Origin of the sequence: Robinsoniella sp. KNHs210 (assembly GCF_000686105.1) — a bacterium.
Taxonomy (GTDB): Bacteria; Bacillota; Clostridia; order Lachnospirales; family Lachnospiraceae; genus Robinsoniella; species Robinsoniella peoriensis.
Map to the genome: position 1 here is coordinate 1 of NZ_JMLZ01000001.1, position 230,686 is coordinate 230,686.

General features: G+C 40.6%; 191 protein-coding genes, 4 pseudogenes and 4 riboswitches (1 of these 199 cut by a window edge). Of the genes and pseudogenes, 37 read left to right on the plus strand and 158 right to left on the minus strand.

Going from position 1 to position 230,686, the window contains the following annotated elements; translation table 11 throughout:
* The 13 genes and pseudogenes from CD03_RS31740 to CD03_RS0100070 all read right to left on the minus strand — a co-directional run.
* Positions 1-321: pseudogene (locus CD03_RS31740) on the minus strand (hypothetical protein); the annotation flags it as partial.
* A 56-nt stretch (positions 322-377) separates the two neighbouring features.
* Complete coding sequence (locus CD03_RS0100010; RefSeq protein ID WP_052377587.1) at positions 378-1,262, minus strand: carbohydrate ABC transporter permease; 885 nt, start codon at positions 1,260-1,262, stop codon at positions 378-380.
* Between the two features lie 15 nt (positions 1,263-1,277).
* Positions 1,278-2,216 (minus strand): ABC transporter permease, encoded by a 939-nt coding sequence (locus CD03_RS0100015; protein ID WP_052377588.1) that lies wholly within the window; start codon positions 2,214-2,216, stop codon positions 1,278-1,280.
* Between the two features lie 262 nt (positions 2,217-2,478).
* Positions 2,479-3,579 (minus strand): uroporphyrinogen decarboxylase family protein, encoded by a 1,101-nt coding sequence (locus tag CD03_RS0100025; protein WP_027291884.1) that lies wholly within the window; start codon positions 3,577-3,579, stop codon positions 2,479-2,481.
* The gene (locus tag CD03_RS0100030; RefSeq protein ID WP_027291885.1) at positions 3,576-4,601 is read right to left on the minus strand and encodes a uroporphyrinogen decarboxylase family protein; all 1,026 of its coding nucleotides are present in this window, start codon (positions 4,599-4,601) and stop codon (positions 3,576-3,578) included. The genes CD03_RS0100025 and CD03_RS0100030 overlap by 4 nt, the downstream gene beginning before the upstream one ends.
* 87 nt (positions 4,602-4,688) lie before the next feature.
* Positions 4,689-6,905 (minus strand): hypothetical protein, encoded by a 2,217-nt coding sequence (locus CD03_RS0100035; protein ID WP_027291886.1) that lies wholly within the window; start codon positions 6,903-6,905, stop codon positions 4,689-4,691.
* 22 nt (positions 6,906-6,927) lie between these two features.
* Positions 6,928-9,417 (minus strand): glycoside hydrolase family 38 C-terminal domain-containing protein, encoded by a 2,490-nt coding sequence (locus CD03_RS0100040; RefSeq protein ID WP_027291887.1) that lies wholly within the window; start codon positions 9,415-9,417, stop codon positions 6,928-6,930.
* 388 nt (positions 9,418-9,805) lie between these two features.
* On the minus strand, positions 9,806-10,708 hold the full coding sequence (locus CD03_RS0100045) for an Rpn family recombination-promoting nuclease/putative transposase (RefSeq protein WP_044288787.1): 903 nt from the start codon (positions 10,706-10,708) through the stop codon (positions 9,806-9,808).
* Between the two features lie 392 nt (positions 10,709-11,100).
* On the minus strand, positions 11,101-13,701 hold the full coding sequence (locus CD03_RS0100050; protein ID WP_027291889.1) for an ABC transporter permease: 2,601 nt from the start codon (positions 13,699-13,701) through the stop codon (positions 11,101-11,103).
* A gap of 12 nt (positions 13,702-13,713) precedes the next feature.
* Positions 13,714-14,382, minus strand: a complete 669-nt coding sequence (locus CD03_RS0100055; protein ID WP_027291890.1) for an ABC transporter ATP-binding protein — start codon at positions 14,380-14,382, stop codon at positions 13,714-13,716.
* 170 nt (positions 14,383-14,552) lie between these two features.
* Complete coding sequence (locus CD03_RS0100060; RefSeq protein WP_044288788.1) at positions 14,553-15,581, minus strand: sensor histidine kinase; 1,029 nt, start codon at positions 15,579-15,581, stop codon at positions 14,553-14,555.
* The gene (locus tag CD03_RS0100065; RefSeq protein WP_330377081.1) at positions 15,574-16,305 is read right to left on the minus strand and encodes a response regulator transcription factor; all 732 of its coding nucleotides are present in this window, start codon (positions 16,303-16,305) and stop codon (positions 15,574-15,576) included. Before CD03_RS0100065 ends, CD03_RS0100060 begins: the two co-directional genes overlap by 8 nt.
* Positions 16,305-17,177: a glycoside hydrolase family 43 protein gene (locus CD03_RS0100070; RefSeq protein WP_027291893.1), complete on the minus strand. Its 873-nt coding sequence runs from the start codon at positions 17,175-17,177 to the stop codon at positions 16,305-16,307. Before CD03_RS0100070 ends, CD03_RS0100065 begins: the two co-directional genes overlap by 1 nt.
* 175 nt (positions 17,178-17,352) lie before the next feature.
* Here CD03_RS0100070 and CD03_RS0100075 point away from each other — a divergent pair, with 175 nt between their 5' ends.
* On the plus strand, positions 17,353-18,213 hold the full coding sequence (locus CD03_RS0100075) for a helix-turn-helix domain-containing protein (protein ID WP_027291894.1): 861 nt from the start codon (positions 17,353-17,355) through the stop codon (positions 18,211-18,213).
* Positions 18,214-18,248: 35 nt separating this feature from the next.
* The gene (locus tag CD03_RS0100080; RefSeq protein ID WP_027291895.1) at positions 18,249-18,704 is read left to right on the plus strand and encodes a VOC family protein; all 456 of its coding nucleotides are present in this window, start codon (positions 18,249-18,251) and stop codon (positions 18,702-18,704) included.
* A gap of 177 nt (positions 18,705-18,881) precedes the next feature.
* Here the strand turns inward: CD03_RS0100080 and CD03_RS0100085 are convergent, their stop codons facing one another.
* The gene (locus tag CD03_RS0100085) at positions 18,882-21,164 is read right to left on the minus strand and encodes an extracellular solute-binding protein (RefSeq protein ID WP_027291896.1); all 2,283 of its coding nucleotides are present in this window, start codon (positions 21,162-21,164) and stop codon (positions 18,882-18,884) included.
* 184 nt (positions 21,165-21,348) lie between these two features.
* Here CD03_RS0100085 and CD03_RS0100090 point away from each other — a divergent pair, with 184 nt between their 5' ends.
* The 5 genes from CD03_RS0100090 to CD03_RS0100110 are packed head-to-tail and all read left to right on the plus strand — an operon-like array spanning position 21,349 to position 26,737.
* Entirely contained in the window at positions 21,349-22,230 is an 882-nt protein-coding gene (locus CD03_RS0100090; RefSeq protein WP_160295843.1) for an alpha/beta hydrolase, read from the plus strand.
* Positions 22,231-22,264: 34 nt separating this feature from the next.
* Positions 22,265-23,302 (plus strand): sugar ABC transporter substrate-binding protein, encoded by a 1,038-nt coding sequence (locus CD03_RS0100095; RefSeq protein ID WP_027291898.1) that lies wholly within the window; start codon positions 22,265-22,267, stop codon positions 23,300-23,302.
* Positions 23,303-23,329: 27 nt separating this feature from the next.
* A complete protein-coding gene (locus CD03_RS0100100) occupies positions 23,330-24,841 on the plus strand; it encodes a sugar ABC transporter ATP-binding protein (RefSeq protein ID WP_027291899.1) in 1,512 nt (503 codons plus the stop codon).
* Positions 24,838-25,821 carry an ABC transporter permease gene (locus CD03_RS31745; protein WP_044288789.1) on the plus strand — a complete coding sequence of 328 codons (984 nt, stop codon included), beginning with the start codon at positions 24,838-24,840 and terminating at the stop codon, positions 25,819-25,821. Before CD03_RS0100100 ends, CD03_RS31745 begins: the two co-directional genes overlap by 4 nt.
* Entirely contained in the window at positions 25,796-26,737 is a 942-nt protein-coding gene (locus CD03_RS0100110) for an ABC transporter permease (protein WP_044288791.1), read from the plus strand. Before CD03_RS31745 ends, CD03_RS0100110 begins: the two co-directional genes overlap by 26 nt.
* Positions 26,738-26,782: 45 nt before the next feature.
* Here CD03_RS0100110 and CD03_RS0100115 read toward each other — a convergent pair whose 3' ends face one another.
* The 6 genes and pseudogenes from CD03_RS0100115 to dsdA all read right to left on the minus strand — a co-directional run bounded on the left by CD03_RS0100115 (position 26,783) and on the right by dsdA (position 32,205).
* Positions 26,783-27,124 carry an arsenate reductase family protein gene (locus CD03_RS0100115; protein ID WP_027291901.1) on the minus strand — a complete coding sequence of 114 codons (342 nt, stop codon included), beginning with the start codon at positions 27,122-27,124 and terminating at the stop codon, positions 26,783-26,785.
* 192 nt (positions 27,125-27,316) lie between these two features.
* A complete protein-coding gene (locus CD03_RS0100120) occupies positions 27,317-28,045 on the minus strand; it encodes an ABC transporter permease (protein WP_027291902.1) in 729 nt (242 codons plus the stop codon).
* Positions 28,038-28,964 (minus strand): annotated as a pseudogene (locus CD03_RS31750) (ABC transporter ATP-binding protein). Before CD03_RS31750 ends, CD03_RS0100120 begins: the two are co-directional and overlap by 8 nt.
* 171 nt (positions 28,965-29,135) lie before the next feature.
* A complete protein-coding gene (locus CD03_RS31755) occupies positions 29,136-30,110 on the minus strand; it encodes a sensor histidine kinase (RefSeq protein WP_052377589.1) in 975 nt (324 codons plus the stop codon).
* Between the two features lie 2 nt (positions 30,111-30,112).
* Positions 30,113-30,820: a response regulator transcription factor gene (locus CD03_RS0100135; protein ID WP_027291903.1), complete on the minus strand. Its 708-nt coding sequence runs from the start codon at positions 30,818-30,820 to the stop codon at positions 30,113-30,115.
* Between the two features lie 32 nt (positions 30,821-30,852).
* On the minus strand, positions 30,853-32,205 hold the full coding sequence (gene dsdA, locus CD03_RS0100140) for a D-serine ammonia-lyase (protein ID WP_044288793.1): 1,353 nt from the start codon (positions 32,203-32,205) through the stop codon (positions 30,853-30,855).
* A gap of 385 nt (positions 32,206-32,590) precedes the next feature.
* Between dsdA and CD03_RS0100150 the strand changes: the two genes are divergently transcribed.
* Both CD03_RS0100150 and CD03_RS0100155 read left to right on the plus strand, forming a co-directional pair.
* Entirely contained in the window at positions 32,591-33,532 is a 942-nt protein-coding gene (locus CD03_RS0100150; protein WP_027291905.1) for a class II fructose-bisphosphate aldolase, read from the plus strand.
* A gap of 93 nt (positions 33,533-33,625) precedes the next feature.
* The gene (locus tag CD03_RS0100155; RefSeq protein WP_027291906.1) at positions 33,626-34,753 is read left to right on the plus strand and encodes a carbohydrate kinase family protein; all 1,128 of its coding nucleotides are present in this window, start codon (positions 33,626-33,628) and stop codon (positions 34,751-34,753) included.
* 114 nt (positions 34,754-34,867) lie between these two features.
* On the opposite strand, the gene CD03_RS35570 is transcribed toward CD03_RS0100155, so the two are convergent.
* Positions 34,868-35,800: an AraC family transcriptional regulator gene (locus CD03_RS35570; RefSeq protein WP_027291907.1), complete on the minus strand. Its 933-nt coding sequence runs from the start codon at positions 35,798-35,800 to the stop codon at positions 34,868-34,870.
* A gap of 322 nt (positions 35,801-36,122) precedes the next feature.
* On the opposite strand from CD03_RS35570, the gene CD03_RS0100165 reads away from it, so the two are divergent.
* Positions 36,123-37,157, plus strand: coding sequence for a TIM barrel protein (locus CD03_RS0100165; protein ID WP_027291908.1), 1,035 nt, complete (start codon positions 36,123-36,125; stop codon positions 37,155-37,157).
* Positions 37,158-37,245: 88 nt separating this feature from the next.
* Here CD03_RS0100165 and pfkB read toward each other — a convergent pair whose 3' ends face one another.
* The 12 genes from pfkB to CD03_RS0100245 form a co-directional block, all read right to left on the minus strand.
* Positions 37,246-38,157 carry a 1-phosphofructokinase gene (gene pfkB, locus CD03_RS0100170; RefSeq protein WP_027291909.1) on the minus strand — a complete coding sequence of 304 codons (912 nt, stop codon included), beginning with the start codon at positions 38,155-38,157 and terminating at the stop codon, positions 37,246-37,248.
* A gap of 419 nt (positions 38,158-38,576) precedes the next feature.
* A complete protein-coding gene (locus CD03_RS0100190; RefSeq protein ID WP_027291910.1) occupies positions 38,577-40,652 on the minus strand; it encodes a heavy metal translocating P-type ATPase in 2,076 nt (691 codons plus the stop codon).
* Between the two features lie 167 nt (positions 40,653-40,819).
* Complete coding sequence (locus CD03_RS0100200; RefSeq protein ID WP_027291912.1) at positions 40,820-41,116, minus strand: DUF6110 family protein; 297 nt, start codon at positions 41,114-41,116, stop codon at positions 40,820-40,822.
* 438 nt (positions 41,117-41,554) lie between these two features.
* Entirely contained in the window at positions 41,555-42,139 is a 585-nt protein-coding gene (locus CD03_RS0100205) for a sugar O-acetyltransferase (protein ID WP_027291913.1), read from the minus strand.
* 178 nt (positions 42,140-42,317) lie between these two features.
* A complete protein-coding gene (locus CD03_RS0100210) occupies positions 42,318-43,055 on the minus strand; it encodes a creatininase family protein (protein ID WP_027291914.1) in 738 nt (245 codons plus the stop codon).
* A gap of 98 nt (positions 43,056-43,153) precedes the next feature.
* Positions 43,154-44,332: a M24 family metallopeptidase gene (locus CD03_RS0100215; protein ID WP_027291915.1), complete on the minus strand. Its 1,179-nt coding sequence runs from the start codon at positions 44,330-44,332 to the stop codon at positions 43,154-43,156.
* A 74-nt stretch (positions 44,333-44,406) separates the two neighbouring features.
* Positions 44,407-44,769, minus strand: coding sequence for a sensory rhodopsin transducer (locus CD03_RS31765; RefSeq protein WP_052377590.1), 363 nt, complete (start codon positions 44,767-44,769; stop codon positions 44,407-44,409).
* 93 nt (positions 44,770-44,862) lie between these two features.
* Positions 44,863-45,186 (minus strand): L-rhamnose mutarotase, encoded by a 324-nt coding sequence (locus CD03_RS0100225; RefSeq protein ID WP_027291916.1) that lies wholly within the window; start codon positions 45,184-45,186, stop codon positions 44,863-44,865.
* A gap of 1 nt (position 45,187) precedes the next feature.
* Positions 45,188-46,153 (minus strand): ABC transporter permease, encoded by a 966-nt coding sequence (locus CD03_RS31770; protein WP_052377591.1) that lies wholly within the window; start codon positions 46,151-46,153, stop codon positions 45,188-45,190.
* Positions 46,146-47,669, minus strand: coding sequence for a sugar ABC transporter ATP-binding protein (locus tag CD03_RS0100235; RefSeq protein WP_052377592.1), 1,524 nt, complete (start codon positions 47,667-47,669; stop codon positions 46,146-46,148). The genes CD03_RS31770 and CD03_RS0100235 overlap by 8 nt, the downstream gene beginning before the upstream one ends.
* Positions 47,670-47,685: 16 nt before the next feature.
* Positions 47,686-49,800 carry a glycoside hydrolase family 20 zincin-like fold domain-containing protein gene (locus CD03_RS0100240; protein ID WP_027291918.1) on the minus strand — a complete coding sequence of 705 codons (2,115 nt, stop codon included), beginning with the start codon at positions 49,798-49,800 and terminating at the stop codon, positions 47,686-47,688.
* An 83-nt stretch (positions 49,801-49,883) separates the two neighbouring features.
* Positions 49,884-51,005: a sugar ABC transporter substrate-binding protein gene (locus CD03_RS0100245; RefSeq protein WP_027291919.1), complete on the minus strand. Its 1,122-nt coding sequence runs from the start codon at positions 51,003-51,005 to the stop codon at positions 49,884-49,886.
* Positions 51,006-51,327: 322 nt separating this feature from the next.
* Here CD03_RS0100245 and CD03_RS0100250 point away from each other — a divergent pair, with 322 nt between their 5' ends.
* Positions 51,328-53,589: an extracellular solute-binding protein gene (locus tag CD03_RS0100250; RefSeq protein WP_027291920.1), complete on the plus strand. Its 2,262-nt coding sequence runs from the start codon at positions 51,328-51,330 to the stop codon at positions 53,587-53,589.
* A 109-nt stretch (positions 53,590-53,698) separates the two neighbouring features.
* Here CD03_RS0100250 and CD03_RS0100255 read toward each other — a convergent pair whose 3' ends face one another.
* From CD03_RS0100255 to CD03_RS0100270, 4 genes are all read right to left on the minus strand, one after another.
* Entirely contained in the window at positions 53,699-54,550 is an 852-nt protein-coding gene (locus tag CD03_RS0100255; protein ID WP_027291921.1) for a PocR ligand-binding domain-containing protein, read from the minus strand.
* A 163-nt stretch (positions 54,551-54,713) separates the two neighbouring features.
* Positions 54,714-55,643: a class II fructose-bisphosphate aldolase gene (locus CD03_RS0100260; protein ID WP_027291922.1), complete on the minus strand. Its 930-nt coding sequence runs from the start codon at positions 55,641-55,643 to the stop codon at positions 54,714-54,716.
* Positions 55,644-55,754: 111 nt separating this feature from the next.
* Positions 55,755-57,248, minus strand: coding sequence for an FGGY-family carbohydrate kinase (locus CD03_RS0100265; protein WP_027291923.1), 1,494 nt, complete (start codon positions 57,246-57,248; stop codon positions 55,755-55,757).
* A 16-nt stretch (positions 57,249-57,264) separates the two neighbouring features.
* The gene (locus CD03_RS0100270) at positions 57,265-58,662 is read right to left on the minus strand and encodes an L-fucose/L-arabinose isomerase family protein (RefSeq protein WP_027291924.1); all 1,398 of its coding nucleotides are present in this window, start codon (positions 58,660-58,662) and stop codon (positions 57,265-57,267) included.
* Between the two features lie 220 nt (positions 58,663-58,882).
* Here CD03_RS0100270 and CD03_RS0100275 point away from each other — a divergent pair, with 220 nt between their 5' ends.
* Positions 58,883-61,681, plus strand: a complete 2,799-nt coding sequence (locus CD03_RS0100275) for an ATP-binding protein (RefSeq protein WP_027291925.1) — start codon at positions 58,883-58,885, stop codon at positions 61,679-61,681.
* Between the two features lie 47 nt (positions 61,682-61,728).
* Here the strand turns inward: CD03_RS0100275 and CD03_RS35575 are convergent, their stop codons facing one another.
* The 6 genes and pseudogenes from CD03_RS35575 to CD03_RS39730 form a co-directional block, all read right to left on the minus strand.
* Complete coding sequence (locus CD03_RS35575; RefSeq protein ID WP_052377593.1) at positions 61,729-62,385, minus strand: pentapeptide repeat-containing protein; 657 nt, start codon at positions 62,383-62,385, stop codon at positions 61,729-61,731.
* Positions 62,386-62,407: 22 nt separating this feature from the next.
* A complete protein-coding gene (locus tag CD03_RS36855; RefSeq protein WP_081820054.1) occupies positions 62,408-62,596 on the minus strand; it encodes an Ig-like domain-containing protein in 189 nt (62 codons plus the stop codon).
* Positions 62,580-63,338, minus strand: a complete 759-nt coding sequence (locus tag CD03_RS0100285) for a 4Fe-4S binding protein (RefSeq protein WP_027291926.1) — start codon at positions 63,336-63,338, stop codon at positions 62,580-62,582. The genes CD03_RS36855 and CD03_RS0100285 overlap by 17 nt, the downstream gene beginning before the upstream one ends.
* 459 nt (positions 63,339-63,797) lie before the next feature.
* The gene (locus CD03_RS0100290; RefSeq protein ID WP_027291927.1) at positions 63,798-64,289 is read right to left on the minus strand and encodes a DUF6773 family protein; all 492 of its coding nucleotides are present in this window, start codon (positions 64,287-64,289) and stop codon (positions 63,798-63,800) included.
* Positions 64,286-64,486 (minus strand): helix-turn-helix transcriptional regulator, encoded by a 201-nt coding sequence (locus CD03_RS0100295; RefSeq protein ID WP_027291928.1) that lies wholly within the window; start codon positions 64,484-64,486, stop codon positions 64,286-64,288. The genes CD03_RS0100290 and CD03_RS0100295 overlap by 4 nt, the downstream gene beginning before the upstream one ends.
* 132 nt (positions 64,487-64,618) lie before the next feature.
* Positions 64,619-64,774: pseudogene (locus CD03_RS39730) on the minus strand (IS30 family transposase); the annotation flags it as partial.
* 124 nt (positions 64,775-64,898) lie between these two features.
* Here CD03_RS39730 and CD03_RS0100300 point away from each other — a divergent pair.
* On the plus strand, positions 64,899-65,837 hold the full coding sequence (locus CD03_RS0100300) for a metallophosphoesterase (RefSeq protein WP_052377594.1): 939 nt from the start codon (positions 64,899-64,901) through the stop codon (positions 65,835-65,837).
* Positions 65,838-65,936: 99 nt separating this feature from the next.
* On the opposite strand, the gene CD03_RS0100305 is transcribed toward CD03_RS0100300, so the two are convergent.
* The 6 genes from CD03_RS0100305 to CD03_RS0100330 all read right to left on the minus strand — a co-directional run bounded on the left by CD03_RS0100305 (position 65,937) and on the right by CD03_RS0100330 (position 73,180).
* Entirely contained in the window at positions 65,937-67,193 is a 1,257-nt protein-coding gene (locus tag CD03_RS0100305; RefSeq protein WP_027291930.1) for a hypothetical protein, read from the minus strand.
* 95 nt (positions 67,194-67,288) lie between these two features.
* The gene (locus tag CD03_RS0100310) at positions 67,289-68,404 is read right to left on the minus strand and encodes a glycoside hydrolase family 172 protein (RefSeq protein ID WP_044288795.1); all 1,116 of its coding nucleotides are present in this window, start codon (positions 68,402-68,404) and stop codon (positions 67,289-67,291) included.
* Positions 68,405-68,531: 127 nt separating this feature from the next.
* Positions 68,532-69,359, minus strand: coding sequence for a carbohydrate ABC transporter permease (locus tag CD03_RS0100315; protein ID WP_027291932.1), 828 nt, complete (start codon positions 69,357-69,359; stop codon positions 68,532-68,534).
* A complete protein-coding gene (locus tag CD03_RS0100320) occupies positions 69,356-70,285 on the minus strand; it encodes a carbohydrate ABC transporter permease (protein WP_027291933.1) in 930 nt (309 codons plus the stop codon). The genes CD03_RS0100315 and CD03_RS0100320 overlap by 4 nt, the downstream gene beginning before the upstream one ends.
* Before the next feature lie 65 nt (positions 70,286-70,350).
* Positions 70,351-71,712 (minus strand): ABC transporter substrate-binding protein, encoded by a 1,362-nt coding sequence (locus CD03_RS0100325; protein ID WP_027291934.1) that lies wholly within the window; start codon positions 71,710-71,712, stop codon positions 70,351-70,353.
* A 22-nt stretch (positions 71,713-71,734) separates the two neighbouring features.
* Entirely contained in the window at positions 71,735-73,180 is a 1,446-nt protein-coding gene (locus CD03_RS0100330; protein WP_027291935.1) for a glycoside hydrolase family 32 protein, read from the minus strand.
* A gap of 258 nt (positions 73,181-73,438) precedes the next feature.
* On the opposite strand from CD03_RS0100330, the gene CD03_RS0100335 reads away from it, so the two are divergent.
* Positions 73,439-74,470: a LacI family DNA-binding transcriptional regulator gene (locus tag CD03_RS0100335; protein ID WP_027291936.1), complete on the plus strand. Its 1,032-nt coding sequence runs from the start codon at positions 73,439-73,441 to the stop codon at positions 74,468-74,470.
* Positions 74,471-74,703: 233 nt separating this feature from the next.
* Here the strand turns inward: CD03_RS0100335 and CD03_RS0100345 are convergent, their stop codons facing one another.
* The 9 genes from CD03_RS0100345 to CD03_RS0100385 all read right to left on the minus strand — a co-directional run bounded on the left by CD03_RS0100345 (position 74,704) and on the right by CD03_RS0100385 (position 84,813).
* Complete coding sequence (locus tag CD03_RS0100345) at positions 74,704-75,462, minus strand: response regulator transcription factor (RefSeq protein WP_027291938.1); 759 nt, start codon at positions 75,460-75,462, stop codon at positions 74,704-74,706.
* A 115-nt stretch (positions 75,463-75,577) separates the two neighbouring features.
* Positions 75,578-77,143, minus strand: coding sequence for an ADP-ribosylglycohydrolase family protein (locus tag CD03_RS0100350; protein ID WP_027291939.1), 1,566 nt, complete (start codon positions 77,141-77,143; stop codon positions 75,578-75,580).
* Positions 77,140-79,002 (minus strand): sensor histidine kinase, encoded by a 1,863-nt coding sequence (locus tag CD03_RS0100355; protein ID WP_156042698.1) that lies wholly within the window; start codon positions 79,000-79,002, stop codon positions 77,140-77,142. The genes CD03_RS0100350 and CD03_RS0100355 overlap by 4 nt, the downstream gene beginning before the upstream one ends.
* A gap of 41 nt (positions 79,003-79,043) precedes the next feature.
* Positions 79,044-79,838, minus strand: a complete 795-nt coding sequence (locus CD03_RS0100360) for a carbohydrate ABC transporter permease (RefSeq protein ID WP_027291941.1) — start codon at positions 79,836-79,838, stop codon at positions 79,044-79,046.
* Positions 79,838-80,749: a carbohydrate ABC transporter permease gene (locus tag CD03_RS0100365; protein ID WP_242849005.1), complete on the minus strand. Its 912-nt coding sequence runs from the start codon at positions 80,747-80,749 to the stop codon at positions 79,838-79,840. Before CD03_RS0100365 ends, CD03_RS0100360 begins: the two co-directional genes overlap by 1 nt.
* Positions 80,750-80,765: 16 nt before the next feature.
* Positions 80,766-82,115 carry an ABC transporter substrate-binding protein gene (locus tag CD03_RS0100370; RefSeq protein ID WP_027291943.1) on the minus strand — a complete coding sequence of 450 codons (1,350 nt, stop codon included), beginning with the start codon at positions 82,113-82,115 and terminating at the stop codon, positions 80,766-80,768.
* Positions 82,116-82,440: 325 nt separating this feature from the next.
* On the minus strand, positions 82,441-82,950 hold the full coding sequence (locus CD03_RS0100375; RefSeq protein ID WP_027291944.1) for a GNAT family N-acetyltransferase: 510 nt from the start codon (positions 82,948-82,950) through the stop codon (positions 82,441-82,443).
* A gap of 910 nt (positions 82,951-83,860) precedes the next feature.
* The gene (locus tag CD03_RS38710) at positions 83,861-83,983 is read right to left on the minus strand and encodes a hypothetical protein (RefSeq protein ID WP_255348041.1); all 123 of its coding nucleotides are present in this window, start codon (positions 83,981-83,983) and stop codon (positions 83,861-83,863) included.
* 62 nt (positions 83,984-84,045) lie between these two features.
* Positions 84,046-84,813, minus strand: coding sequence for an SDR family NAD(P)-dependent oxidoreductase (locus tag CD03_RS0100385; protein WP_027291945.1), 768 nt, complete (start codon positions 84,811-84,813; stop codon positions 84,046-84,048).
* Between the two features lie 105 nt (positions 84,814-84,918).
* On the opposite strand from CD03_RS0100385, the gene CD03_RS0100390 reads away from it, so the two are divergent.
* Positions 84,919-85,752: a LysR family transcriptional regulator gene (locus tag CD03_RS0100390; RefSeq protein ID WP_027291946.1), complete on the plus strand. Its 834-nt coding sequence runs from the start codon at positions 84,919-84,921 to the stop codon at positions 85,750-85,752.
* A gap of 71 nt (positions 85,753-85,823) precedes the next feature.
* On the opposite strand, the gene CD03_RS0100395 is transcribed toward CD03_RS0100390, so the two are convergent.
* From CD03_RS0100395 to CD03_RS31780, 3 genes are all read right to left on the minus strand, one after another.
* Positions 85,824-86,906 carry a GGDEF domain-containing protein gene (locus CD03_RS0100395; protein WP_027291947.1) on the minus strand — a complete coding sequence of 361 codons (1,083 nt, stop codon included), beginning with the start codon at positions 86,904-86,906 and terminating at the stop codon, positions 85,824-85,826.
* Between the two features lie 331 nt (positions 86,907-87,237).
* On the minus strand, positions 87,238-87,849 hold the full coding sequence (locus CD03_RS0100400; protein WP_027291948.1) for a hypothetical protein: 612 nt from the start codon (positions 87,847-87,849) through the stop codon (positions 87,238-87,240).
* 298 nt (positions 87,850-88,147) lie between these two features.
* The gene (locus tag CD03_RS31780) at positions 88,148-88,516 is read right to left on the minus strand and encodes an SDR family oxidoreductase (RefSeq protein WP_081820057.1); all 369 of its coding nucleotides are present in this window, start codon (positions 88,514-88,516) and stop codon (positions 88,148-88,150) included.
* A 152-nt stretch (positions 88,517-88,668) separates the two neighbouring features.
* Here CD03_RS31780 and CD03_RS0100415 point away from each other — a divergent pair, with 152 nt between their 5' ends.
* On the plus strand, positions 88,669-90,213 hold the full coding sequence (locus CD03_RS0100415; protein ID WP_027291949.1) for a hypothetical protein: 1,545 nt from the start codon (positions 88,669-88,671) through the stop codon (positions 90,211-90,213).
* A 227-nt stretch (positions 90,214-90,440) separates the two neighbouring features.
* Here CD03_RS0100415 and CD03_RS0100420 read toward each other — a convergent pair whose 3' ends face one another.
* A complete protein-coding gene (locus CD03_RS0100420; RefSeq protein WP_081820058.1) occupies positions 90,441-93,608 on the minus strand; it encodes an ATP-binding response regulator in 3,168 nt (1,055 codons plus the stop codon).
* Positions 93,609-94,016: 408 nt separating this feature from the next.
* On the opposite strand from CD03_RS0100420, the gene CD03_RS35580 reads away from it, so the two are divergent.
* Positions 94,017-95,006, plus strand: a complete 990-nt coding sequence (locus CD03_RS35580) for a MarR family transcriptional regulator (RefSeq protein WP_052377595.1) — start codon at positions 94,017-94,019, stop codon at positions 95,004-95,006.
* A 300-nt stretch (positions 95,007-95,306) separates the two neighbouring features.
* Here the strand turns inward: CD03_RS35580 and cydC are convergent, their stop codons facing one another.
* The 18 genes from cydC to CD03_RS0100520 all read right to left on the minus strand — a co-directional run bounded on the left by cydC (position 95,307) and on the right by CD03_RS0100520 (position 119,673).
* A complete protein-coding gene (cydC, locus tag CD03_RS0100435; protein WP_027291951.1) occupies positions 95,307-96,965 on the minus strand; it encodes a thiol reductant ABC exporter subunit CydC in 1,659 nt (552 codons plus the stop codon).
* Positions 96,955-98,703 (minus strand): ABC transporter ATP-binding protein/permease, encoded by a 1,749-nt coding sequence (locus CD03_RS0100440; RefSeq protein WP_027291952.1) that lies wholly within the window; start codon positions 98,701-98,703, stop codon positions 96,955-96,957. Before CD03_RS0100440 ends, cydC begins: the two co-directional genes overlap by 11 nt.
* Complete coding sequence (locus CD03_RS0100445) at positions 98,696-99,079, minus strand: nitrous oxide-stimulated promoter family protein (RefSeq protein ID WP_044288797.1); 384 nt, start codon at positions 99,077-99,079, stop codon at positions 98,696-98,698. The genes CD03_RS0100440 and CD03_RS0100445 overlap by 8 nt, the downstream gene beginning before the upstream one ends.
* Before the next feature lies 1 nt (position 99,080).
* Positions 99,081-99,506 carry a YbaN family protein gene (locus tag CD03_RS31790; RefSeq protein WP_044288798.1) on the minus strand — a complete coding sequence of 142 codons (426 nt, stop codon included), beginning with the start codon at positions 99,504-99,506 and terminating at the stop codon, positions 99,081-99,083.
* Between the two features lie 238 nt (positions 99,507-99,744).
* Complete coding sequence (locus tag CD03_RS0100455) at positions 99,745-100,602, minus strand: hypothetical protein (RefSeq protein ID WP_027291954.1); 858 nt, start codon at positions 100,600-100,602, stop codon at positions 99,745-99,747.
* A gap of 222 nt (positions 100,603-100,824) precedes the next feature.
* Positions 100,825-102,855 carry an FtsX-like permease family protein gene (locus CD03_RS0100460; protein ID WP_027291955.1) on the minus strand — a complete coding sequence of 677 codons (2,031 nt, stop codon included), beginning with the start codon at positions 102,853-102,855 and terminating at the stop codon, positions 100,825-100,827.
* Positions 102,849-103,604, minus strand: a complete 756-nt coding sequence (locus CD03_RS0100465) for an ABC transporter ATP-binding protein (RefSeq protein ID WP_027291956.1) — start codon at positions 103,602-103,604, stop codon at positions 102,849-102,851. The genes CD03_RS0100460 and CD03_RS0100465 overlap by 7 nt, the downstream gene beginning before the upstream one ends.
* A 137-nt stretch (positions 103,605-103,741) precedes the next feature.
* Positions 103,742-104,755 (minus strand): sensor histidine kinase, encoded by a 1,014-nt coding sequence (locus CD03_RS0100470; RefSeq protein WP_027291957.1) that lies wholly within the window; start codon positions 104,753-104,755, stop codon positions 103,742-103,744.
* A 33-nt stretch (positions 104,756-104,788) separates the two neighbouring features.
* On the minus strand, positions 104,789-105,457 hold the full coding sequence (locus tag CD03_RS0100475) for a response regulator transcription factor (protein WP_044288799.1): 669 nt from the start codon (positions 105,455-105,457) through the stop codon (positions 104,789-104,791).
* A gap of 147 nt (positions 105,458-105,604) precedes the next feature.
* Entirely contained in the window at positions 105,605-107,179 is a 1,575-nt protein-coding gene (locus tag CD03_RS0100480; RefSeq protein WP_197041607.1) for an alpha-N-arabinofuranosidase, read from the minus strand.
* 92 nt (positions 107,180-107,271) lie between these two features.
* Positions 107,272-108,498: an AraC family transcriptional regulator gene (locus CD03_RS0100485; protein WP_027291960.1), complete on the minus strand. Its 1,227-nt coding sequence runs from the start codon at positions 108,496-108,498 to the stop codon at positions 107,272-107,274.
* A 129-nt stretch (positions 108,499-108,627) separates the two neighbouring features.
* On the minus strand, positions 108,628-109,650 hold the full coding sequence (recA, locus tag CD03_RS0100490) for a recombinase RecA (RefSeq protein WP_027291961.1): 1,023 nt from the start codon (positions 109,648-109,650) through the stop codon (positions 108,628-108,630).
* The gene (locus CD03_RS31795; protein WP_044288800.1) at positions 109,647-110,000 is read right to left on the minus strand and encodes a hypothetical protein; all 354 of its coding nucleotides are present in this window, start codon (positions 109,998-110,000) and stop codon (positions 109,647-109,649) included. The genes recA and CD03_RS31795 overlap by 4 nt, the downstream gene beginning before the upstream one ends.
* 204 nt (positions 110,001-110,204) lie before the next feature.
* A complete protein-coding gene (locus tag CD03_RS0100500) occupies positions 110,205-111,749 on the minus strand; it encodes a glycoside hydrolase family 43 protein (protein ID WP_027291962.1) in 1,545 nt (514 codons plus the stop codon).
* Positions 111,750-111,900: 151 nt separating this feature from the next.
* A complete protein-coding gene (locus CD03_RS0100505; protein WP_027291963.1) occupies positions 111,901-116,331 on the minus strand; it encodes a hypothetical protein in 4,431 nt (1,476 codons plus the stop codon).
* On the minus strand, positions 116,318-117,022 hold the full coding sequence (locus tag CD03_RS0100510; RefSeq protein ID WP_027291964.1) for a DUF6063 family protein: 705 nt from the start codon (positions 117,020-117,022) through the stop codon (positions 116,318-116,320). The genes CD03_RS0100505 and CD03_RS0100510 overlap by 14 nt, the downstream gene beginning before the upstream one ends.
* Positions 116,994-118,625, minus strand: coding sequence for a hypothetical protein (locus tag CD03_RS0100515; RefSeq protein WP_027291965.1), 1,632 nt, complete (start codon positions 118,623-118,625; stop codon positions 116,994-116,996). Before CD03_RS0100515 ends, CD03_RS0100510 begins: the two co-directional genes overlap by 29 nt.
* 40 nt (positions 118,626-118,665) lie before the next feature.
* Positions 118,666-119,673: a Wadjet anti-phage system protein JetD domain-containing protein gene (locus CD03_RS0100520; protein WP_027291966.1), complete on the minus strand. Its 1,008-nt coding sequence runs from the start codon at positions 119,671-119,673 to the stop codon at positions 118,666-118,668.
* A gap of 237 nt (positions 119,674-119,910) precedes the next feature.
* On the opposite strand from CD03_RS0100520, the gene CD03_RS0100525 reads away from it, so the two are divergent.
* A complete protein-coding gene (locus tag CD03_RS0100525; protein WP_027291967.1) occupies positions 119,911-120,126 on the plus strand; it encodes a DUF4177 domain-containing protein in 216 nt (71 codons plus the stop codon).
* Between the two features lie 96 nt (positions 120,127-120,222).
* Here the strand turns inward: CD03_RS0100525 and CD03_RS0100530 are convergent, their stop codons facing one another.
* From CD03_RS0100530 to CD03_RS0100665, 27 genes are all read right to left on the minus strand, one after another.
* Positions 120,223-123,015, minus strand: a complete 2,793-nt coding sequence (locus tag CD03_RS0100530; RefSeq protein WP_197041608.1) for an ATP-binding protein — start codon at positions 123,013-123,015, stop codon at positions 120,223-120,225.
* Positions 123,016-123,028: 13 nt separating this feature from the next.
* Entirely contained in the window at positions 123,029-123,376 is a 348-nt protein-coding gene (locus CD03_RS0100535) for an Hpt domain-containing protein (RefSeq protein WP_027291969.1), read from the minus strand.
* Positions 123,377-123,446: 70 nt separating this feature from the next.
* Positions 123,447-126,524, minus strand: a complete 3,078-nt coding sequence (locus CD03_RS31800) for an EAL domain-containing protein (protein WP_052377596.1) — start codon at positions 126,522-126,524, stop codon at positions 123,447-123,449.
* A gap of 150 nt (positions 126,525-126,674) precedes the next feature.
* Positions 126,675-127,319: a TetR/AcrR family transcriptional regulator gene (locus CD03_RS0100545; protein WP_027291970.1), complete on the minus strand. Its 645-nt coding sequence runs from the start codon at positions 127,317-127,319 to the stop codon at positions 126,675-126,677.
* Positions 127,320-127,726: 407 nt separating this feature from the next.
* A complete protein-coding gene (locus CD03_RS37600; RefSeq protein WP_027291971.1) occupies positions 127,727-128,035 on the minus strand; it encodes a hypothetical protein in 309 nt (102 codons plus the stop codon).
* A gap of 363 nt (positions 128,036-128,398) precedes the next feature.
* Complete coding sequence (locus CD03_RS0100565; protein WP_027291972.1) at positions 128,399-129,325, minus strand: ribokinase; 927 nt, start codon at positions 129,323-129,325, stop codon at positions 128,399-128,401.
* Between the two features lie 109 nt (positions 129,326-129,434).
* Positions 129,435-130,211, minus strand: a complete 777-nt coding sequence (gene deoC, locus CD03_RS31805; RefSeq protein WP_330377089.1) for a deoxyribose-phosphate aldolase — start codon at positions 130,209-130,211, stop codon at positions 129,435-129,437.
* Between the two features lie 77 nt (positions 130,212-130,288).
* Positions 130,289-131,422 (minus strand): hypothetical protein, encoded by a 1,134-nt coding sequence (locus tag CD03_RS0100575; protein WP_027291973.1) that lies wholly within the window; start codon positions 131,420-131,422, stop codon positions 130,289-130,291.
* Between the two features lie 47 nt (positions 131,423-131,469).
* Entirely contained in the window at positions 131,470-132,426 is a 957-nt protein-coding gene (locus CD03_RS31810) for an ROK family protein (RefSeq protein ID WP_044288802.1), read from the minus strand.
* 51 nt (positions 132,427-132,477) lie between these two features.
* On the minus strand, positions 132,478-133,356 hold the full coding sequence (locus CD03_RS0100585) for a carbohydrate ABC transporter permease (protein WP_027291974.1): 879 nt from the start codon (positions 133,354-133,356) through the stop codon (positions 132,478-132,480).
* A 14-nt stretch (positions 133,357-133,370) separates the two neighbouring features.
* Positions 133,371-134,249, minus strand: a complete 879-nt coding sequence (locus tag CD03_RS0100590) for a carbohydrate ABC transporter permease (protein WP_027291975.1) — start codon at positions 134,247-134,249, stop codon at positions 133,371-133,373.
* Positions 134,250-134,349: 100 nt separating this feature from the next.
* On the minus strand, positions 134,350-135,792 hold the full coding sequence (locus CD03_RS0100595; RefSeq protein WP_156042699.1) for an ABC transporter substrate-binding protein: 1,443 nt from the start codon (positions 135,790-135,792) through the stop codon (positions 134,350-134,352).
* 187 nt (positions 135,793-135,979) lie between these two features.
* Positions 135,980-136,927 (minus strand): ribokinase, encoded by a 948-nt coding sequence (rbsK, locus tag CD03_RS0100600; RefSeq protein WP_027291977.1) that lies wholly within the window; start codon positions 136,925-136,927, stop codon positions 135,980-135,982.
* 76 nt (positions 136,928-137,003) lie between these two features.
* Positions 137,004-137,684, minus strand: coding sequence for an aldose epimerase family protein (locus CD03_RS31815; RefSeq protein WP_052377597.1), 681 nt, complete (start codon positions 137,682-137,684; stop codon positions 137,004-137,006).
* Positions 137,645-138,028, minus strand: coding sequence for an aldose epimerase family protein (locus CD03_RS36870; protein ID WP_052377598.1), 384 nt, complete (start codon positions 138,026-138,028; stop codon positions 137,645-137,647). Before CD03_RS36870 ends, CD03_RS31815 begins: the two co-directional genes overlap by 40 nt.
* A 50-nt stretch (positions 138,029-138,078) precedes the next feature.
* On the minus strand, positions 138,079-140,250 hold the full coding sequence (locus tag CD03_RS0100610; RefSeq protein WP_027291978.1) for an alpha-galactosidase: 2,172 nt from the start codon (positions 140,248-140,250) through the stop codon (positions 138,079-138,081).
* Between the two features lie 61 nt (positions 140,251-140,311).
* Positions 140,312-141,073 carry an MBL fold metallo-hydrolase gene (locus CD03_RS0100615; RefSeq protein ID WP_027291979.1) on the minus strand — a complete coding sequence of 254 codons (762 nt, stop codon included), beginning with the start codon at positions 141,071-141,073 and terminating at the stop codon, positions 140,312-140,314.
* A 164-nt stretch (positions 141,074-141,237) separates the two neighbouring features.
* The gene (gene larA / locus CD03_RS0100620) at positions 141,238-142,494 is read right to left on the minus strand and encodes a nickel-dependent lactate racemase (protein ID WP_027291980.1); all 1,257 of its coding nucleotides are present in this window, start codon (positions 142,492-142,494) and stop codon (positions 141,238-141,240) included.
* Between the two features lie 2 nt (positions 142,495-142,496).
* Positions 142,497-143,894, minus strand: a complete 1,398-nt coding sequence (gene lpdA, locus CD03_RS0100625) for a dihydrolipoyl dehydrogenase (RefSeq protein WP_027291981.1) — start codon at positions 143,892-143,894, stop codon at positions 142,497-142,499.
* Between the two features lie 19 nt (positions 143,895-143,913).
* Positions 143,914-145,230, minus strand: a complete 1,317-nt coding sequence (locus CD03_RS0100630) for a dihydrolipoamide acetyltransferase family protein (RefSeq protein ID WP_027291982.1) — start codon at positions 145,228-145,230, stop codon at positions 143,914-143,916.
* 18 nt (positions 145,231-145,248) lie between these two features.
* On the minus strand, positions 145,249-146,229 hold the full coding sequence (locus tag CD03_RS0100635; RefSeq protein ID WP_027291983.1) for an alpha-ketoacid dehydrogenase subunit beta: 981 nt from the start codon (positions 146,227-146,229) through the stop codon (positions 145,249-145,251).
* Entirely contained in the window at positions 146,229-147,164 is a 936-nt protein-coding gene (locus CD03_RS0100640) for a thiamine pyrophosphate-dependent dehydrogenase E1 component subunit alpha (protein WP_242849006.1), read from the minus strand. Before CD03_RS0100640 ends, CD03_RS0100635 begins: the two co-directional genes overlap by 1 nt.
* A gap of 36 nt (positions 147,165-147,200) precedes the next feature.
* Positions 147,201-148,097 carry a succinate--CoA ligase subunit alpha gene (gene sucD / locus CD03_RS0100645; RefSeq protein WP_027291985.1) on the minus strand — a complete coding sequence of 299 codons (897 nt, stop codon included), beginning with the start codon at positions 148,095-148,097 and terminating at the stop codon, positions 147,201-147,203.
* On the minus strand, positions 148,094-149,281 hold the full coding sequence (gene sucC, locus CD03_RS31820; protein WP_081820062.1) for an ADP-forming succinate--CoA ligase subunit beta: 1,188 nt from the start codon (positions 149,279-149,281) through the stop codon (positions 148,094-148,096). The genes sucD and sucC overlap by 4 nt, the downstream gene beginning before the upstream one ends.
* A complete protein-coding gene (locus tag CD03_RS0100655; protein WP_044288807.1) occupies positions 149,262-150,623 on the minus strand; it encodes an aldehyde dehydrogenase family protein in 1,362 nt (453 codons plus the stop codon). The genes sucC and CD03_RS0100655 overlap by 20 nt, the downstream gene beginning before the upstream one ends.
* Before the next feature lie 46 nt (positions 150,624-150,669).
* Positions 150,670-151,458 carry an SDR family NAD(P)-dependent oxidoreductase gene (locus CD03_RS0100660; RefSeq protein ID WP_027291987.1) on the minus strand — a complete coding sequence of 263 codons (789 nt, stop codon included), beginning with the start codon at positions 151,456-151,458 and terminating at the stop codon, positions 150,670-150,672.
* A 438-nt stretch (positions 151,459-151,896) separates the two neighbouring features.
* A complete protein-coding gene (locus tag CD03_RS0100665) occupies positions 151,897-152,919 on the minus strand; it encodes a LacI family DNA-binding transcriptional regulator (protein WP_027291988.1) in 1,023 nt (340 codons plus the stop codon).
* A gap of 98 nt (positions 152,920-153,017) precedes the next feature.
* On the opposite strand from CD03_RS0100665, the gene CD03_RS0100670 reads away from it, so the two are divergent.
* Positions 153,018-154,067: a zinc-dependent alcohol dehydrogenase gene (locus CD03_RS0100670; RefSeq protein WP_027291989.1), complete on the plus strand. Its 1,050-nt coding sequence runs from the start codon at positions 153,018-153,020 to the stop codon at positions 154,065-154,067.
* A 711-nt stretch (positions 154,068-154,778) separates the two neighbouring features.
* On the opposite strand, the gene CD03_RS38390 is transcribed toward CD03_RS0100670, so the two are convergent.
* Positions 154,779-155,099: a hypothetical protein gene (locus CD03_RS38390; protein ID WP_044288809.1), complete on the minus strand. Its 321-nt coding sequence runs from the start codon at positions 155,097-155,099 to the stop codon at positions 154,779-154,781.
* Positions 155,100-155,313: 214 nt separating this feature from the next.
* Here CD03_RS38390 and CD03_RS31830 point away from each other — a divergent pair, with 214 nt between their 5' ends.
* The gene (locus CD03_RS31830; protein ID WP_044288811.1) at positions 155,314-155,769 is read left to right on the plus strand and encodes a cupin domain-containing protein; all 456 of its coding nucleotides are present in this window, start codon (positions 155,314-155,316) and stop codon (positions 155,767-155,769) included.
* Positions 155,770-155,827: 58 nt separating this feature from the next.
* Here CD03_RS31830 and CD03_RS37605 read toward each other — a convergent pair whose 3' ends face one another.
* Positions 155,828-155,986, minus strand: coding sequence for a hypothetical protein (locus CD03_RS37605; protein WP_156042700.1), 159 nt, complete (start codon positions 155,984-155,986; stop codon positions 155,828-155,830).
* 1,246 nt (positions 155,987-157,232) lie between these two features.
* Here CD03_RS37605 and CD03_RS38395 point away from each other — a divergent pair.
* The gene (locus tag CD03_RS38395; protein WP_156042702.1) at positions 157,233-157,376 is read left to right on the plus strand and encodes a hypothetical protein; all 144 of its coding nucleotides are present in this window, start codon (positions 157,233-157,235) and stop codon (positions 157,374-157,376) included.
* A gap of 130 nt (positions 157,377-157,506) precedes the next feature.
* Here CD03_RS38395 and CD03_RS38400 read toward each other — a convergent pair whose 3' ends face one another.
* Complete coding sequence (locus CD03_RS38400; RefSeq protein WP_242849007.1) at positions 157,507-157,995, minus strand: hypothetical protein; 489 nt, start codon at positions 157,993-157,995, stop codon at positions 157,507-157,509.
* Positions 157,996-158,385: 390 nt separating this feature from the next.
* Here CD03_RS38400 and CD03_RS31845 point away from each other — a divergent pair, with 390 nt between their 5' ends.
* A complete protein-coding gene (locus CD03_RS31845) occupies positions 158,386-159,174 on the plus strand; it encodes an ATP-binding protein (RefSeq protein WP_052377599.1) in 789 nt (262 codons plus the stop codon).
* Between the two features lie 352 nt (positions 159,175-159,526).
* Here the strand turns inward: CD03_RS31845 and CD03_RS0100725 are convergent, their stop codons facing one another.
* The 3 genes from CD03_RS0100725 to CD03_RS0100735 all read right to left on the minus strand — a co-directional run bounded on the left by CD03_RS0100725 (position 159,527) and on the right by CD03_RS0100735 (position 163,491).
* On the minus strand, positions 159,527-160,717 hold the full coding sequence (locus CD03_RS0100725) for a cation:proton antiporter (protein ID WP_027291991.1): 1,191 nt from the start codon (positions 160,715-160,717) through the stop codon (positions 159,527-159,529).
* Positions 160,718-160,939: 222 nt separating this feature from the next.
* Positions 160,940-161,015: riboswitch (Fluoride riboswitch) on the minus strand.
* Positions 161,009-161,953 (minus strand): exopolyphosphatase, encoded by a 945-nt coding sequence (locus CD03_RS0100730; RefSeq protein WP_027291992.1) that lies wholly within the window; start codon positions 161,951-161,953, stop codon positions 161,009-161,011. (Overlaps the previous riboswitch by 7 nt.)
* Positions 161,954-162,102: 149 nt before the next feature.
* Positions 162,103-163,491 (minus strand): MATE family efflux transporter, encoded by a 1,389-nt coding sequence (locus CD03_RS0100735; RefSeq protein ID WP_027291993.1) that lies wholly within the window; start codon positions 163,489-163,491, stop codon positions 162,103-162,105.
* 422 nt (positions 163,492-163,913) lie between these two features.
* Between CD03_RS0100735 and CD03_RS31850 the strand changes: the two genes are divergently transcribed.
* From CD03_RS31850 to CD03_RS0100760, 5 genes are all read left to right on the plus strand, one after another.
* Complete coding sequence (locus tag CD03_RS31850) at positions 163,914-164,573, plus strand: response regulator transcription factor (protein ID WP_442969717.1); 660 nt, start codon at positions 163,914-163,916, stop codon at positions 164,571-164,573.
* Positions 164,570-165,484: a sensor histidine kinase gene (locus CD03_RS0100745; protein WP_027291994.1), complete on the plus strand. Its 915-nt coding sequence runs from the start codon at positions 164,570-164,572 to the stop codon at positions 165,482-165,484. The genes CD03_RS31850 and CD03_RS0100745 overlap by 4 nt, the downstream gene beginning before the upstream one ends.
* An 82-nt stretch (positions 165,485-165,566) precedes the next feature.
* A complete protein-coding gene (locus CD03_RS0100750; RefSeq protein WP_027291995.1) occupies positions 165,567-166,487 on the plus strand; it encodes an ABC transporter ATP-binding protein in 921 nt (306 codons plus the stop codon).
* Positions 166,480-167,337, plus strand: coding sequence for an ABC transporter permease (locus CD03_RS31855; RefSeq protein WP_242849008.1), 858 nt, complete (start codon positions 166,480-166,482; stop codon positions 167,335-167,337). The genes CD03_RS0100750 and CD03_RS31855 overlap by 8 nt, the downstream gene beginning before the upstream one ends.
* Positions 167,228-168,055, plus strand: coding sequence for an undecaprenyl-diphosphate phosphatase (locus CD03_RS0100760; RefSeq protein WP_027291996.1), 828 nt, complete (start codon positions 167,228-167,230; stop codon positions 168,053-168,055). The genes CD03_RS31855 and CD03_RS0100760 overlap by 110 nt, the downstream gene beginning before the upstream one ends.
* 63 nt (positions 168,056-168,118) lie before the next feature.
* Here the strand turns inward: CD03_RS0100760 and CD03_RS31860 are convergent, their stop codons facing one another.
* A complete protein-coding gene (locus CD03_RS31860) occupies positions 168,119-169,600 on the minus strand; it encodes a C40 family peptidase (RefSeq protein ID WP_052377600.1) in 1,482 nt (493 codons plus the stop codon).
* Between the two features lie 362 nt (positions 169,601-169,962).
* On the opposite strand from CD03_RS31860, the gene CD03_RS0100770 reads away from it, so the two are divergent.
* Together CD03_RS0100770 and CD03_RS0100775 are read left to right on the plus strand one after the other, a co-directional pair.
* Positions 169,963-170,598, plus strand: a complete 636-nt coding sequence (locus tag CD03_RS0100770; RefSeq protein WP_027291997.1) for a VanZ family protein — start codon at positions 169,963-169,965, stop codon at positions 170,596-170,598.
* 96 nt (positions 170,599-170,694) lie between these two features.
* On the plus strand, positions 170,695-171,105 hold the full coding sequence (locus tag CD03_RS0100775; RefSeq protein ID WP_027291998.1) for a DUF3788 domain-containing protein: 411 nt from the start codon (positions 170,695-170,697) through the stop codon (positions 171,103-171,105).
* Between the two features lie 107 nt (positions 171,106-171,212).
* Here CD03_RS0100775 and CD03_RS0100780 read toward each other — a convergent pair whose 3' ends face one another.
* From CD03_RS0100780 to CD03_RS39265, 6 genes are all read right to left on the minus strand, one after another.
* Complete coding sequence (locus CD03_RS0100780; protein WP_027291999.1) at positions 171,213-171,635, minus strand: GNAT family N-acetyltransferase; 423 nt, start codon at positions 171,633-171,635, stop codon at positions 171,213-171,215.
* Positions 171,635-172,981, minus strand: coding sequence for an MATE family efflux transporter (locus CD03_RS0100785; protein ID WP_027292000.1), 1,347 nt, complete (start codon positions 172,979-172,981; stop codon positions 171,635-171,637). Before CD03_RS0100785 ends, CD03_RS0100780 begins: the two co-directional genes overlap by 1 nt.
* A gap of 236 nt (positions 172,982-173,217) precedes the next feature.
* Positions 173,218-173,427: a hypothetical protein gene (locus CD03_RS0100790; protein ID WP_027292001.1), complete on the minus strand. Its 210-nt coding sequence runs from the start codon at positions 173,425-173,427 to the stop codon at positions 173,218-173,220.
* Between the two features lie 672 nt (positions 173,428-174,099).
* Positions 174,100-174,303 (minus strand): hypothetical protein, encoded by a 204-nt coding sequence (locus tag CD03_RS0100800; protein ID WP_027292002.1) that lies wholly within the window; start codon positions 174,301-174,303, stop codon positions 174,100-174,102.
* Between the two features lie 44 nt (positions 174,304-174,347).
* Positions 174,348-174,566, minus strand: coding sequence for a hypothetical protein (locus CD03_RS0100805; RefSeq protein WP_027292003.1), 219 nt, complete (start codon positions 174,564-174,566; stop codon positions 174,348-174,350).
* A gap of 298 nt (positions 174,567-174,864) precedes the next feature.
* The gene (locus tag CD03_RS39265) at positions 174,865-175,083 is read right to left on the minus strand and encodes a helix-turn-helix domain-containing protein (RefSeq protein WP_047833040.1); all 219 of its coding nucleotides are present in this window, start codon (positions 175,081-175,083) and stop codon (positions 174,865-174,867) included.
* 116 nt (positions 175,084-175,199) lie between these two features.
* On the opposite strand from CD03_RS39265, the gene CD03_RS0100815 reads away from it, so the two are divergent.
* Positions 175,200-175,400, plus strand: coding sequence for a hypothetical protein (locus CD03_RS0100815; protein WP_027292004.1), 201 nt, complete (start codon positions 175,200-175,202; stop codon positions 175,398-175,400).
* 14 nt (positions 175,401-175,414) lie between these two features.
* On the opposite strand, the gene CD03_RS39270 is transcribed toward CD03_RS0100815, so the two are convergent.
* Positions 175,415-175,561, minus strand: coding sequence for a DUF6783 domain-containing protein (locus CD03_RS39270; RefSeq protein WP_334291630.1), 147 nt, complete (start codon positions 175,559-175,561; stop codon positions 175,415-175,417).
* A 111-nt stretch (positions 175,562-175,672) separates the two neighbouring features.
* Positions 175,673-175,978, minus strand: a pseudogene (locus CD03_RS36905) (winged helix-turn-helix transcriptional regulator); the annotation flags it as partial.
* A 164-nt stretch (positions 175,979-176,142) separates the two neighbouring features.
* On the opposite strand from CD03_RS36905, the gene CD03_RS0100825 reads away from it, so the two are divergent.
* On the plus strand, positions 176,143-176,535 hold the full coding sequence (locus tag CD03_RS0100825; RefSeq protein ID WP_027292005.1) for a pyridoxamine 5'-phosphate oxidase family protein: 393 nt from the start codon (positions 176,143-176,145) through the stop codon (positions 176,533-176,535).
* Positions 176,536-176,723: 188 nt separating this feature from the next.
* On the opposite strand, the gene CD03_RS37620 is transcribed toward CD03_RS0100825, so the two are convergent.
* The 4 genes from CD03_RS37620 to CD03_RS31875 form a co-directional block, all read right to left on the minus strand.
* The gene (locus CD03_RS37620) at positions 176,724-176,882 is read right to left on the minus strand and encodes a hypothetical protein (RefSeq protein WP_156042703.1); all 159 of its coding nucleotides are present in this window, start codon (positions 176,880-176,882) and stop codon (positions 176,724-176,726) included.
* Positions 176,851-177,936 (minus strand): GGDEF domain-containing protein, encoded by a 1,086-nt coding sequence (locus tag CD03_RS38405; RefSeq protein ID WP_044288814.1) that lies wholly within the window; start codon positions 177,934-177,936, stop codon positions 176,851-176,853. The genes CD03_RS37620 and CD03_RS38405 overlap by 32 nt, the downstream gene beginning before the upstream one ends.
* Before the next feature lie 406 nt (positions 177,937-178,342).
* On the minus strand, positions 178,343-178,489 hold the full coding sequence (locus tag CD03_RS37625; protein ID WP_156042704.1) for a hypothetical protein: 147 nt from the start codon (positions 178,487-178,489) through the stop codon (positions 178,343-178,345).
* On the minus strand, positions 178,476-180,641 hold the full coding sequence (locus tag CD03_RS31875; protein ID WP_052377601.1) for a glycoside hydrolase family 95 protein: 2,166 nt from the start codon (positions 180,639-180,641) through the stop codon (positions 178,476-178,478). The genes CD03_RS37625 and CD03_RS31875 overlap by 14 nt, the downstream gene beginning before the upstream one ends.
* A gap of 377 nt (positions 180,642-181,018) precedes the next feature.
* Here CD03_RS31875 and CD03_RS31880 point away from each other — a divergent pair, with 377 nt between their 5' ends.
* Together CD03_RS31880 and CD03_RS0100850 are read left to right on the plus strand one after the other, a co-directional pair.
* Positions 181,019-182,098, plus strand: a complete 1,080-nt coding sequence (locus CD03_RS31880) for an ATP-binding cassette domain-containing protein (RefSeq protein ID WP_027292006.1) — start codon at positions 181,019-181,021, stop codon at positions 182,096-182,098.
* Entirely contained in the window at positions 182,088-183,395 is a 1,308-nt protein-coding gene (locus CD03_RS0100850) for an FtsX-like permease family protein (RefSeq protein ID WP_027292007.1), read from the plus strand. The genes CD03_RS31880 and CD03_RS0100850 overlap by 11 nt, the downstream gene beginning before the upstream one ends.
* A gap of 236 nt (positions 183,396-183,631) precedes the next feature.
* Here CD03_RS0100850 and CD03_RS0100855 read toward each other — a convergent pair whose 3' ends face one another.
* From CD03_RS0100855 to CD03_RS31900, 20 genes are all read right to left on the minus strand, one after another.
* A complete protein-coding gene (locus tag CD03_RS0100855) occupies positions 183,632-183,835 on the minus strand; it encodes a helix-turn-helix transcriptional regulator (RefSeq protein WP_027292008.1) in 204 nt (67 codons plus the stop codon).
* Between the two features lies 1 nt (position 183,836).
* Positions 183,837-184,484, minus strand: coding sequence for a DUF3796 domain-containing protein (locus CD03_RS0100860; RefSeq protein WP_027292009.1), 648 nt, complete (start codon positions 184,482-184,484; stop codon positions 183,837-183,839).
* Positions 184,485-184,610: 126 nt separating this feature from the next.
* Positions 184,611-185,693: a leucine-rich repeat domain-containing protein gene (locus CD03_RS0100865; protein WP_027292010.1), complete on the minus strand. Its 1,083-nt coding sequence runs from the start codon at positions 185,691-185,693 to the stop codon at positions 184,611-184,613.
* Between the two features lie 163 nt (positions 185,694-185,856).
* Positions 185,857-188,268, minus strand: coding sequence for a transglutaminase-like domain-containing protein (locus tag CD03_RS0100870; RefSeq protein WP_027292011.1), 2,412 nt, complete (start codon positions 188,266-188,268; stop codon positions 185,857-185,859).
* Positions 188,269-188,281: 13 nt separating this feature from the next.
* Positions 188,282-189,451: a DUF58 domain-containing protein gene (locus CD03_RS0100875; protein ID WP_027292012.1), complete on the minus strand. Its 1,170-nt coding sequence runs from the start codon at positions 189,449-189,451 to the stop codon at positions 188,282-188,284.
* Between the two features lie 13 nt (positions 189,452-189,464).
* A complete protein-coding gene (locus CD03_RS0100880; protein WP_044288816.1) occupies positions 189,465-190,394 on the minus strand; it encodes an AAA family ATPase in 930 nt (309 codons plus the stop codon).
* A gap of 26 nt (positions 190,395-190,420) precedes the next feature.
* On the minus strand, positions 190,421-191,107 hold the full coding sequence (locus tag CD03_RS0100885; RefSeq protein ID WP_027292014.1) for an ECF transporter S component: 687 nt from the start codon (positions 191,105-191,107) through the stop codon (positions 190,421-190,423).
* Positions 191,104-192,813 (minus strand): ABC transporter ATP-binding protein, encoded by a 1,710-nt coding sequence (locus CD03_RS0100890; RefSeq protein ID WP_027292015.1) that lies wholly within the window; start codon positions 192,811-192,813, stop codon positions 191,104-191,106. The genes CD03_RS0100885 and CD03_RS0100890 overlap by 4 nt, the downstream gene beginning before the upstream one ends.
* Positions 192,786-193,667: an energy-coupling factor transporter transmembrane component T gene (locus tag CD03_RS0100895; RefSeq protein ID WP_027292016.1), complete on the minus strand. Its 882-nt coding sequence runs from the start codon at positions 193,665-193,667 to the stop codon at positions 192,786-192,788. The genes CD03_RS0100890 and CD03_RS0100895 overlap by 28 nt, the downstream gene beginning before the upstream one ends.
* Before the next feature lie 19 nt (positions 193,668-193,686).
* Entirely contained in the window at positions 193,687-194,262 is a 576-nt protein-coding gene (locus tag CD03_RS0100900) for a DUF4430 domain-containing protein (RefSeq protein WP_027292017.1), read from the minus strand.
* Positions 194,263-194,418: 156 nt separating this feature from the next.
* On the minus strand, positions 194,419-196,422 hold the full coding sequence (locus CD03_RS35600) for a prenyltransferase/squalene oxidase repeat-containing protein (RefSeq protein ID WP_027292018.1): 2,004 nt from the start codon (positions 196,420-196,422) through the stop codon (positions 194,419-194,421).
* A gap of 5 nt (positions 196,423-196,427) precedes the next feature.
* Positions 196,428-198,599: a DUF4430 domain-containing protein gene (locus CD03_RS38410; protein ID WP_027292019.1), complete on the minus strand. Its 2,172-nt coding sequence runs from the start codon at positions 198,597-198,599 to the stop codon at positions 196,428-196,430.
* A gap of 82 nt (positions 198,600-198,681) precedes the next feature.
* Complete coding sequence (locus CD03_RS0100915) at positions 198,682-202,791, minus strand: InlB B-repeat-containing protein (RefSeq protein WP_027292020.1); 4,110 nt, start codon at positions 202,789-202,791, stop codon at positions 198,682-198,684.
* Between the two features lie 37 nt (positions 202,792-202,828).
* The gene (locus CD03_RS0100920; protein WP_027292021.1) at positions 202,829-205,756 is read right to left on the minus strand and encodes an Ig-like domain-containing protein; all 2,928 of its coding nucleotides are present in this window, start codon (positions 205,754-205,756) and stop codon (positions 202,829-202,831) included.
* A gap of 182 nt (positions 205,757-205,938) precedes the next feature.
* A riboswitch (cobalamin riboswitch) is annotated at positions 205,939-206,152 on the minus strand.
* A 117-nt stretch (positions 206,153-206,269) separates the two neighbouring features.
* Positions 206,270-206,752, minus strand: coding sequence for a flavodoxin domain-containing protein (locus CD03_RS0100925; RefSeq protein WP_027292022.1), 483 nt, complete (start codon positions 206,750-206,752; stop codon positions 206,270-206,272).
* 292 nt (positions 206,753-207,044) lie between these two features.
* Entirely contained in the window at positions 207,045-211,193 is a 4,149-nt protein-coding gene (locus CD03_RS35605) for an Ig-like domain-containing protein (RefSeq protein ID WP_027292023.1), read from the minus strand.
* A 68-nt stretch (positions 211,194-211,261) separates the two neighbouring features.
* Positions 211,262-212,101 (minus strand): DUF4430 domain-containing protein, encoded by an 840-nt coding sequence (locus tag CD03_RS35610; protein ID WP_027292024.1) that lies wholly within the window; start codon positions 212,099-212,101, stop codon positions 211,262-211,264.
* Between the two features lie 282 nt (positions 212,102-212,383).
* Positions 212,384-212,580, minus strand: a riboswitch (cobalamin riboswitch).
* A gap of 296 nt (positions 212,581-212,876) precedes the next feature.
* Positions 212,877-213,719 (minus strand): leucine-rich repeat domain-containing protein, encoded by an 843-nt coding sequence (locus CD03_RS0100945; RefSeq protein WP_027292025.1) that lies wholly within the window; start codon positions 213,717-213,719, stop codon positions 212,877-212,879.
* A 128-nt stretch (positions 213,720-213,847) separates the two neighbouring features.
* Positions 213,848-214,047, minus strand: a riboswitch (cobalamin riboswitch).
* 129 nt (positions 214,048-214,176) lie between these two features.
* Entirely contained in the window at positions 214,177-214,356 is a 180-nt protein-coding gene (locus tag CD03_RS37630; RefSeq protein WP_156042710.1) for a hypothetical protein, read from the minus strand.
* Positions 214,357-214,492: 136 nt separating this feature from the next.
* Positions 214,493-215,116: a hypothetical protein gene (locus CD03_RS31900; RefSeq protein WP_052377602.1), complete on the minus strand. Its 624-nt coding sequence runs from the start codon at positions 215,114-215,116 to the stop codon at positions 214,493-214,495.
* A gap of 252 nt (positions 215,117-215,368) precedes the next feature.
* Here CD03_RS31900 and CD03_RS0100965 point away from each other — a divergent pair, with 252 nt between their 5' ends.
* Genes CD03_RS0100965 through CD03_RS0100975 form a run of 3 tightly spaced genes read left to right on the plus strand, consistent with a single transcriptional unit; the run spans position 215,369 to position 218,857 of the window.
* Positions 215,369-216,382, plus strand: coding sequence for a CobW family GTP-binding protein (locus CD03_RS0100965; RefSeq protein WP_027292026.1), 1,014 nt, complete (start codon positions 215,369-215,371; stop codon positions 216,380-216,382).
* 3 nt (positions 216,383-216,385) lie between these two features.
* Positions 216,386-217,972 (plus strand): permease, encoded by a 1,587-nt coding sequence (locus tag CD03_RS0100970; RefSeq protein ID WP_027292027.1) that lies wholly within the window; start codon positions 216,386-216,388, stop codon positions 217,970-217,972.
* Positions 217,973-218,857, plus strand: coding sequence for a TIGR03943 family putative permease subunit (locus tag CD03_RS0100975; RefSeq protein ID WP_027292028.1), 885 nt, complete (start codon positions 217,973-217,975; stop codon positions 218,855-218,857).
* Positions 218,858-218,981: 124 nt separating this feature from the next.
* On the opposite strand, the gene CD03_RS0100980 is transcribed toward CD03_RS0100975, so the two are convergent.
* The 12 genes from CD03_RS0100980 to CD03_RS0101035 form a co-directional block, all read right to left on the minus strand.
* The gene (locus tag CD03_RS0100980; protein WP_044288819.1) at positions 218,982-219,476 is read right to left on the minus strand and encodes an HD domain-containing protein; all 495 of its coding nucleotides are present in this window, start codon (positions 219,474-219,476) and stop codon (positions 218,982-218,984) included.
* 294 nt (positions 219,477-219,770) lie between these two features.
* Positions 219,771-220,646 (minus strand): nucleoside hydrolase, encoded by an 876-nt coding sequence (locus CD03_RS0100985; protein WP_027292030.1) that lies wholly within the window; start codon positions 220,644-220,646, stop codon positions 219,771-219,773.
* On the minus strand, positions 220,643-221,281 hold the full coding sequence (locus tag CD03_RS31905; protein ID WP_052377603.1) for an ABC transporter ATP-binding protein: 639 nt from the start codon (positions 221,279-221,281) through the stop codon (positions 220,643-220,645). The genes CD03_RS0100985 and CD03_RS31905 overlap by 4 nt, the downstream gene beginning before the upstream one ends.
* A gap of 17 nt (positions 221,282-221,298) precedes the next feature.
* A complete protein-coding gene (locus tag CD03_RS0100995; protein ID WP_027292031.1) occupies positions 221,299-222,090 on the minus strand; it encodes an ABC transporter permease in 792 nt (263 codons plus the stop codon).
* A 128-nt stretch (positions 222,091-222,218) separates the two neighbouring features.
* Positions 222,219-223,097 carry an ABC transporter permease gene (locus tag CD03_RS0101000; RefSeq protein WP_052377604.1) on the minus strand — a complete coding sequence of 293 codons (879 nt, stop codon included), beginning with the start codon at positions 223,095-223,097 and terminating at the stop codon, positions 222,219-222,221.
* Complete coding sequence (locus tag CD03_RS0101005) at positions 223,094-224,314, minus strand: ABC transporter substrate-binding protein (protein ID WP_027292033.1); 1,221 nt, start codon at positions 224,312-224,314, stop codon at positions 223,094-223,096. The genes CD03_RS0101000 and CD03_RS0101005 overlap by 4 nt, the downstream gene beginning before the upstream one ends.
* Before the next feature lie 14 nt (positions 224,315-224,328).
* Complete coding sequence (locus CD03_RS0101010) at positions 224,329-225,381, minus strand: radical SAM protein (RefSeq protein WP_044288821.1); 1,053 nt, start codon at positions 225,379-225,381, stop codon at positions 224,329-224,331.
* Positions 225,382-225,415: 34 nt separating this feature from the next.
* Positions 225,416-225,787, minus strand: coding sequence for a PadR family transcriptional regulator (locus CD03_RS0101015; protein ID WP_027292035.1), 372 nt, complete (start codon positions 225,785-225,787; stop codon positions 225,416-225,418).
* Positions 225,788-225,993: 206 nt separating this feature from the next.
* Positions 225,994-226,533, minus strand: a complete 540-nt coding sequence (locus tag CD03_RS0101020) for a BMC domain-containing protein (protein WP_027292036.1) — start codon at positions 226,531-226,533, stop codon at positions 225,994-225,996.
* A 14-nt stretch (positions 226,534-226,547) separates the two neighbouring features.
* Complete coding sequence (locus CD03_RS0101025) at positions 226,548-227,897, minus strand: 4Fe-4S dicluster domain-containing protein (RefSeq protein ID WP_027292037.1); 1,350 nt, start codon at positions 227,895-227,897, stop codon at positions 226,548-226,550.
* A gap of 140 nt (positions 227,898-228,037) precedes the next feature.
* Positions 228,038-228,724, minus strand: coding sequence for a helicase associated domain-containing protein (locus CD03_RS0101030; RefSeq protein WP_027292038.1), 687 nt, complete (start codon positions 228,722-228,724; stop codon positions 228,038-228,040).
* 183 nt (positions 228,725-228,907) lie between these two features.
* Positions 228,908-229,300: a desulfoferrodoxin family protein gene (locus CD03_RS0101035; protein WP_027292039.1), complete on the minus strand. Its 393-nt coding sequence runs from the start codon at positions 229,298-229,300 to the stop codon at positions 228,908-228,910.
* Positions 229,301-229,530: 230 nt separating this feature from the next.
* Between CD03_RS0101035 and CD03_RS0101040 the strand changes: the two genes are divergently transcribed.
* Positions 229,531-230,686 carry the 5' portion of a hypothetical protein gene (locus CD03_RS0101040; protein WP_044288824.1) on the plus strand. 236 nt of this gene lie beyond the right edge of the window, so only the first 1,156 of its 1,392 coding nucleotides appear in the window; its start codon is at positions 229,531-229,533; its stop codon lies beyond the right edge, outside the window.

A 230,686-nucleotide genomic window follows, 5' to 3' on the forward strand; every position in this document is an offset into this window, starting at 1 on the left:
ATGGAATACATAGTCTACGGTTACCCCTATTTTTTCTTTCGTATACTCATTCAGTGCTTCCATTACTGCCTTTCCGTCTGTCTGCTCCGGAACCGGTGTATGAATTTTTAAATTGACAACTTCCTTGTCTTCTTTTTTCTCCGCTCCACCGCCGTCTCCTTCTTCCGATACGTCATTTTTGCCGCCAGTCTCACTGCCGCTTTCCGCTTTTGCGTCAGTTTGGGCACTTTTCTCTGAATTACTGTTTCCGCTGCATCCAGCCAGTGTCCCCATTACCATTACTGCTGCCATTCCAAGAGCAATCAAATTTTTCCTTCTCATCTTTATTCCTCCTCATAAAATTTATATGTAATTGACATAGCAATTTACATTCTTTATCAGCCTTTTACGCCTCCGACAGTCAATCCTTTTACAAAATATTTCTGGAAAAACGGGAATACAGCCAGCATAGGTCCTGCTGCAATCACGCACATCGCCATACGCATAGATTCCGTGGGCATGTCTGCCATGCTGATTCCCATTCCGGATATTGCTGAATTCTTAATCATTTCCTGTACATCCCGCATCAGAACATAAAGCCGGTACTGGAGATTATAAAGCTCCCGGTTATCAATATACATAAGCGGCTGGAACCAGTCATTCCAGTAATTCAATGTTATAAACATCCCTACCGTTGCCAGGGCGGGTTTTGCAAGGGGCAATACAATTTTCGTAAATATTGTCAGCTCCCCTGCACCATCCACGGTGGCTGCTTCCATCAGCGATGCCGGAAGCTGGGTGAAAAATGTTCGCATTAAGATGATAAACCATGGAACAATCAGCATAGGCAGCAGCATTGCCCAGATCGTATTTTTTAAATGCAGGTATTTTGTCAGCCATATATAGGTAGGAACCATACCGCCATTCAGCACCATGGGAATAATCAGAAATACCGTCAGCGGTTTGCGCCAGGCATAGTCTTTTCTGGACAGGACATATGCGATCATGGAATTCAGTGTGAGCCCGATTCCAAGCCCCAGAACTGTAACTAAAATCGTCACACCATAAGACCGGAGTATTGCAGCCGCATCCTTAAATACAAATTTATACGCATCCAGCGTCACGCCTTTTGGAAAAATTCCATAGCCCTCTTTCATGATTCGGATATCACTGGAAAAGGAAATGGATACCACCGTGATAATGGGAATTACGCATAGTAAACAACACAGACCCAGAAATGCATAAATGATAATTTTAGGGCCTAAGGATAAATCTTTCTTCATCTTTATTCCTCCCATTTAAAATAATGCACTGTCTTTGTCCAGTTTCCGTACAACCAGATTGGAGCCCATAATCAGTACAAATCCTATCACTGCCTGGAAACATCCCACAGCGGAACCAATTCCGATATCACCGGTTACACGCAGTGCCCTGTATATGTAAGTATCCAGTACATCTGTAGTTGCATAAAGTGCACCCTGGTCTCTTGTCAGATTGAAAAACAGTCCGAAATCCGCATACATAATTCTTCCTACCTGAAGAATTACCATTACTATAATAATTCCTTTCAGCATTGGAAGCGTTATCTTCCATACCATCTGCCATCTGCTTGCTCCATCCAGAGCTGCTGCTTCATAATAGGTATCATCAATTCCCATCAGACCTGCATAATAGATTACACTGTAGTAGCCCGCCATCTTCCACGCATACATAAAAGTCAGTATTACCGGCCAGTATTCTGACCGTGCATACCACGAAATACTGTGCAGCCCCAAAAATTGCAGCAGCTGGTTAATGATACCATAGTCATGATGCAAATACGCATACAAAAGATAACCCACTACTACCCACGACATAAAATATGGGAAAAACATAATCGTCTGTGTTACCTTTATCATTTTTCTGCTTCGCACTTCGTTCATCATCAGGGCAATTGCCACTGAAACCACCAGGGTTATACCGATAAAAAGTACATTCAGTCCAATCGTATTTCTAAGTACTACCCACGCATCGTTAGATTTAAAGAAAAATTCAAAATTTTTAAATCCGATCCAGTCACTTCCTAAAAATCCCTTGTCATACCGAAAATCTTTGAAAGCAATAATCAGTCCTGCAATAGGAACATAAGAAAACAGGAAAAGAATTACGGCTGCCGGCAGGGCCATTATGGTTAATGTCGTATTCTTTTTTCTGGAAACGCGTCCTCTTTTACGTTTTTCCTTCATCTTTATACCCATTGCTTATTGCAGTCTTGCCTGCAATACTGCCACAATAAAACAGGTTGGAAGAATCACACCGTGGCTTCCTTTCTTTATTAAAATTTTCTTTCAACCCTCTTCCCCTTTCCATTTTATCAGCGGTTTCATTGTTTTACAAAACTCACTGCCGCTCTGTGCATATTCTCACGCATTTCTTCCTTTTTTACAACTTTTAAATCCTGCAATTACTTTGTTTTATAGAGAAAATGGACTTTCAAATCTGTACTTTCAAAAATTAACCTTATTCACAATGGCTATCAGCTTCCCTGATCATCGCCAAAATATTTTCCGGCGGAATTATATCCACCATCGTATTACAGGTAGAGAGAATAAAACCGCCTCCGGGGCTTGCTGCCTCTATGGTTTTTCGGACATCTGCCTGCACTTCTTCCACGGTGCCAAAGCACATGATATAGTCCAGATCAATATTTCCCCACAGACACAGCCGGTCACCATATTTATCCTTAATCCTGCGGATATCCATACCGGCAGAAGGCTGCAGGGACTGAATGCCGTCAAATCCGCATTCCACCAGATCGTCCATAACGCTGTTCAGGTTCCCGTCGCTGTGAAGAAATACCGGAATATTTTTATATGCCTTGATTTCCCGAATCATCTGCTTATAAAACGGATAAACATTCTCTTCCATCACGTAGGGAGGCAGAAATACTCCGGTATTAAATGCCATATCGTCCGCAATAAGAATGGCATCCGCCCCCTTATCCAGGAATAATTTTGCTTTTTTTATCTCAAAAGCAATTACTTTTTCCGTTAATATATGGGTTTCCTCCGGATATGTAATGCAATTCACCATATAGTCTTCCATGGGATACATTTCATTCAGCATAGAGATTGGTCCACCCACCTGGGCAAACACAAAGAAATCCGTCTCCTTTGCGTACTTTTCAACCAGTTCCCCGGTTACCCTGGCAATATCCGGCTCCTGATATTCCCCGGCATCCTCGATATCAACCGGAGGCTTCAAAAGACACTTACTCTCCTCTCCGGCCAGGAAAGTCTGTCCATACACACTTTGCAGCACTTTTTTGCCGTCATCCGTCTGACCTATCTCCCATTCCGGCCAGTCCCCCACATTGACCAGATCCATATGCAGTAATTCCCGTACCTTTTTGTCTCTTTCAAAATGCTGGTGATCCGTCGGATAATCCTCTCCCAGAAGTTTATTGGCGATCTGTGGCTGAATATATAATTCCCCTTTTGGGACTCTGTCACTTTCCATATGTCGTATTGCCGCCCAGACACGCTCCTTTTTTGACATCCGGACCGTGTTTTGGTTTGTTATCGGATTTGCTGCCTGATCTGTTACCTGATTATTCATCATCCAACTTCTCCTTCCTTTTTCCCTGCCCATGCCTGAAATACTTCATATACATTTTCCGGTTTTGCTCCCGGACCAAATTCACACTGGGCAATGCATCCGCCGCGTTTCCACAGAGTCTCCCGCACTTCTTCCACTGCATCCCGGATATCGGCGGGACTTCCTTCAACCAGAAGATGCTGCCGGTCCATTTCACCCCAGAACGTGATTCTTCCCGCCAAAGGTTCCAGATTCTTAACACCCATACAGAAGATCTGGGAATTGACAGCATCCAGCCCCATTTCTGCTAAATCCGGTAAGATATCCAGAATATATCCGTCAGAGTGCATAAAAATTTTTTTATGATGTCTTTTGGCAATTTCAATATAATCCTGATACATAGGTTTGAAGATTTCACGCCAAATCCGGGGATTAATCAGCAGACTGCTCTGGCTTCCCCAGTCATCCATAAAGTTGATCGCATCCACTTCTGTCTTAGCCCATTCCTCCAGCAATTCGCAATAAAAACTATGCATTTTTCCCATCCAGTTTTTCATCCGTTGCGGAATGTCCATTAAATCCATGTAGAGATTCTCCGTTGTTCTGATAAACTGCAGCTGTTCAAAGGGCCTTGGGCAGCATCCGCAAGTCACAAAACGATCCGTGCTTCTGCAGAATTGATTCACCTGATCCCGGTCAAAACTCAGCCATTCCCTGGGTATGTGAATCTTATCCGCATCCTCCCAGTCATCATCCTGAACCAGTGCATCCCGCACTTCACCGATAACTCCTTCCTGAATATTGGTAACAATACAGCCCCATGCATCCCGGCTGATTCCATATCTGTACGGCTCCCCTTCTTCAATCGTTTTCTCCTTAAAATTGCACACTGCTCCAATTATATCATCGGGAAAATCTCTGTGTATCTTATTAACCATCTCCTGGTGATTCCACTCGCTCCATGGCAGTGTCCACATCTGCCGCGGTACTATTCCGGTCTGATTTCTGAATTCCAGTGTTGCATATACCAGTTCTCTTGGTGTCATTATTCTACCTCTCTTCCTATTATAAAATACTTTTTGATATTCTTTTTTGTATATCGGTTCACTGCTTCCTAAATACATCTTGCAGGTTTATTTCTCTATTATTACATTTCGTTCCATGCCGGCACAAATTTCGATTTTCCTCATGTCTTCATAATACAGATGGCCCATAGAAGCAGGATTCCGGCTATGGTCCACCATTAATGTTACTACTGCATTGTAACGGGTAGGATTTGAGATTTGCAGTAGTATTTCTCTCTCGTCTTCTTTTATAATCTGAGCATTGACATGATCCGAGCACTGCAGTACTTTTCGGTCCAGATCCAGATAAATTCCCGGAATCTCTACATAGGTCAGAAGCATTGACACTTCGGGCCAGTTGGAACCATACAGAAATTCTCCTATTGTTTCCTTTCCTTCCCAGTCGCTGGTCTGCACTCTTTCATTGAAATATCCGGCGGGAAGTGCACGCCCTGCCAATGTATCAACGGGTCTTTCCTGCAGGGAAACAAACTGTGCCAATGCATGGCTGATCCGGCTCATCCAATTCAAATATTTTTGATCCCCCGTATAGCGGTAAAGTTTCAGCATTGAATTTCCGGACAGGGTGCAGATTCCGGGTGCGGAATGTTTATTCTGGGCATTTGCAAATATGGTTCCCCTGGTGTGAGCCCTCATTTTTGCCGCGGTGCTTCTCTCCGGTAAGTGGAAATCATAACTCATTACCCAGGTGACCGCCAATTCAAAAGCTTCTCTGGACGCCTGCAGCCATTTTTCTTTTCCCGTCGTCTCATAAAGCTGTACACAGGATTCCAGAAAACCAAATGAAGATTCACTGTCCGGTGCCTGACAGATTTCTCCGGGTCCTCCGTTCATCATCCCTTTTTTCAAATAGTCCTCCCAATAGAGATCCCCCAGTGCTTCGGCTGTTTCCAGATATTCTGGTTTTTGGAAATATTCATAAGCCAAAGCCAGCGCTGCACAAATAATGGCTGCACTTGCCGTATCTCCCTGTAAAAGCGTTTCCTGCTGCATGTTAATAAATTGTCCCAGCTGTCCGTTTTTTCGAAAAAACCGCACGAATGCATCTGCCTGACATGCTATACTGCATTGCATTTCTTCTGTCATTTCCCCATGACGCTTCAGATAAAAAGCCTGTTTCAGAAGAAAATATAACAGATCTGCATCTTTTCTCACCAAAAGAACCGGACTGTTTTCATTCAGAAAGTCATCTCCATAGCTCTGCCCATTTGCATACATCGGGATATACCACCCATTATCCCGCTGCAGGTGTTTCGTGATGAACTTCAGGCTGGAAACTGACTGACTGCGTGCCAGCCCCTTGTCTTCCAGAAGGAATGAATAAGTATTCATACCTCCCCCCACCCAGCCTGCCTGCCAGAAAGAAGGCGGAACATCATTCTCTGTCCCCACACGGAAATATCCCTCTTCCGTAAAATTCATCTTGTTATATTTATCTTTGACTGCATCATAAGCTTTTGAAAATGGGATGTCACAGAACTCCTGGCCCGTTTCCATTTCTTCCCGCAGTTCATTGAATTTCATAAAATACTGATTTAGATTATCGGCGGGAAACTGATAATACCGAATTTCCATTTCCAATCGTTCCCCTTCCAGCAATATCATTCCCACATCATCCGATGGCGCCTCACAGGTTGGATAAAAACCGGATCCATCGGGGAGCTCTCCAAAAAAGTATTTTTTCTCTTCTCTGACAGCCGGACAGGAAACCCCAAAAACAGCTCTCTCTACATTGTCTGTTACTGTAAATCCGGTATATCTCCCATGCACCATATGATTTGCCAGAATCAGAACACCTTCCTTTCGGTCCTCCTGAAAATATCCCATGGCAGGAGTACTCATATCACCGGACCGCAGCTGGATACTGGAAGTTTCCCCCTTATAATTGAGATGGGGAATGTCTGTAATTACCCGGTCCCATCCCTCCTCAGTCTTTCCTACGTGATAAGGAGGATAGGAAAGCCGCTTGCTTTTCATCCTGTTCCCGTCATAAACAGCTGCCGGCATAAATACATATTCTCGTCCTGTCCAGCCTTCTTTTATAAATTCCAAAGAGATAGAAACCGGCTCTTCCAGACGATGTATCATCTCCGTGCGTATAAGAAAACGCTGCTCATTGCCTTCGTCACTTCGGATACACTGAATCCTGCAGGGAAATTGTTCCAGATCTTTCCACTGTTCATTTTCCCCTCTGTCCGGCTCCCAGCGTTCCTCCTTAACCGGTATACTTCCATGAAACTGTTTAAATACGACCTGATATTGCATTTTATTTCCTCCATTTTAAATTTTATTTTTTTATCTTCGGGATAACGGAAGGAATCATCGGACATTCAGCCATACGGCATGTTTCCGGATCCAGTTCCAGCGTTTTAATTTCATAGGGATTCAACCATACCCTTTTTTTTGCTTCACCCCAGAGACTGACGGTTACCTCTCTTGCCATTCCGGTACTTTCAAATAACCGCATAAGGTATGTATCACTTCCCCGGATTTTTTTCATTGCCCCCAGAATGCAGCCGGGGTCTGAGATTACAATCCATTTCTTTTTTACAGATGCCTTTTCTGTTGGAAAAAATGCTACCGCCAACGGTTTTTCCTGGAATATTGCAGCCTCTGATGCCACATTTTCCATGCGCTGCTTAAAGCTTCCTCCCCCAAGGCGGAAACAGAAGTTTCGTTCGCCCTGATCCATGCATGGAATACTCCTGTCCTGGTCCAGCAAAGTCCTCTCTTCAATGGGATGTGCAGAATAAGCTGCGGAATGGATCAGGGAAATCCTCATGGTTCCATCCCGGAAATCTCCCCCATAGCATCCGTTATTAATACAGGTTAATGCACCATCTTTTTCTTTATCAAAAACACCGCACCATCTTTGAAACACTCTTTCTTTCTCACTTGCTTCATATATCTGAACACCATAAGCCGTTTCACAAAGATTTTCTCCATTCAGGCAGGTGGGTATTTCCAGTTTTAGCATTTTGCCTTTTTCCATCCATTCCACAGAAATCTCCAGATCCACATCCTTTCCTTTTTGAGGCAATATATAATGTATCACTGCTCTGGAATTATGATATCGAAATAAAGCTTCCACTATGGTTCGAACCTGGCCGTTCTCGATAATCCGCACACTTTCCAACTGGGCATCCACACCGGAGAAAACCGCACCTTCCTCTTTTTCCATCAGCAAAAATCTGCCTTCCTCTTTTGGAAAGCTCTGCACATTCATTGCCCAGGGATCAAATCCGCTGTCCCGCACGGAAAGCCCAAATGCCCCTTTCTTCAGATACTCAATTCCGTCTATTCTCAGGGAATCCATCAATCCTGTTTTTTTGCTGATCACAGCCTCTATATGCTCCCCGGTAAAAGAAATCTCTGTATTTTGTTCCTGCCGCTCCATTTCTGGCTGCTTCTCCATAAACCTGATCGTACAGTCATACCGGTTCATCTGCATGGGTTCCAGTTCAGCGTAAAATGCTACTTTTTTTCTCCAGTCCAGATTCATATTGCACGCTTCTTTTTCTACCTGGCATGGAATCACTGTATCCCTATAACAGATCTTTGGCATTCCAAAGCTGGAATCCCAGTTCTGATTCTGCATCTGGAATTCACAGGTTACTACTCCTTTTACCGGATAGGGATGGGGATTGTAAATTAATATGGGATATTCTCCCTCTTTTGCCGGCAGCTCCCCTTGCGCCAGGGCAAAAAATGCTCTGTTTTTCTGTTTTTCCAGCAGTTCCATGCCATAGTTCATGATCCGTATACCGGACTCTTCCACTGACTTCACCGCTGAGCCGGGTAAAATATCATGGAATTCAGCAGTAAGCAATGCTCTTTCTGCTTCTTTTAGCTCTTCTTCGGGATATTTCATCTTTTTCTGGAACACTGCTGCAGATACCATTTTTTCCGTCATATACAGCAGTCCTTCCAGTTTTCTGTGCATCTGTTTGATTCTGATCTGGGCAGTATAACATCCTACTGCCCAGGGATTCAGATCACGATCATATTCAGGCAGAATTTTATGTTCATTTTCAATCTGCTCAAAGTAGGACTCCGGAATAGAATGTCTCAGTTCACACTGGGGATTTTCCTTTCTTTTATTCTGAATCTGCGCCATATCCACATGGGACGGTCCGCCCCCATGGTTACCGATTCCCCACAGAAGCAATCCCGTTTCCTGTTCCCGGTGGCTCTTCAGAAACTCTGTGATTTTCTTTCCCGCTTCTCCCATCAGTGAATTATAATGTTCACTGGAACGATGTCCTTTTATACTGGAACCATCAAACCCAATCCATAAAAAGTCATCATCCGCAAGCTGGCAGTCCTCCTGGGACGGGCGGCAGAAAATATAGGAATCATACCCTGCCTTGTGCATAATCTGTACCATCCCCCTGGAGTGTCCGAAAGGATCGAAATTCACTGCTGTTTTGGGAAGTACTCCGAATTTCTCATAAAAATATTCTCTTCCCGCTTCCATCTGACGTACAAAAGACTCTCCGGAGGGCATATTGCAGTCCGGCTGTAAAAACCATCCACCCATAATATGCCATTTTCCTTCTTTCACCAGATCCTGAATTGTTTGAAATAAATCCGGTTCATATTCTTCTACCCATTGATACAGTAATGCTTCATTATGATTAAAAATAAAGCCATCATATTCTTGGCAGAATCTGGCTGCAATCCGAAAAGTAGATAATGCCGCTGCTATCCCCTCTTCCCAGTCCCACAGCCAGACAGGATCCAGATGTGCGTTACAAATCATATGTAATTCTTTCATTCTTGTATTTCTCCATTTCTGTTCTATTAATTCCCCCAGACAGCGAATCAGGTAAAAATACCTGCATTGCAATTATTCACTGCCAGACTTAAATACCCTGCAGATTAAGACAGAGTATTTGACTCTACTTTATAAAAACTATCTCCGGATCACAACTACAAAATTTAATCTTTCCTTTGATTTTTAACAATTCATCTCTTTGATTTCCATCACTCCTCTTTTTCTCTGCAAAGTCAGATACCCCGCATGAAACTGCGGGGTATCTGACCAACGCACCTGTTGCCAAACGAACCTAGAAGTATTACCGTGTTTAGGTCACTGCCGCAAATAAAAAAGCTGATGCATGAAACGGCATTTAATGCCTTTTTTGCAACAGCTTTCCACCATGTTACTTGTATTTCTCGTAGTATTTTTCAGCGATATCATAATTCAAGTTAAAACGTTTCTGTAGATTTTCAACAATTCGATCATGAAAGATACCCTCTTCCAGATTATATTGTATAAATACTTCGATGCCTGCTTCCCGGCCGGATTCCCATCCTTCCTTCTTCGCCATATAAATCATATGGTTATGATCCCGGATCGCTTTTTCCCTTGATTCGTATTCGTATCTTTTCTGATCGTCGGCGCTTATGTTTTTTAAGATCTGGTACGCTTCGTTTATGTACTCATTTTTCTCTGCCATCTCTTTGAAATCCTCCTCCCGTTTTCCGTTTAGAAATTTCGCCCATTGCAATAGATCATTTTCCGCTTCTTCCCCATTCCCCAGCTTTGGCAGTTCCAGTACATGCATCTCAAGTTTATCGGAATATAAACTACCTCTCTGGTCTTCCCGGAGATGAAAACAGGAATACCATTGATCTGTATCCTTTAAAAATGCAAAGTCAAGTATACTGATCTGGATACATTTCACCAGAACATCATAATTATCGCCACTAACAATCTGGTCTGTGTACATCTTGCAGGCATAAAACAGGGTGCGCTCCTCCCAACAGTGGAAAGGAAGTACCTGCATTTCCAGATCAATCTGGGTATTGTCATGCATTCTTACCCTTACATCAAGAATTCCTAGCTTTTCATTTTCGTTTTCCTTTCGCAGGCTTGTATTCATAAGTACCGTTTCCTGAATATCCTTTGGGTCCAGGTTCAAAAATGCTGCAATTAATCCTTTCCTGGCTTTCTCACTACACATCAGCTCCTTAAAACAAAAATCAACCGTAGGCAGCATGATAAATGGTTCTGTTTTCTCTTTTTCAGTCTGAATATTACTTATTTTGGGCGAATGATTCATAGTAGTCCTCCTCTTACTTTAAGGCAGTATCCTTGCAGCGTAAGAAAAGTCAGATATATTTTAAATAGTAAATATCGGATAACCATTTACGTCAAGCATAGCAACGCCTCATATATTATTATAATGTCAATTGGAATTTGTCTGGCAGAACAGCCAGCGTGTAGAATATTTGAATATCTTTATGATAGCACAATAGTATAAATATTGCAACATATTTTTTTTACAAGTAACATATTAATATAATTTAACAGTTTCAACCAGAGCGCACCGTTTATAAGCAGAATCATGATACCCTTAAGTTAGAGTTTGTTCAGTTAGCGTTCGACAATTCTGACTAATACAAAACTGCAGCACAGATGCTTTCCCATCCATACTGCAGTACCTTCACATATTTATTCTGTTTCTCTCAGCTGCTCAACAATACTTCCTTTATGAAATATTTTCAGCGATATTGTTGGCACAATAATGGCTATCAGCAGAAAGACAACACAGATAATCACTGCCGGAATGATATTCAGATGGAAGGTCATAAACCAAATATTCGAACTGATCATCCGCACAAGCGTCACTCCTAAAATTCCTGAACTGATGATTCCAAGGATACCTGCACCCAAAGCATAGTATATTCCTTCCAGGGTCATCATCCGGTTTAACTGCTTTTTCGTCATACCGATACTCTGCATTGCTGCAAATTCATGACGTCTGGTGATAATGCTGGTGATAACCATATTTATAAAGTTTATTATGCCGGCGATTCCCATTACAATTCCTATAATACCACCTATGACGTACACTACCTGCTGGGTTTTCTTTACATCTGCTTTTAGCAGGCTAACGGAATTATAGCTTCCGTTTGGATTTTCATTCTGAATATAATCATCCAGAAATTCCTCCATCTGCATTTCATATTCCGGATCTATATTAAAGGAATAACTCAAAAGTGTAGGATTTTGATAAATTGTTTCAAAGTCGTTCTGAGACATATAGAAATACGGGCTGTCATTTCCTACCTGGACTACACCTGTATTAATTGAGGGAACCTCATATTCTACATCGTTCAGAAGCGCCTGAGCCAAAACCGTAAATGTTTTTGCCTTCTTTCCGTCTACATAAACATCCACCTTCTGGCCAATTTCACAGTTGTATTCTTTGACAGAAACATTGCCACTGCCCCGGACCTCGCTGACTCCTTCAATTATATAGTTTCCTTCTGCCAGCTTCTCCCGCAATACGTTCAGGTCTTTTTCGCCGTTTACAATAGTCATTCTGGATAAAACAGCATCTGACATTCCAAATGCATTACACATTGGACGTTTATCATCTGCAAGTGTAAAAGACTCACCCTCTGCTGTAATTCCATAACTGTACCCGTCACTCTCTTCTGTATCCACGATCTTGAAACCATAATCAAAGCTGACACTTTTATCATCCAGTGTATTTTTAAATAGACGTCCGCCATCTATCACACCAGGTTGTTCTTCCACTGCCTTTACCATATTTTCATCCAGCGCATCGTCATGGTGAATAAACCCTTTCATATTATTAAACGTGCTGGAACTGGCAATAATAAAGTCGGTTTTACTCAGGGACTTGATCCATTTATCAGTATCAAAGCTTCCGGCTATTACAAACACAGAATTTAATAACACGGTACATAACAGTAAAGAAATCATGATAAATGCAGTTCTGGTCTTATTCCGACCCAAATTTGCCCATGCCATATGTGTAATTCTGGAACCATTTTTTCGTTTGCTGGTTTTTTTCTTGCTTACCGCGCTGTCACCCACATATCTGGACGCTTCCAGGGAAGAGATTCTGGATGCTTTTTTTGCAGGTTTGCGGACACTTAAATAAACTGTTATTACGGCAAAAAGTGCAGCTCCTATAAAAATTATGGGATTTGGTGATACTTCCACGGTAATTCCTTTATTTGTATTCGCAAACATATCCATTACAGAAGGCAGTACACTCTTCCCAAGGAAAAATCCTAATATCAATCCGATCGGTATTCCGATGCAGGAAAGCCACACTGCCTGCCTGTTTACCATCTGCCTGATCTGTTTTTTTGAGGATCCAACCGTACGCAAAAGTCCGTAGTGCCTGATATCCTGAGCTACTGAGATATCAAAAATATTGTAAATCAGTAAATAGCCGCATATGATAAAAAGAACTGCTAAGCCGGCAATACCAATAACCAGTTTCATATTTAACGGAGGATTTGTGACTTGATTCACTGCACTTAGAATATAATCAGGATCTTCTCTGTCCTCAGGTTCTCCTCCTACTGAACGGATAAAGGAAAATAACTGATCCTGAATATTTGCATTACTTTTTAATACAATATCAGAGAAATAAGTGCCTGCCATTTCCAGATCCTGGTGGTAAGTATAAGGAAATAATGCGTCATTTTCCGTCATAAACGCTTCCGAAACAATCATCATGCTGACCGGCATGCCGCCAGCTTCCCACCAGCCGGACAATACCATATCAAAATGGTGTATTTCTCCCCGGAGTTCAAATTCTACCGGGATCTTTGCCCCGACCTCTGGTGTAATTCCAAGATCCTCCAATGCTCTATCAGTAGTTGCAATTTCATTCGCCGCCCGGGGTGCCTTTCCATGGGTAGGCACACTAAAGGTCAGCTCCTGCTCTACTGCATCCATATAGTCCAGCTCAACATTGTGATGGTTTGTATTTGACAGAAAACCGATTGGACGCCTCTCTCCCACCGTTTCCACCATGTCACTTTCTTTCAGCTTCTGAAACTGGTCTGCCGTCATGTAACGCAGGTCTGCATCTGCCTTACTGCCTTTTTGTTTCTGGCTCGTCAAAGTCATTGACTGGGATGCACCGATTCCTATCGTTATGATGGAGGTAAACAACAGTGCGGTGAGCGCAATTGCTGTCACCGCTGCAATATTTCTCATTTTATTTTTGAAAAAACTGCGCTTTGCCAGTTTATCTACGATTTTTTTATTATTATTTTCCAGCATCTGTTTTCCCCCCTAATTGGCAATCCTTCCGTCTTCAATCCTGATAATTCTGTCTGCCAGCTGCGCAATCTCATTATTATGAGTGATCATGACGATTGTCTGATGAAATCTTTCACTTGTCATCTTCAGCAGTCCCAGTACATCTGCACTGGTTTTACTGTCCAGATTCCCAGTGGGTTCATCAGCAAGAATAATAGCCGGCTTTGTAATCAATGCCCTTGCAATTGCCACACGCTGCTGCTGTCCTCCGGATAAATTATTGGGCATATTAGTAAGCTTATCCTCCAGGGTAAGCATCCCCGCCACGTCCTTCAAAAAATGTTTATCAATCGTACCGCCATCCAGTTCCACTGGAAGAACAATATTTTCATAAGCATTTAAAATAGGAACCAGATTATAATTCTGGAACACAAATCCAATATTGCGTCGCCGGAAAATAGTCAGCTGTTCGTCATTCATTTTTGCAATTTCCTTATCCCGGATCTGCACACTTCCCGATGTGGGAATATCCAGGCCTCCCAGCATATTGAGCAATGTGGATTTACCGCTTCCAGAAGTTCCCACAACTGCCACAAATTCTCCCTGCTCTATTGATATATTTACACCATCCAATGCTCTTGTGATATTTGGATCCATCCCATAATATTTTTTCAATTCCCTGGTTTCTAATATAATACTCATATAAATTGTTCCCCTTTCTTTTGATGACTTTATCTTACCATTCAATTATCTCAAACTTATCTCAAAAGCAGATTATCTCGAAACTGTGATAATCTGCATATATAAGTGACGCCTGGCGGCACAAGGAGCATAAGGGCAGACATCTGTCCCTATGCTCCTTGGAAATAATCTCAATTAGGAAGGTAAATCATAAATTCTGCCCCTTCCCCGGGCTTGGATCTAACTTCCACATACCCCCCCTGTAAAGTTATGATCTCCCTTGTAAGATATAAGCCTATCCCCACTCCTTCCTGTTCATGTACTTCTTTTTCCCGATAAAAACGCTTAAAAACACATGCCTGGTTCTTTTCCGGAATCCCTTTGCCGGTATCGCGTATTCTGATTCTGGTATAAAACTCCTGCCGCTCTGCAAAAACAGCAATTTTCCCGCCACACGGTGTATATTTCACCCCGTTATCCAGGATATTCGATATCGCCTCCGCCGTCCATTTTACATCATGACACAGGAAAAGATCTTCGGGACAGTCAACCGATATATCGATCTGCTTCTGTTCTGCTTTTGGAAAAACGCTGTTTAATGACATTCCAAGTGTTTCGTAAACGGAAGCTCTTTTTTTCCGCATCTCAAATATGCCGGTTTCCAGTCTGGACATTTTAATCATTGCTTGTATAAGAAAATCCAGTTTATTTACCTGAACCGTAATGGAATGCAGGAATTCTTTCTGTTTTTCACGTTCTACTTCCCGATCCTGCAAAATTCCGGCATACATTTTTATATTTGCAACGGGTGTCTTTGTCTGGTGGGAAATATCCGATACCAGACTCTGAATTGCCCTCTTTTCTTCCAGACTGTTTTGATTATGCCTCTGTAAAATTTCATATAGCTTCCTCAGTTTAGACTGCAGCTTCGATAAAAGTGTCTCGCTGATCTCATCAAACACAATATTTTCCTTTTCATCCAGCATCTCATCCAGGCAGGTACTCATTGAATCTGTAAAACCTGTTATCTGTCTGCGCATAACTGCAATTACCACTGCGCCAATTCCTAAAAATCCGATTCCAAATCCAAGCAAAAGCACTCGCATGAACGGATTATCCGTCACATTCCAAACCAGAATGCCGAATATTGCAAGCATTAAAATACCTGCTCCATAAAATATTTTGTAAATCCATACTGTCTGCAGCTTAAACTTAGCCATGATTCTCACCCGCCCATTGATACCCCATACCATAAATCGTCTTGATATATTTATGGATATCATCTTCAATCTTGGAACGAAGCCGGTTTACATTTACCGCAAGGGCATGTTTATCTACAAAATTGCCTTCACTGTCATACAGATGTTCTAACATTACCTGATGCGTCAGAAGCTGTCCGGGATGTGCCGTTAAAAGTTTCAGCATTTTATATTCCGTTGGTGTCAGTGTCAGCTCCTGATTCTTGATTCTGGTTTCCGGTTTGTCAAAATCAATCTGTAAATAAGAATCCCTGTACTGATTTTTATTTTCTGTTTTTGAACACCGCTTTAAAACCGCCGCAACCCTTCTGCGAAGCAGCTCCATGCTAAACGGCTTTGTAATATAGTCATCTGCTCCAAGGTCAAACCCTCTGACGGCATCACTTTCCATATCGCAGGCAGTTAGGAAAATAACAGCAGTATCCTTTGTCATTTTCAACTCCTGTATAAATTGAAATCCATTGCCATCCGGAAGGTTTACATCCAGGAAAATCAAGTCAAATGTCTGTTCTGTCAGAATATTCCGCCCTTCCTCCAGGGAAAAGGCGGATACTATTTCATAATTCTCTGCTTCCAGATCAAAGCTCAAGCCTGTATTTAATGCTTCATCATCTTCTATAATCAATATCCTGCTCATATTGCCTCCCTTCGTATTACGTCTTTTCAGATATTTCTCCTGCATCATTATACGTATATTTTCCCATCCTCTTCCTGTATCTTATAAAATACCGGCCGTTCCTTAAGCGTTTCATTCGGGGAATGAAGGGATAACATCAACGCTCCCTCTTTCGTTTTAAAAAGCATCCCGTGCCCGCCGTCTTTCTTAAACAGCAGTTTCGGTTCCTGCTCCCATTTTCCTGAGATATCTCCATTATCGCTTCTGGCTATGGCCTCCGTATACCCTTCTTCTCCAAAGCTCGACCAAAGCATTAATAAGGTGCCGTCCTGACAGCGATGCATAAAGGGTCCATCGGTGCAATAACATTCTACGTCCTTGCCAAGCCTGTCCGTATCCAGCTTCTTTATCCAGGGAGCCTGCGATGCACTAAATAATACCTTCGGTTCGCTGACGGGTTTTTTCAAATCCTCAGATAATGCAATGGCACACACTTCCCCGTCACCTATTTGTACCCATTCATGGCAGAAAACGATGTAAGGAACCTGGCTGGAATCAATATATAACGTTCCGTCCAGACATTCCCACTCTTTGGGTGTAACCGGAGATTCGCTGTGCACTTGAAATGGTCCCAGCGGATGAGCAGATCTCAGGATCTGGGTACCCCTGCAAACCCCATCTGCCTTAAAGGAAGCAAAAATATAGTAATTTCCCCGATATTTATGGCACTCCGGTGCCCAGTAATTCTGATCTGCCCAAAAGCCCTCCGGTTTATGGAAAACTTCAACCGGTCCTGTCCACTCGTTAAGATCCTTGCTGTAATAACAATCCAGTCCGTCATCACTGCCCCAGCATCTGGGGCCTCTGGTGCCATACATGTAATAGGTATCTCCGTCTAATAAGACAAAAGGATCGCGTATATTAATTTCATTTGTTTTCATATCAATTTTCCTCCATATTTTCATTGCTTTTTATTTTAGCACTAGCAAATACATAATTCCAGAACTTTTTATGTGTAATCTTTAAGTGATCATTCCTGATTGCAGTCCTTCAGACATAAGTGCTACTTGACATTTTCTGCCTTATTTTCCTATAATAGCTTAGGCGGTGATAAGAATGATAGATAAGACAGCAATCAGCAATTATTATGACAACAGACGCATTTTACTAAAAACTGATGATTATTTATATGTGCTCCCAGATACAGCATTGAATCCATACATATCAAATTATACCCTTACTTTTCCCAACGAAAATATAATATCTGATCAATATACGGTTATTCCACATGGAAGTTCAACACTTGTCTTTCATTTTGACGGAAATAAGATGGAAGGAGATTTATTTGGTGCTGCAACAATAACTAATACAGTGGGTAAACAGGCAAAAGACGCCATATTGATCCTGATCATTGAATTTCAGCCCTGGGGGCTTTTTCCATTTATAAAAGAAAATCAGGCAGATCTGGCAGACAAAACATTTTCTCTGGCTTTATTTCAAAAAAGTTTGCAGAATTTTATTTTTGAGATTATTGAAAAGTCAGGGAGTGTTGATTTCCTTTTTTCTGAATTAGACAAACTCTTACTGATATATATTGCAAAAAATTATGAAAATGAACAGTATCAAGAAAACCAAGGTTTAAAAATGGCCGCAAATCATATCATTCGGGCAGGCGGGTCGATATCTTCAAAAGACATTGCAAAATCCGTTCATTATAGTGAACGGCATTTAAACAGGATTTTCAAACAATACATCGGAACCAGTACAAAATCCTTTGCTCGTTTAGTCCGAGTCAATAAGGCGATTCAGTTACTGCAAAATACAAATGCACCTACAACGATCGCTCATGTGGCAGACCTGATGGAATATTATGACCATTCTCACTTTACCCGGGATTTTAAATTGATTTGCGGTGTTACACCAGCTCAGTATTTAGAAAACATGTCCGATTTTTACAACGAAATATCTAAATTTTAATTATATAATGTAGGCAGCCAAAGGAGGTGAATGAAATGAAATATGGTGGAACGCTGATCGCAGTCCAGAACATGGAAAAATCAAAATATTTTTATGAAACCGTAATGGAACAAAAGGTAACCATGGATTTAGGTGCCCATGTATCATTTGAAGGTGGATTATCCTTACAAAGCAATTATGCAGAATTAGTGGATGCAGGTCTGAAGCCTTTAAGTAAAGAAAACAATTTTCAATTGTACTTCGAAACAAATGATCTAGAGAAATGGTACGAAAAAATAAAACTTATTCCGGAAATTGAATTTTTACATGGCATAAGGGAGTACCCGTGGGGACAGAGAGTCATGCGGTTTTACGATTTTGAACAGCATATCGTTGAAGCGGCGGAAAGTATGGAGAGCGCAGCAAAGCGCTGTCTGGCGCAGGGATGGTCTGTTGAACAGACTGCAAAGAAGACTATGCTGCCTGCTGATTATATCAGGCAGTTGTTGTAGGTGAACATTTTTTTCACTGACTCCGTCAGCTGGCCGCTAAAAAACACTTTCGGAAGGATAGAAAATGCCAGTTCTGCGGCCAGCCGACAGAGTCCATGTAATTCCTCCACGCCCCTTCTTTTCGTACACTACCTGCTGAAACAAAGCGTCCCCTTACTCAGCGAAACCCTCTGTAAACTATATAAACAGCCTGTTCATCTCCCGCTGCATTCTGCTAATCATATCCTGAATCTCATCTTTATCCGGTATACTACCCGATTCTAATTTTTTAAGCATAGGCAGCAAATATTTATATATTTTATCTTCCTCACCTTTCTCACTGATAATCTTCCCATCTGCCGTTATTGGTGTCAGCCTTTTCTTAGATTTTTCAAATCCCCACAATGCTTTTGGAAGCCATGGATATAAAGAAACCATATCGTAATTACGATATACGGAAATATTGGGTGACTGACCTCCTAATATGGTATGTGCGATAGCAATCTCAGATCCCGAAGCCCATTTTATAAATTTAAATGCATGTTCCGCTTTTTTTGAATTATGACTGATTCCCAAACACCACCCCGCCATAACCGAAGTGCCGGGAAGGGTTGTATATCCAAAATCATTTACAATAGAGGAATTAGAACGTTCGACAATATCTGTTGCATAATTATAAAAGGTACATAGCATTGCAGTTTCTCCAGCCATAAAATGCTGAACGGTATCCGATGGCCTGTCACTTAAAAACTCAGGCGTAGAATATTGTACAGCTTCCAACAGGCTGCGCAGTCCCTTTTTTATGGCATGGTTATTTATAATAATATCATTTTGACTGTTATACAAGTCTCCATGATAATCCCATATTCGCGGCATTAATTCACATACCAGCTGCTCCGGATAAGAAATAGACATAGTATGCCCATATGGCACCGGGGAATCCGGATTGTAAGACCTGGTAAAATATTTTGCCAATGTATTAAACTGAAACCATGTTTGTGGAATTTTTAGCGGTACCATGAATCTTTTGTCCAAATCCCTGGCAATACTTTCACTCTGGAATAAACTCTTCCTATAAAACAAAAGCTGAGTACATGCCATATAAGGTAGTGCATAATGCCTGTTTTTAAACATACTATAATGATCCATTGTACCTGTGAGATAATGTTCTGTATGAAAATCAGAATCCTGCATCATTTCATCCAGACATAAAAGGCAGCCCTTATCTGCAAAATAGGGAAGCCAGGGCAAATCGAATAAAATAACATCTATGTCATCCCTGCCACTCTCAAAATAATCACAAATATATTCAAAAGCATTTTCAGGAAGAACCTTCTTTATGCGTACATTAATTTTCTCTTTTGCATAAAAATCAATCAGCAGCTTGGATAAACCACTGACAGAACTCTCATCGTCTAATAATAGAACACAGATCTCATCTTCAAATATCAGGCTATTTTCTTCAGCAGATTCATGGTAATCCTTAATATCTTTTAAGAGAAAACTATCCTGAAAACACAATTCTTCTTTCTCAAATACGATCGGAGATTTAATATTTTTCAATAGCAGTTTTCCCGCTTCTTCTCCTATATTGTAGGCAGAACGGGATGTCTTAATAATGGTTTCATCGTGATAAAAAACATCATCTACCGCATCACCCGTGGTGACAATTGATATATGTTTCCGTTCATCAATATGATAGATCTTCATAGCATATTTAATACCTTCTGCCAACCGGTAAGAGGTTGTAAAAATAATATCGGGTATATCATCTGCTCCTTCAAATAACTGGATTCCTGCCCGAAATCCACACTCTCTAATCGCTGTTGTGGAAATCACAATATTTTTCTCATAAGAAATGTCCTTATCTACAAATGCTTCCTGATACCCCTTCAAAGCCATTCTGTTTTCAGCAAATTCATAGGGCCCCAGGATCATAGATATTTTACGGAAACCTTTGTTCAGTACTTCTTTCGTAAGCCGGTAAAATAAATCTTCATGATCCACAGATATAAAATTACAATCTAATTCCTGCGGTTTGTGATCGATTAAAACATAAGGTATTCTGGAACGCTCCAGTTTTTCAAATATAGACAAATTATCAGGCTGGCAGGAATATAGTATAATCCCGGAAACATTCCTTCCTATGAGATTTAGAACTGCTTTCGTCTCTTTTTCCGTATTATTATCCGATAACTCAAGAACAAAGTTTTGATCATACTGGGAGAAATAACCCTTGATGCTACTTATTATCTTTTCTAAATATGGATCGGAAATATTGGGAAAGACAATACCTATATCATTATTTTTCTGCATTCTAAGTTCTCTTCCGGAATTATGGACTACATAATTCAGACTCCTGATTGCTTCATCAATACGGGCTGCCGTCTCTTCTCCCACCTTCTTTTTATTGTTGATATAGTTAGAAACTGTAGCGATTGAAACACCTGAGCGCTTAGCTACATCCTTGATATTTGCCATATTGAAGACCTCCTTTCACACATTTAATCTTTCAGATTTTATTGACCTCAGTATACTAAAGCCGATAAACAAAAGCAAGTAAATAAATCAGTTAAACGTTTTACTAACTGGTAGTAAAATAGAATTGAATCAAAAATTTTACTATGCTATACTTAAACTATTAAAAGAAAGGACAGAAATGCTTATGGAATTCAGAAAATATTTTTACAGCTGCGGTGTTAAAAAATCCATGGTTATCAATATTGATGAACAATTCTTAGAACAGAAACTCCCCATCATTTTACTCTGTCACGGACATTCCAGACATAAGAATGACGGGCTTGATGTTTTGTCAGACCACCTGGTTCAAAGTGGATTTTGTACTGCACGATTTGATTTTAGAGGATGCAGTTCACTGGATCCGGACCGATATGAATTGTACTGTGCAACACAATGGCCGGAAGATCTTTTAAGCGCAGTTTCATATATCTCTACACTTCCCTGCGTAGATAAAAATCGAATCGGAGTTGCCGGAATCAGCATGGGAGCCTCGACTGCAGTATATGTCAGCGGCATCGATACACGAATTAAAAGTACTGTCTCCATGTCTGGTATCGGAAATTGTTATGAATGGATGAAAGGAGTCTGGTCCAGAAATGAGGGGGATTTTCAATATTTTCTAAAAATATTAGAAAAAGATGAAGAAATTACAGCTGCAACTGGAAAATCCCAGTTGATTCATACACTGGAAATGTATCATTCCAGTGAAGAAGAAAAAAAGAATCTCCAACTAGACAGCTTCCTGAATAATGACATCAACGCATTCGTTTCCCTATCATCTCTTCGTAATATGATGAGTTACAGACCAATTGAAAAATGCGGTTCCATTCATCATCCCATCTTCTTTGCACATGGTGAAAAGGATGAACTGGTACCCGCAGAGGAATCCATGCAGATGTATCAAGCGGCTGCATCTTCCATAAAAAAAATAAAAATCTATGAAGGTATTGATCATAATATCCCAATGGACCCCAACCGGCAGATTGTTTTTGAAGACATATCCAAATGGTTTCAAGAAACTTTATAAATAAATATCTATTTAATTAAAAGGAGAATGAATTATGAAAAAAAAATTATTATCTGTTCTAATGTGTGCAACAATGGTTACCGGACTTTTGGCTGGATGTGCTTCTGCCCCAAAGGATACTGCTGAAAAATCTACTGCAGCTGCTTCCAATACTGCCGATACAAAGTCAGCAGAAGCTTCAGGCGAAACTAAAAGTACCACGGCCAATTTAAAAATAGGTGTTGCTTATTGTCAGCTCAGTGCGCCGGCTGTAAAAGTTTTTGCACAGGGAATACAAGAAAAAGCAAAAGAACTTGGAATCGAACTGATTGAACTGGACGGTGGGTGGGACCCCAGTAAGCAAACAGATCAGATTAACTCTCTCGTATCACAGAAAGTAGATGGCATTGTTTTAAATCCCGTAGATGGAACTTCCATCATTCCTGCTGTAAAAGCAGCACATGAAGCCGGAGTCCCTGTTGTCATGGGTGCCATGAATATTGATGAAAGCGGAAGTGAATACATTACTTCATTTGTAGGCGCTGATGATGAAGATGTAGGAAAATCTGCAGGCGAAATGCTGAAAAAAGCCTTGGGCGAAAAAGGCGGCAAAGTTGCTATCGTTGAAGGAAGCGCCGGAACCTCCGCGCAAATCCTGAGAACGAAAGGTTTTGAAGAAGCTGTTGCCGGAAGTAATATTGAAATTGTAACAAAACTGGCCGGTGACTATGACAAGGCAAAAGCCATGACTGTTACAGAAGACATTCTTACTAAATTTCCTGATATTGCCGGTATCTGGGTTCACGATGATACAATGTGCGTAGGTGTGGTACAGGCTATGAAGTCTATGGGTGTAACAGGAAAAGATGTGGCCGTAGTCAGCTATAATGGAAGTAAAGCAGGTGCCGACATGGTTAAATCAGGAGAAATTATTGCTACCTCCGTTCAGCCACTCGTTGAAGAAGGACGTACCTCTCTTGATGTTCTTGTAAAAGCAATAAACGGCGAAAAAGTCGAAAGCTGGTATAAAGATAAAATAGATCTCTTAGACTCTACAAATGTAAATGATTATGACCCGTCTCTTCTCTGGTAAACTGAAACACAAGAAAAGAGGGTATTTATGAAGCAAACTACAGATGACTACATCTTAAATTTAAAACATATTACCAAAACGTTTCCAGGCGTGACAGCCTTAAATGATATCTCTCTGAAAGTTAAAAGAGGGGAAGTTCTTGGGCTTGTGGGGGAAAATGGTGCTGGTAAATCCACGCTTATGAAAGTACTTACCGGAGTAATTGCAAAAGATTCCGGCACCATAGAAATTGATCAGAAGGAAGTGCGGATTTCTTCCCCTCTGGAAGCCCAGCAACTTGGACTTAGTATCATATTTCAGGAATTTAACCTGGTTAACTCCCTCAGTATCGCCGAAAACATTTTTGTAGGAAGGCTGAAGAAAAAAGGAATTCGCGGCATCGATTGGAAGAATATCTACGAAGAAGCCGCAATTCTTCTTAAAAAGGTTGGATTGTCCATTGATCCGAAAGAAAAAGTAGAAAACTTAAGTGTTGCACGCAAACAAATGACTGAAATTGCAAAAGCTTTATCCTTTCAATCTAAAATTATTATTATGGATGAACCTTCCGCAACTTTGACTTCTAAGGAATTAGACAATCTATTTGCGATCATCGATCAGCTAAAGGCATCCGGAATTACTGTAATCTACATTTCACACCGTTTAGATGAGATATTCCGCCTCTGTGACCGTGTAACCATTATGCGTGATGGTGCTGTGATTGATACAAAACCAACTCAGGAACTGACAAAAGAAACAATCATATCAAAAATGGTTGGAAGAAGTATGGATCAGGAATATCCACCACGAGAAGGCACATTCCAATCCGAAGTTGTATTAGAGGCAGTAAATCTTACCAGAGTCAAAGCATTTCAAAATATTTCCTTTCAGTTACATAAAGGAGAACGCCTTGGCATCGCAGGGCTGGTCGGTTCAGGGCGTACAGAAATCGTCCGATGCATCTTCGGAGCCGACAAGTTAACTTCCGGTAACATTACCTTAAACGGAAATCCAGTACATATAAATTCTCCCAAAAACGCCATAGATATGGGAATTGCCTTTGTTACCGAGGACAGGAAAAATCAGGGACTGATACTCGAAGAGTCCCTGAGTGTCAATACATGTCTGGCAGCCTTACATAAAGTTACGTCATTAGGATTTGTAGACAAATCTCTTGAAAAGAAAGCTGCACTTTCTTATATTAAAAAACTTCACATCAAGACATCCGGTGCGGAAACTTCCGCACTGAGTTTAAGCGGAGGCAATCAGCAGAAAGTCGTTCTGGCAAAATGGCTCTTTACGGATGCGCAGATTATCATACTGGACGAACCTACGAGAGGAATCGATGTAGGTGCAAAGTACGAACTATACCAGCTAATAAACCAATTGGCCGACGAAGGTAAATCCATTATCATAATCTCTTCCGAATTACCGGAAATCATTAATATGAGCGACAGGCTCCTGGTAATCCATGAAGGAAATCTAAAAGGGGAATTATGCGGAGCGGATAAGACCCCTGAAAATATTATGAAAACTGCAATCTTAAGGGAGGAAAAATGAGAGAGAAACTGTTTAAATTTTCAAATTTGATTTTGCTGCTTATTTTCATCCTGATTGCATCCTTCACAGCAGATAATTTTTTAACTGTTCAGAATTTAATTAACGTAATTCGGCAATGCTGCATTCTTGGACTTTTAACCATCGGCATGTCCTTTGTATTAATCTGCGGTCATATGGATCTGTCTATTGGAAGTATCATGACATTTACCGGGATCATTGCCATCTCTTTCAGTTCGAAAATGCCTGCCGTTCCCGCTATACTTTCAGCACTTTTCGTGGGGATCTTATGTGGACTGGTAAACGGTCTGATCGTTGTCCTAACTCATGCAAACTCCGGAGAATCCCTTATGATCACATTTGGAACCCAATTGCTTTTTTCTGCATTAAGTCTGTTATACACACAGGGGTTTTCTCTGGAAGGAAGCAATTCCAGTTTCTATAATGCAATCGGAACCGGAAGTATCGGAAGATACCTGCCCATTCCTGTCATAATCTATTTCCTGTTAGCTATCATCTTGTCCGTAATAGAAAGCCGCACAACGTTTGGACGTAAAATGCATATCACAGGCTTTAGTACCGTATGCAGTCAATTATCCGGTATACAGACGGGACTTGTAAAGTTAATATGTTATGGAATATCAGGGTTAATGGCTGGAGCTGCAGCCATTGTATTAACCTCCCGTACCCTTGGTGCAACACCGACTGCCGGGACCGGTTATGAAATGGATGCCATTGTGGCTGCCGTTTTAGGAGGAGTCAGCCTGTCAGGCGGTGTTGGAAGTATCGGCAAAGCTTTTGTTGGGGTTCTTACTTTGGGCATTCTTGGAAATGCAATGAATTTGTTGGGATTCCAGACTTTTGATCAAAATATCGTAAAAGGTCTTGTCTTGATTCTGGCAATTGCCTTTGAAGTTTGGAACCGCAAGCAAAATATGCAGATCAGGAGGGCAAAAAATGTTAATCATCAAGAAAATCATTAGAGAGCAGAAACCACTAATTGTACTCCTCGCTATTATTATTGTAATGAGTATTGCTTCTTCATTTTTCCTTACCATTGATAACATAACAAATATTTTAATTCAGGCATCCATCTACGGAATTATGGCATGCGGTATGACTTTTGCAATTATCGGTGGGGATTTTGATTTATCCGTCGGTTCTATTATGGCATTATCCGGTTTGATCAGTGTACTTGCAGAACCATATACTGGGCAAATATTCTCCATTATGATGGGTATTCTCTCAGCCTGCCTCCTTGGACTGGTAAATGGATTTTTAATTGCAAAATGCCATATCAGCTCCTTTATTGCAACCATCGGAACCTCCTATATTATAAAGGGAATTGCCCTTAAAATATCTGGTGGCAATCCCATCATCAGTAAAAATAGCTGGTATGCAGAAATTGGAAATGGAAAACTATTTGGTATTCCTTTCCTGATTTTACTTCTTATCGCTCTGGTTCTGATAACCTGGTATATTTTAACCTCTACCCGCTTTGGAAGAAATATCTATACTATGGGTGGAAATTCAGAGGTTGCACACAATAGCGGAATAAATATTGCATTTTATAAAATTTCGGTATTTATTTTAAGTGGTTTAGCCGCGGGTATAGCCGGAATTTTGAATTCTTCAAAATTAAACACTGCTTCTGCATTGCAGGGAGACAATGCCGCTCTCTCTGTCATCACCGGGGTAGTTATTGGCGGTACCAGCCTGATTGGAGGGGTTGGCAGCATTGGGAAAAGTATCATTGGAATATTGATATTCAGTGTTATTACAAATGCACTTGATTTATTAGGTGTCTTTTCTTACTATCAGACAGCCATCAGAGGTATTCTTCTTATATTGATTATTGGCCTTGGAGCCTGGAGCAGAGCAAAAATTAAGAGTGAATAAGTCTACTCCGACTTACTCACTCTATTTTAATCCATTCCTCTTCCTCTACTTCCACATTTTCCAGACATCCGGCTGAAATCCCACTGTGGCAGATTCCCCATTTCTCACAATAGGTGTCTTTAGAATCTGCTGATTCTCCAGAACCTTCTCGGCTTTATCTTCCTCAGCAATATATCGAACCAGCGCTAAGATATCCTTGTCCCTGCTCTTTTCATCAAGCATATTGTCAAGCCCGCCCACTGCCTGCCTAACTTTATTGAATTCGCCTTTGCTCATCCCTTTTTCTTTCATATCAATAAACTGAAAAGAAATGCCCCGTTCTTTGAAATACCGCTGTGCCTTTTTCGTATCGAAACATTTCGTTGTTCCAAATATCTGTATATTCATTTTAGTTATTCCTTTCAACAATTTCCTGAACTCTGCCAACGATTCCACCCTCCAGCATCAGTTCTGAGATTTTACCCTCTAATTCTTCCCGTGGTACAACAGTTCAACAAGGCATAGCGTTACTCCTTTTGAACAGCATTTAGAACATTGTCCAAATTATTATATCTGGCATCGTCCGCTATGTCAATAGAATCACAGATCCTGCTTTGTAAATGAACGCACTGCCATCACTACGCCCGTAGCCATACAAATTAAAACGGAACAGACTGCAGCATAATAATACGGCGTTGATGGATCCAGCATGGCTCCCACTGATGCTGCTGACCAGGGAATAATGCTGGCCAAAACAAGCATTTGCGGTGAAGTCTGCCAGGCAGCCAGGCCAATGACCGCAAACAGAAGAGTCAAAAGTAACGAGGGATAAAATAATTTTTTCTGTTTAACTGCTGCATAGAGAACCGGTGACAGACTACAAAACTGAAACAGGCAGCTCTTGGTAACAAAAAGCAAAGGTGCCCACATATCTGCCATACGGAACCGGGACGGAAATAAAAGCCTGTATCCCAACAGTGCAATTCCATCAATTCCTATGATTAAAACCAAATTCCACAAAACCCAGATCAAAAACTTTTCCAGTATAAATGCTGTTTTGGAAACCGGAGCCGTAAGCACATTAATAATCGTGTTATCCTGGTACTCCTTTTGAACCAGAAAAGTAAGAAACAACCCATTCATAACTGAGAATGTGATACCGGAAAACATATTCATCGTACGGATCCACTCATCATAATTCAGTGCTGAAACTATGAACAATTCCTTTAAAATCAGTAATCCTGGCACTGCCCAGACTATAACCGTCAATATCCAGACCATCTTACTTTTTCTTAGTTTCAAGATTTCTGCTTCAATCAGATTAAGCAATTCCCTCACCTCCCGTAATCTTCTTAAAATAATCCTCCAGACTATCCTTATAAATCTGCAGGGAAGATACGCTGATTCCGGCATTGTAAAAAGCTTCATTGATTTCGGACGGATTCTGCTGGACATCATATATACGAATAAAATTATCTGATTCTACTGTATATTTTTTTATTTGAAGTTTCTTTTCCAGTTCCAATACTGCTTTGGGGACGGATGAAACCTGAACTAAAATATACTTTTCATTTTTCTATCTCAGCTTTAACATATCGCTTTCTTCCAGAAGATTTCCCTCATGCAGAATCCCAATATCATCTGCAAGCTGCGCTACCTCTGACAGAATATGACTGGAAATTATGATTGTTTTCCCCTGCTCCACGCTTAACCTCTTCATAAATTCCCGCATTTCTGCAATGCCAATGGGATCCAGACCGTTTGTTGGCTCATCTAAAATCAGCAATTCAGGATCATTTAAAATGGCATTGGCTATCCCAAGCCGTTGTTTCATTCCCAGGGAATACGCGGAAAAAGCTTTCTTATCCTTCCAGGGCAGCCCCACTACATCCAGGGCATCATGCACTGCATTTTTCTTTACCGTCCCTCTTATCTTCGCAAATACTTCCAGATTCTGGGTTCCGGTAAGTCCCGGATAAAACCCGGGTATTTCAATTACTGAACCAATACGGGAATAGACCGATTTACCACTCTCTTTTAAATTATTTCCAAAAAGATAAATCTCTCCCGCTGTAACGGATACCAGGTTTAATGCCATCTTCATAATCGTAGTCTTGCCGGCACCGTTTCTGCCAAGCAGCCCATAAATCCTTCCCTTTTTCACATGAATATTTACATCTTTCACTACCGTACGGCTTCCGTAGGTTTTTTTAAGCATGTTTGTCTCCAATATAAATTGATTGCCCATGTATTATCTGCTCCTTTTATTAATATAGGAATATCTTAACATATGAACCTTACCAAAACCTTACCGGCAGCTTGCATTTATCATGTTTCCGAAGTGTTTTTGGCGGATAGTATTCGACTGGCTCCCATCGGATACTATCCGCCAAAAAGCACTCCGGGTAGGTAAGAAAATCTAGATCATTTTCATCCTTATGATAAATTCACATCCCGCCTTTTGGCTGTCCCTGCCGCCTTGTCCCGGAATACAGTGTTCCTGGCTGAAATGTCCCTGGCCGCTTCGAACTTCAATGGTTCCCTGATGCGCCTTTACAAGCTCCTTTACAATGGAAAGTCCCAGACCATTTCCTTTGGTCCCCCGTGCAGCGCTACATTTATAAAGCCGCTCAAAAACATGGGGCAGATCATCTTTCGAAATTCCGCTCCCGTTGTCTGCAGCGTGTATTTCCAAAACATCTTTACTGCATACAGTACTTAAGAAAAAGACGTCGCCGCCACTGTGTTCCAATACATTCTGTATCAGATTATTCATGATTCTCTGAAACGCACTGCGGTCTATTTTACATATTAATTTTTTATCATCCGGTATATTTATTTCAAAATCAAACCCATTATTTTCCAGATGGGGTATCCAATCAGTCATGATGGTACGGAGTAACTCATATACATCCGTTTCCTGGAACAGATAGATGCGCTCGCCCGATTCCAGCTTAAGCCATTCAAAGAGCGTATCTACATAATCCTTCAGGTTATATGATTTCTTAAGAGCTGTGTCAATATACATCTCCCTGTTCTCTTCGTCTACAAGGTGGCTTAACAATGCTTCCAGGTATCCTGCCACCGACGCCAATGGGGTTCTGATGTCATGGGAAAGGCTGGTGATCAGGCTGCGGTATGTTAATTCCGATTGTTTCTGCCTGTTCATTTCCTCTTTCATATTAACCATAATTGCATTTATTTTATAGATCAGCTCTGCTGTTAAACTGTTCTCATGATCGATCATGCGCCTGTCCGGATTCCCGTCTGCGATTTCATCCAAAATCACGGATGCCTCCCTGAGTTTCCTTTTTACATAGTGCTTTTGTAAAAGAAGTATGATCACACTTGCCAGTAACGCTGTGCAGACAAAACTTAGAATCATCGTTACCATGACTATACCTCCCGGTTAAAGCGATATCCCACTCCCCGCACTGTTTGTATATAAACAAACTCCTGACCATCCGGTTCCAGTTTTTTTCGAAGTCTGCTGATATATGACATAATATTGCTGTCATCAAATCCATATTCATTTGCCCATACCTGTTCATAGAGCTGTTCCTTGGTGAAAATTCTCCCTTGATTGGAAGCCAGAAAATATAACAGATCGAATTCTTTTGCCGTAAGATAGACATCAGCTTCATTTAACAGCACTGCGTGGCTGCCAATATCAATTACCAAATCCTGAAAGCGAAGCACCTCCAATTGAGTATTCCCCTTCTCTTTTTCATTCAGCACCGTATAACGCCGGATTAACGAGTTCACCCGGGCAAGAAATTCCTTTATTCCAAACGGCTTGGTCAGATAATCATCGGCCCCCAGCTCCAGACCGGTAACTTTATCACTTTCATCGGCTTTTGCCGTCAGCATCAATACCGGTATGGAACACAGATCCCTTATTTTCGTCAGCACTGAAAAACCGCTGATATCCGGAAGCATAACATCCAGAACAATAAGCTTATAGTCACCAGCCTCACGCAAAAAACGAATTCCTTCCATGCCGGTTGCTGCCACATCAGCCCAATGTCCATTGTGCTCAATGCATTGTTTTAATAGAATTCCTAATTCTTTATCATCATCAATAATCAATACTTTTTCGGTCATACCGCTTTCCTTCCTATCATAAAATAAATGGGCTAAAGCGTATTTAATTCCTTCAAATACGTCCCCATATACTCCTTGCGTATCTCCTCCGGCACGAGGCTGCCACCGGTTGCCCATGCAATATGCACTGCCTGATCCATTTTCCCGTACAGATGATTCTCCATCAGATATTTCTTTGTCTCCGGATATTGATTCAAATGGATCGGTCCGGTAAATGCCGCGCAGGCACTTGGTTCCAAAAAGATACCCTCCATTTCTATTAAATCACGCATATAATCATACAGATGCCCATCCCTGACCGTAAAGATTCCACTTAACAGTGGTTTCATAATGCTGCCTGCTAATCCGGAAGGGCGCCCCACAGCCAGCCCGTCTGCATGGGTTTGCCCGGATAATCCGATATCCTGTACGGAAATGTTCTGATGCAGCCCGGTTGCCATTCCCACAAGCATACACGGTGCTTTAACCGGCTCCGCAAAGAAGCAGTGGACACAATTTTTGAATAGTTGTTTTAAGCCAAAACTGATGCCGCCCGGGGCTCCGCCAACTCCGCAGGGAATGTATACAAAAAGAGGATGCTGGGAATCAATGCTGATTCCCTGGTCCTTCAGCTGCCCAATAAGTCTCTTTGCTGCTACTGCATAGCCCAGGAATAGATTTCGGGAATTTTCATCATCTACAAAATAACTATTGGGGTCCATATCCGAACATCTTCTGCCGTTTAAAACTGCCTCACTATAATCCGATTCATATTCCACAACCTTGACTCCATGGCTTCTCAGCAAGTCCTTTTTCCACTGTTTTGCATCTGCCGACATATGTACAATGACCTTATATCCGATTGCGGCACTCATAATGCCAATGCTCATCCCCAGGTTGCCGGTGGAACCAACCTGTATGGTATGGTCATTGAAAAAGGACCGGCTTTTGTCCGCTGCCAGGATTTCATAAGAATCCTGAAAAGAAAGCAATCCATGTTCTAATGCCAGATCCTCTGTATGCTTCAGTACCTCATAAATGCCGCCCCTTGCCTTGATGGAACCCGCAATTGCAAGATGACTGTCCTGTTTTAATAACAGCCTGCCGGTCAGGGCGCTCTGATATTTCTCATTTATGTATTCCTGCATTTTAGGAATGGGCGACAGTACAGATTCAATAATTCCGCCCTGTTCTCTTGTCTCCGGAAAACAAGTTGCTATAAACGGAGCAAAACGGTTCAGACGCTCCTCTGCCTCGTCGATATCCTTCATGGAAAGTTCCAGATCTTTTGCGGCAAGTTCAAATGAAACCAGATCCGGATTCATCCAGACAGACTCTCTTTCCTCTATTATAGAAGATAAAACCGGAATATTTCTAATCAGGTCTGCTGTTTCATATATTTTCATTATTTATTTACCTCTTTCTTCTTTTTCACTATTATCTTCATTATTATGCAGGAATGATGCCGTAGTTTCCCCTATGAATATTTAGAATTTATATCCTGAAAATATTATCTTTTAATTATACAAATTATTTAGATTCTGATTCCGGCATCATGTTTTTAGAACTGTTTCCATTATACCCGATTATCATCCATTCAGCCAGTAGCACTCCACATATAATTTTCCATTTTTTAACCAATATACCTTTCCTTATCCTCACATAGTTCGTCAAAATACCCATTTATTTTCGTATATAGCAAATTAGTCTACTAAAAATAGCTAATTTAACAACACAAAAGTACCGTTTCCGTTTAACATAAATTTATCAATACTTATGGAGGTAAATGAAATGCTGGTAAATATGAATGATGTACTGATACCCGCCAAAAAAGGAAAGTATGCCATCGGTCTATTTAATGCAGTAAACCTGGAACTTGCCAGAGGAATTATCGCTGCTGCAGAAAGTACCGGTTCTCCCGTGATTATGGGAACTGCAGAAGTACTTTTTCCTTACGGTCCACTGGAAGAATTGTCCTATTATCTGCTGCCTATGGCAAAGAAAGCAAATGTTCCCATTGTCGTCCATCTGGACCACGGCCTGAAAAAAGAAACCTGCATAAAGGCACTGGAACTTGGCTTTAGTTCTATCATGTATGACTGCTCTACCGATTCTTACGACGAAAATGTGAGAAAAGTCAGAGAAATGGCTGAAATCGCACACTCCTATGGTGCGAGCATCGAAGGTGAATTAGGGCATGTGGGTGACAATGAAGGTTCTTTTGAAGGTGATTCACATACAAATGATCCTTCCAGATTTTATACAGATCCTGCACAGGCGAAAGATTTTGTGGAAAAAACAGGTGTGGATGCACTTGCAATTGCGGTTGGTACTGCACACGGAGCTTACAAACTTCCGCCCAAACTGGATTTTGAGCGGATTCGAACAATTGCCAATACTATCTCCGTACCTCTGGTACTCCATGGCGGTTCCGGACTGACAGATCAGGATTTTAAAATGGCTATCCGGGAAGGTATCAGCAAGGTAAATATTTTTACGGATATCAATGTTGCAGCCGTAGAAGCAGCTTTCCGGGATTTCCAGTCTATGAACAAAGGCATCATCGATTTGATTCCGGCAGCGGTAGAAGCAACAAAACAGGAAGTAATGAAAAAAATTGAACTCTTTGGTTCCACCGGAAAAGGGCGGAATACGGATCTGGTAAAAGAGCTGGAGAGAAACCCCGCATTCATAGAGCGGATCGTAAAAGAAGTACTGCTGAAACTGCAGTAGACAATCAGGAGATAACGTTTGAAAGAAAAACGCTTTCAAACTACTTATTATGGCAGTATCGCAGGCAGACCTGCGATATGCAGGAGGTAAACTATGAGTGAAGCAAAAGCAAGTGTCGTGGTGGCAGGACATATTTGTCTTGATATTACACCGGACTTTCCGAACATTAAAATTGATAAAGTAGATGATATGCTGGTTCCTGGACGATTGATTCAAATGGGATCTGTAGATGTTCATATTGGGGGATGCGTATCCAACACCGGTCTTGCACTGAAAATACTGGGAGCTAATGTAAGTCTGATGGGTAAGATTGGGAATGATGATTTTGGCAGTATCGTCTCCGACCAGATCAAATCACACAACGCCATTAACAGTATGAGTATCTCCGGGGAAGAAGATACTTCTTATTCTGTGGTAATTGCTCCAAGAGGCATTGACCGCATTTTCCTGCACCACTCCGGTGCAAATAATTATTTTTACGAGCAGGACCTGGATTTTGACATTATCAAGGACGCACGTCTCTTCCATCTTGGTTATCCGCCGCTGATGAAAAGCCTGTATGCTGACGGCGGCAGTGAACTGCTTAAAATCCTGCAAAGGGTGAAATCCCTGGGTGTTGCCACTTCCCTTGACATGGCAGCCGTTGATGAAAATGACGAAGCCGGAAAGGTGGATTGGGAAGCAATTCTGGAAAAAGTCCTGCCTTACGTAGACTTTTTTGTTCCAAGTATCGAAGAACTGGCTTATATGATTGACCGCCCCAGATACCGGGAATGGATTGCCAGAGCCGACGGCCGGGACGTTACCAGTATCCTGTCCGTGGAAGAAGATATTGTACCTCTCGCCCAAAAGCTCCTTGCCATGGGCTGCAAAATAGTATTATTAAAATGCGGTGTTCCCGGGCTTTTCCTTGCCTCTTCTGATCAGGAAACCCTGGAGAAAATAGGGGAACGCCTGGAATTCAATGCCGGCGCCTGGACAGGCATCCGTCATTTCGAACCCAGCTTTAAACCGGATAAAGTGCTCTCCGGCACCGGAGCAGGCGATACCAGCATCGCAGCCTTTCTGTATGCAATCTTAAATAACTACTGCTGGGAAGACTGTATGAAATATGCCACTGCTACCGGAGCATCCTGTGTCACTGCATACGATTCCTTAAGCGGACTGAAAAGTTTTGAAGAGCTTAAGAAAAAGATGGAACAGGGCTGGGAAAAAGTATAGATGCTTTGCTGAGTCGAGGACGCCTAAAACATACCATGATACGTTTCAAAAAACACAGCATATTACAACTACCGGTTGTGATTTGCTGTGCTTTTTCACTAAAAATACTGCTTCCTACATTCGCTTTTCTAATAACCGCAGACACTCTGCTTCTCCGAGGAACATCTGGGCAGTAGCTGCTTCCTTTTCTTCTGCTTCATTATAAATAATCCGTACTTTCCCTGTTTTTCGAAATTCCTTAGGCGTCATGCCCGTTTTTTTCACAAAAATCTGACTCAGATAGCGATAATCGGAAAATCCACAGGTAACGCAGATATCGGTCAGACTTAAATCCGTCTGGGCAATCAGGTATCTTGCCTTTTCAAAACGAAGGAGGGTTACATATTCCTGAAATGATATATTGAAATTGTCCTTAAAAAAATGAGAAAGGTAGGACAGAGACAGACCTTCCTCTTCTACTAAATCCGAAAGCAGTATCTTAGAAGTATAATTCTCATCTATAAATTTTGTAATACGGGACAGCCTCTCCAAATGCGCATTCCTGGAACGTCTCTCCAGCTCTGTAATCCGGTGGTATGGGCAATAGTACAAAAGTCTGTAGAAAATATCGCAGAGTAATGACATACATTTAAACTCATAATTGGCATTTCTCAAAAAATACAGGTATGCACATTCTTCAATTTCCCTTTGTACCATGTACTTTATTTTCTGGGAAAAATATTTTCCGATATCCACAGAATCAAATTCCAGATTGTAAATATCCGGGTAAAACCGGGCACAAAATCCCGAGGAAATCTGCAATGATAATATAACTGCGCTGCCTTTTGAGGTATGCAGCTCATGTGGACGCCTGGGATTAAAAAGAAATACGGAGCCATCCGAAAATAAATAGGTCTGCTTATTGCAAAAAACCTCCACCATTCCGGATAGAACCATACAAATCTCAAACTCTTTATGAAAATGGGGCTTCCTGTGGGAAAGCTCCACAATAAATATTTTAATATCATTCAGAAAATTATGTTCCACAAATTCGTATTCTTGATCCATATGCCGCCTCCACAGGAACTCGGTTCCGTTTAAATAATATCTGCTTCCATTCGTTAAACTGCTGCTTACGATGATACACAATCTTGGATTACTGATATTTCTGTCTCCAGGTTGTGGGTGATCTGTAATTAACAATGGAACAAACTCTGACTACAGTATACCTGAATAGCCGATGAAAGAAAAGCTAAAAAAGCAAATTAGTCATATAAAATCAACATATATATGAAAGTTAATTTTTTTGATTACAGTATAATCAAGTTATAAAGAATTATGGTAAAGCAAAGATTTGCTGAGCCATACAAACACATAAGGAGGATACAATATGTCAAGATTTAAATTTTCCGTAGGTCCCTGGAACGTACATACCGGAGCAGATTCCTACGGTCCTGCTACCAGAAATGATATTCCTTTTGAAGAAAAGGTAAAGAAATTTTCAGAAATGGGATTTTCCGCAATTCAATTCCACGATGATGATGCAGTGCCAAACCTGAATGATTTAAACGAAGAAGAGATCCGGGCAGAAGCCAGAAAATTAAAAGAGCTGCTGGACAAATACCATATGGCTGCTGAATTTGTAGCGCCCAGACTCTGGATGGATCCCCATACCATTGACGGCGGATTCATGTCCACTTCCAAAGAGGACAGGGACTTCGCCATGTGGAGAGCAAAAAGGTCTATTGATATTGCCAATGAACTGGGCACCGATATGCTGGTTATCTGGCTGGCAAGAGAAGGTACATTATGCGCAGAGTCCAAAAGCCCTGTATGGGCAACCAGGCAGTTAATCGAAGCCATCAACGAAATGCTGCGCTATGATTCTAAGATCCGCGTAGTCATAGAACCCAAACCCAACGAGCCGATTGACCGGAGTATCTGCGGCACCATGGGCCATGTAATGGCAATCTCCGCAGCTACCATCGATCCTTCCAGAGTGGGAGGCAATCTGGAAAGTGCCCATGCAATATTAGCAGGCCTTGACCCTTCCCATGAAATCGGTTTTGCACTTGCAATGAATAAATTATGGACAGTACATTTAAATGACCAGAACGGCATTAAATTTGACCAGGATAAATCCTTTGGCGTGGAAAATCTCCGCCAGGCATTTAACCAGATCAAAGTACTGATGGAAAATAATTATGGTTCCAACGGGGAATATGTAGGACTTGATGTAAAGGCAATGAGAACAACTACCGACGAAGACAGCTATAAACACCTGGAGAACAGTCTGAAAATTGTAAAGGCACTGGAAGACAAAGCAGCACGCTTCGATTACGATTTTCAGAAAAAGTGTGTGGAAAACAGAGACTTTGAAGGTCTGGAAATGTATGTTATGAATCTGCTTATGGGGATTGAATAGCGATTATATAATTTTTATCCAATGGGGGGCTAACATGTCCCCCATTTCCAATCTTTCTTCTGTCTATATCACCGCGATGATTTTCAGATTAAATCTGGCTTACCGACACCTTTGGCAACAGATTTATTATTTCATCCCGCTCTGCCAGATCTTCAGCAAACGCTGTGGCACTTCCTGCCGATGCCGCAAATTTTAGCGCCAGTGGTACAGAACTTTCATATCCTTTTAAGAATCCTGCAACCATAGAGTCTCCGGCGCCTACCGAATTTTTCACAGTCCCAAAAGGTGCCTGTATCCGGTACATGCTGCCATCTTCATCACCGAATATGGCACCATCCCCTGCCCTGGAAACCAGTACGTTTCTGGCCCCCATTTTCTGTATCTCTTTGATGCAGCAGATGATTTCCTGTTCATTTGTGCAGGAAACCCCGAACACACCGCCTAACTCATGATGGTTTGGCTTGATCAGAAATGGGTGGTAGGGAAGCGTTTTAACCAGCAGTTCTCTCTCTGCATCTACCACGACTTTTACATTCCGGTCTGCCAATTGTTCCATAATTTTCTGATAAGCATCGGACGAAAGGCAGGCAGGAATGCTTCCGGCAAGAACAAGGGTATCGTCCCCGGTCAACACTGAAATTTTATCCAGCAGCTGCCTGAATTCATCCTCAGTAATATCTGGTCCATTGCCGTTAAGATCTGTTTCTGTTTCGCCCTTTACCTTTACATTAATTCTAGAATTCCCTCGGGATAAAGCCACGAAATTTGTATGTATTCCCTGCAATTCCAACTGTCTGACGATTTCATTTCCCGTAAAACCCGCCTGGAATCCCATTGCCACACTTTCTGCCCCCAGATGCCTTAGAACAATAGAGACATTGATACCCTTTCCCCCGCAAAAAAGGTGCTCCGAGCTGCTCCTATTTATTTCTCCTGAACTCATATGGGGAATATGCATAATATAATCCAATGCGGGATTAAATGTCACTGTGTAAATCATACCATCTCTCCTTCTACAGGGCCCCTGATGACATCCACCTGGGATTTCAGCCATTCCGTCGTATTTACATCCAGGCCATCATCGATGATCATGTTCGTTTAACTCATCCCTTTGAGCCTGCTTTGGTATTATTATACTGGAAAATACATTTACTTTCAACTTCCAATTCCACGTATAGGAATCAATACATAATGACAATTTTCTTTGTAGAGACCTTGTCTTCCCTTGCTGTTCCAGTCTTTTCATCTATAACTCACCTTCAAATCGGTAAATATTCTGCATCGCCTTAAAAAAAGCTTCCTGGGTAATTTCTTCCGCTAATGCCTTATCATGGCACAGACTCAGCAAATATTGATTTGTTCCCGCTCCGAGTTGTTTCCTTGTTATTTCCGATTATTTCTGTGTTGTTTCGGGGTTGTTTATTCCAATACGTTTGTCATACTTTTCAAACTGATCAACAATGTGGAAGTATTATGCAAAAGTGCAGATGTGGCAGGTGCCAGCACCCCGGTTACTCCCAGCACAATAAGTCCCAGATTAAATCCAATCACACTTCGGTAATTCCAGTTAATTCTTTTCATCAATCCCTTACTGATCATCTTTAACGTCACCAGTTCCCACAGATCATCCGCGGAAATTGTGATGTCGGCAATCTCTCTTGCCAAAGCCGCACCTTCACTGATTGCGATTCCCACGTCTGCTGCGGATAATGCCGGAGAATCATTGATTCCGTCCCCTATCATGATCACTTTATGACCATCTGTTTTGACCTTTTGTACAAAATCTGCTTTATCTTCCGGCAATACTTCGGAATAATATTCATCAACTCCCACCGCCTTTGCAATGGCTTTGGCAGTCCGTTCACTATCCCCTGTCATCATTACAATTCTCTTAAATCCGGAGCTTCTCAAAGCGCCTACAACAGCTTTTGCTTCTTCCCGAAGAGGATCTTCAATACATATAATTGCCGCCAGCTCTCCGGCAATCGCAAGATATAAGTGGGAATATTGATCCGGCCTTGCTTCAAACTTTTCCAGTTCCTCCGGCAAGATGCTGCTTTTTTCATCTTCAAAAACAAAATGGCTGCTTCCGATCAGGACTTTTTCTCCATTAATATAAGAAGCGATTCCATGTGCCACAATATATTCTACTTTTGTATGCATCTCCTCATGGGTCAGATTTCTTTTCTTCGCCTCCTGTATCACAGCATTTGCCATGGAATGGGGAAAGTGCTCTTCCAGACATGCCGCAATTCTCAACATCTCATTCTGGTCTCGCCCACCAAACGTAATGATATCCGCCACCACAGGTTTCGCTTTAGTTAAAGTTCCTGTTTTATCAAACACAATGGTATCTGCCTCAGCCGCAGCTTCCAGATATTTCCCACCTTTCACCGTGATGTGGTGATTCCCTGCTTCCCTCATGGCAGACAGTACTGATATGGGCATAGCCAGCTTTAAAGCACAGGAGAAATCCACCATCAGGATGGACAGTGCCTTTGACACATTCCGGGTGATCAGATAAGTGATCACCGTTCCTCCCAGACTGTATGGAACCAGTACGTTTGCAAGATTAGATGCTTTTCCCTCCACAGAAGATTTCAGCTTCTCTGATTCTTCAATCATAGTAACAATTTTCTCATATCTGGTAGCCCCTGCTGCTTGCTTAACCCGGATTGTGATTTCTCCTTCTTCTACAACAGTACCTGCATAGACGGTTGATCCGCTTTCTTTTTTTACCGGCATGGATTCTCCTGTCAGGGATGCCTGATTTACCATGGACTCCCCATATGCAACCATACCGTCCAGAGGAATCAGACTTCCCATATGGACTGTCACCAGATCACCTTCATGGACCTGGGAAATGGGTACTAATACTTCTGTCTCTCCCTGATTTAACCAGACCTTCTCAATGTTCAAAGACATGCTTCTTGCAAGATCATCCAGGGATTTTTTACGTGTCCATTCTTCCAGGATTTCTCCTACCCCCAGCAGGAACATTACCGATCCGGCAGTTCCAAAGTCTTTTCTTAAAATGGACACCGCAATAGCCGCCGCATCCAGAACTTCCACCTTCAGCTTTCTTTTCCAGAGGCTTTTTACGCCTTTTATAATATATTTAATGGACATCACTGCGGTATAGAGGACTTTTACCGGTGCCGGTAAAAAAATCTGGGTTATTGCCCGAAGTGCCACCTTATTGACCAGTTTCTCCTGGTATTTCTGGTTAAGAGCCCGCCCCGTATGCTCGGGAACCAGGGCTTCTGCCTCTTCCAGATCATACCGGAAATCTTTCACTGCTGTTAACAGCTCCCGGCGTTTTCCCTCATAACAGATAACCGCATCTGATGTTCGGTTATATACCTTTGCTTCTTTTACCCGGGGTAGGGAAGAAAGGTAGTACAGCAGCAGGTCTGCTTCCCCCAGCGTCATAGTATTCTGCTTTATATGAATACGCATCCTGCCGGGAATGTCATGTTTTATCACAAAATTCATCGTCTATTCCTCGTTTCCTGTGTATTAGAGCGTGTTTTAAAAAAATTGCACCCGGTCTGTCGACTTTACAGACTGCAACCAGCCAGGTCCAAGCAGTTTTAAGACATGCTCCAGAATGATTCTTCCAATCATAAAAGCCTGCGAAATATTTCACCGCAGGCTTACCCTTATTCACATTCCTGATTTTCTTTACTTTCTTCTGCTCCGGAATCTTCACATTCACAACAGGCATCTGCCTCTTCTTCACGAACACGGTTGATTTCCTTTGCTTCTGCCAGTATATCTTCTGCGTTTTCCTGAACCTTTGTTGTGGTCTTCATAACGCAGTCTTTGGCACGCAGAACTGCTGCTGTACAATTTGTATAAACTTTCTTGGCATCTTTACTTGCCAATACCTTAACTCCTGCAGTACCGAATAGTACTCCACCTGCAAATGTTGCAATTTTTTTCCAGTTCACATCCATCTCATATCATCTCCTTAGTTATTTGTGCTTATGACCTGTGTAAAAAACCATGATTAAACAGAACACCATGGCGCCTGCCCAAAACTTATGTTGTTTCATTTTTACCACCCTTTTGGAGCGTGTTTCAATTACTTGTATCAAGATGTCGGCCCGGTATAAGGCAGAAATGGCTCTGGGACACGCAATTGATGCAATGAATTTCTAACAGGCTCTAATCCTTTTTATTTGTTATTTTACCAGTCTCAGAGTTGAAGTCAACACTTTCCGCTTCTATTGATAAACCTTATCATTAATGGTAAATTTTGTAAATGCCGCTCAGATTATGTAACTTCTGAACGGCATTTCTATACATATTTTGAAAATCTGTCTGATACCCGGGTACTACGGCACACAGTTTTTAAGCGTCTTTTATAAACACCCCCCCACTTCCCGGGGCATCTACCCCCGGTACTTGTCATCATCTGCCGGCGATATTTCCCTTATTACCCGGCAGGGATTTCCTCCAGCCAGGACATTAGGCGGAATATCTTTCGTAACAACACTTCCAGCGGCGATTACTGTTCCTTCGCCGATCGTAACACCTCCCAGGATGCATACATGTCCGCCAATCCAGACATTATCTCCTATTTTAACAGGCCATGCATACTCCAGACCGCTGCCTCGCAATTGTGCGTCAAATGGATGCCCAGCAGCATAAATGCCGCAATTGGGCGCTATCATTACATGATTACCTATCTCCACTTTGGCACCATCCAATATGATAAGATTATAATTGGACAGGAAATCATCTCCGATCTCAATATTGAATCCCATATCACACCGGAAGGGCTGTTCGACTACAAAATTCTTTCCGATTTTGTGTACAATTTTAGGGATAAACGCCTCCCTTGCCTGAATATCTCCGTGGGGAATCTGATTATATTCATAACAGAGGTTCTGGCATTTTACCCGGTTGGCTGTTACTTCTTCATCATTCTGAGCATCATATAAAATACCTGCTGCCGCTTTTTCTCTTTCTGTCATACGTTCCTCCAAACCTACATTTTTATACCCCTCAATAGCGCAAGCAGGCTTGCGCTATTCCCAAATCAGCAGTGTGAAAGCGATTTTCTTTCACACTTAACCCCCTCAATAGCGCAAGCGGGCTTGCGCTATTCCCAATCAGCAGTGTGAAAGCGATTTTCTTTCACACCTAGCTCTCTTACCGGATTATTTTCTCCAGTGCTTCCAGCGCACACTGCACCATATGATCGCCCAGTTCTTTACTGGTTTCCACGGAATTCAGTGCGAACCACTCCGTATTTTCTTTGGTTTTTTCCAGATTTACGTGGTCCGGATACAGCGCGTACATCAGGCTGGATTCATATTTACCCGCATGGTCAAACCCGCCGCACTTTTTCTGTGCCTCAGCGCTCAGAAGCGGAATCACCTTGATATAGGAGAAGGGATCATCCCCGGAACCCAGGTTCTGATAATAATCGGCATAGTCATTACTTCCCCACCATCCTTTTCCTCTGGTTTCCTCCATATATTCCATGATGACTTTTTTCGCAGCCTTATGGCATGCCAGTGTCATTGGCATCAGCCCGGCTTCCTCCGTCTGGTGGTGTGCCACACAATAAATATTTTTAACGCCCCCATAAATCATCGATTTTAGGATACAATAAATATAATTTTCATAGACGTCCACATCAACATGGATTGTTCCGCTTTCGGGACCTGCTACTGCCCAACTTGCCACCCCATACCAGACAGGCGGGCAAAGGACAATTTCTTTTTTCTTTTCCAGTTCCCGCATAACACCATTTATAACCATGGTATCCGTACCATTGCTGGCGTGCAGCCCATGATACTCGATAGTACCGATTGGGATAATAAACGGTACCTTTCTTTCCTTCGCATCCTGAAGTTCCTGAAACATCAGATCTACCATTTGCATCGTTTTTTCATTCCTTTCTTTCTGTTAACCTACAAATTCTGCAGTCTGTCGGTTTATTTTAGAGCGCAAGAGCCTGTTTAAAAATGTGACCTGCCGCGTCAGAATTCCAGCTCATACAGTTTTCCAATCTCCGGTGACAGTATGTCACAGCCGTTCTCCGTAACCGCAATTCCTTTTTCCCAACGTACTCCAAAGGTGTCTGTAGAAATAAAGGTATCTGCCTGAAACGTCATATTGGGCTGTAATGCATAATCCGATATTGTTTCTACCCACGGTGCCTCAACTTCAATCATTCCAGTACCATGCAGAGGACCATATACAAAATTTTCTTTGTAGCCGTTGTCTGTAAAATACTGATAAAAATTCTTTGCAATATCGGATGCAGTCACTCCTGCTTTCACCTGCTGAACCGTCCACCTATGCGCTTCTAATCCAAACATGACCACTTCTCTTCTGCGACCTTCTAATTTTCCAAGGACAATGGGGTAACCGATTGCTGCAGAATATCCGTCAATCTTTGCTGATAAATTAAGCTGTACGATATCTCCTTTTTCAAACTGACGGTACGAAGACCTTGAAATTGCGTGGCGGGTAGATGCCTCTGAAAAAACATACATAGGCAATCCTTCGTATTCTGCCCCATGTTCATATACTACCCGTTGGGCAACTCCTACCATCTGCAATTCGGTCATTCCCGGTTTAATTTCATTAATTACATGCTGGGTTGCCAGTTCTGCTATACGGTATCCTTCCCGCAGGCAATTTATTTCGTTCATAGATTTAATCGAACGAAGCTCCACCATAATATGGTCTGCCCTCACAATTTCCGCCTCCGGAAATGCTGTTTTGATTCCTTCCATTATTATAACGGATGTATCTAAATAACTTGCCACACCGATACGCAATTTTTTTCCGGTTATCTGCAGCGCCTTAAATACATCCTGATAGGTATCTGCCTTCAGTTCCGGATATGCAGGATCTGCACCTTCCCGGTATTCTTTTAAAATGAAAATTTTATCGATTCTGGAACGGTCAGCGGCAAAATGGCGGCTTTCGGGACCTACCATTAAAGCAGCATCCCCGTCCGGGGTAATCGCTACGCCGCACCGTTCAAACAACGGCCAGAAACCGGAAAAGTATCTTCCATTTGCATAGTCTGCCTCATTTGAATTGACAATCAGTACGTCCAGCCCTTCTCTGCTGATAATCTTCCCTGCCTTTTGTGCTCTTTCTTTGTATTCCTGATCGGGAATACAGATTGCTCCATGTCTGTTCATATTTTTATCCTCCATTTTATGCTTTATTGTAATTTAATTTTTAATATATTTTATGATAAGTTCATTAAAAACCATCAATCACAGCAGTATCCAGTCGTAGTATAAAAGCTTACCTGCCGTGGTTCTGCCCTCCCATACTGCGCCACTATTGGTACGTCACTTTCCAGCAAGATGGCATACTGCTGTTCAAAGCGGGCGGTATGCGGTCCAAAGTCCTTAGTTTCATTTGTCCGAAGGCAGCGTACCCTCTGGCCCTCAACAGTAACATGAATGTCCTTTACCGGCGGGCTGTCCGTATATAACAGCGTAATTGTAACGTGGGCATCCGACTGTCCTGTATTCGTAATGATTACTGATTCATGTCCCGGAATTGTGTTCAACCCTTCCGGAGGAAGCTCTGCATCAGGAAAGACCCAGACCTTTTTTCCATAATTCATTTTGACTTCTCCTTTCACTATTCCAGTTTAGCATTTGTAATTTTAACAACGTGATGCGCTATTTAAATATTGTGCTACGTAATTCCAAGAACGCTATACCAGATAAAAAATTTGTTTCATATCATGATAAAATTCACTGTCAGCAGAAAATGCACATTTTTCAAAGCAGGGCTTCGTATGAGTCCACCACCTCTTTGTTACCTCATCTGCTTCCATAAGCGCCATATCTTTTTCATAGTCACTGCCGGTATATTCAAAATAGGAAAACACCAGATCGTCCTGGACAAAGATGGAATAATTCCTGATATTACAGGAATGGATCACCAGGCTTACTTCCTTCCAGACATTTGCGTGCAGTGATTGGTACTCTGCTATCTTATCTTTCTTTAAACGTCCAATCTGTCCGAATATTTTCATACTATTCCTTCTTTGAGAAAGAATCAATCAGTACCACAACAACCAGGATAATTCCTTTGACTACCCACTGCCAATATGTATTAATTCCCATAAGAACCATAATGTTGGAAATGACCTGTAAGAACAGCGCCCCAATGACAATACCAAAAACTCTTCCACGTCCACCGGTAAGTGAGGTTCCTCCCAGCACGCAGATGGTCATAACATCAAAGAGCAGGTTATCCCCCAGGGTAACATTGCCTGATAAGGTCTTAGATGTCAGTCCCAGCGCTCCGATCGTGGTAAGGATTGCGCACATCACAAATGCCAGGATTGCAATAAAGTTTACGTTCAATCCGCTTAATCTGGATGCTTCCTTATTACCTCCCACTGCGAAAAAGCTGCGCCCAATGGCGGTATGGGCCGTGAAAACATTTAAAATTACGGCAACCACTATCATAAGAATTACAGCATAGGGTACGATTCCCAGTTTCCCCAATGCCATCTGCCCGAATTCATCGGACAAACCCGAAATGGGCAATCCGTCGGAATAAATATAGTTAATTCCTTTTAACATATTCATAATAACCAGGGTGGCAATGAACGATGGCATCTTTCCATATACCACCAGACACCCGTTCACCACACCCACCACGATCGCAATAAGTACAACCAGTAAAAATGACAGCCAGATGGGAAGTCCCATGTTCACTGTAAATCCAGCAAAAAAAATGGATACCATACCAATCGTAGAAGAAATGGACATATCCATTTCACCAATTAATATGACAAAAAATTCTCCCATAGCTATGATTGCCACAAAGGAAGCCTGACGAAGAACATTCATGATGTTTGTTGTGGTACGAAAATCACTGTTTAAGCAGCACAGTGCAAAAAGTGCTATAAATAAAAATGCAATCATCCAGTCATTTAGCAGAGTCTTCATTCCTTTGGTATATCTCTTTGATTTTACTTTATAATCATTCATCCGTTTTCACTCCTAACAAATTATTGATAATCACTTCCTGTGTCTTACGCTTGCCTTCCACCATATCTTTCATTTCACCTTCATACATGATATAGATTCTGTTGCAAAGCCCCAGAAGTTCTTCCATCTCAGGCGACACCAGAATAACGGCTTTGTTCTGCCTTGTGAGTTCATGGATCAGCTGGTAAATTTCAAATTTTGCACCGATATCAATTCCTCTGGTCGGTTCATCCAAAAGGAAGATTTCCGTATCCCGCAGCAGCCATTTGGCAATGACAATTTTCTGCTGATTGCCGCCCGACAGCTTTTTTACATTCTGCCATAAGGAATAATAGTTTAGATTCATTTTCTCATTTATTTCATAGGATGCCTTCAGCTCTTCTTCATGATTTTGGAAGATTTTCATTTTCTTAAATAATTGCATAGAAGCTAATGTGGTATTATCTTTGATATTAAATTTCATATTCAGGCCAAGGGTCCGCCTTTCATCCGGCACCAGTCCCATTCCCATTTTCATAGCCTGAAGCGGGCTCCTGATTTTCACAGGCTTTCCTTTAATCAGTACCTCACCCTTTGTCACGGGGTGGCTGCCGAAAATTGCCTGTACCAGTTCCGTTTTACCGGCACCCAGCAGCCCTGCCAGCCCCACAACCTCTCCTGCACGGACTTCCATATTGATATTATGAAAAGCTTTCGGTGCCGACAGGTCTTTCACTTCAAGAATTACTTCTCCCAGATCTTCATTCAGCTTTGGATAAACATTTGTCAATTCCCTGCCGATAATCATTTTCACAAGCTTTGCATTATCAATATCTTTTACCTGCCCGGAATGGATGAATCGGCCGTCACATAATACCGTATAAGAATCACAGCAGGCAAATACTTCGTCCAGCCGGTGTGAAATATATATAATTCCGATTCCTCTGCTTTTTAAAATACCAATGATTCTGAAAATATTCTGGATATCCTTTTCCTGCAGCACGGCAGTCAGCTCATCAAAAATGATTATCTGTGGATTTTCAAGCATTGCTTTGGCTAACTGGATAATCTGCTGCTGCGCCGTTCGAAGCCTTCTAACCGGCACATGAAGGTCAACCTCACATTGCAGGAAATCCATCAATTCCCCTGCACGTTCTTCCAGGGCTTTCCAATCAATGAACCCATGTTTCCTTTTATACCTTCCCACAAATATATTTTCCACACCATTCATATCTTCCATCAGGGTAAATTCCTGGTGTACAATGGCAATTCCTTTGCTCTGTGATTCCTTAACACTGTATGAAGGTATCTTAATCTGCTCCCCTTTCACGAAAAGTTCGCCCTTTGTCATCCGGTTCTCGCCGGTAATACATTTTGACAGTGTAGATTTCCCTGCGCCATTTTCTCCAACCAGAGCGTGGCACTCTCCCGGCATCAGTGTAAAATTCACTTCAGACAAAGCCTTTACTCCCGGAAATTCCATGGTACAGTTTTTTATTTGAACCAGTGGTGTAGCCTCTGTTTTTTTATCCTCCATCTTACCAACTCCTTTACTATAACCATAGCCATCCAAGCGCTTCCACCCCGGAGCAGATAATATCTGTGTCCGGTGCTTCCGGGTGTCTGATATTATGTATCAGTCTTTTTATTTCGTGATATGGGAACATGCAGCTCTTTACTCCCGTTTCCGCTACCGGATTCAGATCAAAAAACATTTCTTTTGCAATATCAAAATCCCGTTCATTGAGATATAATATTTCATCCAGGAGCTGCTCCCTAATGACTGGCTGTTTTACTTCCTCCTCATAAGCAAGTGCCTTTAGAACCATTTCTATTATCACTGCATTTCGGCGCTGAGCATTTTCCCATTTGTCAAAATGAGGCAGCCAGCAGCGCATTTTGGGATTCTGTCTTGCCTGTTCCTGCAGATATCTGATTTTACCCATTAGGTTTTCATGGTTTCCTTTTGCCGCCATTAAGGCTGGAATATCTGCCTGAGTCATCTTATTTTTCTGGAATGGAAATGGAGTGGTATAGAGTGGAATCTGACTCTCATGAACCGTGACCATATTTTTCATTACATAGAGAACGGTATCCCCTAATTCTCCAAAATTAATCTCACATGCCAGTTTATAAAATCCCTCTTCTTCCATATCGGATCCCCAGCCATAATTGCCGTGGGCAAACAGATGCATGCACAGGCCATACCATTCAAACATAAATCCGTTAATACCGTGAACCCGCATTTTAACACTGCCCCGATGCTGCCGGATATCTGTCTCAATTACCTGTTCATTTGCTTCATCCTCATACCGTATTACATTGGACTGAAACGTACGGTACAAGCGCCCCATGGTGGAAGTGATGGAATTTGCTTCCGTATCCCGCCCCCAGATCCGGTCTCTGCCAAAGACTTCACACCACTTCGTAAATTCAGCCTCCGGCACATACAGACCCGGAGCCCAAAACAGCATGATATCCTCCGGCATGGATTCCACACAGGTTTTTAAAAATGCAGGATCCTTTTCCAGCGGCGGCTGCCTGAAAGCACGGATTCCAATTACTGCCTCCGGATTAATTTCCCGTACAGCCTGATAAATCTGATTTAAAAGCCACATATTTGCCTTGTGTTTTGCTTCTCCAGGCGAAGCCGTTCCCTTATGCCATCTCTTTTTGCAGGTTTCACATTCACAGTACCAGAAGCCTTCTTCACTTTCCTCCAGCGTAAATCCGTCAAACCCGGTTCTGGCAATCTGGCGCATGGATTCCACGATATAATCCACCGTTCCGGGATAACTTAAGCACAGAGAATCAAAATCATTTAAAAATTCACCTGTTACCGGCGGTTTCATCCTTGCCTGAGTATGCTTAATGGTATAGGCGCCATTATAAGAATTCAGTCCCACATAGGCAAATATCTTCACTCCCAGCTTATGTGCCAGTGCCGTAAAACGCTCCAGAAATGGTTCTTCCAGATTCGGATGTGAATAACGAACCGTCAGCCATCTCCGGTTTTCGGCATTCCATATTTTCACGGGCACATTATGAAACACCGTTTCTTCATATCCCGGCAGATCAAACGGCCAGTATCCATACAAGACCAGATTCAGCTGGTTAATTTTATTATCCAGACAGATATTCAGGTATTCTGCCCATTCTTCATACCCCCATAGCTGGCTGTCAAACCCGATCCGCCCGTAGCCCGCATACCAGGAAAATGTCTGGGCTACTGCTCTGACCGGTATCAAAGGATAATCCAGGATACTGCAGCAAGGCAGCCGGAATCCCCCATTTAAACCCCTGGCTGTCAATTGTTTCACCGTAGTAATACCGTGGATATATCCTTCTTTCTCTTCGTAATACAGCGTGATGCCCTCTTCGCCGATTTCCAATACATACCCCTGGGTGCGGAACAATTCCCTGTCATTGGTTTCCGCTTCAAAATTGCCTAATGTGCGGATAATTCGAATCCTTAATTCCCCTTCTTCTACTCTTTCTCCCGGAGAAATATTAATTTCCGGATAGTTCCAAAATCTTAATTTTGTAATTTCCAATACGTCTGCTGCAGATTCTCTGTTCCCTTCCTGCGCGATTCTGATACTGGAAAATTCCTTCGTCGTTCCTTCCAATTCAACCAAATTCCTCGGTTGCGGCAGTAAATGAATCATAATCTTGAACCTCCTCGTCCTTTGACACGAATGGCGGCTGCTACTCCCGCCATTCGTTACTATTCATTTATGATGCTGTACATTTATCCCAGCCAGGACCAGTTTTTCCAGTCATAATCACCAATATTGTCTTTTGTAATAGCATCCGGTTCCGGCAACTCATATTTTTCCGGCAGCTTTTCATTATTTACCAATACCCGGTACATGGCATCTGTTGCCTGATACCCCAGGACTACGGGATCCTGAAGCACTTCTGCCAGCCATTTGTCATTGCCTTTTTCTATCCAGCCAAGTACATCTATATCTCCGGCAATACCGATAAACTTTATTTCTTCCCTGCCCTGTGCCACAGCTGCATTGTAAGCTCCTACCACTTCTGCATCATTGTGTCCGCAAACTACATCGATGGCTGCCTCTCGTTGGAGAACGTTTTCCATAAGCGTCTGTGCGGAATCACGGTTTCCTGCTCCGGTATCCCCTTCTTCTATAACGTTTGCGTCTGGGTATGCCGCCAGAACTGCTGATTTGAACCCTTCAAAACGGTCCTGGGATACCTGCCCGGAAGTGGGGCGTGATATAAACAGGCACGTGGGATCTTTTTTCTCCAGCGTATCTAAATACTTTACGGCCTCCTGTCCGGCTTTTTCTCCCAGAGCTTTCATATCATGCCCTACAAATGTAGACCAGACCACATCGCTGTCTGACTTTACATCCTGTGCATAATCTCCTACTACAAAAGGTATCCCCTCACCCACATACTGTTTCATTGTAGGAATTGCTGAAGATGCGTCCGCCGGGAATAAAATAATGCCGTCACATTTCGATGCAACCATGTTTTCAACATTGGTCAGCATTGTCTGCACATCAGACCTGGAATCTTCAAAAGTAAAGTCGATATCCACGTTATCTTTATCCCCATTCTCCTTAAGCCATTGCTTACAGCCATCAATTACCCCCTGATACCAGGTGTACGCCGTCAGCTCCATAATCGATACGCCTATTTTTAATTTCTTTTTTTCACCGGCTGCATTTTTATCCCCCGTTTTTGTTTCCTTCGCCTGGGTTTCCCCGGCGGCGGCTGCAGTTTCTGCTTCTGTTTTTGTTTCAGCAGCCGTCGTTCCTGTTGTTTTCTGATCTGCCCCACACCCAGCCATCATACTTGCAGCCATTGTTAACCCCATAAGTAATGCAATTGCCTTTTTCATTTGTATTCCTCCTTCTCCATTTGTAAAATGTTTTTTCTTCGTCATCTTGACGAAAGATTGTGTGTTTGACATCTTCATTTTAATGTTATTGCACATAATAGTCAATATTTTCATTTAAATTTTTAATCAATTTTATTTAAACGTTTCACTCTGCTTTACAAAAATTCCTTTGTATGCTATTTTTATATTTATACTTTACCTTGTAAGGACTGATGCTGTACCATAATGCTTTGATATATTTTCAATTACAAGGCACTGGCTTTACTTTTGAACATGAACAATATTATTGATTATATTATGATGTAAAGGGAGGTTTACAGATATGGCTACCATCAAAGACGTTGCGAAACTTGCAGGTGTTTCTATTGCCACTGTGTCAAATTATCTAAACAATACAAAGCCCGTCAGCAAGGCTGTCAGCGCTAAAATTAAAGAAGCCGTGGAGATTTTACAATATTCCCAGAATCTGCCCGCCAAAAACCTGAAATCAAATACTTATACGGATATCGGGGTAATCCTGCCCAACTTTAATGACTCCTATTATGTTCAGCTTTTTCAGGGGATTGAGAACTTTTTTCAAAATACAGGTTATTATATTAACTTATCTTTTTCCTATGATATCCCGGACTTTGAAAAAACCATTGTAAATAATTTTTTAAAAAAGCAGATTTGCGGATTAATTCTGGTATCCTGCCAGCCGGACAACTGGAAATTCTACTACGAGCACTTTACCTCTGCCCAGAAACCCATTGTTCTGATTGACCGTAATATCCACAGCCTGGATGCCAATTTTGTTTCTTTTGACAATTATTCCATAGTCCATTATATGACCAGGAATCTGATAGATCATCAGTATAAAAATATTTTTCTTATGAGCGGTCCGGAACAATATACCTGTGAAAGCAACTGTATAGAAGGGTTTAAGGCTGCATTTGCAGAAACAGAGCTTCCCTTAAATCCCGATGCTATTATTACAACAGCCGCCAGCAAGGAAGATGCTTTCCGTAAAACCATTAATATTTTTAAAAAAGAAAAACCGGAGACAATTATTGCTACTTCCGAATCCATTGCAACCGGGATTATTGAAGGCTTAAATATTCTGGGATTCAGCAAACAGGAAATCCCGGTCCTCTCCTTAGGTGAAGAACATTGGAATCTCCATACACATTCTTTTGCATCCATGTCTGCTGCCCGCCCTGCCCTGAAGCTGGGACAGACTGCTTCCTCTCTTTTATTTGAGCAGTTAAGCGCCCCTTTTACAAAAGAAACAGAGAAGATCATTTTAAAAAATCCTGCATTGGAAAACAGGCTGTCTTTTTGCAACTGTAAAACAATCGAAGAAAAGCCCCCTATGGATGGTTCCGAAAAAACCGTGATCCGGATTTTAATGCTGGACACTCCCCAGATTCACGTATTAGAGGGGCTGCTTAAGAATTTTGAAAATCTGACCGGCATCCATGCAGAGATTACCATACTGCCACACCATAATCTCTATGAAACCATACTGGATATTGACAAAATGCCGGAAGATCAGGTATACGATGTTATCATGTATGATTTACCCTGGCTTTCCACCCTGGCAAGCTTTCATATTCTGGAGGATATTACCGAAGAACTGTCCTCCTTTGACCTGGATATATTTTTTCCGGACTGCCTGCAGTATTTTAGCAGTTTTAACCATAGGTACTATGGTATTCCATACATGTATGCTCCCCAGATTTTTTATTACCGGAAAGATTTATTTGAAAACTTAACGCTGAAATCTGCATATGAACGAAAGAATAATATTACCCTCCGGCCTCCGCTGACTTTAAAGGAATTTAATACCATCGCAGAATATTTCACTTCCGAGACAAACGTAATTGACTATGGAATTACCATTCCTGCTGCCTATGACGAATGCCTGTCCCCTGAAATCTATATGCGGCTGCGGGCATACGGCGGCAGCTTATTTGATTCCAGGGGGAATGTATGTCTGGACTCTGCCCAGTCACTAAAGGCTTATATTAACCTGATTCGTTCCGTAAAATGCGCAAAGCCCAACTACCGTACTGCGACGGATGTGGTAGCCGTAGAAGATTTCCTAAAAGGAGATACTGCAATGCTGATTACCTACCCCTCATTTTTAACCGATGTAGTAGATCTGCGAAAAAGCAGCATGATCGGGTCGATTGGCTATCATCACATACCAGGCAGAAGTCCCTTATTAGGTGGCTGGGGACTTGGAATATCCAGTTACTCCCATAAAAAGAAAGAAGCATTTCAGTTTCTGAAGTGGACCTGTGATGAACAGGTCGCCAATTATTTAACCCTGCTGGGCGGGCAATCCGCCATTACCTCCACCTATACAAATGATGAATTAATAAAGCTATACCCCTGGCTGCCGCTGTATCACTCCACCTATAAATACACCAAACCAACGCTTCCCCCAAAGTCCAAAAATAACACCATTCTTTCGCAAAAAGAGATAGATTCCATTGTCTGCAAATGGATCTATCCGTTGCTGGATGAAAAGATTGAAGTACAGGAGGCAATTACACGAACCCACAGTGAGCTTGAAATACTCGCCGCCAGATACAAATAGGCCATTTACAAATAGGCCATTTACAAATCCCCCATTATAAACGTGCGCCGCCAGGCGCGCACCCGAAAAAAGGATCTCTCCATGACTCCATGGAAAGATCCTTTTTCGCTTAATCCGTTACATCCTGCTGATATATTTTTCGATATTTCTTTGCAGGCATACCCACCGTCTTTTTAAAAACCCTGCAAAAATAATTATAGTCGGAGAATCCCGCTTTTTCGGATATCTCGGTGATGGGATCGCCGGAGTTTTTCAAATAATCTTTAGCCGCCTCAATCCTTTTCTGCTTAATGTACTCCGCAATTCCCACTCCCAGATATTGCTTTGCAGCTTCATACAACCGGCTGCGGCTGACTTTAAACACATTACACAAATCTTTTACCGAGATATCTTCCGAGATATGTCCCATTATATAGAGATTTAATTTATGTAAGAACTGTTCCTTTTCCATAAAGATCATTTCTTTCAATAAAACATAAAACGTACAGGCTTCCAGAATCTTAGCCGCTGCCAGAATCTGTTCGCGGCTCTTATACTTAATTTTTGAAAATGACTCTTCGTAACAGGGCTGATAAATCTGATATTTTTCACAGACATTACGTAGGTTAGTAAAAAGTTCCTCTCTGCTGCTAATATCGCTAATCTGCCCGAACATAACGTATCCGATGATAATACCGTTATCCTTTAGCGGTGCCGCTGCCTCAATCAATCCGGCATGACATTCATACACCATAAGCTCGCTGTTACGCCTGCAGTAATCAAAAGAATTCTGATTACATTCGATGCAATGCTTCCGGGTTACCGGATTTCCATGCATAATTGCACAGAACTCACAATGCCCGTTTGGATAGGAAAGTATCTCATGGTAATCACTGTCAAACAGAACCATTTTGATATCGGTTAAGGTATAGAAATCTTTCATTAATTCTTTTAGTTTTTTATTGTCTAGATTAAGATTCATCGGCTTGTCCTCTGTTTGATCATATTTACTGGCCCGCACTGGGTTATCCGTTCACGTAATCGGTTATTTCCTTAAAATCTTAATTTCATAGTACCAAATAAACAAGAGAACTGCAAGAATTAAACTGCAGAGAAAATTCATTCCGGTACACAATTGATAATACCTAATTTTTTTTACCGCTAAAAACCTCCAAGGCTGACTTCACATTACCCTTCATTGCATCGATTCCCCATTGCACAATTTCATGGTAATACACCGGCTTTTCCCGGCCTTCTTCCACAGTTGCATAATAGAGATTATATTTTACACCCCCATTTACAAAGGGCATCTTTTTAAATCCAAATTGTCCCTCTACTTCCTCCCCTCCGGCTTTTGCCATATAGGTATAGTAGTTCACTTTCCGAATTCCTTTTTGTATTACCGTCTTATAATCCTCTTCGCTGACACCGGACCCGCCGTGCATTACAAGAGGAATATCAACTCTTGCCCTGACCCGGTCCAGTACATTCATATCCAGCTTCGGCTTTTTCAAATACAATCCATGAGCAGTTCCAAAGGAACATGCAAGTGCATCTATCTTTGTCTCCCTCACAAACCGTCCTGCGTCTTCCGGATCTGTATAAACTTCTTCTGCCTGGTCATCGTGATTGGATTCATGTCCCAGACCCAGTTCCCGTTTTCCAAGGACACCAATTTCTGCTTCAACAGAGGCTCCTGTCCGCTTTGCCATTTCTACTGCAATACAGGTATTTGCAACATTTTCCTCATAGCTTAAGGCAGATCCATCGTACATAATGGATGTGAAGCCGATATCCAGCGCCTTATATAAATAGCTCAAACTGGTTCCGTGGTCTAAATGTACACATACCGGCACCTTTGCTTCTGTGGCACACCTGATCATGATTGGTCCAATCAATGAAATAGGCATCATCTCCTCATGGATTTCCGCGTGCATGATAATTACCGGAACGTCCAGTTCTTCAGCCCCTCTGATCACAGCTATGATACTCTCCAGGTTCGGTGTATTAAACGAACCTATGGCACATTTTCTCGCCTGGGCAAGCCTAAGTATTTCCTTTAATGATACTAACACAATATTCCTCCTCTTGCTCTGCTTACTTTCATTACATATTTTAACCGCATATGTTATTCCATCCGGATAACAATTTCCCGGTTCCGGTGAAATATCATATTTACCTTACTTTTACTGCCCCATTAAATGCCGGACAGACGGATAGAGCTGTCTGTATTTTTCATAATACTGTTCATATGCCTCCCTTTGCTCCAGCCTAGGGTAATATGTCTCTAATTCCTTTACCATCGCCTCAGCCGCCTCTTCCAGATCCCCAAATATATTGCAGGCAATCCCGGTCAGCATTGCGCTTCCGGCTGCTCCTGCCTCGCTGGATCCCAGCGATACGATAGGAACTCCTAAAATGTCCGCTTTCATCTGCATCCAGACCCTTGAATTCGCACCGCCGCCCACAGCTTTCAGTTTCTTTATGACGATTCCCGCCTTTGCCAGTTCCTCCATATTCAGCCTCATTTCATAGACCACTCCTTCCAGCATTGCCCGGTACAGGTCCGATACATTGTGTGCGGCAGTCAGCCCTGTAATTGCCCCTTTGGATCCGGAATCCATGTAGGGGGTGGCAGCTCCGGCAAAATGGGGAAGTACCAGAATTCCCGTTGGCCCATCTTGCATATTGCTTTCCAGCACTTCATAAACAGAGGATTTTTCCCGGTCAGCCAATGTCTTTTCATACTTTGCAAGATTATCAATATACCATTTCACCAGTGCTCCTCCGGTAAAAGAAAATGCATAACAGAGATATTTTCCCGGAAACACATAAGGAACAATGGCATAGCTTCCCTGATACAGCACATCGTTTTTAGGTATTCCGGTAAACACAGGGGTAATACACTCTACGGTGCCTGCCCCGTCAACTGCCGCAGCATCACCGAAGACACGGGATCCGATTGCCGCAGCCACCTGGTCATGGCTGACAGACACGATTATTGTTTCCCCAGAAAGTCCCAAATCCCCTGCAACCGCAGTTTTTACGGTACCTGCACAGGTTCCTGTGGGAACTGTTTTGGAAAGCAGCTTTTCCTTAATCTGCGCTGCTTTTAATATTTCCCGGCTCCAGCATAATTTCCGGATATCAAATGCCATGGTCCGGGACGCAATCGAGTAATCGATCTGAGGATTCCCTGTTAACATATAGATAATATAATCTTCCATAAGCAGAATCCTGGCAGTCCGGTTATAAATATCCGGCCGGTGTTTCCGCATCCACATGAGTTTCGAAATACTGTACATACAATGTGGTTTCAGCCCGGTAATATCCGCTATATACTTCTCTCCCAGCTTCTCCGTCAATTCCCTGCACTCCGCATCTCCCCTGGGATCCGTATAAAGCATACAAGGTGCCAGGGGAGTATCGTTCTCATCTAACAGCACAAAGGTCTCTCCAAAGCTGGTGACACCGACCCCCTGAATATCCGGGCAATGTTCTGCTGCTTCCCGGATGACCTCCCGAACGGACTTCCATATGTATTCCGCACGGATCTCCTGTACTTCCCCTCCTCTGGAGGAGGGATAATCCCGGTATGCTTTATACCGGTATGTTCCCTGATTATCATAAACCGTGAGTTTACAGCCTGTTGTTCCAATATCCAGCCCTCCAATTGCCATTATGATCCCTCCAATCCTAAATTTCCATCCAGTCATAACCCAGATAGCGGATAAATGCTTCCTTAAGAATCTTCTTCATGTGTCCCATTCCAACAGCAGTATGGTGACGGTATCCATTTTGCCCCAATTGAATTAATTTAGGCTGTAAATTTTCAATAACCGCTACCCCGCCGCAGCCAAAATACCCATCTTCTATGGGGTCTTCCGTAAACTTCCCTTCTCCGGCATACACGGTTAGTTTTCCGTTCTCCGTTTTACAATTGGAATAAGTCATCGGAAATGCTTTAATCCGTCCTTCGTTGCTGCCCCACCCGCATCCCGGGTTACCTTTAGCAAACATTTTGTGGTCGGTTACAGTACCTTTTTCCGTCATCAGGCTCTGTGCAACGGGACCGCAATGGAACAGAATCACCTTATCCGGATCGTCTGTGTAATTATTGTTCCAGTCTAAAACAGTTGTAGGCCTCCCGGATGCCAGCTGCATTGCATACATATTAATCGCAGAGCAGAGATCTATTTCACAGGATGCCACAATTCCCCTGTCATTTAATTCACTCAGCAGTACACAGGGTGCAATTCCAAGGATTTCATGCATCTCGTCCCAGCAGCGCAGGGCAATGCAGTCCAGGTCATAGTCTGCAATATATTCATCTATTACAATACTCACCTTTGCAAGTATCACGGTTTTATCTGCCGGCACACAACTGAAATCCGTATAAGCAACCAGGCTGTCCACCTTCTCAGTCACCCGGCTGTCGCTATCATCCATATTCTGCACTTTAAAAATAAGTTCAGACAGATCAAAGGTTTCCACTGTTATCCCATATTTCTGTAGTGTGATCTCATCAAAACGTACCGTTTTAAATTTACTTGTCCTGGCTCCAATGGCACCAATAGAAAAGCGTTTCATGCCATTTACAACCCGGCAGATTCCTGCAAAATCACGCAGATTATCAGCAAATGTTTTGGACAGCGGATGTACTACATGAGGCTCAAGCATAGTGAAGGGGATTCCATATTGGTGGAACACATCTGCAAAACTGAACTTCCCGCAATAGGAATCTCTTCTGTGCTCAAAATCCATTTTTCCGATTTCATCGGGGTATGCATGAAGCAGGATTGGAACTCCCGCGTCCTGTATCGCTGCAACTCCTCCATTTTCATCCCCAAAATTGGGCAGGCACATAATCACCCCATCATATTCCCCTTCATGTCTTTTAAGCCAGGCTGCATAGCGTTTCCCTTCTGACCTGGTCTCAACCGCTCCATATCTGGTCATCTCTTCATCCGGAATCAGATACTGAAATCCAGCATTTGTAACAGCCTCTGCCATTTCCATTCTGGCTCCCGCAATTAATGTCTCCGGGAAAAACCCTCTGTTGGCAAAATACAGCGCAAATGTCAATTGTTTCATTTCCCCGATACCTCCTTATTTTTTATTGATATTTTAATCATATAAGATTTTTTCCAATAATAATAGAGATGTATGTACGAAAAACTGTAAATTCGTCCAGAATCGCAGCATTTTGTTTTTTCTATATTCAGGCTTGTTATTCCATTTATTTAATAATATAATATCATTAGTACTAATTTGACAAAATTCTCGTAAATATATTGTATGGAAGGAAAACTTTATGAAACCATATACCAGATGCTTTGCCTTTAGCCTGGCACTTATCCTGCTATTTTGCACCGTGTCCCCAACACTTTACGTGTCTGCCGGCAGCACTTCCAGCGCCCCCGCACCCCGCCGGGTACTAAAAGTCGCATACCCCACGACCAGGGGATTATCTGAAACGGATGTGAAGGGAAACCGTATAGGCCAGGTAGCAGATTTCTTAAATGAAATTTCAAAATATACCAACTGGGAATATGAATTTGTCGAGGGCGACGGCTCTGATCTGATGAACCGCATTACAACGGGCGAGCTTGATCTGATGGGCGGTATGTTCTATGACGAAAGCTATGAGGATTGGTTTGATTATCCCGAATACAACATTGGTTATAACCATGCCGTACTTTTTGCCAGGAAAGATGATACCAGTATCCGAAGTTATGATATTCAGACCTTAAACGGAAAAACAATCGGTGTATTTGAGAAAGCAGCGGATAAAATAGAAAGACTGCAAAGATATCTGGATCTCAATGGCATTACCTGTAAACTGCGGTATTATTCTAATGCAGATATGAAGAATGATTCGCTTCATTACCTTCTGGCAGAGGGAAAAGTAGATCTTCTTCTTGGCAATGATCTGGAAGCGGATGGTACATTCCGGGTCGCGACCAGCTTTCAGGCACAGCCCATGTATATTGTTACCACCCATGGAAAACAGGATATTCTGGATGAACTCAATCAGGCAATGGGTTATATTCTGAATGCGAATCCCAATTTTGCCCAGGATCTCTATGAAACGAACTTTACCGGCATTGCTGATACAAAACTTAACTTTACACCAGAAGAAGAAGATTACATCCGTCAGGCAGAACCGATTCGGGTTGCCGCTATTTCCCAGTGGCATCCCTTATACTGTCTGGAGGATGAGAGCGATCATAACGGTGTTGTTCCCGAATTTCTCAAGAAAATCGAAGAAGAATCCGGTCTCTCTTTTGAATTTGTTTTTGCAGATAATTACGAAGACTCCATTCGTCTGGTCCAGGACAAAAAAGCGGATATGCTTGGATGTTTCCTGGATTCTGATTCAACTGCATCAGAAAAAGGATTAGCACTCACTGCTTCCTATTCTTCTATGAGCAATATCATTATCAAGAATAAATTTGCAAGCTATCCCTCGGATGGTTTAACTGCCGCTGTTTTAGACGGGAGAACGCTTCCCGCCTCCATTAATGCAGATAAGATTAAGATCTATCCTACAACGCTGGAGGGAATCAAAGCGGTAAACAAAGGAGATTCCGATTTTATATACGGTTTGTCTGCAGGCATGGAAAGAGATCTGCAGTCGGGCGGATTTCAAAACATCACTATACTAACGACAAACACTACGAAAACAAAAGCAGCTTTTGCCCTTGCCAAACCGATTTCACCTACATTGCTGACAATATTGAATAAATCCATCAGCAATATAACCACTGAGGATAAAACGACAATTACCAACCGGAATATGGTTTCTCTTGGGTATAATAATATTACATTGTCCGCACTGGTATACTCCAATCCGCTGGCGTTTATTTTAACAATCACCGTATTCCTGCTGTTGCTGGTAGCCATTTTAATGATTATTGTCCGCTCCCGGGTCAGAAATACCCTGATGAGAAATGAACTGCAGAAGGCGGAAGCAGCAAATCGTGCTAAAAGCGGTTTTCTCTCCAAAATGTCACATGAGATCCGTACACCCATGAATGCCATTGTCGGTTTGTCAAACCTCGCCAGTATGTCCGATGAAGTGACTCCCGCAATAGCGAATTATCTTCAAAAAATACAGTCCTCATCCCACTACCTGCTGGCTCTGATCAATGACATCCTGGATATGTCAAAAATTGAAAACGGAAAAATGGTTCTATCTTCGGAGGATTTTTCTTTATCCATGATGCTGAATGAACTGGAAAGCATGATTCAATCCCAGGCTGAACAAAAGGGACTGAATTGCTGCTTTCAATATCAACTCGCCCATGATTGGTTTACCGGTGATGTGATCCGCCTGAAACAGGTGCTGACAAATCTCATGTCCAATGCCCTGAAATTTACCCCGCCGGGCGGCAGCATCCGTCTGGATGCCCAGGAGCTGTCACATTCAGAAACAAATGCCTGCGTCCGTTTTTCTGTACAGGATACCGGGATCGGAATTCCGGAAGATGAAATAGAGCGGATTTTTTCAGCATTTGAACAGGCGGGAACCTCTGTTTCTAAGAGTTCCGGTACCGGATTAGGTCTTCCCATCAGCCGGACCATCGTGGAATTAATGGGCGGTAATTTAACGGCAGAAAGTACTCCGGGAAAGGGATCTGAATTTTCTTTTACCCTGGAGCTCCCGGTCTGTGCAGTAAAGCCCCAGCAACAGACGGATGAGCCGGAAACGCTTACACAGACCGACCTGACAGCCTTTCGGGTTCTTCTGGCAGAAGACAATGATCTGAATGCTGAAATTGCTTCAGAGCTTTTGGAAATGCAGGGTGCTGCTGTGCAGCGTGCCCAGAACGGGCAGGAGGCCGTAGACCTGTTTGAAAATAATCCAGCGGGATATTACCAGTGCATACTTATGGATATTCAGATGCCTGTTAAAAATGGTCTGGATGCCGCCAGAGAAATCCGGGCAAGCGAACATCCTGACGGGAAAAATATCCCAATCATAGCCATGACCGCCAATTCTTTCAAGGAAGACATGGATGCGGCATATGCCGCCGGAATGAATCACTTTGTACCGAAGCCAATCGATGTCAACCACCTGTTCCACGTATTAGGTGAAATTTTAAAATAACAAAATGGAAGCACTCAGAAAATTGAGCGCTTCCATTTTAATTAATTTTATTCTTTTATGACCACACCAAGAAGCCGTATCAAATCTGCTGCCTGATAAGCATCAATAACGGCTCCCTGCAGCTCCTGATAAGAATCAGATACAGTGATTCCTGCTATCTGGCTCTGTGTAAAATTGATTCCCTTTAATGGAGTCCTGAAAAAAGATGCCTGGTTCATTTTTACGTTATTCAATTCCATATGCGTCAATTTACATTCCGTTATATTGGCATGTTCTGCATCTGTATCCTCCATAACAACCACATCCATTTTTGCATGATCCAAGTTAACAAACCGCATATTACAATCTGCAAACTTTGTATGCTTCCATGTGCTGCTTCGAAAGTCCGTCCCCATCATCTTACAGGAACGCATCTCACACCGGCTAAAGTATCCGTTTTCTATACGGCTGTTAGATAAGTCGCAATTTTCAAAGCGGACGTCCACAAAGCCAGCAGTTTCCATATTACAATTGAGAAACCGGCAGTTTTGAAATAGTACCCCTGCGAATTCCAGACGGGATAAATCGACGCCGGCCAAGTTTATATTCTGTATCTGTTTATGACGGATACAGTCCTCTTCTTCCTGTATCTTTTTTATGTAATCCTGAAAATCATCTGTTATGACTTCCAGGTCTTGTTGTATTTCTGGTTTTTTTCTTTTCATTTTTCTTATCTACTCCTCAATCTTAATAATCATTTGGCTTCTTCACTTCTACCAGACAGTAACCTTGCGCGCACCCTTTTGACATAGCTAAGATATTAGCCCTTCCTTCTTGAATTGCCTTTACCCTTCCCTGATTATCCACAGTGACTATTGACGTATTAGATGATGACCATTGTACATTAGGGTCATTTATTTTAGATAAAAAGCTCATTTCCCTTATGTTGAGAACAAACTTTTTTCATCTTCATTGAAGCTATTTTTAGCTTTAAGTTACTAACTGTTCGTGCCTTAGCAGGACAAAGATCCACGCATCTCATACATGTTATACACAAGGCATTGTCAGTCTTTTTAAGTTCTGTAATTGATATTGCTCCAACTGGACACATTTTTGCACATAATCCACAATTCATGCAGCCTTTTCTGACCTTTGGCTTTAATGGAACTCCGTTATATTCCCTATATGGATAATTTCCCGGTAGTTTTAATGGCTCACACTTTAACGATTTATTAATCTTGTCTAATATTCGTTTTGAAAAATCGCCAAGTTCTTTCTTGTCTGCATCATCTGGTCGTCCTGTTGCAAATTGATGCATGATAGAATGTTCTGCGATGGCTGCAATTCCTGCAATACAATTAAAATTTCTTTGAGTTAAATATTCCTGTAATTCTTTAAGTGTATCTTCATAAGCTCTATTTCCATAAGAAGCCACTAATATAGCACTTACACCATTTCCTTTAAATTCATTCATTCTTTCCAATGCTACCGAGGGAACTCTTCCTCCATAAGATGGTACACCGATAATACATATATCATTCTTATTAAAAATAAAATTAGAATTGAGTTCTCTATTTGCTAAATCAATTTCTATATAATCTTCAAAACTCTTTGCAATCTCTTTAACAATATTTTCAGTGCTTTTTGTGGGACTAAAATATATTACATAAACACTCATTACTAAATCCTCTTTTCTCTCTTCTTAAATTCCACCTTGACCACCCATTTCTATTATTCAAAAGTATTTCTTGACGAATCTCGTCACACAGAATTATCATAATCAGTCTGGCAAGCTACTATGTTGAAATAAATTCACGCCTTTGAGTTTCAAATTCATTATCCAAAACGCACCTCCAATGGCAAACCTACATAAACCATTATATTACTTTTTATGATTATTTCAATACTCGTCCGGGCTTCTAATTGCGTAAACATAATATGGATGCTACATCAGGTCAAAGTGACGACCCTATAAGTGGTGAATCCGGTTAGAAACAGGCTATTAGCAATGTTAGCCGGATGTGTACAAGAGAATAGAGAAAATAGTAAAAGTATAGACGATCAAACAGAGATAAAGCTCCGGTGTCATATCAGCATTCCACTGGAGCTTATTTGTACGTCTGATAAAATATCCATTTTATTCAGATATATCATCTTCATTTAATTTTTTATCAATAGCTTCTTGTTTTTTATTGTTTATAAAATAAAAAATCTCTAAAACAATAAATGCAAGAGCTGTAGTACTAAGAAACGTGATTCCTGAAACCAGTGCAAGATGAATAGGGGTAGGGTGTTGGATTTTATCGCTGTAGTTTATATAGTTAATAATAGTACTGATAACGGAAACAGATATTCCAGTTACTATGCTATTAATAACAATGATTAATTGCCCTCTTTTTTTAGAATTAAATATGTCGTTGCCAATTATGATATTAGCAATAACTACATAAATAGACATACCGATAACTATTAAAAATTCAACAGCATATTGTGTAAACGGAGCTTTATACAAATATTGTTGAATTAAAACAGTAATCAATAGGACAAGCCAGACTATTTGAAACCCATGACTTTGAATTTTTCTCTTCCCATTTATAACTCTCTCATCTTTCAGTGTTTGATTTTTCATAGAATTTCCTCCCAAAATAAATCATTTAATGTTTTACCAAGTGCCTTGCATATTGCAATACATAAGTTAAGTGTAGGGTTGTAATCTCCTGCTTCAATAAGACCAATCGTTTGCCTGGTGACTCCAACAGCTTTTGCCAAATCATCCTGGTTCATATCACATTCAATTCTTGCAATTTTCATTCGCTTATTCTTCATGATCCCCTCCTTATATTATATAATATATACTATACAAAACATAATGTCAACTATATATTGCATTTTGTAGTAAATATCTCACATCTCACATATAAGCCCATCTATGACTCTGCTTAATCTACTCACATGTAAGACGAGATTTGTGTCAGGATTCTTTTCAAGGAACTCACAGAAGTTTTTGTAATTGCGAACAATACGGCAGCCTTTATCAACCTTAAATTCCGGCTTTTTGTATCGTTCCCGAAATTTCACTTTTCGGGGAAGATCAATGTTTCCGATGTCGAACAAACGAAATTTACTGATTGGTTTTTATTGTATTTTCTTTTATATCATTTTATGATAAAATAAATAAATATAGGAATCACTTAATTTCCTATCAGTTATACAGCACATTGAAATCGGAGGAATTTTCTTGAAAAGCAGAGAAAATGAAATAAAGCAGGATAAAACCAAAAATACAAAATGCAAACCAAAGAAGAAACACAGGAAGCTAATCATGCTGCTTGTCCTTGTTCTTACAGTTATGATCTATACCGGTGTCTCATTTTTACTATCAGCAAATAAGATTACCGTGGAACAATACAGCTATGAATCAGATAAAATAGACCAGCCGGTTACAATTATATCTTTAGCTGATTTACATAGCCATTCCTTTGGGAAAAATAATAAACGGCTGATCCGGGTAGTGGAAAAACAAAAACCTGATATTATATGCATTGTCGGAGATGCTATTAATTATTATGACGAAGAGGATACGTACATCACTTCATTAATCAGACAGCTGATGCGGATTGCTCCTGTATATTTTAGTCCGGGCAATCATGAAATAAGTATGTTCAATAATCACAGATACATTAACCTCAAACAGGATATCGAACAGGCAGGCGCTTTATACCTGGATCAGACTTATCTGGACATCACGGTAAAGAATCAGAAGATCCGCATTGGCGGTTTATATGATTATGCTTATAATTATGCGGGAGTTACTTCAGAACAATACAGACAAAAGAGCAGTTATCTGTTTTTGAAAGATTACGAAGAGACGGATATCTTTAAGCTTATGCTCACCCACCGTCCCGAGAGCTTTTTGGATCAGGAAGAGGATGCAAGATGGCAGATCGATCTGGTGTTATCCGGACATGAACATGGTGGACAGATACGGCTTCCATTTATCGGTGCATTGTACTCTTCTCACATGGGAGGTGTATGGCTTCCAAACTTCGTATCCGGCTATCAGGTAATGAATGGTATCCCCATGGTGATTTCCAGAGGGCTTGGTACCTACAAAGGAAAAAATGTTCCACTGCGTTTCAATAATATTCCAGAGATTACGAAAATAGAGTTAAAATAAGCCTGCACCGCAGTGACTGTTCTTACAAGAGCGAATTTTTAACACGTTCTGGTGAACAGCCATTCCGGTACAGGCTTTTGCGTATATTCTGAAACATCACTACTCCAATGTATCCCGTCTGTCAATTACGCTGATACTGTCTACCGTATTTTTATCTGAATCAAGTATAATTTCTGTAACAGCAGGAGAATCTTCTCCTTTCTGGACGATATAAACGGTGGATTCTGGTGTTTCTTCTTTCTTATATTTTACTTTCTTTAATAATTTCCGAAGTTCCTTTCCAGACATTCCTCTGGTAATTCCTGTTGGAATCATCATTTCTACATCTGCAGTTTTGGATCCTGCAGAAACTCTCGTAATATAACAATTTTCAATAGATTCCGGCCGGGAACTATAATTCTTTACCGTGGTCTGCAAAAACTGACCCGTTTTCGTTAAAATGATCTGGGTATCAGACATACCAGCTACTTCCTGATTGTCATTCTTCACATTGGATACCAGTTGTTCTAAAGTCCATCCATGGTCTAAAAATTCTCTCACCGGTACCGGCAGTTCATACAATTTATAATCATATTCTACGATAGAACTGTAAATATCATCGCCCAGATCAATGGGCTGTTTGTAGCGGTAAGGCTCTTCTAATTTACGATATGCCCCCATTACTGTAATACTTTCCATCTGCAGTTCCCGGTAAATTGGACGGTAACAGTGCATATCGATACTGTCCAATATCCTAGTTCCATTGTCTATATTTAATAAAATATTTTGTCCTGAATCATATTCATAAGAAAGCTGGGTATCTGCTTCCAATTCATATGTATTATTGGGGGGGCCGTATAAATACTCAATCTCTGCCTGGTTGGTGACTCCAAGCGTTACCCCTTTTGGCAAAACCACCCTGGCAGAATCCTCAGTCAGCATAGAGGTATCAATAATAATGCCTGACACGCTGCAATCCACCAGTTTCTGTTTTTTGGTGGTATCATTAAAAAACTGGGCATATATTGCTTTTCCATCTTTAAAAAATAACTTATCCTCTGATATCTCAAGCGGTTTTAGTTCCTGCCTCAGGGAATCCGTTGTTTCAAATCCCTGATCGGTTAAATCTGTATAACTCATAGGAAAGGTCAGTTTCTGTTTTCCTAATTTAATGGTAAAGCTATATTGATTTTCCATTGGATCTGCTGAGCGGTTATCTGCCTGTTCCATCACTTTAGCTTTTGCCGAAAATTCTACAGCCGTTTCGCCGCTGCCTGAAAAGTGGGGCTGTTCAATTACCGTAACCTTATTTCCGCAGCCATTAAGCATTAAAATTGAAAGGAATGCTGCGCCTATATATGTGATTTTTTTCTTCAAAATATATCCCCTTTGTAAATTAATACCTATATTTTATCACAGGGTATTTTGATTTACAATATATCCCAAAGATATTCTGTAACGTAAAATTGGGATTATCGGGGCCAGCGCTTTTCTCTGCAGGGCAAATCAGGAAGAGGACGGTGCGGTTCTGACTGATACCAATATGCCACACTGGAGAGATCATCCTGCCTTTCAAATAAACCATTGTGAGAGACTCCGATTTGCTGGACTGTCACCCGCAGGTCATCTTCGAAAAAGACTGGATCAGGAATGTGCCACCGGTAAAATCCTCTCATCGGAGGGCAGTCATCATTATGATATGGATTGGAAAGCAAATCGTCATGCCGGGAGTAATAAGGGTATCCCAGATACGGCGTACAATAGGTAGTTTCTACTGTTTTCTGGTTCACTTGAGTAGCAAAACTCCAGGACCCTCCAAAGTAGTCTTCCATCCCTGTTCCGCAGATTGTGGGATATTCCCTGTCACCGTCTATGTAGAATTTCACCTCACCTTCTCCCCACCAATACCGCTGTAAAGCGGATAGTGCAAGATAGGTCCCGATATAATGTCCCTGTCCTTTGATTTCATCTGCTATGACATAGTCCATTCCCGTCTCCGTAACCGGCTGTCTTCTCCAGCTGGCATGAAAATAGCTGCATTCACTTGGCAGTGAATCATAGAGACAGTAGTCTATTTGATAGAAAAAAGCCGGTATCGGATTCACATGCTGGTTCTCCAGGGTAATGCGTGCTCCCTTATGAAACGGCATCTGAAAATATGAATTAAATCCCCTTAATGGCACCACCACAACCGGAAGTGAATTTACCATACATTCCTTCCCAAAGCCACAGCAGAAGAAATCCCCCAGGGGCACCTGCACAGAGGGATATTCTTCCCCGTCCCAGTACATGCGCAGTATCAGATCCCGAAGTACAAAGCAGTCTCCCGGTGATGTTTTATTATCCACCGTAATCCAGATATGACTGATGATGCCGCACCCCTTAATGTCTCCAAGAACAATCGTCTCGCCGGATGGAATATTTTTAAGACAGGGACTTCCTTTTCTGGAAGGTCCCAGGGGACTTGCCGACATACCGCCCTTTCCCTTTTCCCCTGTTGGATTTTCCGCATTCACAGCCCTAGATTTTCCACGCCTGAAAAAGGGAATTGCGCTTAATTCTCCCGGCATGCTTCCATATCTCTCCATATCTATATCACCCCTTATATTCTTTCTTTACTTTCTAGGTTTTGTATGGGTTCCTGTCACCATCATTCTCCATACCTTGTTTGTCTTTTCCCATCAATCAGTTTTCCTTCCTGATTTTCAGATATTTTTATCCCTTAGTAGCTCCCATAGTCATCCCTGATGTTACCCATTTATTTAACAAGAAATAAATCACCAGCGGCGGAAGAATTGATATTACGATAGCCGCAAAGGTAGAGCCCCAGTCTACATTTCCAAACGCACCTACATAATCTTTTAACCCCATAGCCACGGTTTTCGCCTTGGAATCGCTGATAAAAGTATTGGCGAAAATAAAATCATTCCAGATTAATATGCTATACATAGATGCAATGGTGATGACCGTATTTCTGGCTAAAGGAAAAACAATCTGTCCAAAGATGCGGTATGATGAACAGCCGTCTACAATGGATGCCTCAATCAGTTCGTTGGGAACAAAACTGTAGAAGCTGACAAACATCATAACGGACAGCGGAAGGGCAAATCCTACCTGCGGCAGAATCATGGAAAAACTGGTATTTAGCACCCCCATTTTGCTGTAAAATATAAAGAGCGGAATCAGGGTAATCTGAACCGGAACCATAATACCAAAAGTAAAAAACGCATAAACTCCCCGGTTAAATCTTATCTTAAATTTAGAAATAGCAAAACCGGCAGTCGCACTTAATGCCACAATTAAAATCAGGGATATTCCTGTAACTTTTAAACTGTTCCACATATAACCCCCGATTTTTCCGTCTGAAAGTACCTTTATGAAATTTTCAAAAGTAACTTTACTGGGCAGTGCAAATGGTGCGCTGGCAAGCTCCACAGAAGGCTTAATACTTGCGATAAATAGCCAGATCACCGGATAAATCTGAATAACCAGAAATCCCAGAATGAATATGATAAAAATAATTTTCCCGGCTTTTCTTTTCATCCCTTTGCCCTCCTTCGCTTTCTTCTTTCTTTTTCCAACGCTTTCATTTCCCGATCCTCTTTGCTGGTAAACAGTTTCCGGAGTGTAAATACCACTAATACACTTTCAATGATAATAAACACTGCAAGCGCACTTCCATAGCCGTATTGGTTACTGGAAAATGCCTTCTTATACATATAAGTCGACATGAGCTCACTGGTATTTCCGGGTCCGCCGCTGGTCAGTAAGAACGGGATATCAAATCCTCTGAGTGCCCCCGTCAGGCACATGGTCAGAGTAAGCAGCAGAATATCTTTGATCAGCGGAATTTTGATCTTAAACAGAATCTGAAGTTCTGATGCCCCATCCATCTTGGCTGCTTCGTAGACAGAAGGGTCAAGAGATACCAGGGCTGCATAAAAGATCACCATGTACATACCCGTAAACCTCCAGCCCTCCGGTACCGAGACAGCAGCCAGTACCGTTTTGACATTCGCCAGCCAGGATGTCGCAAGTCCGCCAAGACCCACGGAATTCAGTATTTGGTTTAAAAGTCCCATGGGCTCCGTGGAGTAAATGCTTCGGAATAGCTGGGTTACCGCCACGGTGGTAACAATACACGGAACATAATACAGCGTCTTTACCAGCGTTACTCTTTTCGTCATATAGGTCAGCAATATGGCAAACAGCAAACCAATCGATAACTGTATTACCACTACAATCAGCAGGTAAACCAGATTGTTTACAAATGCCGTGTAAAATACCTTATCCTTAAACATGGCTATGTAATTATCAAACATTACAAAGGTTTTATTCCCAATCCCGTTCCACTTCATAAAGCTCAGCCTTATAGATTCCTCAATCGGGTAGAACACCGCAAATATGTAAAACAATAATGCAGGGAGCAGAAAAACGGCATAAGCCTTTTTATCGCGTATAATTCCCATATCTTCCTCCTTAAATTAAGTTGTCCAGGGAGCGCCGCCCCCTGGATCTCATGCCGGGTCAGAAATTAATTCCCCGCATTTGCCGCTACAGAATCGTCCACCAGTTTGCAGAAATCTTCTGCCGACATATCTCCCGATGCTAATAACAGCATGTTGTCCTGCATCGTGGTATTGGTATCCGCATCCAGATAAGTATCCCAGGGCTTTAAGAAATGTTCTCCGGTAGACTGCATATCTTTTTGTATTCTCAGATATAAGTCCGAATAACTGACTTCCGCCGGCAATTCTGTTTTAATGGGAGACATCTGCTGTCTTCCTGCATAAAGAGCACCATAATTATCAATTACATACAGTACAAAATCTTTTGTTTTTTCATCAAAAGTTTCCGTGTTAAAAGCCATTCCTATTCCGGAGTTTACACAGAATTCATTTGCTCCGGTCTTTGCCCCCTCTGTGGCGGGCAGATAAAAATAATCAATTTTTTCCGCATCATATGCTTCCTGCATTGCTCCAATTTCCCAGTCACCGATATAATACATTGCCGATTTCCCATCTAAGAACATAGACTGGGCGGTGGCATAATCCGTTGCCGCAAAGCCGTCGTTAAAATACTGACCGATATCCTGCAGGAATTTTACGCCTTTCATTCCCACTTCACTGCTCATAGACTCTTTCCCGTCACGCAGGCCGATAATACAATCATTTCCGCTTTCCCGAAAAGGCATCATCGCCAGATAACGCTGCACAGGCCAACGGTCTACGCCATCCACGGAAATGGGTGTGACTCCATTATCTTTTAAGGTCTTGCATACATCCAGCCACTCGTCCATAGTCTCTGGTACCTGCAGGTTGTATTTCTGGAAAATCTCCTTGTTATACCAGGTCATTTCCACATGATATTCCAGGGGAAGCGTATACATCGTACCATCTGTAAATTCCTGATATTTCAGCGCCGTGGGATAAAAAGAATCGTATTTTCCATTGTCCTCCAGGAATTTCTTCACATCTACCAGCATTCCGGCTTCCACCAGTTCCTTACAGTAGGGATCCGCATCAATATCTATAATGTCCGGCATATTTCCGCCAGCAATCAAAGTCTTTAATTTTTGCAGATAAGACGGGCGGTCTGCTGTTGTCTCGATTTCAATCTGCCAGTTTCCCCCCTTTTCCTTACTGTACTGCTCTGCAATTTCCCTCATTGTCTGGTCAATAGCACCGTCTACCGGCCTGGAAGTTAACCACTTTACACTGGTTACCCCCTCCCCGCTATCCTGTGCTGCTTTATCTGCAGTCTCACTTCCTGCCTCACTTCCTGCCTTCTTTTCCGTTTTCACTTCCGTACCTTTATTACTCCCGGCTCCACATCCAACTGTGAGTACCGCTGCAGCTGCCATCGCCATCAAAACAACTAATGTTTTCTTTTTCATAAGAATACCCCTTTCATTCCTTTTACAATTTATTAGTTTTCACACAGTAATTTATTAGTTTCACACTGCCCTGAATCACATAGATTCCGGCTTTTCCGCCCTTATAACGATACATCCTGGTAGACATCGCTACCTCATCATTTATATATACCACACAGATATCATCCTCCCGGATCAGAAATAATTTAAACCGTTTTCCCTGTGGAAGCTTCCTTGCCGTTTCGATCTGATACGGAACATCTCCTTTAATCTGCCATTGGTAAAATCCCTTTTCGGATCTGGGCCACATATCCCATGCCACCTGATTGCGGCTCCTGTTCATACGCAGGAAATACCCCGTTTCCAGTCCTTTATCCGTATGTAAGGCTATACCGAATTCATGGGCATTCGCAGCCTCAAATTCCAACTCCACAGAAAAACAATCTTCCGGTATATCATACAAAATTGCCCCTAAGGTTTCACTGGAAATATCTCCCTCCGGTGACAGACTGCAATTATAGCAGTCCGGGCTTACCGGCTCTGCTGCTGTTTGATAGAAATCTTTCAGAGCCTTCGTAGGCACAGTACGGAGCAAACCGGATTCCGGATCCTGGATCAGCTCGTGAAATGCCATGGTACCGCCCCATTCCCAGGGCCCAAAATCATCCGCTCCAAACTTACTTGCAATCCAGCCGAATGCATAACGTTTCTTCCCGTCAGAAGCTGTCTTAATAGCATAATTTGCTCTGGTGTCAAATACATCATCCTCCGGAATCAGCCAGGGTCCTGACAAACTTTTTGAATAACGGTAATGGGTGGTAAACTGATCGGAAAACGTGGAAAAAACCAGGTACCAGTACTCACCCATCCGGAAAACTTCCGGACATTCCATTGTAATATACATTTTCGGGCTGTAGAAAGGTTCTGCATAAGACCAGTTCACCAGATCTGAAGATTTTGAAAGACCGATGCAACCGCCTCTTAAATCTCCGGAGTCTTTCAGCCTGGCAGCTAATAGCATGTAATAACAGCTTTCCTCTTCATTCCAGAAAACAAATGGGTCACGCCAGTCAAATTCTTCATATATCTCACCATCCGCCGCAAAGAGGAAATCCTTTTTTGTTACCAGATGTTCCGGATCCTCTCCCAATGCCTGCATTACGGTCTGCACGCTTTTTCCATTTATTTTGATATCCGCATTATATGCCGTATAAAATGCATGGTATATCCCCTCTTGGTCTTTCATTACCGATCCGGTGTATGCATTTTTGTTCGGTTCCTCATCTCCTCCTCTTGCGATAGCTTCTCCTTTGTATTCCAGATTTACAAAATCTCGGGTTGTCACCAGATGCCAGGTAGTTTCTTCTGCATACTCTTTCTCTTTCAAACGAGGATCATGAAGATAATAACCATAATAAATTCCATTCTCATAATAAGGTATTAAATCACCTACCCAAGCATTTTCCGGTTGGTAAAACAGCTTTTTCATATCGCCTCTCCTTTCGTGCATAATCTATTTATGCACTGGTGCATTTTGTTTTGTTTGTAACTAAATATTATCATAACACCTCATCATTTTCAACCTTTTTGCCCCATTTTTTGTATATTCTCTACAATTTACTAGTATTTTTTTATGCATTTTGTGTATAATTTATATATTTATTGTTTATTACCGTGCATTTCGTGCATATTAGATTGATTTTTAATTTTTTTGTGCTATAATGGGTATTAAACAGGAGGAGTATCTATGAAATGCACGATTAAAGATATCGCAAAAGAACTGAATTTATCCAGAAATACTGTGGCGAAAGCCCTAAAAGGAAGCAGCGAAGTTTCTCCCAAAACCCAGGAACTGGTTCATGCAAAAGCAAAAGAAATGCACTATACTAACCACTCAGAGTTTTCTCCATCCGCGGCAAAACCTGCTAATAAAGGTTCCATTCTCTTTTTAACCCGTACTTATGCAAATGATTCCGAATTTTGGAGCAGCGTACTGAAAGGAATTGAAGCCATTCTCTCTGCGGCAAACTACCATCTTGTTCTGGGAATTATGTCTGACACCGATTTAAAAACCCTTCAATTTCCGGGTTCCATCTACGATCCCAATATAAAAGGCATAATCATTGTTGAGATTTGTTATGAATCGGTATGTAAAGCGCTTTTGCAGTTCCACCTTCCCATTGTAACTGTGGATATGCCAAAGAACTACCACGACCTGATTGGAAAATTTGATATTATTACAATGGAAAACAAGATAAACATTTTTAATATTACAAGACAGCTCCTGAAAAAAGGAGCAAAGAGATTTGGATTTATTGGTGATATTTACACATCAAATGTAGGGCGGGGATTCCAGGAGAGATATGATGCCCTGAACGAATGTCTGAAAGAACATAATTTAAAATTGGACCAGAACTGTTCTCTGCTCCACGAAACAACAGATGACTTTCGCAATTTTGGGTTAGTAATTGAAAAAATCCAACAGATGTCCGGTCTTCCTGACGTCTTCATCTGTGGAAACGACTGGCTGGCAATCCAGCTTATTTATGCCCTGCAGTTTTTGGGTTATAAGGTTCCCCGGGATGTCAGTGTTACGGGTTTTGATAATATTCCCGCCTCCGAACGGATTGTCCCGGCGCTTACCACCATCAGCACCCCCAAAGAATATCTCGGCATAGCTGCCGCCAGGCAGATTATTGAGCGAATCGATCATCCGGATGCACCCTGCATTTTTGCCCAGTATGCCACTGAACTGATTGTCAGGGGATCTACTGTTTGATTTTGTTATTTTATTTGTTATTTTATTTGTTATTTTATTTTCATTGTTGCTTTCTTCGTCCAAACGTATATAAATACAGGGGGAATAAGATCCAAAAAATTGAAGATAAACAGATCCAGCTAAAAAACGGCTGTAAAATATTTATCAGCCGTAATCTGGTACAAAATGTAATTCAATTGTTTCATGAATGGCAGCCTGTAATACAATAAAGCAAAGTGTGGAAATCAGCATTATTATAACAAAATCCCCCTGCAATCTGAATTGCGGTATACAGACGGCAATTCTCCCACCTCATTCTTAAATACCTTTGTAAAGGTACGGTAATCCTGAAAACCTACCTGCAGCGCAATTTTCGCAATGCTTTCATCGGTTGTCAGCAATAATTTCTTAGCCCGCTCCATTCTCAGTCTGGTCAGATAAGCGTGGTAATTCACACCTGTTTCATTTTTGAAAATCCGGCTGATGTAAGCAGAATTTAAATAAAATTCTTCCGATAATATTTGAAGGCTGATGTCTTCCGACAGATGATCCTGTAAATATTCCGTCATTCGGTATATGAGCCGGTTGTCAGAATCCGGCGTTAGCTTTTGCTTCTCCTTTTCCATTTTTTCATGCAGAAGCTTTACTTTTAAGTCTTCAATTACCTTTCCGAAACCGGCGAAATTAACCGGCTTTAAAATATAATCCGCCACCTGCAGCCGCAGCGCTTCCCTGCAGTAGGAGAATTCATCATAGCCGGATACCACAATGTATGCGGTATCCGGTCTGTGCTCCTGTATAATGCGGATTGCTTCCAAACCTGAGATAATTGGAATATTGATATCCATCACGACGATATCCGGTTTATATGTTTTCGCATAGTTGACCGCCATCATGCCATCGGTTGCTTCACAGACAATCTCACAGCCATACAAACCCCAATCGAATAATTTCCGAAATCCTTCCAAAATGATTACTTCGTCATCTACAAGCATTACTTTCAGCTTCCGCATATCTTCTCCCTTATTTCATCTTATAATTTCATCTTACAATTTAATCTTTTCATTTCATCTTTTCACTTCATCTTTATTAAATTATATTTTAATCGAATTATCAATTGGTAATGATTTATTTTTCTCTCATCAGGGTAACTTTTACAACCCCATAGGAGTGGCGTCCCTCCAGTGCGGTGTCAACGATCAGTTCCAGTCTGCTGCCTTCAAACTGGTCCGGATTAAACGTAAATTCTACACCGGCATTTGATCCATGTAGATTATTAAGGGGCAGTAATGCGCTTTTTGCTCCCAGAATCTCCACTCCGGAAGGGGTATATAAGGTAATCCTTGCCCACTGCTGCTGGCACATCGCCTTTACATTTGTTACCATAACTTTGATGCTTCTATTTTCCCCATGCTTAAAATGAACAGATCCCTGATAGTCCACCATAACATGAAAAGCCGGAAAGGACTGGCGAACCACATATGGCGAGAGAGCACAGAGGCTTTGTATGGGCAGAAGTTCATTTTTCCCGCCTCCAATACCATTGATAAGCGGAAGGTATTCATCTGTTTTCCTGCAATACAAGTCCTCTCCCTCTTTGCAATTTATATCCATGCCGCCCTCTGCAAATATATCACAAATCTCCTGCCCCAGGAAAGAAGGCATAACCCTCATAACACGGTTTGACAGTTCCGTTGCAGTCTGTGGAACCCACAGCATATGACTGGTTTTGTCAATGCACAAGGTTGCTATTTTATCATCCAGAGGATCCATCCACTTTTCAGGAAGATTGGAAACACCTTTTATAATACCCAGAATTGCCCCAAGCGTAGCACAGGTACAATCCGTATCTTCTCCAAATGCAACCGCCTTACACAGACAGTCACCAAAATCTTCATTTCCATACAGCCAGCCCGCTATAGTAAATGCCACATTTTCAGGTGCGTCAAAACCAGGAGCTCCAACTTGCATCCCTTCATTATCCGGAGTGTTTATTTCACTTAATTTCATTCCCTGTATTCCAAAAGTTCCCGGTGCGGTATTATGAATTTCTTTTCTTGCTTCCCTCAGGCTCATGCCATTGTCGTAACAGGCTATTGCTTTTTTTATTGCTTTTGCGGTAATGCTTTCCTCTGGAATATAGGACAGCCCGATATCAATTAGTTTCCTGGTGCTGCATTCCACAAATGCCGCACTCTGAAGTGCCGCAAAAAAGATTTCTCCATACATGCCTTCACCCGCATGGTCAACAATAGCATCTTCATAAGCATAACGCGCCGCTATTTCCGGATGTCCTGGCGCCAGACATGCCCAGATCTCAGAGCGTATATAGCATCCACAGCTGTCTTTATAGGTATTGTCTACCTGACCGGAAAGGGGCGGCTGCAGTCCTGCACGCAGATTTGCCTTCCCCATGCCATACTCTACCCAGTTGGGAATAATGAATGACAGCCAATATTCCCCCAGTATAGATGCGTCAACGCTGCGGCCATAACGTTCCACTGCAGCAAGCCATACAATCTGCAGATCCAGATCGTCATTGGGAGGCGGTCCCATGGATAAATCCTGTGTATAAAAATCAATTTCATTTATCTGACGCAAACCCTCAAAAGGTGCGCCTAACACTCCTCCGATATTCTTACCTGCCCAACATCCCATTACTTTGTCCTTATACTGTTCAAAATTTAATTTCATTCTGTATCTCCTTTACTATTTTTAATATAAAAAGTTACCGTAACCCCACCTTGTGGGTTTTCCGTATAAATCAGTCCCCGCTCCCGGGGATAATACATCATCAGCCTATTCTGCACATTTTTGATACCAATATGCCGGTCTTCCCTTTCATCAGTAACAACGCAATCCCCTTCGCTTAAGAGCTGCTCTACCATTTCCCATGCTTCTTTTTCCATACCAACTCCATTATCGGATACCGTTATCTTGACGTAATCCCTGCGGGTCTCGTCCGCTTGTACCGAAAGGCTGATCATCCCCGTATACCCTTTATTGCGCAAACCGTGCATCACACTGTTTTCTACAATGGGCTGCAAAATAAAATTAGGAATTTCAGCCTGTTCCAGCATCTGATCAATTTCATAGGCACACCGGAGGTTGGGATACCGGCAGCTCATCAGTCCCAGATAAGCCTGTACTAATTTCACTTCATGGGCAATGCTGACGATCTGGCTGTCTACTTTCACACTCAGCCGAAAAAAATCTACCAGCATCAGGATCATATTGGCTACTTCCATATCCCCGTTCAGTTCCGATTTCAGCCGGATTGTATCCAGGGTATTGTACAAAAAATGCGGATTGATCTGATTCTTCAAATAAAGCAGCGACATTTTCTGCTGTAAAAGCTGCGCCTCCTTTAGCCTTACTTTTCCTTTATACTCCGATTGGATTAACTCATTGATTCTATCCATCATCTGATTAAATGCTGCAATCATCTGCCCAACCTCATCCTCCACCTCTACTTCAAACCTGAGATTTAGCTTGTCCGGATCAAAGTTTTCCAGGGAATGGGAAAGCGTTAACAGCGGCTGCAAAGTCTTTTTCGTAAAAAAGTAATTAAAGAAAACCGTTACCGCTACCAAAGCAAAAAATAATATACTTAATATCTTTATAAACAACATTGCATTTCCGGTAATAATTTCCATGGGCTTTCGTATAATCAGGGTCATACTGCTATATTCTGAAGTCTGGTACGAAACCAGATACTGCCCCTTTTTGCAGATGCCATTCCTGGCAACCACTCCTGTTTCCTTTACACGATACCGGTCAGAATGAATTTCATCGATATTTTTCCCAATATAGTTCTGACTGCTGTCACATACAATATCCCCTTCTTCCGTAATCAGGGTAAATTCCGAATCACCATCCAGATATTCCTCCAGTACCTCCTGCATCACCTCCACCTGGGCGGTTAAAACAATGTGCCCGATCCGCTTGTTTGGCGAAAACCCCTTCACTTCCCTTACCAGATACAGGCAAGTATTCTTTAGTGGGTTTTTTAACAGCGGCGTATAAAACCGCATGAATTCCGGCTGTATTCCCAAACGCATGACACAGCCGTTGATCTGTCCTTCCTGTCCCTCCCACATTTCCATTTTTCTGATAAAATTTTGTATATCATAGTCCAGTTTCCGGGCAGGATTTAAAGTGTCATTTGCCATAATTAAAGAATCTGAATTGAAAATATATATGCCGTCAATGTCTTCCCGAATAGTAATCAGGGAGGTATACAGCGCATTCAGGTATTTTTCGGATGCCAGCTGTTCCCCATAGGTATCACTGCCATAATTTTTCAATATGTCCTGCGTCTTTTCATCAGAATAGCACATCATGGATACACGCGCCATATCCTTTAATTTATTGTCCGCAGAACTCAATGAGTTGGCAAGATACACACCCATTTTCTGTTCTTCACCGGCTATCGACTGCCTGTAGTTGACTACACCCAGAACGATACCCATGATTACAAATCCAATCAGGCTGATCAATGTATTTACCGCCGTAACACGTGTGCTTAAACGCCTGCCCGCTCTCCTCTGCACTTTTGGTTGCCCTTGATTTCCCTGCCCTTTTCCGGATGCAGTCACCCTTTCACTGCCCCGGCAGTCATCCCCGCAATAAGGAATTTTGAGCCAAAAATATAGAATATTGCGATTGGCAGCAGGCAGATCACAAGAGATGCATACATAACTTCTATGGGGAAATTCTGGGAACCTGCTGTTTGTACAAAGCGCAGAGGGACTACGGATATAGGCTGAACGGAAGTATCATTTATAAAAATCATTGCCATCTGTAATTCATTCCAGGCTCCAAGAAAAGTCTGTATCAGCACAAATGCCATGCCCGGTACCGCGATGGGCATCATCACCTTGACAAAAGTTTTAAATACTCCCGCACCATCAATTCGTGCAGCTTCCATTAGTTCATTTGGCAATCCGTCAAAATAATTCTTTAAAACCATCAGGTTAAAACAACTGTTCAGTGTTGCATATGGAAATATCAGGGAAAATGCCGTGTTATTAATATGTAAACCCTTCACAATCTGGAATAATGGAAATATCAACGCTGAAGTAGGAATCATCATCCCTGTTAATAAAAGGTAATACAAAACCTTTTTTCCCGGGAACTCCAATTTTGAAAAGGAAAATGCACCCATTGCAGATACCACCGATACAATCAGCAATGTTCCGAATACTACAATAAAACTGGTCAGAAAATTAGGAAGCAGATTGACTTCTTCAAATACTTTTGTATAATTCCCGATCCCATTTCCTTCAAAAGACCTGATTAACATAAGAATTAAAGGAAATAGGAACAAAAATGTGAATATCACGCATATGATCTGTCCTAATAAACTGTATATCTTCGAATTTCTCATCAACCTGCCAACTCCTTATCTTTATCATTGTGGTAGTACATTTTTAATTGAATCAATGTAATTACCAGGGCTATCACAAACATAATCACAACAACCGCTGACCCCTCTCCCTGCTTGAAAAGTGCAAATGATTTTTTATAAATGTATGTTGAGAAAAATTCTGTGGCATAATTAGGGCCGCCTTTTGTCAGCACAAACGGCAAATCAAAACATTTGAGTGATCCCAGCATCCCCATGATAAATAACGTATAATGCGTACTTCTTAGCAGCGGGAAAGTAATCTTCGTAAACTGCTGTACCTTGTTCGCCCCGTCAATTGTTGCCGCTTCATACAGATCACCGGATATATTCAGCATATTGGCATAGTACATCAGCATACTGTATCCCGTCCACTGCCAGATATTAACGAACACAATACACGCCAGCGCCCACTTTGGATCTGCCAGCCATTGCTGACAAAGGCTCTCCAAACCTGCACTTCTTAAAAACAGATTCAAAAACCCCCTGTTTGTTTCAAAGATTTTCGAAAAGATATTCCCCACAATCGCCGGGGTTGCCACTACCGGTAAGTAAAAAATAATCCGGTAGAAACCGCTGAAATGAATCTTTCTGGAAAAAAACGATGCAAAAACAAGGCCCAGGAATGCCTGAAAAATAATCGTGCACAGAGCAAAAATCACAAAATTTTTCCCAATCTTCAGAATAACAGGGTCCGTAAGTATCGTGGCATAATTCTTGAATCCAATAAATGTCTTCTGGATATCAATTCCATTCCAATCGTAAAAACTAATTATGAAATTATAAATTATGGGATACACGATGAATATACCAAAAAGTGCTGTCAGCGGCAGAATAAATACATATCCGATTAATTTTTTGCCTTTCACATGGTGAAACCGCTTTTCTTTCACATTTTCCCCTCCCGTACTATCTTTGCTGGGCTTTTGAAGCAGTTTCTATGGTCTCTGCCGCCTCTTTCGGAGTTACTTCGTTCAATGCCAGCGATATCAATGTATCCGTTATACTCTGCTTCAATTCTGCATAAGACATTTCCCGGTAACCGGCAACATTGGTCTCTGCCTGCTTTTGAATATAATCCATATTTTTCAACCCATCCTCGCTCATTCTCCCCACATCTAACTTCAGGTCTGACCTGGACGGACAATACTGGAAATATTGATTGACCAGAATATCCTGCCCGTCATGCAGCATATAATCAATAAACTTCCACGCCGCTTCCGGATTTTTGGTATTTTTATTCATACACAGGCACACGTCCACACCGGCAGTTACCGGACTTACCTTCCCATCATTATTCCAGTCAATCAGAAAGATATCATGATCTGCTCCATCCCCGTTAAAGACTTTGTTTATCTGGGGATCTGCCGTATTCAGATAAGCAGCTCCCGTCCATGAGCCGTTTAGTATCATCGGAATGCTTCCTTCTTTTTCGAAAAGGTCTGTCGTATCACTGTACATATTTACACCCAGTGAACCATCCTGAAAAATGCCCCCGGTAAACAGCGACTGCCAGATCCCGAAGGATTCCACCAATTCATCATCTGTAAATGGTACCTCCCCCTCTATCGCTGCATACAGCTTCTCAGAGTTGATGTCATTAGCTATACTCATCCAGGTGTCAATATTAATCCAGGCGTCTTTTGCACCGATTGCCAGTGGATACTGCCCCTCTTCCCGCAGGACTTCTGCATTGTTTTTCAGGTCATCCAATGATTTTGGTACATCCAGGTTGTAGTCTTTTAGCATGTTCACATCTGCCCAGGCATAGCCTGCATAGGTGAGCCCCAGCGGGAGCCCGTAATAATTGCCGTCCTGTTTGTCCTTCAGCAAATCTTTGCAATAGTCCAGAAACCCGGATTCCCAATCCTTTCCCCAGGCTTTCTCAGCAAATTCTGTCAGATTCATTTCGAAATCCTGAAATTCTTTAATCGTTGTTCCGGTCTGCATTCCAAATACATCCGGTCCCTGACCGCTCGCCATATCAATCTTCATCTTTTCCACGTGATCCGAATATGGCATATAGACATAGTTTACTTTAATGTCCGGATTCTTCGATTCAAAATCTGCAATCAGCGTTTCAATTGCCTCTCCTTCCCCGGGATTCCAGGTCTGAAACGTAATTTCCGTTACACCTTCCTTCTGGACTTCCTTGTCCGAAGCAGCCGTCTGTCCGCCGCTTTCCTTAGAAGAACATCCCGAAAGCCAGGCGCCCACCACACAAACTGCCAATCCACTGTAAATCCATTTCTTTTTCATTTACGATAACCTCCTTTTCTTTGTGATTACAAGGTACATTATATCTGTTTGCAGTCTGGCATTATACCCGTTTTTTTGTTCATAATGTGTCAATATTATACATATGACACAAAAACAGATATTAAAAAAGACGGATTTGAAATTTATTGATAATTTCAAATCCGCCAATACTGTTTAAATTTAAGTTACTTTCCACCAACATCGGTATTCACTGTTTTTCCTTTATTTTCACAAGTTTCTCTACAAACCGCTCCCCCTCATTGACCCGGGAGGCACTAGTACTACAGCGAACAATTTTATCTAAGACAGGCAGCCTGGCATTTTTCTATGCCAGTTCCCCTGCTAATGCCGGTAAAGCATCACCTGTAAGACGGTAAATTGTCCACTCATCCATAGGTATTGCGCCCATGCGTTTATAGAACGCAATTGATGAAGTATTCCAATCCAGACAGCACCAGTCCATACGGCCGCAGCCACGGTCTGTGGCGATTTTCGCAATGCATGCCAGCATCAGCTTGCCATATCCATTGCCTCTTGCTTCCGGCAGAACAAATACATCCTCCAGATACATACAGGCTTTCCCCTGGAAAGTAGAGAAACTGTGAAAATATACCGCAAAAGCTACTGCCTGCCCGTTTTGTTCACCAAAGACAACCTCTGCCTGATTTTTTACAAATATGGAATCATAGAGAATCTCCTCTGTAGCAACCACCTCGTCCTCCATTTTTTCATATACAGCCAGAGCCTTAATGAAATTTAAAATTAAAGGTGCATCTTCTTTCTCTGCAAACCGTATTTTGAATGATGGATCTTTTGTTTCTAAATAATTTGCCATGTGTTTCCTCCATTTTGATGATTTTAACTTTTTCAGATCGTGCTTGTATCTAAATTGCTTTCGCATACTATACTACCGTCTTTTACATAAAATGTCAAAACCTTGTTTTTAGTATTATAGCGAGCAGTTATATTTGGGTTTAGCTAAGGAAAGACGCTTTGTATATGATAGGTAGTGTACGGAAAGAGAAGGAGCGAGCCAGGACATTGATTTGGAAGGCTTACCGCAGAACTGGTATTTTCTAACCTTCCCAGAGCCCTTTTTGGCGGCACGCGGGCATTCACTCCGAAATCCTGATGCATTTCGCAGCTCACTGCCCGCTTACAATCCGATGTGAGACAGTCGAATCGTATCCGCCAAAAAGCACTCTGGGAAGGTAAGTAAATACTCAGCTCTGCTATACGCCTTCCAAATCAATGTCCTGGCTCGCCCCTTCTCTTTCCGAGATAGCATTCGTTGATACAAAGCTGGTTTTCTCAGCGTGGTGGGACCCTGGGGTTGTGGCATGCTGGACGCTATTGGCGTAAAGCAGCTTCATCTTATCACTGTAGTGGGATTCTTCATTCTAATACAGTATATTTATGGTTATAGTACTTACATCCAGTTACTTCTGTGATAGGAAAGCAAGTAAAATTAAACTTTCTCCCAATTCATACTAAACTGTCCAAACACACTCTGCTGAATCCAAAAACGAACAGCTGGACACAGCCCCAGGGTCTCCACTCGGCTGAGAAAACCAGCTTTGTGGCGACAACCTGGATCTCGGAAAGATGGGTGTGGGAAACTGGTATGGACGGAGGAAGCGTAGAGCAGAGCTGAGTATTTACTTACCTTTTCGAAGTGTTTTTTGGCGGATAGTATTCGACTGGCTCCCATCGCATACTAAGCGGGTACTGAACCGAGAAATGCATCAGGATTTCTCGGTGAATACCCGCGTGCCGCCAAAAAGCGCTTCGAAAAGGTTAGAAAATACCAGTTCTGCGGCCAGCTGACGGAGCCCATGCCAGTTTCCCACACCCATCTTTCCGTACACTACCTACATCTACAAAGCGTCATTAATCAGCTAAACCCCAAATTCAAAAGAATTTCTACACCCTAAATAACCATTCCATTATTCGGACTGATGATCTGCCCGGTCATCGAACTTTGAACAAGAATACTGCAAACCAGTTCTGCAATATCTTCCGGTGTGGAAATACGCTGTAAGGGCAACTTTCCGCTAAGCCGGTACATCTTTTCTTCTTCCCCCTCCCACCATCTGGTGGATATGGCAGCAGGCGCTATACAATTTACCCTGATATCCGGCGCCAGTACATGTGCCAATGATTTCGTCAGACAGTGCACCGCTCCCTTGGACACCGCATATGGCAGGGACGAGCCGGTACCTGTAATCCCTGCAATACTTCCCATATTCAATATGGCACAGTCTTCCTGCTTACCTTTCTGCTTTTTCATAATCGGCGCAACAGCCCGGGCACAGTAGAACATTCCTTTGACATTCACAGAGAATAAATGATCCCACACCTCCTCTGTGACGCTTTCCATATCCGACAAGTCTATCTGCTTTGTGATACCTGCATTATTTACCAGATAGTGAATTGCTCCCAACGCACTTTCTGCTTCCCGAACCATTTTCCGTACGGCATAATCATCCGATACATCAGCCTGAAGTGTAATTACACTGCCTCCCATAGCTTCTATGATACTGGCGGTTTCCCGGGCTTCTTTCCCGGAATTTGCATAGTTTAATGCAATTGCAGCTCCGTATTCAGCCAGTTTTATGCATACAGCTCTGCCCACTCCCGTTCCTCCTCCTGTAACAAGAACTGCTTTATCTTTCCATTTATCTTTCCATGTGATCATTTCATCAACCTCCTTACTCTTTTGATTTATTATACATTTATCCGGTTATCGTGTATAATAGTTGATAGTGATAAGATCAATCAGATAAAATGATGAGGTGAAAAAATGGAGAGTTTAGAACTACGAATATTCCGAGAAGCTGCCAAGTCGAATTCAATTTCTAAAGCTGCTGAAAATCTGAATTACGTACAGTCAAATGTAACTGCACATATAAAGAAATTGGAAGAAGAACTGGGCACTACATTATTTATACGCCATGGAAAAGGTGTCACACTGACCGAAGACGGCGAAAAGCTGCTGCATTATGCGGATAAAATTCTTGAAATGCTGGACAATGCTTTATCCGCATTTCAAAAAGAATGTGATAGATTGCAAATCGGAGCAACACAGACACTGGCCGCTTCCCGATTGCCTCTTTGGATATCCGCCTTCCGGAAAATATATCCGGACATCCGATTATCAGTTGTCACCAGCAGTCAGGAGGATCTGATTCAAAATCTGGAAAAGCACGCACTTGATTGTGTATTTGTAGAATCAGAATACATATCACCCTGCGGGAAATCCATCTTTCAATTTTCAGAAGAATTAAGCGTCATCGCTCCTTTGAAGAGTTCGCCGCAATCCCTGCCATTTCGTCCGATTGTTGTAAATACTTTGACTACCTGCCCTTTTCGAAAACAGCTGGCCGCCTGGTCTTTTTCTCAAAATCATTCGGAACCGTCAGTCATCGAATTCGATACGGCAGAAGCAATCATGAATGCTGTGTCACTTGGTATGGGGATCTCTCTGCTGCCCTCTAGCCTTATTGCCGGAAAAAATAATCTTACCGCATTTCAAATTCCGGAAATAAAAGATTTTGATCTGCATATGGTGACTCTTGGCGGGCAGCAAAACAGACAGGTATTTCAATTCAGAGACATTGCAGCCACTTTTTATTAAAATACAAAATACCCCTGAAAAAATGCCTGTGCAGCAAAATTCCTGCACAGGCATTCTGATCCCGGGAGAGTTTATCTGCCCGGACTTAACACACGGATGGTGTAATGTCCTTTTCCCATATGTTTTGATTGATAAAGAGCTTTATCACCGTATTGATAAAGTCTATGATAATCCGTCGTCCCCTGATTATAAATACAACAGCCAATACTGACATTTACAGGAATATAATTGATACAGGCAATCTGAAGCCCCCGTATCTTTTCATAGAGACAGTCAAGACTCTGCCTGCAGATGGATTCATCCGCACATTTCAAACTGTACACAACGAACTCATCTCCTCCCATTCGGAAAAATACATCTTCTTTTGAAAATTGAGCCCGAATAACTTTTGCAATTTCTTTCAAAACTTCATCACCACTGGCATGACCATAAGTATCATTTATGGACTTAAAATCATCAATATCTAAAATGCAAAATGCCCCATACTCTTTGCGCTCAGCAAGATGCTTTATCTTTTCCTCACCGATACCCCTGTTATAGATTCCAGTAAGCACATCTTTCTCAGATTTCTCCCTGAATTTCACATAGTTTTCCACATTCTCAAGCCTGTCATCCAGGATAAAAAAATTAACACCGGCTGCCAGAAAATAAAATGCTACTAAATCAACGAAATCTTCTAAAAACAACTGAAAATCCTTAGCCAGATAGTTACATATACAGTAGACAACAGCAATGATTGTAATATAGAGACATACTCTCCAGGGTTTATCCAATATAAATAATGGCAGGACACAGATAAAAATCATTATTGTTATGGAAGGCTGGGTCGGATCCAGGAATGTTCCCAGCATAATTGCCATGATCATAACCGGCGTTATCACTGCATAAAAGGCAAATATGATATGTTTTATCTTCTTCTTATGTAAAAATTCAGCCAAAAATAACATCGCAACATAATAGACTGCCATAATTAGAAACTGGGTATTAAACGTAACAATGTCTCTCAATAAAAGACAAAATAATAAGACTGCAACGGAAATAATAACCCCAACAACAGAAAAGTCCCTTAAGCTTTTATAATTTCTAATCCTGATCTCTTCTGGATATAAATCAACTGTTTTACCTAAAAAATTAGTTTTTACTTTCTGGAACATTTCGTATCTCCTTTGTGTCTCATATAAATATTGAAGCATGATATAAATTATGATTAGTTATCTCAAATATTCAATATAGGATTACAGTATAACATAATATCGAATAAATTACAGCATTACATATGCTGTAATTCTAATTCAAATCGAATTAAATTCAATTAAATCGTGACCTTACCTGCCCTTACAAATATAAAAAATGCCGGCTGACCTGTTACTAATTACTAACTTCAGCCAGCTGGCATTTATACTTTGTAAAGTTGATTATAATTAAGATTATTTTCGTTATACTTTATATTCACCATATCGCTATTGTCAATCGTGTCAGCTTCCATCAATTACCATACAGATCCATGACTCTCTGAACCATAGCTTCAACATCAGATTTTGACACTGTCTTTTCCGCTCCATCTATATCACTTTTTTTGAGAACGCCTACCCGTTTCAAATTTTCTACATCTGACATTGCCCATTCCGGCACAGAACTGATATCTACATCTTCTTTCTGCTTTTTACTGGCTTCCGGCTCAGGCAGTGTACCAAATGCCCTGCTTACAATCACCAGCATATCCATACCGTCAGCCTCTTCGTTCTCACGATCTTCCAACCCTTTCAAAAGAGAATCTCTTTTTATTCTGTTGCCATATTTAGCAGCAGTTTCAACCATAAGATCCGATGCCTGTCCCAGAGTCATGCTCCCTTCCGATGCCTGGGAATCCTTCGAATCCTGTTCTCCCTGAGCTTCTCCGGGTGCTTGCGTTTCCCCTGTCTTTTGCGTTTCCCCTGTCTTTTGTGTCTCCCGGGTCTCTCCAGCATTCTGTGTCTCCTGGACCTTTTTGGTTTCTCCCGTTGTCCCACTTTCTTTTGCTGTGGGACTGCATGCTGTGATACCAATTGCACAGCCCAGTAAAATCCCAGTTAATACAGCCGCTTTTTTTGCTTTCAAATTAAATTCCTCCTTATATTTAGCTTCCCTAACATTTATTATATGAAATTTGTAGGAATAATCAAGTAAAACCTTTCTTTTCTGGCAGAGCCCGATTTTTCATATGTAAAATCAAAATAATTATGGTGATTATTATTCTGATGATGTAAATTATTTCCCAGTCCAGGAATTCTGATGAAAAGAACATTTAAAAGAACCTGCTATGATTATCCTCATAACAGGTTCTCTTCTTAATTATCTTCTTATTTATCTACTTACACTTATCTATTTTCCACACAAAATAATTTACAGCCGAACTTTACACAATAGCTCCTCCCCCATCAACAACAATAAACTGCCCCTGCACATAACTGGAAGCGTCACTGGAAAGATAGAGCACGGTACCATTCAGTTCCCCTTTTTCTCCCGGACGTCCGGCGGGATTCATCATGGAATATCCCTGTAAGAACTTCTCGGATTTAAACAGCGTCCCGCCAGTCATCTCTGTTTCAAATAAAGCAGGACCGATTGCATTTACGGTAATTCCATATTTTGCATAAGAGCACGCCATGCCTTTGGTTAATCCAAGAACCGCAGATTTGGAGGCATTGTAGGAATGGCGGATAAACATATCATCTTTATCTGCGATAACCGCATTGAACGGAAGCAATATTAACCACTTTTCCATATTTCCGTTCTGTCTTTCCTTTTTGATTGACAAATATAACGGGTTGAATCAGGAGCAGTTGATATCCAAAATGTTTCATTGCCAAACCTCAAAATGTGCGTTATAATTACTTTAATTGCTATTTAGACAGAACCAGGAGGTGAGATGTAGGTATGAAAGACGACCAATATGAACAACTAGCCGCAGTTCTTCGTCCAATGCTGAAAAAAAACCTGATCCAAACATACGAAGCCTACATCAATTGCAGTAGAGCAGGTCACTATATCCGGAAAAATATACTTAAATTAAGGCACGATGATCTCACCTTAGAGAAAATAATTGCCCACGCAGTAAAGGAAGCCGCCTCTGAATCGATTGATGTGGAGGAGGGAATCCGTAAGCTGCGTGAATTGCGCCGGGTTTATAAGCGAAACTGGTCGGATACCATTCGCGAAGAGGTCATGGATCCTGAGAATTTGAAACCGCGTAACCCCCAGCTGCTACGTAAAGAAGCGGAAGCAGCTTATGACATCAGCATTTATAAGAGAACTGACCATCGTAAATCGGTGGAGGCCCGCATGCGGGAGCGTTATGAAGAAATTGAAAACTGGAGGGCGGACGTAACCGCTCTGATTACTGATTTCCATTTTTATGGAGGAAAACCAGCCAAATCACAGGCAAATGCTTTTATTCATGATATTGCTCTTGAATCTTTGATCATTGTCAACCGTGAATTCAATGGCTCTTTGGAAGGGTACACAACGAAATTCCCAATGGTCTACATGCAGGCGCCGATCTTCAATTACCGAAGCACAAATCTGGATTTTGAAGTTGAAATCCTGCAGAATGAAATCCGTCTTTTCAACAGTTATGACTTTGAAGGCGGAAATGTCCGCGTGGAAATGAGTACGGAGAATCTGGATCTTCCATCCGTCACTTCCGCAGACACTTTAGACGAAATCAAATCTAAATATAATATTAATACTATGACTAAACGGGATCTGGATATGAAGGACCGCGAGATTCTGAACTGTCTCTATACGATGATGTCCGCAGAAACAGTTCGTACAAGATTAATTACCGGGAAATTAAAGAATCTGGCCCGGCTGGTATTTAACATTGAAACTCCGCGTAAAAAGCATCTGGATGATATCAAAGAACGGCTCTTTAAACTACAGGACTACAACTATTCGGTAACTATTACCGATAAGGAAACCGGTAAAGAGGCCGAAAAGCTTCAGTTGAATATGATTGTAACTGCCCGTGTTTATGAAGACCACGGTGTAGTTTATTTTGAAGTTCAGCCAAGTGACCAGATGATTAACACTTATATTCAGAAAAAATATGTCAATATTCTTTCCCAGAGTTATCGTTTGATTGATTCGCCGCAAACAAAAGCAATCTTGGTTATGCTTCAGTCCGAACGATTGATGTCTTACATGAATAACAGCCTTGATGCGACTTTTACTTTGAATTACTTCCGTGCACATATGAAATTGCCGCGGATGAATCCGGCGGCATTGAAAAAAGAACTGGACAAGCATCTAAAAATATTGAAGGATAAGCAAATCGTTGTGGACGAATATTCAATTAAACGTGCGGAAATCGATGTTCATTTTACACCTTTAGAGGACCGGGAGCTGATAGCTTACGGTATTGAACGCAATCTTCTGGCTGAAACAAATATTATTGACGCTGAGTATACCGTAAAAGCTTAGAGAGTGTCTTACTATAAAGAGGTAACCCCATGAAACATACTGAAGATAACAGAGGAAGACGATACGAGCGCCGTGGTCCTAACAGCTCCCGAAGAATATAATTTCTGCATACGATACAGCTGCTGGTGGAATCTATACAAAAAGCTGTATATTCCATCGACAGCAGCTGTCATGTAATCACAAAGCTGTTCATTGCTTCTCCTAACAGAAAATAAGAAAATGCGGTTCTATATATACTTCTCGAGAGTAGTCAGCAATTGCTGATAGTCAATTGGTTTTGAAACGTGCTCGTTCATCCCTGCCATCAATGCTTTTGCAATATCCTCGGCAAATGCATTTGCCGTCAATGCAATAACCGGAATGCTGTCAGCCTGGATATGATTACTGTTCCGTATCATCCTGGCTGCTTCGAAACCATCCATTACCGGCATCTGAAGGTCCATCAGAACAGCCTGGTATGTACCCGGACCGGATTTCTTAAATACTTCCAGAGCCTTCTTCCCATTTTCCACACCGTCAATTACCAGCCCCGCCTCCTGTAATATAGTTTTTGCTATTTCCATATTCAGTTCATTATCTTCAGCCAGTAAAATCCGTTTTCCTTTAAATTTGATTAAAGCCTTTTCCAAGATCATTTCTTCCTGACTGCCATCTGTATCATCTTCATCTATAAATTCTGTTTCGAGACCGGGATCTGCTGTTTTCAGATAAAGTGTGACAATAAAACGGCTTCCCTCACCCAGTACACTTTCTACCTGGATATTTCCCTGCATAGTCGCTACTATCCCCTGTGCAATCGGCATTCCTAGACCCGTTCCCTGTATATGCTGTACCTCTACAGCCTCTGACCGGGAAAACGGATCAAAGATACGCTTCAGATAATCCTTCGACATTCCGATCCCATTATCTTCCACCGTAAAGACAAAACATCCAAGCTCTGAAGCTCGTGCGGTAACCTCCTGTATGGTTACACATATTTTTCCTCCGTCCGGCGTATACTTCACAGCATTAGACAGGAGGTTTAATAATACCTGCCTGATCCGGTTCATATCTCCAATTAACAGCTTATGAACGAGATCAATATATTTAAACTGTAATTCATGGCCTTTTTCCTCTGCAGCCGAACGAATGATAGAGCTGATACTCCTGATAAGTTCTTTCAGATGAAACGGCTCTTCTAACAGCACCAGTTTCCCTTTTTCAATCTTTGACATATCCAGAATTTCATTGATCAGTCCCAGAAGATGTTTACTGGATATATTAATCTTTTCCAGACAGTCTGTCACCCTGTCTGCTTCATCTATATGAGAAGCCGCTATAGCCGACATCCCTACAATTGCATTAAGGGGTGTTCGGATGTCATGGGACATCTGCGCCAGAAAATTACTTTTTGCTTCGTTAGCATTCTTCGCTGCTTCATATGCGGCCAATAATGCCTTCCTGTTTTGAGCTTCCTGCTCTTTCTCTTCCTCAACACTGTGCGCTGCAAGAATAATTTTAACCGGGATCCCATTTCTGCTCTCGGCCAATATAATATGTAAACGCATCCATCCAAAATATCCGCCGTAATCTCTCCGGTACTCCAAGTCGTAGATAGGTTCTTCCTGACCGACCCTGCTTCGGATTTTTTCTATGGAAAGCTCTTGAATGAACCGATTCCGGTCTTCTTTTTGAATCAGACGTTCACTATAGACTTTCATGAGAACTTTATAGTCATCACTGTCGCCAATATAGACGGCAATATCTTTACGCTGATTGAAAGCCTGATATGTCCCGGCTGCAAGATCCACATAAAATACCGAGTGATAGAAAGAAGACAGCCCCCTAATAATATTCTGATATTCAAAATATAATTTCTTCTGCTGCTCTTCTGCCAGCTCCTCCTGTTTTTGTTCATTAATATTCATATTTGCAAAAATAACCCTGGTTACCACACCATCCTGCATCTCTGCAATACTGAAACGTGACCGTACCCACTCCAGATGATCCTGATACATCCTTCTGAAATCAATATCAAAAACCGGCTGTTCCAAGGTAAGCGTCTGCCGCAAAATATCCGGATTTCCGGCTCTTCGCATTTTTTCCTGATCATCTTTATACACTTGTGTCTGTATAAATTTCTCATAATACTTATTCAGTTCTCCCTTGGGAAATTCATGACTGTTGCGAATCATATCTTCCTGCCAGATAGCTTCCTCGATGTTATTTTCTAAATCAAAAATGTATATGGAATAATAACACTGGCATAAATTGGACAATACATTTTCCCTCTGCTCTGCCTCCTGTTTTTCGTCTATATTCCGAATTGTAAACAGGATGCGCTCTACCATATCCTGTCTGATTATGGTGGAATAATATTTGTAGTAGTGGAGAACCCCTTCACTATCCCATAAACGAAGCCGCCCTTCCATGTAGTTGTTTACCTGATATTTAGCTGCATCTAAAATCTGATCCAGTTCCTTCTTATCCTCCGATGGCATTTTCTCAATCATCTGTTGGTAAAAATGTTCAAAATCCCCATGATGTGATAAATGAAGAAGATCACCTGAGTAATGGATACAATTATACTCTGTTTTTTCCAAATCCATGCTGACAACCAGTTTATACATCTGGGATACTGCTATCTGAGAAGTTGTCTCTTCCATTCTCTTGGCAACTTCCCCGTCCTGCTCATCAAAAGCAGCTATGATCCATGGATACTCGGCTGAATACCTCGAAGAAGGAACTAACCGGATACGCCGCCATCCTCCATCCACGTTCCGGTACAGCCTTTCTAACCATTTATCCCCTTTCGACAATATATCCCTGACCTTGCTTAAGTCCACCATATCCAGCACAAGTTTTTTATATTCCGGCGCTACGATCTGTTCTGCGTAAAAACGGAAATATTCTTTATAATCAGAGAATTTCAATGCAAGTTTTCGAAACTCCTCCGGCGCTTTCACAATTTTATAGGAATCATCCTTCAGGTTACACATGAAAATACCGCTGTAGCTTTCACTCAGCGTCTGTATCACCAAATCATGCTCTTGTTCCAGCATAACGGTATCCGTGATATTCTGATGGTATCCCCTCAGGCAAATTCCTTCTTCATAGCTCCAATCCCTGACACCGCCGCAGCGAACATATATCCGTCCCCATTTTGGGTGTGTCCAGTTATATTTCACTTCTGCCCTGCTATCAGAAATTATTTTATCTACTCCCGACTGCACTACATGATAATGCTCATCTGCAATGCGGTTATACCACACCCGGTAGCATTCTTCAGGTGTAGGCGCCTCTTCGAATCCCAGCAATTCCAACATGACATTATCCACATACATCCTGGGTTCTTTTTTCTGATCCAATTCGATTGCCCATAATCCGGTCTGGGCCTCTCGTAGTACTGCCTGCATCTTATCTGCTTCCTTAAATCGTTCCAATATCGTTGCCCTTTCTTTCTTCTGCAAGTTTTAATTATATGGCTTCACTGTGCATAACCAAATAGTTTATATGCATAACCAAGCAATTTCTGCGCATAACCAGACAGCTTCTGCGATAAATCACTGCTAAGTATGAATTAACCGTTTTGGTTAATCACTTTATAATTTATTTTAACATTATATAACTTACTTTGCCAACCGTTTCCACGTAATAATATTGTATACAATAAATACAATTCAGTTGATTCATTATAATTTATACAGGTACCTTACTTTTTTTCAAAAACATGTTGACAAATTAGAAAGGTACCTGTATTATATAAATCAAGGTACCTTTGTTTTTTCAAATACACAATCAGATACAGAAAGGAGAACACCAATATGAACGATCAAATAAAAGATCTAATGGAACTATTTACAAGAGCAGATGCATTGCTGCACCGATATCAGGGGGCATACTTCCGAAACTTCGGTCCTTTCTCAAGCCCTCATAAGGGACAGGGCCGCGTACTCTCCCTCTTGAAACTACAGCCTGAGATCACGCAAAAGGAACTCGGATATTTATTGGATATGCGGAATCAGTCACTTGGAGAACTTTTAGGAAAATTGGAGCGAAATGGGTATATTACACGTACTCCCTCAGAAAAAGACCGTCGTGTAATGAATATCAGACTCACGGATGATGGATCAAAAGCGGCTGAAGAGCTGGGCGGAAAACAAGATGATGTAAACCAAATCTTCTCTTGCCTGAGCGATGAAGAACAGGCAATGTTGAGTGATTATCTGGAACGGCTCATCAATGCATTAGAAAAAACCTTTGAAGAAATGGGTATTCCGGAACATGACCACGGACATCATGGGAATCGTCCTCTTGATCATCCTCATGGACATCCTCATAACCATCCGTATGATCAGCAGCAGGGACATCCTCATGACCATCCGCATGATCAGCAGCAGGGATATCCGCATGACCATCCATATTGCCAGCAGCAGAGACATCCGCATGATCATCCGCATGACTATCCATATTGCCAGCAGCAGGGACATCCTCATGACCATCCGCGTGGACAGGAACGTAATTTCGGCAGACCACAGGACTTCGGCAATCCTATTGCCGATAAACACATTCACAGGACAAATTTTGAGGGACGACCGGATTATTCTGGATACCCAAAACATCCGGGACATCTGGAAGAAGCCTCAGAAGGTTTTACCGAAGACACAGAACGTCCTGAATTCTACGAAGGTATGGATTGTCCCAAACATCCCGGCTGCCACGGAAACCGCTGCCGGAAATGCGATTTTGATAATAAAAAGGATTCGCATACCGGGATCAGCGAAGCAAAACAAGAACAGGAAAATAAGTTGTAATTAAGATGCAGCTTCGGGAGGGAATAGCTCCCTCCCATTTTTGCACTCAAAAACAGGTAAAAGGAGTGATAATTATGTTTACAAGTATCGTGTTATTTTTTTACGGCATTCATCTTCTGATAAAAGACCTGGTAAATGGCTTGCAAAGTAAAATAATTAGATTAGCATAATGAATTTACAAAATGCTTAGCTTTTCATTCCAGTCATCACCAATAAACATTATCACGCTTTATTGATAAAAGAAGATAAAAGCAAACCAATCTGTCATGGGATGGTCCGGTTTTTATCTTCTCTTATATATCAGGACGCTCTGTCTCCTGTCATATGATACACCCTGTCCGTAATATTCATGGTAGACTGCCTGTGGGATACAAGCAGTACAGTCCTCTCTCTGCAGGCTTCCTGCAAGGATTTCAGTACAATCCCTTCATTCAGGCTGTCCAGGCTGCTGGTAGGTTCATCCAGTAAAATAAATGGCGCGTTGTGCAGAAATGCTCTTGCAATTCCAATTCTCTGCCGTTCCCCTCCGGACAGCGTATCTCCAAGCTCTCCAACCGGTGTGTCATACCCTTTTGGCAGCTTTTCTATAAATTCATGAATGGAAGCTTTCTTTGCGGCCTGCATGATCTCCTCTCTGCTGGCATTGGGGTTGGCAACTGCAATGTTCGCTGCAATAGAATCATGGAAGAGATAGGTTTCCTGCGTTACATAGCTTTCCATATTTCTCAAATCAGAGGTATTAATATCCCTGACATTTTTATCTGAAATTTTAACACTGCCCTTTTGCACATCAAAGAAACGCATCAGTAATTTTAAAAGTGTTGATTTACCGGAACCGCTTTTTCCAAAAATTCCGATGATTTCCCCTTCCTTCATTTTCAGGGAATAATCCTTCAATATTTCTTCTTTTCCATATGCAAAGGAAACCTGTTTGCAGCATACACTGGAAAATCCGGTTGCTGCTTTTCCGGTAACCTCTTTGATCTCAGGCTCCTCCTCTAAAAGAGATAAAACCCGCTCACCGCTTGCCAATGTCTGGTTCAGATTATTGGAAAGGCTTGATAGTGCCGCAGTAGGTCCAAATGATCCCATCATGGCAATGGTACAGATAATTACGCCGGTAAAATTGCTGTATCCCGCAGTATATGCATACAACATTAAGAACAGCATACTGAAGGAAAATAGAAGGATCACCAGATTAGTAGCAGCTCTGGAACCGCCCTCCATTTTCTGTAATTCTTCCTGTTCCCCGGATAATCTCTCCGATTGTTCCCGCATACGCTTCTTTTGTTCATTTCCGCATCCATATTGAATGGTCTCGTGAAGCCCCCGAAGATTATCCAGAACGAAACTGTTCATTTCTCCCAAATCATTGCGGTATTTCATTCCTTTGGAAGAACCACGTTTTGAATTCCAAAGCGGAAGCCAAACCCCTACGATAAGGTAGCCCACCAGTGCCAGTATTCCAGCCGGAAGATAAAAATATCCAATAAAGCATGCCATAAACAGGGAGGTTAAAAATGCAATGGCGATTGGAGAAATCGTGTGTGCATAAAACACTTCCAGCAACTCTATATCACTGGTGATAATAGAAATCAGATTTCCTTTATCCTTGCCTTCCAGTTTCGCCGGAGCCAGTTTTCTAAGTGCAGAAAATACTTTGTGACGGATAATTGCCAGTAATTTAAATGCAATGTAATGATTACAAGCCTGTTCCCCATAGTGGAGAATTCCCCTGCAGATGGCAAACGCAATAAGCAGGCCAAAGGTAACTGTTAAAGACAACAGATTCTTTTCACCCAAACCATGCAGGATCCCCACGCCTGCCAGTATAGTCAGAAATATTGCAAACAGATATCCCACAACACCAAGCAGGATTGCCGCAGCCATCACATGCATTAATGGTTTGATCAGACCGATCAATTTTCCCATAATTTTAATTCCACTTCTACGATGCATATTCTGCTCCTTCCTTCTGTCTGTATTGTTCCAACTGCTGTTGATTTTCATAAAGTTTTGCATAAACACCGGCATTGCCGAGTAAATTCTCATGAGATCCCGATTCTGCTATTTTCCCATTCTGCAGTACATAGATGTAATCCGAGGAAACTACATTTTGCAGGCGGTGGGAAATCAGAAGAACCGTTTTGTGTCCCGCCAGTCCATAGATGACTGACATAATCCGTTCTTCACTTTCAACATCAATATTGGAAGTCGCTTCATCAAATATATAGATTTCCGAATCATGCAGTAATGCTCTGGCCAATGCCAATCTCTGCTGCTGTCCTCCGGAAAGGTTGGACGCCTTTTCCTGAAGCTGTGTATTCAGTCCCTGACCGGCATATAAAAATTCATATAAATCCACATCCTTTAATACCTGATCCATCTGTTCTTTAGATGCAGAAGGATTCCCCATCGCCAGATTCTCCTCAACGGTACCTTTAAATAAATAACTATTCTGCCCAACCATGGTAATATGTGACATAAGGCTGGCCTCTGAAATGTCCGAAAGTTCTTTTCCTCCAATGGTAATACTGCCTTCATAGCCTTTGTTCCTGCTGGTCAGGATCGCCGCCAGCGTACTCTTGCCGCATCCTGAGTTGCCTACCAGCGAAACAATACTTCCCTTGGAAATCGTAAGATTAACATGATCTAAAATCTTACGTTCGCTGTCATAACAAAATCCCGCATCTTTAAATCTGATCGTATGATTTTGCTTCGGTACCTCCTCTTGCCCGTTTTTCGTTTCCTGCAGATCCAAAAGGCGGAACATCTTATCACTGGCTGCCATTCCGTTCATAGCAATATGAAAGAAAGACCCCAGTACACGGAGGGGAATAAAGAATTCCGCTGCCAGAAGAATCAGCGTAACAGTACCTGCCAACCCAATATTTCCTGCTATATATTCTCGGACTGCAACGATCATACCAATCGCTGCTCCTCCGTAAGCCACCAAATCCATAACACTGATGGAATTCAGCTGCATGGTTAATACACGCATGGTTACTCGTCGGAACTGTTCGGACTCTTTATCCATTTCTTCCGCTTTTTTCCCGTCAGCCTGATAAATCTTAAGTGTGGTAAGACCCTGTAGATTTTCCAGAAAGCTGTCTCCAAGTTCTGTATAAGATCCCCAGTATTTATTCAGAAGCTTTTTTGCAAACTTCTGTACTCCCATAATGGATGCAGGAATCAGCGGAACGCAGATAAGCAGCACAATACATGCTTTTAAACTGATAAATGATAACACTGCAAATAAAGTCAGCGGTGCAAGAAGGCTGTAAAAAAGCTGGGGCAGGTATTTACCAAAATAGATCTCTAACTGCTCCACACCTTCTACTGATACCTGGACAACCTCTGCTGTAGAGATTTTTTCCTTATAGGAAGCTCCCAATCGCAGCAGTTTTTCGTAAATTTTCTCCCTGATTGTAATTTTTACATCCCGGCTTGCAAGGAAGGATGCTTTTGCAGCAAGCCTGTCACAGCCAAACCGTATCAAAACAGATACCGCCAGGATGCAGGCACTGACTGCCAAAAGCTCCGTTCCCAGCATCCCCCGATATGTTTTTTCAATTAAATTTCCAACTGTCGCAGCTGCTGATATATTTGCAATCAGAGCCACCCATTGCCACAAAACATTCTGTATTATATATTTTTTAGAATCAGCCAGCAAGCCGACTAATCTTGTTTTAATCATGGCGTTTTGCCTCCTTCTTTTTTTCTTTCAGGGTACACCACATATGGTGTATTGCCATAAACGGGTGATAAAAAAGCATTCTGGGACCGGAAAACCGCATCACTTCCCGAATCTTTTCCCGCATTTCTGACTGGTAACAATGTACCCGGCAGTTGCTGCAAAACGTCTTATTCTCCATAAAAGGACATCTTTGAATTTTTTTTTCAGCATAAGCAAGTAAATTCCTGCATTCCGGACATAATTCCTTCCGGTTGTTATCCTGTTTTTTATTTTGATTACTATTATGGTTTTTCCTGCAATATAATTGGATCATCATGCTGACTGTTTCTTGTTCCTGGAGACGCTTTAACTCTCCCTTACTACGTTCTGCTGCCATATTAATCTGTTAACTCCGTTCTGTCTGCTGCATATTCCACATTTTTCTTACCACCTGGTATTGTTGCAATCCGAAAAAAGAAATAATAATACTTAAACAACACAAGCAGCACGATTACCACCCGTCCTGGAATATTGTGCATCATAAAAAATGCAAGGGTCAGCATCGCCGATACCGGCAGCAGGATAAAGAGTTTTGTCTTCAGTGTCATAGCCCGGTTACGGACAAAGCTATCCAGGTGCTTTCTATAAAGTCCGGTATTCATAAACCAGTAATGAAACCGCTTCGACCCCTTTGCAAAACAAAATGAAGATACTAACAAAAACGGCGTGGTGGGCAGAATTGGCAATACCACCCCGATTGCTCCAATTCCCAAGCTTAGAAAAGCCAGTATCAGCCACAGTAATTTAAATGGATTCTTTTTCATATACGCCTTCCTTCCTTTTTCTGATCTTTTAACGGATAAATGCTTTCCGAATTAGCAACAGCTAACTTATCTACGCTATAGTTATATATTACGAAACGGAAACTGTCAATGTGAATAAAAAAGTGTTGCACATGCGCAACGTTGTGGTATGAATCCGAAAATTGCTGATAATTTCTATACCTAATCGTTGTGCCAGTGCAACACTTCATAAATTAATGATAAATTTTATCAATTTATATTATATATATAGCACCAATATTGCCGTACTTTCCGGCATCCCGGCCTCTTCTTCATTGCAGGTCATGGTCAGAAGTACCGTTCCCTGTAGGATATTGCTCTCCTGAATATAAGTAAAAGTAATGGCAGACAAAGGAATCCGTACCTTGTTATTCTTAATACGCGCCAGCTTACAGATTCCGTCTTCGCTGTACTTCATAGTCTGCATCCGTCCTCTGAGAGACACGTCTGCCATATGGGATACGGGCATCTCCACATCCAGCGCGGTTAGCTCCAGATATCCGTCCCTCTTTCTGCAGATCATGTTTCCCGGGTGCCGAAATGCCTGATTAGCCATTGAAATCCTGCCTGGTATGCGGTCTTTTTCCCGATAGAAGGTAAAGGAAATGTCATAATCACCCACGGCTAAATAATCACTTAGTTTTCTGCCATTAAAAGTCTGTACGTGCTTATCACTTGCCTTCAGGGAATCGCAGGCTCTATGTAATATTCCAAGTCTTCTTAAAATCTGTACCACATCCTCGCTGCATGCTTCTATGATACACCTGGCCTGATCTTCTGCCCGGATGGAATCCATGCCTTCTTTTTGCAGCCATAAACTGATCTCAGCCAGCTTGCAGCGGTAATCCTTTAGTAAATCTTCCCCAAACGGGGTAAATTCATATTCCTCTGTCAGTATACTCTTAGAAACGCACTCCCCATAAAAACGTGATAAAGTCGAAGCATTTACCGAAAGCTCTTCTCCCAGTCTTCGCAGTCCCGGTCTTTCCTTATTCAGTAAATGTTTATGTAATACCTGCAAATATTCATACTGCTTCCCGGTCAATTTGCAATCTGTATTTTTATCATTCCGGTTCATGTGTACCCCCTGCCTTTTTTCTTACATATATAATATCATACCATGGCTGCTGTTTTTTACAATATCTATATTGATACTTTTTCTCATATATGTCTTTTATTCAACCTTTTATACTCAACTTCTGCTTTATCTTCTCATGCTTTCCTCTGCGTTCATTCTTATTACGCATTCATCTTCTGCATTTATCTTCTACATTTATCTGATTACATCTTTTGCTCATCTTCAAATAATACTCTTCTTATAATTTTTACAAACTGCAATAAAGTAAATACCATATAATATAAAAAGCAAGCCCACTGCACTGGCTATCGCTCCCCAAATCCATCCATACCCCTCAAAAACAGGAAAAATATAGGACTGAGGCTGCATAATATTCATGGAAATGAACACCAGACTGCTGCTGATCACAACAGCCGGAATCACCGGCAGGAGAAAAAATGCAGCCAGCTGCTTATTTACAGTTTGATTTACTGTCTGAGTGCTCATACCAATATGCCTTAATATATCATATTGCTTTTTATGTTTTCCGCAATCACTGAGAATCTGAGTTACTAAAATCGTAGCACCTGTGATGACAAATATAAGCGCCAGATAAAAAAGCGCTATCATGATCGAATAGACATCCGCATAATTCTTCTTAAATGCCGATCTTCCGGATATATAGTCTTTGCCGGAATCCGGTATACTTGTACCATAAGCACCCATATCACTGCTGGACACCATTAAATTCCTGTCTAGAATCTCCAGGCGTTCATCCTGTGCACACAAATTTTCTAACGCTATACTGCTGACCGGTTCGAAGGTCTGCGCCGTATATACCTGGTATATCACAGGCAGTTTATCCGCCATTTCATCCGGTACGACAATAATAAAATCCATACCGTTACCATAAGAATCTGCCTGGTTAAAAGGTGCTGTGTTAATGCTGTTTAACTCCATCGTTTTACCATTCATGACAACCTGACGATGCATGTATTCGCTGTAAGCATCTTGCAGTGCCGGAACGCAATGTATGATATATTCATTTTCTTTTATCTGAGGAACATCTATGGCAAGCATTCTGCACAACGCACGGTAGTCGCTGTATTTCATGTAAGTATCATATTGGTATTCCACATATATCTCTTGCGGCAGATCGCTGTAACTGGCAGCAGCCTTAGCCCGGATATCCCGAAATGTCTGATCCTCATTATGATAGATATAATATAAATGATCTGCTTCCACCGGTACAGTCTCTTCTATTCTGCTGCGGTAACCGGAAAAATCACTGTTTGGGTTTTTACTGAGAATTACAATATCAAACACATTCAACTCTATCGATCTGCCGGCTATCTCATTTACGGAAACTGCAACGCCCATAGCAGTCAGTGCCAGTGTAAAGAGTACAGATATCATGCACAGTGTCATACTTAGGGATGCTATCTTAGAAGTAAAAGAACGGAGTAAAAAAAGCCTGTTTTTGCTGTATTTTATATTTTCCCTGCTGCCGAATACCTTTGCAAGAAACCCGGGAACACTCTGGAAAAAACCAAACAGAAAAAGTACGATTAATACCATTCCCAGCAAGACATCATACCCTTTCCCAAGGGGCATATACATAAATAAACCAATTCCGCCCGCGCCGAAAACAAGTGATATTACAAAAACCACAGCCATCCAGCCGGTTTTTTCCAAACTGGTATTCTCATTTCTTTTCTCATAATAAAGCAAATCGTACAACTTCATTTTCCGGATAGATCTGCCGTTTTTCCAGAGTGCGAAAATAAAAATCATCAGAAAATACAAGCCTGTCAGTGCAATTGCCGGTATGGAAAATGAAATAGAGAACTGATAATCTATACCAAATAAATTTAAGATTATAATTTTCAGGATTTCAGAAATCAGGTATCCAAATAAAGTGCCGCAAACAAATGCCACTCCGCAGATCAGAAAATTTTCTTTAAAAAATAATTTGGAAATATTTTTATTGGAAATACCCAGTATCATATAGGTACTTAACTCTTTACTCCGCTTCTTTAACATAAAATTAGTCATGTAATGAACCAGCCATCCCAGTATAAAAACAATCAGGAGGGAAATCGTAATTATCATGTAAAATAAAATTTCAAGTTCAGGCAGACTGGCAACAATATCTGAAAAAATAAGCGCATTAAAACCATACATGAAAGAAACGGTGCAGGTAATTGTAATGAAATAAATCATGTACTCCCTTGCCTGCCGCTTTGCATTCCTTATGGACAGTTGTTTTAGCATGGAACATCACCTCCCAATAAGGAGAGCACATCCAGAATTTCATGATAGAATTTTGAACGCGTTTTCTCACCTTTCCATATTTCATTGAAGATCTTTCCATCTTTTAAAAATAAAATACGGTTTGCATAACTGGCTGAGAAAGCATCGTGGGTAACCATGAGAATAGTGGCTGTCAAATCCCGGTTTAACTCTTCCATCACCTCCAACAGCCTGAATGCCGATTTAGAATCCAGTGAACCGGTAGGCTCGTCAGCCAATATCAGTTTCGGCCTGGTAACAACAGCTCTTGCACATGCACATCGCTGCCGCTGTCCACCGGATACCTGATACGGGAATTTAGGCAGAATATCCTCAATCTGCAGCTTCCCTGCGATTTCCATGACACTTCTGGTAATTTCTTTAGGCTTCATCCCTTTTATCGTCAGGGGCAAAGCTATATTTTCCTCAATTGTCAGGGTGTCCAGCAGATTATACTCCTGAAAAATAAACCCCAGATTATCCCTGCGAAAGGCTGTGATTTCCTCTTCTTTAATTGTCGTAATGTCATCCCCGTCTAACAGGATTTTACCCGATGTTACCGTATCAATGGTAGAAATACAATTGAGCAGTGTCGTTTTTCCGGAACCGGAAGCCCCCATTATACTTATAAATTCACCTTTTTCCACACAAAAGCTGACCTTATTTAAAGCCTTAGTAATATTCGTTTTCGTACCATAATATTTTTCGATATATTCCACCTGCAACAACATATACTTACTCCTTTTCGCTTTTTTCCCGAATCATCTTTGAAACTTACTCCGGAATGCTGTCATTGTAGCAGTATTTTCCCCTCTGTTGTATACAGGAAGCTTTATTTTAACTTACAAATTTGAAAGAAAACAAACCATCACTGCCCCTGAATATAATTTCCTTTTGGAAAGAAAAGCCTGATAGCCGTATACTCCCCCGAAACAGACATGGCTGAAATCTCTATTCCCAGTTTTTTGCTCAATTCCCTGCACAGATATAGCCCAATCCCGGTAGAATTATGGTTCGCCCTGCCATTGCTGCCTGTAAATCCTTTATCAAATATACGGCTCTGCTCACTTTCTTTAATCCCTATTCCATTGTCCCGGATCGTAAGCGATACACCCTGCTCAATCTGTTTTGCCAATATATCGATCTGTAGAGAATCCTGCTTTCCGTATTTGATGCAATTAATGATAATTTGATTAATGATAAACTCGACCCATTTCTGATCCGTATATACCGCGAGATTTACCTGCTCTGCATTTACAGCAACATGGTTTGAAATCAACAGCTGCTTGTTTCTGGCAAGCACATTTTGAACTGCTGACTTTAAGCTCACTTCTTTGATCATATAATCCTTTTCGACATTTCCCATTCTGGCATAATAGAGCACTCTTTCCACATCTGTTTCAATCTGCTCTACCTGGGATAGAATTTTCCTTGACTGGTCCGTCTTATGGTTCTCACATATTAGTTTTGTTCCTGTAATCGGTACCTTTATTTCATGTATCCATTTTTCAATAAAATCCCGGTACTCTTCATTTTCACGCTGTGCCCGGGATACTTCATCCGCCATGGACTTCATTGCATTTTTCATAATCCGGAAATAGACACCGCCTTCTCTTGAAACAGGAACCTTCGCTATTTCAGCAGTAAGGTATTTCTGTTCCAACGCATCCGACAGCGATATTAACTCCTCATAATATTTCTTCCGGTATCTGTAATCCGGAAGCAAGTAAAAAAACAATATGATCAGCCATAACATTATGATTACCATTATCTCCCCAATGCCATTTCCGATCATATACAAAAATATGGACAGACCACAAATGCAGGCAGCATTTAAAAGCAATGCGCCCGATCTGTCCGAAAGATAATCTTTTAATTTCATACTGATCCCCCCTGAATAGCGCAAGCTGGCCTTTCAAACTTTGTACCCCATTCCTCTTTTTGTCTGAATAAGATCATTCACGCTAATCTGTGTAAGCTTGTCCCTGATTCTTGTCATATTCACACTTAAAGTATTATCATCTATATGGATTTCATTATCCCATAAATATTCGATTAACTCCAAACGCGAAACAACTTTCTGGCTGTTTGTAAAGAGATAATAGAGTATTTTCAATTCCGTCTTCGATAGTTCCACTTTCTGATCTTTATACTGAATAAATGCAGATATGGGAAATAACCTCACTTCTTTATATTCGATGAATTCCATTGGGGCACTTGTGCCCCCCGTTCTTCGAAGCAGCAGATTAATCCGCGCCAGAAGTATGGGAATATTATATGGTTTCGTAATGTAATCATCACCACCAAGAGTCAACGCCTGCAGCTCATCGAAAGCGGTGTCTCTGCCGGTAATAAAAATGATGGGAACCGAAGAAAAACTGCGGATGGAAGAACATAAACGAAAACCATCCTGCTCCGGAAGGTTGATATCCAGCAGGATCAGGTCCGGTTTGTATCTTTTTATATCCACCACACAGTTTTGAAATTCAAGAACTGCTTCCACCAGGTATCCCGCATTTTTTAACAGGATCGTCAATTCCTCCCTGATGATTAGTTCGTCTTCTATAATTAAAATTTTATTCATTTTTATCCTCCGATTAGTACTGCAGCGAACGATTTATAAATAACTCACTATTAAAGAGCTTCTTTGTACAATATACACCACATGGAGGACAATTTCCAGCTGATTCTTCGTTTGCGTTTGTCTTTGATTCCCAGAAATATTCGTATTTTATCCTTTCACAATCTGAAACTGATACACATTTACAGAAGCCGCCGGAATCTGTATTTTAAAGCCATCCGTTGTTTCCACCGGCATTTCTGCTTCCTGCGCCCTTACACGGTCCGGATCATCAAATGTATTGCATGCCTGAGGCGAGTCCCCTTTCAGCGTCTGACCTCCCACATACTTACAATCTTCCGGGAATTCCAAAAATACTTCCTGCTCTTTCTGCCATTCTGTATTAACAATATTAACGCTGACTACATCCTTTTTTACAGAGGCAAACAGAAACAGTTTATCAGGCTTTACTTTTGTATTGAAATTTAACGCTTCCCCGCCCCGATGCACTTTATACATCTGAAAAACGTCATAATTAGGAGTCCGCACACATTGATGTCCATCTGTCAGAATGAGAGAATTTAATACATTTACTGTTTGTGCTACACATGCCATCTTCACCGCCTTACAATTTCGGTGAAAAATGTCTAACGTTAATGCACTTGTGACGGCATCCCGCATTGTACATTGCTGATACAGCGCCGGACGGTGTGCAAACGAAGCCCCGTGCCAATTTCCCCATTCTCCGATAATCAAATCGACCTGTGGTTTCAGAGTCTTAAAAAAACCTTCACTTTCCGGATAGTCAGAAATCCCATCCAAAACCAGTTTTTCCTGTTCCCGGATTACCTCTTCCAGTTCCAGGCAGCCATTAATAACCTCATACCATTCTGCTTCTAAAAAATCTGTTTCCTGTTGAGTGAGATCTTTTAAATTCCAGTTATAAAAGTGAATATCATATCCGTCCAAAGGCGGCTGGCGAAACTCTGCCATAGATTCAAAAAACTGTTTCGTCCATTCCACACGTTCTTCTTTTTTGTTGCCGTCCGGCCCGCAGGCAATACGTTTCATCTGTATTGGGTTTTTCCCCTGTCCTTTAGAAAACACAGGAAATGCCGTAGCATATTTCCGGTATTCTGCTGCATAACTTTGAGGGGTGGCGTTTCCCCCGCCTGCCCACATTTCATTTCCGATCCCCCAATATTCCACCTGAAATGGTTCTTCGGACCCATTTTCCTTACGTTCCAAAGCCAGCGTGGTTTTCTCTTTCCGATTACAGTATTCCATCCATTCTTTCATCTCGGCTACACTGCCGTTCATTAAATTAATATTCAGCCAGGGCTTTGCGCCCACATATTTACAAAGCTCCATAAATTCATGTGTACCAAACTGGTTGCTGTCTAACTCAAATGTTCCGAAATTTTCATTATAGGTGACAGGCCTTTTTGATCTTTCACCAATCCCGTCTCTCCAGTGGTAAGTATCTGCATAACATCCACCCGGCCAGCGTATTACAGGCGGTTCTAATTCTTTTAACGCATCTGCCACATCCTTTCGGATACCATGATAATTGGGGATATGGGAGTCTTCCCCCACCCATATGCCATCATAGATGCAGGATCCCAGAAATTCAATAAACTGACTGTGAAGTTCCGGTTGAATGTGACCATCGGTTTCAAATGTATTAATAATTATTTTATTGATATTTATTTTATTATTCATCTTATTGTTATTTATCTTTTTCATAATGAATACTCCTTATATTTGGATTTCTATACATAAAAATACCAGAAAAAGAAGTTGGATTATACTATATTCTTAATGCTTTTATCACATTTTTAATAACGGTCTATCCTTTTTTCCTTATCAGTAAAACTCTTTATCCCATATCTTCTCCGGTACTGAACCGGAGTCATATCACTCCATTTTTTAAACACTTTGCCAAAATGACTCTGGGAACTGAATCCAAAATAATATCCGATTTCTTCCACTGTATAATCGGAATAGATCAGAAGATTCTGTGAAAGCTTCACTTTACCCTTCATAATATAATCATTAACTGTAATTCCTTCTTCCCGCTTAAAAACAGCGGAAAGATACTCCGGCGTTACATGCAGTTCTTCCGCTATCTTATAGATCACAATCTTTTGGTGCATATTTTTATAGATCAGCCGTTTCGCTTCTTCCACAATCCTGTTATTTTCCCCGGAACGATTCTTTTCATAAACCAATTCAGCGTATTCCATTTTTGCTTTGTTTACCAGCGCCATTATCTGTCCATGATCCTTAGCGGCATCCACCCGTAAGATGTAGCTGTCATTTATAGAAAAGGAATCCTCCGGCAGCATTCCTCCGTCAATTGCTGCTCTTGCCGCAATTGCCAGGGCAACAATCGCCAGATTCTTTGCCGCCTGAAGGGGATTTTGGGAGAGCACTGCGTATTCTCCCTCTACAACTTCCTCCATACACCGTTTTAATTTACCGGTATCACCTTCCCGGATACTGTTTAATTCCCGTAATTCATGTTCATAAGAGTTATGTACCTTTTCGTTTTCCTGATATTGAAAATATACCCGGTTCAATTCCTTTTTAATGCCGTGCTGCAATTCATTATTGTCAAAATTGCGCTGTATTAAATCCGAAATTTTCATATCTTTTCCGGTCAGAACATGATAAAGTAATAATACCAGTTCGCAAAACAGCTCAAATTCACAATAAGAAATTCTGATCTTTTTCTCCGGAATTCCATGCTGCCTTGCATAGGTTTCTCCAATTGGTATCCCTTCCTGGAACTGAACGGTAAAATCAATGCTCACCGGTCCAATAATATACCGGTCTTCTCCACCTAAAATCACACCATAGTATATCGGATATTTTTCTAAATAGATACAAGGACGATCCATATCCGCCATGCCAAGCAGATGGGATCTCCAGATTTCATCATGTAGTACGGGATCTGAACAGGATCCATCCCCCAGATACTCCCTTAACCGGTTTTCTCTGTCAAATATTCGAATAGAGGTATGTGCGGTACGCATGATATGCTTTAAGATAATATTTAGCATTATGATTTTTCCTTTTTATCTTTATTTCAGAGCTCATAAAACTAAGTATAATTTATATAACTTTGAAATACAATCGCAAAAAATATCCATACAGAATTAATTTCTCTGCATGGATGATATACATGACTGCTATTTTTCCTGTTCTACTTTCTTTTCCGCCGGCAGACCATAATGTTTCCTGACCTCAAACTCTATTTCATCCAGCACCACTGGATTTTCTTCCAGATATTGTTTTGCACTTTCTCTGCCCTGTGCCATTTTTGATCCCTGATAAGAATACCAGGAACCGCTTTTTACCACAACACCAATATCGGCCGCCAGATCTAAGATATCCCCTTCTCTGGATATTCCCAATCCGTATATAATGTCAAATTCTGCCTCTTTAAATGGCGGTGCTATTTTATTTTTCACCACTTTTACTCGTGTTCTGTTCCCTATACGGTCTCCGGCACTTTTAATGATATCTATTTTTCTCACATCCAAACGGACGGATGCATAGAATTTTAGTGCTTTTCCTCCTGTGGTAACTTCCGGACTGCCAAACATGACTCCAATCTTCTCCCGAAGCTGGTTAATAAAGACGACTATACAATTGGATTTACTTACTACAGGGGTCAGTTTTCGAAGTGCCTGAGACATTAACCTGGCCTGCAGTCCCATGAAGACATCTCCCATTTCACCGTCTATTTCCTGCCTGGGCACCAACGCTGCGACAGAATCAATTACCACAATAGCAACGGCATTGGAACGCACCAGAGTCTCTGCTATCTCCAAACCCTGGTCGCCGCTGTCCGGTTGGGAAATGTAGAGTTCGTCCGTATTTACACCTATTTTTTTCGCATACACCGGATCAAGCGCATGCTCTGCATCTATAAAGGCTGCAATTCCTCCTCTTTTTTGCACTTCTGCAATCATATGCAGGCTTACCGTTGTCTTTCCACTGGATTCGGGACCAAAAACTTCTATAACTCTTCCTTTTGGAATTCCTCCCAGACCCAATGCTATATCCAGACTCAAAGCCCCGGTTGGCACCGTCTCTACCGACATTGCTTCACTGGCATCCCCTAATCTCATAACAGAACCTTTTCCAAAGTCCTTTTCGATTTTACTGACTGCCTCATCGAGTGCCTGTAATTTAGCAGGAGTTGTCATACGGTTACCTTTAACTTTCTGACGGCATCTGCTCTCTTCTTCTTCGTCAGAGCCAATTTCGCTTTTCTGATCTCTATGCGCCTTAAATCCTCCGCTTGTTTTTGTTCGATTCTTTTTTCTTCTTCTATCTTTTCCCGTTCTTCCTTGATTTGAACAGCCTGTTTATAACATTCCTGCTGCAATTTTTCATTTTCCAATACCAGACATTTTTCAAATACATATGGAAACAAAAATATTTTGGTTTCATTCATATCTGAAAACTGTATTTTAATCTTCAGTGGATTATTTTCTGTAATAACACCTTTCCCAAAACTTTTATGACATACCTTTTCGTTTTTTAATGATTTCATTTATACGTTCTCCATTTCAGCCCCATTGGCTTATTCTCTATTATCTTATATTAACACAAAAAAAATAAAATTGTCAGTGTTTTCTGCAAAACATTTATTTTTCGTTAAATTTTATGAATATATACTCTTTTTATATTGTGCATTTTATCATAAAATTTGTGTTTATATATTTTAACAGTACAAAAAAGTAGAACGCCTGCCCGTTCAGCCTGAAACGGCGCTGTATTCAAACCATTTAAAATCAGCTCCACGAACACATTTCTTTCCATTTCCGGAAGCATACATCGCAATATAATTCCCGGTAAAGACACCCCCTGTTTCCGTAGTCAGATACCCGGTTTCTCCTCTTCCGATTTCTTCATACCGGGTGCCATCCATGCTGCAGCGGAAAATATATGTTTCTTTCGTTGCCTCCACTTCCAGATATATCCGCTCTCCGGTGCAGGGGATTTTGTTTTCTGTCTTCCACAGACTTCCTATCTGTCTGCGGAATATGATGCAGTCTTCCCCATCCTGCCTTGTTACTGCGGCTTCATAGTGGTGGCGGTTATTCATATAAACCGTCAGCCCCGCTTCTTCTCCATCCTGTTCTCTGACAAAATGTACTTCTGTCCTGGCAATGCAGTTATGGTGCTCCTGCCTTCGTCCAAGCCATGCGATGCTATCCGCCTCCGAAAGTGCTATTTCATTGCCATAGAGAGTAAGCCCTCTCCCCGAGGCGATATCCCATAATTGCGGATAAGGATTATATATAAAATTCCAGGCATAATCCAGCTTTTCAGAATCAAAGGTATCTCTGACCGTGATCTCTTCCTTTTTTGAATGGTACATTTCCGTGCATGCCGGCAGACAATCTGTTTCTACTTCCTCTTCCACCACTCCATTATTTCCCATCACAGGCCAGTCATTATCATTCCAGGCCATGGGTACCAGCATGGTTTCCCGTCCCAGATTATGACGGAATGGATAGGAAACGGGACGGATTCCAAGGCATACGGCCCACCAGTTTCCATTCTGATCCCGGGTAATATCTCCATGCCCGATCGCCTTCAGGGATGTCCCTCTGCTCCTGTTTGTCAATACCGGATTGCCGCTATAGCCTTCATATGGCCCCCATATATTCCGGCTTCTGGCTGCCGTCAGCATATGCCCATATTCTGTTCCTCCTTCTGAGATAAACAGGTAATACCAGTTATTGATTTTATAAATATGGGGGCCTTCCGGACAACAGCCTCCGGTTCCGCCCCAGATATATGTTCTTTCCGTCTTCCTTTTTCCCGTATCTATATCAATTTCGCATAAATAGATTTCTCCATGGGTACCGCAGTAATAGACTTTCCCATCGTCGTCAAAAAACAGGGACGGATCGATCCCGGGACAATCCAGCCAGATGGGATCAGACCATTCACCACCCGGATCTTTGGTCCATATTATAAAATTTTGTTCATTTTCCCCAATGCCTGTACCGTTGGAAACATTTGTTGTTATGACATAGAAGATTCCCTTATGGAAACGGATGGTCGGGGCATATATGCCTGTAGCATTCGGTGTCCCTTTGGCAAGAACCAGCTGGTCATTCCTGGTAATACAATGTCCGATCTGGTCCCAGTGCACCAGGTCTCTACTGTGGAAAACAGGTATCGCAGGAAAATACTCAAAGGAACTTGTCACCAGATAATAGTCATCTCCTGCTCTGCAAATGCTGGGATCCGGATGGAATCCAGGTATAATTGGATTTTTGTATTTCATATAATCTCTCCATTTCATATAGTTTTATTTTCATTAATCAATGCAAACTCATAACTGCATAATTAGAAACAGAAAAATCATATCATAGCACTTGTACATTTAACACCAGAAAAATTACAGCTGTTTTACTGTATTTATTATACCATCTTTCTTATCCGTTTTGATCCACCCAGTCCCAGAGACTTCCCTGCTGGAACTTCTGAAATAGACCAACGTGCTCCAGCCTTTCATTTTCGTGCAGTCCGCCTTTGTTTATCTGTACATTTCCAACCTTCAGCAATTCCCTGTCACTGTACATGCGCTTACGGATGCTCAGCTGGTAGATCAGGCTGAACCTGTTTGTTATGGAACTTTGGCTTAAATCTGAGAGGCAGATTAACTGGATGTTGAAGGTCTTCGCAATATCAATCACTGCCTTTAGCAAATGCTCAGAAGATGTCCTTGCAAATGGATTATCCATTATCATTACCTTAGATTCCTGCATATTATTTGCTCTGGCATCCCTTCTGGTTACTTCTCGTATATAGGAGATCAGGGTAGACACCATCGTAAAGAATACGACGAATTTTTCTCCACCGGAATTCTGCGCCATGGCATCTTCCCACTTTTTCATGCCATTGTTTTTATCATTCAGATCAATTTTATATACATAAACCGGAATTTTATTGGTGCCGATCAGTTGATTCAGCAGTTCCCTGCTGGACATAAGCGCAGTCAGCTTATCTTTCCACTTCTTCTCCTGGCTGCCATCCCCAGCCTTACATAATTCCACCATGGTCTGAAGGCTGTGATCTATATAACTCTCCATACGGCCACGCATATCACTTCCAAGTTCATCCGGCACATCTATACGCAGCATCTGTACCGGCCGGCTCTTCCCGGTGAGCCTGATTTTGGAACTCTGTGCAATCAGCTTTACATCATCATAGATCAGAGCAGCATGACTGATGCACTGGTCTATAATCTGATTCCTGGTCCGCGCTATGTTCTCAAGCTGGCTGTCATAAAACGCTGACAGTTTCAACAGGTTTTCCCGTTTTTTCATGAATTCTTCCATATAAAAATAAACAATATCGAAACGGATCTGTTCATCATCCAGATTAAGTGTACTTAAAGATTCCAGAATATCGGTTACACACTGATTTTTACCCAGATAATTCCTTCTGATTTCCCGATACAGATTCTGACATGCTTTTCTGGACTGGTTTTCTGTTGTTCTGGCATTGCGGTAACTGTCCTTGAGCTTCGTGAACTGGGCTTCCATATCCTCTTCCAGCCCGAAATCACCGATTGGTACATATGCAACTGTAATAATATCCTGAATTCTGCCTACCAGGCTCTTGCAGATATCCCCAAGCCGGCTGGCTGCTTTTTCTTTTTCATGGAGCTGATCCAGTTCTGATTTCAAGTTTTTAAGCCGGCGGTCATAATCCTGCAGGATCCGGCTCTTCTCCAAAGGCTCTGTAAGCCCCAGATTATGCAGAGCCGCAGCAGCATAATCCAGCATTGTTTCCATTTTACCAAATGTAATCCTAAGATTGCCCAAGTTACGATCTGCCTTTATCTTTTCAGCCTCTAATACCGAAACTTCTGATTTAAGACGCTGCAATTCCTGTCTGTCATAGTGAAGTGTCTCATAATCCTTTTGATCCACTTCGATTTCAGCAAGTGCATCCTCTATCGTAGAGAGCTGCTGTAATTTTCCACGCAGCATTTCTTCCAGACTTGACAAAGCTTCTTTCTGGTTTTTCAGAAGCTGTTCATATTCCTGCTCCATTTGTTCATATGGATCATCCAGCAGGTTAGCCTCCCCGGCATTCTCATATTTCCGGTAACTCTCCCGGGTTTGGTCAAACAGCGTATTCTTCTCGTAAAGAATACTCTTGATCCGTTCTGCTTCAGCCCGGCAGTTTTCCAGCTCCTGCCCGGCTTTTTCCCTCTTTTCTTTTAACGACATACTTTCAGCAGATGCATCCCCTAAGTTACGGTAATGTATCTGATATTGTTCATCATCTGCCAGAAATTTTTCCAGAAGCTCTTTCCTGGCATTAATTTCACGAAGGATTATTTCACACTCCCTGTTATTGAATTCCAGTGAGGTCCATTCTGCCTCCAGGGTTTTCAGTTTTTCTTCCAGCTCTTTCTTTTGCACAGAAAGCTTCTCTATTTCCTGCTCATCCGCTGAAACCGCCTTACTTAACTGCTCCGCATATGACTTCCCATATTGGAAATTATTCAGGTCATCCCATGCTTTTCGCACATTTTCCAGCTCCTTTGAAATGTGCACAGTCTGCTCTTTTAGCCTCTCTTCCTGGATTTCCAAATCCTTAAGATATTTTTCCCTCTGTATATCTACGAAGATTTCGTCTTCGTAACTGCTGATAAAAGATGCCTGCGTACCTGCCTGTACCAGCTGATACTGCTGCTCCATCACCGTATCCAGCTGCTCATAAGATAATACAGGGACTACCTGTCTAAGCAGGCATTGTTTGAGTGGAATCTGCCCTATTTTGGAAATATCCTGCTTTTTCACCACCAGGGAAAATGGCAGCATTGGGTTTTTCTTAAGCTGAATCTCTCTCTTATCCTCCGTCAGATTATTCAGATATGCCTCTCCGGTCTGATAGGTAATATCCTGATTTTCTATTGCCTGAATCAATGTCTGAGGAAGATATACACATTTATTGCGAATACCCTTTATCATATCCAATATCTGATCCCGCTCTGTCTGCCTCAGATATCTGTTTTGCTCTAAGTCAGCCGTATGCTTCCGGAAGAACTCATTTAATGCATCTTTCTCATAGATCAATTCCCGGCTAAGTTCATATTTATCCAGCAGTTCGCTGCAACGTGCATATTCTGATGCAAAGCGGTTTTGCTCTTCTGTTAAGCTAGTCAAGTGACTTACCACGGATATTTTTTTCTGCACCGCTTCCATAATCAAAGGGCCTGTGACCCTCTGCTGCTCCTTTACCCGTACCAGTCTGTCCTGCCCGTCCTTCAGTTCTTCCGCCTTTGCTTTCTCCTGACTTTCCTGCTCTTTTTTTAGGTTATTTACCGAGGTTTTATCCAGCTCTTTTAAGACATTTCGAAGCAATACCGTACCCAGCTTTTCGAAAATCTGCTCCTCTTCCTTCTCAAACCGCGTCACAAATCCACGCAGTTCTCCAATCCTTACATCACATTGACTGATCTTTTTGTCGTATTCCCGTGTATCAGCAGATAGTTGCTTCTGCCGTTGTCCATTGACAGTGATTCGTACTTTATATTGTTCAATTTCGTCCAGCAGTTCCCTTTGCTTCTTTTCTAAGCAGTATTTCAATGAATACCGCAGATCATCAAGCCGGATTCTGGTATCTGCATCCCCCTGTTCCGCTGCGATTTTCTGCCTTAGGGCCGATACTGCCCCTTGTATCACCTTCCACTCCCCGTAGAGCTTAGCCCCACGCTGGCAATGATACCGGAAGTGTACCTGACTGCATTGAGCCTTGATTTCCCTGGCATTTGCTTCTTCTTCTGCAACCTGTTCTTTTACTTCCTGCAGTTTATCACTGGCAAGATAATATTCTTCGGATGCCTTCTCTTTATAAATCCCGGACCTTTCTTCCTCCAATTCATACTGCCTGTCATGAATCTGTTCCAGTTCCGCCTTCTGCCCGGCGCCTTTTCGCTTCAGGCTCTGATGCATCTGATTTAGCAATGCCTCCGTCTGATTCACAACGTCCAGACTCTGACAGACATGATTCAGGCTTTCTTCCATCTCCTGATGCCTCCTGAGATATTCGTTGATCACCTTTTGAGCCTGTATGTATTCTTCATTTTTTATAGTATCTGACACCAGTCCTTCCAGAAGATCCTGAATGCTGGTTTCTCCGCTGTCCTGTGCCAGAATCGCTTTTTCAATATTTTTAATAATCCACTCATTAAATACACTGTCGGATGTACTGCAGCGCTCAAACAGTTCATCTATTCCGCCTTCATCATTATTCATCCGGGCGATGAGATTCTTCCATTCTTCCTGAGAAATCCCAAAATCCTGCAAAATCCTGCGGTACTGGGACGCATCATCCCTACTGTAATAGAACATTTCCCGATGAGCAGAAACCAGTTTTCTCACAGCTTCTCTGGCACGCTCAAAAGGCATCAGAACCAGCTGGTCATTTTCCCGTTTAGCAAACGGAACATAGCTGATATCAAAATCGCATGCCTGCTGATAATGACTGGCAAAGGTAAAGTAATTAATTTTATTACTTTCTTCACTTCTCATGCTGCTCCTTGGTGCAATTGCAATTCCGGTCATCAGATAATCTTTAACTGAGGGATTGTCCAGCAGCCATTCAATCATAATAAAGGCCGGACTTGTATTCTTTTTAAAATACTCAATCATCTTACGTTTCTGCATTTTATGGTCGGGAATGATGGGCTGCAGAATCAGCTGTACAAGTACACTTTTCCCGCCTCCGTTGGAAAGATTTAAAAGAGCATTTTCTCCGTCGTAAAAAGAATACATCTCATCCTGAATCTCTCTGGCATCATTATTGTAAGAAAAGTTGATGATCCTGATTCGGTTAATCTTCGGCATTGATCTTCTCCCCCTGTGAAAATAGCTGGTGAATTTCCTGTACCCTGGCTTCATCCAGATAGTAATATAAAAACAGGTCATCCATGCGTCTGGTACGCCTGATTTCTCTGCCTTCTTCCAGTACACGGACCAATTTCTCATGTTCCAGCTGCGCATAGGCACGTGCCAGCGTTCCCAGCTTCGATTTTCTGGCAATACTGTCCCCAATCTGTTTATTCTGCCATAGCTGAGCTATTTTATAAAAGTTGATGCAGTAATCCTTCTCCAGGGAAAGAGCCTCCTCTTCTCCTGCCAGGTATCCCTCCATTTTCTGGTCCAATACCTCAATCAGATCTTTGGTCTGGATAAACTCTCGCTGGATTGGGTTCGTATTCTTTCCGCCGTAGAACATCTGGAAGATCATCATACAGATATAACACTGCAGGTAGGCATCAACCAGCTTTGCGTTCGTCGCTATGTTTTCCCTGAAATCTTTCATCACATATCCCAGCACATCATTGTCCAGATTCGGTATCATATAAATAGTATTACCTGTATCCAGAATCCGGAAATTCAATTCTTCTGAAAACTGCTCCAGAATTTCGCGGACCTCTTCATTTTTATATTCTATGTACAATTCACTATCCGTTTTTGCATCAATTTCTCCGTTTTCTAATAAACGATTATATATCGCTAATGCCTGTTTCAACATCCTGCCCCACCTCGCTTCTGATCTTAGGTATTATTTCTATATCTGCCATTTCTATTGTACTGTATAACACTTCTGCTCCAACCGTATCTTCTAACACGGCATGAAAAATAAAGTCTTTTTTTTCAAATACCAGCTGTTCCACACCATAAAAATCCGGATACCTGTCTTCCATCTGCCGGAGACACCAGGACAGGTCAAACTCTCCGTTTGTATCCGGAATCATATCTTCACTGCTGTGCTTTTTCCACGATTCTATATCAATAACCCCATAATCATACAGCTTTAACAGAATCAGAAAAATTCTTTTATTCTCCGTATACTGATGTATTCTCTGGGTTTTTTCCACGATATGTTCATAAAACTGCGAAAAAGTAAAAGAAGTTCCCCGTTCACCAGCAAACTTAAAGATCCGTTCTATAACCCGGAAATTCATAGCATTGCTAATTTCTCTGTCTGCAGCCTGTAAGTCCTCTTCCAGAACCTCTTCTTCCACCACATGGTCTTCTTCCTCATTCTCTCTAAGTTTTCCCTGATTCTGGTAAATCAGGGAAAGGTTCATTTTCTTGTCCAATGACGGCATACACAGAGGGGTCATTAGTTTCCAGAGATTTGATACATTCTTTGAATTTACTTTTTCCATCTCATCCATAATCTCTTTTTGGAAATCAAACCGTTTAACCACAGATGCATAAAAGCTGTTTCGAATGGTTTCTTCATAAATATCATTCATATTAAAACGTTTTCCAATGAGGTTCCGCTGTTCCCCTATCACAATCTGAATGTTCCGCTTAATCAGATTCAGGTTATATAACGCGTTGTTCATTGTTTCATCCGAATAGCCGCTTTCCTCTATCTCCCGTCCGATCCGGTCTTCATCCTTCACAACCGCCTCTTTCATTTCCAGCATATCTTCATATTCTTCATCAATCAGATTGTAAGTCTCCAGAAGCAGCCTTTCATGCTCCCCCCGGTCAATGGTATGGATATTCTGCCTCACACGGTCTATGAAGGATTCCATCTCCCGCTTCTTCTGCCGGAGCATGTTGATCAAATCCCGGCTCTGTTTTAACGCATGTTTATAGTTCTTTCTCTTGAGCAGCATCTTCAGCTTTAACTGTTCCAGTTTAAAATCCATTTCCTTATCTATTTCTTTTGTCCGGAATAAGAAGTCATATCCCTGATCCGTCAGCTGATATATAATTTTATTATCTGCTGTTATCTTATCACTGATCAGGCGCACCTGAATATCGTGCCACTGCCGCCCGTAATCCATAATCCCATAATTTTTAACCGTCCCTTTATTTTGCAGAATATCTTTCACCATATATTCAGCCAGCCTCATCACCTGATCAAAAGGCCATTTCTTCTGATAAACCGGCAGAATATCATCCAGGAAACGCGCTATATTTTCCAGTGTACATTCATCATTTTCATTCAAAGTCTGTTCCATAATATAGACCAGCAGCGTGAAGAACAGATTATCTAATTCTTCTCCCTGAAACCAGCCCTCAATTTCCATATTCGTATTCTTTCGATTGACAATGGAATCCACAACCGCCGCAAATCCCATTCTCTTTTCAAAACCTTCTAAAAAATCAAACATAATTTCCTCTTCTATTCCATTTGTAGTAATGAAAGCTGTTCTAATCACACATTCCAATATAATCCTGAAAACTTAGTATTTCCTGGGGAATTCTTCTGTTTTCATCCAGTACTTTTCTTACAACCTCCCGATTTTGTTCTTCTAATAAATCCAGGAATCCGGTATTCCAGTCTCTTCCCCTGTTATCATCTGTCGGCTGCATCTGTAAATTCTTTGCCCGTTTGGCCATTTTGTTATATAAGGGCATAAAAGGTTGTATCATAATCTCCCTGTTATGAGTGACCGCACCATAAAACATAAGGATTCCGGCAATATCAATATCCCCTGCATAAAGTATCTTTCTCTTCTCGAAACCATATTCCGTCACAAAAGTCTGCAGTGCTGCTTCACCTGTCACCTTATTTCCTTCTCCATAGACCAGCAGTCCGGCTTTGACCCCTAAAAATCTTTTATTCTTTGAATTTTTCAATGCTTCACCAATTGAATACCATGTGTCTTTATTTTCAATGACAATCACATCACCCGCAATCTGATCAAATACCCTGCAAAAAAACGGCTCCGGCGCATAATAATAATTCAGGCTCACCTGGTCAAACTGATTAAAAGCCAGGATTCTGCTCCCGCTTTTACTCTCCAGGTATTTCTCATCACCCCAGATCGCAAAGGATTTTTCCTTAACAGACATTTTCTGCTGCAGCCGCGGGTCATCTTTCCAGAGCATTTCACTGAGCTTACAGATTCCGTCCCGCAGCTCCTTAAATTCCCCTGGCTTTTCCAGATACCTGCTGATATTCAGCCTTGGATTCAACGCCGCAATTTCATCGATGTAACAACTGTAATCTACCGAAGGCGGCAGCTTTTTATATTCTCGAAAGACCGCCGGATAAAAGGATGTCTTTCCGCTTTTTTTGATTGGTGCTATCTGTTTTGATTCGCAGAGTTCCTCCAGAATATCAAACAATTGCCGGTAATTCATATCCGGATAGAGATTTAAGATATCCTCGTAGCGGAAACGTTTTTTCTGTATTTTCGAAATGTCAATCTTCATCTCCTGGTCTCCTTTAATTTAATAGGTGATTTAACCTGATTCTATGTCGGGGTTCTGTTTCCTGGATTTATTATACTATAGAAGGCAGGGATTTTAAATTAAATTTTTTAATTGAATACCTGCAAAAGCAGAAAGATATATTTTCAATAGAATAGGTACTTCATTAATAAAATCCCTCCAAATGTATATACTATCATTAGTCACTGTTTGAAAAACATAATATTTATGGAGAATAAGATGCACGAATATAAACTGGTAAGAAAAGAAATCTTAAAAGACTGCGGCAGTAAAAAACAAAAAGAACAGGAATTTGATGATTTAGAAGCTCTGTTAAATGAATATGCATCTCAGGATTGGCGGCTGCTCACAGAATTTTCTGATCTGAATAATGGAGGTCAATTGCCCGGCTATTATGTCTTTGTATTTGAGCGGGAAATCATAGAAGCGTGTTGATTCAAGAGCATGCTTCTATTGTCTAAAGAATTTACACAGGAAAAAGGACTGGTGATTTCTCACCAGCCCAAAGGGGTTTCTCACTCTATAACATATTCAGGATTCTTCTGACTCAGATATAAAATCATATAGCGTTTGAAACAACACTATAGGTTCAATGGGTTTTGCCAGATGTGCCGACATTCCTGCCTCCATACTCTTCTGCACATCTTCATCAAAGGCATTTGCCGTCATCGCAATAATTGGTATTACTTTTGCATCTGACCGGTCATTTTTTCGTATAATCTTTGTTGCTGTCAAGCCATCCATGAGTGGCATACAGATATCCATTAGAATTGCGTCAAAATAGAACGGTACTGAATTTTCAAACGCATCAACTGCCTTTTGCCCGTTTACCGCATGCTCCACAACCATACCTTTCTTCTCCAGCAGCATGGTTGCAATTTGCGCATTCAGTGGATGATCTTCACAGAGTAGGATGTGTTTTCCCTGTAAACTTACCTGGGACATTGTTTCTGGTGTAACAGGTTCTGATTGAGCTTCTCCAGTTTTAAATACCAGCTCTAAGGAAAATTCAGAACCGTTATTTTTCTCGCTTATAACAGAAATAGATCCACCCATGGTATCCACTAGATTTTTAACAATAGCAAGTCCCAGACCAGTCCCGGTATAATTAGAAATTGCAGAATTATATTCCTGTTCAAAAGGTTCAAAAATCTTTGGCAGGAAATTCTCGTCTATCCCAATACCAGTATCCTTTACCATCAGCTTCGTAAGTATATTGTCATCACTTAGAACATGACTGCACCATTCAACTATTACTGTTCCATTTTCTGGTGTGAATTTGATAGCGTTTGACACCAAATTGAAGACGATTTGCTGTACCCTTACCTTATCCAAATATACTAGGGGAAGCTTTTTACTTTTGTTTTTTGCAATTAAATGCACATTCTTCTGAGAGGCATTCACCCTTACCACACTGATCATCTGTTCAAAAAAGATATTAAGATCGGTCAGCTCTTTGTTAAGGACAATTTTATTGCTTTCGATTTTATTCATATCCAGTGTATCATTAATCAGACTCAGCAGATATTTTGCAGAGTCATCGATCTTTTCCAGATTCTCCACCGCTTCCGGCGGCAGATAATCAAGATCCAGAGTTAATCCAGTTAACCCGATGATACCATTCATAGGCGTACGCATATCATGGCTCATTCTGGAAAGAAAATCACTTTTTGCAGAAAATGCCAGCTGTAATTTTTCATTGCGCTTCTTATTGGTACGGCTATATAGCAACAGCATAATGGAGAGCAATATCAGAAATAAAAATGACACTGCTGCCGCTGCCATAAGCATTGGATTGTTCTGTAGAAACTCAGCGATCCCGCCATAATCCTTTTGTGACAATGCCTGTGAAAGGTGTCCATGTACATCCTTAGCGGGCATACTGCGTACATATTTATTGACAATAGACAGCAATTCACATTTTTCCGTATTCGGCACATAAAATCCAATTTCCCGGTTATATCCGGACAGAAACAGGAAATTTAGATCTTTAAAATTATTTTGAGAAGTATAAAAATCGATCAGATATCTATTTCCGTACCCATAATCAGCTTCTCCTTCATTGACCGCCTCAAGACATTTCTGAATATCATCATAATAAATTATTTCCTTATACTCATAACCGATAGGTTCTGACACATCACGCAGCAAAGCTAAAGTGCTTTCGGATTTTTCCTTTGCTTCTGATGCTTTATTTAAGAACATAGTCAGGCTTTCTTCCAAATAAGGTTGGGAAAAAACAAGTCCGTAACATTCAGCGAATTTGTTGCTGTGAGGTGGCCCTATGACGAGATTATATTCTCCTGAAGCAATTTGTTCTTTGACATTTTCATTTTCTTTTAATACATGATAATTAAAACGTATTCCCGCTTTCTTTCCAATATCATCCAATATAGAAACCGACATCCCGCATAATTCACCTTTACTGTTTATAAATGAAAAGGGAGCATATTGGGGTATTACCAATACTTTTAGTTCTTGATGACTATCCACATATTCCATTTCAGTTTCAGACAGAGAAAAATCAGAAATCGTATTTTTAAAATATTTTGAACGCAGACTGCTTTCAAAATATGGATCGGTAATGTTGATTTTGCTAATAGCCTCATCTAATTCCTCCATTAAGTCTTCTTTTTCATAGCCCGATACAAAATAAAAGGGCCGGGGGGCGAACTCGGCAATTTGTTTGAGTCCTGGCAGAAAGGTAAGCGAGACTTTTAAAAGTGCATCAGCCGATCCGTTTTTCAAAGCTTCAATCTGCTCATCCACGGTATCACAATAAATATATTCACAGTTAATCTTTACATTTTCAACAAAATCAGTCAGCTCTCCATTACGTGTAGTCGCTGTTTTCAGCACAGCAACCCGTAATTTGTCAAGCCGCATATAATTGGTTTCATTGATATTAATATTACTTTCTAAAGTATCCAGGGTGGTATAAACCACGCCATAATTTTTATCCGGATAAAGATACTTTTTTTCCAAATCTTCATTTCGAAGCATAACACCCATCAGATCCGCTTCTCCGGATTCTACCATCTTCATTCCACTTGTAATTTGCTCATTAAGAGTCATATTTGGATAGGTAATGTATTCTAGCTTCCAGTTTGCAAATTCCGCGACCTTTTTAAGATATTCATAGGAATATCCGTAATAGCTTCCATTCTCTCTTATTTCAGTTAAATATTTTTGTTCCGGATAGGCAACTTTGACAACTCGCTGAACCTCTGCCTCCTGATTTTCTTTCCCAAAAACGGTGGGGGCAGGAACCAGACCTATCACCAAAGCAATTATTAGAAGAAATGGTATTGTATGTTTTATCAAATTCATTATCCTCCTAATCACCTAAAATATGCCTCAGCTTTTTTCTTTCATTTAACACTTTAAAATATTGACATTCCGGATTACAGTAGTTTTGATTTCTCAGCAGCTCTACGATGCTGCAGATTTCATTAAAGAGTGGCGTCAACCCCAAATTTCCAGCAACACCTTTAATGGTATGTGCATGGTCAAACGCTACAGCATATTCCTTGTTATGCAGTGCATCTCCCAGCACTGTAAATGAGGGATCATCCATAAAACAGCGGAGACAATCAAGGTAAAGCTCATCATCATTTACAAACCGTTCCATTACCTCGGATATATTAACGCCATAGTCAGTAAGTTTTTTTATTGAATCAATCATAATCATTCTCCTTTGCTTGGTATCCTACTAATCGATATCTTATCAAGTGGAAACAGCATGTAATGTCTTCTCAGGAAGAAAAACCGATTTGTAAATAATGCACTTTAACTTTTCTTTCATCCCATTCTTCAACCCTTGCTTTGATATGAACCGGCGTTATGTGGTCTTTTAAATATGTGGATTCTTCGTAAACGTCAGAACTATGCTGGTCAATATATTTACATCGGTCACAGTTGCGGCATTGATCCCAAAACAGCTCATAACAACGCTTATTCAAACAGCTTTCTTTATCTTTTTTGATAACATTGCAAGCTGTTTCATTAATATAGATAATCTCACTCGTTATGGCATCACAGACAAACATCGCATCTGAAACATTGTCCAGCAAACGTATCGTCTTTTTTTCAATCATTGATGGAGTAGGAAGCTTCATATCCTTGTTATATATTTCAAATGTACTTTTTCCCTGTCGTTTTGCTGCAAGTAAAGCCATATCTGCATTCTTATAAAGATCTTTATGAGTGATACCATAATTGGGGGTGAAGCAAACACCGGCAGAACAAGAAAGAGTAATATTTTCCACACCCAGATTAACCGGTGCACATAACTTAAACATTTTTTCCTGTAGCTGCGAAAGTGAAAGCGCAAAGGGGATAAATACAGAAAATTCATCACCGCCAATTCGAGCGATTATCTCAGTTTCCTGAAAAATCTGATATAACCTTTCACCCACAGTGAAAAGTGCTTTGTCTCCTATTACATGGCCAAAGGTATCATTCACTGCTTTAAAATTATCTACGTCTAAGATAATAAAGATACCGTTTGGTTTATCATTATTGTGAAAAAAATTATCAATTCTCACTTCAAATTCTGCACGATTCAAGAGACCGGTCAGGACATCATGTTCAGCACGCTTACGCATTTCAATAATAGCTGCATTGATTTCTTTTTCCTGTTCAAACTTTTCCATCTTAGCAAATGCAATTGCATTTTGAACCCGCAGTTTTAATTGGGCGGTTTCGTATGGTCTTGCTGCATAGTCTGAAATTTCCATAGTCATGATTTCATTTTCAGAATCCAATACTTCGTCATACAACACAATTAAAGGAATATTATTCTTTTTGCTGGCATTTAACAGTTCAGACATCTTCTCTGGTTTTATATCCTCAGATAAACTTACCATTACAACAGCAATTGTTTCTTTGCTCTCATGAATAATGTCAATAGCTTCTGAGATTCTGTATATATGCTCCATAGAATATTGATGGCTAAAATCCTTATAAAGAACCGGATAATCTGTAGATTTCCGATCTAAGACTAGCATGATTTGTTGCTTAATCTTAGAAGCTCTGCTGAACCGCTTATATTCTTTTGATTCCGTATCAGGCGTTCGGATGTTTGATTGTAAAAGGTACTTTTCAAACTGTTTCTCTGACATAGGTTTTGCATAATAATACCCCTGCGCATATTCACAGTTAAGGGTTTGCAATAAATGAACTTGTTCCTTAGTTTCTACACCTTCAGCTACCACCTGTAAATCCATCCATTTTGCCAGGCTGATAATAAAACTCAAGACGCTTTTGTCACTATTCTTATTTTCTTCTTTTTGAATAAAACGGATATCCATTTTTATAATATCTATCGGAAGCTCAGATAACATGTTGAGTGATGAATAACCTGTTCCAAAGTCGTCCATTTCAATAATAAATCCAAACCTTTTCAGTTTTAATATAGTATCAATCAACTGCTCCGGATTCTTTGTATATGCTGTTTCAGTAATTTCCAGGTGCAGATATTTCGGGCTTAATTTGTATTTTCGAATCATAGAAATTAATATCTGAGATAGTTGAGGATTATATATATCGGCTCGGGAAACATTAACAGAAATCGGGGTAACCTGCTGGCCTTTATCTTTCCAGGCTTTCAATATCTGACAGCATTGATCCCATACGTAAATATCTAAATCAGTAATAAAACCATTTTTTTCAAATAGAGGAATAAACTCACTGGGTGACATAAAACCTTTTACGGGATGACTCCAGCGTACAAGTGCTTCTGCTCCAATGATTTCTTCTGTTTTCAAATCGTATTTCGGTTGGAAGTATACTTTGAACTGATTTTCTGTCAAAGCAGTTTTCATGTCTGATACAATCATTTGCTCATCCAAAAGTTTTTGTCTGATTTTATCATCATAATATGCAAAATAAGTGTCGTATTTTCCTTTGATGGATTCTTTCGCAAGACTGGCTCTATCACACATAATATTAACAGGAGTGAAAGAGTCTTCAATAAAATAAATACCATAACGTAAAACCAGATTAAGCTTTATGTGATCTGAAAATTCATTAATTTGGACTATTGTATCTGTAAACAGTTCATTGCTGTAAGTATTACGGTGCGGGACCATGCAGGCAAATTCGTCTGCACCAATTCTGCCGCAAATACCATATCCTTTCAGTCTGTTCTTTAGTGTACTGCCTATATGCTTTAATAACTTATCGCCAATCTGCATCCCATACATATCGTTGACCAATTTAAATCGTTCGACGTCAAAGCATATTAGATCATACTTTTTTTGCGGATTGTTCTGCAAGATTTCATATGTTTGCATGTAAAAATATTCTTTTCCATATACTCCGGTAAGAGAGTCGTTTTGTACCGTGTTTACAAATGTAGCTGTCTCTCGAAGATAGATAGTGTTGGAAACCCGATGTTTGATAATGTCCGGCTTATAGGGCTTGAGAATATAGTCATTAGCCCCAAGAGAAAGTGCTTTTACTTCTGCATCTTCGCTGTTTTGTCCACTTGCTACTATTACAGGTATTTGTGACAAATTAGCATCCTCACGCATTTGCCGGAGAACCTCATAACCATCTAAAACAGGCATGACAATATCAAGCAAAATTACAGAGATGCTCTCATATTTTTCACGCAGTATCAACAATGCATCTTCTCCATTTTCCGCTTCAATTATATTATAATCCATGCTGAGTATCTTACTTAATATCTGCCGATTGACTTTATTATCATCTACAACCAGAATATTTTTTATAGAAGGCATTACTGCACCTTGATTTTGTGAAGTTTCTACATATTCACTATTACAATCCGAATGTTCTCTATGCCACTTTTTATAATTTTTTTGCATAATTATGCCTCCTCCATAGCTATAGCTGGCAGAACTTTTGTATCGGTCGCAGTGTGCGACATGCTTGCTTTTAAAAAAACACCGCATCACCAACGACCGGTGTTTTGTCTTTATAACAAGATAAACTTTATAAACATTGTTTGATTTAGATTAACATCCGTTTTTTAAATATGCCGTTAAAACCGTAATAAATGAATCAATTAATAATTCAGGATTCGTTATTTGCTGTGACTCCTCATCGCAATATAAAAAAGCAACTCTTTGAAGTAATCCCTTATAAGCTGTTGTAACCATTTGAAAAACGATATCTTTATCTATGTCTTTTCTTATAGATCCATCTTGTAACGCGGTTTCGATTGCAGCCGCCGATGCGACTTCTACGTATCCCGTACCATCTCCCATATGTTTTTTGAAGATACCAAGGCTCAAATTATTTTTTGAGAAATATACTTCCAGCTCTGTAATATTAATTGTAATCTCATAATGCTTTTTGACATGATCTGCTCTTATCTTCAATATTTCTATTATTTGTTCAAACCCTGTCATAGTTAAAAAGCTCTCATTTTCAAAACAATTCTTGATTTCTATGTAAGACTGATTCAATAGTAAAGCCATAGCCTGCATCACCAGATTATTTTTATTACCGAAATATCTCTGCAGCGATCGGGTTGTAAGCCCCGCACGTTTTGCTACCATCGTAACTGTGGTTAATTCCAAACCGTGAACTTTGAAGCATTCAATGGCACATTTTAGAACCTTTTTTATATTTTCCTCCCGAATTTCTTCGTTCGCCATTAATATCCTCCTTTATTACAAAAAACATAAGTTTATAGAAACATATTATAGCATTGTTTGACAAAAGTCAATATACTTCCCCCTTGAGTTTCCGCAGTTCTATCCACAGAACCACCATTGCTGTTTCTAAATATACACAACTTTTTAAAAATGCCGAAAATATAAGGAATCCTATCCCTTTTTGATGTAAAATTAAGCTACCAAACAAAAATCTCACTAAACAAAAAGAAAGGGGATTCCTTATGGCTTATATTACATCAAATACCTACCAAATGAAACGAGAAATTTTGACTTTTTCCAATAAATTTTCAAGAAAGCTTCCAAAACCGGAACGGAATTTATTGCTGTATGAATTATGGTATGCTCGCTTACGGAAGCTGCCTGCTTACGGATATTGTAGATCAGCTTCATGAAACTTCCAGGAAAATCAACTTGTTGACCGCCTTTCTCAGCATCTTGCAAAGCGCACTCCCAAGGTAGCTCTGAAAGCTTATCTCACACAACTTAAAAAGTGGTGTCCTGCTCAGCCTGTTATCCATATCGACGACAGAGATGTTGTCAAACCCGACGGTTATAAATTTGAACCTCTTGGCTAAGTACGTGATGGTTCCGAAAGCTCTTCCACAAAAAATGTCTATAAAAAGGGCTATCATATAACCGAAGCCACGGTGCTTACCAACAACAATCATCCAGTCAGTATCTTTTCCGTAATTCATTCTTCCAGTGAAAAGGACTTTACCTCCATTAACGATGTCACTTTCTCCGCTATAGACCTGGGCAGCTCCCTGTTTGATAAAGCAACTTTTGTCATGGACCGTGACTATGTTACTACTACCTGCTCGGTTGCAATGGCAAGATCTTCTGGCTTTCCCTTTTCTGAAATCTAATTCTTTCTACTCCCAGTAATTTCAAAGGTTTACATACTCCCATAACAGCAGCATATATACACTTGCATATGGTGCAGTTTTTGCCTAGCTAGGACATCCAGCCTCTGATATACAGCTACTTATCAGACGAAAGTAAATTTTATATAAAGCAAATCCTGCTGTAACTTATTATCATTTACTAAATATATTTCTCTATCGTGCCAAAATAAATTTTTCAATCTCATTACCATCGGGCATAGAGACCTGAGAACCTTTCCTGGTCGTAGTCAACGCACCGCCCGCATTTCCAAGACGAATGGCTTCCGACACAGACTTGCCACAGGCGACAGCATAAGCAAATACCGCGTTAAAAGAATCACCTGCTGCCGTTGCATCCACTGGCTCAATTTTGAATGCAGGTACAATGCCCTGTTCTCCATCAACGGAATAATACGCACCTCTGCTGCCCAGAGTAATAATTACCCCCCTTGCACCAAACATTCTGAAACGCTCTGTTATTTCTTCCAAATTTTCATCCGTAACAGTAACACCTGTGTAAAATTCCGCCTCTGTTTCATTTGGTGTAAGAAAATCAGCCATATGAAATACCTCTTCTGAGATCGTTTTCGCCGGAGCAGGATTAAGCACTATCGGTACATTTGCCTCATAAGCAATTTTCACAGCAATTTCTACAGCTTCTGTATTCACCTGAAGCTGTGTCATAAAAACATCTGCACTTTCAATCAGTTGCCGGCAAGCCAGAATTTCTTCTCTGGTAATATGCTCATTTGCCATAGGCGCCACAATAATGGCATTGTTGCCTTCTTTATCCACATGAACACAGCACGTGGATGTACTATGTTCCTTTGACATAATTACATGACTTACATTTACTCCGGCTTTTACTAACTCAGCACACAAAAACCTTCCCCTGTCATCGTCTCCAACCATACTGATCAAATAAACCTCGGCACCTAATCTAGCCGCCTGAACTGCCTGATTGGCCCCTTTTCCACCCGAGAAAAATCCACTGTCAAATCCGCTGACTGTCTCTCCCATATGCGGAAGATGATCCGCCCAAATAAAACAGTCATAAATCATATCACCCAGCACTACGATTCGTTTATTATTTTTGAGCATATAATCTCACCCTCTTTAAGTCAAGCACCAATTTATCAGCACTTATATTTTCGTTAGCTCGTATAGTTTTCTAACTCAAGATGCTGCTCGTTTGTATAATTAAAACAGTTTAAATCTTCGGTGGCTGGTTTTCATTAGAGGCACAGTACGCATCGTTATCTCCAGTATCAATCTGAACTAAACGGCTTGTTCCCATACGAACAGCGCCGGCTTTTACCATAGCGACTACATCCTCACGATTCATAATACCAGTAGATGCCTTAACCAGCATATCTTCTCCCACTACACGTTTCATGAGCCGTACATCTTCCACAGTAGCTCCGCCATTGCCCATACCAGTTGATGTTTTTACATAATCCGCACCGGCTTCTTTGGCCAGAACACAGGCTGCAATCTTTTCTTCTTTCGTCAGATAACATGTTTCTATGATTACTTTTACATGCGCCTTACCTTCTGCCGCATTCACCACTGCATTTATATCCTGATACACAGCATCATAATCCTTATCGCGAAGAGCACCTATATTAATAACCATATCCACTTCGTCAGCACCATCTTCAATTGCCAACTTCGTTTCTAAAGCCTTAACCACGGGCAGATTTGCTCCCAAAGGGAAGCCAATAACACAGCATGTCCTGATATCTGTACCCGCCAATTCCTTATGAACCATCTTTACGTGTACCGGATTAACACAGATAGATGCTGCCCCGTGCTCTTTACCTTCTTTGCAAAATTTTTTCACAATATTTCTTTTAGTATAAGCACGAAGAACCGTATGATCACAATATTTACCTAATGGTAATTCTACTGGATATTCTTTAGACGCTCTTCTCTCCTGCTCTATTTCTGCAATCATTTTATTTACACTCTTTGTTAAATCTTCCATATCTAACCTCCTCCAAGGATCTGAATATATATTTGATCTTCCTCGGTTAAATCATTATTTTGATTTTTAAAGCATTCTCATTCTATATTCTCTAAAAATCCTGTACGGCAAGCAATTATTTTTTTATTTCCATCTTTTCCTATGATAGCAATATGTTCTTCATCAACCTTTACTATATTCTCCACACCAGGATAGTCATGATCAATCTCAACAATGCCCTGTATCATCCGATACTCTCTTACTTCTTCATTAAATTCATCATACATGTGATAATCTTTCTGCATAAAAGGAAGTTCCTCTTGTACCGAAGTAATCCCATAGCAAAAATATCCATTTATCTCCTCCAGTCCAATGCAGCCATTTACCCGGCCATTCCACGGAGCATAGTAACGTCCATTATTAGAAGTCCAAACCATGTTATTTCCAAGATTCCTGGGATTCTTTAGATGGAAATACAGATAACCTTCTTCTGGAATCCCAAGAGTTGTATAACAAAATTCTTTTGATGGATTTGAAATATGCATATATATATCATCAAAACCTTTGATAAAGGGATGGTGTGTCAGATCCACCGTGTTGCCATAAATTGTTGGCACTTTTTCCATATCCGTAATCTTATGACCTGGGACAAGGCAGGAATATCCACCTTCTGCAGGGTCTTCAATATGTACAGGTGCTGTCCAGCTTTCCAATGGTTTTGAAAAATCCAGAAAGGCACTTCCTATTTTCTCCGGGACCCGCAAAGTTGGATGATATCCTACCGGATATTTCCCTTTCGCACCACTAATTCTATCACTCAAATAAATACAATTTTCTCCGTCAATTAAAGTATATTTCTTCTCCAGCAATGCATGATCTTCTTCCAACACAGCCTTCAGATATAATACCTGTTCACGCCCCCTGCATACAAAGGCCGTTTTCTCATAATGAGTTGTTGCCGGAAAACCATGTACTGGATATTGAATGTTCTGATAGAGTTTATTCAGTCCAAAAGGGAAACAGAACCAACACCCACGCATGGCGGACTCATTATCTCCTGTTTCCTCCTCCCACCATGGTGCAAGATAATATGGATTAACCACTGCTTCACTAATATGAAAATCCGCCGTCATTCTGCCGCTTAGTTCAGTGATAAACACTTTAACTTTATCATTTTCAAAACAATAAGATAGTTCACCATTATTTTCAATTAATCTTACTTCTTTCTTCATCACGCGGTCCTCTCAAAATTCATTTAGTAATTTTTTCAGATCTATCTTTAAACCGGGTTAAATCCATCCTGAGCATAAAGTGCCGCACCAATTGGTACATTATTATCCAGCATCTTGCAGATTACAATCTGATAACGGTTCTTGCCTGAAATAAACACATATTGATCTGTATATTTTCTGACAGGTTCTAAAATCAGCTCTCCTAAATTGGCAATACCCCCTCCTAATGCCACTGTATCAACTCCCAGCATAGATATTGCATTGGCAATACAAATACCCAAATACCTGCATACAAGATCAAGTTCTTCCTCTGCAAATAGGTCTCCATTTATCGCAGCCTCTGCCAGCAACCTGCAATCCAGTTTCCCACAGTCACCTTGGCACATATCGTACAGCTTAGACGACTTGGGTACATACCCAGGTGAACGAAGCCGCTTCTCTATCGCTATTCCACTACAAAGTGTTTCTATCCTGCTCACTTTACCCGGAGACGGTGAGGTCCAGTCCGCCATATAAGTATTTCCCATATAAGCAGCACCATATCCGATGCCATCCCAAGTACGTCCATCCACAAACAGCGCACCTCCAATACCTGTACCGATATTGGTATAGAAGAATTTTCCTGACTTTTGCCCACTGCCAAATTTTAATTCAGCATAGCCTCCGGCTACAGTATCGTTTACTACTGTAACCGGTAAGTGAAAACACCCTTCCATCCACTTCTTTAGTTCAAACTCCTTCCATCCTGGCACCTGAACTGATATCAGGACACGCCCCGTCCTTGTCTCCAATGGTCCGCCAAAACCAATTCCTATGGCCTTTACATCAGGATAACGCATTAACAATTTTGCAGATTTTTCTCTTACCCACTCCTGAATATCAGAAGCACCATTCTCATGAGGAACTTTCTCTGCTATCTTGTCAATTATCCGCCCCACACCATCACAGACTGCAATTTGCTGCTTAGTACCCCCGATTTCTATACCCAAATACAATTGACACATTACTGATCTCCTTTAGTTTTTCAGTTCATATGGTGGCCATCTTCGCTATCTCTAGCCCTTAACCGCACCAGCAGTAATGCCATCTACAATTTGCTTCTGCATCGTTGCAAAAACAATCAACTGTGGCACTATTAATATTACAATCGCTGCAGTCATGGACGCATAGTCAGAAGCGTACAACCCTCTGAACAAACTGGCAGCCATAGAGATCGTCGAATGCTCATTGGAAATCATCAGTGTTTTAGCAAGCACAAAATCATTCCAGATTCCAATAAACGATAGGATAAAAATCGTTACTAAGGTAGACTTAATCAGGGGCAGATATATCTCGCACAAAAGTTTCCAGATTCCACAGCCATCAATAACAGCCGCCTCCTCCAGCTCATTAGGAATGCCGCGAAATGCATTCACCATAATAACCGTATTCATGGGGGCGCACCAGGAAATATGAACCAATGACATAGCAATAATATTATCATACAAGCCTATCTTCTCTACCAACTGATAGACTGGAAAAAGCAGCACAAAAGACGGGATGATAATTCCTGCCAGAAAATATGTATAGAACGCATCGTTCCACTTATCATTACCAAAACGAATTCTTGCTATCGCAAAACTACTCAAAAAGGAAAATATCATCCCCACAGGCAGGCCAATTGCCATCTCAGTAAAAGTATTTTTCAGCATCTTTCCCCAGGGGATTTTTTCAAAAGCTGCTTTATAATTGATCCACTGTACTTCCTCCGGAAAAGACAGTGGGTTAGAAAAGATTTCCGTGTTTGATTTCAGAGAAAGGAAAACAACCCAAACCAGAGGGATTATTCCCACCACAACAATAAGAAGCACTAATAATTCTTTTAGCACATGCCCTGGCTTGTGCACACGCTTTGTTTTTTTCGATTTGTGTTCCGCCATCGTTATATTCGCCATAGTTTTCTATCCTCCTAAAGCTCAACACTTTTCCGTCTTGACAGATACTGCATAAGCAATGTCACCGCAATTGCAATTGTAAATTCTACAACCGCAATAGACATACCATAACCAACCATACGATCTGTAAATGTCGTAGAATACATGTAAGACACAATAGATTCTGAAGAGTGGTTGGGACCTCCGCCAGTCAAGATATATACATAATCATAAATTTTCAAAGCCCCAGTCAGAATGAAGATTGCAATGGAGAAAATCGTATCATGCAGCATGGGAATCATCACCTTCGTAATCTGCTGCCACTTCGTACAGCCGTCAATCAAACTGGCCTCCAGCACTTCTCCAGGAAGGTTCTTTAAACCCAACTGCCACAAAACCATGTAAAAGCCTATGCCTCCCCATGTACATACAATCGCTATAGAATAGGGGCTCAATTTAATACCGCCAATCCACTGCATAGCCATAGAATCCAAACCAATAGCTCTTAAAACATTGTTAATCAGTCCAGCAGACGGATCTAGGATAAATAACCAGATAAGACCCGAGATTGCCCCCGGAATGACATAAGGTGCAAACAAAATCGTCTTATACGTCGTATTCTTACGGCAGGTCTTTTGCAAAACAAGTGCAAGAAAAAAAGAGATTGGTATAGTCAGAACCAAATTTACTGCCGCCATCTTCAAAGTATTTGTAATGGAAGTAAACATTAATTTATCCGTCAACAACAATTTATAGTTTTTAAAATTATTCCATACTGCCTCTCCAATACCATTATAAGTAGTAAAACTATAAATGAAAGCCAAAACCAGCGGCAGCATAAATAACGCCGTATACATAAAGAGCATTGGAAAGACAAAGCCCAGAAATTTTTTCTTTGAATAAAGATGATGCATATAAAACCACCCACCTTTCTAATTAAGGATGGCCAAAGAAAATTTCTTCGACTTTTCTTTAACCATCCCGATAACTACTCACACGTTTTCATTTCCATATTTACTGCCTGTCAACCCAATCCTGAAGCTGAGAAAGAGCCTCATCCGTCCCAATGGTTCCCGAAATAATTGAAGTCATCGCATTCCAGATTACAGTGGTAGAACCGTCTAGTGAGCACCAGCTATTTGGATCAATAACAGAAATAACACTGTTATCCGTTGCTACTTCAACCGTTAGGTTTCCAACCGGTCCAATTGCAGATAAGGATGTAGTATCTACCGAAACCGCTGGTATGTGGCCATATTCCTCAAGTTCAATCTTAACCCGATCTTCACTGGTAATCCATTTAATAAATGTTGCAGCCGCTTCTTTCCTTGCCGGATCCTTATCCAAACTAGCTCCAAAAGTGATACACCACGAATATGGACGCATACCACATTTGGCATCCAAAACGCCGTCCTCAAATTCCGGTCCCCAGTTAAATACGATATTTTCTGCAATCTCACTTTCATCCATATCGCCAACCATCCAGCTTCCGCCGCAATATATCGCCGCATCTCCAGCCAAAAAAGTTTCCTGAGCCTGGGTATTGTTTATGGTTGTCACATTGTCCGGGTAAGCACCTGCCTGCTGCAGTTTTACCATGTAGTCAAATACTTTTCTCAAAGATTCACAATCCGCAAGCTTCAAACTTCCATCCGCAAAATCATTCCAATAATTTTCTTCTTGCGTAAAACCCAGTCTCGAGTACCAAGCCCAGTATCCCCACAATGGCCACTGCTCCAAACCGCCATGTGCAATAGGAGTGATGCCGTTTTCCTTAAACACTTTTACACAATTAAGCAGTTCATCAAAAGTCTCTGGTATTTTCAAACCATACTTTTCAAAAAGTGCAGAATTATAATACCACCCTTGAATTTCTGTTTCATTTGCAATCGCATACAACTCCTTCTCAGAATAACATGCATTTCCCTGCAATTCCAAAGCCGAATCCGTAAATCTAGAAGTAAATTCTTTATCCCCAAGATAATCCGACATATTGGCGATATCGCCACCTTCAATATACTGACGCAGATACTTATCCGCATTCATAATCATGAGATCCGGAAGCCTGTCTGCACTTGCTGCCATCTGATACTTCTGAGACTGATTATCAGACTCACCGCCAATCTGTGTAATATTAATCTGAATCTTCCCCGCATATTCTTTATTGAAATCCTCAATATTTCTTACCAGATAATTTTCCTCAGCAGTCAACCCCTCTGTACCAGGATTCCAAAATTCTAGCGTCACCACTCCACCAGCAGGCTCTGTATCGGTCGCATCATCATTTTTTGCTGCTGTATCTGATGTTTCATCATTCTTAGCTGCTGTATCTGTAGATACATCTGTTTTTGTATCTTTGGTGTCTTTGGTTTCTGTCTTACCACCGCATGCGATCATAGAAAGTGACATTGCAGCTGCCATTAATAATGCTACCAGTTTCTTTTCCTTCTTTTTCATTTTTTTACCCTCTTTCTTTTTTAGTTCATTATCAGCGTATTCTTTTGAATACCCCAAACGACATCTTCCCGCAAAACCAAACCTTTTATTACTACTGTTTTTTTATTTAATCAATAGTATCACCTCAATTCGTCTGACAACCTGCTCTTTCCTTAACTCTTTTGGATTCAAATAAAATATCTGCCTTTCAATGCGCTACCGGGCTGAGTCTTTCACCATGTTCGCCCAAAAAAAGTTCAATCTCTTCCATCGTTGGCATCGCCGGTGTAGTCCCAAGACGCTGTACCGAAAGCGCCGCTAAAGCATTGGCAAATCTCACCCCCTCCCAGATATCATTTCCTTTGGAAAGTGCAGCTAGTAAACCACCGTTAAATGCATCTCCAGCCCCGGTCGTATCAATTGCATTAACTTCAAATGCCGGAATAATTTTTTCTTTTCCGTCACAAGAAACAAATACTCCCTGGGAGCCAAGCGTAATCGCCACTACCTGAACCCCTCTTTTGTAGAAATACTCTGCAGCCTTTTTCGCCGACTCCAAATCCACAACATGTATCCCTGTAATCTCTTTGGCTTCCACTTCATTTGGAGTGACCATATATACTTTTGACAAAAACTCATCCGTAACCGGAGTATAAGGCGCAGTATTTACAATCACTTTACAGCCATATTCACAGGCCATTTCCGCAATCATCTCATTAGCATCCTGATTAACCTCCAGTTGAAGCAATACGTACTCTGCTTCCCGAATTACTTCTTTCATATTCGCAACTTCTTCGGGTGTAATCGTATCACACGCTCCCGGCACAATAACAATTTCATTATGGCTTGTCTTCTCATCCACAAGTATCAATGCAATCCCCGTTTCTACACTGTCCGAAAACATCAAACAGTCCTGAGGCATCCCCCATTCTTTCATCACGTCAAGAGCAACATCAGCAAAACTGTCTCTCCCAAGTTTGGTCACCATTATCACATCAGCCCCCGCTTTATGGGCAGCAACACACTGGTTGAACCCTTTGCCTCCAGGCCCCATCTTAAACAAGGACCCCCTTACCGTTTCACTATCAATCGGCAGACGCGGGCTTCGCGCCATTAAATCCACCACAAAACTGCCAAACACTACAACCTTTCCCATTTTTCTTCTCCCTATTTTATGTATTACGAATTCTATCGCTGGCTTTGATCTTAAGACGATTAGCTACAACTTCCGTTTATATTTTCACTCCAAAAACATATTCTGATTCAAAGTGTACTAGTTTATTGCCAGGGAGAACCGGAGACGGAAAACCATAATGCGCCATTCCATCCGGAAACAATTGCGTTTCCAGACATATAGCATCTCGAGCTTTCATAACCGAACCATTCTTTCCAGTTCTTTTCGTCAGATAGTTCGCGGTATACAGCTGTAATCCCGGAAGATCTGTACTTACAGCCAAATAAATCCCGCTTTCAGGCCCCAAAAGCACCGCTGCCTTTCTACCGGAAAGAACATAGGTATGATCATATCCATTTCCAGTCGTTAATTGAGAATGCTGCCGACAGATGTTATCGGCCACAATTTTCGATTTACGGAAATCAAAAGGGGTACTTTCTACATCAAGATACCTTCCAGTAGGTAATCCTTCTGCATCTGTCTCAAGAAATCGTTCTGCAAAAATCTGCAATTCATGTCCCATCGCAGAACGATCTCCGTTCAGATTATAATAACTATGATTTGTAAAATTAATTATAGTACTCTTATCCGATACTGCCTCATAAGATATCACCAGATGATTATCTTCCGAAAAACGAAACAATACTTTTACAGCTAAGTTCCCTGGATATCCCTCTTCTCCATCAGGTGAAAACAAACTCAATTCCAAAGCCTCATCCAGAATTCGTGCTTCCCACATCCTTTTATCAAAGCCCGCAATCCTCCATGGGAATGGTTTTGACCACAATTCACCTCCAGATGATAAGTGACTCCATCAAGGGAAAAAACCCCCTTACCTACCCGGTTACACATACGTCCAATAGTTGCCCCAAGGTAACCATCCTGCTGTTCATATTCAGCCACAGTATCATATCCCAGCACTACATCCGTCATACATCCATTTTGGTCAGGCACGCATACCGACTGCACTGTTGCACCATAGTCAAGAACTACCACACTTGCTTCTGCCAGGTTTTCCATTCGGTAGGCAGTAACTGTTTTGCCTTCCATGGTAATTCCAAATGTGCTTTTTATGATCTTCATCTTCGTTTTCTCCAATCACTCGCATTGCCATTTTTCTTCATAAAACCGACTTAACAGTTTTCCGAAGCAGCCTCTAACATAATCAGCTCACTGGTCAAAGCAGAAAGGGGCAGCGTGGTTATACCATGATTTACAAGCTCCCAGCCACTTATCGTGAACCGCCCCCCTGTATTATCATAAGTCACAATATAATTCTTCGTCGCATTCAATCCACGCGGCACTATGGTTACCGGCAAATTCTTTTGTCCCGGCAGACAAAACACTCCGATAACGGCCTTGTTCTTATCGCTGGAAACCAGTTCCAGACCACAATACCCTTGCCCATGGGACTTCATGGATTCCGCATCGTGATGATACATTCTGGATTCCGTAAGAAACGTTCTTATAAAATCCTTATAAATATCAACACTGTGTTTGATAAATGTCAGTTGTTGATCATTAAATGCAGCACTAACTGGCGAAAATGCATTCAATGTCATATGCCCAAACATGGCATTTCGCATTTGAAAATCCAGAGAACCGTATACATGGCATTCCATACCCGCCACAAGACGGTCTATTCTTTCCGGTGGAAGCACCGTAGTCATTCCCGATGTAATATACAGAGAACGGGGTGCTCTCTGCCAGTCGGATACCCATGTATGGTTAAATCCACGCAGCATTCCCAGATCAGTACGGCCACCGCCGCCTGCACAGTTTTCAAAAATCACCTTTGGGAACTGCTTTTTAAGCCGCTCATACATGTCATAGATCGCCTGATAGTGTTTAATAGAACAAAATTCCATACGAGTTTTTTTCTTATAATAGAAGTACGCTTCCGACCCTACATTGTAATCAACACGAAACAAGTCCAGTTTGTATTCGCGAATTACACGTGCAATTTCGTCTTCTGCCCACGCAGCTGCTTCCGGATTGGTAAAATCTAAAAAACCAATAGAGTCCGTCCTGAAAGGCAAATTCGTACACCACTCTGGATGTTTGGCAAAACAGGCCGATTTTTTTCCCAGCCTTTCCACCTCCATCCACATTCCAAACTTCATACCCAGGCTATGCACATATTCCCTCAATTCCCCGATTCCGCCCGGATAGCGCTCCGAATCATAATACCAATCCCCGACACGTGACCACCATTCCGTTTCTTTTCCCGGAGGACAATACCAGCCAGCATCTACAGTGAATATCTCAGCTCCTAATTCTGCCATCTGCCTGGCAAAACATTTGCTTTCTTCCAAAGTCATATTATGTTCTGGTCCAAGCCCCGAAGTTATCAAACATTCATCGGCAGTTGCTTCCGGCACTTGCAGTACCGATCGGCGGATATGATCATATGTTTCATTCACAGCATCGTCCAATCCGCCAAAAACAACGCCCAAATGCACTCTCGGAGAAACAAAGGTCTCACCCGGTGCCATCAAGTACAGCGGATGATGATCCATGATAGAAATTTCAATCCCCAGAGAAGCATCAGCACTTTCATGTTCAGCAATGTAATCAAAAGAAATATCATAGCCGGCACTCCAGCCAAGCTGTCCGAAGAACATCTGACCATTTAATTTATTTCTAAGAAAAAATGCCGGATGACGATAACGCTGACGTCCAAACCGCCCTCCAATAGTTGTCTTTTCAAAAGGCAGTGGCTTCCAGACCAATTTCCCTTCAAACCCCCAGGAAGTATTGTCGAAATAGCTAATCTCATAAATATCTTCCGGATAAACATTCGGATCTATGACCTTGAAATTTTTCATCTGTTCCAGCGCGCCGCTAAAAATAGATAAACGTGATAATGCCATATCACGGTCTGAAAGATTTGTCACCTCCAGCCAACGCATAATCATTCCAGTCCCATCCAGCAGAGTATGAACCGAAATTTCCACTGGCTTGACAGAACTCTTCAGGCCCAAAACCGCTTCCTTACAACCATCTTCTCTCTCAATCACCTGAAATTCTTTTTCTTCAAGAAAAAAATCTACACTCTCTCCATCCAACTCTATATGAAATGAAGAAGGTTCAACAAACGGCTGGTTGTCTATATGTGTCGCCATATTCGAAAGAACATTCAACGGATACCCTGCTGCATTCCATCCTCCTGAAACAAGTGCTCCATTTAATAAACGTTCCTCATATACCGTAAGTCCGCTACGATAGCAATACACCGGTTCCGGTTTATGACGTAGAAATACATTTATATAACTTTCTTCCTTACATTTGTATTGTTCCAACATATAAAATTCTCCTTTGCGTAGGTATTTGAAAACACTGCAACTTATGACATCTATGTACTCATTACAAAAGCATCATTTCACCCTGTCTCATCAGCTGATAACTAATTTCCGGTACAATTTCCTTCATTTTTTCCTGAAAGACGCCCGGATTTCCGCCATGTTCCGCAAAATTCCAGTAATGGCACGGAACAGTAAGGACAGGTCTGAGTTTTTTTATCACTTGTACCGCTTCTTCTTCATTCAAATTACCGAAAGCTCCATTGATAGGAAGAATCAACAAATCAGTACCCTGCAGCGATTTGTTTTCCAGAATATCCGGACGATAAGAAGTATCACCCGTAACATATATCCGTTTCCTCTCCATTTCAATCAGAAGCCCCAATGCATCCTTCGCCAGTTCTCCATGATCGCATCGTACTCCGGTCACTTTCACACCTGAACGCACCAGTGTTTTGTCCAAAGTAAGATATGTTACATTTTTGTAAATTCCAAGCCGCTCACATTCCAGCTTTATGTCCTTTGCCCCAATCAGCTCCGTATGACCATTTGACATAAGCACCGGTATGCTGTCCGGATCAAAATGATCATAATGGGCATGCGATACAATAATTTGGTCGAAAATAAGTTCGCTGGCTCCCAAAATATGGGGCATCAGACGTTTAAACCCAAAATAACGTTCACAACAGTCTGACAAATAAGGATCAATTGCAATTAATTTATTTTCTGTAGTTTTCAAAATAAATCCCGCCTGCCCAAGGAAAGCTATCCCTATCATACCATCGGGAACATGGAAAGAAGATATCTTTTGTGCAAACTCGCTCATAATTGCCCTCCGCATTTTATTATTTTTCCTGGCATTCAAGCATTACATTTTATTGCTCCAACAAATTAATCTGCTGCTCTTTGACATTCCCAAAAGCACCGAGTAATATTTAACGCACCCTTCTGTCCTTCGATCTTTTCGAATTATATATGACGGTGAGCTTATCAGCGAAGGTTCTTTCTCATACATGGCAGCGTAGAGCCTCCATAAGGCATAATAAGCACTTTTGCACCTTCCCCACATTTCTTATAAGCGCGTTCCAAGGCATCTACTGTATCGTTGCATGGATTCAAATGGATACTTTTCACAAGTTCCTCCGGCAGATCACTAACAAGAAAAATATCCGCCTTTTGCAACACCATAGCTATTGCTGCAGCTTTATGTCCGCCAAGCTGAAAATTTCTTTTAATCTCTTCAACCCTTTCGGCTGGCATCATTTCTTTCATCCATCTCTCAAAACAGTTCTCCCCAAAACCTTCTGCGCAGGATGCACATACAATGATAACGCCCCCATCTTTCACGGCATACTTCGCATTATCCAATCCTTTCTGGGCCTGATACAGATTGATATCTTTCGGATAACCGCCTACAGAGACCACAACAATATCCGCCTTCTCCATTATTGGCACTTTGTATAAATAATCCAGAAATGCGCAGCCAGCACGATGGGCTTCAATATAATGTCCGGCATAACTTTTTAAAATCTTTTTGTGCTCATCCAAAACCACATTCACAATGTAATCAATACGCTGATGCTCACCAACTTCATCAATGTCTTCGCGCACTGGATTGGATTCCAGAATACCGGCTGCAGCATTTTGTTCCACCATCATGGAATGGTTTGACTGAATTGCCGATCTGGTGCAAACGCCTGGCATTATTGCCTTAGCGCCGCCTGAATAGCCAGCAAAATAATGAAATTCAATATTTCCCACACAGATAACCCTGTCCGCATTAGCTACCACCGAGAACACGTCATATGAAGTTCCGGCACGGGAGACACCCACATGAACAAAATCTGTGTTGTCACTATCAATACATTGAATACGTTTGAAAATATCTTGCCCCACCAACCTTATCATCTCTTCAGTAGAATGATGCCGATGGGAACCCACTGCAAATACGATGGTAATATTCTCATCGGGTACACCTGCCAGCTCCAGTTCTTCAATAATAGGAGGGCAGACATCCCAGCTGGGTACCGGTCGGGTAATATCGCTGGTCACAATCACTACCCGCTCTCCCTGATTAACAATCCTGGACAGGCGCTCAGCTCCTATCGGCTGTTCCAGGCTTCGTTTTACTTCTGCTCTTCCTCCAGCCGGAACATTCACAGTATTTGGCACTATTAGTCCAAGAAAATTATCATCCTGTATCTCTACAGGTATTCCGGATTTTCCGTACCCCAATTCAAAGTTCATACTCAGCCTCGTTTCACACTATGGGCACAATACCCCTCTGACATATGCGCCGCCTCCATAATCATTTCATTTACAGTTGGGTGCGGATGAACGGCATCTGCGATTTCTTGAATTGTACATTCCAGCTTCATTGCAGCAACACCCTCTCCAATCATATCTGTGGCATTTCTGCAGAACAGCTGCATTCCTAAAATTTCTCCTGTCTCAGTATCCGAGATTAACTTTGCAAAACCTCTCGTATCTCCAATTACCATAGATTTACCGTTTCCCACAGCATCAAATTTACCCACCTTTACACTATATCCTTTAGCTTTTGCCATCTCCTCTGTCAAACCAACACTGGCTATCTCCGGCGTAGTGTATACACAGGATGGAATCAGAGAAAAATCTGCTCTCTTCATAGTACCGCCCAGGCAATTATATGCTGCCACCATAGCTTGATGAGATGCAGCGTGAGCCAGCATAACCTTTCCATTCACATCACCGACAGCATACATATTAGGGATATTGGTACAGCAATTCTCATCCACCAAGACAAATCCTCGTTCCATTTTCATACCCAACTGTTCCAGACCAAGATTTGCACTCATTGGATTTCTGCCTGTACAAAGAATCACAATCTCACCTTTCTCCGCTTCCTCTTTTCCGTTCTGTACATAAAAAACGCTAAGATCACTATGCTTTTTAATATGGGTAACCTTGGCATCTAAATGAAAACGAACTCCTTTTCTCGTCAAAATATCACGCATGGATGCAGCAATTTCTCCATCGACACCTGCCAGAATTTCCGGCATCATCTCAACAATTGAGACATCCTCTCCAAATGCATTCAACATAGTGGCGAATTCAATACCTATTACACCGCCGCCAATAATCACCACCGATTTTGGCAACTTATCCATAGCTAAAAAACTTCCGCTATCCATGACCCCCGGAAGGTCAACTCCAGGAAGCGGTATTTTAGCCGGGTAAGACCCAGTTGCAATAATCGCCTTATCAAAAGTAACTTTCTGTACTTGCTCTCCAAGCACTTCTATCGTATTCTTATCTCTAAAAAATCCCCTGCCCCGAATGAAGGTAACTCTATTCCCCCTCACCAAACCTTCAACTCCTCCGACCAGGCGGTTGACTACTGCGTTCTTCCTCTCCCAGACTTTTTTATAGTCGAAAGTAACCTGTTGTACCTCTATGCCGAATTTCTCCGCTTCTTTAGCAAGACTATACACTTCAGCTGAATGCAGCAAACTTTTTGTAGGGATACACCCTTCATTAAGGCAAGTACCTCCCAAAGAACCCTGTTCAATCAAAACAGTCTTCATGCCAAGTTGTGCACTGGCTATGGCCGCCACATATCCCCCCGGCCCTCCACCAACTACAGCTACCTGAAATTGATTTTCCATCTATATTATTCCTCCTCACTTACAGCATCAAATAAGGATTTTGCAATAGAATTTTAATATATTGCAAAAATTCTGCAGCAGGTGCTCCGTCAATCACTCTATGGTCATATGTCAGAGAAAGCATCATCACCGGACGTATCTCCACCTTTCCATCTACCGCACAAGGGGTATCCACGATAGCTCCCACACCTAAAATCCCCACTTCCGGCGGATTAATAATAGGAGTAAATTCATCCACTTCATACATACCTAAATTCGTTATAGTAAATGTCCCATTGGAATACTCGTCCCTTACAAGTTTTCCGACTCTTGCCTTATCTGCCAAAACCGCTGCTGCTTCATGGATCTGTACCACACTCATCGTATGAGCGTCTTTGATATTCGGAACAAGCAATCCATTTTCCAGCGCCACCGCTATCCCTATATTCACATAATGCCTGCAAACGATCTTATCACTTTCTACGCATGCATTCATTTTTGGATACTTAAGCAGTGCATTGGAAACTACTCGAATCAAAATATCGGTATAGGATACTTTTTTACCGGCCCCCTTCAGTCTTTCTCTGAGTCGGACACTTTCGGTCATATCAACTTTCATACGGTGATTTGCCTGAGCCATCGTGTGAAGGCTTGCCATCATATTCGTCGCTATTGCCTTTCTCATTCCAATAAACGGAATGGTAGTTACCGTTTCTTTATGATCAGAGGAAATATTTGATATTTCAGCACCATTCCCTCCAGCACAGCACATCACTACGTCCGACTTCATAATTTTCCCGTTTACACCGCTGCCATCTACAGAAGAAAGTACTATACCATTCATTTCTGCGAGCTTTCTGGCCACAGGTGTCGCCCTGAATTCATTTACTTTAAAAGTCAGAACATCTTTTTCATTGATAAGCCCATCCGGACCTGTACCTTTAACGTTTTCAATGAAAATTTGTCTTTCAGAAGCCCTCTTTTTTGCTCTCGGAGTAGCAAATATTCTCTTTCTAACATTTTTATCCGCAACTGCTGTCGGCCGAATGTCTTCACCGACAAATTCTTCCTTCGCAGCAGAAGAATCGAATTCTTTCAATAAACTTTTAATATCCTCACCCGGTTCTCCCACTATGGCAATGATATCCGTGATCGGAACCGTATCGCCTTCTTCCCGGAGAATCTTCAGAAGGGTACCGGAAACTGCCGCATCAATGGTAATGGTCAGTTTATCTGTCTCCATCTCAAACAAAGGGTCTCCTTCTTTGACAAACTCCCCCTCATTTTTCAGCCATTGAGTGATTGTGCCTTTCGTCATCTGAAGCCCTTGCTTCGGCATAATGATTCTGTGTGCCATGTTTCCATCTCCATTCTATTACAGATACAACGTCCGCTTGATGGCATCATTAATATCTTTTTCCTGAGGAACTACCGCATTTTCAAGTCCCAGGTTAAACGGCAAAGGACAAGATTTAGCGCCAAGTCGTTCTACTGGTGCATCTAAATAGGCAAATGCGAACTCGCTAATCTGCGAAGCCAATTCAGCTCCAATACCGCATACTTTATGTGCTTCATGAACTATGACAGCTCTTCCAGTCTTTTTCACAGATGAACTTATCGTATCTATATCCAGCGGCACCAAGGTTCTCGGGTCAATCACTTCCACTTGAATTCCCTCTTTTTCCAACTCTTCAGCAACGCTTAGCGCTTTCTGTACATATGTATGAGTAGCTACTACGGTTACATCGCTGCCCTCTCTCACAACTTTAGCTTTACCAAAAGGAATACAGTAATTCGGGTCGTCATTCACGTCACCTTTATCCACATACAAAGCCTTATGCTCAATAAAAATAACTGGATTATCATCACGAATCGCTGTACGGAGCAAACCAACCGCATCATCAGGTGTGGAAGGCATTGCCAGCTTAAGCCCCGGAAAATGCATAAATAGCACTTCCAGGCTCTGTGAATGAGTGGCTGCATTACCGCGTCCAACCCCCTGCTGCCCACGGATGACCATCGGAATCTTTGCTTTTCCGCCAAATATATATCTGGTCTTCGCCAACTGATTAATAATCTGATCAGCTGCCACCAATGCAAAATCAAAATACATTAATTCTACAATTGGACGCATGCCAACACAGGCCGCCCCCAGTCCCGCACCAACAAATCCAGCCTCTGATATCGGCGTATTTCTCACTCGTTCTGCACTAAACTCATCCGCAAGGCCTCTGGTACATCCAAAAATACCGCCAAGAACCTCCACATCTTCACCCATAACAAATACCTTTTCATCCCTGCGCATTTCCTGTGCAATCGTGTCACGAATCGCTGAAGCATAAGATTTTTTACTCATCACTCAACACCTCCCTCGTAAAAAACATCCCGCATTACAAAAACAGGATCTGGTTCAGACGCAGCAAGTGCAATTTCAGCTGCTTTTTCCATCTCTTTTGCAGCACTTTTTTCCAGTGCATCCAGTTCTTCATCCTCACATTCAAACTGACTGGCCAAATGTGCCCGCAGCCGTTTGATCGGACATTTTTGTTTCCATTCTTTCAATTCTTCTTTTGTACGATAGGGCGTTGGGTCACCCGTCCAATGTCCAAGCCAGCGATAAGTTTTCGTCTCAATGAGGATTGGTCCATTTCCACCACGAACATATTCCACCGCACGTTCGAACACTTCTGCCAGTGCAACAACATCATTTCCGTCCACTGTTTCCCCTGGCATATCATAGGCTTTTGCACGAACTGAGATGTCTTTCACCGAAGTGCTCTGCCATTGTGGCACTGAAATACCATAAAGATTATTTTCCACCACAAAAAGTACTGGTAGTTTCCACACAGAGGCCAGATTCAGTGCTTCATGGAAAGTGCCTTCATTGGTTGCCGCATCCCCGCTCCAGCATACGACCACATTGTTCTTGTTTTGCATCTTTATTCCCAAAGCAGCACCTGTGGCAATCGGATATCCACCACCCACAATGGCATTCGCACCCAGATTACCCTTTTCAAAATCAGCGATATGCATAGAACCGGAACGACCATGGCAATATCCATCCTCTTTCCCCATAAGTTCACACAAAGCTTTGTCCAATCTGGCGCCTTTTGCGATACAGTGGCCATGCCCACGATGGGTAGATGTAATATAGTCACTGTCCGAAATAAAATTAGCCATGGCAGCCGGTCCAGCTTCTTCGCCAACACAGAGATGTACGGAACCTCTTAGCTTGTTTTCCTCAAATAAACTGACAGCCTTCATTTCGAATGCTCTAATTCGATACATCATAAGAAGCGTATCCAAATACTGTTGTTTTGTCATCTGTTACACCTCGCTTTTATTCGCTTTATTAATTAACTTTTCAACGATACCCACGATATGGCTTGTTGTTTCTGCAATGATAACGCCAGCCTCCCTAAGTGCTTTTTCCTTACTTTCCGCAGAACCGGTTCCATCACTGGACACAATAGCTCCTGCATGTCCCATGCTTCTACCTTTGGGGGCATTTTTTCCGGCAATCAACGCGATTATCGGTTTCTTTAATCCATTTTTCCTTAGATACCCGGCTACTAATTCCTCTTCATTTCCACCAATCTCACCAATCATGATGACCACTTGAGTCTCCGGGTCTTCCTCAAACAACGGAAGAATATCACAAAAAGCAGATCCGGGAATCATATCACCCCCGACACCCACACATGTACTCTGCCCAAATCCAGCCTTAGTCAACATCAGCACCGTTTCATAGCAATTAGTTGCAGACCGGGACATGAGTCCAACCGGACCGGGAGTAAACATTCGATGTGCCATAAATCCGGCCTTTGATTTTCCAGGAGAGATAACACCAAAGGAATTTGGTCCCACTACACGAACATTCTTTTCTCTCGCCAGATGATAAATCTGCATCATATCATGAACGGGTACATGCTCTGCAATCGTAAAAATATTAGGAATTTCCGATTCAATCGCCTCTATAATCCCTGATTTTGTATATTTTGCAGGAACAAATATAACAGTGGCATTAGCCCCGGTGGCCACTACAGCTTCTTTTACTGTATTAAACACAGGAACCCCATACACTTTTAAACCGCCTTTACCAGGAGTAACACCCGCCACCACATTGGTCCCGTATTGAATCATCTGCTCTGTGTGAAATCGTCCCTCACGGCCCGTAATTCCCTGTACGATTAATCGGGTATTTTTATCAATTAAAATACTCATATCAGCTGATCCTTTCTTTTTACAAGTTCGTCTACTCCCTGAATAAGCCCGTCAACATAAATCACTCTTTCCAGTCCTGCAATGATCTCCATTCCCTCAGCCTTATTGGTTCCTTCAAAACGAACAATAATTGGTTTATCGATTTTATAAGATTCCTTTGCAAACCGTATACCTAAAGCTACTTCATCACAGCGCGTAATACCTCCAAATATATTGATAAATACAGCTTTCACCTGGTTACCGGATGAAATAATACGTACCGCTTCTTTTATTCTTTCACTGGTTGCACCGCCCCCAAGGTCTAATCCGGCATATACCTCCATTCCATTATCGTGGATACGGTCCATGCAAGACATCAACATTCCGGATCCATTACTGGATACTGCAATGGTTCCCTTGTCAACACAGGGAATATAGAGAAAATCCATTTCACGAGCCTCTTTTATCAGCGGATTCTCATCCTTTTCCAAAAGCAGTTTAAATTCTGTCGTTTCCGGATGACGATATAATGCACTGTCATCTATACTAACTTTACCATCCAAAGCAACAATTTCTCCTGTTCTGTCAATAACCAATGGATTAATCTCTGCTAATAAACAGTCTGTCGACAAAAAGAAATCATACAATTTATTCAAAATATCAACAAACTGGCCAACCGCTCCTTCTGTTATTCCGGCTATATTTATCATCCGATCCATAATTCCTTCCGTGATTCCTTCCAACGGATTCACAGCGATTTTGCAGATTGCTTCCGGTGTTCTTTGGGAAACTTCTTCTATATCCATCCCCCCCTCGGAACTGAAGATAATCAGAGGACATTTTGTCAACCTGTCTAACATAATGGACAAATACCACTCTTTTTCAATCTCTGCCTTTTCTACCGCCAAAAGTTCACGAACCACATGCCCTTTGATCTCTATACCAAGAATCTCGCTGGCTGCACTCTCAAGCTCTTCCATATTTTCCACTATTTTAATTCCGCCGGCTTTTCCGCGCCCTCCAACACGCACCTGTGCCTTACACACCAACGGGAACGTAATCTCCCGGTTTTGTTTTACAGCATCCATAAGCCCTTTCACAGAATCAGAGACCACCCCTTTTTTTACCGGAAGACCAGCCAGTTCAAAAAGTTGTCTTGCTTGATACTCCATCAAATCCATAGCATTACCCCCATATTTCTTCATCCGTTGGAACCGGTCTTTCTACACAGCGGGCAACCCGGATGTAATTGATCAGGAATTTGTAGTCAAAATTCTCAGAAATAGAATTGTTCCCCCATGAACAGCAGCCCAGTGTTGTTGTAGGTGTCAAATAATTAGTAAATGATCCGCCGTTAGTAGTAGCACAAATCTGATTGACCAGCACACGGGCTACATCTAATTTTTCACCGGCATATAACAGATGAGACTCATTATTGGACTGAAGGCTTACTGAGTGTCCTCGTCCCTCCACTTCTAAATTTGCCTGGGCGATTGCTATTGCCTCCTCGAAAGTATCATATTGGTAAGTAGACATCACCGGACACATTTTTTCTTTTGATAAAAGATATCCATCTCCATACCCTTCAGCCTCTACAAGAATCACCTTTGTATCTTCCGGAATCTCAATGCCTGCTGCCGCTGCAATTTCAGTGGTACTACGTCCTACTAAATTCTTGTTCATAGTGCCTCCAGGGAACACCGCTTTCACCAATTCCCCGCGCTGTTTTGCATCCCGAATAAAATAGCATCCCTGTTTAACAAATTCGTCCATAATCTCTTCATATCTGGATGCTGGTGCAATACATGTCTGATCCCCAGAACAGATAATACCGTTATCGAACATACGGGAATCAATCTGATTGGCAACTGCAGCCGCAATATCAACATCTACATCGATGATCCCCTGTACATTACCCGCCCCCACACCATAAGCGGGTTTCCCCGAGGAATATGCCGCTTTTACCATACCCATGCCGCCAGTTGCTACAACTATATCTACATTCTTCATAAGTTCTGCTGAGTCTTCAACAGAACAATCTTCAATATATTGAAAAATATTCTCTGGTGCACCAACTTTAGCTAACTCCTCATCAAATATCCGTTTGATCTCAGCTGTACATCTTTTTGATCTTGGATGAGGTGCAATCACAATGGAATTTCTTCCTTTAAGTGCAAACATGGCATTACACAAAGGCGTTACAATAGGATTTGTGCATGGAGTAATCGCACCAACAACACCTACCGGTCTGGCAAATACAGTAATACCCGTAACCGGATCATTCTCCACGATACCTACCGTTTTTTTTGTTTTCAGATTGTTCCAGATCAACTTCGCTTTACCCATATTTTTTTTAACTTTATCTTCATATACACCCATTTTGGTCTCATCTATGGCCATCTTTGCAAAATACTCAGCGTTATCATATACAGCTCTTGCAATAGCTTTCACACAGGCGTCTACCTGTTCCTGGTTAAATATCTCAAGTTCTTTCTGTGCAATTCTCGCATTAAAAAGTATTTTTGCAATTTTTTCCTGTGCCCCCATAACATATTCCTCCATAATGTAATTTGAACTTAAAAAAATTGGAAACTTAAAAATCCCTAGTATATCCACAAGTCCATCCGCCATCTATGGTCACTACAGAACCTGTCATATAACTTGCGTCATCGGATGCCAGAAAGCAGGTCATTGCGGCAATCTCATCCGGTTCTCCCGGACGGCGCATCGGAATATGTGATATCATTGCCTCCGCCCGCTCCTTATCTGTGTAAAATAGTTCACGTGTTCCTTCAAACATGATAGAACCTGGCGCAATACTGTTGACACGAATATTTAGCGGTGCCAATTCCAAAGCCATAGCTTTGCTCAGATTGAACACAGCAGCCTTTGCTGCGGTAAAAGCACACTGGAGACGAAGTGGTGTTAACCCTGCAATAGAGCCAATATTAATAATAGAACCGCCAGTTCCCTGTCTTTCCATCTGTTTGATTACCGATTTCGAACAATAGTAGACACCAGTCAGATCTACATTTATAATTCGCTGCCACAGTTCATCATCATATTCATGGATTGATCTCCTCATATTCAAATCACCATTGATACCAGCATTATTTACCAAGCAGTCGATTCTGCCATATAGCTCAAGTACCGTCTCAACCATTTTTTGAATGCTTTCACGATCAGAAACATCACAGATTACAGCGGCAGCTTTCCCACCCTTTTCTTTGATCTTCTCCACAACCGCGTCCAGCGTCCTGTTCGTACGGCCAGCCACAACAACTTTCGCTCCATTTGCAGCCATTTGCTGACAAATAGCCGAGCCCATGGCACCTCCTCCGCCAGTTACAATGACAACTTTTCCATTTAACTCCACTTTCATGATGACACCTCCACAGCACTTACGTAATCGATTACGTTTTTTCTTTATACTAACACAATATTTTTACAATTTCAACCATAAAAAGTCACTAATTTTATCTTTCTAATTTATCTTTCTCTCCTTATTTTTTGTTCAAATTTACTGTTATCACTCCATACTTTCGATTATTTTACATTTTTTTCCATTTTTTTTTAATATTTAATTCGTTTTCAATCAGAAACAATGTTGACATGCGAACGACGAAGTGTTATCATCAGCTTAACGTAACCGATTACGTTATATTGCTATTACATTAGTAAAAATATACATGTATAGAAAGGAAAAGAGACGGATTAAAAGACGGATTAATAGTTTTCTCTCTTCATTCGGACAGAAAGAGACAAAAAAATAGGAGGAACCTTTTACGGTTTCCTCCTAAAACAATCAAAGCACAATAACTCAGATATTACTTTGTAAAATCACAGTAGGTTCGATGAATATTACATCTTCGGGCACAATCCCTTCAGCAATGTATTGATACATCTTCTCTACTGCCAGATATCCCTGACGGAACGGATCCTGGAAAATCGTTGCCTGAACCACATCCTGCCTCATATACGTACGAATTTCATCAAACAAATCGGATGTGACCAGCTTAACTTTTCCACCGAGCCCAAGTTCTACTATTTTACGGCAAACAGGCTCTGAGTTAGCAGAATTGACATATAAGCCTGTGACCTCCGGATGTTCCCGAAAGAGACGGAGCGTATTGTATGCCGCAAATTCCGAATCATCATGGTTTTCATATATAGCGGCAACCGGAAGAGATCTTCGTTCACATTCTTCACAGAAGCCACTTATAGACTGCATATGTCCTACAATATCCGATCTTCCGGAAAAAGCAGCCACAGGCCCCGTACTGGTGAAACGATACAGCAATTCCGCAGCCATACGTCCAGCCAATTTATCATTCTGGCGAACCGCAAAGTCTCTGCCGCTTCCCACCAGATCACTATTGACCATAGCCACCTTGAATCCATCCTTTTTGTATCGCTCAAATGCCTCACGAAATCCGGTGGTATCAAAGGTAGCAAGAAGCAGTAAACCATCGTGTTTTTTATCAAATAATTCCTGTATTTTATCCAGGATATTCTGGTGAGAAAAAAACTCTGTACCGGTAATTTCATGAATTTCACCTTGTACATTAAAATCACTCAGATCACTAAAAGCCTTGCACGCCCCAGCTATTACTTCATTATGGAATACAGGTACACGATTGTAGATGATAAAGTCAATACGAATCATATGTCGGGCCAGGGATTTGGCAGCCCGATTGATAGAATACCCTAATTCTTCTGCCTTTGCCAGAACCATTGCGCGGGTTTTTTCACTAATCTGAGGCTTATTATTTAATGCTCGATTAACCGTCGCGGTCGAGATATTTAATTCAGCGGCGATATCATATATAGTTATCTTTTTCATACAAAGAATATCCTTTCTTTAAACAATTATATTTTTAATTATAAGATATCTCTAAAAAAAGTCAATCCGATCTTTAAGATTCGAAAGGAGGAATCATATTGAAATCTTTTATTATTCAAAAACCCGGCAAAATCGAGATGGTGGAACTCCCCCCAATTCAATTGCAGCCAGATGAAGCACTGGTACGAGTTTCTTATGCAGGCATCTGTGCTACTGATCTTGCAATTCTTAGCGGCGACATGACCCTTGTCAGAAATGGCAGTATCCGCTATCCGATTCGTTTTGGTCATGAATGGTCCGGCATCATTGAGTCGGTTGGACACAATGTCACAAATTTTACTCCCGGTGACCACGTTATTTCTGAAAGCGGTGTGACATGCGGGACATGCGAATTTTGTCAAAAAAAACAATGGTCAAAATGTCCTAATAGCAGGTCTTTAGGTACGATTAATTGCTGGGACGGCGCATTTTCTGAATATATGCACATACCAGCACGCCATCTGTACAAAGTCCCCGAAAATATTTCCATAAAAGAGGCAGCATTAATTGAACCTACCTGCATTGCACTGGCCGGTATTAAAAAGGCAGAAATACAACCTGGCAAAACAGTACTTGTAATAGGAACCGGCGCAATTGGTCTGGCATCTGTAGCGTTAGCCAAATACTATGGCGCGGATAAAATTCTGCTGTGCGGGCGCAAGGACAGCAAATTAGAAATAGGACGTATCATGGGAGCAGATGTCTGCATCAACACAGTTACCGAATCACTGGAGGAGGTCGTTCTACGGGAAACTGAAGGTAACGGTGCGGATGCCATTATCGAAACTTCAGGTAATGTTTCTCTTATTCAGGAAGTACTTCACCTCGCTGCAAACCAAGGTCATATAGGGCTCATCGGTTTCTATGAAAAAGTAGTCCTCAACTTTAAAATTGATGAGGTTGTAATGAAATCTCTCGTTATCTCCGGAGTTATGGGAGAATTCGGTATGCCAGGTGAGGTTCTTAATATCCTGAGCACCGGAAAGGTTGACCTTAAACCTATGATCACCCATATCATCCCATTTAATGAAACAGCAAATGTTATGAATCACATTTCAGATTATGAAAATAAAAAAATCAAAATACTTGTAAAAATCAATGAAGATTAATTAATAGGCTCTCGGAATCTTGAGCCTGCCGACTAAAGCTTCACACATCGGCTGAACCTTGAAAAGTAAATATTATCCAGAATGGATATGACAAGTAATAACTGAAGAAAAATGACGTATTTTAATAGACCTTGCGTCAGACTTGGTTTATAATGGTATTGCTTATGAAATTAAGCGGCTTGCTCAAAGAGATCTTTTAATCGGGAAGTCTTTGGCAAAGTCCATGCATCAAGATGTTGACACATCATGCTGGAAAACAGACGGCAGTACCACATCTTAGATGAACGGTATCTGACATCTTCTAATTTATAATCTATTTTCTCACGTTTATTACAGGTTCAGCAGAGGTTCTTGCATTATATTCCGATGTCCAAATTCAACACTCTATTAATAGAGATGTCATCTTTATAAACAGGTGGTCTTCCACACTTCCAATTAAGGTCAATGAATTGGGTAATACCATTGCTCTTACAGTAATTATAATAAGGCATGGCATCATGCGCTGAATCGAGAATAAGCCTCCTGACAACTCTGGAACTGAAGAAATAAATCTTCCACAGTAAATTTCAACAGGGGCAGCTTTTTCTTCTTTACCTTTCGGTTTTTGAGGCTTTTGTTTAGGCAGGTGGATAGACGGGGAAAGGTTCTTGTCAGAGGATAACCAAAGGCATTTATGGAAGTCATAGAAAGTAACCGTGCCAGGAGTGTCACCTACAGTAAAACCTGAAATGATGGCATGAAGATGATTTTTTTCAAATCAGAAGCAAACCGGGTGTAAGAAGTTAATTTAAATGCAACAGAAGCAAGAATGGATCTGAGCATATCGGAAGGAAGCCTTGGATCAGGACCAAAGTTTGAGTAACGATCCTGCATAAGAATATCAACAGCAGATAAATCCAGACTCCAGAATTTTTCATGAATCTGCCAACTAGATGAAGACAAAGAGTCTGCAGCATCAGGATAATATTTACGAAGTTGAGTCAGGGCACGTTCCTGATAGGCGGAATGACCGCCAATGTTAATTGGTTTCAATGAAACACACCTCCAAATCAAAAAGTCTGTTCCGGTCGAGCCGAAACGATATACCTTAATAAATAAGAGGCGCAAAGCGCCGCATTTTTGAGGATGAATGTCAAGTGCTTTTTGAAAAAAAGGTGGAGAAAAAATATAAATGGAATCTCATAAGGCTGATGAATAAAGCCTTAGAGATTCCGAGAGCCTATATTATAAAAAAGGAGAAAAAATCATGAAGAAAAAAACAGATTGGAAACTTGTTAATTCAGAAAACGTAGTTCCTTATATATGTGGTCCTGAATACTCCTCTCGAATGTTGATCGGTGATGAAATGGCTGGTCAGCCTACAATCAATGTAAACGAAGGAACCGTCGCCCCCCACGCAAAACTTGGTGGCGGTGTTCACAAAGAAACTGAGATTTATTATGTGGCTAAATGCAAACCGGGCTGTTGTTATATCTGCCTTGATAACCAGCTTCTTTTGGTAAAAGAAGGAGACTTTATTGTGATTCCCGGTGGAGTATACCATTACATTGACAATACTGTTTCCGATGAAGAGTTTAAAGTTATTACCTTCTGGCCTCGTCAGGAACTGAATGAATTATTTTTCACCCGTTTCAATAAATGGGGTACGTCTGTAAAAAATGTAGACGATAAATATACAGAGAAACGTCTTGCAAATGTATAGTCATTAATGGAATAATTTTCAGCTGTATATACAATGTCACACCTATCATCTCTGTTATCTAACATATCTTTTCTTTTGGCATATTAATATATAATCTCATATGAAGCAGAATAACTGCGGCCGCCGACTCCATAACAGTCAGCGTCGCAGCTTCCTTCATTCCCTCTGAGAACTCTTTATCTATTATAGCAAAATCATATTCATAGTTCCCTTTCAAATCCTCATTTCTATAAGATTAATGCACTCTATCATTACATATTCAATTAGAACAGAAAGCTTCCTGTATACTTTAAATAGGTCAAGTGATTGACACAAAAAATACCTCAAGTAAATTTAGATTATTACTGACTGGCCAGTTGGTAATAATCTAAAAACTCGAGAGGTATCTACAATGAATACTAAAGGCACAAAGAAAAAAGAGGTGACTGAACATGAACACAAGGTTTTTTACCTCCAAGTCGGTCACGGAGGGGCACATGGATAAGCTATTCGATACCATCTTCCCCACAATCAATGAAGCAAACACTTCACTCGTTGCAGATAAAACGACAGTCTTTGGGCAATTGCACGAAAACATAAAATATCGGCAGACACATTGGCAAAGATGAATGGTAAGCTGTTTACTACAGTCATCCGTCAAGGAAAAAAGTTAAAAGTACCGTAAGAATAAATAGCGTTAATAAACGGGCGGTGCTGTGCCGCCCCGTTCTGCATTAATACAATAGAATAGGCTTTCGGAATCTTGAGCCGACTAAAGCTTCACACATCGGCTAAACCTTGAAAAGTTGCTTAAAGAGATCTTTTAGTCGGGAAGTCTTTGGCAAAGTCCATGCATCAAGATGTTGACACATCATGATGGAAAACAGGCGGCAGTACCACATCTTAGATGAACGGTATCTGCCGTCTTCTAATTTATAATCTATTTTCTCACGTTTATTACAGCGTTCAGCAAAGGTTCTTGCATCATATTCCGATCACCATTCAACATGTCACGAGGTGGATTATTAAAAAGTCTTAGATTGTCCTTCAAAACAAGGTGAACATTTCTGCTATATTTTGCATCAGAACATGGATTTTCACAAGTACAGTGAGGCGCACCGCCTTTGAAACTGATTTTTGGGCACCTATATTTGACACGACCCTTATTAGGCTCAACGGCAGCTAACTTATTGCATGACCAGAGGCACACAACGGAATACCATCACTATTAATAGAGATGTCATCTTTATAAACAGGTGGTCTTCCACACTTCCAATTAAGGTCAATGAATTGGATAATACCATTGCTCTTACAGTAATTATAATAAGGCATGGCATCATGCACTGAATCGAGAATAAGCTTCCTGACAACAGCATCAGGAAGCATTTGTTTCATGAAAAACCAGTTGTACAAAAATCCATGAGAGTCATGCCTGGAAGCAGGATTTAAGAATAGAAAAACTGGAAGATCATTTTTGAATCAGAATGGGAATCCCAGTCGATGTCACAGTCCGGCTGGTGGTAAATACGATAACATTTGCAATCACGAATGCCCTTATCCAGGCAATTGCAGGTACGAGTTTACCGTTTCTGCGCAGCGGTCTATACAGAAGTTCCATCGCCTGCTAAAGATAAATCTTTGAGTGACAAAAGGTTGTTGTGCACAGAGGTCTGCAGAAAAAGGCTGTTGAAAATTTCCCAAAGTTTTGCACAGGGAGCCATATCAGAAGGAGGAGATGTCTGGAACTGAAGAAATAAATCAATCTTCCACAGTAACCTTTTCAACAGGGGCAACTTTTTCTTCTTTACCTTTCGGTTTTTGAGGCTTTTGTTTAGGCAGGAGGATAAACGGGAAAAGGTTCTTGTCAGAGGATAAACAAAGGCATTTATGGAAGTCATAGAAAGTCCCAGTGCCAGGAGTGTCACCTACGGTAAAACCTGAAATGATGGCATGAAGATGATTTTCTTTCAAATCAGAAGCAAACCGGGTGTAAGAAGTTAATTTAAATGCAACAGAAGCAAGAATGGATCTGAGCATATCGGAAGGAAGTCTTGGCTCAGGTTCAAAGTTTGAGTAACGATCCTGCACAAGAATATCAACAGCAGATAAATCCAGACTCCAGAATTTTTCAAGAATCTGCCAAGTGGATAAAGACAAAGAGTCTGCAGCATCAGGATAATATTTACGAAGTTGAGTCAGGACACGTTCCTGATAGGCGGAATAACCGCCAATGTTAATTGGTTTCAATGAAACACACATCCGAAACGATATACCTTAATAAATAAGAGATGCAAAGCGCCGCATTTTTGAGGATGTATGTCAAGTCCTTTTTGAAAAAAAGGTGGAGAAAAAAAATAGATGGAATCTAAGAAGGCTGATGAATAAAGCCTTAGAGATTCCGAGAGCCTATTAGAGAGGAGACTCCCCATGAAAAACAATGTTCTGATTATCTGGTGTTAGTATATTAGCGTGGACACGAAAAGTTGAACTACCTTAACCGTACTATTATCTTAATCTTGAAACTTTTTTGAATAATTCTTGAAACATTCTTGAATTGATCCTTTAAATTAAATATGCTAGACTATATTTTATCTGGTAAAAAGACAAAAAGGAAACTTCAAAAAAGAGGAAATTAAAATGATAGAAGGTAGAAAAATGCCATATGATGATGCAATAATTGAAAAAATGGATATATCAGTATTCTCTCAAGATACTATAGAGCGATATCGTTGTATTTTACAGAATAAATCTCCAGAATCTGCTTACTTAAAACTGCTTACAAAAGATTTTCTAATTAATTTATCTGCATTAAAACCAAATAAAAGAGAAAAATATGTTCCTACAGTTGCCGGTTTACTTATGTTTGGAAAAGAATCATATATCCGGGAAGAATTTCCTAACTATTTCTTGGATTATAGAGAAGAAACAGCATCTAAAAATAAAAGCTGGTCATATAGATTGACTTCTGATGATAGTACTTTTAGTGGAAATATATTTGATTTTTATCAAAATGTTCTACAATTACTCTTATCTCAAAACAATAATGGCTTTGCAGTTCATAAAGCCAAAAATGAAAGCAGTAAAATGAAAATTAAAAATGCCTTAAATGAATCCTTGGCTAATGCAGTAATCCACGCTGATTATTATGGGCGGCAAGGCGTTGTTATTAGGAAAAAAGTTGATTCTCTTTCCATCTCAAATCCGGGAAGACTACTAATTTCAAAAGAGGAAATGCTTTCAGGCGGCGTAAGTGACCCAAGAAATCCTACAATTTTTAAAATGTTTAGTAAGATTGGTATCGGGGACCGGGCTGGCAGTGGAATAGGTAAAATAATTGAAGCATGGAAAGAACAAGGATGGGAGAAACCGATTTTTGAGGTAGTGACAGATCCTTATCGTTTTATTATAAAATTAGAAACTAAATAATTTGATACGCCATTATTTTTCATATTTACAAAATTATTGAAATTTTTTATCCTATGCCAAATATTCTTACATATCTACTTAGTGTAGACTCAAAATGCAGTGTTGTGTTAATAATCGGAATAATTACATAATATTAAAGGAGTGTTTGTTATGTGTAAGTGTTGCTGCAATTGTCGATATTCCACCTTAAATATAAAAAAAGTAAAGAAATGGTTCTGTCACTTGAAGATAGGATATGTAAGTATGAAAGATTCTTGCTGCTATTATGAACCACGATTTTAAAAGATAAATGCACAATCATTAAAAAAAGAACCATTCACGGTTCTTTTTTAATTCCACAAATTACTCTCAGCTACATTTCGTCATGTGTCTGGGGGAGCAGTTTCCGGTAAGCCACGTCAACGCCAAAGGCTCCAAGGGGCGCCGTTATCAAAATAGCGAGCACTGCAACAGTCAAAACAATTTTACCGCATCCCAGTTCCAATGCCAGAGGTACGCCTCCAATCGCTGCCTGCACAGTTGCTTTCGGCATGTAGGCAATCATACAAAACAGCCGTTCTTTACCGGACAATTTCGTTTTCAGCATACACAGAAATACCCCTGCCATTCGAAATAACAATACGCCAAAAATCAGTAAAACTGCCGATGCGCCTGCTGCCAGTGCATAGCTCACATCCACGCTTGCCCCAACCAGCACAAACAGCAGAATCTCCGCCGCCACCCATAATTTTGAGTATTTCACCGACAATCTTTCCGCTACAACACGGCGCTTCTTTTGAAGTGCAATTCCCATACTCATAACAGCCAGCAAACCTGAGAACGGTATTATTCCCTTTAGCACATTTTCCAGTGCCACCATTAAAAAAGAAATGCTGAGCAGCACTACTACTTTTCCCGAATCCCTGATATGCAGTCTGGCAAACAGGACTGCCAGTATCATTCCGGTACCAACACCGGCAATCATCCCGGTAAGTATTGACACTGGTACCTGTGCAAAACTGGCAGCCGAGATACTTTCCCCCTGTGCAAGCCCGGTAAACGCGGTAAACAAAACGATAACAAATACATCATCCACAGAAGCTCCAGCCATAATAAGCTGCGGTATTCTGTTCTCTCTGCCGTAACCTTTCTCCATGAGCATCAGCATTTTCGGAACAATTACGGCCGGAGATACAGCTGCCACAACGGACCCCATAATAGCTGCATCCAGCACAGAAATTCCCAAAAGCCCCGGTGCAAGCAGAATCATTCCCGCAATCTCGCAGCACGCCGGAACAAAACACATCAGGATCGCAGGACGCCCCACTTTCTTCAGATCATTGATATCTAAAGATAACCCCGCCCTTGTCAGAATAATAATCAGGGCAATTTGTCTTAGATCTGCGGATATACTCAAAATAGAGGGATCTAACAGATTAAGTACATACGGACCTAACACAATTCCGGTAATCAGCATGCCAAGCAAACCCGGCAGCCTTAGTTTTTTAAGAATAGAACTAAGCAGCATTCCCAATAGAAAAATAAAAGCTAAACTTGTCAACATAATATTCTCTCCTGTATTTTTATTTTTTTATTACTATTTTGAAACTTTAAACGATGTTTCCTCTGCGCCGGATAAATAATCTGACTTTTTCAAACTCACTTAAACATATCTTCCTCCTGAACTTAAAAAACCGGAAGCCCAATTTTCATTGATTTGCCGGCTTTTTTCTCATTGCATCTCTGCCATTCAGGTTTCTGCACATAAAAAAGCTGACACTTCTGTCCTAAAACAGAAGTCATCAGCTAATAGCAGTTTAGGTATTGTTGTACCTGGGGAGAACCTCATTCCCGTTTATTTTCTATTGTGAATATTAGAGCCTGTTTCTCTATGATTCACCAACTCATCCAGCATTTTAGGAAGCAGCTCATCCATGCTGTCATCACTGAACTGGCAGGTTCCTACCGCTTTATGTCCACCGCCTCCGTATTTCAACATCAGGCTTCCTACATCGATATCGGAAGTACGGTTCAGAATGCTGTAGCCAACTGCAGCTGAGCACCCTTTACCGCCTTTTCCATTAACAATCCAGGCTGAGATATTCTGTTGCGGATACATGCTGTAAATTAGGAAACGATTTCCCGTATATATAGGATCCACACCTCTCAGATCTGATATAATTACATCCTTTTCCACTCTGGTATGCGCCTCTATCATTTCTTTGAATTTAGCCGTCTGTTCAAAATAAACTTCAATTCTCTCTTTTACATCTGACAGACTTAAAATTTCCTCTGTATCCATGGTTCGGCAGGCATCGATCAGCTTTTCCATTAATTGATAATTGGAAATAGTAAAATTTCTCCAACGGCCTAAACCGGTCCTTGGATCCATCAGAAAACCAATTAGTATCCAGCCTTTGGGATTCTGGATTTCATCAATTGTCAAATTACCTGAATCCACCTTATCTACCGCTTCCATCATCTCATTAAAATGGGAAAACCTTTCATTCCCTCCATAGTAATCATAAATTATTCTTGCACAAGATGGGGCTATACGGCTTTCCCCTTTATATTTGCCTTCCAGCTCGTTTCTCTCAAATTCACTGGAATGATGGTCAAACCACAACCCACACCCCTCTACATAAGGTACATTGGCAAGGCAGTCATCCTCTCTGATTTCCACCAGACCATCCTGAAGATCTTTGGGATGTGCAAACTTCCAATGATCAATAATTCCTGCTTCTTTAAGCAGCGCACCACAAACCAAACCATCAAAGTCGGAACGTGTTACCAGTCTCATACTATTCAGCTCCTTCATCTGTATACGTATATAGATAGTCGTATACTCCTTAGATTTTATATCTCCTATCATAGCATGTAATTTACAAAATGAATAGATATAACCTTTATTTTGAGATTAAATTTTACAACAACTATTATTTTGAAACCCTATAGCAGACCTTTCAGCTGTTTATCAGAAATCTGTTTCATAAAAAGGATCCCTGCCAATAAGGCAACACCTTCTGCAACCGGGAAAGATACCCAGATCAGTACCGGGGCATTTGCAAATTTTGTGAACAGCCATGCCAGTGGTAACGCAACTACTATTAACCGCAGCAGCGAAAGAATCAAAGATCTAATGCCACAGCCCAATGCCTGAAAAATCCCCTGATATGCAATATTTGCACCTGCAAACAAATATCCAAGGGTCACGATGCGAACTGCGATCACACATAGTTTTTGTGTTTCCGGTGCCACTGAAAATACACCGGATAACGGATTTGCAAAGATCTGAAGCCCCAGCAATCCCACAACCATGATCAGCAGCGTATATAACATGCCATATTTAATTCCTTCATCCACTCTTTTCCGGTCCCGTTTTCCATAATTAAATGATATAATTGGTATTAATGCGTTGTTCATTCCAAAAGCAGCAAAAAATACAAATTGCTGGATTTTATAATAGACACCATATGCCGTAACTGCCGCACTGGAAACTGCTCCAAAGATAATATTTACACCATATGTCATAAATGACATCAGGGCCTGCATTATAATTGCCGGTAAGCCCACCTTATAAATTTCGTTGATAATTGCACCCTTGGGTTTTATATATCTGGGACTCGGATCAATATCTTTGTTAAATACATAATGGAAAATAGCATCCATCAGGAAGGATACTGTCTGGCCGATTATGGTTGCATATGCGGCTCCGCTAATTCCCATTTCAGGGCATCCCCAATATCCAAAAATCATAATCGGATCTAAAACAATATTCACCAGTGCCCCTGCTACCTGAGCCACGGTAGTCAGCGTCGTCCTTCCTGTCGCCTGAAGCAGTTTTTCATAAATAGTGTACATTATGATTCCAAAGGACCAGATAGTACAAATGCTAAGATAGGATTGCCCCATTTCCAGTATAATCGGGTCTGTCGTCTGGGAATGAAGATAGGCATTTACACCAAATAAACCAAAGATCAAAAAAACAAGAAAGGTACAGAGACCTAAAAATATTGCATTTCCCGCAATCCGGCTGGCCTTTTTACGATTCCCCTCCCCAAGGCTCTTTGCCAGCAGCGCATTGATTCCCACGCCGGTGCCTACACCAATTGCAACCATAAGCATCTGAACGGGGAATGCCAGGGTAAGTGCATTAACCGCATATTCCCCCATGCCGGTAATTTCAGCCGTATCCTTCATATTCGATACAAAATAGCTGTCCACTACATTATACAATGCCTGCAGAACCATGGATATAATCATGGGAACTCCCATTTTAATCATCAGTCCATTTACCGGCTCCGTACCCATTTTGTTCATTGTTACTTTTTCCTCCATTATTATCCTCCATTATTTTTATTTGGAGACTTTTCAGGAAAGCTGCCACAACCTGCTGTTCCGCAGAATTTATTCCGGATTTCATTCTGCAATATAAATCAACGACAAAAAAGCGCAAACCCAAATCTGGATTTACGCTTCTGCCACTCGATTATTATTATTTTATCATTGCGCCTGTCAAAAAGTCAAGATGATTATTTCCAAATGCCTCAGATAAAACGGTTTTATTTTTTTATTTATTACCTTGTTTATTTTCCACATGCGAAATATAATAAACAGCAAAAGCAGCCTGTTCGAAAATTCATACAAAGGCATTACAATCATGTATCAATCAGATGTAATCTGATAAATTCCGAAAAATTACAGGGAGGACAGTATAAAATGAATAGCAAAATACTAATAATTGATGACGATAAAGATCTGTGTCTGTTACTGAAAAAAACTTAACCGCCGAAGGTAACCAGGTAACGCTCCGCCATGATGGAGAAAGCGGACTGGCCGAAGCAATACATTTGGAATACCAGTTGATAGTACTGGATGTTATGCTTCCCCAAAAAAGCGGCTTTGAAGTTTTGACTGAAATCAGAAAAACAAGCCATGTACCTATCCTGATGCTGACTGCCAAAGACAGCGAGATAGACAAAGTATCCGGACTGCGTATGGGTGCGGATGACTACATCACAAAACCGTTCAGCAATAATGAATTTATTGCCCGTGTTGAATCACTTTTACGAAGGTACACCTTATTTAATTCTTCCATGGAACTGGCAGATCCCGTATTGGATATTGGCAGTCTCCATATTGATCCGGCTGCACATGAAGTGCGCCAAAACAACACTGTCATTGACCTGACCGCTAAAGAATTTGATCTTTTGTATTTCTTCGCCTGCAACAGGGGCAAGGTATTTACTAAAAAACAGATTTACCGCGCAGTTTGGGATGATGAATATGCTTTTGACGATAATAATATTATGGTACACATCCGCAGATTACGTAAAAAAATAGAACCCTGCCCTGAAAAGCCGACTTATATTTTAACAATCTGGGGTGTGGGATATAAGTTTGGCGGTGATTCGTTATGACAGGATTTGTGATTTTCCTTTTGCTTCTCTTATGCTTTGGACAGTTTCTTTATATTAGCCGTCTTAGGAAACAGACGGAAGACTGGCTTTCCATTCTTCAAGCTGTTTCCCAGGGCAAACAAGAAAAGATTTTTACCAAAGGTTCCGGAATCATGTCTGATATCGGCTATGAGCTAAATGAGATTATAGAAACAAATAAAAAGAGAATTACCTATCTGAAAAAAGTAGATGAAGCAAAAAAACAGATCTTAACCAGTCTCTCCCATGATGTAAGGACCCCTCTTGCATCATTGCTTGGCTATCTGGAAGCTCTGGAAAATGGGATGGAGAATAAAACAGAACAACAGGAATATATTACTGTGGCATATCGAAAGGCGAATGATTTGAAATCCTATGTTGATATGCTTTTTGAATGGTTTAAACTCAATTCAAAAGAGCAGCAATTCCATTTTGACACTGTAGACATCAATGAACTGACGCGGGAAATAATTATAGAATGGCTTCCTGGTTTGGAAAAAGAAAACATAGAGGTCAGGGCCCAGGTCAGTGATGATGATTTACTGATATCTACTGACAGTATGGCATATAAACGTATAATCAATAATCTTATTCAAAATGCAATCCACCATGGGCATTGTACCTGCATTTCAATAATTGTTGAGCCCCGTATCGAAAAAGTGCTTATTACAGTTATAAATGACGGCAGCCATATTCCTCCTGAGCAATTACCCTACATTTTTGACCGTTTATATAAGGGTGACCATGCCCGTTCAGGCAAAGGAAGCGGACTGGGGCTTGCCATTACAAAGGAACTGGCAGAAGCTTTACATGGTGAAATAAATGTAACCAGTTCACAGACCCTGGGAACATGCTTTCAAGTCACTCTGCCGGCGCTAACGGAAATCCCGTAATGAAGTAAGAAAAAAGTAAGATCTGATAAAGGCCCCTGTCAGCTTTGGATGGTAAAATAAACTTCAGAAAGGAGTCAAACAAATGAACAACTATATGATACAAACAATCGGGCTGACAAAACAATTTGGTAATCAACTTCTCGTGGATAATGTAAATCTGCATGTACCCCAGGGCAAAATTTATGGTTTACTTGGCAGAAACGGCGCCGGAAAAACTACAACCATGCGAATGCTTTTGAATCTGGTACAGCCAACATCCGGAGAAATCCTGCTGTTTGGCAATGATTATAAAAAAAATCCCAGCAAAACTTACCGCAACATCGGAAATATTATCGAAACTCCCGGATTCTATGATAATTTAACCGCCCGGGAAAATCTACATCTGCTGGCGCGCCTGCGGGGAAGGCACCGCAAAGACACCGCAGAGCATGCCCTTAAATTAGTTGGACTTGAAAAAGAAATCAACAAACCATTTTCCAACTATTCATTAGGAATGAAACAAAGACTGGGCATTGCTGCCGCAATCATGCACGACCCCTGCCTGCTCATCCTGGACGAACCGGTGAATGGACTGGATCCAATCGGAATACATGAGATTCGGAATTTTCTGCTGGAACTGAGCAAAAAAGGAACCACTATATTTCTTTCCAGCCATGTTCTAAGTGAAATTGAACAGTTAGCTGATATTATTGGTGTTATGCATGAGGGACACTTACTGGAAGAGGTCTCCATGGAAGAACTGCACAAGCAAAACCGCCAATATGTGGAATTTATTGTTTCTGATGTAAATACTGCTTCTCTGTTACTGGAACGGCATCATGCTGTTAATGACTATTCCGTATGCGATAATCATACGATCCGGATTTTTGAATGTATTAACAGACGGGGAGAAATAAACCGGTCGTTTGTGGAAAATGGCTTACTTGTAACAAAAGTCAACATTAGTGAAGAAAAACTAGAGGATTATTTTTCAAATTTGATTGGAGGTGGCGGAATTGGTTGATCTGATTTACTGTGAAATATTAAAGCTTAAACGTTCCAAAATGCTTTTGATCAGTATTCTGGGAGCCCTAGCAGCACCGGGCATGCTGCTGCTGGAATGTCTGCAGACACATTTCGAACACCCTGAAAAAATGTTTACTCTGGCGGATATCTATGACAGTCTGCTGCTCTATACTATTATTCTAATGAACCTGTTGGTCTATATAATTATAGCCTCCTACCTGTTCAGCCGGGAATATACAGAGAAGACTTTGAAAAATATATTACCAATACCGGTTTCAAAAACATCATTTTTAACCAGTAAGTTCTGCATTTTATTTATCTGGATGATAGTTTTGTCCTTTTTCTCCTGGGGTTCTGCTTTTCTCTTGGCGCTCCTGTATCATTCCGTGTTTGGTATTGCAGAATTTCAATTTCATATTGCCCTGATTTATCTGGGAAAAATGATGTCCAGTACAATACTGATGTTTTTAATTATAACACCTTTTACATTCCTTGCCGAGAAAACAAAAAGCCTGGTTGTCCCGTTGATCATATCAGCTGCCGTCATTATGGGAAACGCTGCTTTGTCAAATCAGGATCTTGGTGCATTATATCCCTGGACAGCCATCCTATTTCTTATGCAGGGAAGTCTGGCTGCTACCGGTTACCCCGTTTGGGTTTCTGTGGCATCATCACCCTGGTGTCAATTCTGGGATTTACTGCCACCTACATCTATTTCCAGAAGGAGGATATTAAATAATGACACTGGATTTTATAGAAATACTAAAAATCATTTTTCTCGGTATTATAGAAGGCATCACGGAATGGCTTCCCATCAGCAGTACCGGACATATGCTCCTGGTAGATGAATTTATCTCTCTGAACATGAGTGAATCTTTTAAAGAAATGTTTTTCGTAGTCATACAGCTAGGTGCTATTTTAGCTGTTGTAATGGTTTTCTGGAAAAAAATGTTTCCGTTTCAGTTTAAAAATAAAAAGCAGCCAATTATTATTAAAGATACTTTTTCCATGTGGTTTAAAGTTGTAGTAGCATGTATTCCAGGCGCAGTGGTAACCATTCTGTTTGATGATTATATCGATGCCCACCTGCACACTCCCATAGTGATTGCAGCCGCTTTAATCTTCTACGGAATTACATTTATCTTAGTGGAAAACTGGAATAAAAAAAGATTGCCTAAGGTTGTTCACCTGTCGGATATTACTTATCAAACAGCCTTACTCATCGGATTATTCCAGGTATTATCCATAATTCCCGGCACATCCCGCTCTGGTGCTACCATTGTTGGTGCATTACTGATCGGAGTATCCAGAATCGCAGCAGCAGAATTTACATTTTTCCTTGCAGTACCTGTTATGTTTGGTTTAAGTGCACTTAAGATGTTAAAATTTGGTTTTCATTTTGGGGGAAATGAAATATTGGCTTTAATAGTTGGAATGGTTGTAGCATTTCTCGTATCGCTGGCAGTTATTAAATTTTTGATGAGCTATATTAAAAAACATGATTTTAAGGTGTTTGGATGGTATCGGATAGGTTTAGGAATTGTTGTACTCGCAAGTTTGATTTAGCTGGATCTAAAAAAGGCATCATACCAAAACTTTGATATGATGCCTTCCTTTTGTTATTGTTTCTTATATGTATCTCTTTATAGCATATACACTATCAAAATACATGCCAGATACAATAATTCCGCTTGTCGGATTACTTGCATGTACCACCTGGCCTCCGCCAATGCAAAGTGCTACATGATAAATATAACCACTTTCATCAACATAGAATACCAGATCGCCTGCCTGTTCATTACCCGGGGATACAGACGTACCGCCGGCAGCCTGATCTTCAGCCACACGTGCAAGAGAAATACCAAAGTTTGCCATTACAGATTGTACAAATCCTGAACAATCCGCACCATTTGTCAAACTAGTTCCACCCCAAACATATGGGTTTCCTACAAACTGGAGTGCATAGTTCGCAATATTGCTTCCCAGTCCAGAATTAGATGAATCTGAAGAAGAGTTGCCTGGTGCTTCTGTTTCAGGAGTGTTTGTCACCGGAGTTTCTGTCTCCGGCGCTTCCGTTTCAGCAGTTTCCGGTACTTCTGTTTCCGGAGCTTCTGTTTCTGGAGCATTTGTCTCTGGCGCTTCTGTTTCCGGTACAGTTGTTTCCGGTACAGTTGTCTCTGGTGCATTTGTCTCTGTTGTTTCCGTCTCTAATGCTTCTGTCGCAGCTGTTTCTGTAGTTTCTGTTGTCGGGATATTTGTTTCAGCTGTTTCAGGAGTTTCTGTTGCGGATGCGTTTGTTTCTGGTGCTTCAGTCTCTGGAACATTTGTCTCAGGTTTCACAACTTCCGTCTGTGTCACAGGATTCTTCTCCTGCTCTTTTTTGGCTGCTTCTTCTGCTGCCAGCCTTGCATCTTCCTGAGCCTTCTGATATGCCTGCCATTCACCATCCAGTCTGGCCTGCTCCTCTTCCAGTGATTCTGCCTCATCAAATCTAACTTCACAGGTAACATACTGCTTAGCAACATAGCCTTCGCGTCCGTCACTCATTTGTACTTTTACCCAATCCCCAGCATCTGAGATCACGGAGTATGCTTCAGATTCCATAGCTGTATCAACAACTTCAGCATCTTCACTAGCCTCCAAACGTACATTTAATACCTCTGCATTAATTACTGCCACTTCCCAGCCAAATTCTCTGGCCAGTTCTGCTGCTTTTTCACCGCTTACAACGAGATCTTTCTTCACATAGCCTTTTACAGAACCTGACTCAATCAGATACCAGTCGCCTTCTTCTTTTACAATTACTCCTGCTCTGTGATTATAGAGTTTTCCCAGAATTTCCCCATCCTCTGCATTTGCAGATTTACGGATGTTCACATACTGTTCTTCCGGTTTCACGCCTTCTTTTTTTTCTAAATCAGCGATAACCATCTTATCATAGGGAACTGCTTTTTTCGCTTCTGTTGTGTCTGTCTGTACATTTTCTACGTGTACAGCTACTCCTACAAGAGCCATCCCGGTATTCGCAGCCATTGATACAAGACTCATTCCACCAAATGCCATTACACTGATGGCAAGAAGGCCTGCAATTTTCAGCATACGTCTTTTCATAATAATCGCATACCTCTCTTTCGTTACAATTTTTTCATAGTTATTACGTTTCTATTACATCCCGCAACATTATTTTAACATTTTTGCCTTAATCTGTCAATCTGTCAATTACACTTCACAGTTTCTTCGTCCAGGCAGCAGTTATCTGTAAAATCCCAGGAAACTAATAACTAATCTTTATCGTCGGTTCTTCTTAAAAACTCAACAAAAGCAAAAATTATTGAAATTACGGTAAGAACGGATACAATTAGTACCTAAAATGATAATTCGTAAGAAAATCTTCAGAAATACTCAGGTTTATATCAACCTTTTTTTAATAATCATGTTGTAAAATATAGTAAAAAAGAAAGCGGGCATTTATAATGGAAAATCAATTGAGTATTATGGAAGCAATAATGGATTTGCTATGTTTAAGACCCTTGTATCTGTTGGGATTGGGGGTAACCGGGTTATTATTGTACTTGATATTTCGAAGAAACAAACAGTTGCCAAAAATAAAGATTACAATTGGTTCTGTTCTATTGTATTATTATCTGTGTATCGTTTTAAATAATATAGTTGGCATTCCAACAATAAGCGAATTCAATAGGCTAACAAATCTGGGGGAAACATTTTTTCATCCTAATATTAGCTGGATACCGTTCGTAAATGGTATCGGCTTAGAATTCATACTGAATATATTTTGTTTTATACCATTAGGATTTCTGTGCCCAGTCATAAGTAAGACATATAACCAAATAAAAAATGCAGCACTGCTTGGTTTTGGTTTATCACTTGCCATCGAAATAAGCCAGTTATTTACATTATACAGAGCCACAGATATCAATGACCTGATTGCAAATGTACTTGGAACAATCGTTGGCTTATTGTGTTTTAGACTTGTTGTTAAACCAGGGAAGATGAAATCCGCTTCCAAACATTGTGCTTCTGTACAAAATGAATGGTTTCTGCCCATTTTCATAATCCTATGGGCTTTTGTAATTGTTTTTATTAGTTAATGATATTTACTATGGCTTCTGTTCCAGCCATTTGTGTGATGTGTTTTCATGACTATTTTATGGAAGAACACTACAAGATTCACGGGAGGTACTTCTATGTACGAAAGGATGTTAAACAAACAAGAAATACCCACAATAGCAGAAATGACAGAATATTGTGGTAAGAATGCAATATTATTTGCCAATCTCAATGAGTGGCTGTCTAAAACATATGACACCGTGCAGAAAGTTACTTTCCCATATGGCAATAATTATGGGTGGGGTATATCTCACAAAAAGAAACAAAAACTCTTATGCAATATTTTTGCTGAACATAATGCTTTTACAGTTATGATAAGATTATCGAACGGACAGTTCCAAACAATATATGCCAATGTGCAAAAATACACCCAGGATTATATTGATCATAAATATCCTTGTGGTGACGGTGGGTGGATACATTACCGCGTCACATGTAAAGAACACTTTGACGATATACAAAAAATATTATCGGCTAAATGTTCATGAAAATATCTGTGTGAATTTCAGTAATCACCACTACAAGTCTGCAGCGCCAAATATTGTGAGTGCCAAGCTTGTGGGATTGCAGCAGCAATTCACTGTCCTCAGCCAGATTAAAGTTGTTTTCTCATCCATATATGAGGGCATCCCTCATCATCATCTACGCCCCCATATTGGGAAAATCCCAGTTTTTGATAAAAAGAGCTTACTCTGCATTGTGCATGAAGGTCCACTCTATGCCCCCCTTTTTCAAAGACATATTTTTCTGCTTCATTTATTACATACGCCCCGATATTCTTTCCTCTGTATTCTTTAAGAACCGCCAGGCGTCCGATACAATAAGAATCTATTTGAGTATCCCTAAATACCCGGCAGGTTGCAATTGGCAGTTCCTTTTCATTGTATATTACAATATGCGCGGCCTCATCATCTATTTCATCAAATTCATTTTTAAAGCCCTGTTCTTCCATAAAAACTGCTTTCCGTATTACTTTTGCATCTTTCGGTAAACTTTCCATATAAATTTTTGTAATCATTATGCCTGGCTTCCTTTCATATTATAATTAGTTATCTTTTTCTTCCACAATATGCGCAGCAGATAAAGCAGCAGCAGAACTCCCCAGGAACCAGCTTCTGCATATGCAATAATCATATTACCACATAGTCCGACAAAGCCATATGAAAATATAATACGTGATATCAATGCAATACCACCTGCAATACTTGAAAACAGTACATCTCCAATTCCTTCTATATAACCCCGAATCGACATTGCAATGCCGTAAACCGCATAAAAACCAGCAATGCTCCGAAAGAACTGCTTTCCAATCTCCGTTGCCTCCTGACTTACTCCAAACATAGCAATTAAGTATCCACCTGTTTCCACCACCAGCCACGTCAGCATTAGCGATACGCATAACATCAGCGCAGTCCCAACAAATACAATCTTTGGAATTTGTTTTCTTCTTCCAGCTCCAAAATTCTGTGCTACAATGGTAGCTATTCCGGATCCAAGATTAATAATTGGCAAAAGTATCATTGTGTCCACACGATATGCCGTCGTTATTGCTGCAACGGTCTGCGTTCCGAATCCGTTCATGAAATTTTGCAGTATGAGACCTCCAAGGGAACTTATACAGGATTGGATCATAGGCGGTATGCCAAAATGAAGTCCCTCCCTTATAACAAAACGATCCAATGACCATTCCTTGAGAGAGAAGCACAGACAGGGGTATTTCTTCACGCTGTATAAAATGATAAATATTGTCATAACAGCTTGGGAAACCACCGTTGCGACAGCCGCACCGACAACACCCCAATGAAAAACACCTACAAATACAATGTCTAAAATAACATTCACAATTGAAGAACACAAAACAGCCCCAAAGGGCGCACGGCTATTCCCAATCCCCCGAAGCGCTGAGGAATAAACGTTATATACAGCTAGAATCGGCATACCAATCAGGATGATCTGCAGATAATCCTTTGCCATATGAATCGTATCCTGTGTCGTATTCATCAAAAGAAGTAACCGGTACGCTCCTATCATCCCTATTACCGGCACAACCAAAAAAGCACCACCCATTACCACAGAAAATACCGAAAGTATTTTTGATATATGGGCCATTTTCCCACCACCAAATTTCTGGGCAAATAAAATGGAAAGACCAAGTGTAAATCCCGTAATTGCAGTTAGAAAAAAATTAATGACAGTACTGGTTGAACCGATTGCTGCAAGTGCCTCTTCTCCAACTACATTTCCTACTATAAAAGCATCTGCCCAATTATAAAGCTGCTGTAAAATGCCACTTAAAATAAGTGGCAAGCAAAACTTGATTAATGAAAATGCTACGTTTTCTGTTTTATTTTTATCTCTGTACATCTTCGATATCTCCTAAAAGCCAAAAAAACGTATGCAAGAATATAGCCTCGCATACGGTAGGTGCTCACCCGATAACAACATGAAGTATATCAAATTATAAAAGCATTTACAAGATAAAAATCAAACTCACTCTGTCAAAATCAATAAAACAAGATTCAATTAATAAAAAAGAGACATACTACATGTACGCCTCTGCGATTCTATATTCCTTATCTTACTTTTATACAAGCTGGTGACTAGTCAGTAATCAATGTCAGAATATCTTCGATAGATTTCCCGCTTTCCTGAATCATATCATAAAGCTGACCCAGTGCTTCTTCTCTTTTCTTCTGTTCCAGTGCTTTTTTCTGATCTAACAAAGCATCCATTTTAGACTGAACTTTTGCAATTTGTTCGTCTATAACCGCGATCTGATCGTCAATTGATTTTCTTTGTCCTCTTGCCATGATTAATTCCTCCAATATAATTTACTTTTAATGTTAATATTGTAAATCATTATTGGCTATTTGTCCAGGTTATATACAAGTGTTTTATAAAAGTTGATGCTATATTTAACTAATTAAGGAGTTTAAAGTAGCAGCAAGTATCCTTTTTCTTGACATACCAGGATTTTAAATGGCAAAACCATCTTTTTGTTTTCTTTTTACCATACGAAGAATAAATACAATTACAACAATTTTTATCCATAATCCTCCATTCTCCAAGCTACCTTCTATATATGTGATTTGTCTTAACAATAGGCCATGATATTTCTTACATTGATTTATTTGATATAATTATCAAACAATGTAGACTTTATTTGACGTATGGTATATAATAAGAATTGTGGAAAAAATACACATATTTTTCCTTTTTATGGCTGTAAAATAAAGTCTACATTTTTTGACTTATGTATAAAATATCTATTATTCCGGTAGTCTTTAAAGTATGAATTAACAATCAATAAATCAAATTTGATAATTTTTCCCTTATAGATTAAAATAATAAAAAAGAGCCGTTTTGAACTGCCCCCAATAAGTTAGAACTAAAAACCAACTTATTGGGGGCACCTCATTTTTGACTCTTTTTACATCCGGATTCATATGGATATCTTGAGATTCCAGGGCTTATACATTTTGTTACACCATTATCTTCCTATTTATATATGGGACGATTTTTACTTTCAGTCTTCGGCACGCTTTATGGTACATTTTTAAGGCTTCCCTCTCCGATAGTTCTTCCCCAGACCAGTTTAATTCCATGTTGGGAAAGAACATACGGATTAATTCGAATAGAAGTCTTGCATTCTCATTTTCAAAAGGAATATTATTTATGGTAGTCATAAATTATCATCTCCATTTCTTTCATAAATATGTAGCTCAAAGAGTTAACATGCAATTATATTGTAGACTGGAATATACCGCTTGTTGTTTATTTCTGGAATTTGAAGACCTTTTGCATGATAATACATAGCGAGTGCCTGCTCTTCTGAGAGTGGCTGCCCCTTAAGATCCAGTGATGGATAATGGCTTTCTATTTCCTGGAACAGCAGCTCTGCACTCTCATTTTCAAATTTTATATCTTTGTGTTTCATTTTTTTGCTCATGTGAATCGTCCTTTTACCAAACATATGTTTGTGTTTTATATTTATTATAACCACTAATAATTTTATTGTCAAGTTGTGATTGTATCTATTAGACGTCATGTACAGCGCCAGGGGTGTTTTAATCGATATGGATGATGAGTGGATTATGCTGGAAAGAGAAGAAAAATCAAAAAAGTCAGTAAAAGTGCTGAGAATTGAAAAAGTCGGAGGAATAAAAGAAATTATACATACGGATTGTTAGTTAAATATATTTCATTTGGAGAGCAGATTGATGACTGCTCTCCTGCTTTACTTATTTTTACAGTTGCTGATCCTCATCGGAAGGAACATATCTGCAGATATCTGACACATCGCATTTTAAAATTCTGCATAAGTCATTCAATTTTTGTGTAGTGATACCCTTATTGTGTTTTAGCTTATTTAAGGTACTAAAAGAAATTTTGTGCTTATTTGTTAAAGTATAGTATGTTTCGTCAGATTTTCTCAATGTCTCCCAAAATGGTTTAAAATCGATCATGCTAATTCCTACCTTTCAATTAATAATAGACTTAGCATAAATTATATTCTTATTCTTGAATATATTCTTATTTGAGAATATAATATATTACATAGTATAAGGGAGGTACTGAGCATATGATTGAATATCTGCAAGCCTATAGGAATCACATTAAACATGGTACAAGCAGAGTTTCTTTTTTGGTGGAACTTTACCATTGGAAGTTAGTTGATAACGATTATGATTTTTTGTGGGAAATTATGCCGCCTGATATTTCTGATAAAGAATTATTCGAATTCTGCAGAAAAGTACCAGGTTTTTTAAAAGATTATAATTAAAAATGAAGAGTAGTTTATATACTCTTCCATTTTGCACCAGAGCGTGATTTTAATTTGCTTTCTGGCAGCTGTGCGTCACACTTTGTGGCCGATTTGACCCGGATGGAGGGCGCGCAGCGGGCTACGTAACCTGAATTCGGGGTAAATATGACTAAAAATATATAGAATCAAAAAATAGAAGAACCGCCGAAAATTAACAGCAATCCTCCTACTACATTTTCATTTCTTTAAAAACATACGCGCTCTTACTGCAGTGTCTGTCTACAACTGATTTATTCCTGATTTTCCGTCATAGATTCCACATTATTTAACATTTCATAACATTTAGAACATGCAAAATTATTTTCAACGCACATATCTATATCGCAGTTGGTTGTTTCTTTAATATAAGATACCCCCCACTCCATGATGTTTATCATCACGGGGATGAAGCTCTTGCCGATTTCAGTGATGGAATATTCAACTTTCGGCGGAACCTCTTTGAAAACCTCTCTATGTATCAGCTTATCTCTTTCTAATTCCCGCAATTGCTGGGTAAGGACACCTCGTGACACATCGGGTATGAGTCTCTGCAGTTCGCCAAAACGCTTTTATCATTCATGTAAATCCGCTCCTTTATCCAATAGTCACATTTTTATGACTATGTAATAAAAATATGCGTACTTGAAAAGCATATCCTATTAATGTAACATTATATAGCAACGATGACTGACGGTCAATCGAAAAAAAGGAGGTAACATTCATGAAAGAAGTATTTGATTTTTTAAAAAAATGTGGAACCTATTATATCGCAACGATAGACGGAGATAAACCAAGAGTCCGCCCATTTGGAACTGTGGATATCTTCGAAAACAAAATGTATATCCAAACCGGAAAAACTAAAAATGTGTCAAAACAGATTCATTCTAATCCGCAAATCGAAATCTGTGGAATGGCAGATGGTAAATGGATCCGCGTGGAAGCTGCTGCTATTGAAGACGACAACGTTGAAGCAAGGAAACACATGCTTGACGCCTATCCTGAATTGCAGAAAATGTATTCAGCTTATGATGGCAATACCGAAGTTTTTTATCTAAAAGATGCTATTGCTACTATCTCCTCATTTACAGAAGCTCCCGTGACTATTAAGTTTTAATTCACAGATTTGCACCGTACCGGCAGCAGATCTAGACAAGCCACCACACATTTTTATACATAGTTTCGCATTTTCACGCCCCCTTATATTATTTTTGACGTTCCCTAAAATCCGGTTTGTAATCAACAATATTAAGGGGGCGGTCATGGGATAAAATGCAATCCAGACCTTAATAAAAATCAGTGCTGTTATTTCCTGAGCAAAGCTTTTACTTCTTTTGATGATAAACAATATTGCTTTGCAACTGTCTTGATATCCTGAATCTCTTTATACGTTTTGCTGATAGCCTCACTACTAATTTCTGCAACTTCCGGCTCATTCATGTATTCTTTCATTTGTTCTTTCATTTGTTCTCCTTTTGATATCGGCAATCACTCTGTTTTTTCCACTCCGCTTTCCCTGATATAATAAGTTATCTGCCTGATCGATCCAGTCGTTCAACGGTAAGTTATTAGTTCCTTTTGTCACACCAAATGTTATTGTGACCGGAATAGAACTATCATTATATTGAAACTGGTAATTACTTATCCAGCGGCAAAAAGATTCCAGTTGTTTTTTGGGATCACTGTATTCTGCTTCTGAAAAAACCAGTACAAATTCCTCCCCACCCCACCGGCAAAGAAATACATTCGGATCAAATTGGGAACGCATCTGCTCAGCCATTTCTTTTAAGATAAAATCGCCGCATATATGCCCGTAGGTATCGTTAACTCTTTTGAAATTATCAATATCACCTATTGCCAGATAACTGTTATCGCCAGGACAGATATTGAAGCAGTCTTTTAAATAACGACGGCTGTATAATCCGGTAAGCTGGTCATAATCTGCCAGTTCACGCAGATTCCTATTTTCATTAATCAGCTCTTTTTTATTTACTAATGCACTTATTTTAGAAACGTATGCTGTGTAGAGTATCATAATAAACATACTGATGCTGTTGCAGCTAAAGTAAAGATATAAAGATGTCTTTTCTGAATAAACCATTGGGTTATGTCTTATAAAATAAAAGTACAATATAAACATTGTCGCTATATGCATGAATGAAAATATATAAGGTGTATATGAGGAACGAAACGGGCAGAAGTAGACCATACTCGCCATTGCTATTAAAAACATGTAAAAACCCGCATCCCATCCAAACAGCAGTGTTTGTGTGATAACAAAAATACATGCTTCCAAATGGATCAGAACCACAGTAAGTGCATATTTATGTTTACTGACAATCATCACTAATATGGTATAAAATAACACACTCAAAATATTATAGGCAAATGCAGGAACAATTTGAAAATAAATGTATATAAATGCATATACCATATGTAAGATGATACCCAGAAATGCGATGTTGCGATATACATTATGAATATAATCGATATCGTTCTGATTCTGTGATTTCAGCATTTTGTATCCTCCTGCTCTCTGGAGCATTTTTATATTTTTGTATCATAGTACTCCATCCGAACAGTAGTGTGTTTCGACCATTCTGTGTGATATGTGTGAAAAAAGATTAATTTCTCCTTGCAAAGCGTCCCTTAATCAGTTAAACCCAAATTATTCCTGCTCTTCTAAAGTTACAAATATTCATTCACTTCTATTAAAACTGATAAATTTATTATAGTATAGCATCCTTAATAAAGGAAGTAAACGAAAGCTTTTATATACGTATGAAAATTATTCTCTGCATCTGCAATCCCTTCTTTGCGGTATTTTTCCACTAATTCAGGATGTATAGCGGGCTGCGTTGCCTGAACTTTGAAAAAATCTCCAACCACATAAATATGGCTGGAGATAAATAATTACTATAACATTATTTGACTCTAACTTCACAAACTGCCTGCATCCCGCTGCTTGTCTTTACTGTGATACTTGCATTTCCTCTTTTTATTCCATTTACAACACCTTTATTCGCTTTATGTCTATCTCTAATAATATTCCGGCAATTACCCTTCTTCATGAATCTCATACTTTTCTAAAACATGATCTTTCCAACGAATATCAATGGTTCTGTTACCTTTGATCCGAAGACCTTTCACACACCCATCTTTCCATTCCTCCGGAAGTGCCGGAAGTATCTTCAATTCTCCTCCTCTGTCCTGCACAAGCATATTTGCAATGGCTGCGCTGCCGGCGAAGTTACCGTCGATCTGAAATGGCGGATGCATATCCCAGAGATTAGGATAGGTAGATCTGGTAAGCAGGGTTCTCAGATATTCAAAGCTCATTTTGGCATCCCCCATGACAGCAAATACCTGAACGATCCATCCACAGCTCCATCCTGTGTGGCCTCCACCATTTTCCAGCCTTCTGTCCAGCGTTTTGCGGCAGGCTTCTTTCAGATATTCTTCTTCAAACAGCTCCGCCGGATACATTCCATACAAATGGGATATATGGCGGTGCCCCGGCTCAGATTCTTCATAATCAACAGGCCACTCCTGGAGCTGTCCATATTTGCCGATCTTATAGGGATATAATTTTGCTTCTTTTTCTTCTATTTCCTGCAATAATTCATCTTCTATTTCTAACTCTGCACATATCTTTTTAAAATCTCCAAACACTTCCCGGATAATCGTCATATCCATGGTGCAGGCATAGGTCAGAGACGCTTTTTTCCCTTCTTTGCCGGGTACGAGAAAAACATTTTCCGGAGAAGCGGACGGACAGGTTACATAATAACCCTGATACGGCACCAGCCAGTCTGCGCAGAACAGCGCTGCCTGTTTCAAAACCGGATATGCAGTTTCCTTCAAAAATTCTTTATTGCGGTGATACTCATAGTGCTTCCAGAATTCCTCACACATCCAGGCCCCTCCCAGCGGGAAAAACGAATAACACCCACTGTTTTCCTGTCCCCCGGTTTTTCCATGGGCCACTCCAACCGGATTGGTGTTCATCCAGTAGTCCGTATTGTGGGACACGGTAAATCCTCTGCATCCGAAATGTGTTTGTGCCGTTTTCTGCCCCTCAATGCTTAATCCTTTTACAAAGTTGAAGTATGGCTCCAGGCACTCTGCAAGATTGCAGCTCTGTGCATGCCAATAGTTCATCTGGGCATTGATGTTTGTGGTGAAATTACAACTCCAGGGCGCACGGAATTCCCAGTTCCAGATTCCCTGCAGATTCGCCGGTATTCCCCCTTCTCTGGAGGAACTGATTAACAGATATCTTCCATATTGGAAATATAATGCATACATCGCCGTATCTTCAATTCCATCTTTCATATTCTGTAAGCGAATATCGGTTGGCACATCCGGTTGACTGCCCAGATCCAGTTCTACCCTGTTGTAAAGGTTCCCATAGTCCAATTCGTGCTTTTCTTTAACCCCTTTATATCCGCAGCTGTTAAATTCAGAGACCACATCGGGATTCCTGACTGCGGTCAATGCTATTATTATTTCCGAAGCATTATTCACTGCCAGGACTGTCTTTTCCTCTTCGAATACGATTTCATGTGTTCCATCTGTTGACAGCAGGGTCAGATCTGCATGAAATTTCTGTCCGCGATCTCCCCATATAACAGGTGTTTCACTGTCCACATAACTTGGGTCTACATGCTCCGGGCAAGTTCCATTCATGCGGATCATCCCAGGCTTACTTTCATAAACCGGTTTTAAATCGCTTTCAATGGATACCCGAATCCCCATTACGCTTGCACTGCTGGAAAGCCGTATGTACATTGCTTTGGACGGAAAACTAGCAAAAAATTCTCTACTATAACTCACCCCGTCAACATCATAGGCGACACTTGCCAAAGCATGGTCAATATCCAGTCTCCGCACATAGTTTTCTACATTACTGCCATGGGAGAACTCTATTTTCAGATTTCCAAGCGGCAGATAGCTCTCTGTAAATTCAGCCAGCATTTTTTCTTCCACTAACCGCTGTGCTTCTGCATTTTTCCCATCAAATATCAGTTTTCTTGCTTCGGGTAAAAATTCCAGTGCATTTTTATTATTCTTATCATGCTGATAACCTGACCATATCGTTTCTTCATTTAGACCTATGAGCTCCTGGCTGATATTCCCCCAGATCATTCCTCCCAGGCTTCCATTGCCGATGGGAAGTGTTTCTTCCCACCTGGCAGCGGGCTGCTTATAATATAATTCCATAAAATCCTCCTGATTAAATTCTATTCTATTTTTATTACATTTTACTTTCTTTCTATTATTCTGTATTTCCCTTATACATTTTAATACATCTTGGGCACAAAGGGAAGAATTATCTTTGATATGACGATATGAGTGATACATAAGCTTTAGCACATTAAAATTTGCGGACTTCAATAATTGTTTCCTAAAGTGCGAAATGCTATAATCTAAGTCAGAAGATAATTTTAATCATTATAAATGCAAATTACATCTATAACTCAACCAAAGATAGAGTTGTGAATAATCAAACAGATAACTCTACCTTTGGTTGGTGTTAAATGTGATGTATTTATATTAAATTTGATATGTAGATTACATTAAAATTTGGAGGGATAACAGTGAATCAAGTAAAAATCGGGAAATTTATAGCTCATTGCCGTAAGCAAAAAGGGCTGACTCAAAGTCAATTAGCAGAAAAATTTGGTATTACAGATAAAGCAATATCCAAATGGGAAAATGGTAAGTCAATGCCAGATTTATCATTATTTATGCCTTTATGTAATTTGCTGGGAATAACCTTAAACGAGTTATTACTCGGAGAATACATTACAGAGGAAGATATAAAAGAAAAATCAAATCAAGTTCTTTATGAAATTATTAATGCCTGGATTGGAAAGGATAGAAGTTTTTCATATATGTCAAAAAAACAATCAGAAGTTATACTAAAGGTGTCTGATTTGACTAAAATATACTCAAATAACGATTCTGAAGTTCGTGCAATTAATAATGTTAATTTTGAAATTCATAAAGGCAGTATCGTTGGAATCATGGGGGCATCAGGTTCAGGGAAAACAACATTGCTTAATATGGCAGCTACTGTTGACACGCCAACAAGTGGAACTATTATCATAAATGGGCAAGACTTGAAAACAATTTCCCCAAAAAATTTAGCAAAGTTCCGGCGTGAAAATCTTGGGTTTGTGTTTCAAGACTATAATCTTCTTGATACTTTGACAATTTATGAAAATATTGCATTGGCTCTAACAATTAAAGCATTCCCTAAAGAGAAAATAAAAGAAAAAATTGAAAGCATAGCGGACACTTTGAATATTTTTGACGTGCTGCAAAAGTTTCCTTATGAAGTGTCTGGAGGTCAACGTCAGCGTTGTGCCTGTGCAAGAGCTATTGCCGTAAATCCTAGTATAATTCTGGCAGATGAACCTACGGGAGCTTTAGATACTATTTCTGCAAAGCAGTTATTAGATACCATATGTTTGCTTCGTCAAAAATATAATGCGACTATTTTGTTAGTGACTCATGACACAGTATCTGCTAGTTATTGTGATAGAATTTTATTTTTGCAAGATGGTAAGATTCTTACGGTAATTCAAAGAAAAGAAGAACCTAAGCAGTGCTTTTTCACTCGTATATTAGATACAATAGCTAAAATTGAGGGAGGTGCTAACCATGTACTTTAGATTAGCTCTCAGAAATGCAAAACGCTCTATGATTGATTATCTATTGTATACTTTTACTTTAGTAATTCTACTCACAATTATGTCTGTCAGCAATTATATTTCGATGATTAGTAATATTAATTTTGGTTTTCAAACAGTATCTCTCCCCATACTGATCATTCTGATTTCGATTGTGCTTGTGGGATATATCAATAAATTTATGTTAACGCAGCGGTCTAAAGAATTTGCAAATTATTTACTTATGGGAATGGAAAAAAATTATTTAATTAAAATGTTCGTGATAGAATTTAATGGAATTAGTCTTATTTGTTTTTTTATTAGTAGTTTACTTTGTTTTCCAATTTGCTATTTGACTGCGATTTTACTCAATATAAATATGTCAGTAATTATATTCATTCAAAGCATATTTCACGGAGTCATTTATTTTATAATCATTGAATCGTTTTCCACTTGTTTAATTATATATCGTATAAAAGATTTACAGATATGTGAACTAATGAAAGAGAAAAAGCGTAATGAAAGTTCAACTGTAAAATATAATTATCAGTTTTGGTATTTTATATTTTTGAGTAGTTTTATATGTTTTGTATTTATGCTTTGCGCAATAGTGTTTTCATCAGAAGACTTTGTATTTCTTTTAATACCGAGTATTTCTTTACCAATATTACTGAACGTATTTTCATTTTATAATTGGTTATTTCAACTGCTAATTTCAAAAAGAAAAGAATGCAATGAAAAGCTGTATAAAAAAGAATATCTCTATTTAGTTGGTAAAATCACTTCCGCTTCAAAGAGTAACACTATCATAAATACTGTTTTTTGTTGCTGTTTGCTGTTTTCAGCAATGGCATTCATATTCGGTGTACTAATGTTTACAGACACAGATTTGTTTTTAAATAAAGATATTCAAAATTGGATGGGAGTATTACAAATTTTCATCTGTATAATTTTTATTGTTTTATTTTTCTCTATTATTTCATTAAAAGAGATTATAGAAAATAAACATAAGGAAGAGGAAGTAAGGCTATTAACTTATCTAGGAAAAGATAAAAAACAACTGAAATCATTAATAAGAAAACAAACATTAATAAATTTATCTATCCCTTCATTTATGGCTTTTGTTATATTGTTAGTTGCTACACCACTAATTAATCATAAGGTAAACACTTTGCTTCCAAACGTATTGAATAATATTTGTTTATATTCATTAGGTGTCTACACTTTATGTTTTCTGGTATTGTACTTTTGCTACTATATTATTGTATATGTTATTAATACCAAAAATATAAATTATTAACATAGATATTTTAGATATAGATATTCTTAAATACAGCAAATAAAAACCGCAGATTATGAATCATTAATTAGTGAATTATAATCTGCGGTTTTGTAACATTTATCATATGCTTTTAATTATAGTGTCATATCTAAGTTCTTTTGTAAGTGGTAAAATAGTAGTAAATCAAATGCAAAACCTGAGTTATTGCTGATAAACCTTGTGTTTAAGCGATAATCTGTATATCGCTTTTAAACTTAATCAAATATAAATATATCCTCTATAGATGCTCCTACCACTCTGGAAATATCGATTGCCAGCTTTAACGATGGGTTATATTGAGCTTTTTCTAACCGCATTATAGTTTCCCGGCGTACTCCCACCTCATTAGCCAGCTCTTCCTGCGTCATTTCTTTTAACTGCCTGTATTTTTTTAAATTGCATACAAAATCTGCTCCCATATTACTCTATATCCTCTGTGTCGTATTTATAAAGCAGGTAACTTGAGAGGAATATAACCAGAGCAATGATAAGAGAAGAGGAAACGATATAGGCAATTGCAACCACATCCGTACTTAATTTATCCCCTACAAACCCCATGAACCAGGTCACAAGAAAGAGTATGAAAAATCCTGTTTTTAAAGCTGACAAATCAGCCCTGGTTTTCTCCTCCTTAAAACGCTCATCAATGAGTGTATTGCTCAGCTTAGCCTCATAAAAAAAGCCAAAAAAACCGAAAAAGACAAAGAACATAAAAGGCCATACTGTCCGCTGTTCCATATACGTCATAATTCCAAAAAATCCGAAAAACCCGAAAAATCCAAACCACCCGAATTTCGGATTCAGGCTTCTGGTTTTGTTTTTTTCCTCCTTATTAACTTTATTTACTTTGAAAGAACTAATTATCATACTGAATATGAAATAAAACATATAAATCACAAAACAGGCAGTCGCGATAATCATTGTCAAATCATTCGTCTGGAATTGGTAGGTACTGAAATCCATTGGCTTTACAAGCCTTCCTTCGTTATAAACAGAAGCATAAAATACTGCAGCAAATTGTAAAAGCATCAATAAAATTAAAACCGAAAACTTCTTATTTTGTTTCATTAATATCCCTCCTTAAAAGTGATTTATTTATCTCTTTACATGACAAATATATCACTTTATAACGAGGCTGTCAAGACTATATTGATACAAATATATCACTTTTAATGAAAACTAAATATGTACTTGTTATTTTCGAACTGTGAATTTTACAACTTTCAGTGTATGTGACCGTGATAAATCTTTATCCACAACAAACGACTCTAGGGATAAAGTCTTTCCTGCCCATTTTTTAAGCTTTAAATTTTTTAAGGTGAAATAACCCTTACTGTCAGACTTTACAGTCTGGATTCTTTTTCTGGATGGATCCCGGAGCACTATGGTAGCATTTTTATTAGCTTTTCCTGCAATTTTTTTCGTTTTCTTTGTAATCTTATCAATAGATGAGGGCTTCATAATGTTTATGGTTTTTACAAGCTTCTGAAGCCGGAGTGTGTTTTGATACCAGGTGTTATTATTTCTAAATGCAATTGGAGCCTTTTTATCCAGTTCTTTTTTGTTTAGACGATTGTTTTTCAATTCAAGATTAACAAAATTTGTATGCTTTGAAAGATTCGGCAGTTTCGTTATTCGATTCCCGTCAGCCATAAAATATTGTAAACCCGGCAGATTTTTTATTTCATTTACACTGGTGAGCTTATTTCCCATAACACTTACATATTCTAAGTTGACCAAATGCTTGATCTGTCTTATACTTGTCAGCTGATTAGCATCAGCATAAAACATCGCTAACTTTCTTAAGTGCTCTACTCCTGAAAGGCTTTTTAACTTATTCATGGCTACATCTAGACAGTCAATCTTCACTAGCCTTTCAATACCGGAAAGGGATGTAATTTGATTTTGTGATACGTCCAAATCTCTCAAGCCGCGCAGCGTTTTTAATTCTGAAATACTGGTAATCTGGTTATTCGAAAAATCTATTCCACTTAAATTTTTCAGTTTTTCTATCCCTTTTAAGGACCTTATTTTCAGCTTTGTATCTTTAATATAGTAGGTATCCAATTGAGTTATTTCAGCAGCTTCCTTCTCTGTAAATGTTTCATCGTCATTTTTCTCCATTTCCCTTAAAATAGTCAGATACAGGGCTTTGTCCGGAATACCTGTTTCATCATTGGGAATCACCTTGCTTTCTGCTAAAACATTCATCGGCAGCAATACCATCATAAACATTAATATCGCCAATGTCCACATCATACCATGTCTTTTTTTCATATCCTTTCCCTCTCTTTCCCTTTTTCATAAATGCTGTATATGTAAAATTAAATTACAAAACTATTTTATCATATTAATCTCAAATTTACATCAGGAAACGGATTATTGAAGGATATTTTTTGGAAAGGGATTAAATAGTCCGGGTGATTAGCTCCTCCAAATTTTAGTATACAAAATCAATCAGCCACATTTTAATCTTTTTAAACAAATTTTTCTTTTTCAAAATAAGATGCAATGTCTCATCTTTCAGCTGCTCTGCCATTTCCCTCTGCTCCTTTGAAACATCCAGATCACCATAAACTGCTCCCTGTACCACATCCAGTGTCTCCCTGAATTTTTCTCCAAAATCTTCAGAATATTTTTCTGAAAGAATTCCTACATAACCATAATGAGATCCCTTTGCTTTCGGGGTCTTATCATAGTGAAGCAAAAATAAAATATAAGCATAGAGATGCTTTACCGCCAACCTATTATCAGCTACACGGAAACTCTTTTTACGATTTGCAAGTTTCCTTCTGTGATAAAGTACATAGATCAGCAATGATAATATTAAAATGACAGCCAGAGCTACTGCGGCAGTCACTAACATCTTTTTCACGGGTACTTCTGCCTTTTTGCCTGTCTTCTTTTTCTTTAATTCTTTTTCCTCATCTTTTATCTTTTCTGATTTGCCTGAGTCATCTGACTGACCGCCGTCTCCTGTAAGTGCAGGAGCCTGTGAAAATTCCGGTCTTTCCATAATGCCCAGATAAGGTGGTGTTGCTTCCATAGGTACCCAGCCAATGCCGTCCTGATAGACTTCTACCCAGGCATGGGCATTTTCTCCGGTAATTTCGATTGGTTCATAAGCCTCCACACCTTTTACGTCCTCCGGTGTCACAAGATAACCTTCCACATATCTTGCAGGAATACCCAGATACCGGTACATCAGAACTGCAGCTGTTGCATAGTGGGCGGAATATCCTTTTTTCTGGCTCTGAAGAAACCATTGCATAAAATCATAATTTCCTGAAAAGGTATCCACTTCTTCCGAATATTCTATATTCTTGTCCAGATATCCCATAATCAAAGCATTTGCTTCTTCATAGGGATAATGAGCACTCCCTGATGCCTCTTCTATTTTCAGAAGGCTTTTCAGAATCTGTTTCTGGTGGTCCGGTATATCCAGGTAATTCCGGTAGATAAAGGCATTGTAGTAACTTTCATTTCCCGCATATTCAGCTGCAGTATCACTATTCCTGATTTCATAAAACTTTGATGCCAGTGTAGGATACCGTTTCACCAGATTACTGTTTGCAGTATAGTGATACAGGCGGTTTCCAAACAATCCTTGTGACTTTAAGGAAACATCCCCCAGATTTTTACTCCCATCTATCTTACCGGGATCAGCCTTTAGTTCATAGGGGGTATAGATGTATTTACTGTTTGCATTTACATTCTGCACCGTAATCTCCACAGTCTCATCATCCGTTTTCCCATTTTCCAGCTGATTCACCAGGGAGAGCTGGTTTAATCCATTAAAATTTGTTTCGTGAAGCCAGTAAAACAGGTCCTTCGCTTCATAATAGACGGATTTTTCTAACTCTTTCCAGCCATTCTGGGTGTAAGTACTTCCAACAAACCCGCGCAAATACAAGGATTCCGGCTTATCCATCAGCACTTCCAGTGCAGTTGTATCCTTCAATGTCAAATTTCCCAGTCCCTTAAATTGTCCCTGTGTAAAAGAATTGGTCTTCTCTTTTTCATAGCGTATATTGGAAATTGTTTTTGCTATTCCTTCTTTTACCGCCTCTGCAATTCCTGCTTTCGTGTAGCTATTTACAGATACTGTACTGACCATCAATCCCAGGAGCGCTGCAAAAGCAACCGTTAGTATTCCGGATACCTGCAGGATTGCCAAATATTTACCATTGCCAAATACCCTCCGGTTTTTCCTGCCATGTACAAAAAAACTCAATAGAACCATTACGGAAGCCAGCATCATTATCACAGGTATGATACCATAGTTTTCACCAGTACATAATTCCAGCAGCAATAATGGTAATACACTTATGCATAAGAGTACTATACTGCGCAGCCGGATAATTACGGTTACAACTGAAGCAGACAGCAGGCAGCTCCATATCCAGAACTGGCAAAGGGATATTCCATGTAATTCCTCAGCTATACCAATATCATAAACTTTCAGGAACATTCCAAAGTTTCTGCCGACTACCTGCCCAATCCGGTTCATGGTCAGCAGAAAGCCGTACAGCATCAACTCCTGGCGTATTAAGAGAAACAGGATTCCAACAGCAGCCAGAAGCGCCGTACCTGCCTTCACATAACGGCTGTACTTTCCCTGTAACTGCAGCAGTATCAGGATCAGCAGTCCAAAAGCTGCCGAATAGTATACCTGCACCGGCAGATCAAGAAGATAAATAAAAGACAAAGAGATGCCAAGATAAAGCAAAAAAGCCGGAAGTAATCCTGCCAGCACGCTAAACAAACCTTCTCTGCCACTATTTTTCCGATTTTCCAATTGAATTGTAATCTGAGATTTTTTCTTAACTGTGTTTCGATTTCCATTTTTCATATCATTGTATCCCCTATATTACCAACTGGCATAATTCTTCTGTCATTGTCTCAGGTGTAAATACTACCAACGAATGGTCCAAATTCCCGGATACTTCCTGCTTATTTATCCGGCACTGCAAAACAGCCACAGAACAAATCTCACTTAAGCATTTCAGATCTTCTCCACCATCTGAGGCTGTTATATAGATCACATGGGCATAGGGATTGTCAATACCGTCCTCTAAATAATAATGGAGGCTGGTCTCTCCCAGCTCTTTATTCTGAATTCCGAGAAATCCTGCTGTCATCTCTGCTAACTCATCCACCGATGTAACATCCTGTCGGCGGAAGAGCCCCTTTTCCTGATCATACCACCCTAAAGTATGAAGATGTCCATTCTGAATCAGAGACTGGGATACTGATAAAAAGGATTCCATCATTGCATCGCGAAGCGCGGCTTTTTCTTTCTTCTTTTCAACAGATGCCGTTTCATATAACAGAATTATGGAATTTTCTACAGGAAGGCTGAGTTCCTTTACATATAACCCATCCAGCTTGCCGGATACCTTCCAGTGGATATTCTTCGGACTGTCTCCCGCCTGATATTCCCGCAGGCCAAATATTTCACTTGGATCATCCCCTCTTTTGCTGTCTGAATAAGTAATGCTGTCCCAATTCGCACTCAGGCTGTCGCTGATTTGTACATTTGCAGGAAATATGTCGGGTAATATTACAATATGTCCATGTTGATCCGGCTTCTCCCGCGCAGTAAAAATCCCAAGCCAGTCATATAAAGTTACCTTTTCAATGGTCACCTGTACATTTCCGCAATATCTGCTTTTCAGATTCCAGTTCAGCTTTTCCGTTTTTCCTGCCGGTATGGCGCAATAAATCTCCTGGGTCTGAGTCTCTCCGGTCAGCTGATTAAAAAACTGAAGGTAGCAGCACACTTTCAGCACTGGGAAAATACTCTTATTTTGAATGCTGAGTTCCCCTTGTACCTGCTTTCCCTTGCCCGCCATGGATACCGCTTGAAATGAATACGACAATTTGTGACGGACAGTCAGAATTGCCGCCCCGCAGACAGGGAGAATTGCCACAGATGCAATCAGGAGAAAAAATGCCCAGTATGAGTCTGAATAGATGTACAGGATTACTGTCCCCAACAGCCATACTCCATAGCATATTCTTGTCTTTAACATAAAGTCCTCCTGGTTATGCGATTTCCGGTACAGAAACGGTCTTAGTAATTTCTTCCATAATAGACATGGCAGATACTCCGGTTACCTTTGCCTTGGGATGGAGTATCACACGATGGCTGCTGACGGAGGGGAAAATACCGATGACATCTTCTGGAGTCACATAACCACGTCCGGCTATATAGGCAGATGCTTTCGCCATATTATTAACCGCGTATGCACCACGGGGACTTACGCCCAGCTGAATATATTCATGGCTTCTGGTCGCTTCTGCAAGCCTTGTTATATAACGCAGTATCTCTTCTTTTACCTTGACCCTGGACACTTCCATCTGCATCTCTTCCAAATCGGCCTTGTTAATCACTGCTTTGATTGTATCCAGCGGCTGGATTTCCTGACGGTCCTTTAAGATATTGACCTGACTCTCAAAATCCGGATATCCCATTTCCAGTTTTACCATAAAACGGTCTAACTGGGACTGGGGAAGCAGCTGTGTACCGGCGGAACCAAAGGGGTTCTGGGTGGAGATTACAACAAAGGGTTTTGGTACCTCATAGGTATTTCCGTCAACAGTAACATTTCCTTCCTCCATAACTTCCAGAAGTGCAGCCTGGGTCTTACTGGAGGTACGGTTGATCTCATCTGCCAGCAGCAGGTTACACATAACTGCTCCGGGCTTATAAACAAACTCACCGCTTTTTTTATCATATACCGTATATCCTACAACATCGGACGGAATAACATCAGGGGTAAACTGGATTCTCTTGTAATCCAGTCCCAGTGTTTTGCTGATTGCAAGTGCCAGTGTGGTCTTGCCCACTCCTGGTATATCCTCCAGTAAAATATGTCCCTTTGCCAGAATTGCCATCAGCACTTTTTGAATAACTTCCTCTTTTCCTACGATAACCTTTTGTATTTCCTGAACTAACTGTTCTGTATGCTTCATGTATTTATACCTCTCCTTCCTGACCTTTAAAATATTCCATGTTTGATATTAATTCTCTTTAATTTTCTCCCGATTGGACCGATTCCCAGCATCAGAAAAACCACATTGGATATGGCATACTCGATGCTTACCGGAAGTGCGATAGCCTGTACCGTCAGATATCTCGCCAGACAGAAGCTTCCGTCAAATGAAAGCACCGTCCATATGTCCATAATGGCTGAATATCCAAATCCCGCCAGGAACCCGTATACTGCCAAAATTCCTCTGTTCTTCAAAATTTTCTGCATCACCGGCAGCCCCGCAATCAGCCCCAGGCTTCCCCAGGCAAGCATCTGAAAAGGCGTCCAGGGCCCCTGCCCATAAAACATATTTGAAATAATAGCTGACAGCGATCCAATTAAAAATCCGGATTCCGAACCCATATAGATAGCAGCGATCACCACAATCGCTGTTACCGGTTTAAAACCGGGCAACACCGCAAAAATCAATCTTCCCACAACGGATATCGCCACCATTACTGCCAGGACTACCATTCGGCGTATGCTGCCTTCCTTTTTTTCATATGCCATATAAAACGGTATGCAGGCAAGAAATGCAATCAGTATTGAGATCAGATTATACCTTCGGTCCTGAAACATACGCACACCGAAAACAATTACCCCAAAAGCTGCCAGTATCAGCAGGACATTTATAGTTATCCGCTTTTTACTCATACCTGCTTCCTCCCGGTTGTCCTGCACATAGCGATAACATCCTCACAGGTAACCACATCCCTGTACATATGCCTTGCAATCCGGTTTGCTGCCGTGGTATAAAAACTGTTATTGCAGAAAAAATTCTTTGGAAGATCAATAGAGGTTACTTCTTTGTCAAAAAACATACCGCACCTGTCCGATGCCTCTGCTGCAAATTCCACATCATGAGTTACCATCAGTATGGTTATCCCATTTTTCTTTAAATCTCTCATAATTTCCAGTAACCGATTCTTCGAAGATGCGTCAATTCCCTTGGTAGGCTCATCCAGCAGCAAAATTTTAGGTTTTAACAACAGCATTTTCCCGATGGCTGCTTTCTGCTGTTCTCCGCCGCTTAAATCATAGGGGTGCTTGGGAAGAAGGTGTTCAATTTCTAACATCTTGGCCGTCTGCTCAATCATCCCACTCAATTCTTCCTTATCATAACCCATTACTTTCCCCATTTCCTCATAATCTTCCCATACACTTTCCTTTAAAAATACCGTCTGGGGATTCTGAGGCAGTGATGCCAGAATCTGTCGGTACAATTCATTTCCTTTATACGCTTTCTGTTTCTTACCAAAAATTTTGATTTTTCCTTTATATGCATGGTTTACATGAGAGATCACACTGAGCAGTGTGGTTTTCCCGGAACCATTGCTTCCCAAAATGCTAACGATCTCCCCTTTATATAATTCCAGGCTGACACCCTCCAGGATATCCGGTAGCTCCCGTTCATAGCGAAACCAGACGTCTTTCATGGACAGTACTATTTCCTGCTTCAGCCCTTGCTGCGTGAATTCATGATCCCTGTGAATGGATTCGCTCTTCTGATCCAGTTCTGGTTCCTCCCTGTACCAGGTACTTAAAAACTGGCGCCCCTCTCTTACCGTAAGCGGACAGGCACAATCCACATCCAGCCCGTTATAGATCCGTACTGCACTGGGCAGTCCAAGCATCATTTTATGGTTTGCTTTAATTTCTTTTAATTTTTTTCCTGCTTCCCTGGGATTCTCCCACAACAGCAGCTTACCCTTTTCCATAATCCCAACTTTATCCGCAGCCGGGAAAACATCTTCCAGGCGGTGCTCCGTCAATATAATCGTGGTTCCAAGCTCCCTGTTCAGCTTTACAAGGGTAGCGATAAAATCAGATGATGCAATGGGATCCAGCTGGGACGTGGGCTCATCCAGAATCAGCAGTCTGGGCTGCATTGCCATAATGGATGCCAGATTCAGCAACTGCTTCTGCCCTCCGGAAAGCTCAGAAGTATTTCTGCGAAACCAGCCGTCTATGCCAAAAAAACAAGCCATTTCTCCCACTCTTCTGCGAATAATCTGATTATCAAGCCCCATATTTTCCAGACCAAACGCAAGCTCATGCCACACTTTATCCATCACGATCTGGTTTTCCGGATTCTGCATAACATATCCGATATCGCAGGCACTAACACGGTCTGTTAATTCCTCCTGCCTTACCCCCAGATAACGCACTTCTCCGTCTTTCTCCCCATGGGGTGCAAGCTCTCTTTTTAATAATCGAAGCAATGTGGTTTTACCACAGCCGGATTCCCCGCACAGAACAATAAACTCTCCCTCTTCTACCGAAAAGCTCACATGATCCAGTGCACTTGCCTCCTGTTCCGGGTATGTAAAACTTAAATTCTCGACCTTAAGTATTTCCATTGTATTTTCTCCTTCAATTCCAGTAATCCGGGAAGTATCATAAATAATAAAACGACAGCATACCGCCAAATATCTCCGGCTTTCGTTCCAATCCCGGAGACAACCGGGTAGTAGTAAAAATCAAGTTTACCGGCAAAATAATTTCCGCCTATATAAAACATCATAATCCCAATCGCTGTAATTAAAATAACATCTGCCTTCCGAAACCGGAAAAGAGAAAAATTCTTTCTCCCTGGCAGCCCGTATCCTCGCGCTTTCATTGCATCGGCAGTTTCAATAGAGTTTTCAAGAGACCAGGACAGCAGGCTGTCAAATACCCTCATAGAACTACCCAGCTTGTCAAACTTACTGTCCCTGGCATACAGCCCCATTGCCTTCTGTGCCTGGTTAATTTTTTTGATCTGTACTTTATAGAGTGGAATAAAGCGCAGCGCCATAGACAGCACCAGCGACAATTTCGGAATCGTTTTCCCAAACAGATACAAAAACTTATCCGATGTCATAATGACGTTTATACATTTACACCAGAACATTACCCCCACAATCATAACGGCGATGGCGCCTCCATACATAATCGCTTCCAGGGTAACCGGATTATCGTTCATGAAAAATAAAATTGTTTCTCCATTATGCGAAAACAGGGGATTGGTGATTGCCAGCAGAAGAAACAGGAAAAAATAGAATACCAGGTTGCGCGCCACAATACGGGCGGGATGCAGCATGGAAAAAAAGAGAATTGAACCAAACAGCGTACACAGTAAAATCACCGGATGCGCAGTAAACATGGTAAACAAAATAACACATACATAATATAAAAATAATACAATCGGATGGTATTTTTCAAAACCGCTCATGTCTTTCTCCTTCGCTTACTCATTCTTCTGTCTCAGTAGCTTTGCTGTCATTTTGCGTATCGAAGCTTCCTCCAATATCCCGTCCAAGGTCACAGGTATAAACAAATTCGATTATATCCTTATCCTTTGGTTTATAACGGCTGCAACCGTAATCCGGAAATGCTCCGTTTACCCGGTACATCCACCCGCTCAGGGGACCGCAGGAATATTCATACAGAAAATTTATCCCCTGAATGTAGGCACTTCCGTAAACGTTATCCTGTGCCCCCTGATATTCCATATGAATTTTTTCATGGCGCGTAGCACGGTTTAAAATATCAAAAACGGTGTCCTTCGGACGCAGTACATATTTTGTCGGTGCTAAGATTACACCGTCTGCCGGAACGTATTTTTCATCCTGTAGTTCCGGTTTAAGCTGATCCCAGTTATCCAGGATTGTATCGCACCGGATGCTTAATGTAACAGTCTGGGAATCTTCTGTGATATCGTCCACATGAGTGAGGTAATAATCTTCCACAGACTGGAACTTTGTACCTTTAAACAGAACGATGATAATGATAGCCGCAAAGGCAAGTATCAGTAAATCTTTTTTCATTTGTGTACCCATTTCCGATCACAGAGTTTCTGTGATACAGTCACTGCAAAAAAAGGTTAAAAACCTTTGTGACTTCCTTTCTAATTGCTATTTTTCAACCTTTATGGAATGCTTAACCGTTATGCTTTCAGTCCGTAATTGTTATCATAGTCTTCTTCACCTTCGTGGCTTATCTTCGTTTTCGTCATAGTCTTCTTCATCGTCTTCATCATCGTCGTCATCATCGTTATTGTCTTTCATAAATTTCTCATTCTTTCGCCGTTTCCTCCTGCTCATGCGAATTACTACAATCACAACCAGTATAATCACACAAATTCCGAAGAAAGCTGCCACAATTATAGCCGTTATCTGATTCTTAATTCTTACATTTGCCTGTACAATATCCTCATATTGTAAGATCTTTGTCCGGTCATAGGCACTGAGGCTTTCGATTTTATTTTGTATTTGCTTCACTTCTTCCCTGTCTTTTAAGGATATTTTGTCCAGTGGATACAGCTTCTTTGTTACTTCTTCATTAATTGATTTTATCGTTTCTTTAATCTGATCGATCTCCTGTGATTTTTCTTCCAGTTTTTCTTTATACTGCTTATAGTCCTCTTTATTATCGGACTTTCGGTATTTGTCCAGGAGCGTAACGACTTCCACGTAAGATTCGCTGGTAATGGGATCGGGCAGACTTTCTACTTTTTTTGCATCTTCATCTGTAAAATGGATATTTGCGGACATGTCAAGGTCCTGTCCAAAGAGAGATGTGACTGAACCATTTCCCTTTGTATTCACCCCCATATGTTCAGACAATGGCTCCGTGTTGTTTGCAATCCCATTTTCAGCCATTTTATCTGCCAGGACAGCATAGGAGTAAACATAGCTTCTTTCTTCTGGCGGAATTTGTTCATATGCATCGTAAACCGCTGTGATTTCCTCTGGTGATGTATCTTCCTTCAGGTTATGTATCCGGGTTTCCAAATCCGATATCTGTTTTTTTAATTCCGCTGTCTGTTCCGGACGGAAATCATAGAAATTCCGCATTCCCCCATAGAAGCGGCACAGAGCTGTCAGCGCACATAATGCCTGGTCACTTGCCATGGTATTGGATTTATCCGGGTCGGCATTGGGGTTCTCCTCATCAAATTCTTTGGAATGGATGAATCCCCCTTCTTCCATATGGTACTGCATCAACCCATCAATGACGGTATTTCCATTTTTAATAAACCGCTGATCATTTCCGGGATCGATGCCCAGACTTGCCAAAGCGATCAATACCTGGGAACAGCTTTCCGAATTCTCCGATCCCCAGCTTGTGAAGCCGCCCGATTCCTGCTGGCTGGATGAGAGGAATTGCAGGGCTTCGTCCACGACCTGCCGGACACTTTTTTCCTGTTCCTGCTTCGTTCCCTGCTTCGTTCCCTGCTGCACATAACGATAGGTCTTCTCACTGTTATAGTAAGGTGCCAATGCCTGAAGTGCCATGGCAGTCATATCCACATCCGATTGAGCATCTAAGGATGTCAGATTAAACCCGCCATCCTTAATCTGGCTGCTGAGAATCCTCTCCAGCAAACCCTCTCTCGTATCTGCCGCATCCGCCGGAATATCATAACGCATGCTATCCATGAGCAGAAGTCCGAAGATCAGTCCGTTAGTTCCCTGTATACCCAGTGACATTACCTTGCCCCGATTATAGCTGCCATCCGCCACCAGATCAACCGGATTGCCCTCCTGATCCTCTCCTATGGAAACCGGATCTCCTCCTGCTGACAGCACCGCAAGTGCGATTCTCTGCCATTCCGTCGCTTTTGTACGGTCTAAATATCCATTTTCCTGATAGGATTTACTGATATACGCTGCCGTAACGGCAATATAAGCATTGTAATCATCTGCATATCCACTTCTGCCTATGCCAATAGCTGCCCAATCCCCTGAGGTAGATCCCACACTGTCTAAAAAGACTTCTGACATCAGAGGTTCGTCCATGCTGACGCCTGAAATGGCTTTGCGCCAGTTTATAATGCCCTCCATGACATTTAACAGTTCGTCCGGGGTATAATCTTTGTGGGATGCTTCTGCAGTAATTGTGAATATACCTGCAAGGAGACAGCAGGCAGTACACATTACCAGAAGTTTCTTTATTAATTTATCTGCGTTCATTTTTAATCTCATGACGATTACCACTCCTTATCCCAGACAACTGATCCGGTGTCGGTGCCGTTTTGATTGCCATCTGGTGGCGGATTATTACCGCCCATTGCGTCGCCGCCGCCGATGTCCTTGCCGTATGCGAGGGTGAAACGGATGCGGATGTCATCACCGTCTTTTGGAACATAATCTGAAAATCCGATATTAGGATATTCTCCATTTACGGAATACATCCAGCCGGAACCAATTGTAAAGTCCATTTCTCCTAACTGATTACTTCCCCTACACAATTCTAAATGAAGAACTTGTGCCGTACCGGCATCCCATTCTACCAGTTTTTCCATTAGATCTTCCGGTATCTGGAGAGTTTCATAAAGATTATAATTGGCTTTTATCGCTTTTAGATAGTAAGCCTCGTCTAAAGAACCGGTTATTTCTGTCTCAATCCCATATTTACCCAGGATTCTTTCTAACACATATGCCAGATTTTCTCCTTGTTTGATATCAACAGTTTCATCAAATATACTTGAAGCACCAACTGTTGTTGCCTCCATGGAAATATGCATTGTTCCTACTATTTTAGGACTGCTGGTGATCGTGAATGTTCGATCTTGTTCTTTTTGGTGATTTGTATCATAAGCCCATACCTTGATTGAGTACGTGCCGTCCGGTACACTGGCATTATAGCTTATCTTATTTATATTGGGATATACAGGTGTCATTTCTTCACCATTTAAATATACTTTAATATCACTTGGCTGGATATACATGCCCTTATAATCTTTTGCTGCGACGTAGAAGGTAAATAATTCAGGAACAGTTTCCCCACTGCTTTCTATCTCCGCAAGATCCGTTATGATTACAGGCAAACGCGGATCTTCACCATCTTCACCAGGACCAGTCGCAAATGTATACTTGACATCATAAGGTTCCGGATACTTTCCATTATCATCATACGCTGTCAGTACAAAATGATATGTTGTTTCCTTTTCAAAAGTCATCGTATAATTACCATTACCGTCATCTGTCAGTTCATTGCCCTCACAGATAACTTTCATGCCTACTTTTTCTCCACCCCTTAACCCATAGGCGTAAAAAGTAATTTCCGGGATATCTACTACCTCAAAATCCCCCAGATTTGTACTTATAGATAAATCACTGATGGGTTTATCATAGGTTATTGTATATTCTTTCTTCTCATTGACCTCACCTTCTGAAGCAGAAATCGAGAAATGGTTCTTACCTTCCATTAATTCAGTTTTATATTTATTAGAGTCCGATGTAATGGTTTTTCCATTTAAAGTGACTATAACAGGAATTTCTTTGCCTGACAGTTCTGCGTATGCAGTAAATGAATACGCACTTTTTGTCACAATATCACTGTCCTTAATATCGCAGTTTATTTGTATTTTCAAAAGTTCTAAAAAAACCGTATAAGTTTTAGAGACTGTGAATTCCTTCTTATCTTTATCCCGATAAACTACAGATATTTTAATTTGATTCTCACCGGGAGACAATTTAGCATATCCTGTTAAATCGGTATCTCCATCATTATTTAAATTTACAAATGTGTTTTTTACAGTTAATTCCTTATTTAACTGGGTAATGGTAAACGAGTAATTACTATTGGTAACAGTTTCTCCATCAATTATAGACGATTTAAAATATTCATTTTTCTTGTCTCCATTTTTATCAAGCTCTTTGTTATTGTTTTCTTTTCCGCTTCCACCTGTTCCATCACCATTATTGTTGCCATTACCATTGCCTTTTTGCCCGTTAGAACCCCCGGAATTTGTATTTCCGTTACCACTGCCTCCGCTATTTGCTCCCTGATTACCTTTCTGATTTCCAGCTCCTGTAGGTTGATTTTGTTTTTCTGGAGATTTATCAGAACTTTTAATGTTTTTCTTTTCTTCCTTTTTCTGTTCTTCACTGGAATCAGCATTTACTTTGGAAGTTGTCGCCGATGGTATTCCTTTTGGCAAAGTAGATACCACTTCATTTGTACTAGTCAATTTTACCAGGGAGCTGTCTTCTGACAGTCCCTGTATGGGATTGGATGGCATAGCTGAAGCCTGGCTGTTTAAGGCATTTATAAAAGTTACTGCTATCAAAACAATCACAAGAAGTGTTGTTATTCCGGTTGAAGCACTTCTATGTTTTTTTACACTAGCCTTGATATATGCCCATAATTTTTTCATCTTTATACCTCCTTGAATAGCACAAGCTGGCTTGTGCTATTCCTTAATTAGTCGTTTGAAAGTGCTTTTCATTCAAACTTATTTATTTCTTAATCTTTAATTTCTTGACAGAACTGTAGGAACCGTAGATGTATTTACCAAGTGAATCTTTCCGATAAGCTCTCACTCTCACATAATATGTCTTTTTCTTTTTTAGTTTTGAAATCGTCTTGCTTGTTCCTTTCATTGTAACTGTTTTCATACTTTTACGAAAACGTTTATCTAAAGCATATTGTACTTGATATCCCTGAGCATTTTTCACTTTTTTCTTCAACACGACTTTTAACTTTTTGGAACCCGTATTGGTAAGGTCTTTTAATACTGGCTTTGCCGGCTTCTTTACCTTTTCCCACTTCGCATAGAGCGTATAATTACTACCTTTTCCTTTTTGTATCTTTTTAATCTGCTTTTTAAACTTACGGTCGGTATACCATCCTTTAAAGAGATAACCTGCCTTTTTCGGCTCCTTTAAGGTAATGGTTTTATCCCCGTTATAAGTAATCGGATTTTTACTATAATTACTTCCTCCGGCAAGCACATAAGTCAGGCTGTAATTAGAAACTGCTACATTACAGCTAACAGTCAGATTTCCTACTTTAGCCGTGATTACCGCCGAACCGGCACCTTGTCCGGTCACTCTTCCTCCTGATACCGTTGCAACTTTATTATTGCTGCTGCTCCATGAAATTGTTCTGTCAGAGGTGGTATTAGCAGGCACGTACCCTATGGATAACAAGCTGCTCTGGCCCTTTACAAGCGCAATATTGTTCTTATTTATAGTAAGATTTTTAAGGGGTGACTGTACAACTACCCTGCATAATACTGAAAATTTACCAACATTAGCGGTAATTGCTGCTTCTCCGTTAGCAATTCCTTTTAACTGGCCATTTTGCACAGTAACTACTTTGTTATTGCTGCTGCTCCATTTTACTGTTTTATCGTTTATCGTATTTATCGGATTATACGATACCTGAAGGCTGGCACTGGCACCTACATCTACAGTTAACTGATATGTGTTAAGCCCAATACTCTTTAGCTGGAGGCTTAATATTCTTGCATACTCTGCTTCTGCATTTACCAGAATCTGATACTCCTCCTGTGATACAAAAGCACGCTGATCTTCCTTTAAGATATCATATGCTGCCCGTGCTGACAGAATTGCATCCTTACTGCTCATTGATACAGTACCAATTGCAGCAATCTTATCTATTACCTCTTTTGCCTTTTTATAATTATATTTCATATTCGAAAGAATTTTTTCTGCCTGAACTAATACCTGATAATTGGAAATCATTTTCTTCTGACTTGCTGTCATTCGTCCGAATTCACGACGAATGGATACCAGCTCCTCTTCTTTATCCAGCGTTACCTCTCCAATAGCATCAATCCGCTCTATTAATCCATCAGCCAGAATTTTGTCCTTCTTCATATTTTCCAGATCCATCTCGGCCCGAAGCAATGTATAATAGTTTTCTACTAATACTTTCTGTATATTATTTTCCAGTACATCATATGAAGCTCTGGCTGCAATAATTTCCGGTTCCATCTCTAAGGAGATTTCTCCTCCAAAAATCAATATTTTATTTACAACATCCATAGCAGCCACAAAATCTTCTTCCGTTGCCAGTTTCTGAGCCATATCATACAACTTTTTCTCTGCTTCCATAAGACGTGCCAGTATTCCTGCCTCTATCTGAGTCCTTTCATCTTCTGTAAGCATTAAATATGCTGCATGGGCTTCTGTAATTAGTTGAAAACTATTGTCTTCAAGGTTAAGGTCCTCATTCTTTGGAATTACTGATATCTTTTCCTGTACCAAAGCAATTCTCTCAGCACTCTCTAATAATGAAGTAAGTATTTCTTCTGCAGACTCCAGATTTCTCATGCTTTCTGCATCCACCAATTCTTTTTGCTCTTCACTAAGTTCATTATAAGCTCCTCTGACTCTTTCCACTATTTCCTGAGATTCTAATGTTATCTCACCTATAGAATTTATCAGATCAACTACTTCTTTTGCCTTATTGCTATTTTCTACAAGTACTGCAAGTTTGGCCTCTGAGTCAACCAGTTTACTATAGTTTGTAACCAGTTCTTTATCGTCTTCCGATAATAATTCATAGGTTGCTCTTGCCTCCGATATAGATTTCTCATCCTGCAGTGTGACTTCAGTTTTCAAATTATTGATTAACTCAATTACAATTTTACTTTCTTCCATCCCTGCTTCTAAAGCAGCAAGCTTTTCTTCTGCCTGAACCAAACGCTTATAATAACGTATATTAATTTCTGCCTGCTGTATTGCACACAGTCCATCATAGATTTCTCTCGCCCTTTTAATTTTAGACCTGTCAGAAATTGTTAATGCCTCTACATCTAACTTATTTACAATGGCGAAAAATTCATTTAATCCGGTAGTGTAGTTTACAATCCATTTTGCATAGAATGATTGTGGTCCATAGCTGCCTTTCGGTATCTCTGTTACAGGTTCCCCAGTAAATGAGGGGTTTCTGTACCAACCTTTAAATATACACCCATCTTTAGTTATCTGCTGCTCTGTTGGCAAAACAATCGTATCACTATAAGGAGTGTAATTTTCCGGAATAACAACTCCCTGGGCAAGTGTTCCTTCTCCAAGATTTATACTTATGGAATAATTACTTTGTCCATACTGTGCATAGAGCGTAATATCTTTTTCCGGCATTGATAATAATTCTCCCGGCTGATAAAAACTTCCGCTTCCATCCTGCTTTGTATTCCATCCGATAAATTCCTGTTCATCAAGTGAAGTAAAAACGGGCATTGTTACTTCTGCATAAGGGCTGTATTCCTTTACATCTTCTTTTTCAACAGCATGATCATTTCCATCAAAAACAACTGTATATGAAGCAGGCGCCATTTCCTGATAACTTCCATCCATCATATCAGTCATATCATACAATGTATTTTCCTTATTTTTAAAACGGTCATAAGCAATTAAGCCATAAACCGCCTGATCTGTAGCCATTCCATTAACGGATGTTCCTGCACCGCCGCCGCCATCAAAACCGGATGTTATATGCTTAAATCCTCCAGACCCCGGTGATGCTCCACTTTTTGAAGCCCAGAAGGTAAGAAGCGCGTCAATCATATTGTTTGTGTTGACACCATCCTGCACCATGCCCTTCTGAATGAATCCGCATCTTTTACCAATATTCGGAAGCTCCACATCCGAAGACATCGGATCAATATTCAAAGCAGTCAATGCCACAATAACCTGTACAGTAGATTCTGCATTAACATTTCCCCAACCCTTAAATGCACCATTTGCTGCCTGCAATTTACTGAGTTCCAGAATCCCGCGCTCCACAACTTTCAAAAATTCAACATAAGGTGTATCCGCTCCACTGCGGAGGTATTTTGCCTGATCCAAATAATATGGTGCCAAAGCCTGCAGTGCCATTCCAGTTACATCCGGATCCGGAAAATTGTTTATCAGTGAAAACCCTCCTTTTGTACCATCCTTCTGCTTTAGTTCTTTACTAACTATAAAATCTATCATTCTTCCATATGTATTTACATCACCAGGTTCAGCATCGGATGGATTTTTCATAAAAGAATATCCGCCTGTATTCATAGCGATAATTTCCCAAATTGGACCGTTTATTCCCTGCAAATAAGAAAATTTATAAGAAGATGATAATTTTTCTATAAAATCATAACCTCCGATATCAGTAATATCATAACCCAGAGCAGTGAGTGCTAATATAACCCTGGACCACTCCGTTGACTTTGCAAAATCCAATTTGCCTTCTCTGTCAACCACATACTGCTCAACCCTTTTCAAATAGTCACTAAAATATCCCTCGTCAATATAATTCATATAATCAGCGCCAATATACATTCCCCGAAGCAGATCCATTACTGACCATTCGCCATTATTGGTTCCTACACTGGGTTCTTTCACATGCTCCAGGATATACCGTGCTCCTGCATTGATATAGAATCTTATACCAGGCTTTTCATCTTCCCAGAATCGAATATCCAGATTCTGATTTGCCTCATTGGGGTTCCACGCTTTCGCCTGAACCTTAAGAGAAGTGACCGGTACGATTCCTAAAATCATTACAACAACTAACACCAGGGCAAGTACCCTTTTACAAAAAACATTCCACTTCATAACCATCCTCCTTCATCCCGCGAATAAGTTTAAATACTTATTTTATAACCATAATATTTACGGTTTTAGATTTGCCATTTTTGCTTCTCACCTTAATCTTGCAATGTCCTGCTTTCTTCGCCCTTACTACGCCTTTCGAATTTACAGTAGCTATTTTTTCATTCGACGATTCAAAATAAATTTTTTCCGTTGCCGTAATTGGTTTTCTGACAACTGTAATCGTTGCCTTTTTCCCTTTTTTCAGGCTCATACTGCTCTTATTTACTTTGATCGATTTGGTAACAACTCTGCTTTTTTGTACGTTTACCCTGCAGACTGCTTTTACACCACGTTTTGTCTTGACGGTAATTTTAGCAGTTCCTTTCTTTTTTGCTGTAATTTTCCCACTCCTTGTAACCGTTGCCACTTTTTTATTTGAGCTGGTCCAGGATACAACCTTGTCTCCTTTTCCAATGCTTTTAACTTTCACTACTTTGGTTGATTTTTTCACCTGCAGAGGAATACTGCTTACATTTAATTTCACATAGGCTTTTGGCTGTGGTACCGGTTTTGGGGGCTGCGGAACAGGCGGTGTTGGAGTCGGCGGCGGCGTTGGCTTTGGTTCTGATTTCTTCTGAACGGTTATTTTACAGGAAGCCGCCTGATCACCGGAATATACAGTTATATTCGCAGTACCTAAAGATTTTGCCGTAATGGTGCCACCTTTGACCGTTACAATCCTTTCCTGATCGGATACCCATATAAACGGATCCGTAGCATTTGCCGGTGATGTTTTGATCGGTAATGTTAAAGTTTTTCCTTCTTCCAGAGATATTTCAGATTGGGGAAATGACAGACTGTTGACGGAAACTGCTTTGTCAATCACTTTTACCATAGTACTGGCACTGACTCCGCTTTTATCTCCGTATGCCGTTATCCATACCGTACCGTTTTTCTTCGCCATCACTAGACCTTTTTCATCTACACTTGCAATGGAAGAATCTGAGCTATTCCATCTGATATTTTCCGTATAGTTATCCGGCGATACGGTTAATAATAAGTTTTTAATTTTTACGCCGCTGACGCTGGACAGGGAAAAACAAGGGGAACTGATACTGATTTGCTGCAACGGTATTTCCTTTACGGTTACCTTACATGTTTTGCTAAATGCCCCTGACGAAACCGTAATATCGGCCTCCCCTTCGGCTATCCCTTTGACAATCCCGGTCTTACCCACGGTCGCCACTTCCGGATCAGATGTTACATAAGTCCAGGTAATGTCATCTGTTGCATCCTCAGGAATACTACTTGCCTTTAATGTCATTGTGGCACCTTTTGTTAATTCCATGGATTCCATACTAAGACTCATATCCGTCATAGGAATCTCTTTGACATTTACTGTACAGGAGGCTTCAAAACCATTACAGACAGCCGTGATAATCGTCTCACCGGTTCCTTTCCCCACGACCAGACCTTTATCATCCACGGTTGCGGCATTTTCGTTAGAAGAAGACCATCGTATTTCCCTGCTGTCCGATGTATTTGACGGCAGATAGATTACTTCCAGTTCACTTTCCTGTTTTTTCAAAATGTCCAAATGATCCGCACTCAGGTCAATCCCGGTCATAGGGCTTTCCGGTACCGTAATGGTACAGGATGCCTGCAGATCTCTATAACTGGCTGTAATCTGTGCCACACCCGGACTTACAGCCGTTACCACTCCGCTTTCTACCGACACCACTTCCGGATCACTGGATGTCCAGTGGAGATTAACTGGAAAATGAGTTTGTTCCGGCTCCACTGCCACCTGCAGCTCTTCACTTTCATTAATCATAATCTCTTTATCTTCTGTCAGCATTTTTATAGCAGTTACTTCACCAATCAATGTTTCTTCCAACATTTCTGATGTCTCATCTACCACATTTTGCTCTGCTCCGATATTCCTCATGACCTGGTTCGCCTGATTTACCATCTGGCTGATCTTTGGATCATTCAGCAACGCTTCTCTATTTGCTGCAGAATTTATACTGGCAAGCAGATATGTCAGACGGTCTTTGTCTGCTACCAGATAATAATCGTCAATATCCCCGCCACCCATTGCACCGGAGCCGCCGATCTCAGAACCATATCCTACCGTGAACTGTACGCGTACCACATCTCCGTCTGATAGATAGGTATCCGCAAATCCTACATTTGGGAATACATTATTCAGACAATACATCCAGCCGCTCATACGGCTAAAATTAAATTCTCCCAGTTCTCCGTCAATAAAAGCAGTTGGATCAAAGGCATTGCGCACTTCATCAACAGTTGCCACCGTAGGCTCTAAAGCCGCATCCTTCAAAAATCCAGATGGAAGATTCTGAATTTTAGATAAATAAAAGCCGGTATCCAGGCTTCCCGTATATACCATATCATATCCATTTTTTTGAATCAGCCGCTGGAGTACACGAACGGAATTCTCACCTTCATATACCGGTACCAGAACCGGTTCAATCAGATAATCTTTTGAAATCGTGAAAAGTTCGATATCAAAAGCCGCATATCCTATACAATCGCCTTTATCTGCTGCCTGATAGGTAAAATGATATTGAATCTCATTTTCTGCTTTGTCTTCCTTAAATCCCCTGACAATAATAACGTAACTGCCATCTGGCTTTCCTGACATATTCAATAAATAGCTGGTCTTTTTCTTATCATTCCAGCTCACCTTCAGTGCTTCTCTGTCATTGGGCATATCTTCATTGTACAGAAATGCCTCTGAATCCACTTTGTTATCTCCGCTGTCCCTTGCCCAGACATCAAATGTTCTTTTGCTTGACCGCTGGATAAAACCATCCTGTAAAGTCGTTTTCAGCATGATTACTTCTTGCTGACCGGAACCTGTTTCATCCGCCCGAACAATCATTACCGGAATATCTGTTATCAACAGCAGCATAACAATCATCCAAACGAAAAATTTCTGAATCACTTTTTTCTCCCTCATTTCATTTCCTCCTGAATTATTTATCATTTTTTTACACAAAAATAAAAGCCTTCCTGTGTGTAAACAGAAAGGCTTTTATATTATAATCAAATCGGATTCCCATCCTCTTTATTCCATCATTCTAATGCACCAAACATTAAATCGCGGTATAAAAACAAATCTGCTTCCTCATCCCGGAAATACAGCAATCTGTTTTTACGGCAGGTATCCTGACTCCGCTTCGACCTTAGAAACGCCTTCTCAGCAGCTATCCGTGCAGCGCCAATGGCATATTGTTTCCTCGTCCACGTTACAGTAGAGGTGACTGTGCCGGAATTGAACCGGCTTCCCTATTATCACTTTCATGGCAGATTCTGAAAAAATGCATGAAAAATGACCGCAATTAATATTTTGTTTATGAAATAATACTATCTCATTGATATGGGAAAGTCAATGAATTTCTTTGGATAATTGGTATCTTTTTTATATTTTACCTCCAAAACTATAAAAATATTTTTCTTTTAGCAGCTTCATTTAAGAACATTTCTTATTTAGAAAATCAGCTAATCCATCTATATTTTTATATAGTATTTCATTTTTCTTAGGCTCCAGTTTCGACACCATGGCTGTTATTTTTTTATCGAAAAATCCCATTTTATGTTGACGAAGTTCACCTCCCATATTTACTGTTTTTTCAGCATGCTTTCGCAGCGAAGCGGGGAAATTTTTGATGAAGAACTCACTTTCCTGATCAGGTGTTGTACAGCACATAAATAAAATAATATTTTTTGTAAGCAGGCTTTGCAGATTCTGTTCACAAAAAACTTTTACTTCTTTTTGTATTTTCCCTATGTATATGGATCCGCCAATGATAACCCAGTCATATTGCTGCAAATCGACGGATCCGGCATCTTTTAAATTTATTGTTTTTACTTCCTGGTTCAGTTTATCTTTGAGATAGTTGCTACAATCCTCTGTACATCCATATTTACTTGCATATAGTATCAATATTTTCATGCACTTACTCCTATACACTTATTTTTTAGTTGTTGTTTTTGGTTTTTGCATATACTTAACACTGTTAATTTAATTTATATCGTTATCATATCCTATTATTATCTATTTGTCAATACGGCCTGCAAAAATTTTATTTCAATACTTTTAGTCACTACATACAAAAACTGCACGATCCGAACCGCAGAGAAAGAATTCAAATATGGACATCACCATAGATTGATTCATCATTTCTCTGCAGCCAGATCGTGCAGTCGTATTTTAATTGTTTTAATTGGAATTTCGTGTTAAAATTTTATTTTTTGTTACTATTTATAACTTTCACTCTTACCGTTTTCTTCTTTCCATTTGACGTACGGATAATAATCTTACATTCTCCTTTATTCTTTGCCCTTACTACTCCCTTAGAACCTACCGTCGCAACACTAGGATCAGAAGATTTAAATGTAACCTTATCTTTCGCCGTAATTGGTTTAAGTGTTACTGCTAATTTTGCCTTCTTACCTTTTTTCAGCTCAAGCTTTTTCATATTAACAGAAATAGAGGACACTTTCACCTTGCTTTTCTGTACGGTTACTTTACAGGTTGCTTTGGCTCCATATTTTGTAGTTACGGTAATTTTCGTATTTCCAGGTTTCTTCGCTGTTACTTTTCCTTTGTCCGATACCACCGCATATTTTTTATTGGAACTCTTCCAGGAGACCACTTTATCCCCTGCTGCCAATCCAGATACCTTAAGCGTCACCCGCTTTTTTAACTGTAATGGTAATTTTGTTGCATTTAATTTCACATTTGCCTTTTTAACAGTAACTTTACAGGCAGCAGACTTACCGCTTCCATCTTGTGCGGATACTGTTATAACAGCAGTTCCTGCAGATTTTGCGGTTATTTTTCCATTTGCGTCAACTGTGACTGCCTTTGTATTATTGCTCTTATAGGTTACTGATTTGTTTGCGGCATTGGCTGGTGTCACGGTTGTTTTCAGCAATTGTACCTGGGTAGGATACATAGATATGGATGCTGTCTGTAATATAACTCCTGTAACCTTTACTACTTCCGGCGGTACCGGTTTTGATAAATCAGCCAGAGTTTTTTCTGCAGCTGTTAAGACACTGTAATTGCTGACATATTTTTTTGCTGCATCTGCAAGAGCTTCATATGCAGCTCTTGCTTTTTCTATTGCCGCTTTGCTGTCTTTTGTTACCGGACCAATTGCTTCAATAAGTTTTTCTACCGGCGCTGCTGCTGCTTTCAGCTCATCTACTGTGACATTTTCAGCGTCAAGTGCATCGGAAAGCTGCCAGTAGTTTGGTACATATCTACGTAAAGAATTATCATTTAATTCTTTGAAAGTACTATTATAGGTTTCCATAGCACTATTTAAGGCTTCGTAATATCCTTCCGTTCCTTTTTTCGCTAATGCATTGTCAATTGTTGCTTTTAAGGTGTTTATAACGGATGTATCCTGGGCTGAGAACTCTGCACGATAGTCATATATATAACGCATACCATTCAGATACCGCCAGGCAGCAACTAAACCATAACCTCCCTGATCTGTTGCCATGGAATTATATACTCCGATAGATGCCGCAGCATTATCCGGATCATAATCAAAGGTATGGCAGAATCCACCGGACTCTAATTTGTACCGTAAAACACCGTCAATCAGGGTATTTCCATTTTTAATAAAGCGCTGGTCGGTCAAAGGATCTACTCCCACAGAAATAATAGCAAGCAGTACCTGAGACGTACTTTCCATATTTCGTGTTCCCCAGGATAAGTAATCACCCAGATCTGTCTGCAATGTCCCCAATCTGTTCAATGCTTCATCGATTGCTGTACGAACCGTTTTGGTTACAGTCTCACCACTTGCCAGATTTGTGTAAGTATATTCCGTATCATCCCAGTAATAGGCAGACAATGCCTGTACTGCCATAGCTGAGATATCAGGATCAGATACCGCTCCCCACAATGCCCATCCGCTGTAGCTTCCATTTTCACCGTCCTTCAGCTGTCTCTCCAGAATATATTTGATCAGATATTCATCAGAGTATTTCATTTCAGCGGGACGGGTAAAGTCCTGTATATTCATTGCTATCAATGCAAAAATCGGTCCGTTAATTCCCTGCCTTGAGGGGTCTACAACAGCATTAAAGGCTCCATCATTGATTAGATTAATTCCATTGCCATTATAAGTTCCAAAATCAGTAACATCGCCTCCGATTGCTGCGATTGCAAGTGCAGCACGATGCCATTCTGTCACTTTATTATCATCTAATTTTCCATCGTTCTCCGCATACCTTTTTTCGATATTTGCTTTCATTGCTTCCATGTAAGCGCTGTAGCCTTCATTATTTTCACCATCTTTATAATTCAGGTTTACGCTTCCATCGGAATTAACCGTGCCAAAACGTCCCATTGTAAATGCAGCCCAGTCGGACCAGGTTGAACTGGCACTCTTCAGGAATGGCTCGCTTCCCAGTACCAGGGTACCATCACCATCTCTGTCCCGGCGTGCCTCAAATGTCTGTGTAATCCATCCCGGCAGATTTTCTTCCAGGTGATTCCGTATAAATTCTACGGACACTGTATATTTCTTTGTTATTCTGCCATCCTTGGATATAACCGTATAAACAACCGGCTTCGTTAAATCCACTTCTTCTTCCGATTTTGGGGAAACTGTGGCACCATCACTTAATTTGATGACTGGTTTCAATTTCGTAAGATCCGTATTTTCAGGTACGCTTACAACAATTTTATCATTTGTAATATTCCCTGTTCGACCGTTAATTGCAAGAGATGAAATATCCGCCAGATATCGTTTTTCTGTTGTTTCTGTGTAATGTTGCCTGATCTCAACGTTATCTTTAAATTCACCATTTTTAAATTCAACTTTACCATTTTTGCAGCCATCTGCATCTTCTTTATCCGGTAAGCTGATAATCACATTTCCGGAAAAATAATCGGTATTTGAGATCGTCGTTGCTTCGGTATAAGTTTTTCCGTTAATGGTAAAGCCTTCGAATTTGTAATAATTATCTGCATTTTGATTGATCTCACCGGACATGCCAAAGTATATACGTTCTACGTTGCCTTTTGGCATTTTGCCATTTTTAGCTCCAGCTTCCTCAGGAATAATTCCTGCATCCTCAGGACCGTAGCACCATTTCGCAGATACATTCCATACGTCGGTACCTGCCTCAAAGGTATAAAACGCACTCCACCGGGCAGTAAAGGTTACGTCATGATCCGGAATCGTATAATCATCACCCGGCTGGTAAGTCTGCGTTCCATCATTCCATCCATCAAAGTCAAAACCTGCTTTTGTAAATGGATTTTCCGGAATTTTTACCTGGTCGCCTGGTTTCTGGTTTTTTAAAACGATTGGCGTTCCGGAATCAGCTCCACCTGATTCGAATTTAATATTAGATGTACCGGACTGCGCCCACTCTGCCGTGAAAGTGATACCTCCAAACGGCATGTTGTATACAGACCCCGGCTTATAAACCTCTTGACCATCGTACCAACCCAGGAATCGATAACCGTTTAATGTAAAGGTATTTTCAGGTAAAGTAATTTCAATTGCTTCTTTACTGGTTATTTTTTCTGGTGCTGTTCCAACTGCTCCTTCTCCTCCGGTAAATACGGCATCAAAAACGACATCGGGGTCTTTTTCAAAGTATGCATTTAGATGCACATCACGATTAGGCATCTTAAATAACTTTTCCGATGATGTTAAATTCTGTGAAAGCTCTGGATCAACAGGTAAATCTGGTCCCATTGAACCTGAAGTTGATATATCCCACGTCTTGAAACGATACCCTAAATTGGGTAAAGCCTTTATCGTAACATCGGTATTATACGGGTTATACCATTCAGTTTTATTTCCATTCACATACTCTTCACCAGTTATTACTATTGTTCCACCATCTTCCGGTTCCATATATACGCTTCGAACATAAGCTTGCCTCATAAGATAAAGGTCAAATGTAATATCATTATCAGGCATAACAAATGAAAAAGTACCATTTGTAATCGCTTCAATCATATTGTTTTTATCAGCTTCTGATAATTCCAGTCCTGTCACTTCTGCACGATTAAATAGATAGCTTGGATAATTGTTATAATCAAGCATTAAATAGTATGTTTCGCCAACTTCACAATCTATTTTAGAATCATAAATAACTTCATGATTACTATCTAAAAGCTTAAATGCCCAATCATAGTATATATCATCCGGCTCTTCTCCCGCTTCTCCACAATACCCATTAATAGTAACCAATCTGGTATCTGCCTTAGTTTCTCCACTCGTCCTGTTAGAATTTGAATCACTTTGTATATTTTCTGATTTTATCATCTGCGCCTGAGTAGTTACAGGAATCATTGTTAAACACATACATACAGACATAAATCCAGCCAGAAAACGTTTTGCTTTTCTCACCATAACCTACCTCTTTCTAACAAGAAGCAAGGCATCCGAAATGGGATACCCTGTCTTCTCACAAATTGTAATTAGAATCCAAATCCAATATCTGCACCATAATTGCAGGTATATTGCCAATTAATTTTTTCTCCGCCTTCCAGATAATACTGAGCTGCACCATACATTGGTAAAAACTCTTCTCCACCTTGAGGAATTACGGTATACATCCATCCGCTCATACCTCCGCAGGTAAATTCTCCCAGAGTATATCCACCCCTAGACATCTTGGATATATAATTATTTTCTGCTCCAGTTAATTGAATACCACGCTCTTTTGCCACTGCTACAAGTGCATCCATAACAGTAGATCCAGCATCCAGTTTAAGTGTAACATAAGAATTTTTATTATTAGAAGGAGCCATAATTGCATTTGCTGCTGCCTGATATTCTGTACCATAATTATAAGCATTGGTAGTCCGAATTCCAATTTCAACAGTAAGTTTTGTTGCATCCACAGTAGCCGTCAATTCATAAGCTCTGGTTTCCCCGCCATAAGTAACGGAAATTGTAGCAGATGACGCAGACACATCAACATTATTAAATGTTCTTGTAGTACTTCCTGTAGCGCTTGTCTGACTATCAATGCTGACAGCTGCATCAGAATTTACACCAGTCAGAACAACTTTTAATTTCTTAAGATCACTTGTAGCTGTTCCAGATGGTAATTTTGCATTATAAGTATAACGGGTTACACCGCCAACGGTTACTGTCTTTAATTCTGCTGCTGCACTTTTACCGGATGTAGGCGCTGTTAAAGTAACAGAACCAATCGCCAGGTTATCACTTGCTGCAGATGCTGTAATTGTGGTCATACCTAAAACTAATGTTAAAGCCAGTACCAACGCGGTCAATTTTTTAAAAATCTTCATAAATCAAATCCTCCTTTTTCATGTCTCTCATTTTCATGCTGTTCGGAACCAATCATCGCTATTTCCCCTCCTTTCCGTTCCATTCATCAGCTGTTACTCCCTTTCTATAGAAATATGGTATCGTTAACCATAGAAATGGACTTTTTAACTGTCCAAAAGCTATATAAACCTGAAAATCATTAAAAAAAGCCTTCCTGCACTCAGACAGAAAGGCTTATTATTCCCCGTATGTAATTGATTGAATTGCGGCATAAAAATAAACCTATTTCCTCAGCCCAGAAATAAATAACTTGCAACACGGCAGGTATCCTGACTTCGCTTCGTCCTTAGAAACGCCTTCTCAATAGTCTCCTATCAATGGTATTTGTCTCTTCGTCCACGTTACAGTAGAGGTGACTGTGCTGGATTCTCACCAGCTTCCCTATTATCACTTTCATTGATTACTTAGATGAAAAATGACCGCAATTCCATATTTAATTTTGTGATTTTCTGTAATACATCATAGCTCATATAAATTTAGTTGTCAATAGTATACTGACACTTTATAATAATAAACAAAATTTTTTATTAACTACTAATTCTATCTATAATTAATTTGTAAACTCCGCAAAAAACATTAAGTAAATATTTATATAACAAATAAATGATATAGAGTTATATTTCAAATCATTAAGAACATAGTTCTCCAATATTTTGAATATAATAAGTATTCTATACTATTATACAAGTGTTTTTATGTAATATTTTTATACTATTTGTAATTTTTTTACTTAATTTAACAGTATTCCCGTGTAAACCCAAATTTATCACAGTATTCATCCATTCTACTACCCCTTTTACATCGTATAACAGCACTTTTATTAATAATCCAATCCCCAATTTCATCCGGATCATGATGGATCTCCAGTATCTTCAGCCGGTTACATCCATGAAATACCCATTTGCCGATCTTCTTTAGGGATTCCGGCAATAACACATACTCTAACTGATTGCACTTAAAAAATGCGCTGTCTTCTAAAACCCTCAGGTTACGGGGAAGCTTCAGCATCGTAAAGCCCGTCTGATAGAACGCCTCACGACCAATAGATTCTAATGTAACCGGAAAATGCAGTTTTGATAAATTCATACATTTATAAAACGCTCGTTCTTCAATACGGTTTATTTTACTTGGCAGTATAAGTTTTGTGAGATTCTGACATTGATAAAATGATTCTCTTGGTATGATAAAATTCACCCTGCTTGGTTCAAATGTGACTGACTCCAGACGTTTACACTCTTTAAAAGCTCCATCTCTGATTGACTTTGTACTAGCCGGAAAATATATTTCCTTTAATTTTGAGCATCCGCAAAATGCTTCTTCCTGCACCACTTCCAGATTTCCAAAGCTGACTTTATATAATGAAGTACATCCGTAAAAGCTTCTTTTCCCGATTTTCTTTATATTCGGAGAAAGATCTGCCGTTTTCAGACGTATTTTATTACGAAGTGCCTGATCTGAAACTTCATCAAAAATTGTTCCAATACTCAGATTTTTATCTGCGCACTGTTTTCCTTCCCGCATGCCAAATACTCGAAAGCCGACATTTCCTCCCTTATAAATAAGTACTTGACTTCCCATTTTACTCTCCCTTTTCCTTTGTATCCCTCTTTTAAAAAAGAAAGCCCTTCTGTACATAGACTGAAAGGCTTTTCATAACATATAAATTTTTGCACAAAAATAAACTCATTTCCTCATCCCGGAAATAAAGTAAGCTGGGCATTACGGCAGGTATCCTGACTTCGCTTCATCCTCAGAAACGCCTTCTCAATATTTTTCAATATCAATGGCATCCTGTTTCTTCGTCCACGTTACAGTAGAGGTGACTGTGCCGGTCTTTCACCGGCTTCCCTTTTAACATTTTATCCCACATCATCTGTGGAATATGACCGCAATCCTTAAATTTCTTCTTATTTTACCATAATATCTCAAACACATTTAAAAGTCAATTGTTTTTGACTATATAGAAAGCTCTTTTAAAGTTCTTTCACCCCCAATTCCAAAGTCACCTCTTTTTTCTCCCCGGGTTCAAGTTCTGTCAGGTCAGCTTATGATTCATCCTTGCCGCATTTCTTCCTTCCGCATTTCCGGTTGACGGTATTAGTTCCATTACGTATTCCTGCTCTCCTAACTTTCCACTGGCTGAAATAGTTTTAACCTCCTTAAAATATGCCATCGCCTTTTCTGCTTTCGGGCACAATTCCAATCCCTGCTGCAATTATCCTGGGAGAAAATAAGGAGCCTTCATTTCCATGATCAGGTTCACTAAAAAATCCCCCTGGCTCTGTGATGCACCAGCTGTCAGGCAGACAGGGCGCATATCACAGAGCCAGGGGGAAATCTTTTTAAATTTATCAAACACTTCTATTTGTAACGGTCTTAATGGTATTCCATATGGTTGGAACCGCCCCTAATGCAGTAAATGCATACAGCATAAAAAGGTCTTTTATATAAATTCCTCTGTCTATGGCTCCCTGTATGATCATCTCGGGAATCAGACGAAAAGCACTGAAAACATCTATATTTAGTACATCTGCCGCATCAATTGCCCAACTGAGCTGCTGGCTTACGTAAACTACACAGATCATAAAAACTGATGCAATAATAATTCCCTTCAGGCTCATCTTCCCGGCAAGCAACTGATATCCTTTTATTGCACAAACACCCATCACTACACCTGAGATGGACGCCATATATCCAAGCTGGTCAACTACAACGATACATAACAAACCAATCAGCGTTCCCAGGAACGCCCCTACGATACCGGCAATGATATTTTCCTTTTTTTCTTCTACCTGCTGTATCCGCTGATTTCCATACAGCATGCTGGCATCTCCTGCATAGGTATCCGCACCTCTTACAAATGTATCCATACTTCCTTCATACGGATTCATACTGTTTCCATACGGATCTACACTATTTCCATACGGATCTACACTGTTTCCACACGGATCTACACTTCTTTCATACTCATCCATTTTCTATCCTCCTGATGTATTCTCTCTTCCTTACCAGAACTAACGGCTTAAACCTTATGTCCAGAATAAATATTATAACTTAGAAGCGTGGGAATATAGTAAACCATGTATTAAAAAGACAGTTTCATGTCATGAAAAAGAATTCGCTTATCCAATCGTTTTAAACATCCATGAATAATTAAATTTCTTTGGTAATATATATGATAGAAGGTGGACTTTAAGTAATTAAAGAACAGGAAAAGGAGGAGAACGATGACTGATATATATATTATTTCAGGATTTTTAGGCGCCGGGAAAACCACATTGATACAAAAAATGTTAAAAGAGGAACTCCATGATAAACAGGTTGTATTGATTGAAAATGATTTCGGAGATATCAGTGTGGATGCAGCGCTGCTGGATGATGGGAATATCCAGGTAAAAGAGATGAATGCCGGCTGCATTTGCTGCAGTCTTTCCGGAGATTTTGCAACAGCAATGCACGATCTTCTGATACAGTTTCACCCGGATATCATCCTGATCGAACCATCCGGGGTGGGAAAATTATCTGATATTACCAAAGTTTGCACAAGCCCCAAGATCTGTTCTCTTGCAAAAATCAAACAAACGATAACGGTTGCTGATGTGAAGCGTTGTGCAATCTATCTTGAAAATTTTGGAGAATTCTTTGAGGATCAGATCACAAATGCTGACACGATTCTGCTCAGCCGAACGGAAGATTTCCCCGGCAAAGTCAGAAGTGCACAACGACTTGTCAGCAGTTTAAATCCCCATGCCAAAATCCTGACTGATTCATGGAAGACACTCAATACCTCCCGGATTCTGGAACTGGAACAAAACAATAAATTCAAAAAATCGGAGCCGGAAAATCTGGAGAAATGCCAATGCAGCCACGCTTCTGAACAAAAATGCATACCTGAATCCCTACATATTGGCAATTGCCATACAGATGAATACGGACAAGTCTCCTGCGGCTGCGCCAGCCACCATATGGCTGAAGATGTTTTTGATACGGTGACGATACATACCACCAGAGCATTCAATACATCCGATTTGCAGCGAAGGTTATGGCAGATGGAGAAAAAGGCAGCCGGAACTGTTCTGCGCGCCAAAGGAATTGTCCGTACTGCGGGAGGCTATCTCAATGTTCAGTATGTACCTGGCAGTGTACAGCTGAAGGAATGTTCTTCCAGCGGCAGCATGATTTGTATTATTGGACGGGGGCTAAACCAACAGGAATTAGCCGTCCTGTTCGATGGGAATTAGGCCATGACGATACCTGTATATGTAGTAACCGGTTTTTTATATTCCGGTAAAACCACTTTTCTAAATGCCATGCTGAACAGGTATGACCGGAGTAAAATTAAGACTTTACTGCTACAGTTTGAATCCGGTGAAGAAGAATTTCAAGGTACCAATGATTATTGTATCTGCAAATGTTTCTCAAAAAAGGAATTGGAAGGACAGCCTGATCAGATGATACGGGCGATTCACAGATTTGTAAAAGAACAGGCGCCGGATGAAATATGGATTGAATGGAATGGCGTAACACCATTTTCTCTTCTGCAGGATTTTTTCCAGAGCACTTTGCTGCGCAGCTTCAGAATACAAAAAGTGATCCATATTGCTGATGTCTCTGGTTTGGAAGAAATCCTGGGCAGAACCGGAACCTCTCTGCCAGAACAGATTGCAAACAGTGACGCTGTTATCTTGCGCATTTCACAGAAAAGCTCCGGTACGGGAACGTATCAAAGGATGCGCCATATGATTAAAAATATCAATCCCGGTGTACCTGTATATAAACTAAAAGATACCTGTCCCGTTAACTTATATAAGTGGGTTATGGAGAAAAAGCCTTCACCGGTCTACTCTTTTTTTAGATCACTGCTTTTTCTGACCGCCGCGTATTTTTTGACGAAACCGGTTCTCGATCAGCTTTCTTTCTCTGCCAATACTATCATAAATGTATTTCTGGGCATTATACTCCAGGCAATTCCTTTCCTGCTGCTGGGTGTGCTTCTATCCTCCGTTATCCAGATCTTTGTTCCCAGATCCTGGATTGAAAAGCATTTTCCAAAGTCACTCGCCGGAGGAATGCTGGCTGCTGTGGTTGGAGGATTTTGCCTTCCGGTATGTGACTGTGCTTCCATTCCCATTTTCAGAAGCCTGGTGCGAAAGGGCGTTCCTCTGCCCGCCGCCGTTACATTTATGCTGGCTGCACCGGTGATAAATCCTGTAGTCATATTATCCACCTATTATGCATTTGGCGGAAATCTGTCAGTTGTTGCGGGGCGTATCGGTATGGGAGGTTTTGCCGCAGTGGTAATCGGACTCAGCTTTGCAGTCTTTCATTCCAAAAAACAGGACTTGCCAAACGGCAGATTTGATGGTGTCATGTGCAGCTGCGGATGCTATCAGGGAATCAGTTCCATATCCGGTCCCCGTGCCAAAATTGATTTATTTCTGCGTCATGCACAGGCAGAATTTTTTGATGTAGGAAAATATCTTATAATTGGCTCTTTTGTTGCCTCTGTTTTTCAGGGGCTGGGAACCGGTATGTTTCTAAATGCCCAGGACAAAGCGGGGGATGCTCTATCTACGATCATCATGATGATTATGGCATTTGTCCTTTCCCTGTGCTCCTCCTCAGATGCAATTGTTGCACGGAGTTTTTCCGCCCAGTTTCCAATGATGGCGATTATGGGGTTCCTGATCTTTGGTCCCATGATGGATATCAAAAATCTACTGATGCTTTCCTCCGGATTTTCGAAACGTTTTATCATTCGTTTGCTGGTCACGTCATTTTTGATTTGTTTTGCTGTCGTTTTCTTATTTTATCAGATAGGAGGGATATAGATGCAGACAAGAATAAGAGCGTTCAATCCACAGGCATTACTGGAATCCCTGTGCTGCGGATTTTTTGCCGGACTACTAGCCTATTTGGTCCGCAGTGAAAAATATCTCTCCTATGTAACGCCCAGAATGAAACCATACCTTTATTTTTCAGCAGTTGTAATGGGAATATGGGCACTCACCGGAACGCTGCGTCTGTTTCAGCCCCAATATAAAATGCGGTCCATGCATTGTCTTGTTTTGGCAGTCCCCGTTATAATGTTTTTACTTCCCCACTCGCCCCTGGAAATTTCGGATGTTACAGAAAATTTCAGCCGTGGAAGCAGAATGCCCACGGTCGCAGAAGCTAAGACGTCTTCCGGGGCATTAAATATCAGTGGCACCGGAGCACAGGAAACCGGGGGCAAATCTGGAAGAGCGGATCTGAACAACAAGAATTCCGAGGCGCCGGACTCTCAAGACACATCCGCTGCTGAGGATTCCTCAAGAATTCCGGGGCTGGATATTCAGAATAAAAGAATTACCGTCTCAAACGAAGATTTCGCATTATGGCTTGCCGAAATGAATGCCAACGACGTACAGTATGAAGGATATACTATTGTTATAACAGGTTACGTTATGAATGATTTTAAAATCCCCAAAGAAAATGAATTTACAGTTTCACGACTTGCCATGACTTGCTGTATCGCTGACGTATCTCCCACAGGTATCCGTTGTATCTATGACAAGGCCTCTGAACTTGACAGCGAATCCTGGGTGACCGTTGAAGGAACCCTTTCCATAGGTGAATATCAGTACAACGATATAACTTTAAAAGAACCTCAGATCCATGTTACAAAAATTACCCCCACAGATCCGGTAGAGGGATATGTTTATCCATTTGTATGATCAAATTAAGCCGACGGGAGAATTTACTCAAATAAATCCGTCCATAAAAATATAGGCAGCAGCCTCCAAAGGAAGCTGACTGCCTATATTTTAAGAACGCCTGGGGAGATTTTGATTTTCCTTGCTAAGATACCGGATACAATTCTCCGAACAGCGTCATATGGAACGTTTCATATACGGAACAGATCTTATCCGCCATGCACACAATTGCCGTCTCACGATAACGCGGCGGAACTGGTGTAAGTGGAAACATATGTTTTCTGATCACATCTTTTTCAATCTGTGACAGATCAAATTCCGCACAGGCATTTCTCAGCGCCCTGCCCGGATGTGTAAACCCATGAAAGCGATGGTCTGCGCTCTTCTCATGCCAGTCATATAAAAAGTAATCATGAAGAAGTGCCCCTCGAACCAATTCCTTCATTTGAACCTGCCAGCCATATTTCAGTGCGATCCAGTAACTTAAATATGCCACTGCCAGACTGTGTTCATAAACGGTTGTTTCGCCATGCTGTATATATTCTTTTAACTTTGTGTACTTTGGATGTTCTACTATTTCTTTAATAAGATCCAGAAACTGCTGCTCATCTTTTGGATCCATTCTCTTTTCGGCTGCCATTTGTGATGACTCCCCCTTTGGAATTATCCTTAGTCCATAAAGTCTTTAAATGGAAAATTTTTCAACTCTATGAACAACTAAGTTCTCTGTCTTAATTAGTATATCACGGTTGTATAAAAATGCAATGCAGAATATCTTATAATTTTCTTACAGAAATTCTACCATTGCCATAAATCTATCGTGATCGATGAAAATTATGATCTGCAATGACTGAAAGCTAATGATTTATAACTCATACCAAGTCAGTGAAACATACCTTTCACATACATCTGACAGCTACAAAACTGTCTTGTTTCAGAGCAGCGAGATAATACTGTAAAACTCATGATTAAAATCAGATATATTTTTGATTTTTTCCGGAATGGATATATATTTTGCATTGTGGAAAGTTTGATCCCGGTCTTCCTGCAAAAAACCAATTTTAAGATTTTCCTTAGATGGAATAATGCGGCGAATTTGGGGCTGGAATAGATCAGGATTAGTCAAATATATAGCCGTGCATAAATCCCAGTTAATAAATATTCCCCGATTCCCATATTGGGGATTAATATATTCTATCCACTGAATAATTTCCTTTGCGAATTTGTTGATAAATTTTGTGTTCTGTACAAGCAGCTTTTGTACATCCTCATGTCCATAAATTGCATGTTGGGTACACTGTGCGGACAAAACGGTAAGTTTATCGCAGTTAAACAAAACCTGATTTGCAGATTCATAGTCAACGCTGAAATTGAGTTCCCTGCATAAAGTACCATTTAAATATAAAGGCCCTAAAATTCCACCCATGACAATCAGCGATTCTATTTTATGAAAAAAATCGATGTCTTTCTTATATGCTCCTGCTATATTGCATAAAGATCCCGTAGCGATAACAGTAATATGCCCCGGGTATTTATTCACCATACTAACTAAAAAATCTACAGCTTCACTGTTATACTCACATGGTTCTCTACCGCCCTTTAGCACCGGGACATCATTAATATCCAAATCTTCAAGCATCTGAACGGTGTTGTAGTAAACCACATGCTCACTATTGTTTCCAAAGGTGCAGGTTATTCCCAAAAGCTCAGTTTTAGGATGGGCATACAAGTATGCAAATGTAATACCGTCATCAATATCACTTCGTTTAACTCCCAAAGTATTATCGCAGTCATAAATTACTTTTTTCATGAATTCCCCTCTCCGGCACCTATTACAACCACTCTGTCCGATAACCGGTAAGCCTCTTCCCTGTCATGAGTCACAAATAATACCGTTGTCTTATTCTGCTTGTTAAGTTCTTGTACCAGACACCCCATCTCCAGACGTATTTCCTCGTCCAGTCCGGAAAATGGTTCGTCCATCAGCAAAACTCTGGGATTCGCTGCATATGCCCTGGCAAGCGCTACGCGCTGCTGCTGCCCTCCGGACAGCTCATTCGGTTTTCTGTTTTCCAGTCCGGTAAGCGCCACCTTTTCAATCCAGTCTAATGCTTTTTCTTTGCGTTCTCTCTTGTTTACTCCCTGCATTTTAAGACCGAAAGCAACATTTTCCCAAACAGAGAGATGGGGGAACAGCCTTACATCCTGGAAAACCATAACTATGCCTCTTTTATGGACAGGCATATCATCAATACAGGCATTATCCAAATAAATGCTGCCCGCTTCATAAAAGACAAATCCGTTTATCGCTTTTAACAGGGTACTTTTCCCGCATCCCGACTTTCCCAATACAGTAACAAACTCACCTGTATGGATACGAAGGGAGAATTGATCCAGCACCTTGGCACATCCCAGAACCACGCTTATGTTTTTTATCTCAAGCATACCTGACCGCCTCCTTATCACCCATATAACTTAAATGTTTTTATTTTTTTAATTACCGTATTTGCCCCAATGAATACAGCCAGCGTTGAAAATAGGAACATAAGGCTATAGGAAGCGGATAAGGTCCTGTCACCACTGTTAATGACGGGAACCATAATCATTGAAAGGGTTTTTACTGCACCGCCTCCGAATATCAGCGTAACAAAATATTGTCCAAAGGATATGATGAATGCCATACAAAAAGATGTTAAAAACCCAGGCATCATTGCATAGAAGCTGGTATTGAAAAAGGCCTGGAAAGCCGAGGCTCCAAGCGAACGTGCCTGTTCCTCAAGCCGGTTTCCTGCACCATTTGTAACGTCAGTCATTATATTTACAGAATATGGAAGACCGCATATAAGCTGAGCAATGATTACACCGGTAACAGTATCGCTTATCCCCATTCGTATAAATATAACATGCATCCCCATAGCAAATGCCGTTGCCGGTATCATAAGCGGAAGTAAATTTAAAAATCTGACCAATTTTTTCAGCTTGAAGTCATAAAATACAATGGCTCTGGCAGTCAAACCACCTATGATCGTTGATATAAGTCCTACTATGGAAGAAAGTAACATACTGGAAAGCGTAATCCCCAGGGTTTGTTTGATCCATACCTCTTTGATGCCGCGAGAGCTAAATTCCTCCGGGAGAAGAAGCGGATATTTCCAGTTATCTGCAAAGCTCCAAATAAGTATGATCAAAAATGGCAGCAGCACAAAGACACAGAACAGAAGCAGAAAAATTTTATTTAATTTTCTTCCTTTCATAGCATCTCCTTTCGTCTAGAGTATTGCTCAAATAATTGAGTCATACTGCAATAAAGCGTGTTTGAAAATTCATTCCCGCCATCTGCCGCGTTGTCGTCAGTCAGCGGAGGAACCACTCCGCTTCCATCCTACCCTTTGGTCTTTTTCTCCAGCAATCTGAAGTAAACTGCACTTGCTATGAGTCCTATTGCAATCATCAGAACATTCAAAACCATTGCATAAGGACGGTGGCGCAGGTCGGGATGCGTATATTCAATGAAGCTCTGCACCGGCAGGGCCTTGGGCTTTGTGGATCCAAGGAGAAAAGGCAGCTCGTAAGCTCCAAAAGAATAGGTAAAAATAATGAAAAAAGCGCCAACGATAGTTGGTCTGCATAATGGTAGCGTTACAAATAAAAAGGTCTTTAATCTTCCCGCCCCAAGCCCATAGGCTGCTTCATTATATTTTTCCGATATATTAGCCATAACCGTCATAACAAATATGCATACAAAGGGGATTTCTTTCCACAGATACGCAAGAATCACACCAAAACCGTTGGCATCATATAACAGAGGAGCGAACTCTTCCGGCTGAGCGATTGCTCCCAGAGCATACAAGATTCTTGATAAAAGTCCACTGCCCGAAAAAATGCTTATAACAAAGAGTGCTACAATTGTGTGCGGCGTAACAACAGGCAGATTTACCAGTGCTTTTGAAAGTCTCCCAAGACGGCTGCGCTTTTTTACGGACAATAGGAATATGCAGAGCATAATCCCCAGGATAATCGATCCGGCTGAAGAAACACCTGCAATCCATAAGCTATAGCCTATGGATTGCATATATTTCCCATCACTGAATATTTCCTTATAATAATCCCAGGTGAAATGATTGAGATCAAAAGCAGGTATATATCCGAAACTCTGAATGACTGCGTTTATAATTCCAGCTGAAAACAGGCACATCAAAAGTAAAAACGGTGCTAAAAGTATATAGGGTGCAATACTCCTTTTTATCTTGCGCTTCTTCATTGCCCTGCCACTTCTTCCAGCCAGATTTCCTCTATAATCGGTACAAATTTTGCTGGTATCTCAGGAAGTTGTTTTGACGCAAGTTCGTTGCTATCGAGTATCCCCTTTCCTATATTTACATTGTCGAACATTTCCTTTTCATCATCACTGAGCAGCGGGTAATCAATTGCAGTTAAAAGCTTCGCCTGCTCATATTTTTTTACTTGAAGCTCCGGGGTGAGCATTTCGTTGATTACCACCATTGCTCCTGCCTTGTTTGGAGCATTTTTTGCAATGGTTATATAGTTTGTGTTGCCTATTGTACCCTTGTCAAAAAGAAAGCTGCGGGAGGTTTCCGTAAAGATATTTTTCTCAATATTCAAGGCAACCGTATATGGCTCATAGCTGATGGACATCACCAGTTCGCCGTCAGCATACATATTCTCAACCTGCCCGTTTGTTGCGGGATATGTTTTCCCCTCGTTCCAAAGATAAGGCTTCAGCTCATTTAAGTAATCAATTGCCGGCTGAATATAGGCTTTCACCGTCTCCTTATCCGCCTCCATGGTAAAAAACTCTTCATATCCTACTACATCATAGATAATATTTCTCACAAAAGCGCTTCCGGTAAAGTCCGGTAATGCCGCATAAGTAACCTTTCCTTTATATTTTTTGGCATACTCTAGCAACTCACCAGCGCTTTTCGGTGTTTCCGGGGTCTTTTCACTATCGTTAATCAGCACCATCTGCGCTTTGCTGTATGGAACTTCATATTCTTCAATGGGATAGCCAAAGTCCATCTTGGTACTGTCGGAATCTTTATCAATGTATTGGTTATAATTTGGTAACTTACCGGCAAACGCACCCATGAGAAGATCATTTTCCTTTGTGGAATAAAAGTTTTCACCGTTAATCCATATCATGTCAATCACGCCGCTGCTTGTCCCTGCCTGCTTTTCTGCGCTTAGCTTAGATAATATTTCGTCTATATCCATTGGGACTCTGTCCAAAGTTATGTTGTACTTCTCCTTTACCTTAACCGCTAATTCGCTGTCAATCCATTTATTCAGATCCTCGTTTCCGCCAAATCCGTAAAAAGAGACTGTCTGGCCGTCTGCCTCCTTTACTATGCTATCCCAGTCAGCGTTCATGTCAAAATCTTTCCCTTTGTCTGATCCGCATGCCGCTAATGAAACTGCAGTGATTATCATCATTAATAATACGATTATCTTTTTCATTCCATTTATTCCCCCTATACATAATCAAAGGTCAGAGGAATCTTGCTTTCATCCCCGCGCCTTATATATTGGAATCCGCTCTCCAGAAGCATTGTCCGGCAGGCTTCCATATCCATTCCTCTATTTTCGGACGTATCATCCTTATTATCACGGGGATTTGCTCCTGCCTCAGCAGTAATAATATTGGCACCCGAAACATATGCTATCTCATTCGGCTCATGGACACCACAGTAGGTCATCGTCGGCGTGCCAAAAGAGGCTAGGGCGACAACAGCCACAAACTGTCCAAGCCTTAATTCACTTATCTGACGGTATTTGGCTAAAGGCGCACCCGGCACTGCGACCCGGCGCATACAGGCATGCTGCGTACAGCCCAGTTCAATGCCGATAAACATATTATCAACAATCTCATCAATTGTCTGCTCCGGTCCAATCGGTTCACAGCAGGTATATAATTTAAGCCCTGCCTCCAGCGCATTCTCCATTGTTTTAATCCTGTCCTCAGGTCTCAGATTCGTATCTCTCCCCTCACCGATCCTGCAGACATGGTATACCCCCTCAACGCCGGCCTTTTTCATTTCTTTAAATGCATCCAGACTGCTGTCTCCAACGTTAGCCCAGATTTTAGTGGTAGACGGGACTATGCTCTTTGCTATATTTACCGAGTTCAAAAATACACTCAAATCATAGTCATGCATAGTCATGAGAAATAGCCCATAAAGATCCTCTTTTTCATTGAAGGCGCTTATTTTTGCATAGAGCTCTTCATCAGACAATCTCTTGGGAATAAATTTTGTGTGTCCTTCACCGAATGTACAGAATTTGCAGCCGCCTGTGCATTCCGAGACATCCACACCTACCTGTCCTAAAATGATTGCAGAATTATCACTTTTTTTACGCATAATATCATTAGCTGTAATTCTGATAAGGGAAGCCTCAACAGACGCCTCGTGAAATGTCAGCATATACCTGCAGGCATCCTTATCAGGGCAAACTCCATTCATTGCTGCTTCCAGTATTCCAAGCAGCCTTGTGTCCTTCGTAAACATTTTCATTTTAATCATCATTATCTATTCCCGGAAGAATAGACAATGCCTCCTTTCAACATTTTTTTTGCTCCAGACTATCAGACACGGCTTTTTCGAGCCTTTCAATATCTTTTCTGTATACTGACAGTGTTGTTTGCCAGTTTTTCAGGCAGTGCTGCCCCTCTTTTGTAATGCCGTATACTTTAACAGGTTTAGCCGTGTCATCCGTTTCCCACTCTGAGATCAGCAGACCGTTATCTTCCATCTTTTTCAGCGTGCGGTAAAGTCCCGTTGGATCGATTCCTTTATAATTGATTACATCACTTTCAATTAATTTTTTATAGACTGAGTATCCATACATTTTTTTCTCTTTATAAAGCATTAACAAGATTGATGGCTGAATCAATCTATCTAAAAAGCTGCCCATGCAGGCACATTTTTTCATAGTAGACTACCTCCTCTATTAGACATAGTCTAAGTATATCGATTAAAGAGGTTTTTTCTTGTATTATCTACTGATTTTTAGTAATATTTTTACACTTAATCGCATTTATAAGAAAATAAAAGATTACTTTTTTCAATGAAAAAGGCAAAGCCTCAAACCGGCTTTGCCTCTTACTCTTAATCAAGTGATTATTTTTACAATATTAATTACAGTAACGCTTCATACAACTTATCTGTCGGTCTTGGAATCACTACGCTGTGAACCATAAGCTCGCTCACTGCCTCTGCCGCCTTCACTGCTTCTGTTACGGCACTTACATCTCCGCTCATAGTAACGAATCCTTTACCGCCTACCGCAAATCCGGTACGAATCTCAATCAGCGTGATCGCTGCTGCCTTTGCTGCAGTATCTGCTGCAACGATAGCCGATGCAACGGAATAAAATTCGATGACGCCCACTGCCCCTTCTGTAGGAACCTGCGAAGTACTGCTGATGGCAGGCATAAGCTGGTCACTGACATTGGCAATTAATAATTTATCTACCAGGAAATGTCCTGCTGCTGCTTCTCCGACTTTCATGGAAGCATCTACACTCCCTGTATCTCCACCAATGATAATCATATATTTTCCAGGACAGATTGTAGATGATCTCAATAATTCTACATTCGCTGCCTTTAACATTTCATCACAGGTTTCAATTCCTTTCGCTATACTGGATAGTTCTATCATTCCAACTGAATTTCCCATTCCTTAATCCTCCATTAGTTTTCACTGATTCTGATGCCAGATGATGTTACATCACATACGGTTCCATTTATGCTTGCATGTATATTTGTGGATAAACCTGTTGCATCAGCACTGGCAATCACGTCACCTTCACACACCTTGTCACCAACATTTTTTACGGCTACTGCCGGCTTACCTATATGTTGTGACAATGGGATGAAAACTTCTTTCGGATGAAGTTCTATACAGTCATGTGCATGTAATCCATTGTATTTGCCCAGATCCAGTCTGGCAATTAAACGGTCGGTTGGGACTCTGTTCAACTCCACTGTCGGTCTGGAGACAGGATGCATGTTCTTTTCAACCGTAATTCCTCTTTCCTGGAGCTTTCCTTTCATATATCCGTTGACTCTTCTTGGAGAAAGCCCCATAGGACATGAGAATAATTCACATAATCCGCAGTTACAGCAATTTACCGCATCACCAAAACATTCCTCAAATTGTTTATCAGAATCAATGCTATTCTCTCTCCAGATGTTTCTCATAACAAGATGTGGTTTAATGCGGTGGCCAATCTGGAATCTCGGACATAAATCTGTACACATACGGCACTGTATACAAGCACTTCTTGCCTGGTGTTTGATCCTGTCCATAGGCACATGGGTTCTTTCAATTAAATAATGATTTTTCGGCAGTACAATAATATTTCCGGTTGTCTTTGTTACGAACTGCTGGTCTATCGCCTCGTCATCTGCAACCACTCGTCCCATCATTGGTCCGCCCAGAATAATTGCATAATCAGAAATCTTCGGGTTAGCTGCCTGAATACATTCTCTGATCGGTGTTCCGATTGGTACCTGAAGCATAATCGGCTCCTGAACCTCTCCCACAACAGAAAGAAATTTACTGGTATTTTTTTTACCGTGAACTATGGCATTATACATTCCGACAATAGTACCGACATTGTTGATTACCGCACCAACCTCAATCGGAAGCCCTCTCTCGGGGACACTTCTTCCGGTTACCTGCTGAACGATAACCTGTTCATCTCCTGCCGGATAAAACGTCCGCATTTCAAAGATTTCGATATCCGCACCGTTTTTTTCAATGGCTTCCCTTAATGCAGCTATTTCCGGTTTGTATTTCGCTTTTATTGCAATGACAGATTTCTTGGCTTCCAGATGTGTGGAGATCATCATAATTCCTTTAATCAGCTCATCTGCAAATGTTCTGCACAAATATTTATCTGTTTCTATCAGGGGCTCACACTCAGCAGCATTTACAATATAGTATTCTGCTTTGGTATTCAATTTCACATGTGTAGGAAATCCTGCACCGCCCGCACCGACGATCCCGGCATCTTTAATTGTTTCAATCAGATTCATAGTTTTCTCCATTCATTATTTAACATTATCTTGCCACATAAAACATTTCCTAAATCAGAAAAAAGACACAGTGATCCTGTATTTTGTTTTTTGTTGAATTTTGTTGTTTGATAATAAAATAACGCACTTTAAACTATTTGTCAAGTTGACATCACAGAAAAGTCAATATTTATACCTATTTCTTTCAATTTTTTGATTTTCTCTGAATCCAGATTTAACGTGCCGTCTCCCCGTACTTTTTCCCGCTGTGTATAGACCCATCTTCCCAGGCGCTTTCCGTCCCCGGTCACATAATCTACAGGCACTTGAAGATTTCCAAAAGTTTCATAATAACACTGGGCCTCTTCATACCATTCATCCCATGCTCTTCTTTGCCGCTTCCTCCAGACCATACCTAATACTTCCAGTTTTAACTGCCTCTGGTAACTTAAATTATTCTTTCGGAAACATTTTCTCTGGTAGCTGATCCATTCTCCAATTGCTGCATCCTGATATATCAAATTCCTCGGAATGTCAATATTTCCATTTTCGATATAATATCTTTTACAGTACTCATACCAAATATTCCATTCTGTCCGTACGCTTATCTTCCAGATCATCCCAATCTGGTCCAGCAGATATATTTTGTGGGCATCTATCCTGTAAACCCCTTTTTCATGATACGCCGCCCGCTGCCGTTCAATCCACCGCCCTAATAAATATCCATTTTCCGTCCTGTACTTCACAGGGATTTTCAGGTTTCCATTCTTCAGATAATATTCTTTTGCAAACTGATACCACCCAGTCCATTCTAAACGGGTATAGTGCCGCTTTACTCTATGCTCCATTGTATATCACTCCCTCTCCTTCATATTGTAAATCTGTTACAACAGGGGATCTGTTTATCAGATGTATTTCAAATCCTTTATACGCAAAAGAGCCTTAAATCTGTATTACCTACAGGCTTAAAGCTCTCGTTACTTTTCACAATCCAGCTCTATACCAGATAGATTTTTTTCCTTTTTCTTCCATTATATCAGCGTAGTTTTGTCGTTCTTCCACAATCCGTGAAGATTGCAGTATGCATAGGCACTTATGATGCTTTCATTCTCGGCAAGTGCAAAGGCAGCTGTAGGTTCATCAAGCGGTGCCAGGACTTTGCGATACACTCCTTTTGTAGTACGTATACAAATCCACCCTATGTAATGCTGTTCCGTCATGGGATGCGGCGCGGCACCAACATTGACAATCACTTGTGATCCGTATACAATGATTTCCGGAACATGTTTTTCATTTGCTGCTTCTGTGCTGTTTGGTACTAATTCCTCCATTTTATCTTCGCAGCAAACAAGAACACCCCCGCCTTTTTGGATTAACTCCACAATGTTGCCACAATGTTTACAAATATAAAATTTTTGCTCCATACCTTTTCTCCTTTGTTATTTTGTTTATAGGAAAAGACTCTTTTATTGAGTCATCATACCGTTTTAAACTGCTTAGTGCTTGAAATTAAATATAAATATATCTGCATAAATTGACAAAAAAGGAAAAAATATTACAATTTATTTATTTTTTTAGCAAGAAATAAAATTTAAATGAGTTTATAATGAAATTTATTGATTTAAATATATTATCAAATATGAGGTGCCGCACAATGGTAGGTATATTATTAAATGAACTTGTAACTATCGCAAAAACTTCAAAAACAGACTTTGCACTGCATATGAATATGACTCCCAGTGGACTTAGCAAAATTTTAACCGGAAAAAGATTACCCATGCTAAAAGAAAAATGGGAATTCTGTAATCAGGCAGCAAACTATTTCTCACAGCATATTTATGCAAGAAATTGTTATCTGAAATTACAGCGTATTTTTCCGATCATCTATGATTTTGATTCGCAGCGTGAGCTTGAGGAGTTTATACGTTCATCTGTGGAATACGCTTTGAATCGTGATTTTGCATGTGAAAATAAAGTCCCCACAGATTATTATGAAAAAGGCCCTTACTATATGGGGGATAAAATGATTTTAAATATTTTGTGCATTATGATTTCCGATGTAATCGTAAATAGTGCTGAAAATGAATCATTTGTATTCTACAGTTCCTTTTTCAATTATGATATTTATTATGATGAAATATTCAAAAGAATTAAAGCCACCTGTCCAGACAAAATGCGAAATGTAATATTAAATTATCTGGTTAATTTATCTCAGTTTGATAACCTTACGGTAAATCAATTCGATATTCTTTCCAATATTACACGGTTACAGGAATATGCCCAGATGAATCTTTGGGAGATGAATAACCAGATAAGTCATCCTTTTATTCTTTTAAAAGGAAAATTTCTGGTGTATTTTACTACACAGATAGATGGAACTATTTTTATGCAGTTAATTCAGTATAAAAGCTATTTAACAATATTTCTCAATACTTTGTTAAATGGAAATATAAATAAATTAAGTTATACTACAAAGGAAGCAATTGCATATTTAGACAAGCATCCTTCCTTTGTGGATGAATTGACAGACAGCGGCATTGATGCAGTATATAACTTTCTTTCCATGGGCTATTTAATTAAAGATGACGATATTAAGCGCAAAGAAAATAAAGTGATTTTAAATAAACAGATGCAAAAATTGTTCAAAAGAATTCTGTCTGACGACTCTGCCTTTTATGTTTCTAATTACGCAATGACCGGCTTTTATACAAAAGGCAAAATTATCGTTCCTCTGTCCGGTGAAATAAAAATCCCAGCGGAAACCCGTATCTCCTTCCTGAAAAGATTTAATAAATATGTGACTCGAAATG

Excerpts from the sequence above, each read along its gene's own strand:
- CD03_RS0100115 (WP_027291901.1), bottom strand. The coding sequence starts at position 27,124 with ATGAATATACAGATATTTGGAACAACGAAATGTTTCGATACGAAAAAG.
- CD03_RS0100335 (WP_027291936.1), top strand. The coding sequence starts at position 73,439 with ATGAAATGCACGATTAAAGATATCGCAAAAGAACTGAATTTATCCAGA.
- CD03_RS0101015 (WP_027292035.1), bottom strand. The coding sequence starts at position 225,787 with ATGAAAAAATGTGCCTGCATGGGCAGCTTTTTAGATAGATTGATTCAG.
- rbsK (WP_027291977.1), bottom strand. The coding sequence starts at position 136,927 with ATGGGAAAGGTTGTAGTGTTTGGCAGTTTTGTGGTGGATTTAATGGCG.
- CD03_RS0100660 (WP_027291987.1), bottom strand. The coding sequence starts at position 151,458 with ATGAAAGTGGAGTTAAATGGAAAAGTTGTCATTGTAACTGGCGGAGGA.
- CD03_RS0100060 (WP_044288788.1), bottom strand. The coding sequence starts at position 15,581 with ATGGCTAAGTTTAAGCTGCAGACAGTATGGATTTACAAAATATTTTAT.
- CD03_RS0100215 (WP_027291915.1), bottom strand. The coding sequence starts at position 44,332 with ATGAACAGACATGGAGCAATCTGTATTCCCGATCAGGAATACAAAGAA.
- CD03_RS0100805 (WP_027292003.1), bottom strand. The coding sequence starts at position 174,566 with ATGAGCAAAAAAATGAAACACAAAGATATAAAATTTGAAAATGAGAGT.
- CD03_RS0100350 (WP_027291939.1), bottom strand. The coding sequence starts at position 77,143 with ATGAAATTAAATTTTGAACAGTATAAGGACAAAGTAATGGGATGTTGG.
- CD03_RS0100035 (WP_027291886.1), bottom strand. The coding sequence starts at position 6,905 with ATGCAATATCAGGTCGTATTTAAACAGTTTCATGGAAGTATACCGGTT.
- CD03_RS36855 (WP_081820054.1), bottom strand. The coding sequence starts at position 62,596 with ATGAGCTTTTTATCTAAAATAAATGACCCTAATGTACAATGGTCATCA.
- cydC (WP_027291951.1), bottom strand. The coding sequence starts at position 96,965 with ATGCATCGTAGAAGTGGAATTAAAATTATGGGAAAATTGATCGGTCTG.
- CD03_RS37620 (WP_156042703.1), bottom strand. The coding sequence starts at position 176,882 with ATGAAAGAACAAATGAAAGAATACATGAATGAGCCGGAAGTTGCAGAA.
- CD03_RS0100190 (WP_027291910.1), bottom strand. The coding sequence starts at position 40,652 with ATGAATTTTGTGATAAAACATGACATTCCCGGCAGGATGCGTATTCAT.
- CD03_RS0100375 (WP_027291944.1), bottom strand. The coding sequence starts at position 82,950 with ATGGCAAATTATTTAGAAACAAAAGATCCATCATTCAAAATACGGTTT.
- CD03_RS0100750 (WP_027291995.1), top strand. The coding sequence starts at position 165,567 with ATGAACAACTATATGATACAAACAATCGGGCTGACAAAACAATTTGGT.
- CD03_RS31815 (WP_052377597.1), bottom strand. The coding sequence starts at position 137,684 with ATGTGGGAAGCACGAATTCTGGATGAGGCTTTGGAATTGAGTTTGTTT.
- CD03_RS36870 (WP_052377598.1), bottom strand. The coding sequence starts at position 138,028 with ATGAAGATCATAAAAAGCACATTTGGAATTACCATGGAAGGCAAAACA.
- CD03_RS0100270 (WP_027291924.1), bottom strand. The coding sequence starts at position 58,662 with ATGAAACAATTGACATTTGCGCTGTATTTTGCCAACAGAGGGTTTTTC.
- CD03_RS0100040 (WP_027291887.1), bottom strand. The coding sequence starts at position 9,417 with ATGAAAGAATTACATATGATTTGTAACGCACATCTGGATCCTGTCTGG.
- CD03_RS0100535 (WP_027291969.1), bottom strand. The coding sequence starts at position 123,376 with ATGATTGATTCAATAAAAAAACTTACTGACTATGGCGTTAATATATCC.
- CD03_RS0100565 (WP_027291972.1), bottom strand. The coding sequence starts at position 129,325 with ATGCTCAAAAATAATAAACGAATCGTAGTGCTGGGTGATATGATTTAT.
- CD03_RS0100775 (WP_027291998.1), top strand. The coding sequence starts at position 170,695 with ATGTACGAAAGGATGTTAAACAAACAAGAAATACCCACAATAGCAGAA.
- CD03_RS0100610 (WP_027291978.1), bottom strand. The coding sequence starts at position 140,250 with ATGTTGGAACAATACAAATGTAAGGAAGAAAGTTATATAAATGTATTT.
- CD03_RS0100735 (WP_027291993.1), bottom strand. The coding sequence starts at position 163,491 with ATGGAGGAAAAAGTAACAATGAACAAAATGGGTACGGAGCCGGTAAAT.
- CD03_RS31905 (WP_052377603.1), bottom strand. The coding sequence starts at position 221,281 with ATGCTTGAGATAAAAAACATAAGCGTGGTTCTGGGATGTGCCAAGGTG.
- CD03_RS31765 (WP_052377590.1), bottom strand. The coding sequence starts at position 44,769 with ATGAATTATGGAAAAAAGGTCTGGGTCTTTCCTGATGCAGAGCTTCCT.
- CD03_RS0100100 (WP_027291899.1), top strand. The coding sequence starts at position 23,330 with ATGAAGCAAACTACAGATGACTACATCTTAAATTTAAAACATATTACC.
- CD03_RS0100865 (WP_027292010.1), bottom strand. The coding sequence starts at position 185,693 with ATGAAAAAAAGACATGGTATGATGTGGACATTGGCGATATTAATGTTT.
- CD03_RS0100250 (WP_027291920.1), top strand. The coding sequence starts at position 51,328 with ATGGCTACCATCAAAGACGTTGCGAAACTTGCAGGTGTTTCTATTGCC.
- larA (WP_027291980.1), bottom strand. The coding sequence starts at position 142,494 with ATGAACTTTGAATTGGGGTACGGAAAATCCGGAATACCTGTAGAGATA.
- CD03_RS0100050 (WP_027291889.1), bottom strand. The coding sequence starts at position 13,701 with ATGCTGGAAAATAATAATAAAAAAATCGTAGATAAACTGGCAAAGCGC.
- CD03_RS35575 (WP_052377593.1), bottom strand. The coding sequence starts at position 62,385 with ATGAAAAGAAAAAAACCAGAAATACAACAAGACCTGGAAGTCATAACA.
- CD03_RS31875 (WP_052377601.1), bottom strand. The coding sequence starts at position 180,641 with ATGGAATTATATTATAAGCAGCCCGCTGCCAGGTGGGAAGAAACACTT.
- CD03_RS0100295 (WP_027291928.1), bottom strand. The coding sequence starts at position 64,486 with ATGAAGAATAAGCGAATGAAAATTGCAAGAATTGAATGTGATATGAAC.
- CD03_RS0100150 (WP_027291905.1), top strand. The coding sequence starts at position 32,591 with ATGCTGGTAAATATGAATGATGTACTGATACCCGCCAAAAAAGGAAAG.
- CD03_RS31770 (WP_052377591.1), bottom strand. The coding sequence starts at position 46,153 with ATGAATGATTATAAAGTAAAATCAAAGAGATATACCAAAGGAATGAAG.
- CD03_RS0100415 (WP_027291949.1), top strand. The coding sequence starts at position 88,669 with ATGAAAGACGACCAATATGAACAACTAGCCGCAGTTCTTCGTCCAATG.
- CD03_RS0100245 (WP_027291919.1), bottom strand. The coding sequence starts at position 51,005 with ATGAAAAAGGCAATTGCATTACTTATGGGGTTAACAATGGCTGCAAGT.
- CD03_RS0100860 (WP_027292009.1), bottom strand. The coding sequence starts at position 184,484 with ATGAAACAAAATAAGAAGTTTTCGGTTTTAATTTTATTGATGCTTTTA.
- pfkB (WP_027291909.1), bottom strand. The coding sequence starts at position 38,157 with ATGATTTACACAGTGACATTTAATCCCGCATTGGATTATATTATGCAT.
- CD03_RS0100065 (WP_330377081.1), bottom strand. The coding sequence starts at position 16,305 with ATGATGCAGGAGAAATATCTGAAAAGACGTAATACGAAGGGAGGCAAT.
- CD03_RS0100525 (WP_027291967.1), top strand. The coding sequence starts at position 119,911 with ATGCACGAATATAAACTGGTAAGAAAAGAAATCTTAAAAGACTGCGGC.
- CD03_RS0100515 (WP_027291965.1), bottom strand. The coding sequence starts at position 118,625 with ATGTTTGATTTTTTAGAAGGTTTTGAAAAGAGAATGGGATTTGCGGCG.
- CD03_RS37600 (WP_027291971.1), bottom strand. The coding sequence starts at position 128,035 with ATGAATTACGGAAAAGATACTGACTGGATGATTGTTGTTGGTAAGCAC.
- CD03_RS0100870 (WP_027292011.1), bottom strand. The coding sequence starts at position 188,268 with ATGAAAAATGGAAATCGAAACACAGTTAAGAAAAAATCTCAGATTACA.
- CD03_RS0100290 (WP_027291927.1), bottom strand. The coding sequence starts at position 64,289 with ATGAAAAATCAAACACTGAAAGATGAGAGAGTTATAAATGGGAAGAGA.
- CD03_RS0101030 (WP_027292038.1), bottom strand. The coding sequence starts at position 228,724 with ATGGAGCATAGAGTAAAGCGGCACTATACCCGTTTAGAATGGACTGGG.
- CD03_RS0100200 (WP_027291912.1), bottom strand. The coding sequence starts at position 41,116 with ATGGATGTGAACTGGAAAAAAATTGCAACATTTGCAGGTGGAGTACTA.
- CD03_RS31810 (WP_044288802.1), bottom strand. The coding sequence starts at position 132,426 with ATGTGTCAATTGTATTTGGGTATAGAAATCGGGGGTACTAAGCAGCAA.
- CD03_RS0100945 (WP_027292025.1), bottom strand. The coding sequence starts at position 213,719 with ATGGGAAGTCAAGTACTTATTTATAAGGGAGGAAATGTCGGCTTTCGA.
- CD03_RS31745 (WP_044288789.1), top strand. The coding sequence starts at position 24,838 with ATGAGAGAGAAACTGTTTAAATTTTCAAATTTGATTTTGCTGCTTATT.
- CD03_RS35605 (WP_027292023.1), bottom strand. The coding sequence starts at position 211,193 with ATGGTGAGAAAAGCAAAACGTTTTCTGGCTGGATTTATGTCTGTATGT.
- CD03_RS0100275 (WP_027291925.1), top strand. The coding sequence starts at position 58,883 with ATGAAACCATATACCAGATGCTTTGCCTTTAGCCTGGCACTTATCCTG.
- CD03_RS0100900 (WP_027292017.1), bottom strand. The coding sequence starts at position 194,262 with ATGAAAAAAGATTTACTGATACTTGCCTTTGCGGCTATCATTATCATC.
- CD03_RS0100460 (WP_027291955.1), bottom strand. The coding sequence starts at position 102,855 with ATGCTAAAACAACTGTCCATAAGGAATGCAAAGCGGCAGGCAAGGGAG.
- CD03_RS0101020 (WP_027292036.1), bottom strand. The coding sequence starts at position 226,533 with ATGGGAAATTCAGTTGGAATGATAGAACTATCCAGTATAGCGAAAGGA.
- CD03_RS0100475 (WP_044288799.1), bottom strand. The coding sequence starts at position 105,457 with ATGAATAAAATTTTAATTATAGAAGACGAACTAATCATCAGGGAGGAA.
- CD03_RS0100135 (WP_027291903.1), bottom strand. The coding sequence starts at position 30,820 with ATGACCGAAAAAGTATTGATTATTGATGATGATAAAGAATTAGGAATT.
- CD03_RS0100725 (WP_027291991.1), bottom strand. The coding sequence starts at position 160,717 with ATGTTGACAAGTTTAGCTTTTATTTTTCTATTGGGAATGCTGCTTAGT.
- CD03_RS0100030 (WP_027291885.1), bottom strand. The coding sequence starts at position 4,601 with ATGACACCAAGAGAACTGGTATATGCAACACTGGAATTCAGAAATCAG.
- CD03_RS0100975 (WP_027292028.1), top strand. The coding sequence starts at position 217,973 with ATGCAGACAAGAATAAGAGCGTTCAATCCACAGGCATTACTGGAATCC.
- CD03_RS0100825 (WP_027292005.1), top strand. The coding sequence starts at position 176,143 with ATGAAAGAAGTATTTGATTTTTTAAAAAAATGTGGAACCTATTATATC.
- CD03_RS0100255 (WP_027291921.1), bottom strand. The coding sequence starts at position 54,550 with ATGAATCTTAATCTAGACAATAAAAAACTAAAAGAATTAATGAAAGAT.
- CD03_RS0100635 (WP_027291983.1), bottom strand. The coding sequence starts at position 146,229 with ATGAGTAAAAAATCTTATGCTTCAGCGATTCGTGACACGATTGCACAG.
- CD03_RS31830 (WP_044288811.1), top strand. The coding sequence starts at position 155,314 with ATGAAGAAAAAAACAGATTGGAAACTTGTTAATTCAGAAAACGTAGTT.
- deoC (WP_330377089.1), bottom strand. The coding sequence starts at position 130,211 with ATGGAAGATTTAACAAAGAGTGTAAATAAAATGATTGCAGAAATAGAG.
- sucC (WP_081820062.1), bottom strand. The coding sequence starts at position 149,281 with ATGAAGAAATATGGGGGTAATGCTATGGATTTGATGGAGTATCAAGCA.
- CD03_RS0100025 (WP_027291884.1), bottom strand. The coding sequence starts at position 3,579 with ATGATGAATAATCAGGTAACAGATCAGGCAGCAAATCCGATAACAAAC.
- CD03_RS0100995 (WP_027292031.1), bottom strand. The coding sequence starts at position 222,090 with ATGAAAGGAAGAAAATTAAATAAAATTTTTCTGCTTCTGTTCTGTGTC.
- CD03_RS0100785 (WP_027292000.1), bottom strand. The coding sequence starts at position 172,981 with ATGTACAGAGATAAAAATAAAACAGAAAACGTAGCATTTTCATTAATC.
- CD03_RS0100880 (WP_044288816.1), bottom strand. The coding sequence starts at position 190,394 with ATGAAGCATACAGAACAGTTAGTTCAGGAAATACAAAAGGTTATCGTA.
- CD03_RS0100630 (WP_027291982.1), bottom strand. The coding sequence starts at position 145,230 with ATGGCACACAGAATCATTATGCCGAAGCAAGGGCTTCAGATGACGAAA.
- CD03_RS0100585 (WP_027291974.1), bottom strand. The coding sequence starts at position 133,356 with ATGGCGAATATAACGATGGCGGAACACAAATCGAAAAAAACAAAGCGT.
- CD03_RS0100095 (WP_027291898.1), top strand. The coding sequence starts at position 22,265 with ATGAAAAAAAAATTATTATCTGTTCTAATGTGTGCAACAATGGTTACC.
- CD03_RS0100505 (WP_027291963.1), bottom strand. The coding sequence starts at position 116,331 with ATGCCGAAGATTAACCGAATCAGGATCATCAACTTTTCTTACAATAAT.
- CD03_RS0100345 (WP_027291938.1), bottom strand. The coding sequence starts at position 75,462 with ATGCGGAAGCTGAAAGTAATGCTTGTAGATGACGAAGTAATCATTTTG.
- CD03_RS0100390 (WP_027291946.1), top strand. The coding sequence starts at position 84,919 with ATGGAGAGTTTAGAACTACGAATATTCCGAGAAGCTGCCAAGTCGAAT.
- CD03_RS0100205 (WP_027291913.1), bottom strand. The coding sequence starts at position 42,139 with ATGACAGAAAGAGAAAAAGCGGCAGCAGGTATTTTATATGATGCTCAG.
- CD03_RS31800 (WP_052377596.1), bottom strand. The coding sequence starts at position 126,524 with ATGCAAAAAAATTATAAAAAGTGGCATAGAGAACATTCGGATTGTAAT.
- CD03_RS0100855 (WP_027292008.1), bottom strand. The coding sequence starts at position 183,835 with ATGGGAGCAGATTTTGTATGCAATTTAAAAAAATACAGGCAGTTAAAA.
- CD03_RS0100520 (WP_027291966.1), bottom strand. The coding sequence starts at position 119,673 with ATGAAGATTGACATTTCGAAAATACAGAAAAAACGTTTCCGCTACGAG.
- CD03_RS0101025 (WP_027292037.1), bottom strand. The coding sequence starts at position 227,897 with ATGAATCTGATTGAAACAATTAAAGATGCCGGGATCGTCGGTGCGGGC.
- CD03_RS0100480 (WP_197041607.1), bottom strand. The coding sequence starts at position 107,179 with ATGAAAAAGATAAATAACAATAAGATGAATAATAAAATAAATATCAAT.
- CD03_RS0100510 (WP_027291964.1), bottom strand. The coding sequence starts at position 117,022 with ATGTTGAAACAGGCATTAGCGATATATAATCGTTTATTAGAAAACGGA.
- recA (WP_027291961.1), bottom strand. The coding sequence starts at position 109,650 with ATGACAACTCCTGCTAAATTACAGGCACTCGATGAGGCAGTCAGTAAA.
- CD03_RS0100730 (WP_027291992.1), bottom strand. The coding sequence starts at position 161,953 with ATGAGACTGGTAACACGTTCCGACTTTGATGGTTTGGTTTGTGGTGCG.
- CD03_RS0100890 (WP_027292015.1), bottom strand. The coding sequence starts at position 192,813 with ATGGAAATACTTAAGGTCGAGAATTTAAGTTTTACATACCCGGAACAG.
- CD03_RS39265 (WP_047833040.1), bottom strand. The coding sequence starts at position 175,083 with ATGATCGATTTTAAACCATTTTGGGAGACATTGAGAAAATCTGACGAA.
- CD03_RS0100455 (WP_027291954.1), bottom strand. The coding sequence starts at position 100,602 with ATGAACCGGAATGATAAAAATACAGATTGCAAATTGACCGGGAAGCAG.
- CD03_RS37625 (WP_156042704.1), bottom strand. The coding sequence starts at position 178,489 with ATGAAGAAGGGTAATTGCCGGAATATTATTAGAGATAGACATAAAGCG.
- CD03_RS0100770 (WP_027291997.1), top strand. The coding sequence starts at position 169,963 with ATGGAAAATCAATTGAGTATTATGGAAGCAATAATGGATTTGCTATGT.
- CD03_RS0100790 (WP_027292001.1), bottom strand. The coding sequence starts at position 173,427 with ATGGCAAGAGGACAAAGAAAATCAATTGACGATCAGATCGCGGTTATA.
- CD03_RS0100360 (WP_027291941.1), bottom strand. The coding sequence starts at position 79,838 with ATGAGAAATTCGAAGATATACAGTTTATTAGGACAGATCATATGCGTG.
- CD03_RS38410 (WP_027292019.1), bottom strand. The coding sequence starts at position 198,599 with ATGAAAAAATTATGGGCATATATCAAGGCTAGTGTAAAAAAACATAGA.
- CD03_RS0100325 (WP_027291934.1), bottom strand. The coding sequence starts at position 71,712 with ATGAAAAAGAAAACATTAGTTGTTTTGATGGCGATGGCAGCTGCAGCG.
- CD03_RS0100225 (WP_027291916.1), bottom strand. The coding sequence starts at position 45,186 with ATGAAAATATTCGGACAGATTGGACGTTTAAAGAAAGATAAGATAGCA.
- CD03_RS0100665 (WP_027291988.1), bottom strand. The coding sequence starts at position 152,919 with ATGAAAAAGATAACTATATATGATATCGCCGCTGAATTAAATATCTCG.
- CD03_RS0100780 (WP_027291999.1), bottom strand. The coding sequence starts at position 171,635 with ATGATTACAAAAATTTATATGGAAAGTTTACCGAAAGATGCAAAAGTA.
- CD03_RS0100445 (WP_044288797.1), bottom strand. The coding sequence starts at position 99,079 with ATGGCAGCAGAACGTAGTAAGGGAGAGTTAAAGCGTCTCCAGGAACAA.
- CD03_RS0100165 (WP_027291908.1), top strand. The coding sequence starts at position 36,123 with ATGTCAAGATTTAAATTTTCCGTAGGTCCCTGGAACGTACATACCGGA.
- CD03_RS0100385 (WP_027291945.1), bottom strand. The coding sequence starts at position 84,813 with ATGATCACATGGAAAGATAAATGGAAAGATAAAGCAGTTCTTGTTACA.
- CD03_RS0100850 (WP_027292007.1), top strand. The coding sequence starts at position 182,088 with ATGTACTTTAGATTAGCTCTCAGAAATGCAAAACGCTCTATGATTGAT.
- CD03_RS31860 (WP_052377600.1), bottom strand. The coding sequence starts at position 169,600 with ATGAAAAGACGTATGCTGAAAATTGCAGGCCTTCTTGCCATCAGTGTA.
- CD03_RS0100235 (WP_052377592.1), bottom strand. The coding sequence starts at position 47,669 with ATGGAGGATAAAAAAACAGAGGCTACACCACTGGTTCAAATAAAAAAC.
- CD03_RS0100500 (WP_027291962.1), bottom strand. The coding sequence starts at position 111,749 with ATGAAATACAAAAATCCAATTATACCTGGATTCCATCCGGATCCCAGC.
- CD03_RS0100310 (WP_044288795.1), bottom strand. The coding sequence starts at position 68,404 with ATGGAGAGATATGGAAGCATGCCGGGAGAATTAAGCGCAATTCCCTTT.
- CD03_RS0100080 (WP_027291895.1), top strand. The coding sequence starts at position 18,249 with ATGAAATATGGTGGAACGCTGATCGCAGTCCAGAACATGGAAAAATCA.
- lpdA (WP_027291981.1), bottom strand. The coding sequence starts at position 143,894 with ATGGAAAATCAATTTCAGGTAGCTGTAGTTGGTGGAGGGCCGGGGGGA.
- CD03_RS31790 (WP_044288798.1), bottom strand. The coding sequence starts at position 99,506 with ATGAAAAAGAATCCATTTAAATTACTGTGGCTGATACTGGCTTTTCTA.
- CD03_RS0100915 (WP_027292020.1), bottom strand. The coding sequence starts at position 202,791 with ATGAAGTGGAATGTTTTTTGTAAAAGGGTACTTGCCCTGGTGTTAGTT.
- CD03_RS31795 (WP_044288800.1), bottom strand. The coding sequence starts at position 110,000 with ATGAAATCATTAAAAAACGAAAAGGTATGTCATAAAAGTTTTGGGAAA.
- CD03_RS0101005 (WP_027292033.1), bottom strand. The coding sequence starts at position 224,314 with ATGAAAAAGATAATCGTATTATTAATGATGATAATCACTGCAGTTTCA.
- CD03_RS0100320 (WP_027291933.1), bottom strand. The coding sequence starts at position 70,285 with ATGGGAATTATACGCGATAAAAAGGCTTATGCCGTTTTTCTGCTCCCT.
- CD03_RS35570 (WP_027291907.1), bottom strand. The coding sequence starts at position 35,800 with ATGGATCAAGAATACGAATTTGTGGAACATAATTTTCTGAATGATATT.
- CD03_RS0100985 (WP_027292030.1), bottom strand. The coding sequence starts at position 220,646 with ATGAAAAAAGTAATTTATGACTGCGATAATACTTTGGGAGTTAAACGA.
- CD03_RS38405 (WP_044288814.1), bottom strand. The coding sequence starts at position 177,936 with ATGCTGAAATCACAGAATCAGAACGATATCGATTATATTCATAATGTA.
- CD03_RS0100980 (WP_044288819.1), bottom strand. The coding sequence starts at position 219,476 with ATGGCAGCCGAAAAGAGAATGGATCCAAAAGATGAGCAGCAGTTTCTG.
- CD03_RS0100470 (WP_027291957.1), bottom strand. The coding sequence starts at position 104,755 with ATGAAATTAAAAGATTATCTTTCGGACAGATCGGGCGCATTGCTTTTA.
- CD03_RS0100925 (WP_027292022.1), bottom strand. The coding sequence starts at position 206,752 with ATGAAAATATTGATACTATATGCAAGTAAATATGGATGTACAGAGGAT.
- CD03_RS0100485 (WP_027291960.1), bottom strand. The coding sequence starts at position 108,498 with ATGCTAAATATTATCTTAAAGCATATCATGCGTACCGCACATACCTCT.
- CD03_RS0100370 (WP_027291943.1), bottom strand. The coding sequence starts at position 82,115 with ATGAAAAAGAAATGGATTTACAGTGGATTGGCAGTTTGTGTGGTGGGC.
- CD03_RS31900 (WP_052377602.1), bottom strand. The coding sequence starts at position 215,116 with ATGGATGAGTATGAAAGAAGTGTAGATCCGTGTGGAAACAGTGTAGAT.
- CD03_RS0100265 (WP_027291923.1), bottom strand. The coding sequence starts at position 57,248 with ATGGCAATTGGAGGGCTGGATATTGGAACAACAGGCTGTAAACTCACG.
- CD03_RS0100800 (WP_027292002.1), bottom strand. The coding sequence starts at position 174,303 with ATGACTACCATAAATAATATTCCTTTTGAAAATGAGAATGCAAGACTT.
- CD03_RS35580 (WP_052377595.1), top strand. The coding sequence starts at position 94,017 with ATGAACGATCAAATAAAAGATCTAATGGAACTATTTACAAGAGCAGAT.
- CD03_RS0100210 (WP_027291914.1), bottom strand. The coding sequence starts at position 43,055 with ATGCAAATGGTAGATCTGATGTTTCAGGAACTTCAGGATGCGAAGGAA.
- CD03_RS0101000 (WP_052377604.1), bottom strand. The coding sequence starts at position 223,097 with ATGAAGAAGCGCAAGATAAAAAGGAGTATTGCACCCTATATACTTTTA.
- CD03_RS0100440 (WP_027291952.1), bottom strand. The coding sequence starts at position 98,703 with ATGATTAAAACAAGATTAGTCGGCTTGCTGGCTGATTCTAAAAAATAT.
- CD03_RS31755 (WP_052377589.1), bottom strand. The coding sequence starts at position 30,110 with ATGGTAACGATGATTCTAAGTTTTGTCTGCACAGCGTTACTGGCAAGT.
- CD03_RS0100895 (WP_027292016.1), bottom strand. The coding sequence starts at position 193,667 with ATGAGCGGTTTTGAAAAATACCATCCGATTGTATTATTTTTATATTAT.
- CD03_RS0100315 (WP_027291932.1), bottom strand. The coding sequence starts at position 69,359 with ATGAAAAGAAAAGCCGGGAAAATTATTTTTATCATATTCATTCTGGGA.
- CD03_RS0100015 (WP_052377588.1), bottom strand. The coding sequence starts at position 2,216 with ATGGGTATAAAGATGAAGGAAAAACGTAAAAGAGGACGCGTTTCCAGA.
- CD03_RS0100655 (WP_044288807.1), bottom strand. The coding sequence starts at position 150,623 with ATGGGGGCACAGGAAAAAATTGCAAAAATACTTTTTAATGCGAGAATT.
- CD03_RS0100465 (WP_027291956.1), bottom strand. The coding sequence starts at position 103,604 with ATGTTGTTGCAGGTGGAATATATCGAAAAATATTATGGTACGAAAACG.
- CD03_RS0100420 (WP_081820058.1), bottom strand. The coding sequence starts at position 93,608 with ATGCAGGCAGTACTACGAGAGGCCCAGACCGGATTATGGGCAATCGAA.
- CD03_RS0100070 (WP_027291893.1), bottom strand. The coding sequence starts at position 17,177 with ATGAAAACAAATGAAATTAATATACGCGATCCTTTTGTCTTATTAGAC.
- CD03_RS0100575 (WP_027291973.1), bottom strand. The coding sequence starts at position 131,422 with ATGAAGAAAGAAGTAAGATTAATTGAAAATAATGGTGAACTATCTTAT.
- CD03_RS35600 (WP_027292018.1), bottom strand. The coding sequence starts at position 196,422 with ATGAGATTAAAAATGAACGCAGATAAATTAATAAAGAAACTTCTGGTA.
- CD03_RS38395 (WP_156042702.1), top strand. The coding sequence starts at position 157,233 with ATGGGAATCCCAGTCGATGTCACAGTCCGGCTGGTGGTAAATACGATA.
- CD03_RS0100875 (WP_027292012.1), bottom strand. The coding sequence starts at position 189,451 with ATGTTAAAGACAAGAATATGCTATGGAGTATGGCTGTTGGGGACAGTA.
- CD03_RS0100240 (WP_027291918.1), bottom strand. The coding sequence starts at position 49,800 with ATGATTCATTTACTGCCGCAACCGAGGAATTTGGTTGAATTGGAAGGA.
- CD03_RS0100760 (WP_027291996.1), top strand. The coding sequence starts at position 167,228 with ATGACACTGGATTTTATAGAAATACTAAAAATCATTTTTCTCGGTATT.
- CD03_RS0100330 (WP_027291935.1), bottom strand. The coding sequence starts at position 73,180 with ATGAAAAAGCTGTTTTACCAACCGGAAAATGCTTGGGTAGGTGATTTA.
- CD03_RS0100590 (WP_027291975.1), bottom strand. The coding sequence starts at position 134,249 with ATGCATCATCTTTATTCAAAGAAAAAATTTCTGGGCTTTGTCTTTCCA.
- CD03_RS0100885 (WP_027292014.1), bottom strand. The coding sequence starts at position 191,107 with ATGAGTAAAAAGCGGATAACTATAAATGTCCTGCTGATACTGGCAGCT.
- CD03_RS0100155 (WP_027291906.1), top strand. The coding sequence starts at position 33,626 with ATGAGTGAAGCAAAAGCAAGTGTCGTGGTGGCAGGACATATTTGTCTT.
- CD03_RS0101035 (WP_027292039.1), bottom strand. The coding sequence starts at position 229,300 with ATGGAGCAAAAATTTTATATTTGTAAACATTGTGGCAACATTGTGGAG.
- CD03_RS35610 (WP_027292024.1), bottom strand. The coding sequence starts at position 212,101 with ATGAAGATTTTTAAAAAATTGACCGCGTTGGTACTGGCTTTAACATTA.
- CD03_RS0100075 (WP_027291894.1), top strand. The coding sequence starts at position 17,353 with ATGATAGATAAGACAGCAATCAGCAATTATTATGACAACAGACGCATT.
- CD03_RS0100110 (WP_044288791.1), top strand. The coding sequence starts at position 25,796 with ATGTTAATCATCAAGAAAATCATTAGAGAGCAGAAACCACTAATTGTA.
- CD03_RS0101010 (WP_044288821.1), bottom strand. The coding sequence starts at position 225,381 with ATGATGATTAAAATGAAAATGTTTACGAAGGACACAAGGCTGCTTGGA.
- CD03_RS0100090 (WP_160295843.1), top strand. The coding sequence starts at position 21,349 with ATGGAATTCAGAAAATATTTTTACAGCTGCGGTGTTAAAAAATCCATG.
- CD03_RS0100285 (WP_027291926.1), bottom strand. The coding sequence starts at position 63,338 with ATGAGTGTTTATGTAATATATTTTAGTCCCACAAAAAGCACTGAAAAT.
- CD03_RS0100395 (WP_027291947.1), bottom strand. The coding sequence starts at position 86,906 with ATGTTCCAGAAAGTAAAAACTAATTTTTTAGGTAAAACAGTTGATTTA.
- CD03_RS31780 (WP_081820057.1), bottom strand. The coding sequence starts at position 88,516 with ATGGAAAAGTGGTTAATATTGCTTCCGTTCAATGCGGTTATCGCAGAT.
- CD03_RS0100085 (WP_027291896.1), bottom strand. The coding sequence starts at position 21,164 with ATGGCAAATATCAAGGATGTAGCTAAGCGCTCAGGTGTTTCAATCGCT.
- CD03_RS0100595 (WP_156042699.1), bottom strand. The coding sequence starts at position 135,792 with ATGAAAAAGAAGGAAAAGAAACTGGTAGCATTATTAATGGCAGCTGCA.
- CD03_RS0100965 (WP_027292026.1), top strand. The coding sequence starts at position 215,369 with ATGACTGATATATATATTATTTCAGGATTTTTAGGCGCCGGGAAAACC.
- CD03_RS0100045 (WP_044288787.1), bottom strand. The coding sequence starts at position 10,708 with ATGAATCATTCGCCCAAAATAAGTAATATTCAGACTGAAAAAGAGAAA.
- CD03_RS0100545 (WP_027291970.1), bottom strand. The coding sequence starts at position 127,319 with ATGGCGAACGAAGAAATTCGGGAGGAAAATATAAAAAAGGTTCTAAAA.
- CD03_RS31845 (WP_052377599.1), top strand. The coding sequence starts at position 158,386 with ATGATAGAAGGTAGAAAAATGCCATATGATGATGCAATAATTGAAAAA.
- sucD (WP_027291985.1), bottom strand. The coding sequence starts at position 148,097 with ATGAGTATTTTAATTGATAAAAATACCCGATTAATCGTACAGGGAATT.
- CD03_RS0100920 (WP_027292021.1), bottom strand. The coding sequence starts at position 205,756 with ATGAGGGAGAAAAAAGTGATTCAGAAATTTTTCGTTTGGATGATTGTT.
- CD03_RS0100640 (WP_242849006.1), bottom strand. The coding sequence starts at position 147,164 with ATGATGTATCGAATTAGAGCATTCGAAATGAAGGCTGTCAGTTTATTT.
- CD03_RS0100970 (WP_027292027.1), top strand. The coding sequence starts at position 216,386 with ATGACGATACCTGTATATGTAGTAACCGGTTTTTTATATTCCGGTAAA.
- CD03_RS0100745 (WP_027291994.1), top strand. The coding sequence starts at position 164,570 with ATGACAGGATTTGTGATTTTCCTTTTGCTTCTCTTATGCTTTGGACAG.
- CD03_RS0100055 (WP_027291890.1), bottom strand. The coding sequence starts at position 14,382 with ATGAGTATTATATTAGAAACCAGGGAATTGAAAAAATATTATGGGATG.
- CD03_RS0100010 (WP_052377587.1), bottom strand. The coding sequence starts at position 1,262 with ATGAAGAAAGATTTATCCTTAGGCCCTAAAATTATCATTTATGCATTT.
- dsdA (WP_044288793.1), bottom strand. The coding sequence starts at position 32,205 with ATGAAAATATATGAAACAGCAGACCTGATTAGAAATATTCCGGTTTTA.
- CD03_RS0100615 (WP_027291979.1), bottom strand. The coding sequence starts at position 141,073 with ATGAGCGAGTTTGCACAAAAGATATCTTCTTTCCATGTTCCCGATGGT.
- CD03_RS0100815 (WP_027292004.1), top strand. The coding sequence starts at position 175,200 with ATGATTGAATATCTGCAAGCCTATAGGAATCACATTAAACATGGTACA.